The following is a 230,126-nucleotide window of genomic DNA, read 5'->3' as shown; positions in this document are numbered from 1 at the left end:
AGGCCGCCGTCATTGGTCAGCAGCAACAGGCCTTCGGTGTTGATATCCAGACGCCCGATGGACAGAACGCGGGGAAGCTCTTTGGGCAGATTATCGAAGACGGTCGGGCGCCCCTCGGGGTCGGAGTTGGTCGTCACAAGGCCGGATGGCTTGTGATAGAGCCAAAGTCGCGTCCGTTCGGCGCCACGGATCGGTTCGCCATCGACTTCGATCTTGTCATCGAGAGTGGCGTTGACCGCAGGGCTTTCAAGCTTGACGCCATTCAGCGAAACGCGGCCTTCCATAATCATCCGCTCGACATCGCGGCGCGAGGCCACGCCTGCACGCGCCATGATCTTGGAGATGCGCTCGGGTTTCGTCGCCGCCGTTTCCGTCGCCACGGTCTCGGTCTTTGCGACAAATGGCTTCTTTTCGCGCGCCGCGTCAGGCTTTGCCGACGATGTCGGCTTTCTGTCGCGGTCGAATGGTTTGCCGCTGCCACGCTTCGGCTTGTCTTTGAATGTCATTTGTTGTTTGCCTGTTGTTTGCCGTGTCCTATCAGGTCGCGCGGCACTGGTTAAGAGGAAATTGCAACAACAATGGCGGAAACGACGCATTTCATGGACCTTGCGCTGGTAGAAGCGCAGGCTGCGGCCCTTAGAAACGAGGTGCCGATCGGTGCAGTGCTGGTACTGGACGGCCGCGTGATTGCGCGTTCAGGCAACCGGACACGCGAACTCAACGACGTGACCGCCCATGCCGAAATCGCTGTCATTCGCATGGCGTGTGAAGAACTGGGGCAGGAACGGCTTGCCGGAGCAGACCTTTACGTCACGCTTGAGCCCTGCACGATGTGTGCGGCCGCCATATCCTTTGCCCGCATCCGCCGACTGTATTACGGGGCAAACGATGCCAAGGGCGGCGCGGTGGAGAGCGGTGTGCGCTTCTTCAACCAGCAGACATGCCACCATGCGCCAGAGGTATATTCGGGGATGGCGGAAGTGGAGAGTGCGGAGATTTTGCGTGCGTTTTTTCAGGGGAAGCGCGGGGAGTAAGACGTGGTCTCCTCAACTTCGGCATCGCCCTCGGGCCTGAGCCGAGGATCTATCCACGTTGGATGTCATGGTTCGTTAGATGGTTGGGTCACGCCCGAGGATGACGGAGGTCGCAATCCGCTTTTCTGGAAGCCGTTGGCGTTCGGCGATCAATAATCGTTGCCGCCCATCCCTTTTTTTACTGGAACGGGTTCCACCAGCTCTTGCCGGTTCCGGCCATGGCAGCGTTCTTCTTGCGCTCTTTTTCTTTTTTCGCTTCCGGCTCGCCGAGATCGGCCAGCTGATCCTGGGGCACGTTGCGATATTCTACCGGCGGATCGGTGAGGAACTTGCGCTGGTTGTTGTTGACAATCGTGCCACCCTGCGCGTCGGCCTTGGCCTTGCGGAAGGCTTCCCACTTCTGGCTTTCAGTCATCTGGCCGTTGGTGCCGTTGCCTGCGAGCAATGGCGAGCGGTAATTCGGGTTATCGCGGTTTTCATCCGCTTCCTTGCGCAGGCGCTCGCGGGCTTCTTCCGGTGTCTCAGGCCATTGCGGGTTCGTCTCGCGGTTGGCAAGGCTCTGTTGTGGCTGGGCCAGCTGACCAGCACGCGCCTGGGCGGGAACGACGAGACCGGGACGCGGATTGTATTTCAGGCTCCGCTTGCTCTGATCGCCGGTAATGGACGTTGCATTGCCCAGATCGTCCACCAGCTGTTCGGCAGAGGTTTTACCCGTTCCGTATGTCGGGCTCGTGCAGGCGCTGAGCGCAAGGCTAGCGGAAACCGCACCAAAAATCGTGCCGTAGATGCGAAATCTCTGCGTCATGCTCATGGAAACCCTTCCGCCCCAAAGCGCCTTGCGCCCATATGGACGCTCACAGAGCGCTCTTTATATTAATTCAACGCATCATGCATTCCGAAAATCGATGCCGATTTCCGCCCTGATGCTGTCACCGTCCCGCGACCGGTAGCTTGCATTGATGCTAAAATCCGGCCAATTTCAGGCAGGTTTACCGGATGAACGCCTAAAGTGCAATTCACCCGGTACTTTTCTTAAGCAGCGATACCCAATTCGTGGAGTGCCGCAGCATCGCGCGCCGAGACGTCCGGGAAGGCCGGATCGGAGCCGACATCGGTGGTGATACGCCAGGAACGGGCACATTTGCGCCCTTCCGCCAGCTTCTGCTCGACCGACACCTTCTGCACATCACCCAGACGGAACGCATCTGCCGGACCTTCGCCCGAGACCACCGAAATGGCCGAGGTGATGCAGATCTCCGCAAAATCCTGACCTTCCAGCGCAGCCAGCAGTTCAGCATCCGCAACATGAACCACGGGAGCCGCTTCCAGAGAGGAGCCGATGCGCTTTTCCCGGCGCTCGACTTCCAGAGCGCCGGTCACCACCGTGCGCACCTTGCGGATTTTATCCCACTTGGCGTCCAGCGCCTCGTTTTTCCATTCCGCAGGAACCTCCGGGAACTGGACGAGATGCACGGACTCCGCATCAGGGTAACGCGAAAGCCACGCTTCTTCCGTCGTGAACGGCAGCATGGGTGCGAGCCATGTGACGAGGCAATCGAACAGCTTTGCGATGACCGACAGCGATGCGCGGCGCCTTAGCGAAGACGGGGCATCGCAATAGAGCGCATCCTTGCGGATATCGAAGTAGAAGGCCGACAGCTCGACATTGGCGAAATCGATCAGCGCGCGGGTGATCTTCTTGAAGTCGAAGGCGTCGTAACCCTCGCGCACAACCTGATCCAGCTCAGCCAGACGGTGCAGCATGAGCTGTTCCAGCTCCGGCAGATCGGCATAGGCGATCTCTTCACCGGTGTCATGCGCCAGCGTTCCCAGCATCCAGCGCACCGTGTTGCGCAGCTTGCGGTAAGCATCGATGTTGGTCTGGATGATGGCTTTCCCCAGACGCTGGTCTTCCCAGTAATCTGTGGTCATGACCCAGAGGCGCAGAATATCGGCGCCGGATTCCTTCATCACGTCCTGCGGAGCAACCACGTTGCCAAGCGACTTGGACTGCTTGCGGCCCTGCTCATCCATGGTGAAACCATGGGTAACGACGGCGTTGTAAGGCGCACGGCCCCGCGTCGCGCAGCTTTCCAGCAGCGACGAGTGGAACCAGCCGCGATGCTGGTCGGAGCCTTCCAGATAGACATCGGCTGGCCATTTCAGGTCAGGACGGTCTTCCAGCGTAAACGTGTGTGTGCAACCGCTGTCGAACCAGACGTCGAGGATATCCCGCACCTGCACCCACGGCTCACCGGCACGTGTCCCGAGGAACCGCTCACGCGCACCTTCGGCAAACCACGCATCGGCACCTTCAGCCTCAAAGGCTTCAAGGATGCGGGCATTGACGTCCTCATCAACAAGCACTTCGCCCTTTTCATCGGCAAAGACAGCAATCGGCACGCCCCAGGCGCGCTGGCGCGAGAGCACCCAGTCCGGGCGATTCTCGATCATGGCACGTAGACGGTTCTGTCCGGCAGCGGGCACGAAACGGGTGTCATCGATGGCAGAGAGCGAACGCGAGCGCAGCGTGGTGCCATCGCCCAGTTCCTTGTCCATATAGACAAACCACTGTGGCGTGTTGCGGAAGATCACCGGCTTCTTGGAGCGCCAGCTATGGGGATAGCTGTGCTTCAGACGGCCCCGGGCAAACAGATTGTTGGCGCCGATCAACGCCTTGATGACGCGCTCGTTTGCATCGCCCTTCTTGCCGTTATCATCCATGACGCGGGCAGCGCCACCTTCAGCCGAAGGGCCGAAACCGGGCGCGTCTTCGGTATAGAAACCGTCATCGCCAACCGGGAACGGGATCTTCGACGAGATGCCACGCGCTTCGATCTCGCGAGCCTTTGAAGTCCACGCATCAAAGTCTTCGCGACCATGACTTGGTGCGGTGTGGACGAAGCCGGTGCCTGCGTCATCGGTGACGTGATCGCCATCTAGGAGTGGGACGTCGAAGTCGTAGCCAAGATGAGCCAGAGGATGGGCGCAGGTGATCGCGCCCAGTTCTTCCGCTGTGACAGGACGAACCAGCTTGAATGTCAGCTTCGCTTTCTTCGCCGCTTCGTCGGCCAGCTTCGTCGCAAAGATCAGCTTTTCGCCGGGCTGTGGGCCAAAGTCGTTCTCAGCCGTTTCGACTTCGAACAAGCCGTAAGGGAAGCGCGAGGAGAAGGAGATGGCGCGGTTGCCGGGGATCGTCCAGGGGGTTGTAGTCCAGATGACGACCGAGGATCCAGCCATATCCGGAAACACCGGTGCGCCGAGTGCGACTGCTCTCGCATTCAATTGCTCTAATGCAGAGCTTCCAGGCTGAACCTCAGTAGCTTCCGGAGCAAAGCGGATCGGGAACTTCACCCAGATCATGTCGCTCTCGACATCCGCATACTCGACCTCAGCCTCGGCCAAAGCCGTACGCTCGACCACCGACCACATGACCGGCTTCGATCCGCGATAAAGCTGGCCGCTCTTGGCGATCTTCAGCAGCTCGCCAGCGATACGGGCTTCCGCGTGGAAGTTCATGGTCGTGTAAGGCTGGTCGAAATCGCCTTCGATGCCGAGGCGCTTGAACTCGGCTGACTGTTTTTCGATCCAGCCAGCCGCGAACTCACGGCATTCCTTGCGGAATTCGTTGATCGGAACCTCGTCCTTGTTCTTGCCCTTGGCGCGGTAAGCTTCCTCGATCTTCCACTCGATGGGAAGACCATGGCAATCCCAGCCGGGAACGTAATTGGCGTCGAAGCCGCGCATCTGGAACGAGCGGGTGATGACATCCTTGAGGATCTTGTTCAGCGCGTGGCCGATGTGGATGTTGCCGTTAGCATAGGGAGGGCCGTCATGCAGCACGAATTTTTCGCGACCGGCGGCGGAAGCGCGCAAGCGCTTGTAAAGACCCATCTGCTGCCAACGGGCAACCGTTTCAGGCTCTTTCTGCGGCAGACCGGCGCGCATCGGAAAATCCGTCTGCGGCAGGTACAGCGTTTTGGAATAGTCGATGGTCTCTGCGGTGTCGTTCATGATCATACCGTTATGCGGCGCATATCTGTTCAACAAAGCTGAAAAGTTGCGCCGTCTTGAGTGCAAGAGGGCTAAAGCGGAGGGCGCTCAGTGTATCTATATCGCATTGTCCGTACGCAAAACCGCTGCGCACTTTTGCTGAAAATGCTTGAGCAAGCGCCGAAAACCCGGACCTTTCGGCTGCTTACTGCGCGCAAAAGGCCGGGCCAATAATTCGGGAAATGAACGTCAGCCGAAATTGGTACATGGGCGACTGTTTATGTGTTTTTGCTGCGTTTGAAAAGAGAATAGATGTCACACAAACGCCCATGCTTTCAAAAAGCAATTCGTGCATCCAGTTTGCCCAGAGGTTTGACACCTGACAGGAGCGCCCTCGCCTCGTCCTCATCCTGTTTGATCTGCGCCACCAGCGTCTCAAGGCCATCGAATTTCAGCTCGTCGCGCAGGTGACCGAAGAAAGAAACGGAGCAGATTTCCCCATAGAGATCGCCGGAAAAATCGAAGATGAAGGTTTCGAGAAGGGCAGCACCATCATCCGTTACGGTCGGGCGATAGCCGAAACTGGCAACGCCATCGTGAAGCGAGCCATCCGCCCGTCGAAAACGCACGGCATAAATGCCGGGCTTCAATTCCGTTTCCGGCGGCAACGCCATGTTGGCGGTGGGGTAGCCGAGCGTGCGACCGAGTTTCTGCCCGCCGATCACTTCGGCTTCGACCGTGTAGCGATAACCCAGGAGACCGGCGGCACCGACGACATCCCCTTGCGCCAGCAATTCTCGGATACGGCTTGAGGAAACGATTTCGGCACCTTCATCGCGGAACGAATCGATCAGAACGACATCGAAACCGTGTTTCTTGCCCGCGGCCATCAGATAGGCCGGGCCACCTTCGCGTCCCTTGCCAAAGTGGAAATCCACGCCGGTGACAACTGCGCTGGCACCCAGCCAGTCCACCAGAATGGATTTGACGAAATCCTCCGCCGATCGCTGCGAAAAATCCCGGTCGAAGGGGTATTCGATCACAGAATGAAAGCCCTCGACTTCCAGAACCCGCGCCTTGACGGAAGCGGGCGTCAGCCGGAAAACAGGCGTTTCCGGACGAAAGACGGTGCGTGGATGCGGTTCGAACGTCAACGCCAAAGCGGGAAGATCACGCGACGCGGCAAGCTCCAGCGCACGGTCCAGCACGGCACGGTGACCGCGATGCACGCCATCGAAATTGCCAATGGCGATAACGCCGCCCTTCAGGTTTTCGGGCAGCAGTTCCTTCTTTTCATTGCGATGAAACACGGTCATGGACAAACTCTATGCTGGTGCCACACTGTTAGGCAAGACGCGGCATCCACCAGCCGGGGGCTGCGTTCTGGCCTCTCAGATACGCATTCATCAACGCTTCGTCCGTTTCGCCATCCAGCGTATATTCGGCCGCATGAATGCCGCCACTGATATAGAGAAGCTGGAGGCCTGCATTGATGGCGCCCTTTACATCCGTCGGCATGCCATCGCCGATGGCCAGCACGCGATCGCCAGCAAATTCGCCGCGCACCTCTTTGGCCGCAGCAAGGCAGGCCTCGTAGATCGGCGAATGTGGCTTGCCGGCAATGCGAACCTCACCGCCGAGCTGCTCGTAATACGCGGCCAGGGCACCGGCGCAGGGAATGATGCGCTCGCCGCGCTCCACCACCAGATCGGGGTTGGCACAGATCATCGGTACGGCACGGGCGATGAAGCCTTTCAGCATATCCGTATAATCTTCCGGCGTTTCGGTTTCATCATCGAAAAATCCGGTGCAGACGATGGCTGTCGCCTCTGCCTCCGGCACCACGTCGATATCAAGACCTTCGAGCAAAGGCATGTCACGCTCTGGGCCCAACAGGAAGATGTCTCGCGGCCCTTGTGAAATCAGTTCACGCGTCACATCGCCCGAAGTGATGATGCGATCATAGGCCGTGTCGGGAATACCAAGCGCCCGCAGCTGCGTGATGACCCCGGGGCCCGGTCGCGGGGAATTGGTGATCAGCACAACGGTCTTGCCCGCCTTGCGCGCCGCTTCCAGGGCAATAGATGCGTCGGGAAAGGCTCTGACGCCATTGTGCAGCACACCCCAGACATCTGAGAGAACGACGTCGAACCGATCTGTGATTTCGCCAAGGGTGGAAATGCGGTGGGCCATGAGATGCTTCCAGACTTTCAAAGATGCCAGATTTTCACAAACAATGCTTGGTCGTGACATGACAAACCGTCACGCTGTTTACAAGCAAAAAGGTTTTGTATCGAACAAAGCGCAGACACGAAAACCCGTCTTCTACAAAGTGGCATACCGCGATGGCACGCCTCATGTGTCCTCAAGCGCTGCGGCTGAACCCCTCGATCTCGGCGCCATCGATCAAGAGAAGTGATCAAGTTGAGGTAACCGACCCGATGGTGCAGTTGGGTCGCCCACCAACGCGTCAGATCAGCCAGAGGCGCAGAACACCACTTGCTATGCCGAGTGCAAGCACCGGCACCATACCGAGTTTCCAGCGCGTTAGCATCAGCAGGGATACGACCAGAAGGCCGCTCGCGAAAGGATCGAGCGTGCTCCAGAGCGGCCAGGATATGCCGGGACCGAAGCTTGGCAGGATGGCAATGCGTTCCACCTGCGCAAACAGCACATGCAAGCCAAACCAGATGGAAAGGTTGAGGATGACCCCAACGACCGCCGCCGTGATAGCTGATAAGGCCGCCGACAGAGTTGAATTGTTGCGCACCTTTTCAACATAGGGCGCACCGAGAAAAATGAAGATGAAACTCGGCACAAACGTCGCCCAGGCCGTGACCATCGAGCCTAGAACGCCCGCCACCATCGGGTCCAGCCAGTCCGCATGACGAAACCCGGCGAGAAACCCGATATAGGGCAGAACCAGCACCAGCGGCCCCGGCGTTGCCTCAGCCAGCGCAAGACCATCCAGCATTTCGCCTGCTGTCAGCCAGCCATGGGTTTCCACCGCCACCTGCGCGACATAGGCCAGCACCGCATAGGCCCCGCCGAAGGTCACCACCGCCATGCGCGAGAAGAAGCTTTGCAAGGTCGCCAAGGTTTCCGGCGCTGAGAAGAGATAGATCACGGCGAGCGGGATCTGCCAGATCATCAGACCCAGGACAAGCCCCATCACCCGCGACAGAAACGTCACGGGAGCTGCATCATTTTCGTGGTCTGTGTGTGCCTGCTCGGCCTGGTCACCACGCCGCCCTCTCAGAAAGCCGAGCAGACCGGCGACCAGGATGACGAGTGGAAACGGCAGGCCAAAAACGAAGAGCGCGATGAATGCGGCGGCAGCGATGGCGACCAGAAAGCGGCTGACCAAGGCGCGTTTCGCCACGCGGATCAAGGCTTCGATTACGATGGCCAGCACGCAGGCTTTCAGTCCGAACAAAAGACCGGGCAGCCAATGGGTGTCCTGATAAAGGCAATAGGCAGCGGCAAGAGCAACGATGGTGACGAAGCCGGGCAGGATGAACAGCGTACCGGCAATTATACCGCCGCGCACGCCGTGCAACAGCCAGCCGATATAGGTGGCGAGTTGCTGCGCCTCCGGGCCAGGCAGCAGCATGCAGTAGTTGAGGGCGTGCATGAAGCGGGCGTCTGATACCCAACGCCTTTCATCCACCAGAACGCGGTGCATCATGCCGATCTGACCTGCTGGCCCTCCGAAGCTCAAAAAGCCGATACGGGCAAAGACCGAGGTGAGTTCTTTCAGGGTCGGTTTGGCAGTTGGTGGCGGGCTTACAAAATCTGTCATGAACGACTGATAACCAATTTATATGAAATATTTCCGACAGGGCGTTCTTGACTCCCCTTGGAGACACCCCTATCTCTGCCTCGCTAGCACTCTCCAATGAGGAGTGCTAACACTTATCAAGCGGACCTTTGAGTGGTCCGTACAGGTCATTTGATCGAGGGATTAGACAATGACAAGCACAACTTTCCGTCCGCTGCATGACCGCGTCGTCGTTCGTCGCGTTGAGTCTGAAGCAAAGACCAAGGGCGGCATCATCATTCCTGATACCGCCAAGGAAAAGCCGCAGGAAGGCGAAATCGTCGCTGTCGGCACCGGCGCTCGCGACGATAGCGGCAAGCTCGTTCCTCTTGATGTCAAGGCTGGCGACCGCGTTCTGTTCGGCAAGTGGTCCGGCACTGAAGTCAAGCTCGACGGCGAAGACCTTCTGATCATGAAGGAATCCGACATCATGGGCGTTATCGGCTGATCGAGCCGGTTCTTCTCACTTTTCCATGACAACCAATGGGCCATGAGCCCGGGAGTTTTCTACAATGGCAGCTAAAGAAATTAAATTCGGCCGCACAGCGCGCGAAAAGATGCTTCGTGGCGTCGATGTTCTCGCAGACGCAGTGAAGGTAACGCTTGGTCCGAAGGGCCGTAACGTCATCATCGACAAGTCCTTCGGCGCACCGCGCATCACCAAGGACGGCGTTTCCGTCGCCAAGGAAATCGAACTTGAAGACAAGTTCGAAAACATGGGCGCACAGATGGTCCGCGAAGTTGCTTCGAAGACCAACGACATTGCTGGTGACGGCACCACGACTGCGACCGTTCTTGCACAGGCCATCGTTCGCGAAGGCAACAAGGCTGTTGCAGCCGGCATGAACCCAATGGACCTCAAGCGCGGTATCGACCTGGCAGTGTCCGAAGTCGTGAAGGACCTTCAGGCCAAGGCCAAGAAGATCTCCACGTCTGAAGAAGTTGCACAGGTTGGCACGATCTCTGCAAACGGCGACACGCAGGTTGGCAAGGACATTGCCGAAGCCATGCAGAAGGTCGGCAACGAAGGTGTTATCACCGTCGAAGAAGCCAAGACTGCCGAGACTGAACTCGAAGTCGTCGAAGGCATGCAGTTCGACCGCGGCTACCTCAGCCCTTACTTCGTCACCAACCCTGAAAAGATGGTTGCTGACCTGGAAGACGCTTACATTCTTCTCCACGAGAAGAAGCTTTCGAACCTTCAGGCCATGCTGCCCGTTCTCGAGGCTGTCGTTCAGACCGGCAAGCCACTCGTCATCATCGCTGAAGACGTTGAAGGCGAAGCTCTTGCTACGCTCGTCGTCAACAAGCTTCGTGGCGGCCTGAAGATTGCTGCTGTCAAGGCTCCTGGCTTCGGCGATCGCCGCAAGGCCATGCTCGAAGACATCGCGATCCTGACCGGCGGTACCGTTATTTCCGAAGATATCGGCATCAAGCTCGAAAACGTCACGCTCGACATGCTCGGCAAGGCGAAGAAGGTCTCGATCACCAAGGAAAACACAACGATCGTTGACGGTTCGGGCCAGAAGTCCGACATCGAAGGCCGCGTTGCGCAGATCAAGGCTCAGATCGAAGAAACATCGTCCGATTACGACCGCGAAAAGCTGCAGGAACGTCTTGCCAAGCTCGCTGGCGGCGTTGCCGTCATCCGCGTTGGCGGCTCCACGGAAATCGAAGTCAAGGAACGCAAGGACCGCATCGACGACGCTTTGAACGCGACGCGCGCTGCAGTTCAGGAAGGCATCGTCCCAGGCGGCGGTACAGCTCTTCTGCGCTCTTCCACGAAGATCACCGTCAAGGGTGCGAACGACGACCAGGAAGCTGGCATCAACATCGTTCGCCGCGCTCTCCAGTCGCTGGTTCGCCAGATCGCTGAAAACGCAGGTGACGAAGCCTCCATCGTTGTTGGCAAGATCCTCGAGAAGAACGAAGAGAACTGGGGCTACAACGCCCAGACCTCCGAGTATGGCGACATGATTGCCATGGGTATCGTCGATCCGGTCAAGGTTGTTCGCACAGCCCTGCAGAATGCAGCTTCGGTTGCTTCCCTGCTGATTACGACAGAAGCCATGATTGCCGAGCTACCCAAGAAGGACGCTCCAATGCCTCCTATGCCAGGCGGTGGCATGGGCGGTATGGACTTCTAAGAAGTCGATACCCTCCGGAACACGAAAGGCGGTCCTTGCGGGCCGCCTTTTTTGTTGTGGCTATCGCACTGGCACAGTATCGTTCAGCGAGTTAGGGCGCTAAATGCAACCCTTGGATTGGAGATTAGGTGTCTGAAGCCGAGCAAATAACCAAGAGCCCACCCACGTCGTTGTCGTTTGCTCGCAGACGATGTCTCTTAGTGTTAGCAGCGCCCTTGATGTTCGCGGTTGGATCAACTGTCTACAGCATTGCTAGTGTGCCCGTACCTGTGCCATCAAACGACGTCAGGCTACTCCTCACTCTCCTTTGGGCCGAGCTTTTCAGCTTAAAGTCGTTAGTAATGTGTAATATATTACTATGTTTCGGTCGGATATTTGAAGCTCACCCAGTCGATCTTGAGCAGCGGCGTTGGGAATTTCCACGTTGGATATTTGAGCAGCCGTTTTTTGGCATCACTCTCGGCCTGTCTTTATTCTGTTTTCCTCTGCTCTTCATTATAGGGCTAAGCGGCATAATTTACCTTATCGCTGCAGGAGTTGTTCTCTATTTCACACCGCGATTTTTGGCTCGAGGGGCTATCGGTCACGGTGTTTTTATCGTTCTGTGTCTCGTTGGCGGATGCGTGCTGTCTATGCTCCTCCCACATAAAAACAACGCTATTGCATGTGAGGCCGACAAGATTGTGCCGCTTCGCTCCGGCACGACAGTGGCATGTGACGAGTACGCCTTCATCGAAAAAGCGGCGGGACTGATCATAGAACACCGTCAGTCATCAATATTCGTGCCACTAAAAGATCTCGCGCCTTATGAGATAAAAGCACTTGGGCCTGGAAGCTGGTTGATAAGAAGCCGGGTCAGGCCACATCTCTGAGCCAAACCATACCTACCACTGTCTTCAAATAGTGAACAAATAGTCTTCAGTTGTTCATCTGTGCGAACGGGGCAATTTGGCGCATATGTTGGGCACACATTCCTGCCACCCGGCATCACCTTCGGAGACACCCAATGTCCAGCAGCCAGAACGCACTCGTGCTCCTCGCACGCATTCTTCTCTCCTTCATTTTCATCTGGTCCGGCTTCGGCAAGCTGGCCGATCCTGCCGGTACGGCTGGCATGATCACCGGCGCTGGCCTTCCTGCTGCAACCGCGCTGGCCTATCTGGCTGGTCTGTTTGAACTGGTTGCGGGTCTTGCCATTCTCGTCGGTTTCCAGACAAAGATCGCCGCCTGGGCGCTGGCGGTGTTCTGCGTATTCACCGGTCTCGTGTTCCACAGCGGCACGGTTGCCGTTCCCGGCTGGCCTGATGCGGCTCTGGGCTGGATCAACACGCTGAACGGCATCATGCTGATGAAGAACATTACGCTGGCTGGCGCTTACATCCTGCTTGCCACTTTCGGCGCAGGAGCCTATTCGCTCGACGCCCGCCGCGGCCTCAGCCTCGCCCACGCGTAAGCTGATGCTCAATTCATAAAGAAGGCCGCTGGATTGCTCCGGCGGCTTTTTTGTATTTTTGATATCCAGCGTCGTTTTCTACAGGGCAGACGTCAGACGTGAAACGATATCCGCCACAACAGCATCCCCTTCATGCTCCGGTTTGCGTGCCCGGATGAAACAGGCTTGTGAGCGCAGAATGACGCCGTCCGTCAAAATTTTGAGATGGTTTGCCGCCAGCGTCGAGCCGGTGGAGGTGATATCGACGATGATATCCGCCTGCCCCGCCGCCGGAGCGCCCTCGGTCGCGCCCAGGCTTTCGACGATGCGGTAAAGCTGGATGCCGTGCTGGCGCGAGAAGAACTGCTGCGTCAGTCGCCAGTACTTCGTAGCGATGGCAAGGCGGCGGCCGTGGCGGGCGCGAAACTCGGCGGCGACGTCGCCGAGATCGGCCATGCTGTCCACATCCAGCCAGATTTCCGGCACCGCAACCACAACATCGGCATGGCCGAAACCAAGACGCGCGCAGAACTCGACGCGCTTATCCACATCAACAAGATCCTCGCGCACGAGGTCCTCGCCGGTCACGCCGAAATCCACCGTGCCATTGCCGATTTCTCTGGCAATTTCGGATGCCGAGAGATAGGCGATTTCGATATCGTCGCGTCCCTCGACCCGGCCGCGATAGGACCGCTCATTGCCGATGGCCAGAACTTTGAGGCCTGCACGCTCCAGAATGGCGGAGGCGTCTTCCTTCATGCGGCCCTTGGAGGGCAAGGCGATGGTCATGGTCATGGCTTGGCCCTCACGGCTTCGATGCGATCCAGCCAGAGCGAGAAACCGACCGCCGGGATCTTGTCTTTTGCGCCGAGCAGCGTCATCAGCCGGTCGAAACGACCACCACCGGCCAGCACCGCCCCCTCACCGTCCACGACGACCTCGAAGACAAGGCCCGTATAATAATCCAGCGGACGCCCGAAGGCCGCACGATAGGCGATGCCATCCAGATCGATACCGCCATTGGCCAGTGCCGCAACGCGCGCATCAAAGGCAGACAGCGCGCTGTCCAGTTTCAACTTCGCCTTGTCGGCAAATTCGGCAAGCGTCTGCGATGCCTGCGATAGCGGTGCTTGCAGGGCAAGGAACTGTTTCAGCAATTCGAAGCTCTCATCTGGCAGACGCGTCGCGGCGAGCGCCAGTTTCTCGCGCAGACGGCGAGCGATTTCCTGCGGGGACCGGCTGGCATTGGTGGAATAGCCGGTGTCTTCCATGACGCTGTCAATATAGTCGACCAGCACCTTTTCCTCACCCGTTGCGAGCAGGCCTGCGACGCGGGCATCGAGCCCTGTCATCGGCTTGGGGCTGACGAGACTTTGCAGCAGTGCTTCCAGTTGAACTGTGTCACCAAACGCGTGAACCAGCCGCTTCTGCCAGCCGAGCGGCAGGCCAAGTGCTGCGACGACCGCCTCGAACACCTGCTGGTCACCCAGCGTGACGACAAGCTTACGACCCGGCAAAAGGCGCTTCAAAATACCGGTCGCGTCGCTGATCGCGCGGGCATCGGCGGCCGCAATATTGGTATCGCCGAGATCCTCGATACCAGCCTGATAAAACTCGCTCGCCCCATCCCGCCGCTGGCGAAAGACCTCCCCCAGATACGAGTATCGCTTGGGCGTCCCGGTGGCGGTTTCAATGTGGCGAAGACAAACCGGAATGGTGAATTCCGGGCGCAGACACAGGCTCGCGCCCGTTTCGCTCTCCGTCATGAAAATCCGCCGCCGCAGGTCCTCGCCTGCCATATCCAGAAAAGGTTCTGCTGGCTGGATGACAGGCGTGCTCACGCGACTGGTGCGACGCGCATCGAATTCATCCAAGAGGTCACCGGCAAAATCCGGCATGTCGATCAGGGGCATGAAATGCTACTTTTCATCACGGAGGAGCGGCTGCATCAGTTCGATGCGATTTCCAAAAGGGTCATAGACGTAGAAGCGGTCATAGCCGTCCAACGGCTCATCCTCAACCACGTGGTGGCCTGCCAACTCGAATGTTTTCCGAAAACGGGCCAAATCCTCGACCTGAAAAGCAGGATGAGCTTTCGCCGCTGGCTTGAAATCCGCGTCGACACCGAGATGAACGCGCACCGCGCCGCTTTCAAACCAGCATCCACCCCGCTTGGCCAGATTGTCGGGTTTTGCCCGCTCAGACAATCCAAGAAGGCCAGCGTAGAAATTACGCGCATCCTCCTCACGGCCTGCAGGCATGGCAAGTTGAACGTGATCGAGGGCGATGATGCTCATCCTGTCACTTGCTTCCGGCTTCGCGCTGACGATCCTCGGCCTGGGTTGCCAGAATTTCCTTGACCTTCGCAACCAGTTCCGCTTCCGGCACGATGACCTGCGCCACACGGGCTTCGCGCCACGTGGCATTGTCCTCGATCTCGCCGGACAACCGCTTGCCTTCGATCAGATCCTTGATCTGCACCACGCCTTCAGCCCGCTCATCACCGCCCTGAATGATGGCGATGGGAGCGCCCATGCGGTCGGCATATTTCAGCTGATTGCCGAATTTCTTCCAGTTGCCCTGATACATTTCGGCACGAATGCCCTCATTGCGCAGCGCCTGTATAAAGCGCTGGTAACGCCCCATGCTGTCCACATCACCATCCATGACGGTGACAAGAACGGGCGCGAGCGGCTTTGTCTGGCCCAGCTTGCCAAGGTTTTTCAGCGCCGTCATCAGGCGTGAGACGCCGATGGAGAAGCCCGTAGCCGGAACCGGCTGGCCCATAAACCGCGACACCAGACCATCATAACGACCGCCGCCGCCGACAGAGCCGAACTGTACAATCTCTCCCTTCTCGTTGGGAATTTTCGCAGTTAGCTCGGCTTCGTAGACGGGGCCGGTGTAGTATTCGAGGCCACGGACGCATGAAGGGTCGATTGTTATTTGATCTTGGTAGCCTCCAAGGTCAAACAATCTGGACATAAATGCCAATTCATCAATACCTGTCGCGGCTAATTTATTCCATCCAAATGCTAACATCAGCATTTCAATGCGTGATGCATTTGTGGACTCGTTATTCTCCGAACGAATTGCACTCGTATCAATGCGATTAACCGAGCTAAGGATAAAATTACTATCTGTATTTTTGTGACTAACCTGATTGGCTTGCCAATCAACTAGCTTCAATACTTTTTCAATCTGATCCTCATCTAGCCCAGCGCCCTTTGTGAAATCGCCGGATTTATCTTTACGGCCAGGACCGAGCAGCAGCTTAACACCTTCCGGTCCAAACTTGTCGAGCTTATCAATCGCTCGCAGCACGTTCAGCCGCCGTGCCGCGTTCTCCTCACCGCCAAGCCCGATGGCTTCCATCACGCCATCCAGGACCTTGCGGTTGTTCACCCGGATCACATAATCGCCGCGCTTGATGCCCAGGGCCTCCAGCGTATCGGCCATCATCATGCACATTTCGGCATCCGCCTGCACGCCTGCGGCCCCCACCGTGTCGGCATCGAACTGCATGAACTGGCGGAAACGGCCCGGGCCGGGTTTTTCGTTGCGGAATACGTAGCCGGCGCGGTAGGTGCGGAAGGGCAGCTGTATCTCGTTGAAGTTTTCCGCCACATGGCGAGCAAGTGGCGCGGTGAGGTCATAGCGCAGGCTCATCCACTGGTCGTCATCATCCGTCAGCGAAAACACGCCTTCGTTGGGGCGGTCGCTGTCGGGCAGAAATTTGCCGAGTGCATCTGTATACTCGAACAGCGGCGTCTCGATCGGGTCAAAACCGTAGAGTTCGTAGACGCCACGGATTTTCTCGATCATCTCATTGGTGGCATGAATATCGGCGCTCGAGCGATCCACGAAGCCGCGCGGCAGGCGGGCTTTCAGTTTCTGAGGCTTTTTTGCTTTTTCACTCATGATGCCGGTCCAATTGTCTCTTGAGATCAAGCCGGTCTATTAGAGGATGAAGCCCTGTGCGGCAAGGCCGCAGGGGTGCGGTTTTGCTGGCGTGATCGGGGAAATCATGCTAGGTGGGATACACGCATCCCACTCGACCGACGGGAGAAGAGACCCATGAGCAAACAAACCGCCATTCGACTGCCCGAAGAAACGTATGAGCGCCTCAAAGCTCTGTCCGAGCGCACGGGCCGCACATCCGCCTATTACATCCGCGAGGCAATTGAAAAACATATCGAGGATATGGAGGATTTGTATCTGGCCGAAGAGGCCACGCGGCGCATTCAGCGCGGAGAGTCGAAGATTGTAAGCGCCGAGGAGTTCTGGCGTGATCTGGACAATTGAGTACGATATTGTTGTCCAGAAACAGATCAAGAAACTTGATCCGCAAACCCGTAATCGTATCCGTTCATTCCTTCATGAGCGACTGGCGCAACTCGACAATCCCCGCAAGATAGGCGAAGCTTTGAAAGGCTCCGAACTCGGCAACTACTGGCGTTACCGCACCGGCGACTACCGCATTCTCTGCGACATACAGGATAATAAGCTGTTGGTTCTCGTCATTGAAATCGGTCACCGCCGGGAAGTCTACCGTTAGATCATGATCCTCGAAGCTCTTAATTACGCCGCGACATACCGCAAGACGCCGCCGGAATTTCGCCCTCATATCCGCTATTCCGTCAATCTCTGGGCGCGGGCGAACCGTTGCAGGCAGGGCTGGGCCGAGCATGAGGACAACAGCCAGCGCTTCATTGTCTCTGCTGCGGCCAAGCTGAAACAGCGCCGCACGGCTGTCGTGCTCGGCTCCGGCCTCTTGCGGGATGTGCCGTTGCAACAGCTGGCTGCGGCCTTCGACACCGTGGTTCTGGTCGATCTCGTCCATCTGGCCAGCGTTCGTGCGAAGCTTTATGCGCGACACAGCAGAACCGTGGTTCTGAACCACCGCGATCTCTCCGGCTATGGCGATCTGGAAGCGGGAAAACCCCTGGAGCCGCTGGGCTTTCTGCGACTGGTGCCCTATCTCGACTTCGTCGTGTCCGCCAACCTTCTGTCGCAAATCGGCACCGGGATTCGCAACCGGCTGGAAAAGCACCCAGCCCCCGCAATGCCGCAGGATACCTTGCCGCAGCTCATTCAGGCGCATCTGGATGGTCTGTCGGGTCTTCCCTGCAAGGCATGCCTCATCACCGATACCGCTTTCGACGTCATCGATAAAAAAGGCGCGCCGCATCAGCACGAAGACCTGTTGCACGGCGTGACTGTTCCCAACATCGCGCGCAGGTGGGATTGGCCGGTCGTGCCGTTTGGTGAAGAAAGCCGCGATTATCAGATCATCCATAAGGTCGTTGCCAGCGAACTGACATAATGTTCACGTCCATTGGAGTTTCGATCAGCCACAGGAAGGATCATGCATGCGCCTAAAGACCACTCCCCTCGCGACCGCCCTGATCGCAACTTTCATCATACCAGCCTATGCTCAGGACAGCGGCGGCCATGCGGGCCATGATATGCCAAAGGCTGTCGCCACCGAGAGTGCTTCCACCAAAGCCTTCATGGAGGCCAGCAAGAAGATGCATGGCGATATGTCCATGGAGTATACCGGCAATGCCGACGTGGATTTCGTGCGCGGCATGATCCCGCATCATCAGGGCGCGATCAATATGGCAAAGGTTCAATTGCAGTATGGCAAGGACCCGGAAATCCGCAAACTCGCGCAAGAGGTTATCACCGCGCAGGAAGCGGAGATCGCGATGATGCAGCAGTGGCTGAAATCCAGAGGCTATTAGACGGTGTCCAAGAGGGTCGGCCCTACGGCTGCTTTTCTACCGTAATCGTGTAATTCGCACCGAGGCCACGACGGGATGAGCTGAGCACCAGGATCGGGCGTACCAGCCATTCCGTATCCGCATTTGGCGTCAGTACGGCGGTGTTCCGGCCTGCTTCGCTAAAGAAGATCGCGTCGTCTTCCGGTTTCGCGAAATCGAAAATGGCCATCACCACGAATTCGCTGCGGCTGGTGAGTGTGACCTTCAGGGTCTCGCCAGCCTTAACCTTGAGGCGATAGACATCGCCCCTGCCCTGCCGTGTCCAGCCATTCAGCACCAGCGGGCCGGTTGTCGGCATGGTAGCAGGTTTCAGGCTCTCGCCATCATCAAGCCAGATGCCGTCGACATTGCGGCCTTCCGCCTGAGCGAACGTCACGACCGACAGGGCAAGGAGAGACGTAAGCAGAATGTGGGGAAATCGGGTCACGGGCGTGAAAACTCCAGCCTCTGCGTTTCAATGCGTGGGCGGCAGTGGCAACCTTCGATGTGGTCGTTGACCATGCCCATGGCCTGCATGAAGGCGTAAATCGTGGTCGGACCGACAAAGGTCCAGCCGCGCTTTTTCAAATCTTTCGACAGGCGCGTGGAGGCGGGGGTGATCGGGTTGGCGCGCAGCGTCGCGTAATAGAAAACCGGCGGACGCTCCTCCGGCTTGGGTTCAAACGACCAGAAATAGCGCGCCAGTGAACCGAATTCGTCGCGCATCTCGATGGCCCGCCGGGCATTGTTGATGGTGGAGACGATCTTGCCACGATGGCGAATGATCCCCTTGTCGGCGACGCAGCGCTCGATATCCGTCTCGCCGAACTGCGCAACCTTTTCGAAATCGAACCCGCAGAACGCGGCGCGGAAGGCCTCACGCTTTCTCAGCACCGTCAACCAGGAGAGGCCGGACTGAAAGCCCTCCAGGCAGATTTTCTCGAACAGGCGCGTGTCGTTCTTGACCGGGCGTCCCCATTCTTCATCGTGATACAGCGCATAATCCGCCAATCCCTGCTGCCAGAAGCAACGGATCTTGCCGTCTTCGCCCGTCAAAAGTCCGGTTTCGGTCATGGCTACCACGCTCTTTTTCGTCGTCTGCCGGTGATTACCATTGATTTACTGTGTTTCAAAACGGTCCGCTAACCTTATTAAAAGGTTTCGACCAAATCGCAGCTTTTCATCAAGTGCCATTTACCATTCGCTGTCGCGGAGGTGGCAACGTGGCGATTATGTTCCGGTGTCATGTAGAGAGTTCACCCGATGTCGATGAAATCCGTTCTTCTGGCGCTGAGCTTCGTCTCCGCCGTTTCGCTGCCGGCGCTTGCCAATGATCGTTACCGGGAACGCCCGCCGGTCGTCGTCAGCCCAGACCTGACAGCACCCTGGGTGATGCAGCTTGGCGGCGCGCAGGTTCGCCCTGTCGTTTATCCGCAGCGCCCCGCACGCCCATCGCTGTTCCAGCGGCCAATCGCTCAGCCGCGCGCGCAGGCCGTGGCCGCACGGACAGGTGATCCGCGCCTGCGGATCGCGCCGCAGTTTTTACCGCAGATGGTGCAGTATCAGGGCAAGGAAGCTCCGGGTACCATCGTCATTGATACGCCAAACCGCTTTCTCTATCTCGTGATGGCAGATGGAAAAGCGCGGCGTTACGGTGTTGGCGTGGGCAAGCCGGGCTTTGAATGGGCCGGTACGCACAAGATTACCCGCAAGAATGAATGGCCAAGCTGGACACCGCCGCGCGAAATGATCACCCGCGAGGCCGCAAAAGGCCATTACCTTCCTGCCTTCATGGAAGGCGGGCCGCAAAACCCGATGGGCGCGCGCGCCATGTATCTCGGCTCGACGCTTTACCGTATTCACGGCACCAACCAGCCATGGACCATTGGCAGCAACAATTCCTCCGGTTGCATTCGTATGCGCAATGAAGATGTGACCGATCTCTATGAGCGCGTGACTGTCGGCACTCGTGTGATTGTGATCTGATAGCAACGCTAATATAAATCTTCACGCCGAGGAGTTGAAACCAGACGTGAACGTGCTTGCCGCTGCGGATGAATGATTTAATAGTTCCGGCATATTCTTTTGGCGGGGGACGCCAGGGGGCGGTAGGCACTGTCACAGGTGCTAACCGATGAGAAACGGGCGGTGATCAGACCGCCCGTTTTTTATGGCACCATCGCGATTTTCTTTGGCTTTTTGCCGCCATAAGCCCAATCCAGCAATTCAATCGTGTGGAGAATGGGTATCTCCGTGCCACTGGCGATCTGCGTGATGCAGCCGAGATTGCCCGTGGCGACGATATCGGCTTTCGTGGCTTCGATAGTCTTGACCTTGCGCGCTTTCAACTCCGCCGAAATTTCCGGTTGGAGAATGTTATAGGTTCCGGCCGAGCCGCAACAGAGATGTCCCTCTGCCGGATCGCGAACGGTATAACCCGCCGCCTTCAGCAACAGTTTCGGCACGGCCGTGATCTTCTGACCATGCTGCATGGAACAGGCCGAATGATAGGCGACCGTGAGGCCATTGCGCTCAAGAGACGGCAGATCAAGCCCGCCCAGATATTCTGTGATATCCCTTGCCAGCCCGGAAACGATCCGCGCCTTTTCAGCGTAGGCGGCATCCAGCCGCAACATGTGGCCGTAATCCTTGATGGTCGTGCCGCAGCCGGATGCGGTGATGATGATGGCATCCAGGCCGCCGCGTTCCACCTCGCGCATCCAGACATCGACATTGCGCCGCGCCGATGAGAGCGCCTGTTCTTCCCGGCCCATATGGTGCACAAGCGCACCGCAACAGCCCTCCCCTTGCGGCACCACCACCTCGATGCCAAGCCTGTTCAGAAGCCGGATGGTCGCGTCATTGATGTCGGGGTCGAGCACTTGTTGGGCGCAGCCCGACAGAAGGGCGACACGTCCACGTTGTTCGGCTTTTGGTGCATGAAGACCCGGATTTGCGAAAACCGACGCTGCTGGTTCTGATTTGGGCGCCAGATCGAGCATCGATGCAAGTGGCCTCAGCGCTTTGCTCTTGCGCAAAAGTCCTGCGACGGGTCGGCCGAGCCGCGCCATCTTCAGCGCGGTGCGGAACCGGCGTGGATAGGGCAGCACGAAGGCGAGCAGATTGCGGATCACCCGATCCATCAGCGGTCGCTTGTAGGTCTTTTCGATGTGAATGCGGGCGTGATCGACAAGATGCATATAGTCCACGCCCGAGGGACAGGTGGTCACGCAGGCAAGGCAGGACAGACAGCGATCGATATGCGTCACGACCTGAGCGTCCGCAGGGCGGTCGTTTTCCAGCATATCCTTGATCAGATAGATGCGCCCCCGCGGGCTATCCAGTTCGTTACCGAGCGTCACATAAGTGGGACAGGTGGCCGTGCAGAAACCGCAATGCACGCATTTGCGCAAAATTTTCTCTGATTGCGCGACATGGGGATCGGCGAGTTGTTGCGGGGTGAACGAGGTTTGCATGTCTAAATCCCCATCTTACCCGGATTGAAAATTCCCACAGGATCAAGCTTGGCCTTGATGCGGCGGGTCAGCTCGTGTTCGGCAACGGTCAGCGGCTCAAAGGCTGCGACACCATGGCGTGCTATGGGCAGGGCTCGGATCAAGGTAGAATGTCCACCACCCAGCGCCCTGATATGTCGGCTGAGGAGGTCAGCTTCAATACCGGCCTCCATCTGCATCCAGACAAGGCCGCCCTGCCAATCGTAAAACGCATCGATGCCCGCTTCCAATCGCAGTGCTGCGACCAGCTTGTAACCTTGCGAGGGAGCGACCGAGACGCGCCAGAGCGGCTTTCTGAGATCGGCTGCAAACGGCGTCACGTCGCGAATTTCGCGCCATAGGAGCGTGCTCTTTTCACCATCCTGTAAAATCGAAGGCCCAAATTCGGACAGGGTTGTCTGCAATTTTTGCACCCGCACCTTGACCGAAGCCTCAAGGCCTTCGACCCTTAAAACGGTTGCCGCGCCATCGGGTAGCGAACCGCTCAAAAAACGCGACCTTACGCTCTCCGGCAGATGCGCGGCACCGGAAACCTCGACGCTGGTCGCCATGGCAGCGGCCATGAGACGGGTTGCGGTCTCGTCTTCAAGGCCGGATATGACGAGCGTTGCCTGCGCAGGCGGAATGGGCAAAACGCGGAAGGTAACCTCCGTCAGGAAACCAAGCGTACCGTAAGAACCCGCCAGAAGCTTGACCAGATCGAGCCCGGTAACGTTCTTCATGACCCGCCCACCTGCCTTGATCGCCTCACCCTTGCCATTGATGAAGCGAATGCCGAGCAGACTATCGCGCGCGGCACCAGCCACGAAACGGCGCGGGCCGGACACGTTGGCGGCAAAGATACCGCCTATGGTCGGTTCGCCTGCGGTGCCCATGACGGGACGGTGGTCCATCGGTTCGAACGCCATCATCTGGTTGGCGGATATCAGTGCTGCCTCTACCTCAGCCACAGGCGTTCCAGCCTTTACCGTCATCACCATTTCAGCGGGATTGTAGGCCGCGATGCCGCTCATGTTGCGTGACGAAAGACACGCTTCGGCCTCGACCCGATTGCCGAAACCGACGCGCGTGTTGCCACCGATGATCGCCAGCGCACGGCCAGACTGCGCGTGTTCACAAATGAGGTCAGCCGCCTCGGCTTCGGTTGCAGGCAGAAGCATTTCTTTCATGATGCAGGCCGCCCGGCCAGCGGGAAGACCTTGGAGGGGTTGAGAAGCCAGCCTTCGTCGAAGGCAGATCGCACCGCCATCTGCTGCGCCAGATCGGCATCGGAATATTGATGCCGCATGAGGTCGCGTTTTTCGATGCCAACGCCGTGCTCTCCGGTCAGGCAACCGCCTGCATCGACACAAAGCCTCAGGATCTGATTGCCCGCGTCTTCCGCTTTGGCGGCCTCTTCTGGGTCATTGGCATTGAAAAGAATGAGCGGATGCATGTTGCCATCACCGGCGTGGAAGACATTGGCGACCCGCAGGCCGAGGCTGTCAACGATTTCGCCGGTTCTTTGTAGCACATACGACAATTGGCTCAGCGGCACCGTGCCGTCCATGCAGATATAATCAGAAATCCGGCCAGTTGCACCGAATGCAGATTTTCGACCCTTCCAGATCGCAGCGGCTTCCATGGCCGATTGACACTCGCGGACGGTTCTGACGCCATGTCTGCGAGCGATAGCGACGATATCGGCCAGCATCGCATCCATCTCGTCTTCAGACCCCTCAACCTCGACAATCAGCAAGGCACCGACATCAAGCGGATACCCGGCCTTGGCAAAAGCCTCGCAGATTTCGATGGCGGGTTTGTCCATGAATTCGATGGCGACGGGAATGATGCCCGTACCGATAATATCGGCCACGCAAGAGCCCGCCTCCTCCGAGGTCTCGAAACCGAACAGAACCGGCCGCGCGCCTTCCGGCTTGGCAATCAGCCGAACGGTGGCTTCCGTTACGATGCCCAGCTGGCCTTCCGAGCCGCAGACGAGGCCAAGCAGATCGTAGCCGCTGGCATCCAGATGCTTGCCGCCCAGCTCCAGCACCGAGCCATCGACCAGAACGATCTTCACGCCGAGCAGATTGTTGGTCGTCACCCCGTATTTCAGGCAATGGGCACCACCGGAGTTCATGCCGATATTGCCGCCGATGGTACAGGCGAGTTGCGAGCTGGGATCGGGCGCATAGAAGAAGCCTTGCGGGCCTGCGACATCGGAAATCGACAGATTGGTGACGCCCGCCTGCACGGTCGCTGCGCGGTTGAAGAAATCCATTTCGAGAATCCGGGTCATCTTCGAAAGACCGATTACCACGGCGTCTTCCTGCGGAATGGCACCGCCGGAAAGGGATGTGCCTGCTCCGCGCGGCACGATGGGAATGCCGTAGCGATGGCAATATTTCATGACGGCAGCAACCTGCGCGGTCGTCTTTGGCAAAGCGACCGCCAAGGGCACCTGGCGATAGGAAACGAAGGCGTCGGTCTCAAACGGCACGAGTTCTCGCGGCTCATGGACCAAACATTCTGGCGGAAGCAGATCGGCCAGGTCGGCGACGATCCTGGCGCGGTTTTCGAGCACGGAGGTTCGCGGCTTCAGGAACTCAATGGTTTGCGACATCGGTGCTCACAGGCCTCCCCACCCCAAGCGACAGATAGAGGGATGTTACGGGAGATTGTTGTCGTGATGCAAGGTGCCGGAACCACATGACTTGCCGTACCGCTATCATCAGCGCCCTACTGATACCATAATTCAGAATTTTTATCGTCTTTTGATGGAACTTTTCCGGCTTCGCATGCTTTTTAGGGTGTTAACTGGAAATTTTTACTACGATGGGACGCTATGATCACCTTGAGCGAAACTGAACGCTATCCCCGGATAGCACTCATATCGACACATGGCTACGTAGCCGCACACCCGCCACTTGGCGCAGCAGATACCGGCGGGCAGGTCGTTTATGTCCTGGAGCTTGCTAAAAAACTTGGTCAGCTCGGATATACTGTCGATCTTTACACACGCCAGTTCGAAGACCAGCCTGAAATCGATGAAGTCGATGAGCGAGTTCGGGTCGTTCGCATTCCCTGCGGCGGCAAGGACTTCATTCCTAAAGAATATCTTCACCGCCATCTGATGGAATGGTGCGAAAATGCGCTTCGTTTCATCAAGAAGAACAGCCTGAGCTACTCCTTCATCAACAGCCATTACTGGGACGCCGGTGTCGCCGGCCAGCGCCTGTCCGAAGCGTTGAAAGTATCGCATCTCCACACACCGCACTCGCTCGGCATCTGGAAAAAGCGCCAGATGGAGACGGATTACCCTGAGAAGGCCGATACGTTTGAACTGGAGTTCAACTTCAAGGAGCGCATTCAGCACGAGCTCATCATCTACCGCAGCTGCGACATGGTCATTGCGACAACGCCGGTTCAGCTAGACGTGCTGATCGAAGATTACGGCCTGAAGCGCAAGCATATCCACATGATCCCACCCGGATACGACGACAACCGCTTTTTCCCGGTCTCGGAAGGATCACGGCAGATGCTACGTCAGCGCTTCGGATTCGAAGGCAAGACCGTTCTTGCCCTTGGCCGTCTCGCCACCAATAAGGGATACGACCTGTTGATCGACGGCTTTTCGGTCCTGGCCGAACGAGAGCCGGAGGCGCGACTGCATCTTGCGGTCGGCGGCGAGAATATGGACGAGCAGGAAACCACGATTCTCAATCAGTTGAAGGCGCGGGTGAACTCTCTGAACCTTGAGGACAAGGTTATCTTCTCTGGCTACGTTGCCGATGAGGATCTGCCGGATATCTACCGCGCCGCCGACATGTTCGTGCTTTCCAGCCGTTATGAGCCCTTTGGCATGACGGCTATCGAGGCCATGGCAAGCGGTACACCGACCGTCGTCACCATTCATGGCGGCCTCTTCCGCGCCGTCAGCTATGGTCGCCATGCGCTGTTTGCCGATCCCTTCGACAAGGAAGATCTTGGCATTACCATGATGAAACCGTTCAAGCACGAACGGCTCTACGGGCGGTTGTCCCGCATGGGTGCGCACAAGGCCCGCAGCCTGTTTACCTGGACAGGGATAGCTCAGCAGCTTCTGGCCGTTGTCGAGGGACGACCAATGATGCCTGTGCTGGAAGAGTCCGATTGGGCCGAACCATGGAATGATGGCGATTGAAACCTGTTCGCATTTTCTCGACTGATCTTGACGGAACCGTTGTCGGCGATAACGCCGCAACGGCCCGGTTCCGCGACTTCTGGCAGTCCTTGCCGGATGAAAACCGTCCGCTTCTGGTGTTCAACAGCGGACGGCTTCTGGATGACCAGCTCGAATTGATGGAGCAGGTCCCTCTTCCATCACCGGATTACGTGATCGGCGGCGTGGGGACGATGATGTCGTGTCGCGAAAAGCCTTCGTTGCAGCAGACCTACACATCCTCGCTCGGCCAAGCCTTCGACACGGCAAAAATTTCATCCCTCATCTCAGACGTTCCTGGCATCAGCATTCAACCCGAGCGTTATCAGCATGGTTTGAAGTCAAGCTGGTACCTGGACAACGCGAGCGAGGCCGATCTTTCCAGGCTGGAGAAACAGCTTTCGGATAGCGGGATCGATGCGCGCATCGTCTACTCAAGCAATCGTGATCTCGATATCCTGCCACGGTCTGCTGACAAGGGTGCGGCAATCAGGTGGCTTTGCAATCATCTGAGCATTGGCCTAGATGAGGTCGCCGTTGCCGGAGATACAGGCAATGACAAGGCGATGTTCGAGTTATCAGGCGTGCGCGGTATCATTGTTGCAAACGCTTTGCCTGAACTGAAAGCACTCGCCGTGAAACAGAGCCATGCCTATCTCGCACTTGAAAAAGAGGCAGATGGCGTTATATCCGGTTTGAAGCACTGGATGTCCGTTTAGGACCTCGCCTGATCACATCAAATATGTGTTCAACATCAAAAATGCTTAAGCCCGAGCTCAAGCAGCATTGACCTTGGTCCTCCACAGCAGGACAATTAAGCGAATCGTTTAATACCATAGATTGTGGTGGACGAGTTGCGTTCTGACGGTAATACCGGACGTATTATATATAGATTTTTTAGATAAGGACTTCATGAATTGAATCTGTTGACACGACTGGCAAATGACGTCTGCTTGATTTTGCGTCGCCCTCCGCGACAGCAATACGCAGCTCTGTGCTATCGTCGTGCAAAGAAGACCGGTGATGTTGAAGTGCTTTTGCTGACCAGCCGGGACACGGGCCGATGGGTTATTCCCAAGGGTTGGCCTATGGAGGGCAAGAAGGCCCATGCCGTCGCCGAACGCGAGGCGTTTGAGGAGGCCGGTGTCCGTGGCCGCGTCGAAAAGAACCATTTCGGATTTTTTGATTATGACAAGAAGCTGCGCAATGGCGTGCAGGTCCCTTGTCGCGTGCAGGTCCATCTGCTTGAGGTCGTGGATATGGTCAAGAATTTCCCTGAGCGCGCAAGTCGAACGCTGGAATGGGTCACGCCACAGGAAGCCTCGCGCCGTGTCAACGAACCGGAATTGAAGGAACTTTTCCTTTCCTTCGACAAGCAAATGGCGCAAACGCAACAGCAACCGACGCAAGACATCGTAAATCTATAAATCTGAATAACCGCTTGCGCCTGCACATGCGGTAAACACCGCAGCCGAAAGCAGAACAATGGCGCAACCACCCCATGGCCGCATGAAGCCGACACTGGACAAGGACCTGGATAAGCTTTCGCTTGTCGAAGAGGCCAGCTATCACCTCAGCCGTGGTATGATGGCACCGGGGCTGGGGCTGTTGTTCCTCATCATTTCGGCATTGGTTGCTAGCATTTTCGTCATCGGTCAGCCTGGCGGCATGATTGTCTTTGCAGCAGTCGTCATCGGCGCTTACATGGCGATGAACATTGGCGCCAAGGATGTTGCCAACAATGTCGGCCCAGCAGTCGGTGCCAAAGCGATGCCGATCGCTGTGGCGCTCATCATCGGCGCCGTCTGCGAAGTCATGGGGGCGGTGATCACCGGTGGCAATGTCGTGGAAACGATCTCCAGCGGCATTATCAACATCAAAACCATCCCCGATAGCTCGATCTTCGCATGGGCGATGCTGTCGGCCTTGATCACGGCCGCTTTGCTCGTCAATCTTTCGAATTATCTCAGGGCCCCGATTTCGACAACGCACACAGTTGTTGGCGGGGTCGCGGGCGCGGGCACCGCTGCCTATGGTTTTGGCGCGGTCGACTGGCTTTCCCTGGGCGGCATTGCCATGACTTGGGTCGCAACGCCTTTCATCAGTGCGTTTTTTGCCATTCTTCTGCTTGCCTTCATCAAGAAATTCATCATCTATCGCGACGACAAGATTGCGGCTGCGCAAGTCTGGGTACCGGTGCTCATCGGTATCATGAGCGGCGTCTTCACCGCCTATCTCATCTGGGTTGGCCTCCACCATTTGGTCATCATTTCGTTTGGAACGGCAATATTGTCTGGCCTGGCAGTCGGCCTTTTGAACTGGCGCCTCGCTATCCCCCTCATCGCGCGTCAATCACAGGGCCTTGAGAACCGAAACCAATCGCTGCGCAAACTGTTTCAATGGCCGCTCATTCTTGCCGCCGCCCTGATGTCCTTTGCTCATGGCGCAAATGATGTTTCCAATGCCATCGGCCCGGTTGTGGCCATTGTGCGTGCCACCCAGGGCGTCATCGTTGGTGAAACCGCGCGGGCACCGCAATGGGTGATGTTGATCGGCGCGTTTGGCCTCTCCTGTGGCATCCTCCTGTTCGGTCCACGCCTGATCCGGCTGGTGGGGGAGCAGATCACCAAGCTCAACCCGATGCGTGCATTTTGCGTCTCGGTTTCAACGGCTCTGACTGTCCTCGTCGCATCCCGGTTCGGCATGCCCGTCAGCACGACCCATACGGCGATCGGGGCCGTCTTCGGCGTCGGCTTTTTTCGCGAGTGGTACACACAAAATGCCAGACGTCAGTTAGAGTCAGGCAATGGTCAGAGCGAGAGCGGAGATGACACCGAAAACACCTCCGAGGTGCGCCGCCGGTATCTGGTTCGGCGCTCCCATTTCATGACGATTATCGCAGCCTGGATCATCACCGTTCCGACCAGCGCGGCATTGTCTGCAGCGTGTTATGGAATCATGTATATTCTTTTCATCAGGCTCTAGCTGTGGCGATCTTCAGCTGTAAAATTCAAAGAGAACCATGCGCGCCAATTTCCGAATGCAACGGCTTTTCGTCAGCCAGTCCCTCAATGCCGGTGCGGCGTTCGAGACAACCAGTGACCAGTTCAATTATCTGGCCAATGTCCTTCGCATGGCGGATGGAGCCGAAATCCTTCTGTTCAATGGGCGTGATGGCGAGTGGAAGGCTGAGCTTTCCTATCCCACACGCAAAAAGATAAGCCTGACAGCCACCCGGCAAACGCGACCGCAACCCGCCGCGTCAGACCTTCACTATCTCTTCGCACCGCTGAAAACAGGCCGTCTGGACTATGTGGTGCAAAAGGCAGTGGAGATGGGGGCCGGAGTTCTTCAGCCTGTCTTGACCCAACATGTTCAAGGCAAGATCAACAATCTCGACAAGCTGCGTGCCAATGTCGTGGAAGCAGCGGAACAATGCGGTATCCTGGCCGTGCCGCAGGTTGAAGAGCCTGTCAGGCTGAAAGATCTGTTGGAAACATGGCCCGCGACCCGCCGCATCATTTACTGTGATGAAGGCGACGAAGGACAAAATCCGTTGCCGGTTCTCAACCGTATTGAGGAGACGCATATCGCCTTGCTGGTTGGGCCAGAGGGTGGATTTTCGGAAGAGGAGCAGTCCTTGCTACGCAACCACCCATTTGTCACACCCATTCCGCTTGGCCCCCGCATCCTGCGGGCGGATACGGCAGGGGTCGCAGCGCTTGCGGTCATTCAGGCGACGCTGGGTGACTGGAAATAATGCACCAAGAGGCACGGTTAGGTCGCTAAACAAACGCACTCAAACCATGCTTGAAAGAAATTCATTTGCGTGCGGCGATGCGGCACCCTATCAGCGAATTCAAAGCCTCACAGGCAACATCGACCATAAGGTAATTTCATGGCCCGCGACACGACCGATCAGACACCCATCTCCTCGGCACAGGAATTGATCGACTATCTGGCGGAAGGCTGCAAGCCCGTCGAAAAATTTCGCATCGGCACAGAGCATGAAAAATTTGCCTTCTTCAAGGACGGCAACAAGCCGGTGCCCTATTTCGGCGACGCCAGCATCTCTGCTTTGCTGAAAGGCATGCAGGCGAAGATGGGTTGGGAGCCGATCATTGACGAGGGCAATATCATCGGGCTTAGCGAACCCTCTGGCATGGGCGCGATTTCGATCGAACCTGGTGGTCAGTTCGAACTATCAGGCGCACCCCTGGAAACCCTGCATGAGACCTGCAAGGAATCCAACCGGCACCTTGCGACGGTACGCGAGATCGCCGAGCCCATGGGTATCCGTTTTCTGGGCATCGGCGGTAGCCCGCTCTGGACCTATGACGAAACGCCGCAAATGCCGAAATCCCGCTACGCCATCATGACGCGGTATATGCCCAAGGTTGGCACCCAGGGTTTGGACATGATGTATCGTACCTGCACGATCCAGGTGAATCTCGATTTCTCGTCGGAAGCAGATATGCGTCGCAAGATGCGCGTGTCGATGAAATTGCAGTCGGTTGCCACTGCGCTGTTTGCATCCTCGCCGTTTACAGAAGGAAAGCCGAACGGGTTGCTTTCCTGGCGCGGTGACATCTGGCGCGATACCGACAACCGTCGCTCCGGCGTGCTGCCCTTCACTTTCGAGAAGGATTTCGGCTTCCGGCATTATGTCGAATGGGCGCTGGACGTGCCGATGTACTTTATCGTGCGTGACGGCAGATATCGTGACTGCACCGACATGACCTTCCGCCAGTTCATGAGCGGCGCGCTGAAGGGGCAGATTGCCGATTGGCAACCCAATCTGGGCGACTGGACCAATCACCTGTCGACGTTGTTCCCGGATGTTCGCCTCAAGCGCTTCCTCGAAATGCGTGGCGCTGATGGCGGCCCATGGCGTCGTATCTGTGCCCTGCCCGCCTATTGGGTCGGCCTGCTTTACGATGACAGCGCCCTGACCGCTGCCGACGAATTGACAAAGGACTGGACCGTCGAAGACGTTATCGCCATGCGCGATACAGTGCCTGCTCAAGGTTTAAAGGCGAGTGTGGCGGGTCGTTCCCTGCTCGACGTCGCGCGCGAAACCGTAGCGATCTCGCGCGATGGCCTGCGCAACCGCAAGCGTCTTAACGAAGATGGACTGGACGAAAGCGTGTTCCTGAACCCGCTGGACGAAGTTCTGGCCAAGAAGGTGACAATGGCTGAAGACTTGTTGACCGCTTACAACGGTCGCTGGAACAAGTCGGTGTTGCCGGTTTTCGACGAATACCAATACTAAAAACGACGATACAAAAAACCCGGTGCAGCTCGAGAGCAGGCACCGGGCAAAGGCAGGGCTTATTGGCAAATCACCCTGCGGGGGAACTGATAAGGGCGAAACTTACAACGACTTTGCAGCCGCCATTCGGGCGCAGCGCGCAAGCCGTGTCGTCGGATCGTCCAAGAGACCCGTATCGAGCGCTGTCTTGAGATCGCTCCGTGTCAAACCGATATCGGCCAGTTGATGATCGTCCATGTCCAGAAGGCGATTGGCGGCCATGCGATTGGCGATGCGGCGCAAAAACGTAACGAAACCTTTGCCGGCGCCTGCCACGACCTGTTCAAAGGTCGCGATGCGTGGTGCGATCAAACCCAGTTCCATCTTCCGTTCTGCCGTGCGCATGACACTATTCCTTCAATGAGGCACGATGAGGCGCTGCCTGTACACCCACGTGTAAGGCCGCCGGTTCGGTCATCCATTGGATGACCATTTGGTTGTCGGTGTTTATGGCGTCAAAATGTCGCAAGACCATTGATCAGTCCAACGAATGTTTCTAATGTCAGTCATCAATCATTCTTATGGATCCCAGAGCCATGTCTTCACCCCTCGATATTGACCAGTTGCACACCTTCATTGCCATCATCGATTCCGGCAGCTTCACCAAAGCTGCAGACCGCGTGTTCAAGACGCAATCGGCGGTTTCGATGCAGATGCGGCGTTTGGAAGAACGATTGGGCAAGCAGCTCTTTGCAAAGGACGGGCGTGGAAACAGGCTGACGGCAGAGGGCGAGAAGCTGATGCACTATGCCCGCCGCATCATTCGTCTGAACAACGAGGCGGTTGCCGCCTTCGATGACAACCGGCTGGAAGGTACGCTGCGCATCGGCACTCCAGATGATTATGCCGACCGCTACATGCCGGAAATCATCGGTCGTTTTGCCAAGACGCATCCCAATGTCGAGCTCTATATCGTCTGTGAACCATCCGTCAGCCTGGCGGAGAAGATGGCGCGTGGCGAGTTGGATATTGCGCTGGTCACTCATAACCCGCGCACCCGCGCATCGGACATCGTCCGCACCGAGCCGCTCTGCTGGGTAGCCTCCTCAAATCATCCCTTGCGCGATGACGTGCCGGTGCCGCTCGCCGTTGGGCGGCGTGATTGCCAGTGGCGACAATTGGCTGCCTCGGCACTGGACGCCGATGGCCGTGATTATCAGGTTCTGTTCACAAGCTGGTCGTCGACCGTCATCGCCGCAGCCGTTCTCGCTGGTATGGCCGTCTCAGTCCTACCGGAATCAACGCTTCGAACGGGTATGAAGGTGTTGACGGCAGCGGACGGCTTTCCACCTTTGCCGCCCGTACAGATAGGCCTGATGAAGCGCCCGGGCCTTTCCCCATCGCTCATCAATGCCATCACCGACCACATCACCGCCTGCCTCGACAACATATCGCTCGCCTCTGCTCCCGACGAGCTGGATGAGGATATGAAGGCGTTTCCGAAGCTTGCCCGTGTGCGCACCGGCCAATTGGCTCCGGGCTGGTGAAGGGTCAACTCAGATTTTTGCGGAAAAAGTCGATCGTCCGGCCCCAGGCCAGATCCGCAGCTTTCTTGTCATACCGCGCGCTGGACGTATCATTGTTAAAGGCGTGATTGACCCCGTCATAGACTAAGATTTCGAACGTCTTTCCATTCGTTTCCAGCGCGTTGCGATAGGCGTCGATACCCGCGTTGATGCGCTCATCAAGGCCACCATAGTGCAAAAGCAGGGGTGCCTTGATGGCGGGAACATCCTGTGCAGGGGGTTGCGCACCATAATAGGCAACGCCTGCATTCAGACTTCCTGATTTTGTCGCGAGACGGTTGACGAGACCACCGCCCCAGCAAAAGCCGACGGCACCGACCTTGCCATTTGCGCCATCGCGCTTGGCCAGCCACGCACGCGTCGCTTCCGCATCGGCAACGGTTGCAGCCATATCGAGACCGCTGAACATCTCGCGGGCCTTGTCTTCATCTGCAGGCGTGCCACCCTGCCCGGACAGAAAATCCGGTGCAAGCGCTACGAAACCTTCAAGAGCCACCCGACGCGCAACATCTCGGATGTGTGCGTTGAGGCCGCGGTTTTCGTGAATGACGATAACCGAACCCAGCGACGCAGACGCGTTCTTCGGCGTAACGAGATAGCCCTTCATTTCACCGTTTGCGCCGGGATAAGTAACATCCTGCGCCATCAGGCGTTCATCCGCTTCAGAAACGATAGCAGCCTGCGCGCCGCTAGCGCCCAACAGAGGCGCAATCGTCGCGGCAGCCGCACCGGAGCCTGCCAACAGCGTCAGCTTTTCCATGAATTTGCGACGATCCAGGCTGAGATGTGTGTAATCGTCATAGGCGTCGATCATGGCCTGGGTGATCTTCGGTTCATCCGTCATCTTGTTCTCCCGCTTGACTGTCGTGCGAGACAGTAACGCAAAGTCGGGAAAAGCGATGTAGTCTAAGGATTTTAGCGAAACAACTTTTCGCGATCCTCTGGGGCTTGCGAGACTACTCCAGTGCCAACCAGACGGCCAGCCAGCCCCACATGAGGACGAGCGCTGCGAAGCTCACGACAAAAGCTGGCCCGCGGTATCGCAGGCGGTTGCTGGTGACATGCACGTAGGAATGCACGTAGCGTCCGGCTACGAAAATCCATGCGAGGAAAATGGTCGCTATGTTGTCAGCATCCGTGATGTAGAGCAGCAGGCACGCCGCATGAAATAGCATCGGCATTTCGAACTGGTTGGCGATGTTCTTGTTCACCAACCGGCTTTGCTGCGCCTCTTCGCCCGTATCGCGAAAACGCTTGAAGTCTTCTTTGCTGATAAAAGTATATTTTCTTCGACGAATAAAAAGAAGCACATAGAGACCGAAGACCAAAAAGGCGTGAGCGATCATGGGCCAGAACATTGCGGTTGTGGGTGACATTTCCTGCTTCCTTTTCAGCAAAAAACGCTCCCCGAACCAGCATTCGGAGAGCGTCAATCTATCGGCATATCATATGGCTAGCCGACAGATCACACTGCGCCGGGATAGTTCGGGCTCTCACGGGTAATAGTCACATCATGGGCGTGGCTTTCGCGCAGACCCGCACCGGAAATACGCACGAAAGTCGCACGCTCCTGGAAGTCTTTGATGGTGCCGCCACCGACATATCCCATCGCAGCTTTCAGGCCACCGGCCAATTGGTGCAATACACCGGATACCGGACCCTTGTATGGCACCTGACCTTCGATACCCTCTGGGACCAGCTTCAGCGTGTCTCGCACTTCCGCCTGGAAGTACCGGTCCGCCGAGCCGCGTGCCATGGCGCCAACGGAGCCCATGCCCCGATAGGCCTTGAAGGAGCGGCCCTGATACAGGAAAACTTCGCCCGGGCTTTCATCAGTTCCGGCCAATAGTGAGCCGATCATGACGGCGGATGCACCTGCCGCAATGGCCTTTGCAAAATCGCCGGAGAACTTGATGCCACCGTCGGCGATGACAGGAATATCGGCCTCACGCGCGGCTTCAACCGCAGACATGATGGCCGCGAGTTGCGGAACGCCGACACCTGCGACGATGCGTGTGGTGCAGATCGATCCTGGCCCGATGCCGACCTTGACGCCATCGGCGCCTGCATCGATCAAAGCCTTGGTGCCGTCAGCGGTAGCGACATTTCCGGCGAGGATGCGAACAGAATTCGACATCTTCTTGACCTGCGTGACCGCATCCAGAACGCGCTGCGAGTGACCATGCGCGGTGTCTACCACCAGCAAATCAACACCGGCGGCAATCAGGCGCTCGGCACGTTCTATGGCGTCAGCACCCACGCTGATAGCGGCTGCTGCACGCAGGCGGCCCTGCGCGTCTTTCGTAGCGTTGGGGTTGAGCTGCGACTTTTCGATATCCTTGACGGTGATGAGGCCGACACAATTGCCGGCGCTGTCGACAACGAGCAGCTTCTCGATTCGGTGCTTGTGCAGGAGGCGACGGGCTTCCTGCTGATCGACGCTGCTTTCCTTGACGGTGATCAGGTTTTCACGCGTCATCAGTTCATAGATTTTCTGGCCGGGATCCGATGCAAAACGCACATCGCGGTTGGTCAGAATACCAACGAGGCGGCCTGTCTTATGACCACCCGAACCACCATTTTCGACAACCGGAATACCGGAAATGCTGTAGGTCTTCATCAAGGCCTGCGCTTCGGCAAGCGTGGCATCGGGGCCAATCGTCACGGGGTTGACGACCATGCCGCTTTCGAACTTCTTGACCTGACGAACCTCCTCCGCCTGCTCGACCGGAGACAGGTTGCGGTGGATGACGCCAATGCCGCCAGCCTGCGCCATGGCGATGGCAAGACGCCCCTCCGTAACGGTATCCATGGCAGACGACAAAATCGGCAGGTTAAGCTCGATATCACGCGCGATGCGGGTGGAGATATTCGTCTGGCCAGGCATGACTTCGGAGTGACCCGGCTGAAGCAGCACGTCGTCAAACGTCAGAGCATCGAGACCGGTGGGTGTTTCAATAATGCGAGCCATGGCCAAATTCCTAATTTGAAAATGCAAGCCGTTCCGGAAGGAAAAGTCCACCGGCGGCCCTGCAAAGGATTGCTTGGAAGTTGGCGAGGGCTGGTAACACGTTCATGACAGGAAGGAAATAGAAAAAACCCGGAAACGCGTTCCGGGTCTTGCTGTTGCAGCGATGCAGCAAATGTCAAATGTCGAACTGATACGACTTTGGCACGAAGCGGTAGCCCACATCCTGACGCTCGGCATAGCCGACCGATGGGAACGGCATATGATAGCCGAGGAACGGCAACCGGTCCGTGGAGACCATGTCGAACACCTTCTTGCGGGTGGCGGCAGCGGCCGCCTTGTCCATGTCGAAGCGCACTTCCCAGTCCGGACGCTGAAGCGAAAGCACGAAGTGGTTCGCTGTATCGGCAGTCAACACCAGATGCTTGCCTTCCGACTCGACATGAAAAATCATATGGCCCGGCGAATGGCCGAATGCAGCAGAACTGGTGATGCCGGAAACAACCGTTGCGCCATCGCCGATGAAGGTTGCTTTTTCAGCCAGTGGCTTGACGTTTGCCAGAACTGCCTTCTGTCCCCCTTCGGCCGGTGTTCCGACACGCTTCGGATCCGTCCAGAAATCATATTCAACCTGACCCATGACATATCGAGCGTTTGCAAAGGCGGGAGCACCCTTTTCCACGAGGCCGCCGATATGGTCTCCGTGCATGTGCGTCAGCACGACCACGGTTACGTCTTCGGGCTTGTAACCGGCGGCAGTCAGGCCTTCCAGCAGGCGGCCATTGCCCGCTTCGCGACCGCTCTCGCCGAAGCCGGTATCGAATAGCACGAGATCGGAACCGGTGTTGATCAGCGCCGGCGAAAATCCGTTGACGAATTGCTCCGTCGGCAGGAAATTTTCCTGCAGAAGGGCGTCGATGGTCTCAGCGTTCTGATTGGTGCCAAACGTCTCGCCCGGCTTGCCAGAGGGGCGAGAGCCATCCTTGACGACCAGAACTTCGAAATTTCCGAGTTTAAAGCGATTTGTTTCGGGTGGCATAAGGTGATCGACTTTCATGGATGTTTGCGGTTGGGTGGCTTGCGCGAATGCCGTACCACGCAACACGAAGGGTGCAGCGAGGACGCCAAGTCCTGCGGTGGCAAACAAATTGCGCCTGTTCATCGTCAATAAATTTTTCATGAAGTCCTCCGGTATTATGCGCCTCTGCATAACAGCATTAGCACTGGTGAACGCCGAGATTGTGCAGAAAGATCCGTTTCACACAGACGTGATGGAAATCCCTAAATTGCCGAATGTTTAGTTGGCAAACCGCACGCACAGGCGTAGGTAACACGCAACGACCTTATCAGGATGCGGTCTTCCCGCAATCGCCCCATGAACCGCGTCATTCCGCTTATACTTGCCGTTGCTCTTTTCATGGAGCAGATGGATTCCACCGTCATCGCAACATCCCTGGCGGCGATTGCTGCCGATTTGCATGTCGGGCCTATCACACTGAAGCTGGCCCTGACCTCCTACATGGTGGCACTGGCAATCTTCATTCCCGTCAGTGGCTGGATGGCTGACAAATTCGGTGCCAAGAAAATCTTCCGCATCGCGATCGCCATTTTCGTCATCGGCTCGATCTGCTGCGCGATCTCCTCTTCTGTCGTCGAATTCGTCGTCTCCCGCTTCCTACAGGGCATGGGCGGCGCGATGATGACACCTGTCGGGCGTCTGGTTCTTTTGCGCACGACGAAACGCTCCGAACTCGTCTCCGCCATGGCACTGCTGACGATCCCCGGATTGGTCGGACCGCTCACCGGGCCGCCCATCGGGGGATTCATCACGACCTATTTCTCGTGGCACTGGATCTTCCTCATCAACGTGCCCATCGGGGTGCTGGGAATTTGGCTCGCGACGATCTATTTGCCCGAAATCGAAACGACCAATCCCCCGCCAATGGACACGAAAGGCTTTATCCTATCCGGCATTGCCGCATCTGGTGTGGTCTTCGGCGTTTCAGTGGTCAGCCTGCCCGCGCTACCGCCCTATGTTGGAATATCGACAACCATCATCGGTTTTATTTGCGGATATTTTTATATACAGCACGCCAGAGCGCACCCCGCGCCGATCCTTGATTTCAAGATCTTCCGCAATGCCACGTTCCGCGCCGCATCGATCAGTGGAACCGTCTTTCGCATTTCGACCGGCGCCATTCCCTTCCTCATGCCGCTGATGTTGCAGATCGGCTTTGGGCTCAACCCGTTCCAGTCGGGCATGATTACCTTTGCGGGTGCGATTGGGGCCATCACCACCAAGTTCATGGCGCGCCGTGTGTTTGCAGCGACAGGCTTTCGAACGATTTTGATCGGGGCTGGCATCGTGGGCGCCTTTACCACCGCCGCCAACGCATTCTTTACACCCAACACGCCCTATGCTCTGATCATGATCTTTCTGGTCACGGCAGGCTTTGCACGGTCGTTCTTCTTTACAGGCACAAACGCGCTCGGCTATTCCGATATCGACGATTCGCAGGCAAGCCAGGCAACATCGATGGCATCCGTGCTGCAGCAGATCAGCCTTGCGCTCGGCGTGGCTTTTGCCGCCACCATTCTGGAAGTCAGCAGCTACATGTCGGGTGAGCACCTGCAGCTGGCGGATTTCCACACGGCCTTCACAATTGTCGCCATCGTATCGCTGCTTGCCGTTCTGCCGTTGATTGCCATGGACCGCAGCGCAGGCGCTGCCGTCTCCGGACATCGTGGCAAAGCATCACAGCCAGCGGAGTGAGACGTGGCGGGTCGCGTCTCTTCCGCTTTTAGTGGTCATCCTGCGCGGCTGGCTCGGCTGGCTTACGGCCTTTAAAGTGCTTGGCCAGCAGGAACATCTCCACGGATTCCGAGCGCGAGGAAGCCGGTTTGATGTGGATGACCTGCTTAAAATTCTGCTTCAACATATCCAGTAGCGTTTTCTCCGTGCCGCCCTGGAAGGTCTTGGCCAGGAAGTGACCGCCTTCGGCCAGAACCTGTACCGCAAAATCCGCCGCAACTTCGCACAGATGCATCGTGCGAATATGGTCGGTTTTCTGGTGGCCCGTCGTGGGCGCTGCCATGTCCGACAAAACGAGATCCGGCGTTCCACCGACGGATTCGATCAAAAGGTCTGGTGCGCTGGGATCGAGGAAGTCGAGATGCAGGATCTTGACGCCGGGAATAGCCTCGATCTCGAGGAAGTCGATGGCCGCAACGCGGATATCGTCTTCGGTCGAATCGGTGACCTTGGCGGCGATTTGCGACCAGCTTCCCGGTGCCGCACCCAGATCGATGATCCGGCGCGCATCCTTCAATATCTGATGCTTGTCGTTGATCTCAAGCAGCTTGAAAGCAGCACGGGCGCGGTAGCCTTCAAGCTTTGCACGTTGGACATAGGGGTCATTGATGTGACGCTCGATCCAGCGGCGGGAAGAGGGCTTCAGCTTCGCCTTCTTCACCTTCTGGCCGATCTTGCGTCCGGTACGGTTGGTACTCGTGGGCGCTTTGCTCATATCAAATTTTCCGTTCCGCTGTGCCTTGCATCTGTGCCCGGCGAATTCGTGTACGGCGCCAGGCGCCATCATCTGCCATCATATCCGTCAAAAGCCCCTCGCGAAGCCCTCTATCGGCAACCCGCATGCGCCTGGAAGGCCAGCGCTTGCGGATGGCCTCCAGAATGGCGCAACCTGCGAGGACCAGATCCGCACGATCAGGACCGATACACGCATTAGAGGCGCGACCGGCGAAGTCCCAGGCCAGCAACTTGTCCTGCATCGCAGTAACCTCATCGTCCGACAGCCAGAGCCCATCGACTTTTCGGCGATCATAGCGCGGTAAATCGAGGTGCACGCCGGCAAGTGTGGTCACTGTCCCCGATGTTCCGATGAGATGAAAATCCTCGTGAGCGATTTCACTCACTGGCGGGCAATCGAACGCATCCAGCAAGCCTTCGACCTCGCCGACCATGGCGGCAAAGACTTCAGGGGTCACATCGCGCCCACCATGGCGTTCCGACAAGGTGACGACGCCAACCGGCAGCGAGGTCCAGTGTGTGATATGGTTGGCCAGGCGGTTGGAGCGGTTGTCACCCACGCGGATAACCGCGATTTCTGACGATCCACCGCCGATGTCGAACAACACGACAGAGCGCGCTTCACGACCCACAAGCGATGCACAGCCGGACACCGCCAGCCGCGCCTCCGTCTCACGGCTGATGATTTCCAGTTGCAGACCTGTCTCGCGCGTGACCCGCGCCAGAAACTCTTCGCCGTTTGCCGCCGCACGGCAGGCCTCGGTCGCGATCAACCGCATGCGACGGATGGAGCGCCCTGCGAGTTTGGATGCGCAAACGCGCAACGCTTCGACAGCGCGATCCATCGCATCATCGGACAAGCGTCCCGTGGATATCAGACCCTCACCCAATCGCACGATGCGTGAGAAAGCATCCACGACGCGGAATTGTCCAGGGCGTGTCGGCTGAGCAATCAGGAGGCGGCAATTGTTTGTCCCGAGATCAAGCGCGGCATACATGTCCGCGCCACCATCGAAACCGGTATCGCGATAGTTTGTCTGCGCACGCACATGGGGACGGCCATGATCGACCGGTGACGGCGCATGAATTGGAGACACGGAGCCATTCGGCCGAACACAGGCTTTCGGCGCGTGGGTCGGCACAAGCGGTCTGCCTTGCGGCCCGCGGTGATTGCGTTTTCCGTTGCGGGCTTTGCGCTTGCCTTGAGGATTTGGTGCCTGGGAAGCCTGTTCGCTACTGGCCGCGGCCACGACGGCTTCCTGCGGAGGCTTTGACCCGCCCTGCCCGCGTCTACGACGCTTGCGCTTCTTTGGCTCCGAGTCTCGCTCTTGAGCGCTGTGCGATGGGGAATCCACTTGAGATTCGGCACCGTGAAGCCGCGGAGAAGAGCCAGCGTTACGGGTCTTGCCGTTACGCCTGCTTTTGCCACGACGGGAACGCTTCGCATTCCCTTTTTCCACCGCCGATTCCCCTGATTCCGACGGCTTTGGGCCGTTGCCGGGGTCGATCACTGTCTTGTCCATTCCGCCGCGCGAAAGCTTGAAGCGATGCTGCTGGCGTCCATAAGGTTACGTTGAAGCAACCATACCAGCGCCTGACATTTTAGCCAACCGATTTTTAAAAGACGAAAAAGCGTGACGATAACGAGCTCACGGCAAGAAACGCAACACGAGGGCAAGATCCATCGTCAATACTGAGATTAAAAAGTGGTACGGTTGGGTGGGGTCGAACCACCGGCCTCAGGAACCACAAACCTGCGCTCTAACCAACTGAGCTACAACCGCATAGGGAACGCCGCGGCGGCGTCACTTGGGCTCACATACGGCAAGTTTTGAACCTTTGCAAGTCCTTCGGCAATTTTTGCCGAAAATCCTCAGAAAACGAAACCGCTGTTCGGTACATCATTCCTCGCTTGATAAAAAGCTCGGGACTGCGGTGAGACATCGATGAAGGACAGTTGCAAAACGGTGTCGTAGACCGCACATTCGAGGGGATCTGATAAGTATCCGCATGGTCGGCGCATTAACTGTGTTTGGCAATTCCCACAGCTTATGATGGACCGATCCACGCTGGGAAGTTATTTAAGATTCTGTTAACATCAAGCCGATGCAGGCTGTATGATGCCTTATGATGAGGTCGTGCGGTTGCATGAGGTCAGGTCGTGCCAGAATAGGTTTCCACATGCCCGCCGTTCAATACCCATTTATCGACATTGCAGTTCATGAGCGTGTGCGCGAACATTTTGGCCGCGGTGAGGCCATGGCTCTGTTTTCGATGGACTTGCGAAACACGCTGTGGGCCAATGGACGTGGTGCTGCCCTTTTCGGCACCCCGATGATCTATGATTTTCTGGAGCGCGGACCAAAACCGCAAGATGTGACTTTCCGTCAGTTGGCGGCAACGGCTACCCGGCTAACGCAGACCGGCGACAGCCAGCAGTTCAATATTCGCGTCCATTCCGGCTTCAAAAGTGTATCAACGGTTGCCACTGCCGAGATCATCGAGGCGGAAGCTGGCCAGCGGGCCATCCTGTTTTCCGCGCCGGTCGATCAGGCGACGCTGTCGCTGGAGGAGCGTGCACATCGGATGATCGAAGGCTTCGACGATCCCGATGTTCACATGGCCGTGCTGGACGCAGACAGCAAAATCATCGCGGCATCGCCAGGGTTTTCAGCCTTGGGTATCACGGCAGGAACGACCCGCACACTCATTTCCATGGCGTCGGTGCAAGCCGGCAAGCTGGTCAAACGCCCGGTGCCAGCAGGAAAAGGTTATCTGCCAGCAGCGGTCGGCCAACTGTCGAGAGAGCCTGAACTTAACCTTCTGTTTGTGGTTGAAACCGTCATCGGAACACTCGATCCTTCCAGCGAATTCACCGAAGCCAAACTGGACCTGCATGAAAGCTTGCCCATCATCGATGCCCCGCCGGTGGTCGAAGAGGTTCAGGAGCAAGGACCCCAAGACGTAGCTGACGTTCCAGTGCCCGTGGCGCAGATCGAGGGGAGCACCGAACGACAAGACGAGAGCGACGATATCGAGACCGCTGTCGATCCGGATGGAGACGAAGAAAAGCGCGCTGAAATCGAAGCTCCCGCCGAGACAGAGCCTGTGACGCTCGCCCAGCCAGACGAAGAACTGGTCGTCGTGGATCACGTTTCTCCGCTCGCTGATGTCGAAGAACCAGAGCTTCCCACGGCTGAGCAGGAGGTCGAGGACGTGGTCGGGAAGGACGAAGCCGAGCCCGTTTTTTCTGAGCCTCCGATCGCCGAAGGGTCTCTGGCAAAAGAACAAGACACCCGTGAAAACAACACCTTCGTCTTCGAACCCAACCGACGCGCCTCGCGCTTCGTGTGGAAGATCGATGCTACGGGTCATTTCACCTCGATTTCGCATGAGTTTGCCGATGCGGTCGGCCCGAACGCGGCAAATGTCGAAGGCATGAGCTTTGCCGACCTAGCGGCCTTGTTCAACCTTGATCCCGACGGCAAAATCGCCGACCTCCTGAATCGGCGCGATACGTGGTCTGGAAAGACCATTTATTGGCCGGTCGAAGGTACGTCGCTGACCGTCCCGATCGATCTGGCGGCCCTGCCCACCTATACGCGCGCCCGCGAATTCGATGGCTTCCGAGGCTTCGGCATCGTGCGCTTGGCAGATGCGGTCGAGGATACCCATGCTGTGGGTTTGACCCTGGTCGACGATGTGCGCTCGGACGCCCACGCTTTGGACATGGCGCAAGACAGTACGGTTGACGAGACGGCGGTGTTTTCTCTCCCGGAGAACACTGAGACTGTCGCGACATCTCTCAGCGAAGAGGGGCATGCTGAACGGGAAGACGAGACTGAAGCGCAAGATGAAGTGCCGCGTCGCTACGAGCCGCCGGAAAACGAAGTTCCGGCGCTGAAAATAACCGAAACGCCGAACCGACGCTATTCCGACAAGATAGTTCGCCTTGAAGAGCGCCGCAGCAAGGGTCCAGACGAACTGAGTGCCAGCGAGCAGGCAGCGTTTCAGGAGATTGCCCGCACACTGAGGCCGGTCGCCACGGAAACCTGGGACACCGTGTCGACTGACGTGCAGGAACAGGACGTGATCGACGTTGTGACGACGCCTGAGCCTGAGCCCGCCACAACGCCCGAGCAGAGGCAGGTGTCTTCGACGTCTGATGACGACGATTTTGCTGATTACACCCGTGGCGATGAACCGGTCATCTTTTCGGCACCACAAGTGCCGCCACGCGTCGTAAACATGGAGAATGACGAGACGGCGTCGGAGACGTTGATATCCCTTCGCACCGGCGCCTCACTGACAGCAGAGGCCGTGGACCAGATGCCTATTGCGCTGTTGATCCACAGCGGTGACCGGCTGATCCATGCCAACCCTGAATTCCTGCGCCTCACCGGCTATCGCGATATCGCTGAACTGGCAGACGTTGGCGGTCTCGATGCTCTGCTTCAGCGTGACGAGCTTGACGCAATGGCGGACCATGCTGGCGGGATGATGGCGGTCAGTGTCGACAATGATCTGATACCGGTCAGGGCACGCCTGCAATCGGTTCGTTGGGAAGACGCCAGCGCCTTGATGCTTTCCCTGATCCCGACGGAGGAGAAGAGTGACGCGTCCCTGCCCGCCAATGAAAATCGGCTTGCCGACGACGCAGGCGCAGGCGTTGAGCTGACCGAGTTGAAAGGGCAGGTCGAAGAGCTGCATTCTATCCTGGAAACTGCGACCGATGGCGTCGTTCTGCTGGATGAGGACGGTAACATTCGGTCGCTGAACCGATCTGCCAGTGCGCTTTTCAATTATGATAATGGTGAGGTGGCCACCAAGCCATTCGTAACGTTATTCGCCCACGAAAGTCAGCGCGCTGTGCTGGATTATCTATCAGGTCTCGCCAATAACGGTGTCGCAAGCGTGCTGAACGATGGCCGTGAAGTGATTGGTCGTGAGGCGGCCGGTGGTTTTCTGCCATTGTTCATGACCATCGGCAGGCTCAAATCCTCGAACGGATATTGCGCCGTCATTCGCGACATCACCCAATGGAAGCGTACCGAAGAAGATTTGCGCAACGCCAAGCGTGCTGCAGAAACTGCAAACGGTCACAAGACGGACTTTCTGGCGCGCGTCAGCCACGAAATTCGCACACCTTTGAATGCCATCATCGGTTTTGCCGACTTGATGGCAACGGAGCGTTTTGGACCCGTCGGCAACCCGCGCTACATAGAATATTCCAACGATATCGTGCGGTCTGGCCGCCATGTTCTGGATATCGTCAATGATCTCCTGGATATATCTAAGATCGAGGCGGGCCAGATGGATGTCGAGTTCAAGGCTGTCGCCCTGAATGACACCATTGCAGAAGCCGTCTCGATCGTGCAGCCACAGGCAAACAATCAGCGCGTGATCATTCGCACAGCCTTGTCGCCCTCGTTGCCACAGATCGTTGCCGATCTTCGCTCCATCAAGCAGATCATGCTCAATATTCTGTCGAACGCCATCAAGTTCACGCCGTCAGGTGGTCAGATCGTGGTGGCAACGGCCTATGAGACCAACGGCAGCGTGGTCTTGCGTATCAGAGATACCGGTATCGGCATGACCCGCTCGGAGCTGGAGCATGCCATGAAACCTTTCCGTCAGGTATCTGCATCCAGCAGCCGCGTGCGCGGGGACGGCACCGGCTTGGGCTTGCCGCTGACCAAGGCCATGGTCGATGCCAACAGGGCCAACTTTTCGATTACGTCTACGCCGAACGAGGGTACGCTGGTAGAAATCAGCTTTCCTTCGCAGCGCGTGCTTGCGAACTAAGGTCATAGAGGACTAGCAATGGTGTGAAGCGTCATCGCGCTCCACACCATTGATGTCTCCGCGCCGGTAAAGACCGGTGACGCAAGGATAAGAGAATTGCCGCTGGCTTCACATCCGTCTATCGCTTCACGATCCGGAAAACATATGGCGTCGGGATTATCGCTTGGCACCGTGTTGCTCGCGCTGATCATTGCCATGCCTCTGATTGCGGTTTTTTGTATAGCCGTGACCGGGGGAACGGATGGCTGGCGTCATTTGCTGGTCAATGTGTTGCCGCACGCCGGCGGACAAACGCTGATCCTGCTGGTCCTCACCGGCGCGACAACGGCGTTTTTTGGCATCATCTCTGCATGGCTTGTCAGCACATTTCAGTTTCCGTTACGACGCCTGCTTTCTCTGGCACTGGTGTTGCCGCTGGCTATTCCCTCATATCTCGCAGCCTATGCCTTTGGTGAGTTCCTGGATTTTACCGGGCCGGTGCAAAGTGCCGTCCGCATGCTCTTCGGATTTCAAACCATCAGAGACTACTGGTTTCCCGATATCCGCTCGCTTGGCGGAGCAGTCCTGGTCCTGAGTTCGGTCCTTTACCCTTATGTCTATCTGTCAGTCAGAGCAGCCTTCGGCTTGCAGGGACGGTTTGCGGCCGAAGCCGCGAGAACGCTGGGCGCAAGCCCCATGCGAATTTTTCTGTCCGTGCAATTGCCGATGGCACGTCCGGCCATCATCATCGGCCTGGCACTGGTTTTGATGGAGACGCTCAACGACATCGGCGCCGTGGAATATCTCGGCATTCGCACGCTGACCTTCGCCATCTACGAGACATGGCTCAACCGTGGCAATCTTGGTGGCGCAACCCAGATCGCCTCGGTGCTCATCATCATTGTTGCCGCCCTCATCATCGTTGAGCGGAAGGCGCGGAACCGACAGCGTTTTTCCAGCGCCAAATCCACGGCCATGACGCAGCGTTTTGGGTTGAAGACACTCGCTGCCGGTCGCGGATGGGCGGCAACAGGATTTTGCGCCCTGCCCATTCTGTGTGGCTTTGCAATCCCCGTCCTTGTCCTGGGTGGCTATGCCATCAAGCGGCTTGGCTCTCTGGCAGACCCCAAGCTTTTAAAGGCGCTGGCGCACAGTGTGGAGGTTTCGGCATCTGCAGCGCTCATCACGCTCGTCTGCGGCTTCGCTTTTGCCTATGCCCAACGCGTCAATACTTCGCCTCTTGCCCGTTCAGCCAGCCGCCTAGGCTCGCTTGGTTACGGCATTCCCGGAACGGTCCTTGCCATCGGCGTTCTGTTGCCGCTGGCTGCCTTGGACAATGCCATGGATGGCTTCTTGCGCTCGCATCTCAACTACTCCACGGGACTTCTATTATCGGGCACAGCCTTTGCAATTATTTATGCGCACAGCGTCAGGTTCATGACGCTGGCAGAAGGCAATATCGACGCGGGCTTTCAGAAGCTTTCACCGCATGTGGACATGGCGGCCCGAACATTGGGGCGCACCCGCTTTCAAACACTCATCGATGTGCTTTTACCCAACATTCGACCAGCAACCATCACAGCAGCATTGCTGGTTTTCATCGAATCCTTGAAAGAACTGCCAGCGACCATCATGTTGCGTCCCTTCAATTTCAACACGCTGGCCACGCTGGTCTATGAGGATGCGTCGCGTTCGCGCGTTCAGGACGCCGCCCTCCCCGCTTTGATCATCATCGGCGCCGGTCTCATTCCGGTGCTTCTCGTCTCGCGGTCTCTCGACGACAGGCACGGAGCGAGCGGACAATAGCGGGGCCGTCAGCCTGAAGAAAGCTCCGCCACCTATTGTTCAGAAGAAAGTCAAAGCAGTTCAGTTCTATCATCCTGCCGTTCCGCTCTGACATGCAGATGAGGCCTGGAGGTTGAAGATGGGTGCAGAGACCACAAAAAACGGCGCGGCTGAAACGCACGGCAACAGCCATCCCTACGGCGCTCTGCCCGAGCGCGCGATCTGGCGCAAAGCCGTTGCGGAAACCCATGCCATGCAACTGGACAAACTCTACCACAGGAAGTTCGATATCTCCACGGATATGGCGATTTCGACGGCTGGCAGTTGCTTTGCCCAGCACATTGCCACGTCCCTGACGAAAAACGGCTTCGGCTTTCGAGATTTTGAACCAGCCCCACCACTTTTTCCACGGGCGATGGCGAAGGCCTATAATTACGGCGTCTATTCCGCCCGTTATTGCAACATCTACAGCGCGCGTCAGTTGGTACAAACCTTCGATCGGGCATTCGGCCGGTTCGTTCCCGAAGAACCCGCTTGGATCAAAGGTGAAGGTGTGGTCGACCCGTTCCGTCCGCTTCTGGAGCCTGAACCCTTTGACAGCGTGGCAGAGATGGAGCGTGCGCGCCACGCGCATCTGGCGGCAACCCGCATGCTTTTCGAAAAGACGGACGTCTTTGTCTTTACTCTGGGCCTCACCGAGGCCTGGGTTTCGAAGCGCGATGGTGCCGTCCTGCCGCTTTGCCCCGGCACCGTCGCCGGTCGGTTTGATGACAGTGACTACGAATTCAAAAACTTCAATTATTTCGAGATTTTTGAGGACCTCGTGGGCTTTATCACCCGGTTACGCGAGATCAATGCCAATGTGAAATTCGTGCTCACCGTATCGCCGGTTCCCCTCACCGCCACGAAAAGCGACCACCATGTGCTGGCCGCCTCGCTCTATTCCAAATCCGTTCTGCGGGCGGTGGCTGGTCACATCGCTGACGAGGCTGGATTCGTGGACTATTTCCCCTCCTACGAGATCATTGCGGCACCGTCCATGCGCGGAATTTTCTACGATCCAAACTTGCGAACCGTCACGCCTTCCGGTGTCGATTATGTCATGTCGCATTTCTTCAGGGAACATCGCGGACGCGAAGCTCCGGCACCACCCGCTGCCACCGAGACGATCACCGCGGGTGACCACGAAGCGGTCTGCGAAGAGATGATGCAGGCGCAGGAGCTCGGTTATGCTTGAGATCGTCGGAGATTCACACGTCATCGCACTGGCTGACGCCATGCGGCTGGGATCCTGTGTCAGTTCTCACGGACCGGTTACGCTTGCCCAGATGGGTCACGGCTATAATTTTCTGGAGCCATTTTTTGCCTTTGACGGAAACGCTGTTTCCTTTACGCAACCTCCGGCGATAGCGGTGTTCGAGAAAATCAATCCGAATGCGCCTTCCGCCATCGTCAGACACGATCCGCGACGGTTCGTCTTCATGTTCGGTCTTTACCCCAGCTTCGGTTTCGACGCCAAAAACTGGATGACCCACACCGTGGCCGCTTGGTCACGGGATCGCCACTTCGTGTCGACAGCCGCTTTCGATCTGATCATCGACGAAACGCTGAAACAACCCATGGCGTTCTTTCAGACGCTTGTCGGACTGAATGTCCGCTTCTCCGTGGCATCCTGCAGCCCAGTGCCTGCAAGCTACCAAAGGCTGGCGGGAAAAACCAATTTCGCCGACGGAGAAGTTGCTTTCATCTACAACCGTTTTCGCGACCGCGCCGTGGCGAAATTGGCAGCGATGGGTGTCATGTACCATCTCCCACCAGCAGAGGTTTATGACGAGAATGGTGCGATGCACGATATATTCGCGAAGAGCCCCGGCGACTACCACGCCAATCCAGCCTATGGCCGGCTGATGCTGGACAAGGTACTCGGTGAGCTGGAAGCCGTCTCATAAGAGCAAAGAAAAGGCAGCCGAGGCTGCCTTGAGAGTTGTGCTTGTAACGAGAGCAGGAATAAAACGGACGTCATGTCTTTTGGGCCACCGGCCCGCTCACCCTCTCATCGAGTGCACCCACGTTGAGCCTTATGTGCAGCAACTCCGTTTAACAAATTGTTAAAACACGGACCGCCTGTTTCATGGAAGAGAATTCCTAAACAGACGAAAATTTAGCCTTTTACAGCATCATGTTCATCGCGCATGCGCTGCAGTTCAGAGCGCTTCGAGGCGATGGAAGCACAGATGACGCCGACGGTAACAAGTGCAATCAGGATCGTGCAGATGGCATTGATCTCAGGTGTCACGCCAAGGCGCACCTGCGAGTAGATCTTGATCGGCAGCGTCGTTGCCCCCGGCCCAGTGGTAAAACTTGCAATGACCAGATCGTCCAGCGATAGGGAAAACGCCAGCATCCAGCCAGCCACCACGGCGGGGAGAATGAGCGGCAGCGTAATACGGAAGAACGTCTTTACCGGCGGGCAGCCGAGATCGAGCGCGGCTTCTTCCAGACTGCGATCAAAGGTCAGCAACCGAGATTGAACGACGATGGCGACGTAGCACATGGTGAAAGTCGTATGCGCGATGACCACCGTCCAGAACCCTCTGTCAACGCCGATGGACACAAAAAGCAGCAGAAGCGACAGGCCGGTGATGACTTCGGGCATCACCAGAGGCGCATAAATCATGCCCGAAAAGAGCATACGACCCGGAAAGCGGGTGAAGCGCGTGAGCGACAGGGCTGCGAGCGTACCGAGAATGGTGCCGATGGTCGCGCTCAACAAAGCAACCCTCACCGTAATCCAGGCTGCATCCATCAGGCCTTCGTTGGACCACATGGAGCTGTACCAATGCAGCGAAAAACCTCCCCAAACGGTCACCAGTTTCGACGCGTTGAAGGAATAGACAACCAGAATGATGATCGGGATATACAGAAACGCAAAGCAGAGCGTCAGAATTGTGGTGTCGAATTTGCCGCGCTTCATGAGCTTACACCACCTTCTTCTGCTGGTTCTGGAAGATGACGATGGGCACGACAAGAACCAGCAGCAGCAACACCGCAACAGCAGACGCCAGAGGCCAGTCACGGTTGCCGAAAAATTCCGTCCACAGAGTCTTGCCGATCATCAACGTCTGCGCGCCGCCCAGAAGGTCGGGGATGACAAATTCGCCGGTGATGGGGATGAAGCAAATCATCGATCCAGCGATGACGCCCGGCAGAGACAAGGGGAATGTAATCTTCCAGAAGGCTTTCCATGGTGGGCAACCGAGATCGGCAGCGGCTTCCAGCAACGTGTTGTCGAGCTTTTCCAGCGCGGCGTAAAGCGGCAGGACCATGAACGGCAGATAGGAATAGACCATGCCGATGAAGACGGACGTGTCTGTTCGAAAAATATCGACCTGCTGGTCTGGTCCGAGAATACCGATTGCCTGAAACAGAACCGTCAATAAGCCCTCAGGCTTCAAGATACCGATCCAAGCATAAACGCGGATAAGAAATGACGTCCAGAACGGCAGAATGACCAACATGACCAATGTGGGTCGGATAGCGCTTGGCGCTCGGGCCATGGCCAGCGCCATCGGATAACCGATGAGCAACAGCAAGGCAGTTGAGATCAACGCGATACGAAGCGAAGACAGATAGGCCTCGACGTAAAGAGGATCTTGAGTGAGGAAGAGGTAGTTTTCGAAATCCAGTTGCGAGAAGAAATCGACGATCTGACTGAAGCCATCGAACACCGGCATATAGGGCGGCATGGCGATGGCTGTATCGGAAAGTGAAATTTTGACGATGATGAGGAAGGGGGCGACAAAAAAGAGCACAAGCCACAGATATGGAACGGCAATGACCAGCCATCGCATGGGGCTCTGTCGGTTCTCTGGAGACGAAATCGCCATGTTCAACCCTCTCTCAGCGTGTGAGAACCAGACCGGAATCGGTTTTCCAGCTCAACCAGACCATATCTCCGAAGGTAATGGGACGGTCGACGAGGCGCGAGATATTGGCCTGTGCGGCGCGCATGATGCGACCATCATCCAGCTTGACGATGAAGATCGAGAAATCGCCGAGGTAGCCAATGTCCCAGACCTCGCCATGACCAACATTCACCGTTGCGTCCGTTGGCTGATCCAGGGAAATGCGCACTTTCTCAGGCCGGATCGCAAAAGCCACCTTGCTTCCAACGGGTGACGTGCACTCCTGTTCAACGACGACCGGCATGCCTTCGCAATCGAGCGAAACGATTGGCGGCGCCCCGTCGCGAGCGGAAACGTCTTTTATCTCAGCTTCGAAAATATTGATGTCACCGATAAAATCGGCGACATAGCGACTATTGGGCGCTTCGTAGATTTCGGCAGGGGTTGCCACCTGCACCACAGTGCCCTTGTCCATCACCGCGATGCGATCCGATACGGTCATGGCTTCTTCCTGATCGTGCGTTACGATCAGGAAGGTTAGGCCCAGAGTCTGTTGCAAATCCATGATTTCAAACTGCGTCTCTTCACGCAGCTTTCTATCAAGGGCACCCAGGGGCTCGTCCAGCAATAGAACTTTGGGACGTTTGGCGAGCGAACGCGCGAGCGCCACACGCTGGCGCTGGCCACCCGACAACTGGCTTGGTTTGCGTTTGGCAAATTCGGTCAACTTGACGAGACGCAGCATTTCTTCGACACGGGTTGTTATGTCAGCCCTTGGCAAATTATCCTGCTCCAGCCCGAACGCAATGTTCTTCTCTACCGACATATGCGGAAAAAGGGCGTAGGACTGGAACATCATATTGGTGGGCCGTTTGTAGGGTGGCACGCCGGAGATGTCCTTGCCCTGCAAAAGGATACGACCTTCCGTCGGTTCCTCGAATCCGGCCAGCATGCGCATCAGCGTGGTCTTACCGCAACCGGATGGCCCGAGCAGCGAGAAGAATTCGCGCTCATAAATGTCGAGAGTCAGATTATCGACGGCAACGAAATTGCCAAACCTCTTGGTCACATTCTCGAAGCGGATGAACGGCACCGATGCGGGATCCGTCCAGGGAGAGAATTTGCGTTTAACCGGGCCAAGAGATTTCGCCATGAACTGTCCCATTTGCTGTATGAAGTGGCTGAACGAGAAAGGGGCAGGAGTTACCACCCGCCCCTTTTTGAAACCCGGTCAGCTACCGGTCTTTATCTGGGTCCAGACGCGGTTCAGAACACGCTGTTCTTTCGGCCCGTAGGGCGAGATGGTGAAAAGCTTCTTCATCGTCTCGGCATCGGGATAAACGCCGGGGTTCTTGGACACTGCCTCGTCCATCAGCGCCTGTGATGCCAGATTGCCATTGGCATATTGTACATAATCGGATGCCTTGGCGGCGACATCAGGCTTCATCATGAAATTGATGAACGCATGCGCTTCCTCGACGTTCTTGGAGTCTGCTGGAATGGCGAAGGAATCCATCCAGATATATGTGCCTTCCTTTGGGATGACATAGTTGACCTCGACGCCGTTCTTGGCTTCTTCGGCGCGGGTCTTGGCCTGGAGAATATCGCCCGACCAGCCGATCGTGATGCAGCTATCGCCATTGGCAAGCTCATCGATATAGGCGGACGAATTGAAGGTTTTAACCGAAGGACGGATCGCCTTGTAAACGTCACCACCAGCTTCCAGATCAGCCGTATCCTTGCTGTCCGGGTTCTTGCCGATGTAGTTCATGGCAATGGCGAAGGTCTCGTCAGACGCATCAAGAATGTTGATGCCACAGGATTTCAGCTTGGCTGCATTTTCCGGTTTGAAGATAATATCCCAGCTGTCGACTTTCACATCTCCCAGCGCAGCCTTGACCTTGGCAACGTTGTAGCCGATGCCGGTCGTGCCCCACATGTAGTTGACGGCATATTCGTTGCCGGGATCATACTGCGAAAGGCGCGTGGTGATTTCCGGCCACATGTTTTTCAGGTTTGGCAGCTTGGATTTGTCCAGCTTCTGGTAGACGCCAGCCTTGATCTGACGCGCCAGAAATGGTGATGTTGGAGCCACGACGTCATAGCCGGAATTTCCCGCCAGAAGCTTTGTCTCCAGGACTTCGTTGCCGTCATAGACGTCATAAACGACCTTAATGCCGGTTTCCTTGGTGAATTCTTCCAGGAGAACGGGATCGATATAGTCGGACCAGTTATAAACGTGGACGACCTTTTCCTGCGCAAAGGCTGTGCCAGCGGAAAGCGCCGCAGCCACAACGGCCAGGCTGAAACGAAGCGAACGATGTTTCATGGTAACTCCTGTTTGGACGCAGCCTTGGGAAAGACGCGTGATCCCCTTGTTTTGTCAGAGACTAGAAAGGAAAACTTGTATCGGCAAGCGGGAAATGTGCAGCGCGGCAATTTCAAACAACTGTGTGCAGCGCCTTACTGAAAATCGAAAACACTCAGGCCCGTCACCATCTCGTCCAGCCCCAACGGACGCGTTAGCGGCGCCTCCGCACGTGAAAGACAGCCCTGCCTCTCGCAAAGCCGACAGGATGGGCCGATAGCGATGCTGCCTGCCTTGATGCCGACCACATCGCCATAAACCGTTTCTTTCGCCAGCGCGGCATCGCAGGCGACCATGACAGCCGTGCGGCGAATGCGTTCTCCGAACCCCGCCTGCGGGCCATCCAGAGACCGTGCAACGGTGAGATAGGCACTACCATCCGGCATCTCCACCTGTTCCGCCAGCACCTGCCCCGGCTGGGAAAAGGCAGCGTGCACATTCAGCTTTACGCACAGTCCGCCGAACCCGGCCTGCGGGAACCCTTGCGCACCCGCCTTGCGAAAGCGGTTTCCGGCGCTGTCGATTTCCATCAGAAAGAACGGAATGCCTGCGGCACCGGGCCGCACCAGCGTGACGAGGCGGTTGGCGGCCTGCTCGAAGGACACGTTGAAGCGACCACGCAAGATATCGATGTCATAGCGCGCGCGCTGGGCAGCGGCCAGAAACGCGCCATAGGGCATCATCAACGCATGTGCGGCATAGCGGGCAAGCTCGAACCGGGCGATGCGCTTTGCCTCTTCACCGGATAGGCTCAGCGCTTGCAACTCCGTGCCAATCTCATCCGTCAGCGCCAGAAGACAGGCCTCCATGGCAAGCTCCCGCAACTGATCCTGCGGTGACAGGCGTTCGGAGAGAAACAGCCGCATGGAATGCCGGTCGTAACGTCTGCGCAGGTTCGGCATGGCATGAACAGGCATGGAGCGGACCACGACGCCGTGGTTTTTCTGAAGCCAGCCTTTCAATGCCTGAGCCAGATCATCGCCCGGTAAAAGCGTGGCATGAAAACGTTCTGCGGCCGCATCCAGCTCTACGAAATGTGCGGCGCGGCGCTCGAATATCTCTCGCACCTCATCGATTGGCAGGCGGGTGGCGGAGAGCGTCGTCTGGTGCCCCTCCCGCGCCAAAAGGTCCGAGAGATCCGTGAGGCGCTGCGCCTGCTCTTTATAGGCACGGTAAAGCTTGGCGATTCCGCTGGCCGCATTGGGCGCTGCTTCCGCCACCTCGACAAGCTCCTGGCCCGATGGCACTTCGCCTGCCAGCAGCGGATCAGCGAAGACCTCCCGCAACTGCCTGGCCATACCGCCGCTTTCACCCTGCAGGTCATCCAGATCGACCTTATAGACAGAGCTGAGTTTGAGGAGCAGTTGCACTGTCAGCGGACGCTGGTTGCGCTCGATGAGGTTGAGGTAGGATGGGGAAATCGACAAGGCCTGCGCCATGGCGGTCTGCGTCAGCCCCAACCCGTTGCGAACACGGCGCACGCGCGCGCCTGCGAAAATCTTTGCTTCCACCAACGCCTCCCCTGACACGATGGAGGCAGAATAACCCAGCCAGTCATTTTTACAAGATTTACAATTTTACAAAATCTGATGTCAAATTTCCTACAGCATGACCTCTTTCAAGTTACTGATATTGCTTTTGAACTGGCGGCGGACGGCAGTAAATTGTAAATAGTTTCACATCGCATGTTGATTGATCGGGAGTGGATCAGTCAACGACATCGTGACAAAGGGAGAGAGATATGACGGATTTTTACAAGCTTGTACCGAACGCCCCGAAGGGTCGTTTTGATGGCATCGAGCGGACCTACACGGCAGCGGATGTCGAGAAGCTGCGCGGCTCTGTCGAGATCCATTATTCGCTGGCCGAAATGGGTGCCAACCGGCTATGGCAGCTCATCAACGGGGAAAGCTACATCAATGCGCTCGGCGCGCTCTCCGGCAATCAAGCCATGCAGATGGTTCGCGCCGGTTTGAAAGCGATCTATCTTTCCGGCTGGCAGGTTGCGGCTGACGCCAACACCGCATCATCCATGTACCCCGACCAATCGCTATACCCGGCCAATGCCGCGCCGGAACTGGCAAAGCGCATCAACAAGACATTGCAGCGCGCTGACCAGATCGAGACATCCGAAGGCAAAGGCCTCTCCGTCGACACATGGTTTGCGCCGATCGTAGCCGATGCGGAAGCTGGCTTCGGGGGACCGTTGAACGCCTTTGAAATCATGAAGGCATTCATTGAGGCCGGTGCTGCCGGTGTTCACTACGAAGACCAGCTGGCGTCTGAAAAGAAGTGCGGCCATCTCGGCGGCAAGGTTCTGATCCCGACAGCGGCGCATATCCGCAACCTGACGGCAGCGCGCCTGGCAGCCGACGTCATGGGGACGCCAACGTTGGTCATTGCCCGCACGGATGCCGAAGCCGCACGGCTTTTGACCTCTGACATCGATGAGCGCGACCAGCCTTTCGTGGATTACGATGCGGGCCGCACCGTCGAGGGCTTCCATCAGGTCAAGAACGGTCTCGAGCCCTGCATTGCCCGCGCCAATGCCTATGCGCCCTACTGCGATCTCATCTGGTGCGAGACCTCCAAGCCGGATCTGGAGCAGGCCAAACGCTTTGCAGAGGGTGTCCACAAGGCGCATCCGGGCAAAAAGCTGGCCTATAATTGCTCACCGTCCTTCAACTGGAAGAAGCACCTGGATGATGCGACGATTGCCAAGTTCCAGCGCGAATTGGGCGCCATGGGTTACAAGTTTCAGTTCATTACCCTTGCCGGATTTCATCAGCTCAACTACGGCATGTTCGAACTGGCACGCGGCTACAAGGACCGGCAGATGGCAGCCTATTCGGAGCTTCAGGAAGCGGAATTCGCCGCCGAAATCAACGGCTACACCGCCACCAAGCACCAGCGCGAAGTCGGCACCGGCTATTTCGATGCGGTTTCGGCGGCCATATCCGGCGGCACATCATCCACCACCGCCATGAAAGAATCGACTGAACACGACCAGTTCCGCCCTGCAGCCGAATGACAAGCATGTCGCGCGAAAGTGTAAAGCGGTTTTGCGATAACGACATGCAACAAACAAGCTTCAACCCCATTGAACGGAGGAAAAGACAATGGCTTCGATTTCGAGAGTCAAGGAACGCACCGAGGAACAATCCTCGTCCATGAGCCAGGACCAGCAAAGCGCGATCCGCATGCTGGCCAACGACCTGCATCGCCTTAACCAGGCGGTCATGAACGCAGTCGAGGCCGGCGTTTCGGTCGAACTCGTCCGTTCCGCCCGCCACCACGGCGGTGATGGAAACTGGGGCGATCTGATGATCCCGGTTATCGTTGCACAGGGCAAGGCTGCGGCCTGATCCTAAACCTCAAACCGGGCGGATATGCCGTCCGGCGTAGAGATCGGGGTGATCCTTGATCAGCTTCACCATTCGATCTGCCACCGTCCGGATATCGCGACGGTGGCGGTCTTCGTTGTTCATGACGATCCATTGGCGGTGGCGCAGCTCTTCGATCTCGCCACCTTCCCGCACCAGGCGCGGGTCTCCATCCCCGATGAAACACGGCAGCACCGCGACACCCGCACCTGCCAGAGCAAGGTCCAGCAGCACAATCGGGCGGTTGACGGTTACCATGATGCTGTCGCTCCTGTTTTCGTGCGGCCAACGCAAATAGGCGGAAATCGCGTTTTCCTTTGCAACGGCAACGCATCTGTCACCGATCGACGCTGGCGCATTGCGTAAGCGATAGGCCGCGTAGGCCACGTTCCCGGTTTTGATGGCGGCAAGATTGCGCTCTTCCGGTTCGAATGCGCGAATGCCGATATCGTTTTCGCGGTGTGCGAGGCTGGCACGTTGTTCCGCCACGAACAGATCGACCCGGAAATCATCCCGCTCATTGCAGATCGCCGAAAAATTGGTTGTCAGCAGGTGCGCGTTCCATGTGCCCGCCGCGATGCGGACCAGCGATGAACCGGCACCGGATTTGCGCCAACCATCGATGTTGCGAGCGGCGCCTTCCATGCTCTGAAGCTGGTCAAGAAGCGCCCTGCCATCGGCGGTCAGCACGTAACCGGTCTGGCTTCGGATGAACAGGGATTTGCCGAGCGACCGCTCCAACTCCAGCATCCGCCGCCCAATGGTCGCAGCGCTGAGGCCCGACGTTGCTGTGGCACCGGTCAGGCCGCCACTGCGCGCGACGTCAAGGAATATCTGAAATGCATCCCAGCCAAGGTTTTTCATAAATGAAAAACATAGGGCATTTTCAGCTGCATATAAATCGAAAAATATCGCTCATGCTGAAGCCTCACATTACGGAGGCGTTTATGCAGGAGCTTTATTCAGCATTGGCTTTACTGAAGATTACCCATCCTGATGCGGCACGAAACCCAAGAGAGGAAGAGGACAGGTTTTATGCGGACGCAGCGCGCGCGTCGACGCCGTGGCGACTGATCAAATCAGCGATTATAGTTTGCGGCCATGCGCTGAAAAGCTTAGTGCAACAGCACCAGAAACGCAGCAATCGCGCCGCTAGCGATCAGGCTCAGGCGGAAGGCGTATTGGGCGTTGTCATTGGCAGTGCGAGCAATTGCGATGGCACGGGCAGGTTTTCTGGACATCATCATGAGCGGCTTCCTGAACGAGAAACATAACCGATCGATGCCGGGTTCCGGCGTCCAGCGGGACATCATGTATCAACTTGCGTTGTGCTGGCATTCGATCAGCATGACTCCGCGTCTCTTAATAAGGCCTTAAGATGTCGGCGGCTCAGACAGATTCTCCGGCGGCGTGGCCGGATGCCCATGCCCATTGGAAATTATAGCCGCCCAGCCAGCCTGTGACATCCACACATTCACCGATGAAATAGAGACCCGGCACGTTTTTCGCCTGCATGGATTTGGAGTCGAGATTTGTCGTGTCGACGCCGCCGAGTGTGACTTCCGCCGTGCGATAACCTTCGGAACCTGATGGTTTGATGGTCCACTCCTGCACGGCAGCGGTCAGTGCCGATAAGGTCCTGTCGGACATATCGCCAATATTGCCGGTGACGCCCGCTCGCTCCGCCACATGCTGCGCCAGTCGTTTCGGCAGAATGTCACCAAGGGCCGTCTGGGCAGACTGACGACCATTGGCTTTTTTCGCCGTCTTCAAGTGACCGATAACATCGAGATCAGGCTCCATTTTCAACCTGATCTCATCGCCCTCACGCCAGTAGGACGAGATTTGCAGAACAGACGGCCCGCTCAAGCCACGATGGGTGAACAGCAATGCCTCCTTGAACCCGGTCTTCCCATGGGAAATTTCGGCGGGAACGGCAATGCCAGAGAGAGCCGAGAGCTTTTCCAGTTGTGTGGGTTCGAGCGTCAGCGGTACAAGTCCGGGGCGTGTCTCGATGAGATCGAGGCCGAACTGTTCGGCAATACGATAGGCAAAGCCGGTCGCGCCCATTTTTGGAATAGATTTTCCACCAGTGGCCAGAACCAGACTTTCCGTTTCAATGACACCCGCTGAGGTGAAAACGCGAAAACCGCCGGTCGGAATGGCTTCGACCGTGGAGATATCCGTCGATAGCCTGAGCTTCGCACCCACCGCCTGCATTTCGCTCAGCAGCATGCGGATGATATCCTTGGCACTGTCGTCGCAGAAAAGCTGACCCAGTGCCTTTTCGTGAAAGGCAATGCGGTGCTTTTCGACAAGCGATACGAAATCGCGTGGCGTGTAGCGCGCCAAGGCCGACTTGGCGAAATGGGGATTGTTCGATAGATAGTTTTTCGGGCCTGCGTGGATGTTGGTGAAATTGCAACGCCCGCCGCCGGAAATGCGGATCTTCTCGCCCGGCGCCTTGGCGTGATCGAGGATGATGACGGAGCGGCCACGCTGCCCGGCGCGGAGGGCGCACATCATGCCAGCCGCCCCAGCGCCCAATATCAGCACGTTACATTTTTCCGTCATGGAGTTTCCCTAGTTTCAGTGTACTTCCTCTTTTAGAAGTCAGGCTTGTTGTCAATGGCGCTCCCCCTTTTGCCAAATGACAAAGTCTGGCTATGATAGTGCCAATCGAAACACACAGCCGGTGATTTATGCCTCCCAAGAAAACCATGCTCCGTCCGAAAAAACCGGCAAACATGGCAAAGAAAATACCTGTCGATGTCTCTCCGACACGCGGTTGCTCCACATGGCGTGAAGCCGCGCAGTGGCTGAAAGCTCGCGGCATCGAGGATATCGAGTGCATCACGCCGGACCTTGCGGGCGTTCCCCGCGGCAAGATGATGCCGACATCCAAATTTACCGGCGACACATCCCTTGCGCTTCCGTCTGCCCTCTACCGCCACACGATCTCTGGCGAATACCCGGATGAGACGGCGAACTTCCGTTATGAGCCCCGTGATAGCGACCTGAAGCTTGTTCCCGATCTTTCAACACTCTGCGTCGTTCCATGGGAAAGCGACCCTACCGCGCAGGTCATCTGCGATGTGGTGGATCAGGAAGGCGCTTTCGTTCCTTACACACCGCGCAACGTGTTGCGGAACGTGCTCGACCTCTACAAGGACAAGGGCTGGAAGCCGGTCGTTGCGCCAGAAATCGAGTTCTATCTCGTCGCCATGAACGATGACCCGGATTACCCGCTGCATCCGCCAAAGGGGCGCTCGGGCCGCTCGATCGTCGGCGGGCAGAGCTATTCGATTGCCGGGATTAATGAATTCGACGAATTGATCGACGACATCTACCACTTCTCGGAAAAGCAGGGTCTGGAAATTGACACGCTGATCCATGAAGAGGGTCCGGCGCAGCTGGAAATCAACCTGCGCCACGGTGACCCCATAGAACTGGCCGATCAGGTCTTCCTGTTCAAGCGCACCATTCGCGAGGCGGCGCTGAAACATGGCATCTATGCCACCTTCATGGCCAAGCCCATGCAGGGCATGCCCGGCTCGGCCATGCATATTCACCAGTCGGTTGTCGATATCGAGACCGGTGAAAACGTGTTTTCCAACAAGGATGGCAGCCCTTCCAAGGAGTTTTTCTCCTTTGTGGGCGGCATGCAGCGTTATGTGCCGAACGCGCTGGTGATGCTGGCGCCTTACGTCAACTCCTACCGCCGCCTGACGCCCGACATGGCCTGCCCGGTCAACAATGCCTGGGGCTATGATAACCGCACGACCGCGTTCCGCGTTCCGATATCAGGTCCTTCAGCACGGCGTGTGGAAAACCGTCTGCCAAGTTCCGATGCCAACCCGTATCTGGCCATCGCTGCGTCTCTCGCCTGCGGCTGGCTTGGCATCATGAACAATATCGAGCCGACCGAACCGACCTACGAGACGGCCAACGAAGGTTCCATCGAATTGCCACGCGGTCTTCTAGAGGCTGTAGCGCTTCTGGAAGGCGAACCGCAGCTGGAGCGTGTCTTCGGGCATGAATTCGTCGGCCTTTATGCTGGTCTGAAGCGAGGCGAGTTCGAGACCTTCATGCAGGTGATCAGCCCGTGGGAACGGGAATTCCTGCTGTTGAACGTATGAGGGGCCGCACATGACATGGCAAAGCCCTATTGCACCCGGCATGTCCTGGTATCAGGACAGTTCGGGCGAGCGGCCCGAATATGCGGCGATGGACGGCTCGCGTAAGGTGGACGTGGCGGTGATCGGCGGTGGCTTCACCGGCTTGCAAGCGGCCTATAATCTGGCAAAGGCGGGCGTGTCCGTAGCGCTTGTCGAAGGCCATCGTTTTGGCGATGGGGCATCCGGGCGCAATGGCGGACAGTTCGGGACAGGTCAGCGCGCATGGCCGGATGATCTGGAAAAGGACATCGGCTTTCAGCGTTCCAAGGCGCTGTTCGACATCGCCGAAAACGCCAAGCACTATGTCCTGGGTTTTGCCAGAGACAACGCCATCGATATGGAATTCCTGCCAGGGCAATTGAACGTCCTGCATAAGGCATCCTATGAGAAGGCCTATCGCAAAAGCGTGGACGCCATGACCAGCCGCTACGGTTACGCCCATGTCTCCTTCATGGAGAAGGCTGAAACGGCTGAAAGGCTTGGCTCCAACCATTATCATTTCGGCGTTCGCGATACCGGTACCGGGCACATCCACCCGCTGAAGCTCATCATCGGTCTGGCAAAGGCGGCGAAAGCGGTCGGGGCGCAAATCTTCGAGATGACACCTGCGAAATCCATTCGCCAGACTGGCGGCAAGATGCTCATCGAAACACCGTCCGGTACCATCACGGCCGACCGTGTTCTGATCGCCACCAATGCCTATATCGGCAATCTGGAGCCGGTCACGGCGGCGCATGTCATGCCGATCCGCTCCTTCATCGGCGCAACTGTACCGCTGGATGACTTCCCGACCATCATTCCCGGAAAAGAGGCGGTTGCAGATAGCCGTTTCGTGGTGCGCTATTTCCGAAAGACACCGGACAATCGTCTGCTGTTTGGCGGGCGTGAGGCCTACACAGCGGATTCACCGCGCGACATTTCCAAACACATCCGCAAGCAGATCGCCGAAATCTATCCTGCGCTCAGCACTGTCGAGATGACACATGCCTGGGGTGGCTCTGTTGGCATCACCCTCAACCGCCAGCCCTTCGTGCGCGAAGTCATGCCGGGCGTGATGTCCATCGGCGGCTATTCCGGTCATGGCGTGATGTTATCCAATTATTGCGGCAAGCTCTATGCGGATATGGTCATTGCGAAGGACAAGGCGTTGGATCAGTTCGCTTCGCTGGATGTGCCGTCTTTTCCGGGCGGCACGACGTTGCGGGCACCCCTCTTGTTTCTGGCGCTTTCATGGTACGCCTTGCGCGACAGGTTTTAATCGAGCGTTTGGAGCAGGTGTTCGTGAGACGACCTCATCGTGAACATAAACAACGGCTTGCACGCAAAATTCATAAATTCTTACAACACGTCTGGCATTTTTAAATCGATTAGATTATGGATGCCCCCAACACGGAAAGATCGAGAGAATCGGTATGAGCAGTCAAATCATTCCAGTCGAGCCCTTCGATTGCGTCGTCTTCGGCGGCACTGGCGATCTGGCCGAGCGCAAGCTTCTGCCAGCCCTTTACCACCGTCAGGTGGAAAACCAGCTGTCCGAACCGACACGCATCATCGGCGCTTCCCGTTCCGTCATGACGCATGAGGAATACCGTAAATTCGCGCAGGACGCTCTTAAAGAGCATCTCAAGAAGGGCGAATATGACGACGGGCAGGTCGAAAAATTCTGCGCGCGCCTGTTCTACGTTCCCGTCGATGCGAAGTCTGATGGCGGCTGGGACAAGCTGAAGAAGCTTCTGGATGAGGGCAAGGACCGCATTCGCGCCTTCTATCTCGCAGTTGCGCCCGGAATCTTCGGCGATATCGCTTTCAAGATCCGCGATCACAAGCTCATCACCAAATCCACCCGCATCGTCGTGGAAAAGCCGATTGGCCGCGATCTGGCATCTGCGCTGGAGCTCAATGACACGCTGGGCAACGTCTTCAAGGAAGAGCAGATCTTCCGTATCGACCATTACCTCGGCAAGGAAACCGTGCAGAACCTGATGGTGCTGCGCTTTGCCAATGCGCTCTATGAGCCGCTGTGGAACTCCGCCCATATCGACCACGTCCAGATCACGGTTGCCGAATCCGTCGGTCTCGAAGGCCGCGCCGGATATTACGACAAGGCTGGCGCGCTGCGCGACATGGTGCAGAACCATATTCTTCAGTTGCTGTGCCTCGTTGCGATGGAGCCCCCCTCTTCCATGAACGCCGAGGCGGTGCGTGACGAAAAGGTCAAGGTTCTGCGCTCGCTGAAGATGATCGACGAATCCAATGTCGAGAAGCTGACCGTCCGCGGCCAGTACCGCGCCGGCGCTTCCGCCGGTGGCCCGGTCAAGGGTTATCTGGAAGAACTGGAGGGCGGCGTCTCCAACACCGAGACCTTTGTTGCCATCAAGGCTGAAATTGCCAATTGGCGTTGGGCTGGTGTGCCGTTCTACATTCGCACCGGCAAGCGTCTCGCGACCCGCGTGTCCGAGATCGTCGTCACCTTCAAGCAAATCCCGCATTCGATCTTCGATGATGCGGCGGGCAAGGTGGAAGCCAACAAGCTGGTCATTCGCCTGCAACCGGATGAAGGCGTCAAACAGTCGCTGCTCATCAAGGACCCAGGTCCAGGCGGCATGCGTCTGCGTCAGGTTTCACTGGATATGAGCTTTGCCCAAGCCTTCAACGTGCGCAGCCCGGATGCCTATGAGCGCCTGTTGATGGACACGATCCGCTCCAATCAGGCCCTGTTCATGCGCCGCGACGAAGTGGAAGCGGCGTGGAAGTGGGTTGATCCCATTCTGAAAAGCTGGGAAGCCGTGAGCCAGGGGGTTCAGGGTTACACATCGGGTACGTGGGGACCAAGCGGCTCCATCGCTTTGATCGAACGCGATGGCCGCACATGGCACGAAGCCGATTAAGGGGATATGCCAATGATTGGACAAGAGCATATCTTTGCAAACGGCGCTGAGTTGGCAGAAACGCTGGCAAAGGACGTTGCGGAACGCCTTGAGCGTGGACTTTCCGAGCGTGGAACAGCAAGCATTGCCGTTTCTGGCGGCTCCACCCCAAAACTGTTTTTCAATGAACTTTCCAAACATAAACTGGACTGGAAAAACATCAGCGTAACCTTGGTGGACGAGCGTTTCGTAGCCCCTGAAAGCGATCGATCCAACCACAAGCTGGTTGCCGACTACCTGCTGCAGAACGCGGCGACCTACGCGTATTTCGTGCCGCTCTTTCAGTTCTTTGCAACGCCTGACGATGCGGCAACGCTTGCGACCGTCAAGACGGAAGCGATCTGCGATCCGTTCGACGTTGTCGTCCTTGGCATGGGCACGGACGGTCACACGGCTTCGTTCTTCCCCGGTGGCGATAATCTCGAAGAAGCACTCGATCTGGACGAAGAGCGCGCCGTGCTGCCGATGGCTGCCGAAACCGCTGGCGAAGAACGGCTGACGTTCAATCTCTCCGCGCTTCACGATGCCCGCTTCCTGGTTTTGCATATCGAAGGCGCTGCCAAGAAGGAAACGCTCGACAAGGCGAAATCCGATCTGGATGAGGAAGACATGCCCGTTCGGGCCGTTCTCAACCGCGCGGAATCGCCCGTACATATCTATTGGGCCCCATAAGCCCTACGCTTGAAACAGCAACATGATGACCGGCCGACGTGCCCAAGCGTCTGGCCGATGATCAACAGAAGGACAGGATGAACGCCCATGGCTGCCGACCCTCGTATTCAGGCTATAACGGCCCGTATCGTCGAGCGCTCGAAACCTTATCGCGAGATCTATCTCGAAAGGCTTCGGCTTCAGGTCACGAAGGGCGTACATCGGTCCGTTCTGTCTTGTGCGAATCTCGCGCACGGGTTTGCGGTCTGTTCCCCCGCCGACAAGGACATCCTTGCCGGCGACAGAGTTGGCAATCTTGGCATCATCACCGCTTACAACGACATGCTCTCGGCCCACCAGCCGTTTGAGACCTACCCAAACCTGATCCGCGAAGCAGCCAAGGAAGCGGGCGGCATTGCGCAGGTGGCGGGTGCGGTTCCAGCCATGTGTGATGGCGTGACGCAGGGACAGCCGGGTATGGAGCTATCGCTGTTTTCGCGCGATGCGATTGCCATGGCAGCGGGTATCGGTCTGTCCCATAACATGTTCGATGCGGCGCTATTTCTCGGCGTCTGCGACAAGATCGTGCCGGGTCTGGTGATTGCCGCTTTGTCCTTCGGCCACCTGCCATCCATCTTCATTCCGGCAGGACCAATGACATCGGGTCTGCCGAATGACGAGAAGTCCCGGATTCGCCAGCTGTATGCTGAGGGAAAGGTAGGCCGCGCCGAACTGCTGGAAGCCGAATCCAAATCCTATCACGGCCCCGGCACCTGCACGTTCTATGGCACCGCCAACTCAAACCAGATGCTGATGGAAATCATGGGCTTTCATATGCCCGGCTCGTCCTTCATCAACCCCAACACGCCATTGCGTGATGCGATGACGCGTGAGGCAACGAAGCGGGCCTTGGCGATCACCGCGCAGGGCAACGAGTTTACGCCTGCGGGCGAGATGATCGATGAGCGTTCCGTGGTCAACGGCGTCGTTGGGCTGCACGCCACGGGCGGCTCCACCAACCACACGCTTCACCTCATCGCCATGGCGCGGGCGGCTGGTATCGTGCTGACATGGCAGGATATTTCTGATCTGTCCGACGTGGTTCCCCTTCTGGCGCGCGTTTATCCAAACGGCCTGGCGGATGTGAACCATTTCCATGCCGCAGGTGGCATGGGCTTTCTCATCAAGCAGCTTCTGAAACAGGGCTTCGTGCATGATGACGTGCGCACCGTGTTTGGTCATGGGCTCGAGGCCTACACGATCGAGCCGACGCTGGATGAAAACGGTGGTGTAGCCCGCAGGTCCTCGCCGGAGGTCAGCCATGATCCAAAGGTTCTGGCTAGCGCCGAAACGCCATTCCAGCCGACCGGCGGACTGAAGATGCTGACCGGCAATCTCGGCAAGGCCGTCATCAAGATTTCTGCGGTCAAGCCGGAGCGTCATGTCATCGAGGCACCGGCCATGATCTTCCACGATCAGCAGAGCCTTCAGACCGCCTTCAAGGAAGGCAAGCTGAACCGTGACTTCGTGGCTGTCGTTCGCTTCCAGGGACCGAAGGCCAATGGAATGCCGGAACTGCACCAACTGACGCCGCCGCTTGGCGTGTTGCAGGATCGCGGCTTCAAGGTGGCGCTGGTGACCGATGGGCGCATGTCCGGGGCATCCGGCAAGGTGCCTGCCGCCATCCACATGACGCCGGAGGCCGTCGATTGCGGCCCGATTTCTCGTATTCGCGATGGCGACATGATCCGGCTCGATGCCATTACCGGCACGATCGAAGTTCTGGTTTCATCTGCCGAACTGTCTGCCCGCGAACCGGCAACAGCCGACCTTTCGGCGAATGAATGGGGCATGGGCCGCGAGCTGTTCGCGCCCTTCCGTCGCAGTGTCGGGGCTGCCGATCATGGTGCCAGCGTTTTCTCGAATTGAAATTGAGTAAGAATCCCACAGATCCGGCCTACCCCGTGCAAATGCAGCTGGAGGCCTATAACGCACGCGACATCGACACGTTCATGCCGTGGTGGGCGGATGACTGCCAGTATTACGTCTTCCCAGATCAGCTCGTCGCCGGGACTGCCGAGGAAATTCGCGAGAGGCATGTCGAACGGTTCAAGGAGCCGAACCTACATGGCAAGTTGCTGCATCGTCTCGTGATGGGCAATACCGTCATCGACCATGAAACGGTGATCCGGACCTTTCCAGAAGGTCCCGGAGAGTTGGATGTCATCTGCATCTATGAAATCATCAGCGGCAAGATCGCCAAGGCATGGTTCAAGATCGGCGACAAAAGAGTTTACGGCTAGACGATCACAGGCCGGGTTATATTACCAAGCGCGAACATCGAGCTTGCGGTCTCTGTGCGCCGGGTGGGTGCTGAAGACGAAAATCCGGTCCATGTCTTTCTTGGTCAGAAGATGCAGGAAGCGAACGTGGATCGTGTTGTTGGGATTGACCTTCAGCAGCACGCAGCCAATTTTAGTGATGCGGGCATCGGGGATGTCGAGGTAAAATTGCTGGGGCAGATTATACTGCGTCATCAGCGCGAGAACGGCCTCGGACTTCGAAATCTTGATGACGTCACATCGGCGCGACGCCATATTCATAACGGCTTTCTCGGTGTATTCGATACGCGCGGCATTCATCGTATCTTCCATTTTGAAACGACCTTCGCGGTCGTACATGAAAGATTCTTCCTTGCTGAGATAGGTGGGTTTGCCGATATCTGCCCGGGCGTTCACTGCCGAATTCCTTTTGTTACGTTCCAAGGAAAAGACTAGCCAGAACTCCTTAAGAATTTCTGTCGCCGTTTCGATATGGAACACATGCCGGAACGGACTGTGTATATCTTTGGAGTCATATCGGTGGGCAGTTACTGTTCGAACCAACCACCTGATCTCGCAGCGTTTTATTGATCATGGAATATTTATTCCAAACCGGCACGGCTTTATATCATGGTAAAAAAGCCGTTCTAAACGGCCTTTTACCGGCGATATGTCTGGCCTTGCGCGTCAAACAGATGCAGCTTTTGAGACGGTGCGGAGAAGCGCAAAAGCTGACCTTTTTTGGCTTCCGCAATGCCGGGGATTTTGACGATAATGGGCTCCTGTCCGGCAGGCGCTTCCAGATAGAGCAAGGTGACCTCTCCCAGCGCTTCGACGATGGAAACTTTACCTTCGAAAAGATAGTCGTCACCGGTGACGATGGATAAATCTTCCGGGCGTACCCCGAAGGATGCGGCCTTCCCTTCTTCTCCAGACGGGGTCTCGATATCGACGGAAAGCGTCTTGCCCCCGACCAGTTCGATCGCAGTCTTCGCGCCTGTTTCCTTGATCGTCGCGGCGATGATGTTCATGGCAGGAGAGCCAATGAACTTGGCAACGAAGAGATTGCCGGGATTTTCGTAAAGCTCCAGCGGCGCGCCCACCTGTTCGACACGGCCGCCATTCAGCACGACGATGCGATCGGCGAGCGTCATCGCCTCTACCTGATCATGCGTGACATAGATCATCGTCGTATCCGCCATCTGCTCGCCAAGTTTGGCGATCTCGATGCGGGTGGCGACGCGGAGGGCTGCATCGAGGTTCGACAATGGCTCGTCGAACAAGAAGACCTTGGGATTACGGCAGATGGCGCGACCGATGGCGACACGCTGGCGCTGACCGCCGGAGAGCGCTTTCGGCAGACGCTCCAGATACTGCGTCAGCTGCAGAATATCGGCAGCAGCGCGCACACGGCGGTCGATTTCCTGCCGGTTTTCCTTGGCGATCTTCATGCCGAAGGCCATGTTGTCGTAGACCGTCATATGCGGATAGAGCGCATAGGACTGGAACACCATGGCGATGCCACGCCGCGAGGGCGGGATTTCGTTGACCAGTTGGCCATCGATATACATCTCGCCGCCGGTGATCTCCTCAAGACCCGCAATCATGCGCAAAAGCGTTGATTTACCGCAGCCGGAGGGGCCAACGAAGACGATGAACTCGCCTTGCTTGATGTCCAGGTCGATACCGTGCAGGACCTTGACCTGACCGTAGGACTTGCGGATGTCCTTCAGAATAACGCCCGTCATGTGGTGTTCCTCCCTATATCTTCAGGCGTAACGGGCGAAAAATGCGCCCCATGCCGGTAATGTGACCTCATTGCCGCTTTGCTCTGCGGAAAAGCCGTGACCGTCCAGAACCTCCCAATTGCCGTCCGGCAAGGTCACCGTTGAAGGCTCAGCGGAGAGGTTGAAGAGGCACTGCACAGTCTCGTTGCCCAGCGTGCGCGTGTAGCTCGACACCGTGCCGACCACCGGCTGAAACTCGATCTTGCCCTTGGCAAAGGCCGGATGCAGCTTGCGGAACGCGAGGAAGCGGCGGTAATGCTCCAAAACCGATGCTTCATCGCCCTGCTGGGCGCTGACGGCGCGCTGCTTGTGCTCGGGCGGAATGGGAAGCCAGCCCTTCTCGGCTGTCGAGAAACCTGCCAGCGCATGACCGGCATCCCAGACCATCGGCGTGCGGCAGCCATCACGGCCCTTGAATTCCGGCCAGAACTGGATGCCGTAGGGGTCTTGCAGATCATCAAAAGCGATATCGGCTTCGGTCAGGCCAAGCTCTTCGCCCTCGTAGATGCAGACCGAACCGCGCTGCGTCATCAAAAGCGCCGAGAGAACCTTGGCAAAGGCGTCCTTGTCTTCGACCACATCACCCCAGCGGCTGACATGCCTGACAACATCATGGTTGGAGAACGCCCAGCAGGCCCATCCCTCTGGTGCCGCGCGCGCAAAATCCGCTTGCACATCGGCCACGCGCTGCGGGGTCAAGGCGTCGGGTGCCAGGAATTCGAAGGCGTAACACATCTGCATCTTGTCATCGCCGGAGGTGTATTCTCCAACGATTTCAAGGCCACGCTGGCTGTCACCCACTTCACCCACGGCTGCAATGTCCGGGAATTCGTCCAGCACAGCGCGAAAGCGCTTCAAAAACGCGATATTTTCAGGGCGGTTCTTGTCGTAGATATGCTCCTGGAAATTATAGGGGTTCACGGCAGGCGCCGTGGACGCATTGCGGCGTTCCGGTGCCAAGGCCGGGTTATCGCGCAGCTCCTTGTCATGGAAATAGAAGTTGATGGTATCCAGACGGAAGCCATCGACGCCGCGTTCAAGCCAGAAACGGGTGATGTTCAACAGCTCCTGCTGCACCTCTTCATTGTGCAGGTTCAGGTCCGGCTGCGAGGTGAGGAAGTTGTGCATGAAATATTGCATGCGGGTCGGGTCCCATTGCCAGCCGGAACCGCCGAAGATGGACAGCCAGTTGTTGGGCGGCGTGCCATCCGGCTTGCCATCGCTCCACACATACCAGTCCGCTTTGGGGTTCTGGCGGCTGGAGCGGCTCTGCACGAACCATGGGTGCTGATCCGACGTGTGCGACAGGACGAGATCGATCATGACGCGGACGCCGAGACGGTGCGCTTCGGCAATCAGCCCATCGAAATCCGCCAGCGTGCCGAACATCGGATCGACATCGACATAGTTGGAGACGTCGTAGCCGAAATCCTTCATTGGTGACGTGAAAAAGGGCGAAATCCAGATCGCATCTGCGCCGAGCTTGGAAATATGCTCCAGACGCGAGGTGATGCCCTTAAGATCACCAATCCCATCACCGTTGCTGTCCTGGTAAGAGCGCGGGTAAATCTGGTAGATCACGGCACCGCGCCACCAATCCTTGTCGCGCACGAGAGCAGAAGACGTCATTGCAGTATCCTGTGAGGTATGGGCATTCATGGAGTATCAGCCTCCCTTGACGGAGCCGGTCAACAGGCCACGTACAAGGTAACGTTGGAGAGCGAAGAAAACGCAGAGCGGCACGACGATGGTGACGAAGGCCGACGCGGTGAGGATTTCCCAGTTGCCGCCGCGCGAACCGAGCAGCGCGTTGAGCGCCCCGGTCAGCACCAGCTCGTCCTTCTGCGTGCCGAGAAAGACCATGGCGACCAGCAGGTCGTTCCATGTCCAGAGGAACTGGAAGATTGAGAAGGAGGCGAGTGCCGGGAAGGATAACGGCAGGACGATCTTGACGAAGATTTCGAAATCGCTGGCGCCATCGACACGGGCGCTTTCGATGATCTCTTTCGGCAGCCCGGCAATGTAGTTGCGCAGCAGATAGATGGCGAGCGGTAGACCGAACGCCGTATGCGCCAGCCAGATGCCCGCATAGGTCTTGGACGGCACGCCGAAGACATTGCCGATCCAGTTATAGAGCTGCAACAGCGGAATGAGCGACATCTGCAAGGGCACGACGATAAGGCCGACGACCATGGCGATGATGAGAGACCGCCCGGTAAACTTCATCCATGACAGCGCGTAGGCCGCAAAGGCTGCAATGAGGATCGGAATGACCGTGGCAGGAATGGCGACCGTCAGCGAGTTGACAAAGGATTGTCCGATGCCTTCCGACGTTAGAACCGTGCGGTAATTGTCGAGTGTGAAGATAGGTGGTGTACCAACGGCGAGGTATACGCGCTTGGCGCGTGAGCCTTCGAAGCTGGCATTCTTGCTGTACTGGTAAGTGCCATCTTCATTGACGAGCAGCGTTTCGCCATCGCCCAGATCAACGACCTTGCCAGCTTCGAACGCCGAGGGCTCCTGCACCCTGACGCCGAAAGCAGACACTTTGCCCCCGGCACCGTTTTCGAAAACGTTACCAGCGATGACAAACCTGTCACCTTCCTGTTTTTGTGTTGCAGGATCGGCAAGACGAACCGCCTGCGTCTGACTGGAACTGGAAAAAGCAGTCCACCAGCCGGACACGACCAGCTGGTCCTTGTCTCGCAGCGAAGAGACGAGAATGCCGAGCGTCGGCAGGAGCCAGAGCAGGACGACGAACAGGACGCTGATGTGAACGATCAGGCGAGGCAGGCCGATGCGGCGAATACGCGTTGCGATGCTCATGTCAACGGCCCTCCATCTCGCGGTTTGCCTGACGAATGTTCCAGATCATGATGGGCGTCACAGCGGCCATGATGACGAGCGCGATGACGGCACTTCGGCCGCTGTCACCACCGCCGCGGAACATCCAGTCGAACATGAGGTTGGCGAGAACCATGGTGTTCCACTGGCCGTTGGTCATGGTCAACACGATATCGAAGACCTTGAGGACGAGAATCGTGATGGTCGTCCAGACGACGGCGATGGTGCCCCATATTTGCGGCACGAGGATTTTCCAGAAAATCTGCCAGCCATTCGCGCCATCGATGACGGCAGCCTCTACGGTTTCTTCGGGAATGCCGCGAAGAGCAGCCGACAGGATGACCATGGCAAAGCCGGTCTGGATCCAGATGAGGATGATCATCAGGAAGAAGTTGTTCCAGAAGGGCATGGAAATCCAGACCTCCGGGCTGCCGCCGAAATATTCAACGATGGCGTTCAAAAGGCCGATCTGAACCTGACCTTCCCCGCGATATTCATAGACGAACTTCCAGATGACCGATGCCCCGACGAAGGAGATGGCCATGGGCATGAAGACGATGGACTTGGCGATGTTGCCCCACCAGATGCGGTCGGTCATGACGGCGATGACGAGACCGAAGAAGGTGCAGGCAGCAGGCACGACGGCAAGCCAGAGAATATTGTTGAAAATGGACTGGCGGAAACCGGCATCGAAAAAGGCCCAACGGTAATTGTTGAGGCCGACGAAATTCGCGCCGGTCCGATCGTAGAAGGACAGGATGAAGGTCGCAACGACCGGATAGACGAGATAGACGATCAGGAGCAGCAGTGCCGGACCGACAAAGAGCCAAGGGCGGATCGCCGCGCGCCGGTTCAAATTGCGCGACGCGTGGATCACGTCTCCGTCTTTGACCGGGAAAATGAGCTGTAGCGCCTTGTCCGACAGCCAGTAATAGGCGGCGCAGGCGAAGACGCCGACGATCATCACGCCGAGCGCCGAAACGATCTGGGTCATCACATTCCCTCCCCGTTATCCGTTTTATGCCCGGCCAAACACCGTCGTATCGCGTTGGCCGAGATCTTTAGAGAAACGGCCCGGCAGTAACTGGCACTGCCGGGCGGAGTTTTCGATTATTTCAGGCCGTCCCAAGCCTTCTGGATATCGTCGCCGACCTGCTGCGCAGATTTGCCGCCGACGAAATCGACCATGCCGGTCCAGAATGCCCCAGCACCGATCTTGCCGGGCATCAGGTCAGAGCCGTCGAAACCAAAGCTGGTGGCGGTGGTGAGGATTTGTCCCTGACGTTTGGTTTGCTCGCTGGCGTAAGCGTCGAGGTTCACGTTCTTGTAGGGCGTGAGGAAGCCGGACTGTGCCATCCAGACCTCATGCGCAATCGGCGTCTTTAGGAATTCGACCAGGGCGCGGGCTGCCTTGGAATCCTTGGTAATGGTGAACAGCGTTCCAGCGCCCAAAACCGGCTTGCCGAGTTCAGGCTTGGAGGCGAATGTCGGCATGTAGAAGAAATCGACATCCGTTCCGACCTTGGTACCCTCAGGGAAGAAGGATGGAATGAAGGACGCCTGACGGTGAAGGTAGCACTTCGGTGGAATGTCAAAGAGGCCCTTTGGACTATCGCGGAAGTCGGTGGAGGCAACGGCCGCTGCGCCACCCGAGACATATTTGTCGTTCTTGGCAAACTTGCCGAATTCCTCGATGGCCGCAACGACGCGGGGGTCGTTGAACTTTACCTCGTTCGTCGTCCACTTGAGGTAAACGTCCAGTGGCTGCGTGCGCAGCATGAAGTCTTCGACCCAATCCGTGCCCGGCCAGCCGGTTGCGCCGCCGGAACCAAGACCGATGCACCACGGCGTGCCGCCATCGGCGACGATCTGATCGGAAAGCTTGACGAGATCCTCAACGCTTTCGGGAACCTTATAGCCCGCCTCCTCGAAGTTTTCAGGCACGTACCAGACCAGCGACTTCACGTCGGCCTTGAATGGAAAGGCGAAATAGGCCTTCTGGCCGTCCTTGCCGGGATACATCCCCAGATCCACCCAGGACTGGCCCGCGCCGTAATTGTCCTTCACCCACTTGGCTGTCTCATCACCTAGCGGCGTCAGCAGACCCTTGGCCGCAAGGTCGGCCAGCAAGCCGGGCTGCGGAAGGATGGCAACGTTGGGAGGAGAACCGGCCTGCGTATCGATAACGATCTGCTGCTCGTAGTTTTCCGATGAGGAATAACGGACATTCACCCCGGTCGCATCGGCGAAATAGGCCAGAACAGACTGAAACAGCGCCTCGTCCTCACCGCGCCATGGGCCGAAGATCGTCAACGTTTCGCCTTTAAGGCTGGCATTGGCGGTTTTGAAGTCTTCGTAGCTCTTCCAGTTGAATTTCGTGTCTTCACCGGGCTTGAACTTCAGGTCTGCCGCAAGGGACATGCCCGAAAACAACGTGGCTATGGCCACGGTCGTCCAGAAAGTCTTTTTCATGTGATCTACCTCCCATCACATTCGCAGGCGTTGCGCCCACAAAGATACTCAAAGCGCTTTGGCTACCTATTCATCTCATTGAGATGGAAGCCGAGTCAAGGGCTGCCTTAAACTTTAGCGCTTTGGTGATTATGTTGCGGCGCACCATGCAAACTATGCGGGAGAAACACTGGACTTTTCCAATTGTCCGCGCTGATAACACTTGCTATTGTTCAAAGCGGTTTGGACGTATGGAGGAGCATCGTCCACATCCGAGCATGACTGGTTGGAGGAGCACTGCACACGATGAACCTGAAACAATTGTCGCAGTTGCTGGGCATTTCCCAAACCACGATCAGCCGTGCTCTGAATGGATATCCCGAGGTCAACGCCGAGACGCGGCGCAAAATCATCGAGGCGGCACAACAAACCGGCTACAGGCCAAATGCCGCCGCCCAGCGTTTGGCAACTGGCAAGATGGGTTCCATCGGCCTTGTGATGCCAACGGGGCCGGACCATGCATCCGACGTGCATTTCGGCGAGTTCTTGAGCGGGCTTGGCGAAGCTTCCGCTCGCAACGGCTTTCATCTCGTCATCATGCCGACCGACCCTTCCAATGAAGAAAACGCATTGCGGGAACTGGCAGCGAGTGGCGGCGTGGATGGCATCTATCTCGCCTATATGAAAAAGAATGACAGCCGGATCGAGATGGTAAAGAGCCTGTCGATCCCGTTCATGGTTCATGGCCGATCCTGGGGCGTCGATACAGACTACCCCTATCTCGACGTTGACAATGAGACGGCCTTCCGCGATGCGACATCGCTTCTGTTGCAACTCGGGCATCGCGATATCGCGCTTTTGAACGGGCCTGAGGGCTACGACTTCACCTTCCGCCGTCATCGCGGCGTGGAGGCGGAATTAGCCGAGCATGGGCTTGCGCTGGAAGACGATCATGTCAGCCACAGCATCATGAACGACGAGGCTGGCTACCTGAAGATGGAAGAGCTTTTGTCTCGCCCCGCTCCACCGACAGCGGTAATCTGTGCCTCCACCGCCCTGGCATTGGGCGCGGTGCGAGCCCTCAATCAACGGGGACTAAAGCCGGGAAAAGACATATCGCTCATCGCCCATGACGACGTTTTGCCTTTGCTCAAACCTGTCAATTTTTCCGTGCCGCTGACCACGACGCGATCTTCGCTACGGGCGGCGGGCCTGCGGATTGCCGAGCGTCTGATCAACCAGATCAAGACGGGCGAAACCGACAGTCTTCAGGAACTGTGGAAGGCCGAGCTTGTGGTGCGCGGATCGACAGGTCCCGCCCAAGGCTGAAGCCGGTCAGAATTTTGGCGCGGGTTTTCCAAGAGCACGATGCGCCGCGATCACGGTGTTGGCCATCAACATGGCAATGGTCATCGGGCCGACCCCCCCTGGAACCGGCGTGATGGCGCTGGCAACGGCGCTTGCCTCATCATAGGCCACATCACCGACCAGTCTGGACTTGCCTTCACCCTTTTCCGGCGCTGGAATGCGATTGATGCCGACATCGATGACGGTCGCACCGGGCTTGATCCAATCCGCCTTGACCATCTGTGCGCGACCGACCGCAGCCACCAGAATATCGGCAGTCTTACAGACCGCAGCCAGGTCCTTCGTGCGTGAATGCGCCATGGTGACGGTAGCATTGGCGTTGAGCAGCAGTTGCCCCATCGGCTTGCCGAACAGGTTGGAGCGACCGATGACGACCGCGCTGAGACCGGACAGGTCATCGCCATGAATGCTGCGGGCCAGCAACATGGAACCGGCGGGTGTACATGAGATCAGACCTGTCTCCAGATCGCCCGTGGCAAGCTTGCCAGCGTTGAGGACACTCAGGCCATCCACGTCTTTTTCCGGCAAAATCGACTGAATGACGGGATCGGCGTTCAGATGCTTCGGTAGCGGCAGTTGCACCAAGATACCATGGATGGAGACGTCTGTGTTCAGGGTTGCAACCAAAGCCTCCAGCTCCGCCTGCGTCGTCTCTTCTGGCAATGTGTGCTGAACGGAGTTAAAGCCGCATTGCTTGGCCGTCTTGCTCTTGGAATTGACATAGGCATGGCTAGCGGGATCGTTGCCGACGATGACGACCGCGAGCCCGGGCTTGACGCCTGTGTGCTGCTCCAGCAGTTCTGCCGCTTCACGCACAGCTTCTGTTACGGATGCTGCCTTTGCCTTGCCGTCGATTACCACTGCCATCTGCCTGCCTCCTGAAATCCAGATAGCTATCTAGCGCCGGAATGCTGCGTGGCATAGTGTATTTTAACGAAAATCGGTTCTTCAGGCCTGATTGCTTTTGCCATCCTGACGGGCGGCGTGTTCGGACAAACGCTCGCGCAGCATCACCAATTCCTGGCGCAGAGCGCGCAGTTCCTCTGTTTCAGCCTGCGCGTGGTCGGCTTTTCCAGCAAGGGCTGCGGCCAGTAATGGCGGCAAGGTGAATATCGGGACGTCACGCTCAGTTCGGGTATCTTGAACGGCATTGCTGACCAGAACCTGACGCACGCGCTCATCGAGCGGAATATCGTTGGCAGGCTCATCATGCAAAGGTTCAAGCGCGACTTCTTCTGCTTCTGAACTGTCCTCCAGCGCTGTTTCCATCGGCGTGCCTGCTTCAACGGGCTCTGCCTCGTAGGTCTCGGCGATTTCAGTGGAATGCGGCCTTGCCTCCAAATCGTCGAAAATCCCGGGCTCTATTTCGACGATCTCTGCCGCTGGCGTTTGTTCCGGCACCATGCCGAGTGTCTGCTCCTCGGGCTCCACCGAGTACACCTCTGAAAGAATGGCCTGTTTCTCTTCGACTTCCGACCGTTTGAAGCTCAGCGTAAAGAGAGACAGCAACAACCCGGCAGCCGCACCTGCGAGCGCCATCGCGATAGCCGTAAAGGCATCATAGTTGGCGACGCCTTCCTGCGCCTCCTTCACGAGCTTTGCGCTGACACGTGGCGTGGCCGAGAACGTTCCTGCGGCTTCGCTGGAGAGGATATAATCCGTACGCGCCTTTTCAAGTGCGGCTTCCAGACGCGCAAGATCTGCAGGCGCCTGACCCATGGCCTGCAGCTGGCTGTCGAGGTCGGCGCGGCCGCTTGTCTGTGTCTCGAGTGCAGCGGTAACCGTGGCCTGCTCGCGCTTCAAGGTTTCCAAAATCCGGCGCATGGTCGGCATGGCAGTGGCGCGTGCTGCGTCCAGCGTTGCCTGTGCCGCGATGGCTTTCGGATGCTTTGGACCGTAATCGACGCTGATTTCCGCCATCGAAAGCTTTGCCGCAGCGTAGCTTTCGCGGATGGGCTCCAACGGTGAAAACAGGCTCATTGCGGGCAGCGTTGTATTCAACACATCGTCTGTCTTCATGGCGGAGGCGGTCGAAATGGCATCTGCCAGTTCTGCGCTCTTGCTCTGAAGAGAGGCCGCCAGAGCGTCGTCTTCACGTATCTTTTGCTGCAAACTCTGTATGCGCGACACCGCGTCATTGCCGTGGCGCATCTGAAATCCGGTCAAGGCAGCCTCGGCGCTGTCGAGCGCAACCCGTGCCTTTTCGACTGCCTGAAGTTCAGGTGCCTGCTGCTCCACCCCGATCTGCTTGATGACGAGGGTCGCAATATGGTCGGTGATCTTGCGGGCAACCTTGGGCGTCGCCGCGGTGACCGCGACATCAATTTCAGAGCCCGATGGTGCAGAGGTGATGGAGACAGCATCCTTCAAAGCCGTTTCGGTTGCCCCGACCAGCGCCTCGCCACTCTTGCCGCCGCCGAGCAAATCCATCAGCACGGCGAAATGGCCTTGTGTTTCAACGCCGGTCAGATCTTCAGGCTGAAGCTTCAGTTCCGAGACGGTCAACCCAAGCAGCACCGGCGACATGAGGTTGTCGCGAACCTGCGAAGCGAGGCGCTGGACACTGGCAGCGTTGGTGCGCGGATCGGAAACCTTCACGCTTGCCTGCGAGACATATCCCTTGAGGCCGGGTTCCAGCAGCAGTCCGGGCAGAAAAAAGCCAGCGGTGGTCAGAGACAAAACAACACCAGCTGACAGCAAATGACTTCGCCAGGAAGACACACCCCTGCTTTCGGGCAGCTCGTCGCCTTTTGGCGAAACAGATTTATCGTTCTCAAAAACCATCGCAAACCCATAGGGTTAGATCGAATTCCACGGTCGGAAATATAAACGAAGTCTAAACCGATAAGGCAAACAAATGGTTAATAACGCCTATTCACTCGTGCAGTGATCCGGCATTTGGCGCTGCAACAGAAAGCCATCGACCGCAAGTCCCGCGCAAGATTGTCGGCCTAGAACCAAATCAAGTTAAACACGGAGAATTGTCATGCAGCCGATTCAGCTGTTTGCGTTGGCATCCCGGCAGGCCGAATGGCTTTCTGTCCGTCAAGAAGTCGTCGCCACCAACATTGCCAATGCCAATACGCCAAAGTTCCAGGCGAAGGACGTCGTGTCCTTCGATTCCGAACTGCAGTCGGTTGGCATGCAGATGGCCCGCACAAACCCGGCTCACATGGATCTGGCAATGGCAGGCGGCGGCAAGATCGGCATGCAGAATGCAGAACTGGCCAACGAAATCGGCATTCAGGAATCCGGCAACACAGTGTCGCTCTCCAAGGAAATGGCAAAAACAGGCGAGATCAAGGGGCAGTTCGAACTGAACGCGCAACTCGTTCGCTCTTTTCACAGCATGATGTTGACAGCGGTGGGCAAGTAACATGGACCCTTTAAAGTCCTCGATGAAGATTGCGGGAAACGGGATGGAGGCTCAGGCCACCCGTCTGCGCATCGTGTCTGAAAACATCGCGAACTCGCGCACGACGGGCGACACCCCAGGCGCCGACCCTTATCGCCGCAAGACCATCACCTTCGCAAATGAACTGGACCGCGCTTCGCAGACAAATCTGGTCGAGGTCAAGAAACTGGGTTTCGATCGCTCCGACTTCACGCAGGAATACGACCCCGACAGCCCGGCTGCCGACGCGAAGGGCATGGTCAAGCTTCCGAATGTCAACATGCTCATCGAGATGGCCGACCTTCGCGAAGCAAACCGCGGCTATGACGCCAACCTTCAAGTTATCAAACAGACACGCGACATGGTTGCCTCAACCATAGACTTATTGAAAGGTCAGTGATGATCGACGCCATTAGCAGCCTGAAATCATTGACCAACTCGTCTGCACTCGACAGCGTCAAGGACGTCACCTCCAGCCTGACATCGCTTGCAGGAAGCGCTGTTTCAACGGCTGCGACCGCCGCCGGTGGCCCGACCTTCGGCAGCGTGCTGGGTAGCGTCGCTTCCGACGCCATTGAATCCCTGAAAAAGGGTGAAGCCATGTCCTTTGCCGGGATTCAGGGCAAGGCCAACACGCGTGAGGTTGTGGATGCCGTCATGCAGGCTGATCAGACACTCAAGACCGCCGTGGCTCTGCGCGACAAGATCGTCTCGGCCTATCTCGACATCGTGAAAATGCAGATCTGACGCTTAAGGACAAAAAGATGAGAGCACTAGCCATTGCAGCGACGGGCATGGATGCCCAGCAGACGAACCTTGAGGTCATCGCGAACAACATCGCGAACATCAACACGACCGCGTTCAAGCGCGGCCGCGCCGAATTCACAGACCTTCTCTATCAGACAGAACGCGCTCAGGGCGTGATGAACCGCGCCAACCAGACCATGGTCCCGGAAGGCGCCAACATCGGTCTTGGCGTGCAGACGTCTGCCGTGCGCAAACTGCATGTTCAGGGTGAAATCAGCCAGACCGGCAACGACCTTGACGTCGCCATCGTCGGCAAGGGCTGGCTGCAGGTCGAAGGTCCCGACAACAACACGCTTTACACCCGTGCAGGCGCGCTAAACCGCGATTCCACGGGCCGACTGGTGACGGTTGACGGTCTGCCTATCTTGCCAGCCATCACCATTCCCATCGATGCGACGGAAGTCACGATCAGCACGGATGGCAACGTTTCGGCGCGCATCGGCACAGCCACGAACCTGACACAGCTTGGCCAGTTGAACATGAGCAACTTTGCCAACGAAGCGGGTCTGAAGCCTTTGGGCGACAATCTGTTCCAGCAGACGGAAGCGTCCGGCAATGCGGTCGATGCGACACCGCAATCGATCGGCTTCGGCTATATCAAGCAGCATTACCTGGAAAGCTCGAACGTCGATTCCGTCAAGGAAATCACCGACCTGATTTCGGCGCAGCGTGCGTATGAAATGAACTCCAAGGTCATCACAACCGCAGACGAGATGGCGACGATCGTCAGCCAAAACCTGAAGTAACCGAAGGTAGGGTAACATGAAGTTTCGCCCGAAAATCGTGCCTGGCAGTTTCTGCACAATGGCGCTGGCGCTCATGGCAAGCCTGGTGGTGTTCTCACCCCAGGCAGCTTTTTCGCAGCAAAAATACGCCGTTGTTCCAACAGGCACCATCTTTCCCGGCGAAACCATTACCCGAGAGCGGGTGACGGAAGTTCTCGTCACCAATCCCAACCTTGCACCCGGCTATGCGGATAATACCAGCATCGTCGTCGGTAAGGTTTCCAAGCGTACGCTGGTTGCGGGTCGCACCATCACGGTTGCCGATCTTCGCGACCCTTTCGCAGTCCAGCGCGGTGCGGCCATCAGGATCACATATTCCATGGGCGGCATGAACCTCTCTGCCTCCGGCACCGCCATCGAGGATGCGATGGCGGGCGAAGTCGTTCGCGTGCGCAACCGAGACACTGGTGTGACCATCTCCGGCACGGCCATGGAAAACGGGACCGTGGAGGTTTTTGAGAAATGAATTTCCGCCGGAACCTGATAACCGCTGCATTGGCCATCGCCACGCTTTTTGTGACGACGCCCGTTGCCTATTCCCAATTCAATGCGCGTGTCAAAGATATCGCTTCCCTCCAAGCCGGGCGTGAAAACCAGTTGATCGGTTATGGTCTGGTCGTCGGCCTTCAAGGGTCTGGCGACAGCATGCGTTCTTCGCCGTTTACCGAACAGTCGATGCGCGCCATGTTGCAGAACCTCGGCATTTCCATGCAGGGGAATCAGAGCGGCTCGAAAAATGTCGCAGCCGTGATGGTCACGGCCAATCTTCCGCCTTTCGCAAGTCCCGGCAGCCGGCTCGACGTCAATGTCAGTTCGTTGGGTGATGCTTCGTCGCTGCGTGGCGGTACGCTGATCATGACATCCATGTCAGGTGCTGATGGTCAGATCTATGCGGTTGCTCAGGGTTCGGTGATTGTTTCCGGCTTTAACGCGGAAGGTCAGGCGGCCCAGTTGACACAGGGTGTGACCACTGCCGGGCGTGTCCCCAGTGGCGCCATCATCGAGCGGGAACTGCCATCGCAGTTCAAGGATTCGGTCAATCTGGTTCTGCAACTGCGCAATCCCGACTTTTCGACATCCACACGCATCGCAGACGCGATCAACAATTACGCGAAAACGGCATTCGGAGAACCGATTGCCGAAGCCCGTGACAGCCAGGTCGTCTTTATCCAGAAGCCGAGAACCGCAGACCTTACGCGGCTGATGGCCAATATCGAGAACCTGTCCGTTGAGACCGACACGCCCGCCAAGGTCGTCATCAACGAGCGCACCGGCACCATCGTGATCGGCGCCGACGTTCGTATCTCGCAGGTCGCGGTCAGCTATGGCACCTTGACCGTGCAGGTCACGGAAACGCCGCAGGTCATTCAGCCGGAACCCTTCTCGAACGGCCGAACTGCCATTCAGCCACAGACAGACATTGCGGCCCAGGCGACCGGTGGTCCGGTTGCCATCCTCAACGGGCCGAACCTGCGCTCGTTGGTGGCTGGTCTCAACAATATCGGCGTCAAGCCCGACGGCATCATCGCCATTCTTCAGGGCATCAAATCCGCCGGCGCGCTGCAAGCAGAACTGGTGCTACAATGATGGCTAAAGCGTTTGATATCGTCACGCCCCGCAGGGCACTGCTCGCCGTGTTCGTTCTGACCGCCGCCCTACCCTCCGCCAAGGCGCAGGAGCAGGTGCGCATCACCACCGGTGAGACCAGCGGACAGGAAATCCAGCAATATTGCACCAACATCGTCGATCAGGCCCGCGACCAGCGTTATCTCTTGCAGAAGCAGGACCTTGAAAAGCTGCAAGCCGATGTCGACAACCGGATCGCCGTCATGGAGGCCCGCAAGGCCGAATATGAAGACTGGTTGAAGCGCCGCAACGATTTCATGCAACGCGCCGAAGTCAATCTGGTCAACGTCTACAAGACGATGAAGCCGGATGCCGCGGCACCGCAGTTGGAACAGGTCGACGCCGGCCTTGCCGCGGCCATCATCATGAAACTTCCTCCCCGCCAGTCGAGCCTGATCCTTGCCGAAATGGATGCCAAAAAGGCAGCCACAGTTGCGTCGATCATGTCCAGCGCGACGGACAAAACCACATCAAGAGATCCGTCATGAACAAAGCGCTTATTCTCGCTCTCGCCGCATCATGTGTTCTGACTGGTTGCTCCAGCGTCACGCAAAACCAGACACTGAAAGAAATCGGCAACGCACCCGCGATGAGCCCTATCGGTAGCGGCCTGCAGTTCAGCCAAGCTCCGCAGTTGGCCTCCTATCCCAAGCAGCCCCTTCACAATGCCAGCGGTTATTCTCTGTGGAGCGACAGCAAGGCGGCGCTGTTCAAGGATGCACGTGCGCTCAACATCGGTGACATTCTGACAGTCAACATCCAGATCAACGACAAGGCGACCTTTGATAACGAAACCGACCGGACGCGGAAAAACAACCGTGAAACGGGCTGGAAGGCCGATGCCGAAATTCTCGGCTGGAAACCACAGGCCGATTCCAATTTGAGCTTCGACAACACCAGCGAATCCAATGGCAAGGGCTCCATCAGCCGCGCCGAAAAGCTGACGCTGCTCGTCGCTGCCGTCGTGACTGGAATTCTGGAAAACGGCAACCTGTTGATCAGCGGTTCGCAGGAGGTTCGCGTCAACCACGAGATTCGCATCCTGAACGTTGCCGGTATCGTGCGTCCACAGGACGTCAATTCCGAAAATACGATCTCCTACGACAAAATCGCCGAGGCACGCATTTCCTACGGTGGCCGTGGCCGTATCACGGAAATTCAACAGCCGCCGGTGGGTCAGCAGGTTGTCGACCTGTTCTCGCCGATCTGACCGCTTAAACAGATATTCGGCCCATCGCATTGTGCATGGGCTGCTCTCCTGAACAGACGTTAGACACGATCATGAGCCTCACGACCATAGAACCCGCTGCACCGAAGAAGCCATCGATCATCGTGACCGCTGGCGCTATCGCCGTGCTGTCAATTATGGGTATCGGCGGCGGATGGTTCGTGGGCCAGACACTGCTTGTGCCATCGATGCCGACTGTTACCCCGCCTCCTGCCCACGCGCCGGAAGCTGCGGCCGGTGGACATGAGGCCGCTGCAGCTCCCGCAGGCGAACATGGCGCGGCGGGTGCCGCACCCAGCCTTCTGCCTCTGGACCCGATTGTCACGAACCTCGGATATCCGAACGAAAACTGGATCAGGCTCGAGCTGGCACTGCAATTTACGGGGCCCGGCGACACGGCCCTTGCCCAGGATTTGCACCAGGAAATCCTCACATATCTGCGAACCGTTTCACTTCAGCAGCTTCAAGGCCCACGCGGCTTTCAATATCTTAGGGATGACCTGAGAGAAATCGTTGACCTCAGATCAAAAGGGCGCGTATCCAAGGTTCTCTTCAGAACCTTTGTGATCGAATGATTCGAAAAATTGTCCTGCTGCTTGCGATAGCCCTGACCCCAGGGTTTGCCTTCGCCCAACAAACGCCGGCAGATTTGCTCAATCTGCCGCTGGACGGTTCTGCTGCCTCGTGGATCATTCGCACCTTCGGGCTTTTGACCGTCCTGTCGATTGCGCCTGGCATTCTGATCATGGTGACCAGCTTTCCGCGGTTCATCATTGCATTTTCGATTTTGCGCTCCGGCATGGGCCTGGGCACCACACCGTCAACGATGATCCTCACCAGTATGGCGATGTTCATGACGTTCTACGTCATGGCGCCGACATTCGAGCGGTCCTGGCAAGATGGCATCCAACCGCTGTTGCAGACCCAGATCACCGAGGCGCAAGCCGTTGAGCGAGCCGCCGAACCATTCCGCACATTTATGGTGGCCAACACGCGCCCCAAGGATCTCGCCCTTTTTGTCGATCTCGCCATCGAACGAAATCAGGAGACGATGAACGGGACAGTTCCGCAGTACCGCGTTCTGATCCCTGCCTTCATGCTTTCGGAAATTCGGCGCGGTTTCGAGATCGGCTTTCTGATTATCCTGCCGTTTCTCGTTATCGACATGGTGGTCGCTACCATCACGATGGCAATGGGCATGATGATGTTGCCGCCGACGTCCATCTCCCTGCCGTTCAAGATCCTGTTTTTCGTTCTGATCGATGGTTGGAATCTGCTGGTGGGATCACTGGTCAGATCGTTCTACTGATCCCTGAGGGGCGCTGACGCCAGAACATTCTTTGGCGGGTCCCACCCATCGCGGGTCGCATGTTTCCAAAACCGGCAAGAACGCAAAAAACCTCCTGAAAGGATCACCCAATTCAGGAGGCTTCAAGCGTTTAAAACTTTCGATATTCCGCAGTACCTGTCGATCAGTGGCCGGAACTGGCGGCGGCGGGTTTGGGCGGCGGCGCGTCCGTGTTGACGAGGATTTTCTGCGGTTTTTTGTTGGGGTCTCTGGCTTCGATGTCTTCCTTGGAGATGAAATCCATCTGTTCGATGAGAATATCCTTGACCAGAGGTTTTTCGAGGCGCGTGTTCAGACCGTCCTTTATTCTGGTCTTCAAGCCAACGACGTCGAACTTGCCCGCATCCTTGATATCGACGAGCTTTTCTCCAACCAGCAGAGTGTAGAGTTCGTCGGTCAGAAACGCAGGAACCGGGACCGTCACCTCCTTCAGCGCGTCTTCGTCTACCTGAAGACTGGCGCGGACGAGGAAATAACCGGAAACCTTGCCGTTTGCCACCACAGGCAATGTCACAGTTTCACTGCTCACAAAATGCGGTGGTGGAACGACTTCCCCATTTTGATCTGTGGCACCGTTCCCTCCAAAGGTGACGGCTGCGTAGACGCCACCCAAAGTCACCAGAAGAACCCAGACGCCTGTCGCGATCAGCTTGATCATTGCGCCTCGCGTGCGAACTGTTCCAGCGAATAGGTGCCATCGTCTTCAGCCCGCTTGGCGGCATTCTTCAACAGATCGACAACGGCCTTTACGGCGTTGAGATTGGCTTCGACACGCCGGGTGTTGATGGCGAGCTTGGACTTGATATCGAGAATCTGGCGCTTGTGAGCAGCGGCGATCTGCGCTCCATCAACGTCCCGTAAAAGCATGCTGAGTTCATAGAGGCAGCGGCTCTTATGGGCGTTCGACAGTTTGAAATCGAAATCGGGATCCTTGCCGATGCGCTGGTTTTCGTTGTCGATAACCGTTTCGAGGCGGCCGAGAATGGCCTGTGTTCTGTAGTCGTTGTTTAGAATTTCCATGTCGCTCAGCACTCCGCCTCTTAACTTTCAGTCTTGTTGGATTCGGCTACGGAAAACGTGCGCCGCTGGAAGTCGGTCACCATGCTGACTGCAAGGCTCTTGTCGTCTTCATTCATTTTTGTCGGCGCTTCAGCATTGCGCATCTTTTGCATCGCCTGAGAATAGGCCTGCTCGGCAATGCCAATACCGCCACGCTTGGAAACCGCATCCGCCATCTGTTCAGCCATCATGCTTTTCCAGAAGTCACCGGCAGAACCCTTGCCGTAGACTTCTTCGCTGTCCTTCGGCATCATGTTCTGGAGCATGGTCGACAGAACGCTGGCCTCGAACTTGCGATAGGTCTCGGGGATTTTTTCGTCGGATTTGATGTGATGGATGTTACCAACACCAGCCTTGCCGGCCGCCGTATCGATGCTGTTGATGGCGGATGCAAAACCTGCATTGCTTGCCGTCAAGACCGACGCTTCGTTGGCTGCGCTCACTGAGCGCAGTTTTTCTCTTGCCGCCATGACCTGTGTCGGGTCGGCCGCATTCACAACATCAAGCACAAGATCGCTTGGAGGAGAAATTGCCACGTCGTCATCCTTTCCGTTTCAATCGGATGACGATACCAACCTAACCTTGCTGGAGGCTGGTGTCTTTCATGCTCATCTGAAGATCGATCAACTCGTACACGCTGTTGTCTTCCTGCACACGCAACTCGTCTGCACGCGCCGCATCCCGCTTTTCCTCGAGACGCTCACCCTTTTTTGTTTCCTTGACGACCTGCTGCTCCTGGCCTTTTTCGATGGCTTCCAGTCGCACATCACGAGAGAGCAACCTGCCGTGTCGCATGGCATAATGTTTCAGCATCTGTTGGTGCAACGGATCCAGCGACGTCACATAACCACTTAGGGTTTCGATCTTTTCGGCCAGTTCGGTGCGTTCACGCGTCGTGATCGCAAGCTCGTTTTCGGCCATCTGCTTGAGATGCCCCTGAACCTTGACCAATCTCGAAAGCTTTTTGGATTTGAGTGGGTCCATCATCAGGCCTCATATGTTCGCGAAGACACGGAAGAAGCCACCCACGAACTGGCTGACCAGCGCCGCCATTCCAAAATAGAGCAGCAGCAACCCACCGGCCAGCGCATAGGGTGTGGAGATGAAGTAGACCGGTATCTGCGGTGCCAGCTTGTTGATCAGCCCCACCGCCACATGGAACAGGAAGCCGTACAGAATAAAGGGGCTGGCGACACGCAAGGCGACGCTCATCGACGCGACCAACGTGTCTGTCAGCGTAATCAGCATTCTTTGCATGCTCATCCCGCCACCCATGGGAATTGTCGAATAGGAATCCACAAGCGCGCGGAAAATGACGTGGTGGAAGTCGAGAATGAAGAGCAGCAACAGGACACCATAGGTCAGCATGCTCGAAAGCTGACTTTCGGATGTGTCTTCCAGCACGTCCTGGCCGGGAGGGCCGGTCAAGGCAATTGCGGTGCCGATGGCGGTTGCCGCAAACTGCATTCCCAGCACATAAAGGTGGGCAATCATGCCGAACATGGCACCGATCACAGATTCAAAAAACATCAATTTAAGGAAATTGGTGTTGTCGGTTTTCGCCAACGGGTAGATCACGTCCCACATCAACGGCAAAATGGCCATCGAAAGTGCGAGAGCGAGGAGCAAACGGACCTGCATAGGCAATCTGGCGGAGGAAAACCCAGGCATCACCATCAAGCAGGCACCGATCCGGCAAAATGCCAGAAACAGTGCCATTATGGTTCCCTGGGGATCTGACATCATGAGATGGCGCCGAGTATCTTTATTTCCGTGCCCTTGGCCAATTCGACATGCGACAGCACCGGCAGCGTGCTGAAAAGGCGTTCCGTGATCATCCGGACATATGAACGGGTTTCGGGCAAAGTAACAAGCACGAAAGGCAATCCGACATCCATATATTCACGGATTACTTTGCTCGCTTCGTTCGAAAATTCCTCGACCTGACGCGGATCGATGTCGAATTCGATCACATCGCCCTTCGGATCGCGCTTGATCGCCTGCTGGAAAACAACGTCCCACTTCGTGCCCAAGCGCAGGACGCGCAAGACACCATTGTCCGAGAGATCGCCGCAAATCTGCTGGGCCATACGAATACGGACATGCTCGACGATCTGCTCGGTACGGCGAAGATGCGGCGCAAGCTCTGCAACGGCTTCCAAAATGAGGTGAAGGTTGCGGATGGAAACACGCTCGGCCAGCAGCAGTTTGAGGATGGCCTGCAAGCCCGAATAGGACATATGCGAGGAGCAGATTTCATCCGCAAGCTTCTTGTATTCCGGATCGAGACGGTCGATGAGGACCTTCACGTCCTTGTAGGATAGGAGCATCGGCAGGTTGTTGCGGATGACTTCACTGACATGCGTCAGAAGTGCCGAAATATTGTCGATCGGGTGGAAGCCTTCGCGTTTGAGGTCTTCCACGAAGTTTTCCAGAACGGAAACGGCAGGCATGCCGAAAGCGGGTTCGCGCACATCGTCACCCGGAACGGATGGGCGACGACCCTTGCCAGTGATGACGAGGACTTCGCCGACGCGTAGCGTGCTGGCTGCAACCGTCGTGCCGTGAATTCGGATCTGATACGACTTGTCGGGAATGGCGATATCGTCTGTGACCTTGATTTCGGGCACCACGAAACCGTATTGGGATGCGAACTTCTTGCGCATTTTTCCAACACGGAAACCAAGCTCCTGGTGAGCACCCAGCAATCTCGGTGACACCTGCTTGCCAAGGGCAAGCTCGATCTCGGTGGTCCGAAGCGAGTTCTTGACCGTGTCTTTTTCGGCTTCCTGAGTCTTGCTGGTCTGCTGCTCTTCGGCCACGCGTTCGGCAGCCTTTTCCTGCGCCAGCTGGCGTGGAATGTACCATGCACCAAACGCAAGCAAACCGCCCAGGAGCATGAAGGGCACAAGGGGCAAGCCCGGAATGACAGCAAGGACGAACATAAGGCCAGCGGCGACACCCAGAGCCTTGGGATATCCGCTGAGCTGATTGATGACGGCGGTGTCGGTAGAGCCCTGTGCGCCACCACGGGTAATGATGAGGCCTGCGGCGAGCGAAACGATCAGCGCTGGCACCTGGGAAACGATGCCGTCACCGACGGAGAGTTTAACAAAAACGTCTGCCGCTTCGCCGATTGGCATGCCGTGGCGGAAAACACCGATGATGATACCGCCGCAAATATTGATGGCGGTGATGAGAAGACCTGCCACAGCGTCACCACGGACGAATTTGGAGGCACCGTCCATGGCACCGTAGAAAGCGCTTTCTTCCTCAAGCTCGCGACGGCGAAGCTGGGCTTCTTTTTCATTGATGATACCGGCAGACAAGTCGGCATCGATCGACATCTGCTTGCCGGGAATGGCATCGAGTGTGAAGCGTGCGCCGACTTCCGCGATACGCGTGGCACCCTTGGTGATGACGATGAAGTTCACCACGATCAGAATGAGAAAGACGATCAGACCGATGACGAAGTCGCCCGACATGACGAGGCTCGAGAAGCCAGCGATGACCCCACCCGCCGCACTGTGCCCTTCGTTGCCGTGAGACAGGATGACGCGCGTTGTCGCGATGTTCAGCGCAAGGCGGATCATCGTGGAGATCAGAAGGATGGTCGGGAAGGACGAGAAGTCCAACGGGCGCTGAATCCACAGCGACACCATCAGAATAAGAACCGAGAACGCGATGGAGAACGCCAATCCCATATCGATCATGAAGACTGGAATAGGCAGGAACAGGATGCAGAGAATGGAGACGATGCCCACGGCAAACCCGATGTCGCGACCGCGTGCGGCGACTTTGGGAAGGGGCAATATGCTCGAAGGCGCAGCCATTCTAACTCCATCTCTTCATGAGAACGTGTGCAAACGTCGCGGATTTTCCGTCATGGAAAAGCCCAGCCGACCGATTGGACGCAGATCGACACTCCAGGCTTAGTCTCCCAAGCTTGCGCGAGCGTGGATGAAAGTCCGTGTTGCCGTTCCTGACAGATGCGTCGACATGCGAGTGAAATATTAGGCTTTGGTTCAGATAGAACTTGTAATATGCTGGTTGGGTTATTCGCGCGATGATGGCGTGTATGCTGGCCATGTCTTTCAAGGGCCACACTATGCAGGGCACTCCATGGCGATTTCTACCTACACAAGCTATCTCACCGTAAACCGCGATATAAAATCGTCGATGTCGACAGTCGCCAGTCAGACGTCGGTTGCGAAAGATACGGCCTATTACAAGGAAAAAATCGGCGACGTTAAAACGGTCGATGAGTTCCTGGGAGATTACCGCCTCTATTCCTACGCCATGAAAGCCTATGGTCTTGAAGACATGACCTATGGCAAGGCTTTCATGCGAAAAGTGCTGGAAAGCGACCTCACCGACAGCACAAGCTTTGCCAACTCATTGACGGACAAGCGTTACCTGCAGTTTGCCGAAGCCTTCAACTTTGAAGGCGACAAGAAGACAGCGCAAAACACGGCCCAATCCACAAGCGTGACCGATGCCTACAAGGCGTCCTTCACCGCTGAAGAAACATCCATCAAAGCGGAAAATACATATTTTGCGGCTCAGATCGGCAAGGTCACCGACATCGACAGCCTCGTCAACAACACGCGGCTGCGCACCTATATGCTGGATGCGGTAGGTCTTGATTCCGCCAACATATCCAAAAGCTATCTGAAACAGGTTCTGACGAGCGATCTCAGCGATCCCAGCAGCGTTGCCAACCAAGCCAAGGATCCAGGCTGGAAGAAGCTGACCGAAGCTTTCAATTTCAACGCTGATGGCACCGTGAACGGCAGCATGCAAACGGCCAGCCAGACCGAAGACCTCAATCTCGATTACGTCTACAATCAATCCACGTTCCCTTCGACTTTGCTGGCGGATTCCAACAAGCGCTACTGGGAAAAGAACATCGCCAGCGTTACCAGCGCAACGGATCTTGTTTCGGACAGCCGGATGGTCGAATATGTGAAAAAAGCATTCGACCTCAATCCGATCATTATGCCGAGTAGCGTTGCGAGCCTGATGTCGAGCGAGAACTTCGCGACAACCTACGGCAACACGAAATTGCTGGACTATTTCAATTTCGAAACCGATGGCACCCTGGCCAATGGAACCACTGCCCAGACCGCCACCCAGACGACCGATGTCAACAAGCTTTATAAGACCGCATTTTCCGAGGATCAGGCGACAGCTGTCGACGAAGCTGTGGCAAACTACGAAAAACGGATCACCGGCTTCACCAGCCTCGATGATTTTCTCGTTTCCAATACAAAAGATGACGACAATAAAAACGACGACGTCACAGAAGTCTGGGATGTCGCGCTCCGGGCATTTGGCATCGATCCCGACGAAGTCAGTCAATCTGAACTGAAACGCGTTCTTACGAGCGATTTGAATGACAAGAAGAGTTACGTCAATTCTTTGAAGGATGATCGCTTCATTGCGTTGAACAAGGCATTCAACTTCACCTCAGATGGCAAATTGGAGGCACCGCTTCTGGCGCAGTCGGAGAGCGTCACCAACAATTATGCGGCAGATTACGAAAGTAATAAAGTGAGATCGCTCAGCGGCGCAGCAAAAGACGCAGCGACCAAGAAGGCCGACACCGAAGTCGAATATTACAAATCCAAGATGGGGGCGATTACCACCACCAAGGAACTTCTGGCCGACACACGCCTGACGAATTTCATACTTGAAGCGAATGGGATTGACCCGAAAAGCGTCGCTCCTGCCGACCTGAAGAAAATGTTCGACTCCGATTTGTCGGACCCGAAGAGCTACGTCAACACGCTGGAAAACAACAAGTTTGCCCAGATCGTTGCTTCCTTCAACTTCGATGCGAAAGGCAATCTGACCGCAGATGCCGAGCGCGGCGGCCAGCAACGTGGCGCAGTTTTGGAAACAACCAATCAATTTGTTCGTCAAACTCTGGAGGAACAACAGGGCGAGGGCAATGCCGGCGTGCGGTTGGCTCTGTATTTCGAACGAATGGCGCCAACAATTTCAAGTGCCTACGGCTTCTTGAGCGATGACGCGCTTTTCCAGTTTTTCAAGACCAGCTTCAATCTGCCAACCTCGATTGCCAACATGGACGTGACCAAGCAGGCCGAACTGGTCACATCTTATATCGACATCCCCAAGCTTCAAGATCCGGACTATGTCAGTAAAATGTTGAAGCGCTTTACCGCGCTTTACGACGTGCAGAACAATGTCTCGCAATCGCCTACCCTGTCGATCCTGAGTGGCAGCACGTCGATCAGCGCCGATACACTTCTGGCGGTCGCCCAGTTGAAGTCCGGGTGAGCATGATACCCATCCGCATACGCTGAACCAAAAAGGGCCTGAAAATCGATGTGATTTTCAGGCCCTTCTTATTTCGTCACGGCGAACCGTTCCGCTCAATACTCGCTGTCGTCTGCTTTCTTTGCAAGGCCTTCTGCATCGGCATTGCTCTCGTCGTCGGCGACGGGAATGGCGTAGGCGCCCGTCAGCCAGCGTGAAAGATCGGCGGTGCGGCAACGATCCGAACAGAAAGGGTAGTCTTCACGCGTGGATGGGCGTTTACATTCCGGGCACGGTTGCGCCTTGCGCAAGGGTGTGACGGTCGATTTGTTGGATGCATCTGTCATGGAGATCAACCTTCCTGCCAGGCCGATGCCACCTCGAAGCCTTCGCCAGCCAGAAGCGACACCGTTTCATAGAGCGGTAGCCCGACGACATTGGTGTAGGAACCAGTCAATTTCTGGACGAAACAGCTGGCAATGCCCTGAATGCCGTATGCCCCCGCCTTGCCGCGCCATTGACCGGAGGCGATGTAGCTTTCTATTTCATGTTGCGAGAGCCGCTTGAAGCGCACCTTGGTCTCGACCACTTTCTGGCGCACCTTGCCGCTTGGTGTCACGAGACAGACGCCCGTATAGACCCAATGGCTGCGACCTGACAGAAGGTGAAGCGCTGCAGACGCTTCCTCGATATACTCGGCCTTACCGACAATACGGCGACCAACGGCGACGACTGTGTCGGAGCCGAGCACATAGGCACCCCTCCAGGCAAGCTCGCCTTTCACAGCCTTGTAAGCGGCTTCCGCCTTTTGCAGGGACAGGCGACGGCAAAGCGTGCGCGGGTGCTCAAGGCGTGCGGGCGTCTCGTCTATATCCATCGGCATCAGACGGGCGGGCTCGATGCCAACCTGATGCAAAAGCTCAAGACGGCGTGGCGATCCGGAAGCCAGAATCAGCTTTTGTTTTGCGTCTGTCATGCTCTGCCAGTCGTCCGATCTGCCGGGCGATTACTTGAAACGATAGGTGATGCGACCCTTGGTCAGGTCGTAAGGCGTCATTTCAACGAGCACCTTGTCGCCTGCCAGAACGCGGATACGGTTCTTGCGCATGCGGCCAGCGGTGTGGGCGATGATTTCGTGTTCGTTTTCCAGCTTTACGCGGAACGTGGCATTCGGCAAAAGTTCGATAACGACGCCCGGAAACTCAAGGACTTCTTCTTTGGTCATCTAGTATTTTTCTTCCTGTTGATAATGCCGGACTGAACAGTCCGGGAAAATTGCGCGGAAACTACACAATCGCCGCACATTTGTGAACCTAAATTGTGGTTCGTTTTAAAGTGTCTCGGAAAAGAGCTTTGGCCGTTGCGGCAGGCGCTCCGAAATCAGCTTTTTCAGGTGCTCGCGGACCTCACGATAGGCCTCGAGAATATGGTCTCGCGTGCCTGTCGCCACCGTGGGGTCCATGGTCGGCCAGTAGACGACATCGAGCGCGTTCGATCTGGTCAACTCCAAAGCTGCATGATGTGCCTCGGGCGTCAGGGTGATGATAAGATCAAAGAAATCATCCTCGATTTCATCCAGCGTCCGGGGTTTGTGTTTTCCAAGCGTCAGTCCCGCCTCGTCCAGTACGGCATCCACGAATGGGTCGCGGTCACCCGCGCGAACGCCCGCCGATTGAATATAGATGCCGGGAGCAACAAGCTGTTTGGCGATGACCTCGGCCATGGGCGAACGAATGGAATTCATGCCGCACATGAACAATATGGCGCGCGGTGCCTTGTCTTTCAAGTCGACGCCCGCCGCGTCTTGCACGCCTAACCCCGCCAATACAGCACACAGACGAGCGTAAACAGGCGGCGCGCCGTATCGAAATCCACCTTTATCTTGCCGGAGAGACGGTCCATCAAGGTTTGCGAACCATCATTGTGGATGCCACGACGCCCCATGTCGATAGCTTCGATCTGGCTTGGCGTTGAAGACCGGATCGCCTCATAATAGCTTTCGCAGATCATGAAGTAGTCCTTGATGATGCGCCGGAACGGCGTCAGCGACAAAATATGTGTCGCCACCGCCTGCTCGTCTTGGGTTCTGATCGTGAACACAAGCTTGCTATCCACCAACGAAATATTGAGTTTGTAAGGCCCCCCTGCGTGTCCAACAGGTTCGAAACTGTTTTCTTCGATCAGATCGAAGATCGCCACGGCACGTTCATGCTCCACGTCGGGTGTGGACCGGCCGATACTTTCGTCCAGAACCACATCGCAGAGCCTGAAAGTGTCTGGCTCCATTTCTCATCCTTCCAGATTGAGACGAATGGCGACGGACCGCGCATGCGCATCCAGCCCTTCGGAGTGGGCTAGCGTAATGGCCGCCGGTGCGAGCTGGCGCAATTGATCCGGCCCCAAACGCAGGATCGACGTGCGCTTGACGAAATCCAGAACCGACAGGCCCGACGAGAAGCGAGCCGAGCGTGCCGTTGGCAGAACGTGGTTGGAACCGCCGACGTAATCGCCGATCACTTCAGGCGTGTGGCGACCGACGAAGATCGCACCCGCATTACGGATGCCGGCAATCAGCGCGTCCGGATCGTCTACCGCCAGTTCCAGGTGCTCTGCCGCAATGCGGTTGGCAAGCGAAACGGAAGCGGTGAGGTTTTTTACCAGTATGATCGCGCCAAAATCCCGCCAGCTGGCGGTTGCCGTCTTTTCGCGCGACAGCAAAGTCAACTGACGCTTCACGGCCTGCTCTACCGCTCTTCCAAGCTCGGCATCGTCGGTGATCAGGATCGACTGCGCACTCTCATCGTGCTCGGCTTGCGCCAGGAGGTCGGCTGCCAGCCATTCGGGATTGTTGTTCTTGTCGGCAATGACGAGCACCTCCGATGGTCCAGCAATCATATCGATGCCGACAGTCCCGAAGACGTGCCGCTTGGCCGCTGCCACATAGGCATTGCCAGGACCGACGATCTTGGCGACCGGCGCAATAGACTGCGTACCGTAAGCCAGCGCCGCGACCGCCTGCGCTCCGCCGATGCGGTAAATTTCTTCGACACCGGCAATCCGTGCTGCCGCCAGCACCGCTGGATTGATCACGCCGCCATTCGCCGGAACGACCATGACAATACGCTCCACGCCCGCCACTTTAGCCGGGACAGCATTCATCAACACCGAACTCGGGTAGCTCGCCGTGCCGCCGGGCACGTAGAGGCCGACAGCTTCGATGGCCGTCCAACGGGAGCCGAGGCCGACGCCGATATCGTCCTCGTAGATGTCGTCTTTGGGCATCTGCCGCGCATGATGCTTTTCGATGCGCGCTGCGGCGAATTTCAGGGCGTCGAGAACGGCAGGATCCACCTGTGCGATAGCCGCATCGATTTCCGCTGCGGTGACGCGCATAGAGGTTTTGGTGAAATCCAGGCCGTCAAATCTCAGGGAATAATCGGCCAATGCTTCATCGCCACGCTTTCGGACATCATCGATAATATCACGCACGACGACGTTGACGTCTTCCGACACTTCTCTTTTCGTCGTCAGAAACGCTGCGAACGCCTGTTCAAAATCCTCAGACGCCTGTTCCAGCCAGATTGCCACGTCACTTACCCTCTTGCTGCGCCGCCTTTCGAGACGGTGCGAAATGCCTGCCTGCACGCTGTCGCATGCGCTCTTGGGTATGTGGCATAAATTAAAACAGGCGGGCAAGGCAATTCCCTGTCCACCGGTTTTATAAGATCAGTCTTGTGGGTGCTTTGGTTTCGATGCTGTTTCCCAACCACCGCTGACATCGGCCAATTGCGCCTCGATGCATTCCACATCCATCGCGATGGCGCCGCCGCCCGAAAGGGTGAGTTCGACCGTCCCATCAGGCCCTTCACCATTTTGAGTGAACTGCACGGCAAGGAGGGACAGGACCTGTTCCTTGTTGTCACGATCAAAGCCGGAAGAGCGAACATTCCCCACACGCTTTAGCGCCAGAACGCTGCGGCAACGCTCCTGTGGCTTGCCGTTTTTGGTGGCGTTCTCCCAGACGAACCGGTTAGCGGATAGAAGAAATTGACCAGCCTTGCGATCAAAGGACGCATCTTTCAGTTTGAAAACACTGTCCTGCATGTGTGTCGAGATGATGGAGAGGTCTTCCCCATCCAGCGCCATCAATTTAAGGCCGCTCATTGTGTCTATGCCCCCGTTGCGCGGACAAGGCCGCTTATATCCAAGTGTGACCTGGAGATAGGCAGTCGAGGCCCGATCTGCAACCAGGGGGCCTCGATGAGAGGGCAGTATTAGTCGCTAACGCGCTCGACCTGCGCACCGCAACGGTTGAGCTTTTCTTCCAGGCGCTCGAAGCCACGGTCGAGGTGGTAGACGCGTGACACCATCGTTTCACCTTCCGCGACGAGACCGGCGATGACCAACGATACCGATGCGCGAAGATCCGTCGCCATGACAGGCGCGCCCTTGAGGCGAGACACACCTTCGATGCGAGCCATCTGGCCCGAGAGCGAGATTTTCGCGCCGAGACGTGCCAGTTCCTGAACGTGCATGAAACGGTTTTCGAAAATCGTTTCGGTAATGTGCGAGACGCCCTGTGCGCGCGTCATCAATGCCATGAACTGCGCCTGAAGATCCGTCGGGAAGCCGGGAAAAGGTTCTGTTACGACGTCCACCGGATGAATGCCATTGCCATTGCGGACGACGCGCAGGCCGGTTTCCGTTTCGGTGATGGTCGCGCCGGCGAGCTTCAGCGTGTCGAGCGCGTTGTCGAGCAGCGACGCGCGCGTTCCTTCCAGCAGGACATCGCCACCCGCCATGGCAACCGCCATGGCGTAAGTGCCGGTCTCGATGCGGTCTGGAAGGACGCGGTGGCGCGCGCCATGCAGCGACGTCACGCCCTCAATCGTGATGGTCGAGGTGCCCGCCCCCTCGATTTTCGCACCCATGGCAATCAGGCACTGGGCAAGATCGACAACTTCGGGCTCGCGTGCTGCATTGTGAATAACCGTCGTGCCACGTGCCAGAGATGCCGCCATCAGCATGACGTGAGTTGCGCCAACCGAAACTTTCGGGAATGTGTAGGTCGCGCCGATCAAACCACCGGAAGGTGCCGTTGCATTGATATAACCGCTGTCGATTTCCATGTTGGCACCCAGTGCCTCCAGACCTTCGATGAAAAGGTCGACGGGACGTGTGCCGATGGCGCAACCACCCGGCAGGGACACGCGCGCTTTGCCGTCACGCGCCAAAAGAGGCCCGATGACCCAGAAGCTTGCGCGCATCTTGGATACGAGTTCATAGGGAGCCGTCGTATCGACAATGGTCCGGCAGGTGAAATGCACGGTGCGGGAATAGCCTTCACCCTGGCTTTCACGACGGCCGTTGACCGCGACATCGACACCATGATTGCCCAAGATACGAACGAGCTGCTCGACGTCTGCCAGATGAGGAACGTTTTCAAGCGTCAGGGTATCGCTTGTCAGCAGCGAGGCGATCATCAACGGCAAAGCTGCATTCTTTGCGCCTGAGATCGGAATGATGCCGTTGAGTTCGTTGCCGCCAATAATTCTGATGCGATCCATGCGTCCCTACGAGCTTAGCGCCCGCCTTTCCTGAGTGCTTATTGCGAATAGGCCTCTCCTGCCCGTCCGCACCTATTGTATCCGGTCTAGAATCGACCTGGCGAGCGGCCTTGCCGCGTTGTCCGTCAGGCTACGCAGTAAAGGAAACCCGGCGCCATTTCAATTTTCTGATGAATGTTTCTTGTCAGCACGATTCGTCCGTTTTTGCGGCGGGCAGACCATTTGTTTCGTCCGCTTCTCCCGCACGTCGTGCCCGGGCCTGCTGCTTGCGGCGAGCCAGGTTTTCACGCAACTTGTTTGCCGCCCGCGCCTTACGGAGAGCCTCTTGCCGTTTGGCCTCATTGCCGGGCCCATTTTGCCCTGAGGCGGGCTCTGCTTTATCGGCGATATTGTCGTGATGATCGTTCATGAGCGCATCCATAGCGGAATTTGCAAGTTTTCAACAGCCCCCACCGGTTTTTGCCATGTGGAATGACCAAGTCTCACATTGCGGCTTGCGCTCATCATAAACCTATGGCAATAGGCCCCAACTTGATGTGAAGCACTGCTTCGGCATCGGATGCTGCGGTAGCTCAGTGGTAGAGCACTCCCTTGGTAAGGGAGAGGTCGAGAGTTCAATCCTCTTTCGCAGCACCACTTTTCAAAAAACTACTGACATGGTCAATCATCGAATGACGCCTCGTGTGGCGTGCGCGTTTTCGTCTGTGACAGCCGCTCCAGATCGCAATGGCGCCGAAAGCTGCTAGAATCCGGACTGGACGCGGGAGAAGACCATGGTCGTGAACATGGAGATCTGGGCGCCGACAAAAGGTGCGGAGACGCCGATCGCCAGCATAACGGCGATGATCTTCGGCACGAATGTCAGGGTCATTTCCTGGATTTGGGTCAGAGCCTGGATGAAGGCAATGACGATACCAACGACCATGGCAGCCAGAACAGCCGGGCCGGATGCCACCAGAATGGTCCAGATGGCATTTTGCATAATGTCGAGAGCGTCGGCCTCGTTCATCTCAGTCCGCTCGATCTAATCGGCGTCACGAAGCCGAGTGGAAGACATCTTGTTTCGGTGACGCCGTTTCCGTCTGCAAAAGACAGTATATGATTCGAGACTGATGGTTAAGCCGGGGTATTCGCGATTTTGATACCTTGCGTAATCGCAATCGTCGCGCCTGAAGTCGTGGTGGCGGTGATGCCATCCGCCGTGACCTTGACCGCAGATACAACACCAGTGGTGCTTTCGTCCGCGCTGGTCACCGTTTTCCCGATATAGGACGATGCGCTCGACAGCGAATTGGCCGAAAGAAGGTTCTCAAGATTGGTGTTCGTCTTGATGGTCTGCTCGACCTGCGAGAAGGTGGCAAGCTGTGCCACCTGTTCACTGGCATCCATTGGATCTGTCGGATCCTGGTTCTTCATCTGTGTGATCAACAGTTGAAGGAAATTGTCGTAATCCAGGGACGCCTTCTTGGCGTCCGTTTTGGACGCTGACGTCGCAGCAGACGTGCTCGTCGTCGAAGTGCTACCTGTGACAGCGTCTACCATGGTGCAATTTCCCTTCTCAGCTCACTCACCGCCGCAGGCGTGATTTCATGACTGTTGAGAATGACTTCTTCCTTGGCGTAAAGACCGCGAATGGTCTTGAGCGCGTCGAAAGGACGGCCAGACGATACGGTCGCGTCGATCCGCTTCAGTTCGGAACGAATGTCTTCGTTCTTGAAGGTGGTCAGAAGCATCGTGATCGACTTGCGGAACAGCGAAAGCGACTGTTCCTTGCCCTCTGGGTTGATCAGCATCATCTGAACGATGAAATAGAGCTGCCGCAAAGGTGTCGTGGTGTCTTCAAGTTGCAGGACGTGGTTTTCGAGAAGGAAGGTCACGTCGTTCAGAAATTCCAGCGAGACTTTCCTGTCAACGCGCAACACGGCGCCGTTGATGAAGATTTTTTCCCCGGACTTCAAAGAAATGCGCAGCGTACTTTTCATTTTAATCCATCCTTGATGATGGTTGTAACGTCAATGATGCCCTGATAATTCTTCGATTTACGTTTGCGGATTTGTTCGCATTCTCTCAGAATCCAGATAGCGATGGATATCAGGTTGGCTTTTAGTTCAACAGGAAGCTCGTTTTCGGCCTGCTTGAGGTCGTCGATAAGCCTGGTCCAAACGCGTCTTGTGTAAAAGATCGCCTCGATACCGTCCTTGCCGTAATGGTCGTGCTGTTTGGCGGCGGCAAGAAGTTCGATCGATCGTTCTAGAACCTGTCTTTCTCTATCGCGGGCGATATTGGGGTCATCCTCCATTATCTCCGCATATGAAAACTGGAACATTCATTTTTCCTTCATGGTCTTAAATGCCACCTGTCATAGGCGTTATCTGTTTTCGCTAGAGAAAGTTCACAAGGCTGAGGCCCTGTATCTTCGAGGTGATGGAGTATGACGTCTCGACCTGATTGAGCAGGGTCGTGAGGCGCGTCGATGCCTCATAGGTGTCCACACCGATCAGATTCGTCAGCTGCGTGTCGATGATCGTTTTTTGCGAACTCATATAGGTATTCGCCTTTTCCACTCGTTCCTGGGACAGGCCGATCTTCGCCCGCTGCGTATCGATGCCAGAAATTGCGGCTCCAGCCAGGCTCGTGGTTGTGTCATTGACGACAGCGAGCGCATTCGAGTTCAGACCGGAGTTTACAAGCTGCGACGATATCACACTCGCCAGCACAAGGCTTTTGAAACCATCCGAGTTGGCAGTGGTCGATGTGGACACGGTTTCCGAAGTGCTAATACGGCTACTCATGGTTGTCTCAGAAGCACTCGTCCAGGCTGGCCAATCAAGATTATCCTGATAGTCTGACAGAAAGGTCTTCATCTCGTCGGCTGTCACAGCCGAGGGATCGGGGAACTGCGCATCGAACGCGGTTTTGAAGTCTGTGCTGATGTCATCGATAAACGTGTCGCTCAGAGTTTGCGCATCGGTGTTGATACCTGAGAAAAGATATTCACCGTTAACAGCCGTGTTCGAATAGCTGACGAAATTCTCGAGAGTCGACTTGGCGGTGGTCTGGGCAACGCTCAAGCTGCTGGCGTCGGTGTTACCACTGAGTGCGATCACCGAGTTGAGCAGGCTTTGAGCCGACGAAGACATGTTCTCCATGGCCAGCTGAGACGCATCCATGCGTTGTTCGGCCAAAGCATTGGCGTCCATGATAGACTGGAGACGTCCGCTTTCGCGCGTGTAATCCAGGCTGGTGGACGTGCGGGTGCCAAGTTCCAGACCAACATCCGAGTAGGTGCCCGTCACGGCCTCTTTTTGCAGCTTGGTGATTTCCGTCTGCGCGTTCGAAACGGTCAGTTGCATGGCGGTGCTGATGGAGAGAGAAGAGATCGGTGTCGTTTTCATATCAGTTCGCAGCCTCCATCAGTGTCTTCAATAGATCGTCTATGGTCGACATGAGTTTCGCGGCAGCCTTGTAGGACTGCTCAATGTCCAGCATCTGGATCAGTTCTTCGTCCAGATTGACGCCGGTCGAATTGGAGTAGGCTTCCTTCGACTTGTTCAGCATGGCGGACGTGCTTTCCGCAGCCGATGTGGCGTTGGAGCGATACTCTTCCACGAAGCCTGCGGAATCGGTTGCGAAACTCAAGAGGCTGACATTTGTCGAGATACCGGCAGCGGGGTCGAAATCCATCTGGGCGTTGAGGCCAGCTGCATATTTGTAAAGCAGGTCGGAGTAACCGCTGGAATTTTCGGTGTTCGGTGTCTCGCCTGCGATACTGCCATCACGAAGCTTGACGGGCGTTGCCGTCGCATCAGCCGAAACCGCGATCAGACCTGCAAGACCCGGGATGGCGGTTGGCGGGTCGGCGTCGAAATCGACAACCGAACCATCGCGTGTCGTGAAGAGACCCGCGATGGCGTTGCCGCCGGCATCGGTTTCGGCAAATGTCTTCATTACCGAACGTGCGATCTCGTCGAGCTGGGTCTGGTATGTTGGGTAAACCTCGTCGCGAAGCTGCAACAGCGCGGGAAGGCTCCCCTTCGAATTGGTATTGCTGCCTGCACCGGTCTTGATCGCAACGCCATCGATATAGATGCTTCCCCCGGTGGTGTTGGCATCGTAGGCAGCGAGAGAATCGAACGAAACCTGCCTGGGTCTCGTCTCGAACAGCGTCGTACCATCGCTGGTGTAGATCGCCATGTCGTTGTCCGAGCGCACGGAGGTGGAGATGCCGACAATCCCGGAGATCTGCTTGAGCAGACCTTCGCGCTGATCGAGAGCATTGTTCGGATCAGTGCCAGCGGCTGTTGCCGAGCGTACCGCACTGTTTGCCTGTTCGAAATCGGACAGGAGCTGGTTGAGCTTTGCAACGGTCGTTGCAATTTCACTATCGGCATCGGTGCGCAGCTGCTGAACAGCCTGTGTCGAGGTATTCAGCGCGTTTGCGACATCGCTCGATGCGCTGACGGCGGCAGATGCCAGTGTTACATCGCTTGGTGATGCTGCGGCCGTCTGCAACGCCTTCTGCAACGCAGCCAGGTAGGTTGCAGGCGCCGCGGTATATTCTTCACCGCCGAGAACGACGCTGAGCGAATTCATACCATCAAGGAATGCCTGCTTTCCAGCGTCATCGGACGTCGCTGCCAGCGTCTGCTTCAGGAGCGCGGTATCTTCAGTCCGCTCGATCTTGACAGTGATCGCGCCGGTGGACGTGTTCGTGGTCGTGATCGCCGTGCGGCGATTATAATCCGCGGAGCTGGCATTCGAAATGTTGGTCGAAACGACACCACTCTGGAGCGCTGTATTGCTCAGAGTTGACTTGGTCGTATTAAGTGCCGAAGCAAGCGACATTCACCCGTCCTCTAAAAAACTATCGTACGAGATTGATGAGAACGTCCATCAGATCGGAACCTGTCTGGAAGACTTTGGAATTTGCAGTGTAGCTGCGCTGTGCCTGGATCATTTCGGTCAGTTCCGTCGCGATATCAACGTTGGAAGACTCGAGCTGCTTCGAGGAAATCTTGCCGAACCCGGTCTGGCCTGCGAAACCGAGCGTCACGACGCCGGAGTCTGCGCTGGTCTGAAAGACGTTGCCTGAGAGAACACTGAGATTGTCCGGGCTTGCGACATCTGCCAAAGGGATCTGGAAGAGCGCACGCGCCGCGGATTTTGCGTAGGTTGCGTAGACGGTACCATCAGCAGTGATAGAGATGGATTGTACCTCTTCCGCCGGGTTACCGTTAACGCCACCCTTGGCGATCGTCGACTTGTCAGCACCAAGCTGGGTCATGCCAGACAGGTCGACCGTGATGCTGGTATTGTTGTTGGTGTCGTCGATCAGGATCGTCTTTGGATCGTTCAGCATAGTGCCGAGATCGTCATAGCTCAATGTCATTTGGCTAATGGGGCCTTCGGAATACGGGAAGCCGCCGGGAGGCGTCGCATTCGCTGCGTCATAAACCGAAACTTCCCATTCACCCTGATCCGTCTTGGCAAAGTAGAAGTCGTATTTGATTTCGTTGCCGAGCGGATCGTAACCGGTCACGGAGGTCTTCAGAACGCTGATCTGATCGACGACGACAGAAGCACTATTATCGCCTGGGAGGTTGGCGGCAACGGGCGCAGAGTCGCTGAGGTTACCCGTCAGCGAGCCTGTCGTGGAAGCGGTTGCCGTCATGCCGTTGGCAGAGACATTGACCGGGACCAGACCGTCGTAGCTGTTGATGACTGTCGTTGGCGTTGTGCCAGTGTACTGGTAGCCAAGAAGCGTAAAGCCAGCATCGTTGACCAGGAAGCCTTCGTCATTGGGAGTAAACGAACCGGAGCGTGTCAGAAAGACGTTGCCGGCCGTGTCCTGAACGACGAAGAAGCCATCACCGTCGATGGCCAAATCGGTCGAAGACTGCGTGGACTGCAAAGCGCCCTGCTGCGAAATCGAATAGTTGACGTTTGTCATGACGCCGCCGGAGTTGTAGCTGCCGCCGCTCGATGACAAGACGAGTGAGGAAAAGGCGGTCGATGCGCTTTTATAGCCAGTCGTGCTGGCATTGGCGATGTTGTCGCCGACCGTTCCCAGCTTGTTTGCCTGAGCGCCCATGCCTGATACGGCCGTCTTCATCGTTCCAAAAAGGCTCATTCCGAATCCTCTGTTCCTGTCTGTACCAAAGTTAGGATGCGGGCCTTGCGTGAGGCTGTCTGTTTTGACTCTGGTTGGGAAAAAAGAAAAAAGAAGCCTTTGATGGAACCAATCGTATTTCACCACGTTTACGCTATGAAATCAGGAGACCGCCGCAACTGGCTCCAAAAATGAAAAACGCCGAGGGCCTTGGGAGCCGACGGCGCATAACATGAAAATTCGAAGGCATGCGATCGGGACCAGATGCGGTCCGGGGTGGCCGTTTAGTTCCAGTCGATGCAATAGCCCAAAAAGCGCTTTGAATCGATCGGGTCGAAACCGAGTTTCTTGCGCAGCTTCTTGCGCAGCTTGCTGATGTGGCTCTCAACAACGTTTTCTTCGACTTCTTCGTCAAAGATGCCGTAAATCGCATTGAAAATCTGCGATTTCGAAACCCGACGGCTGCGATTTGCGATTAAGTATTCAAGAATACGACGCTCGCGACGCGGCAAGGCAAAGACTTCACCATTGACCTCGGGATCGCGACCATCCGAAAACACCCGGATTGGGCCAGCATCCGTGAAATTCGTCAGCACCGAAAGGCGACGGCGAATTGCCGCAGCACGCGCTAGAATTTCTCTTGGGTGGACTGGCTTGCGAACGACATCGTCCACGCCACAGTCAAAGAGTGCCAACGTCGCATCCAACGAATGATGATCGCTAACCGCAATCACAGGCGCCTGAGAGCGATCCCGGATAGTGCGCGGCAACTCGTGAGTAGTCTCCGACTGACCAATCAGGAATGCCTCAATCGCCGCAATATCAGAGTCTGCCGCCGTTGTTACCCATTCGCCAAATTCTACTGGATCAAATCCAGTCGAGGGAATTCCCTCTCGCCCAAATAGGGCTGTATACCCGTCCTTAACAAGCTTCCGCTCATCAACTACCACGATCATTCGTCCGCCTCCGAATCAGTGTAGCCAATCTACAGTCCGGGTGTACGAATCGTGGGAATCTCTCACAACTACAAAAAACCACAGGTATTTATTAATAATTGATTAACGAAATTGTTCCGATTTGATCTACATATAGTATGCCGTTAAAATTTTAAGGATATTTTTTTGGTGGAAAAGCAGCCGTCAAGTCAGTTAAGACTTGCGTTGCCATTTTTGACTGAATCTCGCCTTATTTTTTTGTAGCCTCAAGAAGGGCTTGCATAACAACCATAGATTGGTCAGGTCGTGCAGAATTTTCTCGCGTTGACGGTCCATTGTCCGTAGCCAGTGGCGACCAGATTACTGATGACCCGGCAAACATACCGCTGTTGAGCAGGGTCGTTGTTGGGTCCTGCATGGTATCTGGCTACCGCCATCGTCCAGGTTTCATGTTTGGCGTGAAGACGGCTGAGAAACTGAGCGGCGTAGGACACGTTCTTGGCGGGGTCAAACATCTCCGCCAGCGACTTGAATTCGGCGCCATGGAAGTAGACGTTGATCTGCATGCAGCCGATATCGATCAACTTGGCACCGTTGCGTTTTGCATTTTCCACCAGTTGATAGGCTTCTGGAAAGCTGCTCGGGAAAAATGCTTTCCCTTCAATATTGATTGCGTAGGGGCTCAAGGAGCCCTTTCGACCCGTCTCGGTCAGCCCAACCGAATAGAGAATACCTTCCGGTATGCCGTACTGGCCGGCAGCTGCCTGGATTTGGCGTTCGCAGTCAACCCGCGTTGCGATCTGTGAAGCCTCACAGGTAAACGAGGTCAGGGCGAGCGCTGGAAGCGCGAATAGAAGTTTCAGCTGTTGAAGGGTTGTCATGGACGATGGCCTCCTGGCGGGCGTCGCCACTTGCTTGCCTATATGATTGTTGTTGTTGAGGCTTTTCTTCCTGACCGCGCTGGTTGTGCTGCGCGCTCTGCTGGCCACCATCGGAAGGCTGTCGGTTGTTCGTGCCATTGTCCTGCCGGTCTGCGCCACTTGCGAGGCTAACAGTCACCTGCTCGACACTGAACCCTTGAGACTTGAGGGCGTCGAGGATGCTCGAACTGTCTTTCTGCAGTTCACTGTAGCCTTTGAGGGTGTGTGCCGTCAGCTGAACGCTCAGGTCGTCACCCACCAGTTTCAAAGCTGCTGTCACGTGGCCCAGGTCAACAGGTGCCATCTGGATCTTCAGCACGTGAACAACCTGACCTGTGCTCGCGATCATTGGCCCGGTGTTTGTCTGACCAGCCATGCGGCTCGCCCAATCGGGGTCGGATGACATGGCGCTGGTTATGGCAGCAGCATTCGTTGCCGGTGCAAGTCCAACGAACCGTCTGCTTTCCACCACCTGCACCACATCGACAGCGTCACCAGCCGCCTTTGCCACATCCACTTGTGTCGAGCCGTCTTCATCCGTTTCAAAATGAAAATCGATGCCCGGCGTATCCTGCTTTTGCAGTCTCACCACAGATGTGGTCGTTGGACCGCTTTCGACCAATAGGTCCGTACCCATAGCACCCGATAGTGCGCCCGACGTCTGTTGTCCAATCTGTTCCACCGCAACAGTCTGAGCCGGCGGCTGATCGGTTTGAGCAGGCATTGCCGTTGATGTCAGTAGCGACAAAAGATCCATATTCTGGTTCGCTGGGCCGGCAGGAACCGTATCTGCATCCGTCAAATCGTCGGTGGCATCGGCATCGCCCGTACTATCCGTCTTGGCCGTTACAGACGCAGACGCGGTTTTCGTCAGAGCCGTCACCAGTTTTGCCAGGTCGCTTATAACAGGTGCGAGCGCGTTATCGTCACTGATCTCTTGTGCAGGTACGGCCGCAATGGAAAGCGGCTCGATGATGGACACCTCCAATGTCGGTTCAGCGTTGACCGGCGGCAAGACCGCCTCTTGAGATATGGCGGGAATGGTGTTCGCGACGGCTGGGAACAGTGAGGTCGGTACGGTTGCTTTGCTGACCGCTGGCTGCGCCGGGCTGGCGGATGCGGTGTCTGCGGCAGGATCGTCAACAACGGCTTGCGGCTGCGCATCGTCCTTGGCGGTATTGGCATCCCCACGAGGGCTCGGCCGCGACGGAGCGGCCTTGTCGAACGAGCCTAGCGTCTCGGAAAAGCCAGACCCTTTACCCTTGGAAGAGTTGTCCCTGCCCTGTCGGCTTGCTTGAGCCGTGGCGTCGGAATTTGCGGACGCGATCGTCGTTAACACGTTCATCCTATTTCTCCTCCTGCTCCAACAAAGTGTCGATCTCGCTTAAGCGAGTCCGGCTCTTGTCGACGAATTCCTGCAAAGGCGCGCTGGCAACCGCCTGTTGGGTCTGGTCCTGCTTTACCGGGTCACCACCGTTTTGCGGTGCCGTGGCAACGCCACCATCTTGCGATACCGGGATGGCTATGGGCGTCCTTACGATCTGCTCGGCAACGGCCTGAGCCGCATCGCGTAACGCAAGATCGCGCGGGGACAGCTCGTCACTGGGGATGCTTGACAGCGCCTCACTGACACTATGAACGGCATCGCTCGATACGCTCGCCAATCCAGAATACAGTTTCGACAATGGGGCGCGTGCACCGTCACCGGGTTCCGGCAGAAGAATGTTGGCCTGCTCCGTCGCAAACCGGGCCAGTTCCACCTGGCCGCGCAACGAAGCCTGCCGGGCGATCCGCAGATAGATTTCCTCTGCCCTCTCATCATCCATCAGCTGTGCAATTTCGCCGATCTTCTCGTTGGAAACCGCGCCATTGCCGTCGACAACGAAGGTTACGAAGAGATCAGCAAATTGAGACGCATAAGGAGAATGCAGAAATCTGACCGCATATTTTCTGACATAGGCAAACGTCTTTTCGGGCTGCTTGGCCTGGATCATGGCGATGATAGAGCGGCGCAAGGCGGCCTCTTCGATGATCGTGCCAGGGGCCGTCAAACGTGCGTCATCAAAATAGACCAGCGCAGCCGTTGGATCTCTCGTTACCGTGATGTTGCCCGCAATCAGCATGAGATAAGGGCCGAGTACGCCGTTGCGATACTCCGGCAGGATATCGGATATGACCTTTTCGGCCTGACTGCCTCTTCCATTGAAATATTTCTGCAAGACATTGATCACCCGCGTGTCGAAATGGCCCTGAACGTCGCGGGCAACGAGGTAATCGAGGGTCTGCGGATTACCGCCACTCATGATGTAGGCAAGCGCGGCATCCGCATTGGCGGAATCTTCGAAAATCGAGGGGTCTGCCGTCCGCAACGCGGTATCAATGGTTTCGAGAAGGTATTTTTGCATATCCCGTGCGGAGTGATCCCCCATAACCACAGAATCCTGCACGAACTGAAGCGAGCGCAATATTTTCGAAGGCGGCAGATCGCTTTGTGCGTATCCATGGCTGGCGCTGGCCAACCAGGGAATGCACAGGGACAAGACAGCTATGCGGGTCGCTTTCATCATCCGCTGCCTCAACCATCCTCAAGCAAGATTTCGATACGGCGGTTGGCGCCGTTCAAAGGATCTTCAACGTTTTGCAGACGACGGTCGGCAAAGCCGGAGAGCTGCTTGATCCGTGTCTGGTCCAGACCGCCACGCGACAGCATGTAAAATGCCGAATGGGCGCGATCCATGGAAAGGGTCCAATTGTCTTTGCCGCCGACGCTATATGGACGCGCATCCGTGTGACCGCGAATGACGACGGCACCGGGTTGCTTGCTGAGAACCGCGCCGATTTTTTCCATCGCCAGCACAAGCGTCTTCTGGGGCACTGCGGAACCGACGTCGAACATGGACGTGTTGGCTTTTTCCGAAATGGTGATCAAAGTGCCGCCCTCGGCAGGGGTGACCACGATACCTTCTGCCAGCTTACCCGCAACACCGGCAACCTGCTGAGAGATTTCGTCGCGCAATTTGTCAGCAGTTTTCTTCTCCGCATCCGTCACTTCCGCTGCTTCATCAGGCATCTGATTTTTTTCGACGGATGCGATCTCGGTCTTCGAGTTTTTCTGTGCACTGGCGGCCGTGTTCTGAACAGGGGTCGCAGGTTCGCTGTCGCTAATGACATCGGTCAAGTCCTGCTTGGCGACCGCAGCCTTGGCGTCGGCCGTGTTCTGGTCTTTCTTTGGCAGAGCCGTATCCTGCACAGCAACACTTGCCGGCTGCGCGGGCACATCGACCTGCTTGCTCCAGAAATCCGGGTCAAACGGATCGCGGTACGCTTCTCCACCAGAAGCACCGGTCGATGGGCCGGAATTGCTTGCACCACCCTCGCCCTTGGCACTGACATTGGCCTGCTGGCCGACTTCCTGGGCAATCTCCGCCAGAACCGCATAAGGGTTCTCGAAGAACGCCGCTTCGGAATAGGCGGTCTTGTCGCCTGATGATGAGGTCATATCCTCACCGCTTGCAGCGGCTGCCGCATCTTCCGGCTTTTCAGATTTGGTGTCGGAGGTCTGCTGGGTCTGCTCGCCCTTGGCGGTTTTGGCAGGCTGCTTCATCCCTTTGTCGGCTGGCTTTTCATCGGTTAGCTTGATCGGGTTGAAATAGCTGGCGACGGACGCCTTTGTTTCCTCGTTCGATGCGTTGACGAGCCACATCACGAGAAAGAACGCCATCATGGCAGTCATGAAATCCGCATAAGCGATTTTCCACGCGCCACCATGAGCCCCATCGTGGCCGCCCTTGTGGCGCTTGACGATAATGATCTCGTTTTTGCCGTGATGGTGATTTTCGCCTTCACTCATCCGCCAAACCCCTTACGCTCTGGAAAAACTCGGATAGTCTTGTCATCAGCACCGAGTTTTCCATTTGAACCTTCACGTCGATATCGGTCGACACATCGTAGTCGACCTGATTGTCGACATCACCCAAGGCTTCTCTGACACGCGACACGAGAAGATCAGGCCCCGTGATCTTGATCGTGCCGGCATGACCGCCCTCAATCTCTTTGATGATCTGGGTCGCGACTTCTGTGGCCGCTTTTTCAGCGAAATCGCGCTCCATGATCAATCCAAACAGGCGAAAACATACCTGCTCCACATCCGCGGCAATCGTCTGCTTCATAGAGATGACCGACGTCGCAAGATGTGTGGCAATTTCTTCTTCATAACGCATCCGCATGGCCTCGATCTCCTGGGCATGCGTCGTACGTAGCGCTTCAAGCTCTTTTTCGTTCGTGTCTTTTGCCTGTTGGGCTGCGGCTACTTCGCCCTCGGCGAACGCCTTGCGTTTCTCTTCGTCCAGATCAACGATAATTTCCGGCTCTGCGAAAACGTCATGTTCAAAAGCGGAAACAGGCGTGTCGAGGTCAAAGTAGCTCGGCGTTTCAGGCGGTACGAACTGGCTGAAGTCCTTGAGATATTTGGCAAGCGCTCCGCTCATAGATGCTCTCCACCCGATATCACACTCGTCTTTTCTTCAGATGAGAACGTCATGAAATAATCCGCTAGGCATTCAGCTACAGCCGACAAAATGGCTTCGCGCATTCCCCGGGAACGCGCAAAGATAAGGCAGCAATTCAGTGTCTCAAACTAAAGGGTCAAACTTGTGCGAAGATGAACCCTGCCGCAGATCACGCAAACAGGTTGGCTAGGCTTTTGCGATGGTTGTTGGCAAGCGACACCACTTGAACCGCCAGATCGCGCTGCGTTTCCTGCGCTTTCAATCGTGTGGATTCTTCTTCCATGTTGGCATCCACCAGTCGGCTGACGCTTTTACCCATGGAATCTTTCAATGCGCCGACAAAGGTCGTCTGCTGATCAATCCTGCTGGACATGGTGCCGATCGAGCCGGCCAACTGGTTCAACTTGGTCGATAACTGCCCGACTACATAGACCATGTCATCGAGTTCGTCGTTGGTCGTGCTTTTCGAAATGCTGACTTCGCTCCCCGTTTGGCCCGTCGGTGACCCAACGTCCAGCAGGTAGTAATTGCGCTCCGTGGAACTTGTATCAGGGTTACGTTTGCTCGCGTCAACGCCTGCGGTCAGCAGCCCGCGGCTCGCATCGCTGCTATCGACAAGTGTCGTTTGCGCCGTATTCACCGTCAGATACTGCAAAGTGATGGAGCCGGATGTATCCTTCTGGAACGAAAACGGGACGCGCTTTTCAGGCTGAAGCTGCTCGCTGGTGTTATAAAGCCAATTGTCCCCTGAAAAGCTTGCTGCCTGCGAGACTGACTGCAGATTATTCTTGAGCGCGTCGATGGCCCCGTTGATTTTGTCTCGGTCTGCGCCAGGCTCATACGCCGTCGTCAGTTGCGTCATGATCTGGTCAACAACATCGATAATCGCGGTGACGGCCTCGTAGGCCGTGTCGGCTTTGGACGCACCCAGGTTGAGCGCATCGCCGACACTGGTCAGAACATTCCCGTCAGAGCGTAGATTGGTTGCCGTGGACCAGTAACCGGAGTCGTCGGCGGCCGAGGCAATTTTCAAACCCGAGGTCACCCTCGCCTGTGTCTTCGTCAGCGTATCATCGCTGAACAACAGGGTTTGAAGCGCGCTCTGCACGTAGCCAGAAGAGAGAATTTTGGTCATCGGTACCTACATCGGCAATAAGTGTCAGAAACATGCCAATCAATCTGGCGAAGATCGCACTCTCATCATGAAGAGGCGTGGGAGCCAATCTCGAAGCTGCTAGATCGCCAGCGGTTGAAAATTGCAATCCTGAAGCAAGCCTTATATCAAGCCAAGCTATGCCGAAGCTTGCGTCATAGGCGTCAAAAACAGACTGTTCTCTTTTCAGAATAAAATGAAAAAACCGCACCGTCCTTTCGGACGGTACGGTTTTCTTACGTAATATCTGATGCTTAACGCTGGAACAGCGTCATGATATTCTGGGCCGAAGAGTTCGCAATCGAGAGTGACTGGATCGCCAGCTGCTGCTGTGTCTGGAGTGCCGAAAGCTTGGCGGATTCCTCTTCCATGTCCGCATCGACAAGTCGGCTTACGCCGGATTCCATCGCATCCGACAGTTTGGCGGAGTAGTTGTCCTGCAAGTCGATACGGGTCTGGAGCGCACCGATAGCAGCAGCCGAGTCCGTCAGGCCACTCATCGCAGTTTCGACGATGTTCATGAAATTGTCGATCTCGCCCTGCGTGGATATGCTGGTCAGAGCGACGCTCATGATGCTGCCGAGAATACCGCCCGAGCCAACGCCGCCGTTGATCGACTGGAACATGGCATAAGAACCGATATTGAATTTCGCTGTTGTGACGCTGACGCCACCGCTTGCCGTACGAATGAAACCATCGACAACGCTTGCCTCTGTCACAGAGCCATAGACCATCCAGTTTTCACCGGAGAAGGACGCGCCCTGTGCGATTGCGGAAAGCTGCTCCTGCAGTTTACCGATTTCGAGCTGGATCTGGCTCTTGTCAGTGGACTGCTCGCTGGCGGTGACAAGCTTTGCTTTGATTTCGTCAACGGCGCTGATCGCGCTTTCCATTGCCGCATAGGCGGTATCAACCTTGGCGGCACCCACACCCAGAGCGTCCGAAGCGGCATTTAGCGCTTTATTGTCGGAGTTCATGGTGGTGGAGATGGACCAATAGGCAACGTTGTCTTTCGCCTGACCAACGCGGTAACCAGAGGAAACGCGGTCCTGGGTGTCGGAGAGGTCTATGTTGATGGAGCGCAGCGTCTGAAGGGCAGACATTGCAGAGGTGTTTGTCAAAATACTCGTCATCTTCAGGTCGCCCCTTTGGCAAATCTTTTAGAAGGGACATTCCGGTCCAGCCGGGAAACGCAGCAGGCAGCTTCATGCTTCCCGACCTTGAAGTGGCCGGTGCGCTGTTTCGATGACCACAGAAGACAACTTTATGGTTAACAAAACTTTAAACGAAGGGAATCTTTTACCTTCATGAATGAAGCATTAAGGGCAGCCATTGCTATTAATGAACAATAACATATTGTTAAATTTAGATAATTTTGAATATCACAATATTAATTTTTCTTAAAAAAAAGCCGCGCAATGCGCGGCTTTTTCGCTTCAAGTGGATAGAGATTAGCCTCTGAAGAGAGACATGATGTTCTGCGAAGAAGAGTTGGCAATCGACAGCGACTGGACCGCGAGCTGCTGCTGGGTCTGCAGTGCCGAAAGGCGTGCAGATTCTTCTTCCATGTCGGCGTCAACCAGGCGGCTTACACCGGCTTCGATCGCATCGCTCAGCTTGGCAGAGTAGTCGTCCTGCATGTCGATACGCGAAGACAGAGCACCGAGAGCAGCCGCACCGTCAGTCAGTTTGTCAAGAGCGCCCTGAACAGTCGTCAGGAACGCATCAATTTCGCCCTGCGTCGAGTTGCTTTCCAGCTTGACGGACATCAGAGAACCGAGAACACCACCGGTACCAACGCCGCTGGAGATCGCAGAGAACATGGCGTATGTGCCAGCATCGAACGTTGCTGTCGTTACCTTGACGGCGCCGGCAGAGTCACGAATGAAGCCATCGACCACAGTCGTTGTCGATCCGCTGGCCTGAACTGCCCAGTTTTCGCCGTTGAAAGACGCGGCCTGACCGATTGCTGTCAGCTGTTCCTGAAGCTTGGTGATTTCAAGCTGAACCTGGTCTTTGTCGACGGATGTTTCGCTGGCAGTTGTCAGCTTTGCCTTGATTTCGTTAACAACGTCGATCGCGCTATCCATAGCAGCGTAAGCGGTGTCGACCTTGGCTGCGCCGACGCCCAGAGCGTCCGTTGCTGCGCCGAGTGCCTTGTTGTCGGAATTCATTGTCGTGGAAATCGACCAGTAAGCGACGTTATCGGCAGCCTTGCCGACCTTTTCACCAGACGAAACGCGGTCCTGCGTTGTTGCAAGATTCATATTGATAGTGCGCAGAGTCTGAAGTGCAGACATTGCAGATGGGTTAGTCAGGATACTGGTCATAGTATTATTTGCCCCTTTGGCAAGAATAATTGAAGGGACATTCCGGCTTTACCGGTAAACGACGATCAGCTTCATGCCTGCCGAATAGTATAGTAAATTCTCGGCCGTCGTTTTGGTAACCCGATCTAACATTATTAAGGTTAAGGACTTCCAAATATTCAGTAAAGAATGAGTTAATTTTGAAAATAATTTGTTAATACTATCTTAATGAACTAAGAACGCAAAAAGGCCGAACCTTTCGGTCCGGCCAATTTTTGAGACTGCTTGTTCTATTAACGGAACAGCGTGAGGATGTTCTGCGAAGAAGAGTTGGCGATCGACAAAGACTGGATCGCCAGCTGCTGCTGTGTTTGCAGAGCGGACAGTCTGGCCGATTCCTCTTCCATGTCTGCATCAACCAGACGGCTAACACCCGCGTCCATCGCATCGCTGAGCTTGCTGGAATACTGATCCTGAAGATCGATACGCGTGGACAATGCACCGAGGGCAGCGGCGCCCTTCGTCATTTTTCCGAGTGCTGTTTCGACCGTCGTAAGGAATGCATCGACCTGGCCCTGTGTAGAGATGGATGTCAAAGCGATTGTCATGACCGCAGCCAGAACACCGCCTGTACCGACGCCAGCCGTCGAGATGGCGGAGAACATCGCATAGGAACCTGCATCGAAGGTTGCAGTCGTGACCTTGACGGTTCCGTCGGTGTTGCGGATGAAGCCATCGACAACAGTCGTGGACGAACCACTAGCCTTAACGGCCCAGTTTTCACCGTTGAACGAAGCGGCCTGACCGATAGAGGACAGCTGCTCCTGAAGCTTGGTGATTTCGAGCTGAACCTGTTCCTTGTCTACAGACGATTCGCTGGCGGTCGTCAGCTTTGCCTTGATTTCGTTGACGACGTCGATTGCGCTGTCCATGGCGGCATAAGCGGTGTCGACCTTGGCCGCACCAACGCCCAGTGCGTCAGTTGCTGCACCGAGTGCCTTGTTGTCGGACTTCATCGTGGTAGCGATGGACCAGTAGGCAGCACCGTCGGACGCACCGCCGATTTTCATGCCGGTCGAAACGCGTTCCTGCGTCTTGCCAAGATTGCTGTTGATCGTGCGCAGTGTCTGAAGTGCGGAATTAGCGCTGGAGTTGTAGTTAATGCTAGACATAATAGTGCCCCTTTAAAACGCGGTACAAGATGAGGGACATGCCGGATTACAGGTACCGGCGCGAACGGTTCGGCATCATGCCACTCGGTTCCGATTTTCTTATGGACAACCAAACCCGTCACGCAGGGATCAAAATGCGCGGCAACGATTTCCAAGTCCTTAATTTTGAAGGTTGCGGCCAGTCTGTTGGTTTTGTTGGTTAATATCGCGCAAAGACCCGATCGCCAGCATTAACCAAACTGGGACACCGGCGACGACCGCAAGACCTGTTTCAAGCAAGCTTCGCAAGATAGGGTCATGTGGATATTCAAAGTCTGCGATACCTGCGCGCGTCATGGCGACTGTCTGGGCAAGGGACGGCAAGAGGATAGAACGGGACCCAATGCTAAACGAAATCAGCTACTCAGCCGCGTCGAAGCACTTCAAGACCGGTCAATACACACAAGCCTTGACGACGCTGAACAAGCTGATCGATACCAATCGCGATTCGCGGACCTATGCGCTCCTCGCGAAGACGTGTTTGCGGATCAATATGCCGGAACAGGCAGCCACATCCTATGAGCTGGCATACCAGCAGGGAGGTATGGATGCCGAAAGCTATCTCGTCGAGAGCATCAAGCTGCATTATGAGTGCGGACAAAAAGACAAAGCGCTTTCGCTCGCCAACAAGCTCATCCACAAATTTCATAAGTATCCCGAGATATGCTACATCGTCGGTACGATCCTGCTGGAACGGGGCGAACCCCGAATTGCGCGGGCGCTGAAAAATGTTCTGATGAAGAGCGATTCAGTTGAGCATATGAAACTGGGTGCTCGCATAGCGATTACGACCTGGGATTTGTTCGATCCGAAAGACATCGAAACAGCGCGCATTCTTCTTGCGAAATTGCCACGCCAACAGGCCGTGCGTTTGATGTATCTGACGTTTTGCCGCGAACACAGCAAGTTCGACGCCGTGGAAAAGCACCTGCCGATCATCGAAAACGCGATTGCAACCGGAGACACGGCTTTCATCGAGCTGGATGGCACGTTCTTCAATCTGCATTGGAGCGGCGACGAGCACATCAACCAGATGGCCCGCAGCAACACTCCGGTCTTTTCGCCCGAAATGAGCAGCAAACGCCGTAAGATGCCTCACGAGTGGGGGCAGAAGATCAGGGTCGGCTACCTCTCCTCCGACTTTTTCGACAAACATGCGACCATGAAGCTCATTCGCCGTGTGTTGGAACTGCACGATCGCGACCGTTTCGAAGTCACGTTGTTTTGCCACTCGGAACCCGACCTTCTTCAGACGAACCAGGCCGATCGCGCTTTGTGGGGACACGTCGTCACCATAAGAGACATGAGCAACGATGAAGCTCTCGCCGAAATCAAGGCGCGCGGCATCGATATTCTTGTTGACCTGAAAGGCCACACGGCCGGCAATCGGACATCCATTCTCAACATGGGAGCAGCACCGATCCAGGTCGCCTGGATCGGCTTTCCAGGTTCGACCGTTAACGTCGACCTCGATTACGTCATTGGCGACCATTACGTGCTACGCGACAGCTCAAAGCCGCACTATTACGAAAAATTCGCGCGGCTGCCTGAGACCTATCAGCCAAACGACCCGGTCAACCGTCCTTTGGCCAAGAAGATCAGCCGGGCGCAGGTCGGGCTTCCAGAAGACGCGTTTGTTTTCGCGTCCTTCAACGCCAACCGCAAGATCACACCCCGCACCATGGAGCTATGGGCAGAAATCCTCAAACGCGCGCCGAAAAGCGTCATCTGGATTTTGCACAACAGTCAGGACAGCAAAACCAATATTCTCACCAAGCTTATGGCGACGGGAATATCGGCAAAGCGGGTGTTCTTTATGGAAAAACTGGAGTTCGAGCTCCACCTCAACCGTATCACTGTCGCTGACCTTGGTCTCGACACTTTTCCGGTCAATGGGCACACGACAACGTCGGAGCAACTCTGGTCTGGCTTGCCGGTTCTCACAACGCAGGGCACGAACTTCGCATCCCGTGTGAGCGAAAGCCTGCTTCACGCCATCGGCGCGCCTGAACTGATCGCGGAAAGCGAAGCCGCTTACGTTGATCAGGCCGTCGCTTACGCTCTGGATCCTGCGCCGTTGGGTGATATCCGGGCCCGGATCGATGCCAACCGTTTCACTATGCCACTCTTTGATGCCGAGCGCTTCTGCCGTCACCTTGAGAGCGCATACGAAACCATGTGGGAGAAAGCAAAGGCCGGAGCAGAGCCTGATCACTTCGATGTGCCAGCCCTGCCTCCACGTAGCGCACCGTTCGAGGTCCGATAAGCACGACAGAGCTGGCCTGAAGACAACTTTGGCTGTCAGGTCGGCTCCGCATACCGAGCGGTTTAGTGGATGTAGCCCATGCGGATGGCCTTTGCGATCGCCTGGATACGATTGACGGAATCCAGCTTGATGGTCGCGGAGCCCAGATAGGCGTTGACGGTGTGAACCGACAGCCCGAGCTTGACCGCGATTTCTTCGCTGATACGGCCATCGCCGGCCAGTTGCAGGCAGGCGACTTCGCGCTCGCTCAAGGACTCGGCAGGCGTTACGCGACGCTCATCGAGCGCAAGCAGATCGACCATCACTTCAGTGCATTTTATATGCTGCTCAAGAACCAGCTCGTTGTCGAGCAGCAGTCCACCGCCACAAAAAATCACATAGCCGTTGCCAATGCTGCCAAGACGAACCGGCAGCGCCAGCCCGGGATAGGAGAGTTCGTCGTTGCCAAGCCTCAGCATGAGAGCTGCGACATCCGGAATATCGGAAAACCCAGTACCGTTTTCACTCTTCCACGTGACGGGAATCAGCGAGCGTTCCAGATGGTCAAGCAAGGCTTCACCCATGACCCGGACCAGTTTTGCGCTTTGTTCACCGGCGTTCATACCCCAGTTTTCGAGTTCGCAAGAGAGTTTACGCTTATTCGGAAAGCCTGATGCAACAGCTCTTAAAACAATGAAATTCTTGGCGCCCAACAGGCGCTGGATGGCCACGAGCTTTGGAAAAAGATCGGAACGACTGGTGGAGGTGCCCGTCCGGGTGGGAAAACCCTGCCCCACATTGGCACTCTCAGCTTCCTTGTAATACCCCATTCCGGTCGCCTTCAAACGAGATTGTTGCGAACCGCATAGGCAATGGCCTCGGAGCGGGTCTTTGTTGCCGTCTTGCGCATGACGCTGGTGATGTAATTGTTGATCGTGTTGCGCGATATGCCCAGAATGGTCGCCATTTCATCGCTGGTCTTGCCCTCGGCAATCCAGAAAAGGCATTCGAGTTCACGCTCGGTGAGATCGATATCACGCTCCGTACGGGATTCGGCAACAATACCAGAGCTTGCGAAATAACCTGCCAGCATGGCCGCCTCCTGTAGCCGGTCTTCCACCGGAGTGCTGTCTTCCGCAAACAGCATGAGAAGCGAGAAGCGTATGCGGCCGACGCAGAACGTGACCGAGCAATACTTGCGATCCACCCCTTCCGGGATCACCGCATCATCCGGTAAAAACAGCATGCGCGGCTTCAGCAGCGCCAGGCATTTTTCCATCTCGCTGACACGGTTCTGATTGTTGGTCAGCTCTGCGCCCAGCTTACGAACGAGATCGAACGGCCAGTCCGATGTCAGAATGAAATTGAGGCCCGCTTCCTGCAAAAGATCTTCGCGCGCCAACAGGTAGTGCGACGCACCGGCATAAGACGCGATCATCTCTACGGCAGCTGTAACGTTGCTGTCTCCAGCCGCGATGGAAATATTTCGCATCAGCTGGTCGCGCGGCAACGCTTTCACCGATCTGTCGAACGGCGTTGCAGAGAGCCTGCGAACATCAACATCCACCTTCAATAGCCTAGGCCCTCTTAGTTCTCCAATAACGGAGATTTCTTAACCGGGATGGAAATCATTTCCATTCAGAAACGCAACCAAAATAAAGGACTGCATCACTGACGACCGAATCATTGCATTTTAGGAGACGCTACGGCAAACGCCATAACCAGTCCAAGGCATTCCACTTATTTCGTCTCCTTGTCACGACGAAGGAAGCATATTGATGTTCTCAATGTCGCACAGGGTTGATTTCATTATTCCAAGGTAAATTATCGGCTTGATGAACAAATGATAAATTCTGTCCTAAAAAAGAACACGCGCTTGGATTTGATGCAAGGGTAAAACGAAAAACGACCGGCAGAAAACCGGTCGTTTTGATTAGGCTGCTTTTTCGATTGCCCATTTGCGTAGTATCTTGGCCGCGCGTTCTTCGCTGATTTCCACCATGCGAGACAGGCGGCGCTCCGGCCCTTCGCGAACCCGGCGGGTGAAATCGCCACCGCCATCGTCGCCGGACAGGAGATCGTCGGTGCTGTCGAAGCCGAAGTCCGCGCCGAAGCCGTCCATAAGACCTCCCCCGGCGCTTGCTCCGCCCATAGCCGGCGAGAAGTCGGGGAGTTCGAGACCCGCGGCTTCCTGGCCGATTTCTGCAGGTGACGACGCGTTGCCGCCCGAAATGGAGCGTACGATTGGACGTACACCGAGCCAGACCACGAGGAACGCGACCAGAACGAAGGCCAGTGAGTTGATGATACCTGCCGAATTGCGGCTCAAGACTTCTGTAAAGCCTGGACCGGCAACGGCCTGGTCGAGCAACTGGGTCTCAAGGAAGTCCATGGCCGTGATGGTCACGATATCGCCACGGTCCGTCGAAATGCCCGCAGCGGATGCCACAATTTTCTGCATTTCGGCGAGATAGGCGTCGATCTTAGGCTGATCGGCATTTTCGCCGATCATTTTTGCCAGACGACCTTTGTTGACGACAACGGCAATGGAAATCTTGTCGACGGTGTAGCCATTGCGAACCGTGGCTGTCGTCTTGGAATTGATTTCGTAGTTTGTCTGCTCTTCTTTTTTCGCCGTCTCATCGGAAGATTTCGGGCCGCCGCCACCGCCCTGAGGGGCTGCCTGCGGTACGTTCTGCTCAACGGTTGCAGCCGAGTCAGGTGTCGTTTCCTGAGATTTCTGGTCTTCCTTGGTGGTGCGTACGGACCGTTCTACGCGCGATTCAGGATCGAAGACCGTTTCCTGAATCTGCTGGGTGTCGGTGTTCAACTCCGCTGTGACAGTAGAGCGAAAATTGTCCATGCCGAGAAAGGGCGCCAGCGCCTTGTCGATCTTGGTTTCGAGTTCCTGCTGGACGTTCTGGGACAGTGTCAGCGAGCGGTTCAACGCGCCGTTGCCGACATCGTCGCCAGAGGCCAGAAGCTGGCCAGTGGAATCAAGAAGCGTCACATCGTCAACCTCAAGGCCGGGAACAGCCGAAGCGACGAGATGACGAATGGATGATGCGGCCTTGCGGCCGGCCGATGCGCTTGCGCGGATCATGACAGAAGCGGTTGGCTTTTGCTCGCCGCGACGGAAATTCCCGACATCGGGCATGACGATATGGACGCGGGCAGCGGCAATACCATCGATCTGCTGGATGGAACGTCCGATTTCGCCCTCAAGGGCGCGGACACGGGTGACTTCCTGCATGAAGGAGGTGAGACCCAGCGAACCGACATTGTCGAACAGTTCGTAACCGGCATTGGCGCTGTCAGGCAGACCGCGCTCGGCAAGCAACAGGCGCGCCTTGCTGGTCATGCCTACTGGGACCTGAAGGCTCGTGCCGTCAGAACCGACCTGAAAATCGACATTCGATTCTGCAAGCGCGATGCTGATCTTGTTCAGATCCATCGTTTCGAGACCGACATAGAGCGTTTCGTAGGCAGGTTTGTTCACATAAAGCGCAGCAGCGAGAATGATTGCCATGGACAACACGCCCACACCACCCAGCATCAAAAGCCGCGTCTGGCCGAGAGCCGCGAAATTTTTTAAAACCTGAGGGAATTGATTTAACAGATTCATTCTGTTCCGCACCGTCATTCAATGAGTCCAAGACCTTCTGGTCCCATTGGCACACTATGCGGCGAAGCTTGCGCGAGCGTTTCCCCTATCCGTTTCCCTTGCCTAAATTACGGGTCCCTGTCAGGACACGTAATTGGAGATAATGGCAGACACCTGATTGGGCGTCAGCGATCCCATATGGGTGTTGAGGATCGTATCGATCTGCTCGCTGGACAGGCTCACCAGCGTGTCTGTGGATAGGCCGGTGATGCCGGTCGGGCTGAAGGCCGCGATATCGGAGGTCGAGAACTTCGCGATATTCTCCTTGGAGAGAGCCGCCACCTGGGCCGATGTCAGCGCGCCGACCTGCGCCGGTGTCAACGCCTCACTTTGCGCAGTCGTCAACGCACCGATCACGCTGGTTGCAAGACCGGAAATCGCGCCGGTGGAAAAAGCCAGAATGTCGTCCGTTGAAAACAGCGCGATATCTTCTGTTCCCAGCGCCGCCGCCTGGATGGCGTTCAGGGCGTTGATCTGCGTTGTCGTCAGCGCATCGACCTGTGTCGTCGTCAGTGCGACGATCTGGTTGTAGCCCAGCGCCCCAACCTGGCTCGCACTCAAAGCGCCGATCTCGCTGGTCGTCAATGCCGCGATGATGGCGGTCGACAGGCCGCGAATGGAGCCGGAGGCAATCGCAGCGATATCGGATGTCGAGAATGTCGACATGGCCTGTGTCGTCAGACCAGCCAAACCATCTGCGCTGAGTGCTGCAATCTGAGCAGTCGAGAAGGATTCAACCTGATCCTTGCCAAGCGCTGCGACCTGTTTGCTGGTCAGCCCGGCGATGCCGGCCGTTCCCAAGGCCGCCAGTTCGCCCGTGGACATCGCCGCAATGAAGTCGGTCGGCAATCCGCCGATGGCCGACGAGTTGATGGCAGCGATCTGGGCCGAGCTGAGCGTCTGCAACTCCTCCGCTGTTAGCCCTGCTACTGCCTTTGACGTGAGATTATTGACCTGTGTGGTGGACAGCACATGCAATTGTTCCAGGCTGAGAGCCGCGACCTGATCGCTGGAGAGACCGGTGATACCGCCCGTGCTGATCGACACGATCTGGCCCGTCGAGAGAGCCGCGATGTCAACAACTTCCAATGCTGCGACCTGCTGCGAGCTAAACGCCCCGATCTGGCCGAGCGACAGAACGCTGATCTGATCGACTGTCAGGGCGGCGATCTGTGCCGTGGAAAGGCCCGGAATAGCAGCTGCACTCAGAGAATGGACGACTTCAGTGGACAACGAAGCAACTGTCGCCGTGGACAGGCCACTGATGGCGGCGGCGCTGATGGCCGCGATATCGGCCGTCGAGAATGTCAGAAGATCGTCCGTACCGAGGGCCGCCAGCTGTTTCGATCCCAGCGCCGCCACCTGAACAGGCGTGAAGGCTTCCACCTGATCGACACTCAAGGATGCGATCTGCCCGGTTGTGAGGCCGGAAATACCAGCGGTGCCGAGGGCTGCAATCCGTTCCGTTGGCATGGCGGCCAGCGCCGAGGTGGATAAGCCTTGGATCACATGCGCTGGTAGCGCCGCCAGATCATCGGTAGACAGTGCAGCAATATCGTCCACATCAAAGGCAGAAAGCTGCATGGAGTTGAGAGCGGCAACCTGTACAGGTGTCAGTGCCTCCACCTGCTCCGTGGAAAAGGCCGTGATCTGGCCAGTTGACAGGCCTGCGATGGCGGCTGTGCTCATGGCCATGATCTGCGCAGACGACAAGACTGCCGCGCCCGTGCTTCCCAGGGCAGCCACCTGTTTGGAGCCAAGGGCTGCCACTTGCGCCGTCGTCAAGGCTTCCAGCTGCGCTGGTTTCAAAGCCGCAATCTGCGCGGTCGAGAGACCAGCAATGCTGGCCGTTCCGAGAACAGCGATGCGCTCCGTTGGAAGTCCGGCAAGTGTCGTGGTCGTGAGACCAGCAATCGCACCCGAAGACAGAGCTGCAAGCTCGGCAGTCGAAAACGCGCTGAAGTCGTCCCCGCCCAAGGCGCCAACCTGCGCAGAGGTCAGCACCGCAACCTGCGTCGTGTTGAAGGCTTCGATCTGCCCCGTCGACAGAGCCGCAATCTGGTCTGTGGTGAGACCGGCTATGCCAGCGGTGCTCAAGGCTGCGATCTGGCCTGTGGATAGCGCGCTGGCACCGACCGTGCCCAAGGCTGCGATCTGCTTGGAGCCAAGTGATGCAATCTGCACCGTCGTCAAGGCACCGATCTGCACGCTCGTCAGCGACCCGATTTGTCCCGTGGACAGGCCAGGAACACTGCCCGCTCCAAGCACGGCGATGCGCTCTGGGGAAAGACCGGCAAGCGTCGCGGAGGATAATCCAAGAATAGCGCTTGAGCTCAGGACTGCGAGTTCAGCGGTCGAAAACACGCCAATGTCGGCGGCGTCAAGCGCTGCGACTTGCGACGAGGTAAGGACGGCGACCTGCGCTGTATTGAGCGCTTCGATCTGATCTGTGGAAAGCGCGCCGACCTGGGCTGGGGAAAGGCCGGGCACGCCCATCGTGCTGAGTGCAGCAATCTGGGCCGTGGACAGCGCACCGACACCGGCGGTTCCAAGGGCTGCGATCTGCTTTGAACCGAGTGCGCCAATCTGCGACGTGGTCAGCGCTCCAAATTGTGTCAATGTCAAAGATGCAATCTGGGCTGTGGAGAGACCCGCCATGGCCGACGAGGATAATGCGGCGATGGTCTCAGCAGGTAGCAAAGGCAGCATGTCGGTGGACAGGCCCGCGACCGCGCCGCTGGAAAGCGCCAGAATATCTCTGGTCGAAAAGACCTTGAGATCGTCGACGTCAAACGCTCCAACCTGCGCAGAGCTTAGCACAGCAACCTGCCCGGTTGTGAGCGCTTCCGCCTGAAGCGTGGTAAAAGTGGCGATCTGCGTGGTCGAAAGACCCGTGACGCCGTCTGAACTCAAGGCCGTTATCTGAAGCGTGGTCAACACTTTGATCTGATCGGAGTTGAGGGATGCCACCTGTCTCGAAGACAAGGCAGAAACCTGCGTGCTCGACAGCCAGCCGACCTGGCCGGTACTCAAGGCTGCGACCTGTTTGGTCGTCAAGCCTGATATACCAGCCGTGCTGATGGCGCCCAGTTGGAAAGTCGTCAACGCTGCAATCGTCTCAGTCGACAATCCGGAAATCGCAGCAGAGCTGATCGATGCGATGGATGCGGTGGACATCGACGTCAGATGGTCGCTGCTCAGCGCCCCGATTTGCTGTGACGTCATTGCGGAAATCTGTTTCGTTGACAATGCATCGATCTGCCCGGTGCTCAAAGCACCGATCTGACCGGTCGTCAGGCTTGCGACAGCGCTGCTGCTCAAAGATGCGAGCTGAATCGGCGTCAGACCCTTGATGGTATCTGTCGGTAGGGTCGCAATAATGGCCGGATTGATGGCGCCAATATCAGCGTTCGAAAATTGCGCTATGCCATCTTTTCCCAAAGCGCCGATCTGTGCAGAAGACAAAGCCCCGACCTGGAAAGCGGTCAACGCTTCGGCCTGTAGCGTTGTAAACTTTGCAAGCTGGGCCGGGGTCAGCCCGGAAACACCAAGGGTACTCAAAGCCGCAATCTGTGATGTCGTGAATTTTGCGACGTCATCTGGGTTGAGAACGGCAATCTGGCCCGCGGTCAGCGATGAGACCTGTTTTGTGGTCAATGCGGGAATTTGTGTGCTGTCGAGCACTGCGACCTGACGGGTTGTCAGCGCCGGGACGCTGGAGGGGTTCAGTGCCGCAATTTGCGCTGTCGTCAACGACGCCAGAACGGCCGTCGATAGCCCGGAAATGGCATCGGACTTGATGGCCGCCATATCGTCAGTGGAGAATTTGGCGATGGCGTCTTTTCCAAACGCGTCGATCTGATCGCCGACCATGACCGATATTTGTATGGTTGTCAGCGCCTCTGCCTGCAATGGCGTCAACGCCGCAATCTGCTTGCTGGACAGGCCGGAAATACCCGCGGTACCAATAGCTGCGATCTTGTCGGCAGACAGAGCCGCAATCTTGTCCGTGCTCATTGCGGCGATCTGGGTGGCGCCCAATTCACGCACCTGGGCTGTGGAAAGGCTGGCGATCTGGAGGGTTGTCAACGCAGCCACTTGAGCGTCGGTCAGATTTTTGATCGTGGCAGGTTGAAGCGCTGCAAGTTTATCGGTAGCCAGCGATTGCAGATTTGCCGCATCCAGCGCAGCAATCTGGCCGGATGTGAGCGCCCCAATCTGCGCCGTCGCCAGCGCCGCGAACTGAGCTGTGTCGAGCATATCAATCTGGTCAACCGTCAAACTTGCCACGGCGGACGTCGAAAATGCCCCTATCTGTTCTGTTGTCAGCGCCTTTATCGCAGTCGTGCTGAAGCCGGCAATACCCCTTGCGGTGAGAGCGGCGATGTCTGCTGTCGAAAATGTCGCAATATCCTCAGGCCCAAATCCCGCAGTCTGTGCCGATTTCATCGCAGCGAGCTGACGCGTGGTGAAGGCATCTACCTGCAAGGTCGAGAGCGCTGAAATCTGATCTGACGTCATGGACCCGACGGAGCCAACGCTTAACGCAGCAATCTGGTCCGCTGACAGTGCCTCGATCAGGTCTTTCGATAAGCCGCTGACACCGCTTGCGCTTAAGGTCGCGACAGCCGCCGTCGAAAGTGCCTTGATGTCTTCGGCCTCAAACCCTTTGATCTGGTTCGATGTCAGCGCCGCAACTTGCGACGACGACAAGGCTTTCATCTGCTCACTCGAGAGAGCCGTTATCTGTTCCGCAGTCAACGCGGCCAACGTCTTTGGCAACATCGTGGATATCTGCGCCGTGCTCAACGCAGCGAGAGACGTTAAAGGAAGGGCTGCAACTTGCGTGGTACTGAGGGCTCTGGTCTGGCCTGTCGTCAATGCCGCGACCTGAGTGGCCGTCAAGGCGACGATCTGATCCTTCGTCAATTTCGAGACGGCATTGGTGCTCAAAGCCGCAATTTCCGTTGGCTTGAGCGAGGCAAGAACCGCCGTAGAAAGACCCGGGATGGCCGTCCCGCTTAAAGCCGGGATGGAAATCTTTGCAAGATCAGAGGCATCCAGCACACCCACTTGCGCAGACGTGAGCGCGCCGACCTGTATGTTTGAGAGATACGTGAACATGTCGGCTGGTAGAGCATCGATCTGATCTGTGGTCAGCGCGGCAACGGAAACCGTGCTCAACGCGGCCACTTGCATGGAGGTCAGCGCAGCGACGACGGCGGTGCTCAAGCCCTGGATGGCCTTGGAGCCGATCGCGGCGATATCCGCTGTCGAAAACGTAGTAATTTGGTCCGTTTCGAGCGCGCCGAGTTGCGATGAACTTAAAGCTTTGACTTGGTTCGGCGACAAGGCTTCAACCTGAGCCGTCGTCATCGCGGCAATCTGCGCCGTCGACAAGGCAGCAATCGCTGCGGTATTCAGAGCTGCGATACCCTCATTGTCAAGTGAGGCGACTGTTTCTGCGGACAGCAATTTGACGTGTGCCGGTTTGAGCGCGCTCAGTTGGGTTACCGTCAACCCCTCCAACTGAACGCTTGTAAACGCACCAAACTGTTCAGTCGACAAGGCAGCAACAGCAGCAGAACTGAAGGCTGCGACCTGCTCTTCCGTCAGGCCCTTCAATGCGTCGGCGCTCAAGCCCGCAATACTTTTGGTCGAGAGGGCGGCGATATCATCCGTCGAGAATGTCTTGATCTCGTCGGCGCCGAGAGCCGCGATCTGGGACGAGGTCAGCACTTTGACCTGAGCCGCAGTCAGAGCCTCGACCTGATCGGCAGACAGTGCGGCAACCTGCGTTGTGGTCAGTTTGGCAATCGCACCGGTCGACAGAGCGGCGATCTGATTGGCCGTGAACTCGGCAATGACGGATACATCGAGGCCTGGAACCGCTTTGCTGGATAAGGCTGCGAGCGCTGAGGGTTCAAACTTGTCAATGTCATCCTTAGACAGAACTGCCGCCTGAATGGATGTCAGTGCGGCCAGTTGGGTCGATGTCAAAGCGCCCGGCTGGCTTGATGTCAGCGCCAATATCTGATCGGTCGTGAGCTTCGCGAACGTGCTGGCACTGATTGCCGCCACCTGCTGGGAACTCAAAGACGAAACGATCTCCGTCTTCAAGCCCACAGCAGCTGCACTCGTGATCGCAGCTATGTCGCCTGTTGAAAAGGTCGCCATCTGATCTTTATCGAGCGTTGCGACCTGGGTCGAACTGAGTGCTTTGACCTGAGCCGGGGTAAAGGCCTCCACCTGCGCGGTGGAAAGCGCACCGATTTGCTCTGTGGTCAGACCCGTGATTGTTTTCGTCGAAAGTGCCGCGATCTGCGTCGGCGTCAGAGCTTCGATGTCAACGGCCGTAACGACTGCCACTTGAGATGAGGTCAGCGCACCGATCTGGCGGACGTTCAAGTTCGCAAGCTGCGTCGAGGATAATTCCGCAATCTGGCCGGTAGAAAGGCTCGCGATCACAGCCGTGCTGAATGCGCCGACAGCAGCTACCGTGAAGTTGGAGACATCTCCCTGCTCGAGTGCGGAAATCTGGTTGGCCTTCAGGGCAGACGCCTGATCGGGCGTAAAATATGCGAATTCGACGGAGACGAGGCTCGTAAGCTGCTCGCTCGTCAGCTTTGCAATTGCCTGGCTGTTGATGGCGGCAAGCTGCACATCGGAAAAGGAACTGAAGGCTTCCGTCGTCACCCCGGGCATGGCAGTTGCAGAAATCGCAGCAATTTGAGCCGTGCTTAAAAACGGAATGACCTTATGGCTCAAGCCCGGCATGGCTTTGCTGGAGATGGCAGCTATATCTGCGGTGGAGAACTCCTTGAAGTCCTCCGGGTCAATCGCTGCCAGTTGCTCGGAACTCAGAGCTGCGATCTGCGATGGTGTGAGTGCTTCGATGGTAACATCGTTCATGTCGGCCAACTGTTGCGTGGTCAACGCAGCGACCTGCTTCTGGCTGAAGCTTTCGATGGAGGCTTTGTTGAGAACCGCAAGCTGGTCAAGGGTCAGCCCCACCATCCCGCTCTCGGAAATGCCACTCAGCTGTATCCGTGACATCGTTTGCAGATCTTCCGTCTCGATCGCCGATATCTGTATGGACGAAAATGCGCCGATCTGCCGCGAAGACATGGCAGACACCTGTTCGGTCGTGAGGGATGCGACGTCTTCCGTGGACCAGCTGGCAACTGTGGCCGTCGATAGCTTCGAAATCAGGCTGGGCGTTAAAGAAGGTATGATCGACGTCATGTGCAGGCCTTGATCGCGAGTTCAAATATCGAAGACAATTCGGAAGCCGCAACGCCTCCGGACGAATGCCTGAACAGCACGAAGAAAATAACCCTGCCCAGCCCCTGTCGTGCAGAACGTTGCCCGGGCCAACGGCCAAGGCATAAATCCAGCTGTAACAATTCTAGGTTTGGTTGCTTGCGCGAGGCTGTCAGGTTTCTCGATCTAAAAATCGGGGCTTGCGCGCAGTCAGCTTAAAGCGGTGGATTGAGGAAGGCAGGCATGGGCTCGCCCGTCTGTTCACGCGACAGGAAGAGAGCAGCCGTATCCAACGCCTCGCGGATGGTAACATCCATATCCAGATATCGATAGGTTCCCAGCCGGCCGACGAAGGTTACGGCTTTCTCAGCCGTCGCCAGAGCTGCATATTGCGCCAGTTGCTCTTTTTCCTCGACTAGGCGAATGGGATAATAGGGCACATCGTCAGGGCCGCATTCGCGCGAAAACTCACGATAACAAACCGATCCCTGATGCTTTTCCCATGGCGAGAAATGCTTGTGTTCCGTAATGCGCGTGTAGGGAACCGAGACCTCCCCGTAGTTCATCACCGCGCAGCCCTGATAGTCACCATCATAGGTAAAACGTTCGAAATCGAGCGTGCGATAGCCGAGCCGGCCATTGGCATAATCGAAATAGCCATCGAGAGAACCGGAGTAGAATGTGTGGTCGTAGCCATCCGTTTCGCTGCGCTCAAAATTGCTGTTGAGATGAACCTTGATGCCGGGATGATCAAGGATACGCTCAACCATCGGGGTGTAGCCGGTTTCCGGCATACCCTGATATTTGTGGAAGAAGTAATCATCATCATAGTTGAAGCGTACGGGGAGGCGTTTGAGGATCGACGCGGGCAAAGCTGTTGGCGAGCAGCCCCATTGTTTTTGCGTGTACCCCTGGAAAAAAGCCTCATAAAGATCTCGGCCGACAAAGCGCAGCGCCTGCTCTTCGAAGGTCTGTGGATCCTCGATCGTTTTGTCGGCCTGATCTTCGATGAACGCTTTCGCCTCATCCGGCCGAAAAGTCTTGTCGAAGAACTGGTTGATGGTGTGAAGATTGACCGGAAGTGAAAACACCTCGCCACGGCTGGTCGTTTTCACCCGGTTCTTGTAGGGCATGAAGGTCTGGAAGCGGTTGACGTAATCCCACACATGCGCGTCGTCGGTATGAAAGATATGCGGGCCATAAACATGCACCATCACGCCCGTTTCACCGTCGCGCTCGGTGTGGCAGTTGCCCGCGATATGGTCGCGTCTGTCGAATATATCGACCTGGTGGCCCGCTTGCGCAAGCTCGCGACCAATCACGGCTCCAGAGAGACCCGCACCGACGATAGCAATCTTTTTCGACTGGGACACGCTCGACCTGCCTTATTGGATGTATCGATCGCGAGCGCGCAAGAAACGAAACAGCGCGCGGATCGAAAGATGTTGGGGACGTTGCCGGGAAACCGGTTTAATCGGAACGCCTATGCGTCGTTGCTTCCGTTACCGGTCCACAGCCTGATGTCATGGGGGATGGCAGCGAAGGCATTCCACTCCCTCAGCTTTTCCAGATATCGGTTGCGGTAAGTCTGCTCATCAACAAATTCCAGGTTTTCCAGAACAAGTTCGGTCCCGATTTCGTAGTAGACATCGAGGTTTCGCAAATCGGGAACCGGGGCCTGGCCACGCTCCGCTTCGCCTTGCATCTGCCAAAACAGCTCTTCCAGACGGCGGGCCAATCCGGGAATGTCGCGCAGCGCGCTCGTTTCACGATTGGCTTGCAGCTTGTCTCTCACTTGCTTCAAGGTCGTAGGTTTTTTGGCATAGGCAATCGCCTTGTCGACATAGTCTTCCGGGCCCGTGCAGATCAGTTCCGGCACGCCGGTTGCAGCCACAACGCTGCTGCAGAAGCGCGCGGCGAAGCTCTTGCCAGGGAACGTCAGCACGGGAAGCCCGACCGTCAATGCGTCACCGGCCGTCGAGTGCGCACCATAAGGGAAAGTGTCGAGAAACAGATCCGCCACGGCGATGCGCGCCAGATGCTGTGCATTGCCAGCCTTGGGCGCGAAGATGATCCGCTCAGACGCGATGCCCGCGGCCTGCGCCAATTCTCGTAGTCGTTGATCGGCTTTTTCGTTACCGCTCAACAGCCACAAAATGCTGTCAGGCGTGGCAGTAAGGATTTTCATCCACTGGTCAAACGTGCCAGAGGTGATCTTTTGCATGCCATTGAAGCAAGCAAATACGAAGGCATCTTCCGGCAGCCCTACGCTCGCTCGCGTCGGCTTCTCGGCGATCGTGCGCTTGCGATCGATCGGTTGATTGCAGGCAATGCGCAGAACTTTCTCCGAGTAGTAAATCTCGCTTTCGACGGGCACGATTTGGGCATCTGCAATCATATACTGGTGGAACGGACTGCCCATCGAGCCGGGATAACCGCAGAAATTGACGATGACAGGTGCGGGACGATAAGCGAAAATTTTCGTGCGGGCATGTTTCGTGTAACCGTTGACGTCGATCAGAATGTCGATCTCGTCCTTGGCGATCTGTCGCGCGGCGGCTTCATCTGTCAGCGTGCCGATGTCATGCCAGGTGTCGACCGCTGCCTTCATGCGTGTCTGTGTTTCGTCCTTGGCAACTGGCTCGCCACAGTAATAGGCATGGATCTCGACACTTGCCTTGTCGTGACATTCCAAAACCTCGCGCAAAGCAAAGCCGACCGCATGGTCGCGAAGGTCGGACGAGACGTAACCGATGCGCAGGCGTTGCCCTGTGCCGGTCTTCTGTTTGACCTGGCTGCGTGGAAAATCCTTGATATCAAGGCGGCCGACGAAACCCTTGTTGTAGACATACGCACGGGCCAATTGGAACATCGGGTCGTCGGAATAGCAGCCCAATGTCAGCGGTGACATGGCATCCACCATCTGACGCATGGTGATATGGTTCGACGGGATGAGGATCGGCCATTTGCACTGGCGCTGACGAATGGCGCTCCAGTGCTGGCCGGTTTCTGGCTTGTCCGGCCGCAACTCCATGGCCTGCCACATCACAGCCTCAGCCTCATCCAGCAAACCGGCATTTTCCATCACGCGGCCAATGTGCTGCAACGCCATGAACCGGTAGGACACACGGTCGGCGGTGCTTTCGTCCGTGCTCTCGACAAAACTCTTCCACTGCTGGATGGCCTGTGGGGCTGCGCCGGCGTCTTCATAGGCCCGCCCCAGGTTGATGTGAGCAGGACCAAACATGGGATCGACTTTCAGCGCGGCACGCATGGCGTTGATCGATCCAGGCAGGTCGTTGAGTTGGCGCAGGGTGACAGAATAGTTGAAGTATACCATCTGCTGTCCCGGCTGGGACTCGTTGAAGGCAAGCCAGGTCTTGTAAAGCTCGACCGCCTCGGCTCGTCGGCCTTCTGCACTGAAGGTTTCGGCAAATTTGAAGAGGTCCATCAAAGACAGACGCTGGGTCTTCGCAAGCTCAAGCACATTCGGGAAAAGCGAACTGGAGACATTGCCGTTTGTTACACTATTCATCAATCTGAACCCCGAATATGGCGTGCTGTTCGCCACATGTACCATTGTCTATGGAAATCGGATTGCAGATTAATACTTCGAAGCTTGTGCCGCGCTTTACGTGCACAAAAATGATGCTTCATTGCCTCATAAATAATAGGAAATCAATTTTTCAGTGTTCGATAACCGGTGACGATACAGGATTGCACCGCCACCTTGAGCTTCAAAAAACTGATTCTAGAACAAATCGCAATCACCGGAAACCTTGTCGAGCGGTTGCGAATGGCCATGACGCAAGCCTGCACCCAGCGCCTTTTGCATTTCAGCCAGCTTGACGAGGCTGAGCGCAGTCGAGACATCGACGGCCCAATCGAGCGGGATGGAACCCGTAATCGTATCGATGAATTCGGCGAGACCGCGGGTCTTTTGGACAGCAAGGTCTATACCCTGGAAAAGGCGCATGCCTTCCACGGTGACGGCACCATCGGTCGCCTCGAGCAATTGCGGTTCTATTCTCTCGATCAGGTACGCCACATCGTGAAGCTCCGAAACGACCCGCATCAAGACATCGGGAAGTGCTTCTTCGAATGGGGACAACTGCGCTTGCTCGGCGATCTGCATAAATGACTCCGTGACCAGAGCGCCGGATCGATGTTGCCAAGCTGGCGTCGACCCGATGCTGAAACAAGATGAAGAACGACTGAGCAAACCCGCTTTTGTAGCCGTTCTAGAAAAACTCGATATCGTTGGCGACTGGCTTTGGAGCCGGTGCTGGACGCTTTTCGAGGGCAACCGTAGACTGCGTTTCGGCACCGCTGAGTGGATGCTGGCGGGCACGACCGGACACCGGCCAGAACTCCACTTTTCTGCCCGAGTCTCCCCCGGTCGACTGCCCGAGAAGACGAATGCCTTCATCTTTTAGAAATTGCACCGCGAATGCAGCGTTCTGTTCGCCGACATTCGAGAAGCTGGCAATGGTCTTCGCCCCGCCGAAAATCTTTGCCTCGAGCCGATCACGGCGCGCGCCCTGCTTGAGCAGACCGTTGATCAGCAATTCCATGAGATGCACCCCATAGCGGGTTGCATCTCCGCCCCCGGTGCCCCCCGTTCCCGGCAGCAGAAAGTGGTTCATGCCGCCGACGCCCGCAACGGGGTCTCTCAGACATGCAGCCACGCACGAGCCGAGAATGGTCGTTAAAACCACTTCGGGATCGTTGGCGATTTTATACTCGCCTTGGATGATATGTACGCGCTTGGCTGCGGTTTCGATCATTTCAACGATCCAAATACGGCTTCGATTGCCGCCTTCATTTTGTCAATGGAGAATGGCTTTGCCAGAACGTTGTTGGCGCCCAGCTGCGCTGCCTTCTGAACCAGCGCGCGGTCACCCTGCGCGGTCAAGATGATGAAGGCTGCCTTCTTGGTCGTCGGGTTCGTGCGAACCGCCTGCAAGAAGCCAAGACCATCCATCTTCGGCATGTTGAAGTCGGAAATGACGAGATGATGGGGCTGCTGCTCCATGATCTTCATTCCCTGTTCGCCGTCACCAGCAGAGGTGATCTGCTTGAAACCGAGCTGCGTGAGTGCATCACTGAGGAGCAGGCGGCTGGTAACCTGATCGTCAACGATCAGAACTTTGATTTTTTCTGCAAGAGACATTAGTCGGAACCTTCTTTTCGGGCGGCAGTAAGTTTTAAAATTTCTTCGCCGATGGCGTTCAGCGGAAGTTGTGTTTCGACAGCACCAAGTTCGTGGGCGACCCTTGGCATGCCATAAACGACGCAGGTTTTTTCGTTCTGGCCAACGGTGCGGGCACCGGCATGGCGCATTTTCAGCAGTCCGGCAGCCCCGTCACGCCCCATCCCTGTGAGGATGACACCAACGGCGTTGCGTCCGGCGAGTTCGGCCACGGAATCGAACAGAACATCCACGGATGGACGGTGCCCATTAACAGGTTCCTTTTCCAAAAGCCTGCAGCTTGGCGCGGAATGATTAACGACCTGCAAATGACGCTCTCCGCCCGGTGCAAGATATATTTTCCCCGTTTGAAGACGCGCACCATCCGTGGCCTCCTCGACCACCGGCGCGCATAAACGATTAAGGCGCTCCGCAAAGCTTTTCGTAAACGTCGAAGGCATGTGCTGGGTGATGACGGTGGGCGGGCAATTGGCCGGGAATTTCTGCAAGACAGCGATCAGTGCTTCGACACCACCGGTCGATGAGCCGATCGCCACAATCTTTCGTCCAACGCGATAATCGCTGACGGCCATTGGCTGGGGAACAGGAGCCCTTTCAACTGCGACATTGCGATAGGACTGATGCTGCGAACGTGCGGCAGCCTTGACCTTTTCAGCCAGATCGCCAAACGGCCGGCTGTCACCCGGAGCAGGCTTTCCAACACAATCGAACGCACCGATTTCAAGCGCCGCCAGCGAGGCACCGGCACCGCGATGCGTCAGCGTCGAAACCATGATGACCGGCATAGGCCGAAGCCGCATGATCTTTTCCAGGAACTCGAGGCCGTTCATCTCCGGCATCTCGATATCCAGCGTCACAACATCCGGGTTGAGTTCCTTGATCGCCGCGCGCGCTTCCATGGCGTTGCCTGCCTGGCCAACCACGTCAACATCGGGGTCAGCTTTTAGGACAGCCGAAATCAGGCCGCGCATCGTCGGTGAGTCGTCAACGACAAGAACTCTGGCGGGTGCCGTCATGCTTTTCTCCCGCCGGGTTTGCCGATGTAGCGATAGGTCGTGATGCCAGTGTTGTCGAACAGTGCTTTCGGATCACCGGAGACACGCTCGGAGTGACCGATATAGAGATGTCCGCCTTCCGGCAGAAGGCCTGCAAAACGCGCCCAGATTTTCACCTGTGTCGGCTCATCGAAATAGATCACCACGTTGCGACAGAAAATGACGTCGAAGCCGCCCTTGAAGGGCCACTGCGTCATAAGGTTCAACTCGTTGAACGTGATCAGCTTTTTGACTTTGTCGCTGATCTGGTGCTTGCGGCGACCACCGACATCGACGTCCTGAAACCATTGCTTGCGCATGGCAGGTGTAACGGTTTCCAGCGCATTCTCATCATAAATCCCCGCTCGGGCCTGCGCCAGAATCTTCGGGTCGATATCCGTCGCCAGAATGCGGAAGTCGTATTCCGCGGCATTCGGAAACAGGCCCAGAACCGTCAGTGCGATTGAATATGGCTCCTGCCCGTCGGAACAGGCGGCAGACCAGATTCGCACACGGCCACCGGCTTTTGCACGGTTGATAAGCCCTGGAAGAACCTCATCACGCAGATTCTCGAAGTGATGGTTTTCGCGGAAGAAGCGCGTGAAGTTTGTTGTCAAATGCGACAGCATCTCACGACGAGCATGAGCGCCCTCTTGAGAGGAAACGAGGGTGCAATACTCCCGGAAACCGGAAATACCCAGATTGCGGATATGCTTGGACAGTCGTGAATAAACGAGCGACGCCTTTGTGTCGTTCAGATAGATGCCGGCATCGGCATAGATCATCGCGGCGATTTCGGACAGGTCGCGACGTGTCAGCGGATATTCTCCGCTGGCAAGCACTTCATCCGGGGATAGGCGTGTATCGTTAAACTTGAGCGCTGTCATTCATCACTACTTTCAACCCGCTACCGCAAGAGACATCTCTTGCTTGAGCGACTGGCCACGAGACGCGCCGACAACAGCATCCACATCGAGAATGAGCGCGACGCGGCCATCACCAAGGATGGTTGCGGCAGCGATGCCCGGCACGTGGGTATAGTTGGCTTCCAGTGACTTGATCACGACCTGGCGCTGGCCCTGGATGGCATCGACCATCAAAGCACGCTGGCCGCCACCTTCCGATTCCACCAGCAGTGCAACGCCGTCGACCGGGTTTGCCTGGGTGTTGCGGAAGTTGAGGATACGACCGACATCCACCAGCGGGCAGAAGGAGTTGCGGATGGAGATCAGGCGCTGGTTGGAGCCGAAGGAGTGAATGTTCACCGCTTCCGGCTGCAATGTTTCGACAATTGCCGTCAAAGGCACGACGAGCGTCTGACCGGCAACGGTCACCACCATGCCGTCGAGAACGGCAAGTGTCAGTGGCAGGCTCATGGTGAAGGTAGAACCGAGACCCGGACGCGAGGTGATGCTGATACGGCCGCCCAGTGCCTGGATCGAACGCTTAACCACGTCCATGCCCACACCACGACCCGAAATGTCGGAAATCTTGTCGGCGGTGGAAAAGCCCGGAGCAAAGATCAGATTGTCGATTTCCTCGTCCGTCAGATTGGCATCGGCAGCGATCAGATCGTTGTCGATTGCCTTCTGGCGAACACGCTCGCGATTGATGCCGGCGCCGTCGTCGGCCAGTTCGATCAGGATGCGGCCCGAGCGGTGCTTTGCCGTCAACTTGACAGTGCCTTCGGGGTTCTTGCCGGCGGCCTCGCGTTTTTCAGGCGTCTCGATGCCGTGGTCAACGGCATTGCGGATCATGTGAGTCAGAGGCTCGGCCAGCTTGTCGATGACCGTCTTGTCCACTTCGGTGTTTTCACCCTCGGTGATCAGGCGGATCTGCTTGCCGATCATGTCGGCGACTTCGCGCACGATACGCGACATGCGCTGGAAGACAGGCTTCACCGGCTGCGCGCGGATAGCCATAACGCTGTCCTGAATTTCGCGCGTCAGCTGCTGGAGTTCTTCAAGGCCCATATTGACGGCAGATGTGCCGGTCGTGTCGTTCTCGATGACGCTCTGCGACAGCATCGCCTGGTTGATGACGAGTTCGCCCACCAGGTTGATGAGGCGGTCGACGCGATCCAGATCCACGCGGATCGTCTGGCCAGCGCTAGAGTTTGCAGCATTGGCAGCAGCAGCAGCAGCAGCAGCGGCCGGTGCTTCCTTCTTTTCCGCAGCCGCGGATACGGCGCGCGTTACCTCGGTGGCGGCAACAGCGGTCGAGACAGTCTTTGTCGCGACTGTTTCTTCCGCAGCAGCCGGCTGGATGGCAGGCTCTTCGGCAGTTTCGTCGAGGACGGAAAGATCGAACGGAACCGGTATCATCGGCAGTTCTTCTTCGGCTGACGTCTCGGCCACGATTTCCGTGATTTCCAGGTCGCAATCCCACTCGGCGAATTCAAAGACAGTCCGGATGCCTGCGGCACCCTTGTCCGTCTTGATCGAAATCTTCCAGAAGAAATAGGCCGCTTCAGGCTCGATGTTTTCCAGCGCAGGCAAAGCGCTCATGTCGCAGTTGATGCTCATCTCGCCGATGCGGGAAAGATCGCGCAGCAACAGAGCTGACTCATTGCCCTTGGTATAGAGCGAGGTCTGCGGCTTGAAAACGACGTCGAAAGACGGCGTTTCCATCATCGGGACAGTGTCATCCTCGAACTCGCCGAAAGAAAAGGCAACGGGCTGGAAGCCGCTGTCGTCGGTCGGCGCGGGTGCAGCGGCGGCCGGTGCTGGCGCTGAGGGCTTGGCTGCTGCGGGTTCGGACGCGGCGCTGGACGAGACCTTCTCGCCGTTGGCCAGTGCTTCCAGTTCCTTGACCAGACCGCGCGTACGGCCATCTTCGACGCTGCTGCCATCACGGGCGGCATTGGTCAGGTCAGCCAGAACGTCAGCCGACTTCAGCATGACCTTCAGGACGTCCTGGTCGGGTTCCAGCTTGTTCGAGCGTACGCAGTCCAGTGTCGTTTCGAAAACGTGAGCGAATGCTACGAGATCGTCGAGACCGAACGCGCCCGCTCCACCCTTGATGGAATGAACGGCACGAAACACAGCATTTACGGTTTCCGGATCACGGTCCCCGTCATTCAATTTCAGAAGACCCGATTCCAGTTCAGCGAGTTGCTCTTCGCACTCCTGGAAGAAGATTTCTTTGATTTCGTTCATATCCATCGTGAGTAGTCCCGTATCAAGCAGTTACGCGTTCAATGGCATCGATCAGCTTTACAGGATCGAACGGCTTGACAATCCAGCCGGTCGCACCTGCCTGGCGGGCACGATTTTTCTTTTCAGCATCGCTTTCCGTCGTCAGGACAAGGATGGGGATCGCACGATATTTCTCATTGCGACGAACACCCTCGATAAAGCCGAAACCATCGAGACGCGGCATGTTGATGTCGGTGACGATAACATCGGGCTCGCAGCCTTCGAGCACTTCAAGACCTTCGATGCCGTCTTCAGCCTGGATCGTTTCAAACCCGGCATTGTTCAGCGTCAAAAGCAGCATATTACGGATCGTCCTGGAATCGTCGACCGTCAGAACCTTCTTCTTCATTTCTGCATCTCCTTCGGGAGCATATGATCGATGTCCACGCCGATCAGTTTAAGAGTTTTGTCAAAGGCGTCCGATGCCTTTGCAAAGGTGAATGACTTGCCATCGGCTTCCCAAGCCTTGATGCCAGCCATCAAGACCTGGGCGCATTGCACGCCCACGCGCTCGACCTCGGAGGCATCCACCGCAAGCGGGGCACCCCTCAATTCCATCAGCTTTCCGTGCAGGACGGATGCCTGATTGAGGTCCAGCACCGGTGACAATTTTAATGCCGGTTGCGCTGCTTTCCTGCTTGCCATCAAATCACTCCTTGGCGTCTGAATTGTTGGTGCACGTAGCCATACTCCACGCGATCTTCACGCGTGGTTGCCACGTTGTCTTGTGTGTGTCTGATGATCGGCTCTGCCGCAGATTGCATCTGGCGCGCGATGCGGAACTCCCGCACGGTACGACCCAGTTCCAGAATGACCGTGTGCAAATCGTCGGCCTCACCGGCCGCCGATGTCAAACGGATAGCGGAACGCTCCGCGTCAGAACCGATGGAACCGAGTTCAATCGCAACGGTCTGCAAGCTGGTAACGTTTTCGTCCGTACGGCGTGCAACATCGCCAATCATGTCGCTGACCCCGGAAACCTGGCGGACAACACCGTCAATGGCTTCCTGCGTGCGATTGACCATGCGAACGCCTGCATCCACCTGCGTTTTTGTGCCGTTGACGAGATTTTTGATTTCACGCGCCGCATCTGCCGAACGCTGAGCCAAAGCGCGCACTTCCTGAGCGACGACGGCAAAGCCGCGACCGCTTTCGCCCGCACGTGCGGCTTCGATGCCAGCGTTCAGCGCCAGCAGATTTGTCTGGAATGCAATTTCATCGATCGAGCCGATGATGCGACCGATCTGTTCCGCCGATTGTTCGATACCGGCCATGGCATTGATCGCCTCACCAACAGCCGTTCCGCTTTCCGTGGCGGCGTTACGAGCCTGCGAGACCGCCGTGTCGGCAGCAGCAATACGCTCGCTGCTGGAGCGAACGTCGTCCATGATCACACCCAAAGTGTCGGATGCGCTGGTCAATCTTAGCGCCTGCTGCGACGATGCAGATGCCATCGTCCGGCCCTCGCCCGCCAACCGCTCGGTTGCTGTATGTGCCTGATGTATCCCAGCCTGAGCCGATGCCAACGACGCTTCGATCTTCTCCAGCGCCCCGTTGAAGGCGTCGGCAAGATCACGATAATTATCTGGAATATCGCCGCTGATCCGTACCGTCAGATCGCCGGCCGCAAAGGCGGCCAATGCATCACCGAGGAGACGCTTGGCGTCTGCCTGATCCTCTTCGCGCTGCTTGGCCAGTTCCTGGGTATGGCGCAGGCGCAATTCGTTGAAGCGCAACGAAACCGCGATTTCAGTATCGACCATGACCAGCCGCACCACAGCCTTGACGGCTTCAGCCAATTCGCGCTGACGCTTGCGGTTGCCGGGCAAAAGTGTGCGAGGCGCATGGTCGGCAATCAAACCGCCGAGAAGATTTTCCAGCACCACGGCATGACCGGCGATGTGCCAGCGTGGGTCGAGCCCCATGCGGCTTTCGGTATCGGACAGGACCTTGATGCGCTCCGCGTAGACCGCGTCGAACCGGGCGTCCGTCATCACGCTCCAATGAGCAGTCTGGAGGTCGTGCAGCCGGTCGAGCTGGTTTTCACTTTCAAAGGATGGGGAACAGTCAGGCATGGACTGGAAGCGGACCATCAGATCGCGCAGGCCAGCCTTCACATGGGGTTCGAGCATGACGCGGTAGCGGCGCAACAGATCGCACTGGTCCTGATCCAGACCGGCAAAACGCAGACGGCCGCCCAGGCTGCTGCCCGTGGCCTTTCTCGTTTGATCTGTTGGCAATTCCTGCCCCAAGCGACGTCCCCAATAGCTACGCCGGTGGTAACCGGCTCATGACCGATTGAGAATGTCAGTATCCGGGTGGATATTTCACGAATCCGCGCACGACGAATCGTGGCAAGATGACGCTGCTGAGCCTTCTGCAATCAAAGAGAATACCGGATCGACCCGGTACGGCAGCGCGGCGTCATGCCTGGAAGGAGATTTTTCAAATCTCCGTTCCGCCGTGAAATACGTCCAATCTTTATGGTTAATTCCTTGCCCGAAAGTTAAGAACCAATACATAAACCAACAAATACTAAAATTTGCTGTATAATTCGGCCTTGCCACGTTTTTTCCTTACAGCGACCAGTCTCAGACGTCACATTTTTTTGGAAGGATATCCTTATTTTAGGCTTTCCACGCTGGACAATGGCGATACCATTCCCCTAAAAACACAGTGGATATCCACTTTTCTGGTGATGTTTTAACAAAACGCTGACGACGATTGAGGAGACACGATTTTGCCATGGATGGGGAAAAACCGCTGGACCCCGCGTTATTCCAAAAGGCTGATCGGTGTTTTTGCAGCTGGCATGCTTGTCTTCATCGGAATTCAGGCGAGCGTCAGCGTTGCCCTTACAGCAAAACTCCATCGACTTGAATCGTCTCAACGACCTCAGGCAGCCACATCGCTGGCGCACAACGCAACCAGTGCACAGCGCCATGATTCAGCACTCTGGACGTCTTACGCTCGGTCAGTGGATCACGATTTTGTTGATCCATTTTTACCGAACATAGCACTGGTATCAGGCGACATGAACGACCAGATCGGTGCAGAAGACATGCAATTCGGTGGGCATGGTCTTCGTCTCACCGGGACGGTCTCACCCCGCGGGCCACCCCGAGGAATTTCATAACCGTCGTGGCCAGTTATCTCCGTACTTGACGGAGTTGGCGAAGTTGACGGGCACAGAAACTGTCACATCTTAACGCCAGAAAATTGCCATTGTACATGAGTCTTGAAGCCCTCCTTCCCATTCTGATTGCCCTCCCCTTCATCGGCAGCATTGTGACTGCGATGATGCCGAGAGATGGCGCTGCCCGTGCGCCTGTGCTGGTTGCCGGCGGCATCGCCCTCTTCAGCCTCGTGACGACCATCCTGCTCTACAGCAGCGTCAAGGGCGGTGCAGTTCTCAAATACGATGTAGAGTGGCTTCCACAGCTTGGTCTGAATTTTACGCTCCGGCTGGACGCATTTGCGTGGATGTTCACGGTACTGGTCACCGGCATCGGTTTTCTGGTGGTGCTCTACGCACGCTATTACATGTCTTCGGACGACCCTATTCCACGCTTTTTCGCGTTCTTCCTGTCCTTCATGGGCTCGATGCTGGGAATTGTTCTATCCGGAAACGTGATTTTACTGTCAATCTTCTGGGAAATGACAAGCATCTTCTCATTTTTGCTGATCGGATACTGGCACCACAATGCCACAGCCCGCGATGGCGCACGTATGGCGCTCACCGTCACCGGTATCGGCGGCTTCTGCCTTCTGGCAGGGCTTTTGATCCTCGGTCATATGGCGGGCAGCTACGATCTGGATGACATCATCGCCAAGGGAGGCGATATCAGAGCGCACTCGCTCTATGTTCCCGCACTTGTCCTCATCCTCATCGGCGCACTGACGAAGAGCGCGCAATTCCCGTTCCACTTCTGGCTCCCCAATGCCATGGCGGCGCCGACACCGGTGTCCGCCTATCTGCACTCCGCCACTATGGTGAAAGCTGGCGTGTTTCTACTGGCGAGGCTGTGGCCGGTTCTGGCGGGAACACCGGAATGGTTCTGGCTGCTCGGTTTCTGCGGTATCATCACCCTGCTGCTCGGTGCTTACTTCGCCATGTTCCAGCAGGATCTGAAGGGACTTCTCGCATACTCCACCATCAGCCATCTGGGCCTGATCACTACGCTTCTCAGCCTCGGCAGTCCACTCGCTGCTGTTGCCGCCATCTTCCACATGATGAACCATGCCACCTTCAAGGCATCGCTTTTCATGGCAGCCGGCATCATCGACCATGAAACCGGCACACGGGATATGCGGCGCTTGAGCGGCCTCTATCCGTTTTTACCAGCAACTGCCACGCTCGCAATGGCGGCGAGCGCGGCCATGGCCGGTGTTCCGCTCTTCAACGGCTTTCTGTCAAAGGAGATGTTCTTTGCCGAATCCGTGGAAACCCATGCAGATTCCCTGCTGGACAAGGCACTTCCCTATGTCGCGACCTTATCGGGCGCCTTTGCCGTGGCCTATTCGCTGCGCTTCATCCACACGGTGTTCTTCGGACCGCCGCCACATGATATTCCCAACCCCAAGCCCCATGAACCGCCGCGCTGGATGCGATTTCCCATCGAGTTTCTGGTGCTGGCCTGCCTGATCGTCGGCGTCGTGCCGAGCCTGTCCATCGGTCCCTTCCTGCATTCGGCGGTCCTGTCGGTGCTTGGACCTCAGACCCCGGTCTATAGCCTGTCGATCTGGCACGGTTTTAACCTTCCACTGATCATGAGCTTGATGGCATTCGTGGGTGGCGTTGCAATCTACGCTTTGCTGGGTGGTTATTTCGCGCGCTGCGATGATGGTCCACCGTTCTTCCGGCATCTGCGCGGGCAACGTATTTTCGAGCGGGTCATGGTGACCGTTTCCTGGAAATGGGCGCGCTGGGCTGAAAGCAGGCTGGGGACACGCCGTTTGCAACCGCAACTGCGCATGCTGATATTGGTGGCGCTGGTTGCCGGTTTTTCACCGCTCGCATCGTCCAATTTCTCGTTGACACTTCCCGCTGTGACAACTTTTGATCCGATTTTCGCCATTCTATGGGGCATCGGGATGATTGCCGCCATGGGTGCCGCATGGCAGGCGAAATATCACCGCCTGGCTGCCCTCGTCATGCTGGGCGTATCAGGTCTTGTCACCTGCCTCACCTTCGTGTGGCTTTCAGCACCCGATCTGGCCATCACGCAGTTGCTGGTCGAAATCGTGACGCTCGTTCTCATTCTGCTGGGCCTGCGCTGGCTACCCAAACGTATGGTCAAGGTCGACAACAACAACGAACTGCCGTCCCAGCTTCGTCGCGGGCGCGATTTTCTGCTTGCCGTCTTTTGCGGTATCGGCATGAGCATCATCGCTTTTGCCGTCATGACGCTGCCCGTGCCCAACACCATCGCCAACTACTTCCTCGATAAAGCCTATAGCGAGGGTGGCGGAAGGAATGTTGTCAACGTCATTCTGGTCGATTTCCGTGGATTCGATACCATGGGTGAGATCGCGGTTCTCGCGATCGTCGGTCTCACTGTGTTCTCGCTGCTGCGTCGTTTCCGTCCTGCTCAGGAAAGCATCGGTCTGCCGGAACAACAGCTTATTCAAAATGCGTTCGATGCCGACAGCCCGGAACGCAGCAAAGGTGACACGGTTCGCGATTATCTGCTGGTCCCTTCTGTTATCATGCAGTGGATGTTCCCTGTCATCGTGACCTTCTCGATCTACCTGTTCATAAGGGGCCATGATCTTCCGGGCGGTGGCTTCTCGGCAGGGATCACCATGGCTGTTGCGTTTCTTCTGCAATATCTGGCCGGTGGGACCCGCTGGGCGGAAGACCGCATCCGCATTCTGCCGTTGCGCTGGATGGGGTTCGGTCTGTTGATGTCGGCAGCAACGGGCATGGGGTCTTGGCTCCTCGGATACCCGTTCCTCACATCCTATTTTCAATACACTGACATTCCCTACATCGGCAAAATGCCGACAGCGACCGCGCTGCTGTTCGACCTTGGCGTTTTCGCCCTCGTCGTCGGTGCGACGGTCCTTATTCTGATAGCATTGGCGCACCAATCGCTGCGTAACTATAAAATACGTGTGCCTGACGCCTCAAAAGCGGAGGAGGCGTAATGGAACTCATTCTTGCCCTGGGGATCGGTGTGATGACCGGATCTGGTGTCTGGCTCATCCTGCGTCCCCGCACCTATCAGGTCATCATCGGTCTTTCGCTTCTGTCCTACGCCGTCAACCTCTTCATCTTCGGCGTTGGCGGCATCAAAACGAATGCACCGCCCTTGCTGCTTGAGGGTGTCATCACGTCGACCTTGGCGGATCCCGTTCCGCAAGCACTCGTGCTGACAGCCATCGTCATCGGCTTTGCAACGACCGCACTCTTTCTCGTCGTCCTCCTGGCAGCACGCGGACTGACCGGCACTGACCATGTCGACGGGAGGGAAACGAAGTGAATTCCTTTCCCGCTCACATCGTCGTTGCGCCGATATTGGTGCCGCTGATGACTGGCGCCATCCTGCTGTTCATCGACGAGCGCAAGCGCTCCACGAAAGCCGCCGTCAGCCTCATCTCGACCTTCATTCTGCTGGCGGTTGCCGTCACCCTGTTCATCGAGGTCAATTCGACGATCAACACGGAAGTTGCTGCCGTCATTTCGACCGGCGTCTATCTTCTCGGCAACTGGCCTGCGCCCTTCGGTATCGTGCTGGTCGCGGACCGGCTTTCCGGCCTTATGGTACTGCTGATGGCGCTGCTCGCCATTCCCTCACTCATCTACTCGCTGGCGAAGTGGCACAAAGCAGGTGCGCATTTCCATTCACTTTTTCATCTGATGCTGATGGGCGTGAACGGCGCATTCCTGACCGGCGATCTGTTCAACCTGTTTGTCTTCTTCGAGGTCATGCTGGCAGCCTCCTATGGCCTCCTATTGCACGGCTCCGGGCCGTTGCGCGTCAAGGCCGGCCTGCATTACATCGCCATAAATCTTGTTGCGGCCCTGTTTTTCCTGATCGGCGTCAGCCTCATCTATGGCGTCACCGGCACCCTCAACATGGGTGATCTGGCACAGCGCATTGCAGGTCTCAACCCGGATCAGCGCATGCTGCTGGAAACCGGCGCGGCCGTGCTTGGCGTAGCCTTCCTGGTCAAGGCCGGCATGTGGCCTTTGAATTTCTGGCTACCCACGGCCTACACCGCCGCATCGGCACCTGTAGCCGCCATTTTCGCCATCATGAGCAAGGTTGGAATCTACATCATCGCGCGCCTGTCCTTCCTCCTGTTCGGAGAGACGGCGGGCGCTTCGGCGGGTTTCGGTCATGATGCGCTTCTGGTCGGCGGCATCGCCACCATCGTGTTCGGCACCATCGGGGTGCTAGCCTCACAGGCGCTTGGCCGCCTTGCCGGCTTTTCTGTTCTCGTGTCCTCGGGAACGCTTCTGGCTGCGATGGGAACGGGCAATCCCCTTGTTGCCTCCGGTGCGCTGTATTACCTCATCAGTTCGACACTGACGACCAGCGCCTTTTTCATGCTGATCGAACTCGTCGAGCGCGGGCAGGACGCCGGTGCCAACGTTTTGGCTGTGACGATGGAAGCTTACGGCGAAGGTGAAGAGGACGAAGAAGAAGACGAGGTCGGCGTTACCATGCCCGGCACCATGGCGGTGCTCGGCGTCTGTTTCGCAGCCTGTGGTATTCTTCTGGCTGGCCTGCCACCATTATCCGGCTTCATCGCCAAGTTCTCGATGCTATCTGCCATCCTCAATCCATCAGGATTGGGCGCCAACGATACGGTCTCGACGCTCTCGTGGTGGCTCGTCTTCCTCATCGTCTTCTCGGGCTTGGCCGCGCTGATTTCCATGACGCGCGCCGGTATTCGTACCTTCTGGGGGTCACTTGAAGGGACTGTACCGCGTGTTCTCGTCATTGAAATCGCGCCTGTCCTGATGCTGTTGGCCTTAACGTTGGCAATGACCATCGCAGCCGGTCCCGTCATGAGGTACCTGCAGGAAACGGCACGTATCGGCAGTCTTCCCGAAAGCTATATTCAAGGCGTGATGTCTGCTCCGAGGGCCGATAACGGTCAGGGGTCAGCGCCATGATCACCCGTATCCTGCCCTATCCGCTGCTGACACTTTCGCTCATCTTCTTCTGGCTGACGATCAATGGCTTCTCGACTGGTCATCTGTTGCTGGGTACCATCGTCGCCATCTTGGCGTCCTGGGCCATGGCGTCCCTGCGCCCACCGAAACCGCGCATTCGAAACTGGCATCTGCTGGTGAAGCTGACGTTCATCGTCCTTTACGATATCATCCGCTCCAACATCACGGTTGCAGCGATCATCCTGTTCCGGCGCGATCGAAAGATACGCTCGGGCTTCCTGACGCTGCCTCTTGAACTCCGAGACCCGATGGGGCTTTCGATTCTGGCCGTGGTGCTCACAGCAGCACCCGGAAGCGCCTGGCTTGAGTATAATTCGTCTCAAGGCACGCTTTTGATCCACGTATTGGACGAAATGAATGAGGCCTATTGGCATAACCTCATCAAAGGCCGTTATGAAAAATTGCTGATGGAGATATTCGAATGAGTTCGGTTATCCTTTTCTGGTCGTTCTCGATCGCCCAGTTGTTTCTTGCAATCGCCATGGCGCTATCCGTCTATCGCATCGCCATCGGCCCGCGCGCGCAGGACCGGGTCCTCGGCGTCGATACGCTTTATGTCAGCGCCATGCTGTTGGTTCTGCTGTTTGGGCTTCGCACCGGCAACGACGTCTATTTCACCGCCGCCCTGCTGATCGCTATTCTAGGATTCGTATCGACCGTGGCACTTTCAAAATTCATGATGCGTGGAGAGGTGATCGAATGAACAGCGCCGCCGAATTCCCCCTCTGGGCCGCCATCCTCGTCGCCTTTTTCGTTCTGCTTGGTTCATCCCTCACGCTCATCGGAACGATCGGCTTTGCCAAGTTGCAGAGCTTCTATGAACGCCTGCACGCCCCAACTCTTGGCACCAGCTGGGGAACAGGCGGCATCGTCATCGCATCGGTCATCTATTTTTCGGTGTCAGGCGAACGCCCGGTGTTTCAGGAAATCTTCATCGGTATTTTCATGACCGTCACCACGCCTGTTTCTTTAATGCTATTGGGCCGTGCCGCCCTTTACCGCGACCGTGCCGAGCAGGATCCGAACAGTCGTCAAAGCCTTTGAGGCGAATTCAAAATAACACCTTTACTCTGCACTGACAGGAAGCAGCATCTGTTCCTGACTGATCAAAATGTCAGCCTTAAAGAAGCAAGAATACAATTATTTCAATATTTAGTACCAATAAGTCAATTTCACCGCGAAATCACACAAAATATTGACGCACAAACACGTTCCGTGAATTTTAACTTTTTTTCTGCATTGTGGCAAAATTCAGTATTTCTCGGGGACATAGTATGACGAGTTTCTTTTCGAGATCGATAGTTGTTCAGATGGTTTGTCTGACTATCGCGCTTATTTTTCTTGGCATTTTTGCCGTTGGTACTTCGACCTACATCCGTCTGAAGCAAGACGTGATGGAGAGCGCACTCATGGACACGCGTCGTGCTGTCAGAAGCATGGCTATTCTCTATGAGATGAAAGTCGGTGGTGCGACGGTTGCTATCGAAAATGGCGATTTGAAATCTGTCAGCAGACCCAGCATCGGAACGCTGCTTGATTTCGACCTCGTGGATCGTACAGGTACCGCCAATGGTGGTGTTGCCACCGTCTTCCAGACCCAGGGCACCGATTACACGCGTATCTCGACCAACGTAAAAAACGAGAAGGGCGAACGCGCTGTCGGCACCAAACTTGCGCTTGATCATCCTGCCTATGCCAAAATGGCAAAGGGCGAGTCCTACTTTGGACAAGCGAGGCTTTTTGGCACGGACTACATGACGGGCTATCTTCCCGTCCTCAACAAGTCCGGCAACACGGTCGGGATTCTCTTCGTTGGCGTTCCGATGGCCGTTTACCAGTCTCATATCGACGGATTGCGTAACATCGTGCTGTGTTGCGGCGTTGGCGTCATGGTCGTGTTCGGTCTGCTCGGCTACTTCGCCATCAACCGGTCGCTCCGCCCCCTCGGCCTGCTGACGAATGCGGTCAAGTCGTTGTCGGAAGGCAAGCTTGACACCGATATTCCCTACACCGAACGTAAAAATGAGTTTGGTAACATCGCACGTGCACTGGAAGTCTTCCGCGACAACGCGCACGAAAAGCTGGTCATGGAAGGCCGCAGCGTCGAGGAACGGGCCGAGGCTGAGGCTGAACGTAACCGCAACGACGCTGAAAAGCGGGAAACGGACCGCCAGATCGATTATGCGGTCAACCAGCTTGCTGGTGGTCTTGCCCGTCTTTCTCAGGGTGACCTGACGCAGACGATCGATACGCCGTTCTCCGGTCGCCTGGAACAGTTGCGCTCGGACTTCAACAACTCGCTTGCCAATCTGAAAGACGTTCTGGCGCAAATCCGCGATAGAACGCTTGTGATCCAGACCAATGGCATGGAGATGCGCGAATCTTCCAACGACTTGTCGCGGCGCACGGAATCACAGGCTGCCTCACTGGAACAGACCGCAGCCGCTGTTGAGGAAATCACTGTTACCGTAAAATCCTCTGCCGAACGTGCCCGTGAAGCAAATCAGGCGGTTCGCATCACGCAAAAGAGTGCCGATAGCTCTGGCTCAGTGGTCAAGAACGCCATCGACGCGATGGGCCGTATCGAAGATGCTTCCAAGAAGATCGAGCAGATCATCGAGGTCATCGACGACATCGCCTTCCAGACCAACCTTCTGGCGTTGAATGCCGGTATCGAGGCTGCGCGTGCCGGTGAAGCTGGCAAGGGCTTTGCCGTTGTGGCGCAGGAAGTTCGCGAGCTTGCCCAGCGTTCGGCCGATGCCGCCCGCGAAATCAAAACGCTGATCAACCAGTCCACCAACGAAGTCGGCACAGGCGCTCATCTGGTACAGGAAGCAGGACAGGTTCTGTCGGACATCAGCCAGCAGATCGTCGTCGTCAGCAAGCACGTTGAAACCATCGCAACGGCAACGGCCGACCAGTCGTCCGCGCTTCAGGAAGTCAATGGCTCCGTCAATCAGATGGACCAGATGACCCAGCAGAACGCCGCTATGGCGGAAGAGTCCAGCGCGGCGACCCAGATGCTATCGGAAGAGGTCGAAGCTCTGCTTGGACTGGTCCAACGCTTCCAGATCGGCCAGCCAAACCAGCAGCAGGCCCGCTACGACCGCGCTGCATAAGCCTCTCACTGATTGCTCAATAGACTTGAAAGGCCGCCCGATGACGGGCGGCCTTTTTCGCTTTACTCTGCCGCTGCCCGCGTCACGCTGAACACCTGGTTGATGTAGGCGCGAAGAGCTGCCGGCCGGACAGGCTTATGCTGCACGGCAATCCCCTCTTTTTCCGCCTGCATCCGGACGTCCGGCGTGCGGTCGGCGGTGATGAGCAGCGCAGGAATATCTCTCTGATACATGCGTCGGAGCCGAAGCACCGCATTTACGCCATCGCCATCGTCAAGATGATAATCGGCGATGATCATATCTGGAGGCTCGGTGTGGCGCGCCGCTCTCTCATCGATCGAGGCAAGCGAGGCTGCCTGTTGCACCTCACACCCCCAACCGGACATCAACAGGGCCATGCCTTCCAATATCTTCGGTTCATTGTCGATGCACAGGATACGAAAGCCCCTCATTTGCTGCGCAATCGCTCGCGGGGCATTGCGCTCCAAGATCTTTGATTGACGACCATGGATAAGCTCGCGCGGCAGGTGAACGCGAAACGTCGTGCCTTTGCCCTGAACGGACGACAGGTGGACGGGGTGATGCAGAATGCGTGACAGGCGGTCCACAATCGACAGGCCCAAGCCAAGCCCTGCCGCCGTCTTTGCCCCTTCGTCAAGCCGCGCAAACTCCTTGAAGATGGTGCGGAACTTGGAGGACGGAATACCGATGCCGGAATCCGACACCTGAATGACCGCCTCCTTCCCACGGCGACGGACGCCGACAACGACCTTACCGGTCACCGTATATTTGATGGCATTGGATACGAGGTTCTGAACGAGCCGTCGCAGCAGATTGATATCGGATTTTACCGTCAGAGATGTGGGCATGACGATGAGTTCGAGGTTCCTTTCCCGCGCCATCGGCGCAAAATCCGTCTCGATGCGTTTGAACAGATCAGTCAGCGCTACGGACGCCACACGTGGCTTCATCGAGCCGGTATCGAGACGGGATATGTCGAGAACCGCGCCGAGAATGGTTTCCACCGATTCCAGTGCGGAGTCGATATTCTGGACGAGAGAGCCGTTTTCAGACGCCCCGACCCGCTCGACAAGCGCCGACGAGTACAGCCGGGCAGCATTCAGGGGCTGAAGAATATCGTGACCCGCTGCGGCAAAAAAACGGGTCTTGCCGATATTGGCATCATCAGCTGCCGCACGCGCTTCGGCCAACTCACGGTTTACACGTGTCAATTCGCCGGTCCGTTCCTCCACACGTTGCTCCAGCGTTTCATTGGCCTGCTTGAGCGCTTGGTCGCTGGCCACACGCTGGGTGATATCGGTGAAGGTGGCGACAATACCCTTGTCCGGCATGGCGTTGGAGCGCACTTCGATAATGCGTGCACCACCCGCCAACACAAGCGAAAACGGCATGTCCATCGTCAGAAACAGATCTATGGTGTGCGCCTGCTGGCCCGCCGCGATATCACCACGCTCCTCCAGCATGGCCACGATCTCGTTGAGCGGCAGTCCTACCCTCCCGAACTGCTCCGGCAGATCGAGCAGGGTGCGGAAGCGCCGGTTCCAGATGGTCAGTTGCTGGGAGCTGTCGAATACGGCGATGCCCTGGTCCATTTGCGCCAGCGCGGTTTGAAGCATGTCCTGATTATATTGCAGCGCTTCGCTGGCCTGATCCAGCAGCCAGACAGTGTCGGCGCTGGTATCTTCTGCCTTTTGCAGGATCAGCGACAATACCAACCGCGCCGAGGACGAGCCGATGGCGCTGCCCAACAATTGTTCGGAAAAATGGATGAGCGCCATGTCCGCCGGTTGATCGTCCTCCAGCTTTCGGCCCGCCGTCTTTTCGTAAGCCGACAGCGAGCGCAACATCCTTTCTTCGCCGAGATAGCGCGCAACGGCCGTCTTCAGATCGCCCACACTGACACGCGTTTTCCAGCCACGGGTCGCAAATTGCGATTTGGAATGCCGTTTGACGAAAATGCCGGACTGGATGCGCTCCACCGGACGCGGATTACGCGACAGAGATCCAAGCACAAATGCGGCGCAATTGATCAGCAGACTGAGTGTGACGGCATTGACAAGCGGATCGGCGCCTGGACCGTTGAACAGTGTCGTTCCGGGGAACAGGAAGCTCAAGACAGTGGCCGCAATATGGGAGTTATCAGGCCCGCCAAGACTCGGGAGAAAGAGGAGATAGCCCCAGATGAGGAAGCCTGAACTCAAGCCTGCTATGGCACCACGCGCATTGGCACGACGCCATATGAGCCCGCCCAACAGTGACGGTGCCATTTGCGCAATGGCTGCAAAGGCCAGCAGGCCGATCGATGCGAGGCCAGACGCGCTGTCTGCCGCGCGATAATAGGCATAGCCAAGCAAAAGAACCGCAAAAATCGCAGTGCGGCGTATGTTGAGCAGGGTCTTGGCAAAATCATCGCGATGCGACGAGCGATGTAACAATTTCTGCCGCAGGAAAATCGGCATCAGAATGTCGTTCGACACCATGATGGACAAGGCGACAGAGGCAACGATGACCATGGCCGTCGCCGCCGAAAAGCCGCCAATAAAGGTGATAAGCGACACCACCGGCATCTGGTTGACCAAGGGTAATTGCAGCACATAAAGGTCGGCGTCGCCATTGCCACCCAGCGTCAGCAGACCGGCAATGGCAATCGGCAATACGAAGATGTTGATGGCAATGAGGTAGAGCGGAAACAGCAGCCCCGCCATGCGCAACTCGTTCGGCGTGCGGTTCTCCACCACTGTGACGTGGAACTGGCGCGGTAAAAGGATGATGGCGAAAGCCGAGAGCAGCGTCAGCACGATCCAACGGCTGATCGGCGTCTGGTAGGACATGGCCTGCATGACCTGGGTGTTCTGCGACGCCAGTCGCCAGAGCTGCGCTGGACCATCGAACAGGAAGAAGACAACATAGACGCCCGCCGTGCAGATCGCCACCAGCTTCACCACTGATTCCATGGATATGGCGAGGATCAGCCCGTCCTGATGCTCAGTCGCATCGGTATGGCGCGTTCCGAAAATGACCGCAAACCCGGCCATGACAACCGTCACCAGCAGGGGCAGATCAAGAAAATAGAGGTTACCGCTACCAATGCCGTAATCGCTCGGGTCCACCATGGCAGCGACCGAGTTGGACACGGATTTAAGCTGCAAGGCGATATAGGGGATGGCGCCCACCAGCGCGATGATCGATACCAGCGTCGCCACCGTTGGGTTCTTGCCGTACCGGGCGGCGATGAAGTCGGCAACGGATGTCAGCTTCTCGGCTTTCGCCAGTTCCACGATCCGCCGAAGGATGGGCATCCCGAGCGTGAAGGCAAGGATCGGGCCGGTGTAGATACCAAGAAACTCCAGCCCGCGTTCGGATGCCAGCCCAACGCCGCCAAAGTAAGTCCAGGAGGTGCAGTAGATCGCAAGGCTCAGCGCATAGACGACGGGCCTGCCCTTTTTAGTGGCTGACTTCTGACGGCTCTTGGCATCGCCATAGGTAGCTACCGCAAACAGCAGCAGAATATAGGCAAACGCCGATCCGAATATGACCCAGCCCGGAAGCACTTGACGGTTCTCTCCCTCATCCTCGCCCGCTTAAGCATAAGCCAGTTCCGGGAAAATGAGAATTGGCTTGGGAATAGGCATAAAGTTTATGGTAGCGGAACAAATTGTCTTTTTACGTCGTATATCTGCACATTCGAAAATTGGATGTTATTGTGTAATGGCCGTGCCGTACGCACCGGCTGAAAGAGGGCTTCAAAGAGGGGACGCCTGGAATGCTTAACGAGTTTAAAACGTTTATCGCCCGCGGCAATGTCATGGACCTGGCTGTGGGTGTCATCATTGGTGCTGCTTTCAGCAAGATCGTTGATTCGGTCGTCAAGGATCTGATCATGCCGTTGGTCGGCGCGATTTTTGGCGGGTTCGATTTTGCCAACTATTTCCTGCCGCTCAGCTCTGCGGTAACGGCACCGACGCTTGAGGCAGCCCGTGCGCAGGGCGCGGTCTTCGCCTATGGCAACTTCATCACCGTCGTCATCAACTTCCTCATCCTGGCATGGATCATTTTCCTCATGGTGAAGGGCGTGAACACGCTGCGCTCGTCGGTCGAGCGTCAGAAGGTCGAGGAAAAGAAAGAACCGGCGCCGCCACCGGAAGATGTCCGTCTTCTCACGGAAATTCGCGATCTGCTGAAAACTGCGGATACAACTCGCGTCTGATCCATCAGAAAAATCCGTGATATCTTCACCGAATATCATGCACAGCAGGCTTTTCATGCGCTAAGAAGGCACTCACACTGGAGTGCCTTTTTTCATGTCGATTCTGAAAAGTCTAAGTGCCCGCTCACTGGCTGCGCCTGAAAGTGGTATCGTTGAGGTCAAAAAATACGCTCAGGCGCGTGAAAATCTACTGCCGCTCTGGGTTGGCGAAGGAGACCTGCCAACGCCCGCGTTCATCGCACAAGCCGCCGCAGATGCGTTGACAGGTGGCGAGACGTTTTATACGTGGCAGCGCGGCATTCCCGAATTGCGCGACGCTCTCAGCCGCTATTACAAACGCCATTTTGCAGTCAATCTCTCATCTGACCATTTTTATGTTACCGGCTCCGGCATGCAGGCCATCGTCCTTGCCGTGCAGGCATTGACCTCGCCGGGTGATGAAATGATCTATCTGACCCCGACATGGCCGAACATCGTCGCGGCAATCGGCGTGGCTGGTGCCAAAGCTGTTCCCGTCGGCATCGATTTCACCAATGGCAAATGGGATATCGATATCGGCAAGCTGGAACAGGCAATTACGCCAAAGACGAAGGCGCTGTTCATCAATACGCCATCGAACCCGACCGGCTGGACCGCCACACTCGACAATTTGCGCGACATTCTCACGCTCGCCCGCAAGCATGATCTCTGGATCATCGCCGACGAGATTTACGCGCTTTACCACTATGCCGGAGGTCGCGCGCCTTCGTTCCTGGATATCAAGGAAGAGGACGATCGCATCATCTTCGCCAATTCGTTTTCCAAGAACTGGTCGATGACAGGCTGGCGCGTCGGTTGGCTGGCGGCACCGACGGAAATCGGTCAGGTCATCGAAAATCTCATTCAGTACTCCACATCGGGTGTGGCGCAGTTCATGCAGCGCGGCGCTGTTGCCGCACTCGATCACGGCGACGAGTTCATCAAACAGAATTTTGCCCGCGCCGCCAGATCGCGTGACATCTTGTGCGATGCGCTGATTGCCACCAATCGCGTCGAGACCCTGAAACCCGATGGAGCGCTCTACGCGTTTCTGAAGATCGACGGCGTTACCGATAGCCGCGCCGCTGCCTTCGATATCGTCGACAAGGTCGGCGTGGGTCTGGCTCCCGGGACCGCCTTTGGCGCGGGTGGCGAGCTGTTCCTGCGCGCCTGCTTCCTGCGCAACCCGGCGCAGATCGAGGACGCGGCAGACCGCTTGTCGGGCTATATTTTGAGCAAGCCATTCTGATACTGAGAAACGCCCGTCACCGAGGACCGCTTGCGATCCTCGGTGACGGCGTATCGATCATCTCAGATGTGAAGGGTCGTCGCGCGCAACGCCTAATGCGTGATTGTAGCTGCGGGAGTGTCGGTCGTGCGGTAGAAGGTTGCGTGTCGCAGACTATCGGCCAGAAACGCCGTATTTTCGTTCGGGTCGTTTGACGGATTCTGGAAATTGATGTGATTGATATTCACACCAGCCTGGTCCTTTCCCAGCATCAACTGCGCATAGATGGTCACGCCTTTCGGCTTGATTTCCAGATCCAGCGTGATTTCGGGATAGGTGTCCCAATCGAGCGAATAATCGCCGCCAATTCCAAAATAGACGGTACCCGGGTGGAAATAAAGTTCCGCAGCCGAATCCACGAGATCGGACAGGCTGCTGTAATACTCAAACTTCAACAGGGAGATGAGATCTCCCGCATCGATCAAACGAAGCTCGGCGGCCACTGGGCTAATCGCGCGAGCCAAAATTTCTTCTCTCTCAGCCGAATATGAGCACTTTTTCATACTGATCAGTTTACCCGTCTTTTGCTTTGGCGTGTGGCGTAAACCTTATGGATAAGTTCCGCGACTGCCTTATAAAATACTGACGGTATGACACTATCCACCGAGACTTGCGCAAACATGGAGCGGGCAAGCGGCGGGTCCTCAAAAATCGGAATTCCGTTCTCGGTGGCGATCTCTCTGATCCTGAGAGCGATCAGATCCTGGCCCTTGGCGACGACAATGGGCGCGTCGCTTTCTTCCTTTACATAGCGCAGGGCAACCGCATAGTGAGTCGGGTTGGTGATAATGAGTGTCGCACGCGGGACACCATCCATCATGCGGCGGCGAGCCCTGTCACGCGCGATCGAACGCTGACGAGCTTTCACGACCGGATCACCCTGCGATTGCTTGTGCTCGTCCTTGATTTCCTGCTTGGTCATGCGCAGGTCGCTGTGCCACTTATAATTGGTCCAGAAATAGTCAACCACGGCCAGAATGCCCGTGGAAAACAGAACGACAATCACCATTTTCTTCAGGATTTCATAGCCCGTCGTCATGATGCTGTGCGGGTCTACCATCAGGGCATTGAGAAGATTGTAGTAATCGCTCTTCAAAACCATGACCATGATGATCGCAACGACGACCACCTTGAACAGCGACTTGCCGAAATTGACCATGCCATTGACGCTGTAGATGCGCTGAAAGCCTTTAACGACCGATATTCGTGACGCCTGAGGGGTGATCCGGTCCAGAACGAACTGCGGCAGGTTCTGTGCGAAAGACTGCCCCAGACCGAAAATGATCAGCATGATCGCGGCGGGCATGAGGAGCGCGCTGGCTTCCTTGGCAAGGTGCAGCCCCAGCGACACCATGTCGGCGGCGGTGTTCATGCGCCATTGTTCGGGTCGCTCTATGATGTCTTTGAGCGTTTCGCCCAGTCTCTTGATACCATCAGGAACGAAGAAAACGAGATAGATGTAGAAAGCGAGCGTCGAAGCGAAGAGAGACGCTTCGTGCGATGAGGGGACATTGCCCTTCTCCACCGCATCGGTCATCTTCTTTTCTGTGGGTTCTTCTGTTTTACTGTCTTTGTCTTCGCCGTCTGACAAGACACGTCCCCTGCACAAAAAAGGCCCGCCGGAATCGGCAGGCCGTTATCGACAGGTTACAGAGGCCAACCTTTGCCCGCAACCCACCCGTCGCTACCACACAGGGTTATCAACCGGCGAGAGATCACGCCGCTGCGGCTTGCTCTGCCGGGGCGGCTTCCTTGAGCAGGATCTGGCCTGAATTGGCCAGGCGAATGGCTTCCTGCGCAACGGCGCGGCGGGCAATCGCCACTTCGCGGGTGTTGAGAGACGCGGTTGGCACGGCCAGGTCCGATTCGATCATGCGACGCTGGCGCGGGCTGATGCACGACAAGACACATTCCTTGATTTCCATCGTGGCGCCGCGAAGCGCCATGGTGAGAATGTCGGCGGAGACGTCGTTGAGCAGAAGAACACGGCTGCGCTGCGGCATGTAGAGAAGGTCTTCGAACAGGAAGATCTTTGGCTTGACCTTGTTGGCAGCTTCCTTGCTGAGGGTCTCGAGCGAGCTGAGCAGGGTATCGACCTGCGGCTTGTCGAGTTCGTTCATGAGGTCGGCGACCTTCGTCGAACCGGCTGCGTTGCGCTCCGCGTCGAGTTCCACGATCAGGTTCAAGACACGCTTTTCGATAATCTGCGTAGCGGCCGGACTGACTTCCTTCATGTTGACCGTACGGTTCATGATGTCGGCGCGCTGCTCGTCGGGAATGGTCAGAAGAACCTTTGCACCGAAAGACGATGGCAACATGGACAGGATATAGGCAATGGTCTGCGGGTGCTCGCGCATCAGGAACTTGCCGATGATCAATGGGTCTGCATCCTGCAGCTGGTCCCAGATCGATGTTTCATAGGACTGGAATGCCGCACGGCGACCGAGAAGGCCGTCGACCTCTTCCGGTGTCAATCCTTCTTCGAGAATGCTCTCGATGGCCTTGGCATTGTCCATGAGGCCAGTGCCTTCGGTAAACAGGTCTTCGAATTCAGCCACGATCACTGCGAGTTCATCGGGAGGAATGACCCGCAGCGTCTGGGCTGAATTGATGATGGTCTGCAACTCGGCCTGCGTGAAAAACTTGAGGAGTTTCCCGGCCACGCCTTTTCCCATCGCCAGAAGTACGGCGGCGGCCTTATCGGCCTGAGACAACGGTTTCCCTGCTAAAGGGTTACCGAAATCTTCAAAGTCCATCATGGTCTTTCCTCTCCGTCCCCACAGGGATTAGGCTTTCTTCGTACTCAAAACTTCGATCAGCTTCACGCCAAACCGTGTATCATCGTCTTCCAGAACGGTGATCTCGCCACGCGCAATGCATCGGCCATTCACCATGATTTCAACAGGCTCACCGATTCGACGCTCAAGCGCGATGGTCGCACCTTCTTCAAGTCCCATCAATCCGGAAACCAGCATGCGGCTGGTGCCCAGAACGATCTGCACATCGATGGGGATATCCATGATCAGATCGAGATTATCCGAAAGACCGCTGCCCAACGGCGATGGCGATCCCATGACCGGTTCGGCAGAGCCGAACTCGGACATTCCGAATGTATCCATGCCACCGCCGAAAGCAGCAAGATCGTTGCTTTCCGGTTCGGCTGCTGTCGAGCCGAAGTCGCCAAAATCGCCGAAGTCGGACAGCGATCCTTCCGAATCGCTCTTCAGCACACCGCGCAGATCGCCGATCGCCTGGTCCAGATCGGCTGGATCATTCAGCGACGCCATCAAGTCGTCTTCGGGTTTTGGTGTCTTTTTCGTAGCCATGCGCTAATTATTCCCTTTGAAACTTGCGTCAAGCTGCCCATGCCTCTTGGGGAGGCGCGTTCAGGATTTAACCCATCAAATGTCTGAGAATTTCGTCATCCGTGGAGACGTTATTCTTGACCCGAACCGTGTATCGATCGCCTGCGCGACCGAATTCGCAATTGTACATGTTGGCGCCATTGGCGCTGACCTCGACGCAGATGTCGTCCTGGCGGATATCGCGAAACGGAATGACATCGCCTTCCACCAGCCGCGAGATCGTCTTCAGTGTCAGGCTCTGCAAGCGGATTTTGGCTTCCAACGTGACCTGCGAGCGTTTCACCTGCTCGGAAATCATCTCCACCCATTCTTCCTGCTTCTTCATCGCCTGCGCCGATGGTTTTGGCGCGACGATCGTCGTCTTCAATAGGGTGCGCTGAGGAATGACCAGCACGAACTCGCTGGCGACCTTGCCGATCTCCACCTTCAGCCGAACGAGCATGCCGAATTGTGCGGCCATGGCCTCTTCGAAAGCACTCTTGCCATTACCGTTGAAAGGCGCATTGACCGTCGTCTCGAATCCGCCTTGCGCGTTGACGCCGGAGCGCAGCACGTCACCGATGCGGCCCATGACAAGTGCGGCAAGATCAAGCTCGATCTGCGACAGCGCCCGCACTTCAGCCTCAATAACCGTATCAGGGGCGGCACCCAGCATCCGCTCCATCAATGCCATGATGAAGGACGTGCTGGTCGCTATCATGAAGTTGGGGCACCAGTTGCGCAACGAGCAGTCTGCCACGGCAAAATCCTTGCCCAGCTTGCGAACAAGATCGGTCATCAGGCCTGATTCGCAGCCGACATAGTCGACCTCTATGGTGATGCCCGTCTCGCTGTGAAAGATATCGGGCAGAAAATTGCTGTACAGCTGGCCCATATCAGCACCAATCTTGGCAACTTTCTTGCTGTCGCCAAGGCCACCCGTCAACTTCGCGAGAAGTGCCGGTTCCATGGTCGTGACAGTGGTCTGGGCAATATTTGCCATCATCAAGCCGCCTTCTGGTCGCCACCCGGGTTCATCATTTCCTGCTCCACGGCATCGATGGACGGACGCTCATAGTTGGAAATGGTCTTGCGTCCGTATTCCAGCGCGACCTGCGGGACCGAGCCATTCATGTAGGCAAGCAAGGTCTGTTTCACGATGATGTAAAGACGGTGCTGCTTGGTGCGCACGATCTTTATCTGCGCCGACAGAGGATTACAGATGGAGTAGGACAGGATGATACCAAGCATGGTGCCAACGAGTGCAGCACCGATGAGGCCGCCCAGAACCGCAGGCGATTCGTTGATCTTGCCCATCGCTTTGATAACGCCGAGAACCGCGGCCACGATACCGATGGCGGGGAATGAATCGCCCATCGCGGTAATGGCGTGATAGGGCTTCATCTTGTCGTGCAGAATGGTTTCGATTTCTTCGTCCATCAGCGCCTCGATCTCGTGGCTGCGCGCATTGCCGATGATGATGAGGCGAACATAATCGCAGATGAAAGACGTGAGCTCCTTGTTTTTCAGAACCGATGGTGCGGTCTGGAAAATCGAGGATTCCTCCGGATTGTCGATATGAGCTTCGATCTCGTTGCGCGATTTCGTACGCAGATCGCGCATCAGCGAATAAAGGACACCCAGAACGTCCAGATAGTTCCGCTCTTTGGGGACGGCAAACTTGAATGCTTCGCCAAGTGCCTTACCGCTGTCCTTCACCACTTTCATGGGGTTGGCCATGATGAAGCCACCGATACCAGCGCCGCCGATGATGACAAGCTCGAATGGCTGGAACAGCACGTCCAAATGACCGCCCATGGCCATGTAACCGCCGATAATACAGCCGAAGGTAATCACTAATCCGATAAGAATGTTCATCTGAAGCTCGCGTCTGATGCCAATTTCGCATTTCAGGGATAGGTGACATGCCTTGTGCGAGGCTGGCTATCAACGGCTGTTTCCAAGCCCGCATTCCAAGCAATACCAGCTCAGCCTAGACCCCTCGTCCCATGGTCGCGCTCAAAAGCTTCGCACAAGCCAGCGCTTCTAGTTTCGGGGCAGATACGAGGTTGCTGTGAAGCAGTGCGCCTTTTCTTCATTGTCCGAACAGGAGAGCACCATGCAATCAGGAATTTACGTCGGCATTTCCTCCCAGATTGCCTTGGAACGCCGCCTGACTACCATTGCCGACAATATCGCCAACATGAACACGGTCGGTTTTCGCGGTACGGAAGTAAAGTTCGACCAGGTCATGAGCCAGACGCGCAACGATCTGAAGGCCGACATTTCCTTCGTGACGCAGGGAAGCGATTATCTTTCGACACGCAACGGTGAAATGATCAAGACCGGCAACCCGCTTGATTTCGCGGTCAAGGGGGATGGATGGTTCGGCATCAACACGCCAGCCGGCCAGGTCATGACGCGCGATGGTCGCTTCTCCATGTCGGTAACGGGCGAGCTGGTCTCCACGCAAGGCTATCCAGTTATCGATGCTGGTGGCGCGCCTATACAGCTCAACCTCGCCGGTGGCACGCCGACCGTCGGTGCGGATGGCCGTATTGTTCAAAATGGCACCACAGTTGCGCAGCTCGGCCTTTTCTCCGCTGATGCGAAGAAGGGTTTTGTGCGCTATGAAAACAGTGGCGTCATCTTCTCCGAAGCGCCGCAGCCGGTGGTCGACAATTCGGCCGTTGGCGTCATGCAGGGCTATGCAGAACAATCCAATGTCAACGCCATCAGCCAGATGACCCAGCTTGTTCAGGTCAACCGCGCTTTCGAAGGCATCTCCTCGCTGATGAAGTCGACGGAAGATTCCTTCGCGCAGGCCATCCGCACCCTTGGTGGCGGACAGTAACGGCGGCTGACTGAGATGGAAGCCCAACCCGATATCGAGACAGTAACAGATACGGAAATGGATGGGGACATCCTGGTCGCGCCACTGGCACGGCCGAACATCTTTCCAAAACTGGAAGCACTTGCACAAATGATGGAGGCGCAGGTCGCCGCCGGCATGCCGATGTCGCGCGGCGGCAAGGTCAGAACCATCGCTGCAGGCCATTACACGGTCAGCGGTCTTTCGGAACATGTGCGGCTCGGCGAATTCGTCGTTCACAAGAGCGCCACGGGCCTGCATCTGGGTGAAGTGGTTCGTGTCGAACCGGACCTGATCTATGTGTGCCCCATCGAACCTGGTGACCCGATCGGCGTCAACGATGTGGTCTTGCGCGAAGGCGAATTCCGCGTTCAGCCTGATGACAGCTGGTGTGGGCGCACCATCAACTCGCTGTGCAAACCCATCGACAATAAAGGCCCCCTTCTGAAGGGACCTAGAAAACGTTCGGTCATGGCACTGCCGCCACCGTCGATGACGCGCAGCCGGGTCATTTCGGGCTTCCGCACCGGCGTCAAAGCCATCGACATCTTCACACCCCTCTGCTTCGGTCAGCGTCTGGGCATCTTTGCCGGCTCGGGCGTTGGTAAATCCACCCTGCTTTCCATGCTTGCCCGCGCCGATGCATTTGACAAGGTCGTCATTGCGCTCGTTGGCGAACGTGGTCGCGAAGTTCGTGAGTTCATCGAGGACACGCTCGGTGACAACATGCAGAAATCCATCGCCATCGTCGCAACCAGCGACGAGAGCCCTATGTTGCGCAAAATGGCGCCGCTGGTGGCCATGACGATTGCCGAACACTTTCGCGACAAAGGCGAAAATGTCCTCTTCATTGCAGACAGCATCACGCGGTTCGCCCACGCCATTCGCGAAGTGGCCATTGCCGCCGGAGAGCCGCCTATTGCGCGTGGCTATCCTGCCTCTGTCTTCACCGAATTGCCCCGTTTGCTGGAGCGCGCCGGACCCGGCCCGGAAGGCACGGGAACAGTAACCGCGATCATCTCCATTCTGGTTGATGGAGACAATCACAACGACCCCATCGCCGACTCGACCCGTGGCATTCTCGACGGACACATCGTGCTGGACCGCGCTCTGGCCGATGAGGGCCGCTATCCGCCGATCAACCCGCTCGCCTCCATTTCGCGCCTGTCGCACAAGGCCTGGACGCCCGACCAGCAAAAGCTGGTCTCGCGGTTGAAATCGCTCATTCACAATTACGAAGAAACCAAGGATTTGCGTCTGATCGGCGGCTATCGACCCGGCGTGGATGCCGAACTCGATATGGCCGTCAAACAAGTTCCGTTCGTCTACGATGTACTCAAGCAATCGCCGGGCGACCGGACCGTTATCGACGCCTATGCCGAGCTTGCAAATGCGTTGCGCAACGCACCCGTCAACAATCAGCCAGCGCCTTTACAGCGGCGGGGATGACCATGAATCTGATCCATTCGAAAATTAACGAAAATCTGGCCCGCGATGCACGCCAAAGACGGTCTATCCGGGATTTTGACCGTTACCTGACCGGCGGCCTCCTCGTCATTGCAGCCACAGCTGCTGCGCTGCCATGGTATGTGTTCTTCAACCCGGAGAAATTCGGCATCAGCGGCAATGGTTGGGAAGCGCTCAAGCACGTACCGCAACGCCAAGGCGGTGGTGTGACCGCTGTTGCGCCGCACTTCGATAAAGACACGCCGCCCGACAACAAAGCCGACACGGTAGCATTGCAACTCGATCCCCTGACCACCGCAACCCTTCCGACGGGCGGGACTGGCGAAAGCCAAACCGACAGCGGACCCTCTCAGCCCTTCCCCGGCGGTACACGCTTCAAACTCCTGCACGTCTCGAACGGCCGCGCACTCATCGAAGACAAATCCGGCATGTTCCTCGTCCAGATCGGCTCTGCCCTCCCCGACGACAGCCGCCTGGTATCAATGAACAGCGTGGATGGCAAATGGCAGATCATCACTTCATCGGGTGAAGTTTATTCCGAGTAGGCACACTCAGCAATCGATTCGGAAATTATAGCACCACACTTTTCGCGCATATCCCGCTGGCACGGCCGCGACGACATACGTTGATGCCAGAAAAAGGGTGTAGACCCGAATTCGGATAGGCCCCCTATCTACCTCTCACGTAGACGGAGTCACTGTCGCTGGATCCGCTGTTAGCCCAGTCCCTACCGTTCTCACGACGCCAGTCGCAACGACCAGCGTAGGGGTGAGACACGTCATCTTGGCCCATGCCGCATGACTGGTCGCGGGCTGCTGGGCTGCCACGGTAGCCGGGGCCGTCTACGCATCCGCTCAGGATTCCCAACGATACGAGGCAAAGCGATGCTGTGAGAAGTTTCATTTGATCTCTCCTGATTGCAGTAGGAACGTTTGCCAAGACCGGCAGTTCCACACCAACACCACCGCCCCCCACCACGCGCCCATCCGGCGCGTGCTTTCGCGTTGGCGTTTCACATGGAAAACAACATGACTACACAACCCTTTGCACTTGTCGAGGCCAACTTCGCCGACGGCACCTACAAGTTCGGCCTAATGTGGCCTCTTGCCACAGAATGGAGCGGTCGATCGATCGCAGCCTGTATGGCAAGCCTTGCACCGTTTCAGGCCTCAGGGCGTCATGGCGTCCTGTACGGGTAAAACCTGAGGAGGCTGGATACGTAAAGCCTGGCCTGACGCTGAAAGGACTGCGGCACACTGTTGCGGCCATGGCGAGGCACTATTCAAGGCGTGCCGATATGTTGGAAAAGATGACAGAAACAATCGCTAATTTTGAGGTGGAGGTGAACAGGAGGAAAACACCAAACGTCTAGGGAAAACCGAAAGTATGTCTAGACGCGAGAAAACTAACTTATAGTACAATTACAAAACACCAAACAATATCAAGGAGATAGAATGGTGCCCGAAGGCGGATTTGAACCACCGACACGCGGATTTTCAATCCCGTGTTGTTCAGCCTCATTCAATCACTTGCGCCGATAATTCTGTCAAACTCGATGCTGGAAATCAGTACGTTACTAGAGATTTGTCAAACTCCTTAGAGGCCTTTCAGCCTCGGGTTCGCGAAGCTGCGATGTGGCTTTACCTGAACCGTTCGCAGGTATCAGGAAGCGTCCTCGTCTTCCTACGCCGCAAGTTCATCCTGACCACAATGGAAGCCACGGACGCCGCGAAAGCAGCGCATCAACTGACCTATCGATGAGCGATAAGCCAGACCTTCCCGGCAAAAACGACCTTCCCATTGCCTACCGTGCCATCTGTCTGGCTGACGGATTGTCGGGCGATGCCAAGAAGATCGCGGCCATTATCATCGGACATTTCAACGTCAGAACGGGGCAGTGTGACCCCGGCACGGAACGCCTGATGAGCAAATCTGGTGCAAGCCGAAGGTCTGTCGTGAACGCCACGAATGAGCTTCACAGGCTCGGCTTGGTTGTAAAGGTAAGGCACGGCGGGAACGGTTTCCGGTCCCGATATCAGCCAAAATGGGAGGCCTTTAACGCACTCATTCGACAGTTCGAAGGCGATGAAACGGAGACTGAGATAGTGCAAGAACCTGCACATACTAAGTGCAAAAGCTTGCACATACATAGTGCAAGTTCTTGCACCCTAACTCAATCAAGGAACTCAACCAAGAAACTCAATGATGCTGACGGAGCAAGTGGAAGGGGTGACGATCATCCATCCTCAAAGCCTGTTCGAACTGTATCAGCCGAGACGGTTCAAGGGCTCTTGAGAGACAGCTTGAGGCATCGACCTGCGATCAAGCGTCAACTACCTTCGGTTGTGGCTGCGCAGGAGGCGGCGAGACATCGCATCGAATGCGAGATCGGCAAGCTGGGTGAGACCATCCGTTCAGTCATCGACCAGCGCATGACGCCTGAGATCGAGAGCGCGGCGATTGTCGCGGAACTCAAGACGCAAGGATCTGGCGTCCACATGGTTATCGAGCGCGTGTCGCAGATGCCTGGGAAGGCTGGTGGCGCATGATGGATACGAACCAGCGACACCCAAACGCGCAGACCGGGGGGCGGGCTAAAAGTCTGAAAAGCCTCACTTTCACAGACCCGCCTCCCCCTCATTCAGAGATTTTTTTTCGGCGCGATTATTTTTACCGTCAACCGATGAAAAAGACGGTTTACGAGCGCAGCGAAAAATTAAGCCATTGTAATTGCTTCTTTTTATCGCGCGACGAGGTGCCGAATGACTGAAAAAGAGGTATTTTTTACCGATGGCCCTCGCGTCGGAATTTGCGTGATCTGCAACGCCGAATTTGAAAATGGAGATCGGCCTCGGCAGGTTTGCTCGGAAGCATGCAAGCGTGAACGGGCGCTGCGATACGGGGCGACTTACCGCCAAGATAACCGCGATCTGCGGGCAAAAATTCACGCAATGTTTGGCGGCCGGGCTCCCACACAGGGGGAGCTCCTCGCGCTCATCAAGTCCAGAAAGGGAAAGCCATGAAGCCCACCAAAGTTACCATCGAGAGCGAAGCGGCAGAGCGCCAGAAGCAATTCTGCGACCTGGTAATTTCCCGCGCCGCAGAACTCGCCGCGTCGGAAGCCGGCGCGCCGGTCCCGATGATCCTCGATCGAATGCTGACATACGCGACCGCACAGGCCGCTGTGAACGATGGTTCCGCCAAGACCGCCGCCGCGTTGCGAGAGGTCGCGGACAAGATCGAGGCCGGACTTTTCCACAGCCTCACTGGCGAGGGGAGAAACCCCAATTGACAAATCAGCAGACTCAGCGCAATTCTTGCCACGGTTCGATTGAAAGCGTCACTGGCTGGTCTAGGGCGCACGGCGACGAACCACCTTCGACAGGACCGGCGACCATACCGGACGCGAAGCACAAGAAAACGGGCAAACAGCCCGAGTGTTTTGACGTTTCCGAAGGTGAAGCCGTGTTTCTGCAAAAAAACTCCCCAAACTTTAAGTTTTCGAACGCCTTGGCGTTGGAAATCAAGGCCGATAGTTCGGGCCGCATCTCTGGCTACGGCTCGATTTTCGGCAATGTCGATAGCTACGGCGAACGTGTTCTGCCTGGTGCGTTCAAGGCTAGTCTCGCTCAGCACTCCCAGCGTGGTTCACGCATAAAAATGCTCTGGCAGCATCGGGCCGATATGCCGATTGGCATATGGTCACGGGCTACAGAGGATGGAAAAGGCCTCTTTGTCGAGGGCCAGATCAACCTCAAAACGGATGCAGGCCGAAACGCTTACGAGCATATTTCGGCTGGTGACGTGGACAGCCTGTCGATCGGCTATCACGAAAAAAATGCGCAACGCGACCGCGACGGCGTCCTCGATCTGATCGAACTGGACGTTTACGAGGTGTCGCCTGTCACGTTCCCGGCAAACCGAGATGCCAGCATCACAGGGCATAAATCACAAGACGAAATCGAAAATATTCTCCGCGCTGGTGGCCTGTCGAAACAGGCCGCACGCCTCGTCATGTCTGGTGGCTGGAAAGCCCTCTCCAAGCATGAAGAAATCGACAATGAGCAAGTGTCCCGCCTCTTGGCGCAGATCAGCGAAGCAACTCAGAAACTCAAGGAAATCTGACATGAACATGCATACGAAACGCACCCTCACCGAAAGCGCCGCCCTCCATCTGTTCGACAGTGCGAAAATGCGGACAAAGAGCGAAGGCTCCGACGCGCCGCTAGAACTCCTCGCAAAGCAGTTTGGCGAACACACCGCTGAGGTGATGAAAAAGCTTGGCATTCAGGACGAAAAACTGAAGAAGCTTCACGAAGGGATGAATGAATCGATTGCTACGCTTGAGCAGAAAGCGGCGCGCGCCAATTACGCTGGTGGCGGAAACCATTCTGGCAAGTCAGTTGGCGCAAGCTTCGTCGAGAGCGACGGTTTCGCAAACTTCCTCGACGTGAAAGACCAGAAGAATGCGCGCCCCGGCGAGATGCGCGTGAAGGCATCTATCACCACAGCAACAACGAATGCGGCCGGATCGGCGGGCGCGATGGCTTCCCCGTACAGAGACAGCGTCAATCAATTGCCTCGCACCCGCCTCACCGTCCGCGACCTTCTTACCTCGATCAAGATTGAAGTGGGTTCTGTCGAATACCCGAACATGCTCAATCGCAATTTGAACGCGGGCATGGTCGCAGAAACGGCGACGAAGCCCGAAAGCGATCTCCAGTTCGAACTCAAGACAACGGCCGCGAAGGTAATCGCTCACTGGATGAAGGCGTCACGGCAGGTTCTCGATGATGTCCCGCAGCTTTCCAGCATCATCGACAGCGAACTTCTTTACGGCCTCGCTCTCAAAGAAGAGACTCAGCTCCTGAGCGGTGACGGCACGGGCCAAAATCTGCTCGGAATGATCCCTCAGGCGACGGCTTATGCCGCTCCCATCGTTGTTGCCGGAGCAACGGCGATCGACAATGTTGCCCTCGCCGCGCTGCAAACCTCTCTTGCCCTCTATGAGCCTGATGGCGTCATCGTCAATCCTGCTGACTGGTGGGCCATGCGCCTGACGAAAGACAGTCAGGGCCGTTACATCATGGGAGATCCGCAGTCCGTTGTTCAGCCCGTTCTTTTCGGCCTGCCTGTTGTTTCAACGCCCGCGATCTCCGTGGATAAATTCCTCGTCGGTGCCTTCCGTCAGGCCGCGACCATCTACGACCGCTGGGAAGCGCGCATCGAGGTTGGTTACGTCGATAAGGACTTCATCAACAACATGGTCACCGTTCTTGCCGAAGAACGTCTCGCCTTTGCCGTGAAGAACCCGAAGGCACTGACCTACGGTGATTTCGGTAACGTGACCTGATCGGGCCAATCCCATCCGGTCAGTAAGCGGCTCCCTTTTCTCCTGGGGGAGCCGCCGTTCTTTCACTCAACCTTCAAAGGATCTATCCATGACGCCGCCAAAATCTCTCGGCGAAGTAACTCTGCCATTCGGAGACGGTGAATACACCTTCAATCTCACATGGGAGCTCGCATGCAGTTGGGAGCGTGACAACGGCCGCTCCCTTTTTTCTACCTTCAATCAGATGGTTCAGGCCAGAGCCGCCATGCTAATCGACATTCGGTCTATTTTACACCTCGGCCTTGTTGGTGGCGGCATGACGCCGATCGAGGCGACCAGCAAGGTTAAGACCTGGGTGGAAAACAGGCCGATTGCCGAGAGTATGCCGACCGTTCTCACGGTCGTTGAGTCTTTCCTTTTCGGCACTGACAAAGACGTAGACACAGCCGATGGCTAACAACGGGATGGCCGAATTCAAGCGGCGGCTCCGAAGGCTTCCTAAAACGGTCCTGAAGGAAGTCAACAAAGCGATTGAGAAGGATGCTCAGGAATGGGTTAATCTGTCTCAACGCTTTGTCCCCAAAGATCCGGAGGACGGAACGCCGCTTCATGACAGCATCAGGCACCATGAAACCGAGACGGGTGGACAGGTGGTGCGCGCAGGTGGTGCGACGACGACCAGGCCAAGTGCTGGCGGTAAGTATGATTACGCCTTGGCGGCCGAGTTCGGGACCGTCAAACAAAACGCTCAACCATTTTACTGGCCTGCCTATCGATTGCTGAAAAAGAAGTTCCGAAGCCGTCGCAGCCGTGCGCTCAACAAAGCCGTAAAGGAGTTTAACGATGGCAAATGATGCCGTTCTGTACACGCGCATGGAGGTGCGCCTCGCTGACGCTGAAAAGAAGCTAAAGCGCTTCGAAAGTGGCGTAGACAAGAATATGTCAAATATCGAACGCCGCAGCCGCAGCGCAGCGCGAACCATGGAAACATCGTTCGCTTCCAGCGCGGCAAAGATCGGCGGTGTGTTCAAGAGCTTTGGCGCCGGACTGTTCGCAGGTGTCGCAGCGGGCGGGATAGCCGGGTTAACCTCCGGATTTGTGGCTGCAACGAAAGCCGTGGCCGAGCTGGGGGATCAAGCCAAGATCGCAGGTGTGTCGGTCGAAGCATTTCAAGAGTGGCGTTATGTGGCCGAACAAGCCCGTATTCCGATTGACGCCATCACGGATGGCCTCAAAGAGCTGTCGCTGCGAGCCGACGAGTTTGCCGTGACTGGCAAGGGCAGCGCTGCCGAGGCTTTCCAGCGGCTTGGATTGACACCTCAGGAGGTACAGGAGCGGCTGAAAAATCCGTCTGAGTTCCTCCTGCTACTCGTCGAGAGAACCCGCCAGTTGAAAGACACGGCGGCAGGCGTCCGCATATTTGATGAGCTATTCGGTGGTCAAGGCGGCGAACGAATGGTTGCGCTCATCGAGCAAGGCGAAGCGGGGATTCGGTCGCAGATCACGGCAGCAAATGACCTGGGCATCGTGATTGAGGAAAAGCTCGTAAAGCGCGCCGCTGATCTGGACGCAAAGTTCAACACCATCGTTAACACAGTGGGCCAGAACCTGAAGGGCGCAATTGTTTCCGCTGCAGACTCGCTTGTGGATTTCATCGACGCTTGGCGCTCGGTAGAAAACCAAAATAACACAACGCTCGACAGACGCGCCGCCGAACTGGGGCTTGAACGGCTAGAAATCGAGAACAAGATACTGGCCTCGAAGGAAAGCCAGCGGGAGATTGAACGTGCAGGGATGAGCAATCCCCTGTCTCAGGCAGTCAACAACACCGACTTGCGAGAGCATCAGCAGCGCCTCGAAGATATCGCCAAGGAAGAGCAGAAGATTGTCGAAATCCGAAACTCTCGGCTTCCGGAAGTCTCGAAGCCAACAGACCGGACCTTCACTCCCATCAAGCCGACAGACCCCGGCGAAGAGCGCGGGCGTGAAAGAGCTGCCAATCTAGCCGACAGGGAACGCAAGGCCGTAACCGACCTGATAGCGCAGCTTGATTTCGAATATTCGCTGATCGGCAAGACTGCGGTCCAACAAGAGAAGATGAACGCGCTGAGACAGGCAGGCGCGGCAGCGACCAGCGACGAGCAGCTTTCCATCGCCAACAAGATCGACGCAATCCAGCGGGAGCAGGACGCCACAGACAGGCTTGCAGAAGCCGCACAAGAGGCGCGAGAAGCTGCGAAGGACTTTGCAGGCACGATGGTTGATGGCTTCCTCAACGGCGCTTCGGCAGCGGAATCGTTGGGCAACGCCTTGAAGAGCCTTGCCAGTCGGCTACTCGACAGCGGCTTGAACCAGCTTTTCAGCGGCGGGGGCGGGGGCGGGCTCGGTAGCATATTCAGCATGCTTGGCGGCGGCGGCGGCAAATTTCCCTCCGCGCCTGGCGGTCTGTTTGCAGAGGGGGGCTACACTGGTGACGGTGGTAAATATCAGCCTGCCGGCGTCGTTCATAAGGGCGAATACGTTTTCGACAAGGCGGCTGTCGCGGCCGCTGGCGGTCCCGCCGCAATGGAGGCCATGCGGCGCGGCCTCAAAGGTTACGCCAACGGCGGCGCGGTCGGTGTTTCGGTGCCGTCACTGCCGAGCATGAAGCCACAAGGGCAACAGCCTGTTCAAGTCAGCTTTGCCCCCGTCTACAACGTGCGAGGTAGCGGGCCGGAAATCGAGCAACTCAAGGCGCAGATGGCTAAGGATAGGGCTCAGTTCCCTGGCATCGCAGTCAAGTCGGTTCGTGAAGCTGCGAGACGATCATCGTCACTTTAACTGGTTGTTGGGAGCCTGTTCTATGGTCTATTCTGAACTTGAAAACCGCGCCCTGGTGGCGATCTACACCGAAATCAGCCGCCGTAATTGCTGTGAGCTATCACATGTCGAGGTCGCAGCGCGGGCCGGCGTCAGTCGATCTACCGTTAGAATAGCCGTCAAGAAGGCAGAAAAAGCGGGGGATCTGCTGGTTTTTAGGCGGGTGGGTGAAGGCGACACAAACCATATGCGCCTTCCAAAGGCTCATGTGGCAAAGTTTGCCACTTGAACGTTGCCATGTCGCCAAGTTGGCGACTTGCTGCTGGCCGTTGAAAGAGTCGCCAGATTGGCAACTCTAACCCTCGTCGCCAACTTGGCGATGAGCATGGTGGGGAAATTCCCCAGTTACGTCACGGACAATTTGTCCACCACGTAAGCAACGGACAAATTGTCCAAGGTGAGGGTTCGCCAATTTTGCGAACCCTTTTTCAGTTCACCTAATACATTTTTGGGCCTGTCATCCGATAGAGAGTCTCGCTGTAAGGAAGGCGTAGAATAATCTTTCCCTCATTTGCCACACGCGCGGCCGCCGCACCACGGCAGAACAGGTTCGGTTGTCCCAATCGAGCGCATACCGCGTCAGGACTATCGACAAAGTTCAGGCCGTGTATTCCGATCACTACAGCCGTCACGCCTTTCGGAATAGCGCCTATAGGCTGGATTACGAAGATGCGGACGCCTCCCAGCCATACAGCTAGGCCGATCAGAACGACTATCAGGCCCAAGGGCAACCATATTGATTTCATGAGAATAGCGTCTGCTTGTTTTTAGATGAAGTGACAGAAGGGTGCTGAGTTCCGATAAGTCAGAGGTTATCGGCACTTAGGAATGGGGCTATTTCTTAGGCTTTTGTTTTCTTGGTCGGTTGCCGAGTCTATTCAGTTCGACATCTCCGTCGCGAGCCACAAACATCTTTGCCTCGTTGAGGTTCTTCTTATCCTCGTCCGAAAGGGAATCTTCCCAGTCCGCCGGAACGTCATCGCTGTCGCCGAGCTCTCGATCCAACATCTCCTGCAGGGCATCCATATCGGTAACCGTGTCTGGATTGATGGCAGCGGACAACACAAAATCTGCTGTCTCTTTCAGTCGGCCTTCTGCATCAGAATCCAAAATCGCATGGCAGAGAGCAGCTACAGTATTACTTTGAGAAATCCGGAGGGCGGTCTCGTACTCAAGATTATTTTTCAAAGCTCTCATTTCCGCAATATTGCGAAAGAGCATGTGGCCTGCTTTTTCGAGCATGTGCTGCTTAAAATTGAGCGTATCGATAAATTTCTGGCGCTCCCATATCGTCTCTTCCAAGGTCAGCGTGAGACGCGCAACGATCTCAGCATTCATAGAGCGATTATTCTCAGAGGCCGCTTTGGCAATTTTGTCCTTTAACTCCGGAAGCAAGCGCAATCCAAAGGGTGGAACATTAGAAACTTTTTCGTCGGCGGGCTTTTTGATGCTCATGACTTCACGTTGTAGTTAAAATTTGATTGACGACAATAGCTACAATGTGTAGCGATTACACTGTGTAGTCACCTAAGGAACTTTCAATGAGTGCAATTCCTCCGCTTGGGGTTCGCTTGCCCCAAGACGTCAAAGAAAAAATCAAGGCGTCAGCCCTGCAAAATCGGCGATCGATGAATGCTGAGATCATAGTGGCACTTGAGAGCATATATTCGAGCACAAAAATTCACGAAACGAAAAAAGCCGACGCTACGGCCTGAGAACCAGCGTCGGCTTTTCCTAACCCCTTGGAAAGGTCAATCTATGCCCGCGATACATACAACGAGAATTGCCAGTGGCGCAAGTGCTGCTGAAAAAATTCATGAATGCAGCAAGTTAATGGAAGCGCTCAAGGAACAGCTTCACAGCTTGTATTGCTTCGGAATCATCAACCAAAACCTGATTGATGACGTTCTTTTTAAGTCGTGTGAAATCAACGATCGTCCTGGCTTCTACTATTGCGGGGATGATCAACGCAAAGTTCTAGGCTTCGCCTCCGCCGAGATCTGGGACGCCGCGTTTGAATTGGAAAAGCTCTCAGACGCCTTGCAGGTCAAGCTTATCGATCTGCGGGACTGCTGCCCGGAAGGCGGTTCAGCATGAGCTCCACTGGTCGAAGCGATTTTATGGAAGCTCTCGCAAAAGCTGACCCATTCATTGACATCACAGAGGATCTTTACCGGGTCGACTCATTGCTGCGCGTCGTTTGGTTGGCCCTACAAAGCAAAGATTGGCTTGATGACAGTCACATCGAAAAATGCGCTGAGTGCCTTGATCGAGCCCTTACTGATCTCGCTATTCCCCGCGCGGCCGTCAGCGCCATGGTGGATGATATTCAGGGCAAAGCGAGGGCGGATTTTAATGTCTAATATTGGTGCCGATACGCACAGAAAGGCTCCGTGAAATGGCTGCATCCGCAACATTGAACATTCGGGTTGCGCCTCGGCGTATGCTGACGCTCAGGGAGGCCGCAGACTATTGCGGCCTTCCAGTGAAGCGCTTCCCTGTGGATTGCCACGTGACGCCGATCGCGATGCCTTCCGGTGGCAAGGTCTACGATATGCGCGACCTCGACGACTTCCTCGATGCGCTGAAAGGCGGCGAGGCAGCGGGCGATGACGCTATTATCGCGAGGCTCGGTTGATGGCAGATCGTAAACGCCCAAAGGGCTTCCAGATTTTTCAGGATAAGAAGCCGCCTTTCAAATGGCGCTGCTACCATCGCAAGACTGGCAGCACCATCGACATCGATCAATTCCCACTCTGGACGATGGAGTTTTATGGCGAGTGCTACCGCATCAGCCAGCTCCACGAAAAAAGCAACGCCGTGAAGGCTGGCACCCTCGGCGCTCTCATCACCAAGTACCGCGCCAGTCCAGCATTTCAAACCGAGATCTCGGCCCGCACTCGCTCCGATTATCAGAAATGCTTTGATTACCTCAAAAGCATTGAGAACACGCCGCTTACAGCGTTCAAGCCGCCGCTGATCGTGAAGATCCGCGACAAGGCAGGCGAGAGCAAGGGCCGTAAGTTTGGATCTTATGTCCGGACGGTGCTTTCCCTCTTGTTCGCCTGGGGGAAAGAGCGGGGTGAGGTGAAAGAGAACCCGGCCGCTGGCATCAAGGCCATTAAGCGCCCGAAGAACGCGCCGGAAGCCAACAGGCCATGGATGGACAGCGAACGGGACGCCGTGCTTGCGGCCCTGCCCTCTCACATGCTGCCAGCAGTCACGCTGATGATGTTCTACGGCCTCGATCCGCAGGACGCCATATCCCTGCCCCGCACGGCTATTCGGAAAGGGATGATCGACACCAAGCGTGGCAAGACAGGCGAAGCGGTTCTGTTGCCTCTCCTAGACCCTGTCTCGGCCGCGCTGGACGCTGCGCCGGAACATTCCGCGATGACACTCTGTGCAAACAGCCATGGCAAGCCGTGGACTGTCTCAGGGTTTAGGGCGTCGTGGCGACCTGTTCGGATGGCACTGGAGGAGCAAGGCAGCGTCCAGCCGGGGCTGACCTTGAAGGGTCTGAGGCACACTGTGGCGACCATTCTCCGAGAAATGAACATGGACTACGGGACCATTGCCAACGTCCTTGGCCAGAAGACGGAAGCCATGGCGAAACACTATTCGAGACGAGCGGATATGTCGAAACAGACCAACGCCGCCGTGAAGGATTTCGCCGCCGAAGTGAACAGACGGAAAACGAATTCTGTCAAACCATCTTGAAAATTCTGTCAAACCCGAATTTATAAGGAATAGCTTGAATATGGAAAAAGACAGCAACACCAAGGGGTTAGAATGGTGCCCGAAGGCGGATTTGAACCACCGACACGCGGATTTTCAATCCGCTGCTCTACCAACTGAGCTATTCGGGCACTACAGGCTCTATGAGAACCCTCACTTTTGGTCAGTACCGGAGAAGCAATCTGCCCCGGAAGTGAGCGGGGTTATAGCATCTTGTTCGGCCATGGCAAGCGCTTGACGAAACTTTTTTGACAGTTTTTTCGTCGTTTCTGGCCATGCCCAGATCAACGCAAAAGATAAAACTCTTCGACGAAACACACAATTGGCTTGCGCCCCGTTTTTCGTTGAACAAGAAATGAGGATGGCCTCCGATCGCCCACACGGAACGGCCGTTATTAATTATGACACAGCACAAGGGGAACACATTAATGAAGAAAACTTCATTGCTCGTACTCATCATTGCAACCTTTATGACCACAGCCTCTGCTCATGCGGACGACAGCGCCCTTGCCCTTATCAAGAAGGCAGGTGTTTTGAAAATTGGGACGACCGGCGATTACAAACCCTTCAGTTACAAAAGCCCGAACGGTGAACTGACGGGTGCAGATATCTCCATGGCACAGGAACTGGCGGCATCTCTTAGTGTCGAGCCGGAGTTCGTGCCAACCACATGGAAGACGCTGCTGGAAGACTTCAAGGCCAAAAAATTCGATGTTTTGGTAGGCGGCATAACCGTCGACGCGGCGCGTGCGGAGGTCGGCGATTTTTCGGTGCCAAACGTCAAGGACGGCAAGCGGCCGATCGCCCGGTGCGAAGATCAGACCAAGTATTCAAGCATCGATGCCATCAACCAGCCGTCCACACGCGTCATCGTCAATCCGGGCGGTACGAACGACAAATTTGCCCATGAGCATTTCACCGATGCGAAGATCGCGGTCTTTCCGGACAACCGTGTGATTTTCGATGAAATTGCTGCCAACAGAGCAGATGTGATGGTGACCGACGGCGTAGAAGTCGATCTTCAATCCAAGCTTCATCCCGGTGTACTGTGCCCCACGAAAGTCACGGAGCCTTTCACACACTTCGAAAACGCATATCTCGTGCGAAAAGACCCCGCTTTGAAGGCAGCCGTCGATGATTTCGTCCGAAAGCAACTGGACGATGGCGGCTGGAAAGCGAAACTGGATGCTGCAATGAAATAGGACAAAGGCCCTGCCGGAAGCCGGCAGGGCCTTTGTTTTCCAAACCATGTCTGCCGTTATTTCGAACCGGCAGATAGCCCCAAGGCGAAAGGCACTGCAGCGACGAGCAGCGCCATGATGGGCGAGGACGCAAAGATGCGGCCAGCGATTGATGTGATCGCAACCGAGCGGACGACAGGAAGCCAGTTTGCCACATCGGCCCGGTGGCCGGACGACTGCTTTTGGTGCGCGCGCGCCGATTGAAGTGTCTCGACCTGTTTGCGGAGGGCATCCACGTCACGGCGCAGCGCGGTCAATTCCTCTCTCAAATCAACAGCGCCCGGTTCCTTCCCAGGTGGCTTGGCTCTCATGGCAGGCTTTCTGGGTGTTGTGCTCACATCATCGTCCAGTTCAGAAAGTTCGTCTTCAAGGTCTGATGGTTTGTCGAAACCATGGGAACGTACCGGTGCCCTCATTCACTTCTCCTCTCGCAATTTCGCTTTGCGCCGTCGCGACGTCTCGGCCGGACAGCAGATAGTTAGCAAACGCGGAAATTAGAAAAAGGATGCAGCGTTTCATCCAATCGCCAAAGCAGTTTCAAACGCCAGTCGAGACGGTGGTATCGGCGTGGCACGTGCCGAAGCACAGGGCGGCTTACTTGACGGGTTTAAGCGACTGCAAGATGCCGACCAGTTCCGCGTGATGCGCATCCTGCGTGGCCTTTGTACCCCAATAGGTCACGACCAGCATCTTGCCTTCGCGCGGCGATGCAAAGCCCAAGGACACGTCGACCGGGCCATCCTCATCCTTGCCATCGAACTCGATGCTGCCGAACTGCATGCCGTTGATCTCGACGTCGCCGGAATCAGACTTGGTGCTGGCATCGATCTCCACGCCATTGTCGGTCAGGAACTTGATGGCGTCATCGATGACCTTGTCCATGGTCTTGTCGCTGGCGACATCGATGGAGAAGTAGATCGCGGCATCGGGCGATGTGGCGTCTACGCCGGTTTCGGTTTCCTTCGGCTCCCAGTCATCGGGAATTATGACCGATGCGATAGGCGCTTCGCCGGGAAACTTGAGTGTTTCGGCTTGGGCAAAAAAAGGCGCCAGTACAAAGGCGGCGGCCAACATGGTTCTTTTCATGGAAAAACCCTCTGGAATTGAGGCGCGCAATATCAGTGAGCAATGGTGCCCCAGCCGTTGCTAAAATGGATATAAAGGAAATGTCGTTATTAAGTCATCAGAATAATATCAAGTAATACAGAATGTTGTGGCCAGAGTTAACGCGTCGCGGGCTGGGCACTCCCTGTAACGATCCTCTATAATTTTCAAGTTATACACCGGCACGCAATTACAGATTGGTCTCGAGAGATACCGGCAAAGAAACAGGCCCCGGAGGGCCTGCTGTTGGTTGAGTGATTTTGATCTCAAGCCGCTTTTGCAGCAGAGCCATAGGGATCGAACCGGCCGTAGAAGGTTTCGCCCTTGGTGGCCATGTCTTTCAGCAACGGGGTCGGCTGGAAATGCGGGCCGTAGCTCTGCGCCAGCTTTTCCGCAAGCTCCACGAACGCCTTCACACCCATGCCGTCGATGTAGGACAGTGCTCCGCCGGTGTAGGGCGCAAAGCCAAAGCCGAGGATGGAGCCGACGTCTGCCTCGCGGGGATCGGTGACGATGCCTTCTTCTACCGTGCGGGCCGCTTCCAGGGCGATGGTAACGAGGAAGCGCTGTTTCAGCACCTCCATGTCCACCTCCTCAGGCTTCTTCTGTGCATTGAGGTCCTTGAGGCCACGCCATAGGGACTTCTTGGCAGGCTTTGCCGGGTAGTCGTAGAAGCCCTTGGCGTTCTTGCGGCCAAAGCGGCCCTCGCCTTCCACCATCTTCTTGACCAGTTCCATATGGCGCGGATCGACAGCCTTTTCGCCAAGATCGGCGACGGTGGCTTTGAGGATCTTGTAGGAAAGGTCGATGGCGACTTCATCGTTCAGCGCCAACGGGCCGACCGGCATGCCAGCGAATTTCGCGGCATTTTCGATCATGGCGGCGGGGACACCTTCGATCAGCATGTCGTAGCTTTCGGCCATGTAGCGCAGCACGCAGCGGTTGACGAAGAAGCCACGTGTGTCGTTGACGACGATCGGCGTCTTCTTGATTTTCGCCACATAATCCAGCGCGACCGCCAGTGCCTTATCGCCCGTTTCCTCGCCCATGATAACTTCGGTCAGCATCATCTTTTCGACTGGCGAGAAGAAGTGGATGCCAATGAAATCAATCGGACGCTTGGCGTTTTTCGCCAGGCCGGTGATGGGCAGAGTGGAGGTGTTGGATGCGAAGATCGCGCCTTCCGGCAGTACGGCCTCGACAGCTTCTATCACGGCCTTCTTCACGTCACGATCCTCAAACACGGCTTCGATGACGAGATTTGCGGTCGTGAGCGAGGCGTGATCGGCGCTTGGGGTGATGCGGGCGAGGATGGCGGCACCCTCTTCCTGTGTCATGCGGCCCTTGCCGACGCTATCCTTCACCAACGTTTCGCAGGTGGTCTTGCCCTTCGCGGCGGCCTCGTCGTCACGGTCGATCAGGGTGACATCAAGACCGGCAACGGCGGTGACATAAGCAATCGACGCGCCCATGAAGCCCGCGCCTACGACGCCGACATGTTTGAGATCGCTCTTCGGCTGCCCAACGGGACGGCGCGCGCCTTTGCCCAGTTCCTGCATGGAAATGAACAGCGAGCGGATCATCGCAAACGCTTCTTTCGAGCGCAGGATTTCCGTGAAATAGCGCTGCTCGACCTTCAAGGCCGTGTCGAAGGGCAATTGCAGACCTTCGTAAACGCATTTGAGGATGGCGAGGGCTGCCGGGTAGTTGCCAGCACTTTCGCGGCGCAGAATGGCGGGAGCCGCTGGCCAAAGCTGGGCGGCAGCTGGCGTCCAGATGCCGCCACCGGGGGCCTTGAAGCCTTTTTCATCCCATGGGGCGACGGGCTTCAGGCCATCCTTGATCATCTGTTTGGCGGCAGGGATCAGTTGATCCGGCTCCACCACCTGATGGACGAGGTTCATGGATTTGGCGCGGCTTGCCGTCAGCGACTGGCCTGTTGTCATCATCTGAAGTGCGGATTGCGCATCGGTCAGGCGCGAAACGCGCTGCGTGCCACCAGCACCGGGGAAAATGCCGACCTTGATTTCCGGCAGCGCCAGCTTGACGCTTTTGGCATTGGAGGCAACACGGCCGTGGCAGGCCAGCGACAATTCAAACGCGCCGCCCATGCAGGTGCCGTTGATGGCAGATACCCACGGCCTGCCATTGGTTTCGATCTTGCGAAACAGGCCGTTCATCTTGCCAACCAGATCGAACAGCTTCTTGGATGCCTCCTCCGGGTTCTTCGCTTTTTCCTCGTGGTAGAACGAGAACATGGATTTGATCATCGACAGATCAGCGCCGCCGGAAAAGGTGGCTTTGCCGGATGTAAAGACCACGCCCTTGACGGCACCATCCGCCACCGTTGCGTCAACGATTGCGTTCAGTTCTTCCATGACGTCCGCCGTAAAGACGTTCATGGATTTGTCCGGCATATCCCAGGTCACGAGGGCGATGCCGTCTGCGTCTGTTTCGAGGGTGAAATTTTTATAAGTGCTCATATTGGGATTCCTCTTCCCTGAATTTCTTTACGACAGCCACCGCTCCAAGCAGGTGCGATCTGGCGGGGTTAAGCCCCTCCCCCTTGTGGGGAGGGGTTGGGGAGGGGAATTTGCGGCAAAGACCCCTCCCGCCTGCCGGCCACCCTCCCCACAAGGGGGAGGGTTAAGACCAAATCAAACCCGCTCGATAACCGTTGCCGTGCCCATGCCTGCGCCGATGCACAGCGTGACCAGTGCGGTGTTGAGATCGCGGCGTTCCAGTTCGTCCAGAACCGTGCCGAGGATCATCGCGCCGGTGGCACCCAGCGGGTGGCCCATGGCGATTGCGCCGCCGTTGACGTTCATCTTGTCATGGCTGATGTCGAAGGCCTGGAGATAGCGCAGCACAACGGCGGCGAAGGCTTCGTTAAGTTCGAACAGATCGATATCTGCAATCGACATGCCGGTCTTCGCCAGTAGTTTTTCGGTGACATCGACGGGGCCGGTCAGCATCAGCGCCGGGTCGGAGCCGATATTGGCGAAGGAGCGGATGCGGGCGCGGGGTTTCAGCCCCATGCTCTCGCCGCCCGCCTTGGAACCGACAAGAACGGCGGCAGCGCCATCGACGATACCGGACGAATTGCCCGCATGGTGGACGTAATTGATGCGCTCCACTTCAGGATGCGCCATGATGCCGACAGCTTCGAAACCGCCCATTTCGCCCGGCATCTGGAAGGATGCGTTGAGCGAGGCCAGCGCCTGCATATCGGTGCCGGGGCGCATATGCTCATCGCGGTCGAGGATGGTGATGCCGTTCTGGTCCTTCACCGGAATGACGGAGTTCTTGAAGTAGCCGTTTTCCCAGGCGTGGGCGGCGCGCTTCTGGCTCTCGACAGCGAAAGCATCGACGTCATCGCGGGTGAAGCCGTATTTGGTGGCGATGAGATCGGCCGATACGCCCTGCGGCATGAAATAGGCCGGGAAGCTGACGGACGGGTCCATGTACCAGGCACCGCCGGACATGCCCATGCCGACACGCGACATGCTTTCGACACCGCCTGCGATGACAATCTCATCGGCACCCGCCGCAATCTTACCAGCCGCAAAGTTGATGGCATCCAGACCCGATGCGCAGAAGCGGGAAATCTGCATGCCCGGTGCCTTGGTGGAGTATCCAGCCTCGAAGGCAGCACCCTTGGCGATGACGGCACCCGCATCCATGACCGGATCGACACAGCCCATGATGATGTCATCGACGGTCGCCGTATCAAGCCCGTTGCGGTCGCGGATCGCTTCCAGCGTCTTGGCGGCCAGACGAACGGACGGCACTTCGTGCAGCGAACCATCCTTCTTGCCGCGCCCGCGCGGGGTGCGGACGTGGTCATAAATGTATACGTCAGTCATTTGTTAATCTCCCTGTCGGCGTTTTGGCGCCTTGAAACTTTCGGGTGGCGCAAGGCTACCCCTCACTTGCGATTTCTGAAACTTAGCCGCTGGCTAAGATTTCGAAATCGCTTTTTCTCCCACAAGGGGAGAGATAAGGGTGCCGCGCCCGCTCCGGGTTACCTCTCCCCTTGTGGGAGAGGACACAAAATCAAAGTCTTAGCAAAGCTAAGTCTTAGATTTTGTTGGTGAGGGGTCTTGCCCCTCGCTCACTATCAAAACGCTTCCGCAGCCAGTTCCATCATCGTGTCGGCACCGGCCTCGATGCGGGTCTTGCGCAGCGCCGTCTCCGGCAGAATACGTTCCATGAAGAACTTGGCCGTGACGAGCTTGGTCTTGAGATATTGCTCGTCCGCTGCAGAACCTGAAGACAGTGCGACCTGCGCAGCCTTCGCCATGCGGGCCTGCATGTAACCCAGCACGACGAGGCCGAAGAGGTGCATGTAGTCGGTAGAACCGGCACCGGCATTATCCGGCTTCGCCATGGCATGCTGCATGAACCACATGGTGGCCGCTTGCAGGTCGTTCAGACCTTTCTTGAGGCCCTTGGTGTAGAGCGTAAGGCTCTCGTCTGCGCGGTTTTCCTCGCAGAAATCACCGATTTCCTTAAACAGCGCCATGACGGCACGGCCGCCATTGAGGCCGAGCTTGCGGCCCACCAAATCAAGCGCCTGAATGCCGTTGGCACCTTCATAGATCATGGTGATGCGGGCATCGCGCACATACTGGCTCATGCCGTGTTCTTCGATGTAGCCGTGACCGCCGAAGACCTGTTGTGCCATCACGGCATGGTCAAAGCCCTTGTCGGTCAGCACACCCTTGAGGATCGGCGTGACGAGGCCGAGAATGTCGTCGGCCGCCTGACGTTCCTTCTCATCGGTGGCGCGGTGGGCGATATCCGATTGCAGCGCTGTCCACAAAAGGAACGCACGGCTGGCTTCGTTATAAGCCTTGATGGTCATCAACGTGCGGCGGATATCCGGGTGAACGATGATCGGATCGGCTTTCTTTTCGGGCGCTTTCGCACCGGAGAGAGAGCGGCCCTGAATACGCTCGCGGGCATATTCCACGGCGTTCTGGTAGGCGATCTCGCCGACCGAAAGACCTTGGAGACCAACGCCGAGGCGCGCTTCGTTCATCATCACGAACATGGCCGAAAGGCCCTTGTTCTCGGCGCCGATGAGATAACCGGTCGCATCGTCGTAATTCATGACGCAGGTCGCGTTGCCGTGGATACCCATCTTGTGTTCGAGCGCGCCACAGACGACACCGTTACGTGCACCGACCGAGCCATCGTCGTTGACAAGGAACTTCGGCACGATGAACAACGAAATACCCTTGGTGCCTTCAGGCGCCCCCTCGATCCGGGCAAGAACCAGATGGATGATGTTGCTGGTCATGGAATGTTCGCCAGCGGAGATGAAAATCTTCTGACCGGACAGTTTATATGAGCCATCGCCCTGCGGCACGGCCTTGGTGCGCAGAAGACCCAGATCGGTGCCGCAATGGGGTTCCGTCAGGTTCATGGTGCCAGACCATGTGCCCTCGACCATTTTCGGCAGGTAGGTCTGCTTCTGTTCCTCGGAGCCATGCGCCAGAACCGCCGCAATCGCCCCCTGCGTCAGGCCAGGATACATCATCAGCGACAGGTTGGCCGACGACATATATTCGCCGATGGCCGCATGCAACGTGTAAGGAAGCCCCTGCCCACCATATTCAGGCGGAACGGCCAAGCCGGTCCAACCACCTTCACAATAGGCGTCGTAGGCCTCCTTGAAGCCGTCAGGTACGGTAACCGAACCATCGGCGCTTCGCTGACAGCCCTGCTGGTCACCAGACAGGTTCAGCGGGAAGAGCTGCTCTTCGGCCACTTTTGCAGCCTCACCCGTGATCGCTTCGATCATGTCAGGCGTTGCGTCCTCAAAACCGGGCAGATTGTTGTAGCGCTCGATGCCGAGCACGTCATTGAGAATGAAAAGCGTATCTTGAACAGGGGCCTTGTAAACAGGCATTACCGATGATCCTCCGCATCGTTTACCGGACCACTCCGGCGTCAACATGATGGTCACAATATTTGACGTGCGCGTAAACGTCAAATGACATTCGTGAGAAATCTGGCAGCGATTTCAAGCTTGCGCGAAGCTTGCGTGACTGCGGTTAATCAGTGGTTTCGTTCACCTTCATGAAGAAAGCGTTAAAACAGTAATTGCTAATTCATTATTTGTTAACCATATTCCGGCCATTGTAGCTTTCGGCGGAACTGCTTCGCGTCCTGAAGAACCCTCCGTCACCCGACTATTTAAAAAAACCTCCGTTCCACACCCCATTTTGTGGCCGGGATAGAAAAAAACAGGGCAACGAAGCGAGCAGGAAGATGAACGGATTGCGATCGAATTCCCCTCAGCACAGCGACAGATCGTCTCTGGATGCGCTCAATCGCACCATCGAGGGGCTGGAAGCCCGGATTGACGATCTTCTTGGCGCAACCGCGACCCGCCCTTCATATGATAATCAAACGACGCGCATCGAAAACGAACGGCCGATCCCTCAGTCCCGCCCGACCAGAGAACCGACCTCCAGTCGTTTCGATCCCGTCCATGAAATCCGCCAGCGCCAACAGGCGCTCGATGCCCGTTGGGAGCGCCAGAAAACCGAATCGCCACGCGCGGAGACCGTGCTCGAGCGCGATCTGGACCGCCGTTATGTCGAGCGTGACTACCGCACCTCGACCGCTATTCCTCCGGCACGTCCGCGCCCCACTGCCCGCTTCGAACGCACCGCTCCTGCCCCGCAACCCCCTGCCCCCCAACAAGGCGACGCGGCGCTGCGCGAGGTCGCAGAAGCGCTGGTCAGCCTGCGCCAGGAATTGAAGCACGAGATCACCGAAGGTGTCGCCCGCGAAATGCAGGGCGTGCGCTCTGAACTGCGCAACATCCGGTCGTTTGCCGAAGATCAGCATTTCGCCGAAGACATTCGCGAGGACGTCGCACGTCTGGCTGCCAGCATCGAGCGCATGGGCGCAAGCGCATCGCCAGACGCCGAAGCGCTGCGCAGCGAATTCGAAGAACTGCGTGTCCTGATGGACCAGGTCGCCCGTGAAGACAGCGTGCACCGGATCGAGCGTCGCTGGGAAACGGTCGAGGACACGTTGCGTGGCTTTGATCCTGCGCCGCTCCAGGAAGAAGTCATCGGACTGGCCTATCGTCTGGACGACATCAAGACACAGCTCGCCTCCATGAACGGCAGCGCGCCGGTCCGCGCGCTGGAAGAAAAGCTTCTGACGATTGCCAGCGCTGTCGAGCATCTGGGCAAGCACATCCAGCCCAACGACCGCATGTTCTCCGAGCATTTCTCTGGCCTCGACCAGCGTCTGGACGAAATCAGCCGCGCCATCGCTGCTGCCGGAAACAGACCAGCCCCTGCTTTCGACCCTGCAGTTGCAGAGCGGCTGGAAAACCGTTTGAGCGCACTGTCGTCGCAAATCGATACGCTGAAGGATGTTTCCGAGGCGCAGAACAAGCCATCGGACGCGTTGGGTGCGCGTCTCGATGCGCTGACGACCCGCATTGAAGAGCTTTCGACCGAACGCAGCGTTTCTGAACTTGGTGAGCGGCTGGATCAGCTTTCCAAGATGATGGAGCGCTCGCAACGCCCATCCAGCCAGCCGGAACTGACATCTGCCCTCACAGATATTTCCCGCAAGATCGACGAGCTTGGCGAAGGCGCCGTCAACGACAAGCTGGCTGAACGGCTGGAGAAAATCGCACGCCGGATCGAGGAAATCGAAGCCAGGCCTGCACAGGCGAAGGCTGCGTCTTACGAGACCGCATTCAAGCGTCTGGAAGACCGCCTGAGCGATATTGCCGCCAAACTGGATGAGACGAAAACGCCGGTTGCGAGCGAAGCCGCTGGCATGTCGCCGGAACTCGATCAGCGCATGTCGGCGATCGAAGAGTACATGGCGTCCAGCGATGAGTACATCATCGAAGCGGCCCGCCAAGCGGCCGAAGCCGTTCTGGAAGCGCACACGCGCAACAATCTGGCCCAGACAGCCAGCAGTTCCGACATCGCCATTCTCACCGAACTTGCCAATGATTTGCGCAAGCTTGAAGGCTTGAGCCGCAACACTGAAGAGCGCACGCACCGCACCTTCGAGGCACTGCATGAAACGCTGGTGCAGATTGCCGGTCGTCTCGATAATCTCGACAATCGCAATGCACCGCGCGCTGTCGTTTCTGCCAATGGCGAGAATGACTGGGCGGACTACGATGGTGCGCGCATGCCTGCCGCCAGTTTTCCCGAAGACGGGTTGATCGGCAAGCAGGACCGGGCATCGTTCGAAACCGAAATCTCTCGCCAACTCGACGCCGATATGGCGACGGATACGCTGGTTCCGCCTGAGGCCGCGAAGCCCGTGGCACAGGAAAAGCGCGGCCTGCTGTCCAGCCTGACCAGTCGTTTCAAATCCAGCGCTGCCAAGAGCGACGAGGCTCCACAAGCGCAGGCTCCCGCCCGCACGCAGATTGATCCCACACCCGCGCTGGATCCGGTCGAAACCTTGCAGTCGGACATCGAGACAGAATTGCTGGAGCCAGGCTCCGGTGCGCCTGATATCAAGAAGATTCTCGAACGCGTCCGTGCCAGCCAGACGGCTGCTGCACGCGCAGGCGCAGGCGACACAGACAACCGAGCCGACTTCATTGCCGCCGCCCGTCGTGCAGCCCAGGCCGCTGCGCAGGAAAGCGTTCCCGATAAGGGCCTGTCTTCGCGGGCTCAGCGTGCGACGACCGGTGAAGAGCAGGGCTCTGCCCTGTCACGCTATCGTCGTCCGCTGTTGCTCGGCATTGGTGCCATTCTTCTTGCGATGATGGCAATGCCCGCCATCAAATCGCTGATTGGAAACGAGCCCGCTTCCATCTCAGTGGAACCGACGTCGGTCACGCCCAAAGCCACAGAGCCTACCATTTCTGCCGTACCGGCTGCTCCTGCCGACGTTCGCCCAGCTGTCACCATTCCATCCGACGCCATGATCGATGAGAATGTAAAGGCGGCCGCTGAGCGCATGCAGGTCGGCGCCGACGCCAAGACGGACCAGATCGACCCGCGCCCGATTGGCGGCTCGCCTCTTCCCGAGGAAGCGCCAGCGGTGCAAGCGCCCGCACCAGAACCCGGCGCTGAAATTGCACAGCAAGCCCCTGCCGCGGCGCCGGTTGACGAGGTTCAACAGCAAATCCTGGCAGCAGCCGATACGATTGCAGTGCCATCGGACATCAAACCTGCGTCGCTTTCCGAAGCGGCTGCCAAGGGTGATCGTCAGGCCCTGTTTGAAGTCGGTGCGCGTTACACAGACGGTCGCGGCGTTGCCGCCGATCGTTCTGAAGCTGCAAAGTGGTACAAGCTTTCCGCCGACCGTGGTTTTGCGCCCGCGCAATACCGCCTTGGCAATATGTATGAGAAGGCGAACGGCGTAGAGCGTAACCTTCCTGAGGCGAAGCGCTACTATCAGATGGCGGCAGATCAGGGCAACGCTGGCGCCATGCACAATCTGGCCGTTCTGCTTGCCTCCGATGCTGCCGGTGCTCCGGACTTCAAGGCCGCGGGCGACTGGTTCATCAAGGCATCCAATCTCGGTGTCCGCGATAGCCAGTTCAACCTGGCCATTCTTTACGCACGCGGCAGCGGCGTTCCGCAGAGCCTGGAAGAATCCTACAAGTGGTTTGCTATTGCCGCTCGTGATGGTGATGCCGATGCCGGACAGAAGCGCGACGACGTAGCCAAGGCCATGCGACCGGAACAACTGGCCAGCGCCAAGGCGAAAGTCGAAACCTGGCAGGCAACGCCCATGGACGATGACGCCAACTCGGTGAACCTGCCAGCCGAATGGACAGGCGGCGAAGAGGTCAAGACATCGTCTGTCGATATGCAAAAGGCGATCCGCAACATTCAGGCCATTCTCAACAACAATGGCTTCAAGGCGGGTGAACCGGACGGCAAGCTGGGTCGCGCCACCGTGGCGGCCATCAAGAACTTCCAGAAGTCCGTCGGACAGACGCCGGATGGCCGCATCACCGATGAACTGGTGACCGCGTTGCTGGCCCGCAACAAGTAATTCCGGCCTGTGCCAATCTTTTCAAATTATCAACGTATTTGCCGTTGAATAATTGACAGTCATGCCCTCCACGGGCATGACCGGTAAAGGTCGCAGGTTTTGCTGCCTCCGCCACCCAGACAGATACCGCCTTTCGTGGCAAAGCCCGCCTTCCGGCGGCTTTGTCGTTTTACACGGAACCATGCCCGAGGTCCTGATGTGACTGTCTACCTGCCCATCGCAGAATTATCGGTGAATATCTTCATCATTCTTGGCATGGGCGCCGCTGTGGGTTTTCTGTCCGGCATGTTCGGCGTCGGCGGTGGCTTTCTCATCACTCCGCTTCTCATCTTCTATAACATTCCCCCTGTCGTCGCCGTGGCAACCGGTGCCAACCAGGTGGTCGCCTCTTCCGTTTCAGGCTCCATCAGCCACTTCCGGCGCGGCACTTTGGATATGAAGCTCGGCGGCATGCTGCTGATCGGAGGCCTTTGCGGGGCGACGGTGGGTGTCTGGCTGTTTACGCTTTTGCGCAGCATCGGTCAGCTCGATCTCATCATCTCGCTTCTCTACGTCATTTTGCTGAGTACCGTCGGTGCGCTGATGCTAAAAGAAAGCATCTCGGCCATCCGCCGGTCTGCCCGCAACGAGACAGTGACATTGCGCCGCCCCGGTCACCACAACTGGGTCCATCGCCTGCCGTTGAAGATGCGTTTCAAGAAATCGAAACTCTATCTCAGCGTCATTCCCATCATCGTCCTGGGTTTCGGCATCGGTGTGCTGACATCGGTCATGGGTGTCGGCGGCGGCTTCATCATGGTACCGGCCATGATCTACCTCCTGCGCGTGCCCACCAACGTCGTTGTCGGCACCTCGCTGTTCCAGATCATTTTTGTCACTGCCTACACCACCATCGTCCAGGCGGCGACGAATTTTTCCGTCGATATCGTGCTGGCTTTCATCCTCATGCTGGCCGGCGTGGTCGGGGCGCAATACGGGGTTCGGGTCGGCCAGAAACTGCGTGGCGAGCAGTTGCGTGCATTGCTGGCACTGCTGGTGCTGGCCGTTGGCGTGAGACTTGCGATTTCGCTGGTGTTGAAACCTGAAGATCTGTTTTCCGTGGCTGTCGGAGGGCTGGGCTATTGATCCGCGCCGCCCTTCTTGCTGCCGCCTTCAGCGCGCTGTGCACGCCTGCCTTTGCGCAGACACCGCCGCTGCCGATTTCACCCGATGCCACTGGCCAGGCCCGAACCTTGCAGGAAAACATCGAGATCGGTGCGTCGACGACCGAAATTTCCATCGCCTCTGATTTTCGTGGCGCCGATTTCACCATGTTCGGTGCGCTGAACAATGCCGATCAGCTTTTGCTGGCAATCGGGCAGTATGACATCGTCGTGACGCTGGAAGGCCCCAACGAATATTCCACCGTACGCAAGAAAAGCCGTGTCGCTGGCATCTGGATCAACACCAGCGCGATCACCTTTGCGCCACTGCCGGAATCCTACTCCATGGCCAGTACCCGCAGCATCGACAATATCGCAACGGCGGGAACGCTGAAGGCCATGGGTCTGGGCGTAGACCATCTGCCATTGCGCAGTGCTGTCTTTTCCGGCGTGCCCGACAATGTCTATGATTTCCAGGAAGCCTATCGCCGCCTGAAACTGTCGAGCGGCATCTACCGCAACGATACGACCGGCGTGCGGCTTGAACGAACGGGATTGTTCTGGGCCACGCTTCGTCTACCTGCAAACGTGCCGAACGGCGTCCATACGGCCCGCGCCTATCTCTTCAAGAGCGGTATGCCTGTGGCGCAAAAGGAACTGCGACTGCGCGTGGTGAAGACCGGCATGGAGCAGGCCATCACAGATGCCGCGCATCAGACACCGGTGGTTTATGGCTTTCTGTGCGTGCTGCTGGCAATCGTGACGGGTTGGGGCGCAAGCATCCTGTTCCGCAGGGACTGAATACGGTCACAAAAGGTTCACAAAGCGATCCTATCTGTGGTGTCTCCTTTCACAGGCGCAGGACGACGACATGGACATCAAACGGACTTTGTCTGCCACGTTTCTAATCTGCCTGATGTCTGGCCCTGCGGTTTGCGAGACGCTTGTCAGTGACAAATTTGTCGCCGTGATGCGACACGGGGTGCGCCCGCAGACCAGTAGCAAAGAACTTGCCCGCATGTCGGCAAAGCAGTGGCCGGTGTGGAACACGCCAGATGGGGCGCTGACGTCGCACGGAGCCACAGCAGCGGCGCAACTGGCGAGGTGGGAGCATGGCATGCTGGCCGCCAAGGGGCTAGTCCCAGAGACGGGCTGCCCTGCAAAGGAGAGCGTTTTCTCGTGGGGTAACAGCACCGTCCAGCGCACCATCGACACCGGCAATGTCATTCTTTCGACCATGTTTCCGGGCTGTGGCCTGACGGTTGGCCATGCATCCGGCGATGGCCCGGACCCGCTATATGATGCGTCCGAGACGGCACTCGGTGCCATCGATACAGACACAGCGGAAGCCGCCATTCTGGAAGCGGCGGGCGACAGTCTTGATGCGGCCAAGCAAAAGGCAGCACCGCTGATGAGGGAGATGGATGCGATCCTCGGATGCGATGCAGCCGGTAGCGACTGCTCGTTACAGAACCGGCCGTGGTCCATCGAGGTCAAAAAGGACAAGGGCGACAAGCCAGCAAGCGTCAGCCTGAAAGGACCGCTAGCCGAGGCGGGCACCCTTGCTCAGGTCTTTCTGCTGCAATATGCCAACGGTTTTCCGGCTGATGAGGTGGCCTTCGGCAAAGCATCCGCAGCAGCCGATATCATCCGATTGTCGCAACTGCGGCAGATCAAATATGATCTCAGCAACCGCGTGCCCTATATCGCGCAACGCGATGGTTCGAATTTTCTCAATCAGCTTCTTCTCGCACTGGACAAGACCCCCCCAGCGGGTGGCCCGCCGGACGCGAAGTTCCTGTTGCTTATGGGCAGCGACACCCAGCAGGCCGAGTTGGCAACGCTGCTTGGCATCCACTGGAAAATCCCACCCTATCTCGATGATGAGACGCCGCCGACAGGCGCTCTGACCTTCGAGCGCCTTCACGACGCAGACGGGAAACCCTATGTCCGAATGGGTTTCGTTGCGCCCTCGCTCGACCAGATCCGCAATGCCTCGGTGATTGACGACAAATCGCCCCCGCTTCAGGCTGCGGTAGCCATGCCTGGGTGCGAAGGAGAAGTTAAAGACGGAGCCTGTCCGCTCGATCGTTTCCTGACATTGGCAAAGGTGAAGATCGACAAAAGCGCCGTCGCGCCATACGTCTATCACTGAGACGCTATTATCCCAGAAGATTGGCGAAACGCACCGAGTAAATCCGCTCCCGACCGAGCAGATGCGCAACGAGAGACGTGTGATCGAACAGGCCCTGCATCGCCCTATGCCGCAAATCCAGACCGCCGCTCAAAACGCCGAAGGCAGGCATGAGCATACGCGCGCCATCGGTTGCGAAACACGGACGGCGAACGGATTTGTCGCGGCGACGCACCGTCGCGGCTGGGTGAAGGTGGCCGGCGATTTCACCCACGCAGACACCGGATTTCGGCTCATGCCGGAAGACAAGGTTGCCGTAGACCATCTCGTCGGTCGAGGCGCCCGGCAAATCCACGGTACCATCGGGATCGTGGTTGCCATTGATCCAGATCCACTCGCGACCCTTGGCCATCTCCTTGATGAGATCACGAAGCGGCAACGGCAAATGCGTTGAGCCGATGCGGTCATGGAAATTATCGCCGAGGCTGACGACGATTTTCGGATCGTAGCGGGAGACAAGAGAGGCAAGGATCTTGAGGGTTGCGATCGTGTCGTAGGGCGGTAAAAGCCGTCCACGGCGGGCAAAAGCCGCACCCTTTTCCAAGTGCAGATCAGACACGACCAGCAGGGACAGGTCCGGCAGATAAAGACCTCCCAGCGGATCGCACCAGCCGGCGACACCATTGATGTCCGTTTCAGAGCCCAGGCATTCAAAGCCTGTGGCAAATTTATCGCTCAAGGCAAGTCTGCTCAGCACGTTTCGGTTTTGTCCTTCATCTTCTAAAGCGTGCCTCTGTGAATAGGATTCACTGCGACACGCTTTAGCTCTTGTTTTGTCGCATGTACGTTATCGTTTCATTGAGGACAATGAAACGCGACATGCTTTAGTGGCCGATGCATCATGACATTGCATCCGCAATCAGCTCATCGGCGGCCTCTGCCAGCACGTCATCCATGGCCTGGCCCGGTACCGTCTCACGCCCGATTTCCATCATGACCGGAACGGCCAGCGGCGAGACATGCTCCAAAGCGCAATGGGTAGTGTGTCCCTTGATTCGCCTTAGCATATCGCCAAGACGGCCAATGTCCAAAAGTCCCGATGCGGCATCGCGACGCGTGGCCTCCAGCAGGATGTGGTCGGGCTCATGGCTGCGAAGAACGTCATAAATAAGATCTGCGGACACCGTGACCTGTCGCCCGGTCTTTTCCTTGCCGGGATGACGTCGCTCGATAAGTCCCGCAATGACGGCGCAGTTGCGGAAGGTGCGCTTGAGCATGAAGGATTCGTCCAGCCATGCTTCCAGATCATCACCCAGCATATCCTCGTCCAACAGGTCGGGCAGCGACAGACGGTTCGATTGCAGACGCGAGCCGATATCTTCCAGCGCCCAGATGGCCAGAGAATAATCGGTGGCGACAAAGCCCATGGGTTTCGCCCCTGCCCGCTCCAGCCGCCGTGTCAAAAGCATGCCGAGCGTCTGGTGCGCTAGCCGCCCTTCGAACGGATACATGACCATGAAGAAACGTTTGCGGAACGGGAAGGTCTCGACCAGCAACTCATCGCGTTTGGGTATGATCGACTTCTCTTTCTGGATGGCCAGCCAGTCGCGCACCTGATCCGGCAGGGCGTTCCAACGCGCAGGGTCCGCCAGCATGGAGCGCACTTGGTCTGCCAGATAGGTGGAGAGCGGAAACTTGCCGCCCGCATAGGACGGGATTTTAGGGTCCATGGAAAAGGCCTGGCTGACGAGGCATTCGTTTTCGCGGATGCCTTCAAAGCGCAGCACCTTGCCCGCGAACAGAAATGTATCCCCCTGCACCAATTGTTCGAGAAAATGCTCCTCCACCTTGCCCAGCGACATGCCGCCGCGCCCGACCGTGCCCTTGGCATTACGCTTGACCATGCGGACATTGAGTTCCGCCGCCTCGACGATGGTGCCGAGGTTGAGACGGTACTGCATGGCGACCTGCTGGTTGGAAACGCGCCACAGACCATCCTTCGTCTGGCGAATGCGGGCATAACGCTCATAGGTGCGCAGCGCATAACCGCCGGTCGCCGTAAAATCTACGACGCGGTCGAAGGTTTCGCGGGGCAAGCTGGCATAGGGAGAGGCACTGGTGACTTCGCGGTAAAGCTCATCGGCGTCGAAGGGCTCGGCGCAGGCCATCCCGAGGACGTGTTGCGCCAGAACATCCAGCGCGCCCTCAGCTATCGGTGGCGTATCCTGCGCGCCGACATAGTTCGCATCCAGCGCTGCGCGGCACTCCATGACCTCGAAACGGTTCGCGGGCACCAGAATGGCCTTGGAAGGCTCATCCATACGGTGATTGGACCGGCCTATGCGCTGGGCCAGACGGCTTGCGCCCTTCGGCGCGCCCACATGCACCACGAGATCAACGTCACCCCAGTCGATACCGAGATCGAGTGTTGAGGTGGCGACAACCGCCCGCAGCTTGTTGTCCGCCATGGCCGCTTCGACCTTGCGGCGCTGTCCCGCATCCAGTGAGCCGTGATGCAACGCAATCGGCAGATTGTCGTCGTTGATGGTCCAGAGCTCCTGAAAGATGCGCTCCGCCTGCGAGCGGGTGTTGACGAATATCAGTGTCGTCTTGTGCGATTTTAATGCCGGATAGAGATCCTGCATGGCATATCGCGCCGAATGTCCGGACCATGGAATACGCTCTTCGGTGCCCAAAATGGCGATATCGGGTTTTGCGCCACCATCGACCGTGATGAGACCGGCCGGCGGCTCACCCTTCACCTGCGGACTAAGATAGCGTTGCAAATCCATGGGATCGGCCACCGTGGCGGAAAGACCGATGGTGCGCATGCCGGGTGCATGTTTGCGAATACGGGCGATGGCCAGCGACAGGAGATGGCCGCGCTTGGAGGTGACGAGCGAGTGTAACTCGTCCAGCACCACATATTTCAGGTCCTTGAAAAAGCGCTCGGCTTCCTTGTTGGCAAGTAGCAGCGAGACCTGTTCCGGCGTCGTCAGCAGAATATCCGGTGGTTTCAGCTTCTGGCGCTGGCGTTTGGATTGCGGCGTGTCGCCCGTGCGGGTTTCGACCGAAATGGGCAGACCCATCTCCGTCACCGGCTTCATGAGATTGCGCTCGATATCCACGGCTAGCGCCTTCAGCGGCGAGATATAAAGCGTGTGGACGCCAACGAAGGCAGAGCCCGGTGGCACCTTGCCGCGCCGCGTAAGGTCTGTCAGCGAAGCCATGAAACCGCCCAGCGTCTTTCCCGCTCCAGTCGGTGCAATCAGCAGCATATTTTCGCCAGCTTGGGCGCGGGCCGATAACTCTAACTGGTGGGCGCGCGGGCTCCAGCCCTTCTCGTCGAACCATGTCTGGAACGAGAGAGGCAAGGTTCCGACATTCTGGCCGGTCATGGGAGGCTCTGTGTGTTTCACTCCCCTAAAGTAGGGAAAGCGGACTGAAAAAGAAGGGCCTTACATCGCGATATAGCGGTCGTTTCGGTGATTAACGGCGATGACGAGGTTCATGATCAACGCGCCGAGGATGGAACACAGGATGATGAACGGCGTTGCGACGAAGAACGCGCAGAAGAGCACCGTACAATCGAATGCCATCTGCGCCAGCCCGGCACGAATGCCAAACCGATCCTGCAGATAGAGCGCCAGAATTCCAAAGCCTCCGAGGCTGGCACGGTGGCGAAACAGCGCCAGCATGCCTGCCGCCACGGTCAAGCCGCCAAACAGAGCCGCGATGACGGGGTTGACGTTTTGTAGCACGATCAGATGCGGAAGATATTCCGACAGGACCGATGTCAGCGCCACGGCACAGAAGGTCTTTATGGTGAAGGCAAGGCCAAGGCGACGAAACGCGATATAGTAAAATGGTAGATTGACAAGGAAGAAGAGAAGACCGAAGCTGACGCCCGTTGCATAATGCAACAGGAAAGCCACACCCACCACACCGCCGGTCAAAAGGCCACCGCCGGATAAGAGTACGACGCCGAGCGAGACGAGCATGCTGCCAGCAATGACGGCCTGCGCGTCTTCGACGACAGAGTGCTTATCCGAGGTGGATGCCCAAAACCGGTTGCGCTTGCGCTCTGCTACATCGCTCATCATCGTTCCCACATTGCGTCTCTCCTCCTTGCGCCGCATGGAGAGAAATTTCAAGCGTTCAGCGCACGACGATGTAACGATCCGAGCGATGGTTGATCGCAAGGAAGAGGTTGAGCACAAAAGCACCGACGATGGAGTACAGCACCGTCTCAGGGTTGATGACCGCAAAAGCGGCAATCATCACGCAGCTGTCGAAGGCAAGCTGAATGAGACCTGCGCGGATGCCGAAACGATCCTGAATGTAAATCGCCAGAATGCCGATGCCGCCAAGACTGGCGCGGTGGCGGTACAGTGCCAGAAGCCCGTAACCCAGGAGAAGCCCGCCAAGCAAAGCGGCCCAGAGCGGATTGATGCTTTCCACCACCATCCAGCGGCTTTCCAGTTCCGTCAGTACCGACACGAGGCCGATGGCGATGAAGGTCTTGAGTGAAAAGGCGAGGCCAAGACGGCGGAAGGACAGATAATAGAACGGCAGATTGACGAGGAAGAACAGCAGGCCGAAGCTGATGCCGAAGGCATAGTGAATGAGAAATGCGACGCCTGCCGTTCCGCCGGTGAGCAGGCCGACCCTGGCAAGAAGATAGAAGCCAAGCGCCGATACGATGCTGCCTGTGACGATCCCTTGGATGTCTTCCAGCGGCGCATGCTTTGCGGGATCGGCGCTCCACATGCCATAAACGCTTCTCGTGAATGCCATGCGCGTTACCCCGGAATGAAACTGTCTGTGCTGTCTGAAACTGCTTTGCCGTGTCACCTTATTGCAGGTGAGACCAGCCGGATATGCTGCATTTTGCACCGCAACAGGCTGCGTTTCAATGTGGATATGTAAGCAGGGCTGACCTATCGATAAAAAGGCAAGAAACGAAAAGATCAGGCGGCTTTTCTGGCAAGAAACAGAATGCCGGAAAGGGGTTTTCCGGCGTCCTTGCGAATGGTGGTTTTTCGGGATTCCAGCATTTGAAAACCGGATACGCTCAACAAACTTGTGATGTAGCGCTCAGAATGGGCATAGCGCAGCGAAGGCTGGAGAACGAAGCCCTCGTCGTTGCCCGCGTCCTCCACTGAAAAGGCGAATGTTCCGCCCGGTGCCAAGAGCGCGAGAACCAGTGGCATAACCGTTTCCAGACTGCCGAGATACATCATCACATCCGCCGCCGCGACCAGATCGGCGCGGTGACGGGCAAGATCGCCGGCAAACAGGCCGGACGCTTCGGCGGAAAGGGAAAGATCAGTCTGTGCCAAATGGTGGTAAATCGCTTTTTCTTCGGCTTTTGCCAGCATGTTCGTGGAAATGTCGAAGCCCTCGAGGCGGTGCGTCCAATCGACGATTTCCAGACCGAGCAGGCCGGTACCACACCCGATGTCGACAACGCAGTTAAAACCCGCCGAAGGTTTTGCCATTTCGATCAGCGCGGCCAGTTTTTGCGGGACGCTATAGTCCAGCTTTTTCACGAGTGAGGTTTCGAAACGGTCGGCGTAATCATCAAACAGACCCTCGATATAGGCGCTCGGCGGCTGTTCGGGCGTCTCGGCGGCTCCCAGCACGGCCAGTTTCAGGGGAGCTGCGAAAATTCCCTCGACGTCCAATGTGTCGACGGTTTCATAGGCCGCGATAGCCTTTTCGGTCAGTCCTGCCTTCTCGCAATAGTCTCCCAGCTGCACCCAACCGGCGGCCCATGACGGGGTAAGCTCCAGCGCCTGCTCCATCAATTCTGCAGCGGCGGCGTGATCTGCGCTTTCCGCCAGCATGCGGGCATAATCGGCGCGCCGGTCTGCAATCGCATCACCGGACGAAAACTGGTGTGGGGCCATCCGCACTTTCCTGAAAGAGGTAGGTTGTCTTTCATCAAGCCATAAAAAAACTCAAGTCCTATTTCATGGCAGCGACAAACGGCGCGCCCAGAACGCGTCATAACTTGCATCGACGCGCCTGGCTTCATATGTCCTGGCTGAAATTGAGGAGATTTGCTGATGGCCGGTGGGGTCGATAAGGTGCTGGGTGATAGCGTGGCGCGGACAATCGTCAAATTGCTCGTCGTGTCCCTGATCGTTGGGTTCGTCATGGCTGTGTTTGGCCTGACACCTTGGAACATCATTTATGGCGTTCGGGATTTCATACTCGATATCTGGCACAGCGGCTTCCGCGCCTTGGGCAGTATTGGAGACTACCTGCTGGCGGGTGCCATCATCGTCGTGCCAGTCTTCATCATCCTTCGCCTTTTGAGCTTCCGCCGCTGATGACCCAACAGTCCTTGTTCACCTTTTCACGGCGCGGCTTCGTGCTGGCTTCGGCTGGTGCCGCCCTTTCCGCCTGCGTCTCGGCGCCCACCAACAAAGGCATCGCCTCCGGTACGCGAGACGAGACTGCTTCAGCGCTTCCCATGGTCAACGAGCTTCGTCGTTCCAGAGGGCTTTCCACGCTCTCAGCCAACAGCGCCGCGCAACAGGCCGCCGCCTACCAGGCAAACCGCATGGTCAAAGCCCAGAAGATGGCGCATCTCATCGGCCTGACGGACAGCTTTCTCATTCGCATGAAGGACGGAGGCGTTCCCCTCCCCGCCGCCGAAAATGTAGCTGCAGGACAGGATACGGTCGAGCGCGTGGTGAAGGCCTGGATCAGCTCTCCGCACCATCTGGAAAACATGCTGGGCAACTATGGCGGCCTGGGAGTGGCGGTTGCCTATGATGCGAGCGCGAAGAACAGGCCGTATTGGGCCATGGTGCTGTGTCGGTAATTGCTTCGCCGTGGCGCGGACTAAAGCGTCCGCTCCGCCCATTTTTCCATTGTGGTATCGCGCAGGTCGCGGATATTGCCGACCTGCTCTTTCGCCACGAGCGTTGACAGGCCGCGCACGATTTTACCCGGCAGAGCTGGCCCCTCATACACCATGCAGGAATATAGCTGCACAAGGTCTGCACCTGCGCGGATTTTTTCCAGTGCGGTTTCAGCCGATGAAACGCCGCCAACGCCGATGATGGGCATGGCGGGGCCCACGCGCCTGCGCATCTTGGCCAGAACCGTGGTGGACAGATCAAACAGCGGCTTACCGGAAAGACCACCGGTTTCACCGTTGTTCTGGCCGGGTGTGAGGCCTGTACGGGAGAGCGTTGTATTCGAGACGATCAGACCATCGAGATTATGCGCCAAGGCTTCCGCGGCGATATCGTCAAGCCCTTCCTCGGTCAGATCAGGCGCAATTTTCAGGAAGACCGGGATGGACCTGTTGAGCTTTTGCGCCTCGGTATCGCGTGTTTCCAGTACCGCTTTCAAAAGAGCCGACAGACCTTCACGGGCCTGTAAATCACGCAGGCCCGGCGTGTTGGGCGAGGAAATGTTGGCGGTGAAGTAGGACGCGACAGACGCGAAGGTCTCGATGCCCTTCACATAATCTGAAATCCGATCTTCGCTGTCCTTATTGGCTCCGATATTGACACCGACGATGCCGCGAAGCCCCGCTGCGATGAGACGCGCAAGTGCCGCGGCATGCCCCTCATTGTTGAAACCCAGACGGTTGATGACGGCATCGTTTTCCACCAGACGGAAAATCCGCGGCTTGGGATTGCCCGATTGAGCTCGTGGGGTCACGGTCCCGATTTCGGTAAAACCAAACCCCAGCTTCAAGAGGGGACCCGGCACTTCCGCGTTCTTGTCATAGCCCGCCGCCATGCCGAGCGGGTTGGGAAACACAAGGCCCGCGACGGTCTGCTGCAGGCGCGGATCATGCGGGACGTGGCAGGTGGGAATAAAGCCTGAGCGCAACGCGGTAATCGACATGCCATGCGCCACTTCCGGGTCCATCAGGAAGAGGCCGCGCCGACCAATCGAGGAAAAAATTCCGCTCATCATGCAATCTCCGGAAACTGGTGTGCACCGTCATCATCCAGCGTCAGCGGCGTTTCCCACAAAACCGCACTCAATGGCAATGAAGCGTAAAGATGCGGAAAAAGGTCGCCGCCACGAGAGGTTTCAAACACCAGCTTCTCGCCCAAGGCGGTACCGTCCACGGCGACCAGCAGAAGATCATTCTGACCGGTGAAATGCTTCAGCGCAGTTTCCTTGACCTGGGCTGCGGTGGAAAAATGGATGTAACCATCCTGGAGATCAATCTCGGCACCTTCGAAAACACCCTTTTCTTGCGCCTCTCGCCACAGGGCGCTCGGTACGATCTTGTAAAGGACGGGGGGCGTTTCACTCATGTGGCGTCTCCTTCATATATGGGCGGTTTGCCGCAAATGCTCTTTGTTGTCCACCGCCTCACGCAGATTTTTGCGCATACACAGGGTGGCGCGAGCCTTTGCTAGCATCAAGCGCTTGTGTTGTGGCGACATTTACGCAATCCTCGGTTTGTGGGACTTGACGCTTGATCGCGCTCCTCAAGAATGATGCGCGCATGAAATGCTCTTGGGAGGGGGCGCGGCATGTTACAGATGACCATCATAATCGTGGACGACCATCCTCTGTTTCGCGGCGCGTTGCGCCAGGCGGTTTCGGGGCTGGATGGCGGCCACGCCATTATCGAGGCTGGCGATTTCGAAGCGGCAAAAATGGCCGCCGCAGATCAGCCGGATGCCGATCTCATGCTGCTCGACCTTGCCATGCCGGGCGTCAGCGGGTTTTCCGGGCTGATGGCGTTAAGGGCCGAGTTTTCCAGCCTGCCCATTGTCATCGTATCGGCTAGCGATGATCCAGCGACCATGCGCCGTGCCATAGAACTCGGGGCCTCCGGTTTCATTTCCAAATCCTCAGGCATTGAGGACCTGCGCGCAGGTATTCGGGCGGTGCTGGAGGGGGATGTCTGGATACCGGCGTCCTGTCAGGCCGGGCAGGATCACGACCCGGACATGGCCGACCTCATCAATCGGCTCCGCACTTTGACACCACAGCAAAATCGTGTGCTGGGCATGCTGGGCGAAGGCTTGCTCAACAAGCAAATTGCCTATGAGCTCAGCGTTTCGGAAGCCACGGTCAAGGCGCATGTCTCGGCGATATTGTTAAAACTGAAAGTCGATAGCCGCACACAGGCCGTGATTCAGCTTTCAAAGATCAATATGTCGACTTTGGTTGCATAAAGACAAGGATTTTATTCCTTTAATACTTTACTCCGAAGGCATAATTGGCTAGGTTTCGCGTTATATTGAAGCGAGCCGCGTGACGACGCCGCTCCACCCGGGCCCTGAACATGCTGTCACACGATGATATCTGGAGTGCAATCGATACGCTTGCCGATCGGAACCAGCTTTCGCCGTCCGGCTTGGCACGCAAAGCGGGGCTGGATCCGACGTCGTTCAACAAATCCAAGCGGGTCGGTCCAGACGGACGCCAGCGTTGGCCCTCCACTGAATCCATCTCAAAAGTTCTGGACGCCACCGGTGCGACGATCGATCAGTTCTTTGGCTATGCCATGGGGCACTCGAACAAAAATGCATTGCCGGATGGAAATCTTCCGTCCCAGACGGGCGCCATTCCCCTTATCGGTTTCGCACAGGCCGGCTCAGGCGGATTTTTCGATGACGGTGGCTTTCCCGCAGGCCAAGGCTGGGACGTGGTGGACTTTCCCGCCTCCCCCGCCAACAAGGCCGGAGCCTATGCCTTGGAAGTGCAAGGCGACAGCATGATGCCGCTGTACCGCGATGGCGATGTGCTGATCGTAGAACCGGGCGCGCAGATGCGGCGCGGCGACCGCGTGGTGGTGAAAAGCCGGGATGGCGAGGTCATGGCCAAAGTCCTAGCTCGTCAGACGGCCAAGACTATCGAGCTTTTGTCGCTCAATCCGGAACATCCCAATCGCAGCTTCGACCTCAAAGAGGTGGAATGGATGGCGCGGATCATCTGGGCCAGCCAGTAGCACCTGATCAAAACATGCCGTAAGGAAAATAGCGGCGATAGATTTCTTCCAGCCGCCCGTTGCGCGAGAGTGCAGCAAGGGCCTGATCGAAAGCGGGAACCAGTTTGTTTTCCGGATCGACCGTCATAATAGACAGGCCTTCGCCTAAAAAGCGGTCCGACATATAGGGACCATCGAACATGGTGCAGCACCCATTCGATGCCGTACCTGCAACCCAGAAAGGCAGCCGCAAACCGTCGGCAAAGACGCCGTCGATCTTGCCGGATTTCAGTGCCTCGTACATCGGCTCATAGCCATCGAAGCCGGTGACCTGAACGGCGGGAAAAAATGCCTTCAGCATGGCCTCATGCCGGGAATTACTGACGACGCCGACCTTTTTTCCTGAGAGTGCGTCGGCCGCTTGACCTTCGAGCCTAGCCGCCTTGTTAACCGCAAAGCGTGCGGGTAAAAGCGTGTAGGGCCTGGTAAAGCTGAAGCTTTTTCGTAGATCCGCGCTCGAGGCGATGCCCGACATCACGGCCTCCCCCTCGCCCATTTCGACCGCCGCTTCCAATTCATCGAACGGCAGCGCCTGTACCTGGCATTTATTTTCTATCTTAAGTTGCGCGCATATTTCGCGGGCCAGATCGACATGAAACCCCACCAGACGCCCGTCCTGATCCGTGAAATTGAAGGGTGGAAAATCCACCGACATCAAGAACCGAACACGCGAGACCGTCGATAAATCCGCGCCCGGCATGCGTTCCTGCGCATCGAACAGCACCGGCAGGCGCCCGGTTTGTACCAACTCCTGCGCTCTGGGCTGAGCAGGCAATGAAAAAATTACCACGCCGATCAATAAAGAAAAAATACTACTGAATTTCAGGGGTGCAACTGAAAGGCGCATGTATATCATCCAAACTGGCATTGTTGGGGCGCCACCGGTTACGGTGGCTGAATGTGTATGTCGCGTTTTGAAGAGTATACACAAGTCTCGCAAAACGCGATGCTGGTGCAGGGCGAAATTCTTGCCTTCGATCCCTTATATGATGATCCCTTCACGCTTCACGGCAAAGCCGCGCCAGAGCGCGACGATGTTGCCTTTCTCAAATCGCTTGGGCTCGGAAAACCCCATATTGACCGTTACACCGCAAAAGCCGCATGCAACGGGTCCACATTCGAGACGGAATTGCTGGCAGACGGACTGGTGACGGAAGACGCCTATTTCGGTGCCTTCGCCCGCTTTCTGCGGCTCCCTTTCCATGCCGACCTGGATGCCGCCATCGTTGTGGACACTCCGTCACTCGACATTCAGCTTATCGACACGCGCATGGTGCGCCTTTCGCCCGCTGACGCCAAACCCTATATCGCAGTTACGCCTGACCTGGAGAGCATTGAGCGACTGAAGACAGCGCTCGAAAACAACCCGACGGTCACTGCAGGTCTTGTCGTGACGACACCATCTGCCCTTCGAAAAGCGGTGTGGAGGGCGGGCGAGGAACGGCGAACCCGGCAGACCATAAACTCACTGTTCGAGACCGCGCCTCTCTATTCGGCGCGCATCACTCTGCACGGGAAACAGGGCTTTCTACTGGGTATCTGCGCGGCGCTTCTATTCGGATCGATGCTTTTGGCGCCAACACCGACATTTCAGCTTTTACACATCGTGACGGCCGGGCTCTACATGGCCGCCATACTCTTTCGCGCAACCCCCGCCGAGGAAACCTCTGGACGAAATCTTGCTCTTCTCGATCAGACAACCGATGAGCAGCTGCCAGTTTACACCATTCTCGTGGCACTTTACCGTGAAGAAGCGGTCGTAGAACAACTCATCAACGCGCTTGATCGGCTAGACTGGCCGAAATCCTGTCTCGACATCAAGCTCGTCTGCGAAGACGACGATGCCACGACCATTGATGCAATTACCCGACTAAGCCCCGGTTACCACATCGAAATTGTTCACGTACCGCCCTCATTGCCACGTACAAAACCAAAAGCGCTGACCTATGCCCTTGCTGGCGCGCGCGGAGAATTTATCGCCATTTATGATGCAGAAGATCGACCTCACCCCAAACAGTTGCGCGAAGCCTATACTCGCTTTCGCACTGGATCAGATCAGCTCGCATGCCTGCAGGCACCGCTCATTATCAGCAACGCCAGTGCCTCTTGGATCACCGCCTCTTTCTCGCTGGAATACTCCGCTCTGTTCCGGCGCATGTTGCCCATGTTAGCACGCATGAAGATGCCGCTTCCGCTTGGTGGAACATCAAATCATTTTCGCGCCTCGGTTCTTCGCAAGGTTGGCGCATGGGATCCATACAATGTTACTGAGGATGCCGATCTTGGGCTTCGGCTTCACCGATTGGGCTACCAGTCCGACGTCATCAAATACCAGACACTTGAAGACGCACCGACCGACATTTCCGTGTGGCTGAGCCAGCGCAGCCGGTGGTTCAAAGGGTGGCTGCAAAGCTGGCTTGTTATGATGCGATCGCCCTCGGCAATCTCTCGCGAAATGGGATGGAAGGCCTATCTGGTGTTCCACCTCCTGATCGGGGGCATGCTGTTGTCCTCATTGACCCATCCGATGTTCATTCTCTACATCTTCTACATCGCACGACTGGTCTGGGTTGACGGAATATCAGCGCTTGCGCCTTTGCAGATCTTTCTTTTCATCGTTGATATCGTCAACATCGCCGCCAGTTATACGGTGTTCATCCTCATGGGAACGAAGGCGATGATTGCCCATGAGCGTAAGCTGATTGGCAAACGCTGGCTTTACACTCCTGTGTACTGGCTTATGCTCTCTGTGGCGGCGTGGCGTGCTGTTTATGAATTGCGATACAAGCCCTTTGTCTGGAACAAGACACCGCACAAGCCCACTTCAAGAAAAAAATGAAAATATATACTTCAATGTATTATAAATTATTCTAAATTAATCAGTATGGCGACTGGCAAGCTACGCGAACACCGTTTTCGGCTTGGAATGTGTTGTCAGTTGCATGGTAAGACACGTAGGTTTTTGCGCACCATTTTACGTGGTTTATCTCATGCTCGGAAAGCATCAGGCCGGTGGAGCCCGCATTGCCAGCCGCACCACCTGTAAAGGCAATGGGAGAGTTGCCATAGACTGTTGCCTGAGATTCAGCCTGATTCTCATAGGCCGGCCCTATCAAGCTGAGCGCGCTGGCAGGTGAGACGAAGCCAGTCGCCAAACCCGAGCTTAATGCAAATGCAGAAATGATTTTTACCATCTTGACCATTGGTAATTCCTTTTCTTTTCAGGAAACCAACGTGGGTCTAATGGATTTTGTTCCAGCCAACGGAAGATTAGCAGAAGTAGATCGTGTAAAGGCGAAAGTGGCGACGTTAATTTTTAAACCGTCTGCCGACAAGATGCGGCCTCAAAGCAACAAAAATAACGACAGCAAGCTCGATATTGGAGCAACGGCCGCGCGTGAACAGTCGGTACCCGCATATCCAAAAATTCGGCAGGGTCGAAGGCTGGAGCGGGTGAAGGGAATCGAACCCTCGTATTCAGCTTGGGAAGCTTGATCTATCGCCTATAGATCAACGCCTTGAGTGTAAAACTCACTCAAATCGGCACGAAATTCCATAATGTTTTCAATAGCGCTGTAAAACTTTTGGGGGACGGTATCGGAAGACCGATCACTGCAATCCTCCCAGATAAATTACGGGCGATTTAGCGCGTAACTACGACGCGATTTCGGGACTCTGCGTCGCGACTACGTGTCATGTCGGGATGGCGAGTTGGCTGCTGTCGCCGGATTGCAACATGCCCCGCGCTCTGGCATTTTGTACTTTCAAGATCGGGGGGTACTTATGAAATTCAGGTCCATAATGGTAGCGACGATCGTTGTCGCTCTTTCCGCATGCGTTCAGTCCGTTACGGTGAAAACGCCATTCAATCCTTCAGAGCATGAGTTTGCTGCAAAGCCTGGCAAGGCGACTGTAAGCGCGCAGGCTTTCATGCGGCGCAATGATGGAATGGTCGTCTACGCTGCCGGAAGTCAGGCCTTGCTGCTACCTGCCTCAAGCTATGTGCGCGAATTGTATGACACCAGTCAGAAGGTTTACGGCGCTCCGCCCGTGACAAATCTTGACGTAAGGCTGAAAAATTACACGAAAGTTGCCCAGGCTAACGGTGAAGGGCGTTTCTCCTTTCAAGGGGTTCCGGATGGCGAATATCTTCTCGTTACGAACGTCAACTGGCGCGCCGGAGACAGCACGCAAGGCGGTGACCTGACAAAGTTTGTTACTGTCAGCAACGGGCAGAACCTCGATGTGATCCTAACGCGATAAGAACAGAAATAGAGGTAGCTGCAACAAGCCTCAGAAATGACGAAGGCGGGTAGCTTCAAAGAAAGCGCGGCAAACCAAAATGGCTGATTTATGCAAATTATGTGGTGAAGAAAAAAAACTAATCAAATCGCACGTGATACCCAAAGCCTTCTTTCCAAACTCTGCAACCACCAAATTATTGTCGTCGGACAAGTTCCAATTTCCGAGGAAGGCTCCAATTGGCGTTTACGATGAAGGAATACTGTGTGCAGCCTGCGATTCGAACCTAGGCATCTTCGATCAAGCAGCAGCTGAGCAGCTTCTGACAAAGGTAGGGCACGTACCACCTGAAACGGATGGCTTAGCACGCGTTTACCATGTGACAGATACGGAGTTGATCCGGCGATTTGTTATTTCTGTTGCTTGGCGCGCGCATCATAGCACCCACGCTATGTTCCGCTCCGTCCACTTGGGTCCATACGAGACACTTTTTAAACACGAAGTTTTAGAGCCAACCACCCAACGCACTTCAGTTTGCGTTACCGAGTTCGACAACCGCAATGTTCCATTCTTATCTCCTGCAGTTGACCGCTTCGAGAATGTGCGATTTCTACGGATATACGCAGCCAGATTCTTATTTCTTGTCAAAGTAGACAAGCAGCGCATGCCGTCTGATTTCGAGAACCTTGATATAGCGCACCGTGATAGAGACTTTATTGGATCCGTCGTCCAGTCATGGAGGGGCTCTGGTGAGGAGTTAGCGATGCGCGAAATGGTTACGTTAACACCACAGAATATTTCTCAAGTGCATAAATGGCGCAAAACTTTCGCCGGCGCGAAGGATCCAGTTTCGGTTTTTCGGATAGCAGCAATGAGCTGATCAAACTCTCGAAGCACCCATTTTAGCAGGCGCAGCGTCCGACTGGGCAATCGTAATTATCAGCAAGAAAAGGTGCGGACGGCGGGACTTGGACCAACTCCAAGAAGTGCTGGAAACCAGCGTTCTTGAGGGTTATTTCCGCTTCAAGTGGCACTCTGTGTATCGCTCTATGTGGCACACAGCGCCTTCGACCCTCATCATGATCAGCATCAAATACCAGTTCATATCACGCAAGTCTTGACTCAAGCAGCGATGAGAACATAAATAGAACATCGCTGGCACGGGTGCGCGTGCTTTCCGAAAATACATTGCGGCATTGGGCTCTGAAATATGGAGAGTGAGAACGTGCGTCCTGAATTTGAAAAAGCCCCGGTCGATGTGGCGGATTACATTTTGCAATGCCACGAGGGGGATGCGAAAGCCGCTATCGAGGCGATGCAGGAAGAGATCGAACACCTGCAACACCAGTTGAGCTTGGCTGTGGTGGCAATGGGACGGGGCTTTACGCGGGGGTGGGTACCGAGCGAGGGGCGTGATGGCCTATGACCATCTGCCGAAGCTATCGTCTAAAAAGGACGATCTGATTTACGTCATGTGCATCGATTGCGAGCTATTGCGTAAAATGGATTATGCCGCATTGATGGAGGTCTACGGCGATGTCGAGTTGATGTCCCTCAGAGCGCCGATCGCAAAAGACATCATCAAATGCTGCAGGGAAACAGAAGGCTACAGCAACAGGTGTCGGCTCAACTATTATGAGGGACACGAGACTTATAAGATCAAGTCTGAGCCACCGCCCTCCCCCAGGCTCGAATATCTTTCCAGTTGGGAAATCGTCGTCGGCAAATGCCGCTATTGCGGACACGTTTCTAATTTGGAACGTTGGCGCGTCAGCAAGGTTACAAAGCCTGGAATGACTTTAGACGACCTGAAAAAGCTTCTTCGGTGCAAAAAGTGCAATCGCAAGGGTGATGTCGAATTGACCCTCGCCAAACTTCCGAGGTGACGCATGTGTAATCTGTACCAGGTCCGCACCAATCAGGAGGCGATGCGCGACATCGCCGGCATGATGAATGAGCGGATCAACCTTCAACCTGACATCGAGGTCTATCCGGATCGCCCTGCCCCTGTTGTGCGAAACAAGGATGGCGCACGCGATCTGGCAGAGTTGACGTGGGGCATGCCGACGCCGCCCAACATTCTTGGTGACAAACCAGACACCGGCGTCACGAACATCCGCAACGTCACATCGCCACACTGGCGCCGGTGGCTGAAGGTGGAAAACCGCTGCATCGTGCCTTGGACGCGCTTCTGCGAATGGGAGGACACAAAGCCGCGCAAGACAAAGCGGTGGTTCGTGATTGATGATAGCGAGCCCTTGGCTTTCTTCGCCGGCGTCTGGACGGATTGGACTGGCACCAGAGGCTCGATGAAAAACCCACGCCATGGGCAACACGAGTTGTTCGCCTTCCTCACCACAGACCCAAACGAAGTGGTGAAGCCAATCCACCCAAAAGCCATGCCGGTCGTGTTGACAACGAAGGAGGAAGTCGAGGTGTGGATGAGTGCGCCATGGGACGAGGCGAAAGAGCTTCAACGCCCTCTTGCCGATGACAAGCTGATTGTGGTGTCGGCGGAAGAACCCGAGCCACAAGGATCGCTGCTGTGAGCGACACAAGCGTAACCGGCGATGGCGTCCATGAGAACCACTACTGCTGTTTGCCGAACTGCAAGAAGTGGGGTGGGTTTGGTTTCGCCCGCAGCAAGGCAGAGCGGGTGCAGTGGTGGTGCTGGGAGCATTACCCACACAAGACGCCTTCACAGCCCGTCTCGCGCGGCCAAGCTAGATGAAGTCATCGTCTGGGCTGACCGATAGCCCTACTTCATGCGCCGCATCCACAAACGCCGCTCTGGCGTCTTCTGCCGTATCCTCATCGCCGCCAGTCAAGACAGCGGCACAAACCATCAGGGCTGTTACGTAGGCATCAGTTGTGCAATCTGCAGGCCATTGGTCAATCAAGCAGCGCGCCAATCCCTCTACTGTGGATAGGGTTTCGAATGACCCCCACTCGATTTTCAGCGGGGCAATGGCATGGTTTGCTTCTGCGATCATTAGAACGATGATCAATCGCAATCCGGGAGTTAAGTCAATCGGATGGGAGCGTGAGAATGCGGGCAGGCAACACGCTGAACCGGATCGGTGGCGATGTGACGACGATGGGGCCCAAGAAGTTTTGAAGCGGATTACATCGGTACTCCAATGTCACGCGGTATTCAGCAGGCCCAGGAGCCGCAGCCACGGGAACGGTGATCGACCGGCGATAAGTTTCCCTACCTGCCAGCAACTTAAGCCCTGTGGTAAACTGGGGGATGCTGTGACGTTCCTTGGCAGAATCAGTCAGCCAGCGCTTTGTGATCAGCGGGCAAATGCGGGTACGGAATACCGAGAACTCAATCTCGATAGTATCGCCCTGCTCTACCGTTGGCGCCAGCGCCTTGGCATCCTCATAAATAATCGGCGGTTCACGGTCGGCAACCCAGATGCCCAAATTTACCGAGCCCAGCCCGGCCAGCGCAAACACGCCGATGCCTACCACTTTCCAAAGGTAACGCTTCATGGTGTCGGCCCTCCTTTGAGATAACCGATTGCTTTTTGAATGTTCTCGTAGAGCATGATGGAGCCGACGAAGAGCGCAATCATGGACAGCAGCAGCCAGCGCATAAACTTTCCGACAGCCCGCATGTCCCGGACCATTCGGAAGCCCTCACGGACATCTTCGGCAGGCATCTCGATAATAGCCTCGAGCGTCTTCAATTCGTCAGGACGGAGACCGGCAAGGAAGGCTCTCGTCTTCTCTGGCAGTTCCACCATTTTCTCTGGTAGTTCTTCGCTCATTTGGTAGATCCCTGCCATGTCGCAGCCTTATGCCCATTATCATTTCGCACCGAAGCGTGTTTTCACGCCGTCATAGAACCCGGCACATCGGCCCGTCCTTGCGTCCACTGCGTCGGCAGAGAACTCCCATCGCAGCTGGGTATTCCGGGGCTTTTCGGCCCCATACTTCGGCACGACGCGCGCCATCTTCTGCCGGCACTCATCCGGCAGATCAGGCAGGTTCACGCCGGCCGCTGTTTTGCCCTGGGTGTTAGCCGCCGCAATCAGCCGCGCCTCTTTGCCGGCACAGCCAGAGACGATCTGCATCGCTCCAGCGGTAATCGCCATCATAAACATTCTGATTGTCATCTTTGATCGCCTGTTCAAGTTGGGCTTCGAGCTTCTGTTGCGTCAGCGCGTCGGCCATGGCGCGCTTCCGGTATTCTTCGACAGCCTGGGCAGCAGCATTGCGCTGTCGCTCGAGCTCAGTGATCTTCGCTTCAGCGGCTGTCTTTTCTGAAAGCAGCACGTAACCACTCAGCAGCGCGTCGTCGTGCGCGGCCAGCCAGATCCGGAAGCCGACAAAAGCAATGAGGAGAAGAATGACGGCAGAGATCACCCGCCCGATCGTGCTGGTCAGGAAGGAGCTCATAGTCCGCTCACGCAAAGCTCGGCTTCACCGATCCGCTGTGCGTCCCCCATCTCACGCCGATTGACCAGTCCCCGCACGATCTGCCCGCCGGCGCGATTGAACGCCGTCTGGGCTTCACATGCCGCGCGCCACTGCCCAGCTTCGATCCGGGCCTTGGCAGTGGATCTGCACCAGGCACCCACGCCGAAATTGTAAGATCCGGAGATCATCGAGGCGCGAACACTGATGGGGGATTTGGAAAGGTTGGGAGAGCACTGCACGATGACCTGGTAATAGTCATCATGAACACGACGAAGCAGCATATCCTTGCACTCTGCTCTCGTCTTCGTCATGCCGGGGCCAATCCCCTTGGTCTCCCCGTAGCAAATGTCCCAGATCTTGGCGAACGGGTCCCAGTGAGATTTCAGGACCAGCCCCTCCCACGGAATAATTGCTTTTTCGACGGAAACAATGACAGCGGGGTCCATCTTGCCATAGGTGGCGTAGCGATCGTAAGCAGCATAGCTGCCGGCAGCGATCCCCGCGAGCACAGTGGCGATCGCCGCTTTACCGCGCTTCGTCGGAGCGATCTTGTTTATCGGCATTAGGAATTCCTTTCTGAACGAGAAGGCGCGCCGTGAAAGCCCCGGCCACCGTAAGGCCGGAGAGTGCAGCAAAGACGCCAGGGGGGATTTCGACAAAGCCATCGATCAGCGGAAGCGCGACTTCCAGACCCGACAAGACGGCAGCAATGATCATGAGGCGGACAGACCAGGCGCGTTTCAGCACCTGCCGCCAATTCTGGACGAGCATAAAAATGTCCTCTGATGTAGGTTTAGCTCAGCACGATCGAGTGCCGTTGGGAGGCATGCGGATGCCGCTGTACGTCGCGTACAGTCGCCATGGTGGTCTCCTGATTTTGTGGTGGGGTTAGTTGCCTAACGGATTAAGGCCAGACGACTTGCGCGGCGATCTGAACCGCCTCGACCGTTTCAGAGGCATTCACCGCCTCTTTTGCTGTCTGCCGAGCGCGCTCGATAGCACTGCCGATGATGGCCCACTGCGCGTCCATAGCCAGAACCAGCAGGGCGATATCCTTGATGGCGTCGCCATCTATGCCAAGTGACGCCGCAAGCATCGGGTAATCTGCGGACTGCGGATCATTTTCAAGAACGGCCAGCTTTGCCTCATCAACCTTGCGCTGGTAGGTCATTGCCTGACCAGCGCCGGGCGTGATGTACTGACAACGTGCCGCCTCAGCATCGTCATCGATCTGGATTTTGAGATTGCGCTTTACCTCTTCAAGATCCGGAGCAGGTGTATGCGGGGGTGTGAACTGGCCGTCCGTAAAACTCCATCCTATTTGCGCATCTTGTTGCGCAATCCAAGACTTGTGATCTGGAAAATCATCCGGTACGGGACCGTCAAATATAGCTCTATCCGTTACGATACCATCTGCGACTTTCACATAAATAGTCATGCGCATAATCCTCAAGCCGTGCAATATTCGGTTATGAACACAAGACCCGGAGCACCGGGACCTCCGTTTACAGTGGCAGTTGATTGGAAGACGCCACCGGGACCTCCACCAGAGCCATACCCCTGCCCAGCTTGGCCCACTGAACCAACATTGTGCCGCCCACCCGATCCAAATCTTCCACTTCCACCTGATCCGCTGTTGACACGCGTCACAGCGCCCCCGGAGCCAACGACAGTGTTTCCACCTGTTCCCGATTGGCCGGGGACCCGCAAATCTCCGACTCCGCCTGTTCCGCCAAATGCCCCCGGGCCGGTACTGCCTGCACCAGTTGCGGCTCCACCACCGTTACCACCTATTGCCACGACCAGGCTTCCTAGAGACGTATTACCCCCATTTGCTCCGGCCAACCCTCCCGCGCCAATCGTCACAGGTTGGCTTGGTGATAAATCAGCTTTGGATTTGACGGCAATCGAGTATTCGCTAGCCCCGCCGCCCGCTCCGATTGTGAGGTCGGATGAATTACTTACACCTGCGCCACCGCCACCACCACCGCCGACAGCCTCAATAACAGCGTAAACGAGGTTTGCATCGGGTACATATGTTCCAGACGCGGTAATGAGTCGGAACTTAACAACCTGAATAGCACCAGATAGACCGAGCACCCCCTTCATGGTGCTAGTGTCGGCGCTCGCAAGAAGCTCTCTTGCCCTCGCCGTCAGATCAGTGGTCGCGTAGGTGTTGGCCGCATCCTGATAGGGCAGCTTGTTTGCAGCCCCACCTAGAGCCAACAGCGACCGAGCCAAGGCAGGGAAGTCAACAAGAGAATACCCATTTGCGCCATTCATGTAAGGAAGCTTGTTTGCTGCTCCAGTGAGGCCTAATAGCGACCGTGCCGAAGCCGGGAAGTCCGCCAAGGCACCAACCGCGTTAGTTCCGAAGTAAGGCAGCTTGTTCGCGGCGGGCGTGAGAGCAGCCAGAGCGGCGAGCGTCGGCTTGTCTAGGCGCGCAAGGTACTCGGCCAGGGTGACTGTGTTTTCGATGCTCTGCTGGCCAATGCTGGTGTCGTAGGTCAGCCAATAGGACTTGCCGCTGGCAGACGGTCCCGGCCACCCGACGGCGAGAGTAAGCTCGGTATCGCTGACGACGGTTGCCACTGGCGCAGATAGACCATCGACGCCGAGAATATACGGCACGATGCCGCCGGTCAGCCATCCCGTGCCATTCCCGGTCACGGTGGTGCTGCCAGCGGTCACGGATACCGTGCCCGTTGTGTAGGGTGTGGTCATGTTGGGTTTGCCTTAATTGTTGCGGAAAGCCATCGCGGATAGGACCATTGCAGTCCAGTTAATTGCGCTCTCTGATGGAAGCCTCAGTCGCAGGACCGTAGACGCTCTATTGGGGACTGTGAATGTTCTGAAAGCGGTGTAGTCTCTGAATGCATCGCCTGCGACCGCCGTGTTCGCATTTGATGTGTAGATGTTCGTTGACCCACCCCCCGTGACGTCATCAATAAGATGCGGACCGACAAGCACTGTCTGAGCTTGGTTCGCCTTGCCCGTCGCAGTGTATTCGACTCTGATCAAAATTGGGTTGCTTGGATTTGCACGAACACCATGATCAACAGTCAACGATATTTCCGCATAGCCCGGCGCATTATTGCTCGAGGTTGATGCTGACCTTATTCTGATCACTGAACCGGGAACTATTTGTTCGTCGCCAATGAAAAGGCTTATGATCTGCGCTTGGCTAACCTGAAGGTTTGGTATCTTTACGATGCCGTTCTCGATGGCGAAAACGGCTATGCTTTGGTCCCCGTTGATGACGACGAACTTGTCCGCGAGGAAGCCAACTTCGGATTTCAGGACACCATTTACGGTTCTCAGCTGAATGTACATTCCGCTTTCGACAAACCCTGAACCAGTATTTCCCCGAAGAAGAACAGCGAACCGAGCAGATACACCCGCAGGGGTGGCCGTAGCCTGAAACATCACCAGACCATCGGCAAACATGCCATTGAACGTGGCAGATACACCGATGATCTGTTGAGAAATAGCGCCGTCCGCATTGACGCGAGCCGTTGCCTCCGTCCCGATCGCCGCTGTGTTTTGGCCCACCGTTGCATTGAGCGAAGTGAGTTGGGTTGTAAACGCACTATCCGCCGTCGCCCTCACTTGCTGCTCTTCGATCAGCTTTGCCGAGGTGTCACCAACCACCGCCGAAAGCGTCGTTACCCGCTGGGCAACCGCCTCTGTCTCGGTGGCAGCAACTGTTCGGACGGTCTCAATCTCGGCATAGGTCCCTCCGACTTCGGCGCGCATGGTGTCGCGCTGGATCTGGGATAGTGCCGCCTCAAGAGAAACCGCCTGCCCGATCTGCTCGATACGGTTCAATAACTCCTGTCGCGCGCCCCCGATAAGAGCGATGGTGTCCCGGACATCCTGCCCGAGGTTTTCCAGATTGGTGATGAGATCGCCACCGGCCTGAAGCGTGCGAAAGTTCGTAATGCCAGACGCAGATACGGCGCGGCCATTATCGACCATCAAGGTCGTGCGAACCTGCCAGTCGGTTTCAGATGTCAGGCCTTCAACGATTTGGACAACACTGATGTCGGCGGTCACAGCCTTTGTGAAAACCTGAGTTGGGTTGGCGACAGGCCAATACTCAATCAGGACGCCGGAAACACTGATGTCTTCGATCTGGTCCCATGTCAGTCGAACGCCGGGGAGCTTACCGCCACCTTCTGCCTGCACGATATTGGGCGTGGCCGCAAAGTTCTGCACCTCGGCCAGATACTGCGGAGGCGGCACAACGATGATGACAGGCGGGTTGGTCGCATAAGCGGTCGGGTCAAACACGCCGTTGCTGATTTCCTGCAAGGCGACTGTGATATCCCGAACGCCATCGCTGTTGTGGGGTCCAAGCGTGCGCGTCAGCACCTGATACGTGCGCGTGCCATGTTTGGCGCTTGCCCACGTGATCCACCGGCCTTCCTTCACCACGTCCAGAAAACGCGGGTGAATGGTGATTTCAGCCGACGCCTGGAACCGAGCGCCACGGATGGCGATGTCAGCCAGACGGTCCACCTGCTTGACGTTCGTCACCGCGCCATAGGGAATGGCGCTGGCAAGCGTTTCGCGGTCTTCGGCTAGTGCTGACTGGTCAATACGTGTTGCCGCGTCCTTGGTCTCGTAGAAGTCGTCCGGCGAGACATACGAGGCTGCCACGGTGTTGATCAGATCCGTCCGCTTGCGCTTCACTGTGAACCGCTTTGGAGCGCCAATCTTGATATCGTCGTCTGTAATTGTTGCGACGACTGCCTGCGGTGCGCCTGCAATCGGGAACTCGCCATCAACACGCTCAACCCAGGAAGCACATGCGGCCATGAGCAAAGGCTGGAGGTTGGAATCGTGGTTCGCGCCGGGACCATCCTTGGCGATCATGTGCGAGCGATAGCGGTAATCGCCGTCTATGATTTCGTCAGCAATGTTGGCAGCCTGCGTCCACTCGGACAATGGCAGGCGAGAAGCGCGAACGCCCTTGCCGACCATAAGCTGGTTTCCATTGTAGAAACCACGCTCCAGATTGTAGGCCTGTACGAATGGATTGTCGCTGTATTCCCATGTGGACTGGTCATTCCAGCGATGCGGGCCGAAGCCACCGACAGAACTATCCTTGCGCCAATCGTAGAGCGGGGCGCCCTTGACCTCGAACAGAAGCTGGGCAGGAGCGGCAAGGCCGTTGCCTTGGCGCCGAAGGCCGGAATACACAACGGCATAGGCAACGCCAGCACCACGGTGCGCCGCCGTCCACCGGCCGGCAGGACGCGAATTGGCGATAAACGTCGGCTCTGCCTGCTGGTCCATTGAGCCGAAGTAAAACTTCACCCTCACATCGTCGTGGTTGTCGCCGCTCGTGCCTTCGTTCGGGACCAGCCAGAAACCTTCGGCGTTTTGTTCAGTCAGCGTGCGCCACTTACCGTTATAGCGAACGCGTGGAACGCCTGTGATGCGAAAGCTGGCGAGCTCGTAAACGTCCTGGAAGTTACGGCCGCCAGAACCGAAGTTGTTGCGATAGACATGCCGACCAGTAAGGCCACACGTGCCGAGAACGACGGTGCGTGGATTATTGGCGCCATACTCGGTCTGGAGCTGGGCAGAGGTGCTTGGCACTTTCTGCGCGAAAATCTTGTTGATGCCAAACGATGCGGCAACAGCGAAAGCGCTTTGCGCCAAGCCGGCAAGAATGGGGTAAGCAGCCGCCCACGCGGATATTGCCGTAACCGCGGCGGTAATAAACGAGATGAATGCCATTGAGCTATGCGCCTATCTTGTAAGCCTGCTCGATATCGGTGATCGAGAAAATCGAGACGCCATGAGGCATCCGCACGACAAAGCCTGCGCTGGACACGACGCCAGCGAGATAACGGCCTTCGAAGAAAAACACTCCCACGTCGCCGCGACGGGCAGCGAACCGGTTGACCGGTTCAAGTTTCAGGCTTTCAAGAAACTCTTTCCCATCCCTGCCTTTCGGCTTCACGGCAATGGAAAGCATGGCCTTGATGGCATCGCAGACAGCCGCTACGTCGCACAGTACGACGTCTGTCGGGAGACAGCTCGACATGAGGGACACAGCGTCCTCAAGGCGCCGATCCCACCCGTCTTTGCGGATAGCCTTTGCAAGCTTCTTCATTCGCTCACCAGCGCTTTCATGAAATGAGTTTCCACCGGCGCGTAACCACGGCGGGCGTAGATCCGAGACACATCGTTGATGGCGAGTGACGCCATGCAAACCACGGCACAGCCCTGCTCTTTCGCCCACGCCTCATAGGCGTCCAGCATCGTGAGAGAACCGCGCCCGCGAGCATGCTCAGCGATGAACCAGACCGTTTCGTTTGCGCACAGGCCAGCGCCAAAGGGATGATCGAACACGCCAGCCATCAGTATGCCCGACACGCCAATATCGCCATCCAGAACCAGCACGCATGACCTTGAGCTTTGCATGTGCTGGACGAACAGCGCGTGCGCCCGTGCCGGGTCGAAAGGAAACGACCATCTTGCCGCGGCGTGGCTTTTCCTCAGTAAGTCGACAACTGCGCCAGCATCAGAGTTTCGTGCTGGCCTCACATCACTTCGGGCTGAACTCGAAATTGAAGAACTCATTTTTCAGCCTCGCAGCGTGTTCGAAGAACATGTCGCCAGCCGAGACCAGTTGCTGGTCTTCGTGGCTGGCGTATCGGTAGCCTTCGCGGAAGTTGTCGATCGCTTCGGTTTCGATGTTGGCCTCAAGCCAGGCATCGCCGTTCTCTTCGCGGTGATCGATCGTATCGACGTAGCCGTAGAAGGTCGGCTCGGCGTGCAGGAAAGCGTTGTTGTCGGGATCGAAATAGAAGTCGTACAGCGTGACTGGACGGCCCTTGTATTCTTCGTTTTCGATCAGAAGCAGCTTGTCCGGCGTCAGGCCGAAATCGGATCGTGCGGGCAGCCGCATCGTGACCGGATTTGCCGTGGTGCCGAGCGCGAAAGCAGGCTCATCAATCTCGATGATCGAATTGCCCTTGTAGGTCAGCCCGTTGTAATCGAGCGTACCTTTACCTGAGAAGAACCCGTATGTGCCGGTTCCAAACTCAAACTTGACGCCAGACCCGATCTTCACCCTGCCCTCATTGAGCAGCTGCTGCAGTCGTGTTGGGAAAGCCATTAGCGCGGCACCTCGATCAGCGTGAAAGTTGCCGTCGGGCGGAAGTCGTCAGGGCAGTCGTAACTGTCCGGCACCAGGCGCATATTCATGACTGGGTTCTTGAAGACGACAGTCGCGCCAGCAGTGACGTAGGACGGCAGGAACGGCTCGGCCTTAATGGTTATTGCTCCACCAGTTGCGGTGGTGTCCTGCACCACGCGAACGATGGTGTTGTAGTCGCCCTGACTGAATCCGATCAGGTCGCCCTCCATCAGCTTCAGACCATTGGTGACGCTGGACACCGTTAGCTGATTGCCGGAGATTGCCGACAACACACCGGTATCGAGAATGGCTGGCGCGGTCGGGTTGCCCCAATAGGCTTGCGGCAGACACACATGCTTCGGCGTATAGAGCACTGTCACCATGCCATCGCGGCAGCGCGAAATGAATGCCTCAAGCTTCTGCCGGTCGGCATTGCTCAAGGCCACCACCCGCATAGACACCTGCCAGAACGGATCGCTGGTTTCCATGAAGGAAATGGCCCGCTTGCCGTATCTCGACACGCTGGTTGAGCGCATGAGTTTAGGATAGGTCGGCCCGTATCTCAGGCCGACCGGTAATGTTTCTGCCATGTGGTGTGGGCCTCACGAATCTATCAGAGTGACGATGATCGTCTTCCAGCTTCACGAACTGACTTGACTGCTATGCCTGGGAATTGAGCCCTGTCCTTCGCCATCTGAGCGCGAAGCTCCGCGATCTCCGGCCCGCTTCCCTGCACATTGTAGACAGGGGCGAAGCTGACTTGAACCGGTTGTTGCCCCTGTGGCTTTATGCTCGGCAACGAAGGCACCGAAACCCCGACCGCGCCGCCGTTGGCGTAGCCTTTCAGACCGCGCCGCATGGCTTCCATGGCGGCAGGACCGCCAGCAGCAGCAACCGCTGCCTTGTCGAAGACATACTCGCCCTTATGCACGACGCCGGCAGGCTGGTATTTGCCACCGTCGCCGGTGTAGCCTCCGTCTGAGAATGGTCGTGGGGTTGGTACCGGACCAGTCGTGGGCAGAGATGCGAATCCGCCGCCTCCGAATAGGCTAAACAGTCCGCTCAGAAATCCACCACCAGAGCCGGCATTATTGACCTTGAAGATGCTGTTCAGCACATCGTTCAACAGCGTGTCCGCGATCTTTTTCAGGCTGTCCTTAAGTAGGTCAGCCGCGCTCGCGCCTTCAATGAAACCATCGATCAGACCTCGCGTCACGTCTTTCGCTGTCGCCATCGCCTCTTCGGCTCGCTGACGAATTTCGTCCTGCTTTTCGGCAAGCTTTTCGGAGGCAACAACGGCGTTGGCATATCCAGATGCCAAGCTTTCGATGCTGGCGGTTAGTTCTGGCGTGATCTTGATGCCAGCCTCTTGGGCTGCGGTCAGCAAGTCCTGCTTGGCGCGCGCAAATTCAACCGCAAAACCGTATTCGTTGAGCAGCGGATTGAGGCCAGCCTGCGCCGCCGTCTCGGCCTTAAGGGCGTCGGTTCGCTTCGTGATCTGCTCGATCTCGCGCTGGTACTCGTTCTCGCGGGTCTTCTTTTTCTTGTCTGCTGGCGCAGCGCCCGACCCCTTACCGAATCCCGATGGCGATTTGCCCAGACCCTTATCGACCTGATCCAACTGCATCTGCAGAGCGGTGGCCGCATTTGCCGTTCGGACGACGGCCTTTTCAGCCTCGTTTGCAGCATATTCGAAAGGTTCAAACTTTGCCTCGACGCCGAGCATCCTCGAATATCTTGTGAATGCTATAGCTCTGTCCGTCGCTGCATCTGCATAATAAGACGCTGCGGCAGCCTCGGCCTTCGCCACCTCCAACTGCATCGCAATCTGGTTGCGAAGCGCTCTAGTGTACCCCTCAGACGAGGCTTTCGCCGCATCGAGCGCCGTAGCGTTGGTTTTGATCGCAGCCTCTGTGGCAATGGAAGCCCGCTCCGCCGAAGATAGACCGTCACCATATAGATAGATTGCGGCAGCTGCTGCGCCTGCTATGACGCCTATAGGGCCGAGGGCTGCAACAAGACTGCCCGTCACAAGCGCGCCCGTGCGGACGGCAGTGATGAATGCACCAAGTGCCACGACCGCATTGCCGAGGCCAGCGACAACAGCGACTAGAGCGCGTCCTGTCAACGCGCCGACGAGGATGGTAACAAACTCAATGACGACATTGCCGACCTCTTTGAAGTTATCAGCAAGGTAATTCAGCGCCTCGACAAGCTTGCCTGTCGCGCCAGCAGACGAATCTGCATTGCCGATATACGCAGTAAATTCGTTATTGATGCGCGTCATCGCATCTGAGATCGTGGAGTTCGTCGCTTTGAACTGTGCCTCAATCGGCTTTTGTGCATTCAGGATAGCTTTGAACACGCGTTCCGATGTGAGCTTCCCTTCAGCGCCGAGGTCTTTCAGTCCTGCGATTGTAACCTTGAATTCGTCGGCAATAGCCTGAGCCAAGATCGGCGCGTTCTCTCGCAAGGACCGGAGTTCATCGCCCTGGAGAACCCCAGAGCCCAGCGCCTGACCCAATTGCAGAATGCCTGCCGCTTGCTCTGATGCAGAAGCGCCGCCCGCCTTGAATGCCTTAGAGACAATGTCGGTTGCTGTGGCGATTTCCTGCTCCGACTGCGCCACACCTGATGCGGATCGGATCAATCTCGCATACAGGTCAACATAGTCACCGAACGCGGTTCTTGCCCCGTTCGCCCCATCTTTCAGTTGGTTCAGCGAGCGCGCCTGCACACTAGCCGACGCAGCAGCTGCGCCGATCTTGTTGCCTGCCTCAGTCCAGGCATCGGCATACTTGACGATTTCACTGACACCCAGCGCAGTACCAGCCAACGCGACAGTCGATCTCAGAGCGCTATCCAACGAAGACGAGATGCGGCTACCCATTCCGGCAAACGACTTTTCTACCTTGGAATTCATAGCGCCAAAACGTCGCTCAATCTCATTGGCCCGCTTCTGTGTGGTTCCGATCGCCTTGTTCATGGCGCGCTCGTATCCCTTAACGTCAGCCGAAAGCTGAACGACAAGGCGCTCTAGATCTGTTGCCATAGTTTCGAGATTCCTGTTATTCCATCATCAACCAGCGGTTGGAGGGAATTACTATGTTTTCGAAGATGATGATTTTTGTCTTTTGCGGCGCAACTCTATGCGGATGCCAATCAGACTACGACCGCACGGTAGAAGACATTAAGACGCGGCAATTTCAAAGCGAGATGGCCAAGCTGAACTCTGTCTCGACCGCTGAAATGGAAACCTCAGAAGCCAGAGGAACAAAAACCTGTCACGTTAAGCAGTACACAAGCGCGCATTTGGCAAAGAAGCGGATCGATCCCGCCACACAGAAAGTGAGCTCCTACGGCACAGATATGAGCGATGTTTTTGTGAGAATCTACAAGGATGGATCGGCTGGCATTGCCGTGACCGAAGATACATACCCTGGGACGAATGCTTATTTCCTCATAGAGGGGAAACGCTATGTGGCCGACGGCGATAACTACGCCTCGCTTGATCGCAAGGCTATCGACGCTCTGAAGAAAGACCCCGTCATCAAATTCTCTTGGACGAACTGGCCATATCGCAACGAAGTCGACAAAGACGACGTCATAGCCGGTTTTTCAAAGAGCTATCAGCAGTGCGTCGATTTTCTCAATGGGAAATCTTAAGCCTGCACAAAGTCCCAAAGCTCATCAACTTCTTTGGCCGTCAGGCTGCCGTCATCTGGTGAGTTGGCTTCGACATATCCGTCGACCATCGCCATGAACTGCCACACAGACATCTCGTTGACCTGCTGCGGTGTGAAGCCGATCACAGCGCCGGTCCCGTAGAGCGCAGCAAATCTCAGCTTTCCGTTTGGGAGTTCGTCAAGCTGCTTTCCGTTTGACTTGCTGCGTCGTCCTCCCCCACCTTCTCCTCCGGCGCACCCATCAGGGATGCCGAGAGAATGACCTGGGCAGGAATGAGGTTTTCCATAGGTGGATGGTCTTCAACATAGGCCCGAACGAGTTTCAACGCAGCAGCTGGCTGCAATCCAGCGCCGATCAGTCCGAGGCGTATAATGTTGGTGATATCCTCAATGCGCCAAGAGCCACTGTGCAGACGCTGCAGGACCACATACGGCCCCGCATCGCATTTCTCTTGAAGCTCTGCCAGCTGCCCCCAAGCAAGGCGGAACGAATACGTCCCGTCTGCCCAATCGAACTCGATACGTCCGTCCCGCATTATGGCGTGACCGGCGTCGTGACGCGGACCATCTCGCCATCGCTCTGAAGCGATACGTTGTTGGTTGCGCGCTGACCGTTGTTAGCGCCGACTTCCATGCTTTCGATATGCATGCGACCGGTCCAAGTGATCGTCTTCGCCGGAAACTCCCACTCGACCTTAACCGGAATGCTTTCGATGCTTTCAACGCCTTCCAGCCATGCATCAACGCTTTCAGAGGCGAGAACGCCTTCCCCAGAAATCGCCATGGATAGAGAAGTGGCATCACGCCCTACCCAATCGACCTTATCAGGATCTTCGCAGTCAGGAACGTTCACCTCTTCCAATGCCTTGGTGATCGTGATCGAACGTTGCGTGAAACCGCATGGCGCGGAATAGACGATGGGTTCAGCATCGTTGCCGAGGAGCACACGAATCTTGCCCCCCTTGATGGTGGTTGCCTGAGCCATTGCGGCCTCCTGTGTTGGCGGGTTTAGTGGTGTTCGATGCCAGCACGGAATGTGCTGACAATCTGGGTGGTCAAGCCGTCTGGTGCGCGCAGATCGCGCCGCCCGTCGAACTCGAAGTAGACAAGGGCGTTGTCGGCCAGAGGCAGGCTCTGATCGTCCAGCGCTCTCTTGATGGCCTTTGCGATCTTACGGCCTTCCATGAAGCCGGGATCACGGGACCAGGCATCTAACGGGATTATGAGCTCGGACGCTTCGATGCACTCAGCGTCTTCCGGCAAGTCCTGCACCGGCCCGAACGAGATGTAAGGGAAAGTGGCAGTAATCTTGCCGTCTTGCGTCGGCACGCGGTCATAGATGCGGTTGCCGACCAGAGCGACAATATCAGCGCTGGCTTTGAGCGCGTTGACGATCGCCACCTGTAATTCGTGTGCTGCATCTTGCGTCATGATCCGGCTGCCACTTTCTTAGCTGCGTCTCTGGTTGCCTTGGACACCGCACGAACAGCGCGACGCTTGTTGGCGCGCCACGACACATAGAAGAATGGTTGAGCGGTGGTGCCGGGGTGGATAGAGCCCGCGAAAAGCCCACCATTTTCATGGCGCGCCGTGCCGAACTCGACCCAACGGGCGTAGTATGCTTCGCTGTTGCCGGCATAGATCGTGAGCGTCAGACCATCCGCGCCGGTGGATTTCACCGAAGCCAAGGTGATCGAGCCCTTTGGAGCTTTACCCCACGTCCAACCGATGCTGTCCCGCAGCCTTCCATCATCGACAGCCACAAGGTTTTTCATCATCGTGACGATCTCTTCAGCGGTATTTTCCATCTGCTGACGGATCATCTGCTTTGCGACCTGTGGCAGCTTCGCCAGCTTGCGCTTCAGGCGATCGAGGTTCTGGATTTTCGTCATCCGGTTGCCACGCCACTCTGACAGAGGAAGTCCAGCCAGTGCCTGTCGTCAGTCGGGGTGATATCCCGAATGTTGTATTCGACGCCGGTGCGAACGTTCCTCACTCGCCAATCCGTATTGATCTGCCGCGTCTCCGGGGAAGAGCGAACAAATATGACCTGCGTATGCTGGCCTTGAAGGCGGTCAGCCAAGACGCTTTCGCCGCCGCGCAAATGAACAAACCCGGCTCTGACCTTGAATTTCTCAATCCACTGCCCCACGGTCACGCCATCGCCTCGGTCAATTCCTTCGCGCTGGTCAAAAGCAACGCTATGGAAGAGATCACCCGCTGATCTGGGTTTCGCCATCGCGCTGCGCCTCCGCGTCTTTACCGGCCCATTCAGCCTTGCCAGCGTCAATCGCCTGCTCTGCGCACTCTCGCTTCACAGTGCCTTCCCATCCTGCCAAGTAGGCCGTTGTGGATTGACTGGTGGGCTTGTAGTCAAAGTCTTGAGTGAATTTCACACGGGCCATAGCCGCCTCCTATATCGAGATCCTGCGCCATTTGGAGATGAGCGCGTCTTCCATCGTTTTCAGCGGCATGCTGGCATCCGTCGCGCCCTGCTCGTAGCCAATCTGAACGCGGGCTATAATCGCAGTCCAAAGATCCCGTGGGATGGTCGACTTGCCGTCAACGACTGGCCAACCCGCCTTATATGTGATGGACACAGCGCCGCTTTCAGCCAATCCCGAGGGGCGGGCAAAAGCATTCGCGAGCCGGACACAGGTTCGACCGCCGGCATCTGTTTCAAGAGTGTAACTAACTGGTGAAACCAGTGAGGGATTGCCGGCCGCGTCAATCCAGGAGACTTCCGAAACTGATCGGACAGGCCCGAGCGGCAGGAACATATGCTGGGCGAAACAATCAAAGCGTTGCCGCCACTCCTGCTCAACAAGGCAAATACCAAGTATGCCCGTCCAGCCCTCATAATGATCAACCGCACCCTGGACTAGATTCTCAAGCGTGGAATCATCATCGGAACTGTCGATCCGGAGCGCCTTCTTCACGTCTTCAACCGAAACCGGAAGAATGGCAGGCGCTGTCAAAAGGACTGGACGATGCATATTTATTCAGCCTTGTTTTTGAGCGGCTTCTCAGCCTTGTTTGCGAGCTCGGCCTCCGCCTTTTTCGCGGCAAGATCGGCATTGATCTTGGTGATTTCAGCCGTTGCAGCATCGCGAGCCGCTGAAACTTCACCGTTGATCCTGAGAATTTCGTTTTCGGCGGTGGTTCGAGCCTTGGTCAAGTCATCCTCCAGCGCCAGAATGGCGTCGCTGTTCTTGTTGCGAGCGTCGTTCAGGCGCGTTTCTTCATCAGCGAGCAGTTGATCGACCTCAATCCGTCGCTCGTCGAGGCTAGCGTCAATCTGTGCCAGCACGTTGCTCATACCGGCCTCATGCAAATCCGCGCTTTTGAAGCGTTCCGGATCATGATCGGCAAGAACACCCAATCCGACCAGGACGGCTGCGTCCGTCGGGGAAAGCTCGCGGGTATCGCCGGTTTTATAGAAACGGTCGCCTTCATGCTCCCGCATCACGTCGTATGTCTGGACATTGTTCGTCATCACACTCTCCTTCGGTTCATGAAGAGGGTGGACTAGCCACCCTCCGGTATGAGCCGAGCTTGACGCCTCAAGGTGCGGCGTTGACGTTTCCGTAGATGAAGGCCTCTGGACGATAGACTGCCAGTGCCAGTCGCTCTTCGCCAAGGATCGTGACCTTGTTGCGCACGAAGTCGTCACCCTGGAAACCAACCTCGATGCGGCTGGTCCACTGGTCGAAGATCTGGGCACCAAGCCGGAATGCTCCCGTGAGGAACTTCCCAACCGCAATCGACTGCGTGGCGACGACTGGCAGACCCCAGAGCGTTGGACGGACCGATCCTTGCGGATTGCCGATGATGTAGCGCCCTTCGCTGTCCTTCAGTGTTTCGATCGCAGCCCAGTCAATATCGTTCAAAACATGACCAGTAGCCGGGAACTCAGCAAGAGCCGCCTGCAGCTGGGCAATCCGGAGACGGTCGATCGATGTCACGGGTGTTGGAGCAACGTAGCCAGCCGGAATGGCGAACGCGGTTGCCTGGGGAATGATGCCCAGCAGGTTTTCCCCGATACCATCACCATTCAGAAGCTGCGCCTCTTCCTTCAGCGCCAGACCGTAGATCAAACGACCGTCGATCATGGAGCGGATCTGCGGGAAGTCGGACAGGATCTGCTTCGATGCACGGAACCAGTGAGCGATAACGCTGGTCGAAACATTCTTGTCTGTAAGCTTGATGTCAGACTGAGGCTTGAGGCCACCTTCCGCCACCATGGCAGCATTGTTGCTGAAGCCGGTTTCCTGAACATAAAGAATGTTCGGGCTGTCAGTGCTGCCAGGCGTGATCAGATCGCGCACAGTCAGACGGCGCTGCGGAAGCTCCAGGACGCCCGCAAGCCGGTTCGGCGCGATGCCTGCACCAGCCGAACCAGCAGCATCGGTCGTGGCCGTCGTCATATCAGCTTTGACCGACATATTCGCCGATGCACCGCTTTTTGGAGACGAAGCAAGCGACTTCAGTTCTTCAGTTTCGATGAACTGCTGACCGTAGCTCTTTTCACCAGCGCGACTGCCGGTGTCGTTCCGGGCGAGCTTCTGCTCCATCTCGGAAACCTGCTCAGTGAGCGCGTTCATTTTGACGAGAGCTTCGTCGGCTTTTTCCTTGATGGATTTGCCGAGATCCTCGCCAGCCTTCGCCTTGCCAAGAGCTTCCTCGGCAATCGCCTTCACATCATCAACGGCCTTCTGGTGATGGGCCTTGATTTCGTTGGCGAGCTGCGTTGTTTCATGATCGGGAGCGCGCATAAACCGCCCGGCAGCCCGCTCCATTGGTGTCATTGCGCCGAGCACAGATGCGCTCGACAATGCCGCAAAAACGGCAAGCCTACGTCCCGACATGGGATTCTCCTGATTGAATGGATTGAGGTTAGCCCCTGAGCGTTCGCAAAAACGCCAGTGTTTTATCCGCTTCGGCAGGTTCCCCCTGCCCCTTCAGATGGACGCGCGCGGCACGCTCCGCCTGCGAATTCGAAAAGCCCAATCCCTTGAGCCAAGTTTCGAACTCACGCTCTGTCAGCCGGTCCCCGGCTTTCAGTTTGTCTGATAGTTGATGCGCGGCCTTGAGAGCCTTGACGCTCCCGATCGTCGCATTGTCATTTGCGCCGATAGAAACGATGGACACTTCCTTGAGCTCGATCTTTTCGAGCGTCCAGACGCCGGTATCTGCATCGACCGAATGCTGTTTAATCCGATAGCCGATCGACAGACCGTCGATATCGCCTGCCTTGAGCAGCTCGTAAGCCTCGCGTGCACGCTGGACACCCATGTTGAGCTTGCCTTTCAACAGCAAACCCTTGGCGTCCTCAGATGCCTCAAGCCATTTCCCGATCGGCTGGCTGGCATCATGCTGCCAGAACATCTTCGGCATGGTGCCGGCCGCGCGATGCGCTGCTAACGAATCTGAATATGCACCAGGTGCGATGACATCCCCGTAACTGTCCGGTTCGCCGCCGAAGGTCGATCCATATCCCTCGAATTCGCCGGTGTCCTTCAGGGCCTTGATGTCGAGGCACGGCAAAGCCTGCGTAAGAGAAAGCGCTGCGCTGGACTTGTGCAGGATGGTGTTGTTCAGCTTCATTGCGATTGCTCCCGCTCCTGGGCGATTAACTGTCGCACCGCATCCTCGTCGATCTCGGTGATTGGTCGGTTCTGCATTTGCATACGTGGCACATCGCCGCCTTCAACAGGCGGCAGGTTTTCGAGCTCGCGGACCTCATTGATGGTCATTGCGCCGATAGATGTCATCTGCTGGTAGAACCGCGCGCGACCGGCAGTATCCCCACGCAACAGGCCTTCGAGGTTAAACTCGACGCTCACGCCAGCAGCCCTGTCGGCTGGAGTGAGGAGCTGCTTTTCTATCGCTTGCTCGATCCGCTTCAGGCGGCGACGCAAGGTGAATTTCTGGAAGCCGAGTGTCTGTTGCTCCAGACCCGAGCCCCAGCTCGTCGTTTTCTCGGTATGACCAATCATGAATGGCGGCACCCCGAAGAACCTGCATATTTCCTCAACCGAGAAGCCACGAGACTCAAGCATCTGAGCATCATCGGGAGCGATGGTGAGCTGCTCCCACTTCGTCCCACCCTCAAGGATCATCGGCTTGCCAGTGTCCGCAGCAGACTGAAACTTGTCGGCCATCTTGCTTTCGGCAAGTTGCCGCTGCTCTGGAGACAGCCATTTCTCGAACGTCAGAACACCTGACGGTCGCAAACCGTTTCTAAACGTAGCGCCGGCCGATTTGTCGATCGCGCGCGCCAAGCTGAATGTGTGGCGACCAACGTTCAAGGTAGACATTCCACCCAGAGGATTTCCACCAAACCCGCGAATATGCAGCATCGTCTTGTCGGTTTCGATGTAATGGCGACCCTCGTAGGACCAACGATACTCAAGTGTGCCGTTTTGCAAACGTTTCACACCGACGAGACCGGGATTAACAGGGGTCAGCGCAAGAACGCCACGGCTCCCGCGCTCGATCCGGGCGTAGGCGTTGCCTCTCAGCTCAAGCGACGCGGAGATGAATTCCCAGAAATCAACCGCCGTCTGGTCAAAGTTGGGACTGTCATGCAGCAGCCGGTACAGAGGATGATCGCGGTAAATTTCGCGATTTCCCTTACTATCCCGCCGGTAAACCATGAGCGGAAGGCTCGCGATCGTGCCGGAAAGCAGGTTTACGCAGGCCCAGGCGGCGGAAAGGGACAACACGCTGGAATCTGAAACATGCTCGCCAGCGTCGCCAACATTTCCATGCCAGCCATTTGTATTCTCGATCGACAGCATCCGCATTACAGATGTTGCCGCCTTGAAGGCAAGTTTTCGAAATGCGTTCACTGAGCACCTGCCATCTCACGGAAATAATCGTCCATACCTGCGTTACCCGAAGCCTCCGGGTTTCTGCCCATCAACTCACCAGCGTTGAAGGCCGCAACCAAGGGGTCGATCTTGGAGCTGGCCGTTTTCTTATCGATGTAGATGTTACTGCCGCGCTGTGTTGCGCAGGCATTCTGGACGCACCAGGTCAGCAGGCCAGAACCGCAATGCTTCATAGTGCCGTCAGCAAGCTTGCGCTCGATGCCGAAGATAGAGGCCGAGAGCTTGTAGCCCTGCGAAACCGCCTTCACCATCGGATCGACGATTTCATAACCTGCAAGCTCTTCAAGCAAGGCCGTCACGCCATTCGGATCAAGCCCGATCGCGCCGACCTCTGGCAGCTTTCCGGCATCGCGCAGACTGGCGATGATCGCAGCGGCCTCCTCGACGTCCTGCGTGACACGCTTGCATATGACCAGGTCACCGTCGCGCTCGAAATCGTTCAGCTTTTCGACGATCTCTGGATGGCGCGTGAGAACGGAAGGTTGCGCCCACGCTTTGGCCCAGAGCAGCCAGTGACGCGTTACCTTGTGGCGGCCGATCGCGGCCAGCCCCCAAAGATCGAGGAGGCCACCAACGTCGCCGCCCACCGCAATCACATCGCACTCGTCGATCAGGTATTGGAGCGTGATGCGTTTGTCAGCAGCAGCTTCCCAGTAGTCAGCGCCGATCCACCGATCGGAATGCAACGCAAGCCCGATTTCAACATTCAAATGCTGACTTGCCCAGCGCCGCTCTTCTTCTTCACCCTTTCTTTGAGCCTCTTCCCATTCCTCGATTAGTCGATCGAGAGTGATGGAAAGACCCAAATTCGGCAGAACCATGTGCCAGTTTTTCGGGTCTTTCCAAGGCTTCTGTTTACTGATCTGCATCGCTTCCGGGAACTCATAGAGAACCGGAAGAGTGTTGCCGCCTGTGATCGTGCCATCACGCACGCCACGCGCATATTGAAGATCTGATTTGAACACGCCCGAGGGCGGCTCATCGCTCTGGGTCGTGATGATGATCAGGAACGACTCTTTGTTCGGGATCAAACCACCGCTAATCTGCCCCAGAACACGCGACGCGTAGGAGTACGACGACATCACGTGCAGCTCGTCGAGGAGAACGCCGGCAGGCTTTGAGCCTGTCAGCACCTTCATGTCGAAAGTCTTGATCCTCAGCTTCGCCTTGTTCAGGCGATCGACAATCGTTTTCTTGTGCTCGATGGCATGGAAACGCTTGGCGAGGTACGGATCCGCTTCGATCATGCCGGCAGCTTGCTGATAAGCCGTGTCGGCAACGTCCTGCGTCGGCCCGATCAACAAAAACTCGGCGCGAGGCCGCCTGTTCATCAGCAGCGCCGTGACCATGATGCCAGCGCCGCCCGTTGTCTTTGAATTCTTCTTCGGTACCAGGCCGAAGACTTTGCGCACATGCCGCTCGCCCTGCTCGTCGATCGAGCCGAAAATTGCCCGGACGATATCGCGGAACCAGTCACCGGCAGCATCGGCCATGTAAGGCTGGTCTGGTACGTCCGGCAGACGAAGGTTATCGAAGATGCCAACCGCTCTGTTGCCCTCGTCGAGATCAAGCGGAAGATCCGGAACGATGGGGCGACCGTCCCGCAAGCGCTCTGCCCAATCAGGGCAAGAGAACTTCCAGTCGGCCTTTATTGCAGAAGCGAAGCCCATGGAGTGCCTTCATGCGCCGTATGGGCGTCTCTGTCGGCGGCCTCCTTCTTGCCAAGCTTTTCATCCGGGGTCTTTTCCGGAGATCTCGGTATCGGCACAGCAGGCGCGCCTTGTTTTTCGATGATGTCGAAGATCCGCGAGATGGCGACCGAGTTGCCGGACTTCATTTTCTTGAGCGTGACTTCCAGCGCCATGCCTTCGATCTGGTCAGCGCCCTCTTGGAGCTCTCGGGAAAAATTCTTCCGTAAAGTCTTCTCGTCGCACTGGAGATACCCGGCTATCCGGGCTTGCGTCCAACCCGCTGCGCGAAGAAGACAGACAAGCTCCTGATTTTCCTTGCTCTTTCCGAACGAAGGCCTACCGCGTCGATCTTTGATGGGCTCAATCGGCTTGCCGAAGAGATCAAGCTCGACATCCTTGCCGGTAAAATCATCAGACACGGTAAAAAAAATCTCCGGATGTGGGGGACGCGGGTGCGGGAGGAAGGGGCCTTCCAGACTTTTGACCCGCCCCCCCTGCCGGTCACTCTGGGGTCTTGCCAACATCGACCATCACCGGTGGGTGAGCGTCGCCGAGGATGCGAAGATGAACAGGTGCGCCCGCATTGAGGCGCGCAAGCTCGTTAGGCGTTGGGAACCATGCGGTTGTCATCGACGGCGTCTGCTCACCACCGACCGTGCAGTTGATCAGCTCATCACGAAGAGGAAGCCCGAGATAACCTTGGCTCTTGCCGATGATGCGCGTTGCACCTTCAATCATACCGATCTGCATGGCTTCACCAACGGCCTCGCGACCGCTCCTCTCGTTGCTTCAATGTGTCGTGGCATGGCTTGCACAGCGTCTGAAGGTTTGTCTCATCGAAGAACAGCACCTCGTCACCCTTGTGAGGCTTGACGTGGTCGCAGATGAGTTTCGATGTGTTGCCTTCGATCTTTCCGCAGCCTGCCATCTGGCACGTGAACAGATCACGCGTGAATGTCTGGATGCGCAGCCGCTTCCATCTGACCAGCTGGTACCACTTGCGCCATGGCTCTGCTGTCTGACGATGCTTGTTGCGATCCTGCTCATCACCAGGTGCTGGACCCAAGCGAGGTGGCAGCGTGCCGAGCGTCGGCTTCAGTGTCGTAAGTCTGGCCATATCTCTAGAAAGCAGAAAGGCGACCGTTAGGCCGCCTCATCATTCCGTCGATCATAGCTGTAGCACTGACCCTGAATCGGTGTCTCGCTTCGGGAGACTGTCAGGGTTGGGTCTGGGCGCGAGCGTAACCGCCACTAAGAACCAGATCGACCATGCGCATTTTTACTCACACTTTTTCCAGCATGGCAAGTGGCATGTTGAAGGGTGTAGGTCTGCCAAAGATGTTGATGCTGACGATGGCATCGCCGTGGCCCTTGCTCGCGAAGCCCTCGATAACGACCTCGAACCCAACGAATGGACCGGTCGTAATCCGAACCTTTTGATCCTTAATGAATGTCGGTGCGGGGCGCTCCCAATCATATTCGCCACGCGCAGCCAAGTCACGGAAGTTGTTGACCGTTTCAGTTGAGATACGGGCAGCAGCTTCACCGTTCATGATGACGTTTTTAACGTGGATAAAGCTGCGAATACCTCGCAAAGCCTCGCCTGTCGGGCAGCAATATATAAACACAAGACCGTTGAAAACGGTCGTCGGAGAGGGTGGGATGCGCTTGCGGTGACGCTTCCTCTCAGGTCCCATTCGCATAGGAACCCATGCTCCAATACCCGCATCAAGCATATCTTTTTCCACAGTCTGCTCATGGCCAAACGCCACTTGAGCAATCACCCAGCCCGAATCGCTCACTGCATCAGCCAACTTCTTGCCCGCCGATTCGCGTTCCCTCGCCACCTGTGCAGCCTCCGCAGCGATACGATCCAGCTTCAACAGACCGCGCAAAGACACATGCTGGGAGATATCCTCGAACTTATGCTGCATCATTTTCGCGCCCCTCGTTAATCTGCTGTCCGAAGGCGTCCCAAGCTTCGGAAACCGCCAAATCCAAATCCGTCACGTCCGCTGGCACTTGTGGGAAGAACAGCCATTCAAGGCCGGTTGGCACCGCTGGCAGAGGCAATCCGGCCTTTCCGAAGAACCGCTTCCAAGCCGCGTACAGATCGCTACCGATGTGAACGCCATCAAAACCTTCGGAAACCCGGAGAAGCTGCGGGCTGACAGTGACGCCTTTGCGATCCCCTGCCCGCTCATCCATCGTATTGACCTTCGGCCAGCCGTATTTGCGGCGACGGTCTGCAAGCTCCGCTTCCGCCGCAGCGCCGCCTTGCTCGACAATCCGGCGCTGAAACGGCGTAAGCTGTGGCATGGTCTGCGCAATAGGCCGCAGCAGTTCGGCACAGCGTCCGGCATGCCATGGCCGGGTGTAGGCGTTATGCACCTGCGCCACAGCCATATCGGATTTCGGGTCTTCCAACTTTTCCCAATCCTTGCCGGTCAGGTACGGTCCGGCATACGGCACCTTCACGCCCTTCGCTGCGTTGGCACGTTCGATGTAGGTCGGAGATTTGGCGATGCATTCGGCCCGCTGTTCTGGCGTCAGCATGAACCAAGCCTTTTCGGCAGCATAGGCGCTGTCCACCTTGCGGGTCGGCCAATCGCCGTACCAACGCTTGAACGCCCGTGCCACGGCCTTCGGGTCTTCATCGCTTTTCAAATCAGCTTCGTGCGCATCTCCCTCTTGCTGATAATCAGTATTTTCTAAGGGTGAGTTATTACTAGGTGCCGATTTTACCGGCGACGGTGAATCCGGCGACGGCTTTACCGGCGACGGCATTTCAGTCTGCGGTAAAGATGCAACACTGTCGGTTTCAGACCTTGTTTCCACGCTGCGAGGCTCATCGAAAATCACCAGGGCAGTGGCGCTGAAACGGCCATCTTCGCGCGTCTGTTCGCGTTCCGCGTAACCGATATCAACCAGTTCCGCGATCATCTTGCGGGCCTTGTCGCGCCCGCAACCGCCCTTCTTGATGATGTCGCCGACCACGACAGTCCAGTTGTCCGGCTTCGAAAGCAGATAGCCCAGCAGCCAGCGCGCATCCATCGACAGGCGCGTGTCCTCAAACACATGGTTGGGAAGGGTGGTATAGCGCGC

At 56.7% G+C, this 230,126-nt stretch carries 224 protein-coding genes, 3 tRNA genes and 2 pseudogenes (2 of these 229 only partly in view); 89 read left to right on the top strand and 140 right to left on the bottom strand.

Features of this window, described 5'->3' with window-relative positions; all coding sequences use genetic code 11:
* Positions 1-506 carry the 5' portion of a pseudouridine synthase gene (locus tag EKM04_RS09830; RefSeq protein ID WP_183894172.1) on the bottom strand. Its footprint begins 1,438 nt before the window's first position, so 506 of the gene's 1,944 nt are visible here — the first part of the coding sequence; its start codon is at positions 504-506; its stop codon lies off the left edge, out of view.
* A gap of 72 nt (positions 507-578) precedes the next feature.
* Here EKM04_RS09830 and EKM04_RS09825 point away from each other — a divergent pair, with 72 nt between their 5' ends.
* Complete coding sequence (locus tag EKM04_RS09825) at positions 579-1,034, top strand: nucleoside deaminase (RefSeq protein WP_183894170.1); 456 nt, start codon at positions 579-581, stop codon at positions 1,032-1,034.
* A gap of 178 nt (positions 1,035-1,212) precedes the next feature.
* Here EKM04_RS09825 and EKM04_RS09820 read toward each other — a convergent pair whose 3' ends face one another.
* The 5 genes from EKM04_RS09820 to chrA form a co-directional block, all read right to left on the bottom strand.
* Positions 1,213-1,839, bottom strand: a complete 627-nt coding sequence (locus EKM04_RS09820) for a hypothetical protein (RefSeq protein WP_183894463.1) — start codon at positions 1,837-1,839, stop codon at positions 1,213-1,215.
* Positions 1,840-2,066: 227 nt separating this feature from the next.
* Positions 2,067-5,048 (bottom strand): isoleucine--tRNA ligase, encoded by a 2,982-nt coding sequence (ileS, locus tag EKM04_RS09815; RefSeq protein ID WP_183894168.1) that lies wholly within the window; start codon positions 5,046-5,048, stop codon positions 2,067-2,069.
* A gap of 314 nt (positions 5,049-5,362) precedes the next feature.
* Positions 5,363-6,343, bottom strand: a complete 981-nt coding sequence (locus EKM04_RS09810; RefSeq protein WP_183894166.1) for a bifunctional riboflavin kinase/FAD synthetase — start codon at positions 6,341-6,343, stop codon at positions 5,363-5,365.
* A 28-nt stretch (positions 6,344-6,371) separates the two neighbouring features.
* Positions 6,372-7,220, bottom strand: coding sequence for a TIGR01459 family HAD-type hydrolase (locus EKM04_RS09805; RefSeq protein ID WP_183894164.1), 849 nt, complete (start codon positions 7,218-7,220; stop codon positions 6,372-6,374).
* Positions 7,221-7,497: 277 nt separating this feature from the next.
* A complete protein-coding gene (gene chrA / locus EKM04_RS09800; RefSeq protein ID WP_183894162.1) occupies positions 7,498-8,829 on the bottom strand; it encodes a chromate efflux transporter in 1,332 nt (443 codons plus the stop codon).
* Between the two features lie 169 nt (positions 8,830-8,998).
* Between chrA and groES the strand changes: the two genes are divergently transcribed.
* The 4 genes from groES to EKM04_RS09780 all read left to right on the top strand — a co-directional run bounded on the left by groES (position 8,999) and on the right by EKM04_RS09780 (position 12,447).
* Positions 8,999-9,295 carry a co-chaperone GroES gene (groES, locus tag EKM04_RS09795; protein ID WP_045229730.1) on the top strand — a complete coding sequence of 99 codons (297 nt, stop codon included), beginning with the start codon at positions 8,999-9,001 and terminating at the stop codon, positions 9,293-9,295.
* Between the two features lie 64 nt (positions 9,296-9,359).
* The gene (gene groL, locus EKM04_RS09790) at positions 9,360-10,994 is read left to right on the top strand and encodes a chaperonin GroEL (RefSeq protein WP_183894160.1); all 1,635 of its coding nucleotides are present in this window, start codon (positions 9,360-9,362) and stop codon (positions 10,992-10,994) included.
* Positions 10,995-11,212: 218 nt separating this feature from the next.
* A complete protein-coding gene (locus EKM04_RS09785) occupies positions 11,213-11,866 on the top strand; it encodes a hypothetical protein (protein WP_183894158.1) in 654 nt (217 codons plus the stop codon).
* Between the two features lie 134 nt (positions 11,867-12,000).
* The gene (locus EKM04_RS09780) at positions 12,001-12,447 is read left to right on the top strand and encodes a DoxX family protein (RefSeq protein WP_183894156.1); all 447 of its coding nucleotides are present in this window, start codon (positions 12,001-12,003) and stop codon (positions 12,445-12,447) included.
* A gap of 78 nt (positions 12,448-12,525) precedes the next feature.
* On the opposite strand, the gene hisG is transcribed toward EKM04_RS09780, so the two are convergent.
* From hisG to hisS, 4 genes are read right to left on the bottom strand one after another with little or no spacing between them, the layout of a single operon-like run.
* A complete protein-coding gene (gene hisG / locus EKM04_RS09775) occupies positions 12,526-13,221 on the bottom strand; it encodes an ATP phosphoribosyltransferase (protein ID WP_183894154.1) in 696 nt (231 codons plus the stop codon).
* Positions 13,218-14,339: an ATP phosphoribosyltransferase regulatory subunit gene (locus EKM04_RS09770; RefSeq protein WP_183894152.1), complete on the bottom strand. Its 1,122-nt coding sequence runs from the start codon at positions 14,337-14,339 to the stop codon at positions 13,218-13,220. The genes hisG and EKM04_RS09770 overlap by 4 nt, the downstream gene beginning before the upstream one ends.
* Before the next feature lie 6 nt (positions 14,340-14,345).
* Complete coding sequence (locus EKM04_RS09765; protein ID WP_183894150.1) at positions 14,346-14,723, bottom strand: VOC family protein; 378 nt, start codon at positions 14,721-14,723, stop codon at positions 14,346-14,348.
* A gap of 4 nt (positions 14,724-14,727) precedes the next feature.
* Entirely contained in the window at positions 14,728-16,347 is a 1,620-nt protein-coding gene (gene hisS, locus EKM04_RS09760; RefSeq protein WP_183894148.1) for a histidine--tRNA ligase, read from the bottom strand.
* Positions 16,348-16,503: 156 nt separating this feature from the next.
* On the opposite strand from hisS, the gene relB reads away from it, so the two are divergent.
* The 4 genes from relB to copM are packed head-to-tail and all read left to right on the top strand — an operon-like array spanning position 16,504 to position 18,173.
* On the top strand, positions 16,504-16,731 hold the full coding sequence (relB, locus tag EKM04_RS09755; RefSeq protein ID WP_183894146.1) for a type II toxin-antitoxin system RelB family antitoxin: 228 nt from the start codon (positions 16,504-16,506) through the stop codon (positions 16,729-16,731).
* Positions 16,715-16,984: a type II toxin-antitoxin system RelE family toxin gene (locus tag EKM04_RS09750; protein ID WP_183894144.1), complete on the top strand. Its 270-nt coding sequence runs from the start codon at positions 16,715-16,717 to the stop codon at positions 16,982-16,984. Before relB ends, EKM04_RS09750 begins: the two co-directional genes overlap by 17 nt.
* A gap of 3 nt (positions 16,985-16,987) precedes the next feature.
* A complete protein-coding gene (locus EKM04_RS09745) occupies positions 16,988-17,752 on the top strand; it encodes a hypothetical protein (protein ID WP_183894142.1) in 765 nt (254 codons plus the stop codon).
* A 46-nt stretch (positions 17,753-17,798) separates the two neighbouring features.
* Positions 17,799-18,173 (top strand): CopM family metallochaperone, encoded by a 375-nt coding sequence (gene copM, locus EKM04_RS09740; RefSeq protein WP_183894140.1) that lies wholly within the window; start codon positions 17,799-17,801, stop codon positions 18,171-18,173.
* A gap of 22 nt (positions 18,174-18,195) precedes the next feature.
* On the opposite strand, the gene EKM04_RS09735 is transcribed toward copM, so the two are convergent.
* Together EKM04_RS09735 and EKM04_RS09730 are read right to left on the bottom strand one after the other, a co-directional pair.
* Positions 18,196-18,621: a hypothetical protein gene (locus EKM04_RS09735; RefSeq protein WP_412762952.1), complete on the bottom strand. Its 426-nt coding sequence runs from the start codon at positions 18,619-18,621 to the stop codon at positions 18,196-18,198.
* Positions 18,622-18,635: 14 nt separating this feature from the next.
* Positions 18,636-19,265: a DNA-3-methyladenine glycosylase I gene (locus tag EKM04_RS09730; protein WP_183894136.1), complete on the bottom strand. Its 630-nt coding sequence runs from the start codon at positions 19,263-19,265 to the stop codon at positions 18,636-18,638.
* Between the two features lie 189 nt (positions 19,266-19,454).
* On the opposite strand from EKM04_RS09730, the gene EKM04_RS09725 reads away from it, so the two are divergent.
* Complete coding sequence (locus EKM04_RS09725) at positions 19,455-20,177, top strand: L,D-transpeptidase (protein ID WP_174152162.1); 723 nt, start codon at positions 19,455-19,457, stop codon at positions 20,175-20,177.
* Positions 20,178-20,359: 182 nt separating this feature from the next.
* Here EKM04_RS09725 and glcF read toward each other — a convergent pair whose 3' ends face one another.
* The 3 genes from glcF to EKM04_RS09710 are packed head-to-tail and all read right to left on the bottom strand — an operon-like array spanning position 20,360 to position 24,311.
* The gene (gene glcF, locus EKM04_RS09720; protein ID WP_183894134.1) at positions 20,360-21,667 is read right to left on the bottom strand and encodes a glycolate oxidase subunit GlcF; all 1,308 of its coding nucleotides are present in this window, start codon (positions 21,665-21,667) and stop codon (positions 20,360-20,362) included.
* 2 nt (positions 21,668-21,669) lie between these two features.
* Entirely contained in the window at positions 21,670-22,866 is a 1,197-nt protein-coding gene (locus EKM04_RS09715; RefSeq protein ID WP_183894461.1) for an FAD-binding protein, read from the bottom strand.
* 5 nt (positions 22,867-22,871) lie between these two features.
* The gene (locus EKM04_RS09710) at positions 22,872-24,311 is read right to left on the bottom strand and encodes an FAD-linked oxidase C-terminal domain-containing protein (protein WP_183894132.1); all 1,440 of its coding nucleotides are present in this window, start codon (positions 24,309-24,311) and stop codon (positions 22,872-22,874) included.
* Between the two features lie 222 nt (positions 24,312-24,533).
* On the opposite strand from EKM04_RS09710, the gene EKM04_RS09705 reads away from it, so the two are divergent.
* From EKM04_RS09705 to EKM04_RS09680, 6 genes are all read left to right on the top strand, one after another.
* A complete protein-coding gene (locus tag EKM04_RS09705) occupies positions 24,534-25,871 on the top strand; it encodes a glycosyltransferase family 4 protein (RefSeq protein ID WP_174152159.1) in 1,338 nt (445 codons plus the stop codon).
* Positions 25,868-26,608, top strand: coding sequence for an HAD-IIB family hydrolase (locus EKM04_RS09700; RefSeq protein WP_183894130.1), 741 nt, complete (start codon positions 25,868-25,870; stop codon positions 26,606-26,608). Before EKM04_RS09705 ends, EKM04_RS09700 begins: the two co-directional genes overlap by 4 nt.
* A 198-nt stretch (positions 26,609-26,806) precedes the next feature.
* Positions 26,807-27,316, top strand: a complete 510-nt coding sequence (locus EKM04_RS09695; protein WP_183894128.1) for an NUDIX hydrolase — start codon at positions 26,807-26,809, stop codon at positions 27,314-27,316.
* A 58-nt stretch (positions 27,317-27,374) separates the two neighbouring features.
* Positions 27,375-28,874, top strand: coding sequence for an inorganic phosphate transporter (locus EKM04_RS09690; RefSeq protein ID WP_183894126.1), 1,500 nt, complete (start codon positions 27,375-27,377; stop codon positions 28,872-28,874).
* Between the two features lie 37 nt (positions 28,875-28,911).
* Positions 28,912-29,649: a 16S rRNA (uracil(1498)-N(3))-methyltransferase gene (locus EKM04_RS09685; protein ID WP_183894124.1), complete on the top strand. Its 738-nt coding sequence runs from the start codon at positions 28,912-28,914 to the stop codon at positions 29,647-29,649.
* Between the two features lie 138 nt (positions 29,650-29,787).
* Entirely contained in the window at positions 29,788-31,161 is a 1,374-nt protein-coding gene (locus EKM04_RS09680; RefSeq protein WP_183894122.1) for a glutamate--cysteine ligase, read from the top strand.
* A 102-nt stretch (positions 31,162-31,263) separates the two neighbouring features.
* On the opposite strand, the gene EKM04_RS09675 is transcribed toward EKM04_RS09680, so the two are convergent.
* On the bottom strand, positions 31,264-31,545 hold the full coding sequence (locus tag EKM04_RS09675) for a DUF1127 domain-containing protein (RefSeq protein ID WP_183894120.1): 282 nt from the start codon (positions 31,543-31,545) through the stop codon (positions 31,264-31,266).
* A gap of 191 nt (positions 31,546-31,736) precedes the next feature.
* Here EKM04_RS09675 and EKM04_RS09670 point away from each other — a divergent pair, with 191 nt between their 5' ends.
* Positions 31,737-32,687, top strand: a complete 951-nt coding sequence (locus tag EKM04_RS09670) for a LysR substrate-binding domain-containing protein (RefSeq protein ID WP_174152152.1) — start codon at positions 31,737-31,739, stop codon at positions 32,685-32,687.
* Between the two features lie 4 nt (positions 32,688-32,691).
* Here EKM04_RS09670 and EKM04_RS09665 read toward each other — a convergent pair whose 3' ends face one another.
* From EKM04_RS09665 to EKM04_RS09650, 4 genes are all read right to left on the bottom strand, one after another.
* Positions 32,692-33,570 carry a dienelactone hydrolase family protein gene (locus EKM04_RS09665; protein ID WP_183894118.1) on the bottom strand — a complete coding sequence of 293 codons (879 nt, stop codon included), beginning with the start codon at positions 33,568-33,570 and terminating at the stop codon, positions 32,692-32,694.
* A 112-nt stretch (positions 33,571-33,682) separates the two neighbouring features.
* Positions 33,683-34,102, bottom strand: coding sequence for an MAPEG family protein (locus EKM04_RS09660; protein ID WP_252094053.1), 420 nt, complete (start codon positions 34,100-34,102; stop codon positions 33,683-33,685).
* 89 nt (positions 34,103-34,191) lie between these two features.
* Entirely contained in the window at positions 34,192-35,697 is a 1,506-nt protein-coding gene (gene guaB, locus EKM04_RS09655) for an IMP dehydrogenase (protein ID WP_183894116.1), read from the bottom strand.
* 175 nt (positions 35,698-35,872) lie between these two features.
* Entirely contained in the window at positions 35,873-36,856 is a 984-nt protein-coding gene (locus EKM04_RS09650) for an MBL fold metallo-hydrolase (protein ID WP_412762951.1), read from the bottom strand.
* A gap of 213 nt (positions 36,857-37,069) precedes the next feature.
* Between EKM04_RS09650 and EKM04_RS09645 the strand changes: the two genes are divergently transcribed.
* Entirely contained in the window at positions 37,070-38,467 is a 1,398-nt protein-coding gene (locus EKM04_RS09645) for an MDR family MFS transporter (protein WP_183894457.1), read from the top strand.
* Positions 38,468-38,495: 28 nt separating this feature from the next.
* Here EKM04_RS09645 and EKM04_RS09640 read toward each other — a convergent pair whose 3' ends face one another.
* From EKM04_RS09640 to EKM04_RS09630, 3 genes are all read right to left on the bottom strand, one after another.
* Complete coding sequence (locus EKM04_RS09640; protein WP_174152148.1) at positions 38,496-39,221, bottom strand: RlmE family RNA methyltransferase; 726 nt, start codon at positions 39,219-39,221, stop codon at positions 38,496-38,498.
* Position 39,222: 1 nt separating this feature from the next.
* Positions 39,223-40,491: a Ppx/GppA phosphatase family protein gene (locus EKM04_RS09635; RefSeq protein ID WP_459559271.1), complete on the bottom strand. Its 1,269-nt coding sequence runs from the start codon at positions 40,489-40,491 to the stop codon at positions 39,223-39,225.
* 457 nt (positions 40,492-40,948) lie between these two features.
* Positions 40,949-41,025 (bottom strand) — tRNA-His (locus EKM04_RS09630).
* 397 nt (positions 41,026-41,422) lie between these two features.
* On the opposite strand from EKM04_RS09630, the gene EKM04_RS09625 reads away from it, so the two are divergent.
* From EKM04_RS09625 to EKM04_RS09610, 4 genes are all read left to right on the top strand, one after another.
* Complete coding sequence (locus tag EKM04_RS09625; RefSeq protein ID WP_183894110.1) at positions 41,423-45,046, top strand: ATP-binding protein; 3,624 nt, start codon at positions 41,423-41,425, stop codon at positions 45,044-45,046.
* A 144-nt stretch (positions 45,047-45,190) separates the two neighbouring features.
* Complete coding sequence (locus tag EKM04_RS09620; protein ID WP_234910882.1) at positions 45,191-46,831, top strand: ABC transporter permease; 1,641 nt, start codon at positions 45,191-45,193, stop codon at positions 46,829-46,831.
* 118 nt (positions 46,832-46,949) lie between these two features.
* Positions 46,950-48,047 carry a GSCFA domain-containing protein gene (locus tag EKM04_RS09615; RefSeq protein WP_183894108.1) on the top strand — a complete coding sequence of 366 codons (1,098 nt, stop codon included), beginning with the start codon at positions 46,950-46,952 and terminating at the stop codon, positions 48,045-48,047.
* Positions 48,040-48,759 (top strand): hypothetical protein, encoded by a 720-nt coding sequence (locus tag EKM04_RS09610; RefSeq protein ID WP_183894106.1) that lies wholly within the window; start codon positions 48,040-48,042, stop codon positions 48,757-48,759. The genes EKM04_RS09615 and EKM04_RS09610 overlap by 8 nt, the downstream gene beginning before the upstream one ends.
* Positions 48,760-48,971: 212 nt before the next feature.
* Here EKM04_RS09610 and EKM04_RS09605 read toward each other — a convergent pair whose 3' ends face one another.
* The 5 genes from EKM04_RS09605 to EKM04_RS09585 all read right to left on the bottom strand — a co-directional run bounded on the left by EKM04_RS09605 (position 48,972) and on the right by EKM04_RS09585 (position 54,597).
* Positions 48,972-49,784, bottom strand: coding sequence for an ABC transporter permease (locus EKM04_RS09605; RefSeq protein ID WP_174152143.1), 813 nt, complete (start codon positions 49,782-49,784; stop codon positions 48,972-48,974).
* 4 nt (positions 49,785-49,788) lie between these two features.
* Positions 49,789-50,697, bottom strand: a complete 909-nt coding sequence (locus EKM04_RS09600; protein WP_183894104.1) for an ABC transporter permease subunit — start codon at positions 50,695-50,697, stop codon at positions 49,789-49,791.
* Positions 50,698-50,710: 13 nt separating this feature from the next.
* Positions 50,711-51,868, bottom strand: coding sequence for an ABC transporter ATP-binding protein (locus EKM04_RS09595; RefSeq protein WP_183894102.1), 1,158 nt, complete (start codon positions 51,866-51,868; stop codon positions 50,711-50,713).
* 78 nt (positions 51,869-51,946) lie between these two features.
* Positions 51,947-53,044 carry a polyamine ABC transporter substrate-binding protein gene (locus EKM04_RS09590; RefSeq protein ID WP_174152140.1) on the bottom strand — a complete coding sequence of 366 codons (1,098 nt, stop codon included), beginning with the start codon at positions 53,042-53,044 and terminating at the stop codon, positions 51,947-51,949.
* Between the two features lie 134 nt (positions 53,045-53,178).
* Positions 53,179-54,597, bottom strand: coding sequence for a helix-turn-helix domain-containing protein (locus EKM04_RS09585; protein WP_183894100.1), 1,419 nt, complete (start codon positions 54,595-54,597; stop codon positions 53,179-53,181).
* Between the two features lie 227 nt (positions 54,598-54,824).
* Here EKM04_RS09585 and aceA point away from each other — a divergent pair, with 227 nt between their 5' ends.
* Positions 54,825-56,114: an isocitrate lyase gene (gene aceA, locus EKM04_RS09580; RefSeq protein ID WP_183894098.1), complete on the top strand. Its 1,290-nt coding sequence runs from the start codon at positions 54,825-54,827 to the stop codon at positions 56,112-56,114.
* An 88-nt stretch (positions 56,115-56,202) separates the two neighbouring features.
* A complete protein-coding gene (locus tag EKM04_RS09575) occupies positions 56,203-56,448 on the top strand; it encodes an SMc00767 family acetate metabolism repressor (RefSeq protein WP_183894096.1) in 246 nt (81 codons plus the stop codon).
* 9 nt (positions 56,449-56,457) lie between these two features.
* Here the strand turns inward: EKM04_RS09575 and EKM04_RS09570 are convergent, their stop codons facing one another.
* Positions 56,458-57,330 carry a LysR family transcriptional regulator gene (locus tag EKM04_RS09570; protein ID WP_183894094.1) on the bottom strand — a complete coding sequence of 291 codons (873 nt, stop codon included), beginning with the start codon at positions 57,328-57,330 and terminating at the stop codon, positions 56,458-56,460.
* A gap of 2 nt (positions 57,331-57,332) precedes the next feature.
* Between EKM04_RS09570 and EKM04_RS09565 the strand changes: the two genes are divergently transcribed.
* The gene (locus EKM04_RS09565) at positions 57,333-57,740 is read left to right on the top strand and encodes a hypothetical protein (RefSeq protein ID WP_183894092.1); all 408 of its coding nucleotides are present in this window, start codon (positions 57,333-57,335) and stop codon (positions 57,738-57,740) included.
* Between the two features lie 115 nt (positions 57,741-57,855).
* On the opposite strand, the gene EKM04_RS09560 is transcribed toward EKM04_RS09565, so the two are convergent.
* A complete protein-coding gene (locus EKM04_RS09560; protein WP_183894090.1) occupies positions 57,856-59,040 on the bottom strand; it encodes a BaiN/RdsA family NAD(P)/FAD-dependent oxidoreductase in 1,185 nt (394 codons plus the stop codon).
* A 128-nt stretch (positions 59,041-59,168) separates the two neighbouring features.
* On the opposite strand from EKM04_RS09560, the gene EKM04_RS09555 reads away from it, so the two are divergent.
* From EKM04_RS09555 to EKM04_RS09530, 6 genes are all read left to right on the top strand, one after another.
* The gene (locus tag EKM04_RS09555; RefSeq protein ID WP_174152133.1) at positions 59,169-60,605 is read left to right on the top strand and encodes a glutamine synthetase family protein; all 1,437 of its coding nucleotides are present in this window, start codon (positions 59,169-59,171) and stop codon (positions 60,603-60,605) included.
* Positions 60,606-60,615: 10 nt separating this feature from the next.
* Positions 60,616-61,902, top strand: a complete 1,287-nt coding sequence (locus tag EKM04_RS09550) for an NAD(P)/FAD-dependent oxidoreductase (protein ID WP_183894088.1) — start codon at positions 60,616-60,618, stop codon at positions 61,900-61,902.
* A gap of 154 nt (positions 61,903-62,056) precedes the next feature.
* Complete coding sequence (gene zwf / locus EKM04_RS09545) at positions 62,057-63,532, top strand: glucose-6-phosphate dehydrogenase (protein WP_183894086.1); 1,476 nt, start codon at positions 62,057-62,059, stop codon at positions 63,530-63,532.
* A 12-nt stretch (positions 63,533-63,544) separates the two neighbouring features.
* Complete coding sequence (pgl, locus tag EKM04_RS09540; RefSeq protein WP_234910881.1) at positions 63,545-64,243, top strand: 6-phosphogluconolactonase; 699 nt, start codon at positions 63,545-63,547, stop codon at positions 64,241-64,243.
* A gap of 87 nt (positions 64,244-64,330) precedes the next feature.
* Positions 64,331-66,151 carry a phosphogluconate dehydratase gene (edd, locus tag EKM04_RS09535; RefSeq protein ID WP_174152129.1) on the top strand — a complete coding sequence of 607 codons (1,821 nt, stop codon included), beginning with the start codon at positions 64,331-64,333 and terminating at the stop codon, positions 66,149-66,151.
* A gap of 2 nt (positions 66,152-66,153) precedes the next feature.
* The gene (locus EKM04_RS09530; protein WP_234910880.1) at positions 66,154-66,525 is read left to right on the top strand and encodes a nuclear transport factor 2 family protein; all 372 of its coding nucleotides are present in this window, start codon (positions 66,154-66,156) and stop codon (positions 66,523-66,525) included.
* Positions 66,526-66,546: 21 nt separating this feature from the next.
* Here the strand turns inward: EKM04_RS09530 and EKM04_RS09525 are convergent, their stop codons facing one another.
* From EKM04_RS09525 to EKM04_RS09500, 6 genes are all read right to left on the bottom strand, one after another.
* Positions 66,547-66,903 carry a hypothetical protein gene (locus EKM04_RS09525; protein WP_174152306.1) on the bottom strand — a complete coding sequence of 119 codons (357 nt, stop codon included), beginning with the start codon at positions 66,901-66,903 and terminating at the stop codon, positions 66,547-66,549.
* Positions 66,904-67,202: 299 nt separating this feature from the next.
* Positions 67,203-68,291: an ABC transporter ATP-binding protein gene (locus EKM04_RS09520; RefSeq protein ID WP_183894080.1), complete on the bottom strand. Its 1,089-nt coding sequence runs from the start codon at positions 68,289-68,291 to the stop codon at positions 67,203-67,205.
* 21 nt (positions 68,292-68,312) lie between these two features.
* Positions 68,313-69,989: a beta-galactosidase BglA gene (bglA, locus tag EKM04_RS09515; RefSeq protein WP_183894078.1), complete on the bottom strand. Its 1,677-nt coding sequence runs from the start codon at positions 69,987-69,989 to the stop codon at positions 68,313-68,315.
* A gap of 6 nt (positions 69,990-69,995) precedes the next feature.
* Positions 69,996-71,156: a carbohydrate ABC transporter permease gene (locus EKM04_RS09510; protein ID WP_183894076.1), complete on the bottom strand. Its 1,161-nt coding sequence runs from the start codon at positions 71,154-71,156 to the stop codon at positions 69,996-69,998.
* A gap of 1 nt (position 71,157) precedes the next feature.
* Positions 71,158-72,171: a carbohydrate ABC transporter permease gene (locus EKM04_RS09505; RefSeq protein WP_183894074.1), complete on the bottom strand. Its 1,014-nt coding sequence runs from the start codon at positions 72,169-72,171 to the stop codon at positions 71,158-71,160.
* Positions 72,172-72,284: 113 nt separating this feature from the next.
* The gene (locus tag EKM04_RS09500) at positions 72,285-73,646 is read right to left on the bottom strand and encodes an ABC transporter substrate-binding protein (RefSeq protein ID WP_174152123.1); all 1,362 of its coding nucleotides are present in this window, start codon (positions 73,644-73,646) and stop codon (positions 72,285-72,287) included.
* Between the two features lie 285 nt (positions 73,647-73,931).
* Between EKM04_RS09500 and EKM04_RS09495 the strand changes: the two genes are divergently transcribed.
* Positions 73,932-74,954, top strand: a complete 1,023-nt coding sequence (locus EKM04_RS09495; RefSeq protein ID WP_183894072.1) for a substrate-binding domain-containing protein — start codon at positions 73,932-73,934, stop codon at positions 74,952-74,954.
* A gap of 6 nt (positions 74,955-74,960) precedes the next feature.
* Here EKM04_RS09495 and folD read toward each other — a convergent pair whose 3' ends face one another.
* Both folD and EKM04_RS09485 read right to left on the bottom strand, forming a co-directional pair.
* A complete protein-coding gene (gene folD / locus EKM04_RS09490; protein ID WP_183894070.1) occupies positions 74,961-75,860 on the bottom strand; it encodes a bifunctional methylenetetrahydrofolate dehydrogenase/methenyltetrahydrofolate cyclohydrolase FolD in 900 nt (299 codons plus the stop codon).
* An 81-nt stretch (positions 75,861-75,941) separates the two neighbouring features.
* On the bottom strand, positions 75,942-77,672 hold the full coding sequence (locus EKM04_RS09485) for a GumC domain-containing protein (protein WP_183894069.1): 1,731 nt from the start codon (positions 77,670-77,672) through the stop codon (positions 75,942-75,944).
* A gap of 307 nt (positions 77,673-77,979) precedes the next feature.
* On the opposite strand from EKM04_RS09485, the gene flgB reads away from it, so the two are divergent.
* From flgB to fliP, 10 genes and pseudogenes are all read left to right on the top strand, one after another.
* Complete coding sequence (gene flgB / locus EKM04_RS09480) at positions 77,980-78,369, top strand: flagellar basal body rod protein FlgB (RefSeq protein ID WP_174152119.1); 390 nt, start codon at positions 77,980-77,982, stop codon at positions 78,367-78,369.
* A gap of 1 nt (position 78,370) precedes the next feature.
* The gene (flgC, locus tag EKM04_RS09475; protein ID WP_174152118.1) at positions 78,371-78,787 is read left to right on the top strand and encodes a flagellar basal body rod protein FlgC; all 417 of its coding nucleotides are present in this window, start codon (positions 78,371-78,373) and stop codon (positions 78,785-78,787) included.
* Positions 78,787-79,134, top strand: a complete 348-nt coding sequence (gene fliE / locus EKM04_RS09470) for a flagellar hook-basal body complex protein FliE (RefSeq protein ID WP_174152117.1) — start codon at positions 78,787-78,789, stop codon at positions 79,132-79,134. Before flgC ends, fliE begins: the two co-directional genes overlap by 1 nt.
* A 17-nt stretch (positions 79,135-79,151) precedes the next feature.
* The gene (flgG, locus tag EKM04_RS09465) at positions 79,152-79,940 is read left to right on the top strand and encodes a flagellar basal-body rod protein FlgG (protein ID WP_174152116.1); all 789 of its coding nucleotides are present in this window, start codon (positions 79,152-79,154) and stop codon (positions 79,938-79,940) included.
* Between the two features lie 16 nt (positions 79,941-79,956).
* Complete coding sequence (gene flgA / locus EKM04_RS09460) at positions 79,957-80,445, top strand: flagellar basal body P-ring formation chaperone FlgA (RefSeq protein WP_234910879.1); 489 nt, start codon at positions 79,957-79,959, stop codon at positions 80,443-80,445.
* Between the two features lie 83 nt (positions 80,446-80,528).
* A pseudogene (locus EKM04_RS09455) lies at positions 80,529-81,566 on the top strand (flagellar basal body P-ring protein FlgI); the annotation flags it as partial.
* Entirely contained in the window at positions 81,566-82,093 is a 528-nt protein-coding gene (locus tag EKM04_RS09450) for a MotE family protein (protein ID WP_234910878.1), read from the top strand. The pseudogene EKM04_RS09455 and the gene EKM04_RS09450, both read left to right, overlap by 1 nt.
* Positions 82,090-82,815, top strand: coding sequence for a flagellar basal body L-ring protein FlgH (flgH, locus tag EKM04_RS09445; RefSeq protein ID WP_174152113.1), 726 nt, complete (start codon positions 82,090-82,092; stop codon positions 82,813-82,815). The genes EKM04_RS09450 and flgH overlap by 4 nt, the downstream gene beginning before the upstream one ends.
* 71 nt (positions 82,816-82,886) lie before the next feature.
* Positions 82,887-83,408: a flagellar basal body-associated FliL family protein gene (locus EKM04_RS09440; protein ID WP_183894064.1), complete on the top strand. Its 522-nt coding sequence runs from the start codon at positions 82,887-82,889 to the stop codon at positions 83,406-83,408.
* Complete coding sequence (gene fliP, locus EKM04_RS09435) at positions 83,405-84,142, top strand: flagellar type III secretion system pore protein FliP (protein ID WP_174152111.1); 738 nt, start codon at positions 83,405-83,407, stop codon at positions 84,140-84,142. The genes EKM04_RS09440 and fliP overlap by 4 nt, the downstream gene beginning before the upstream one ends.
* Before the next feature lie 163 nt (positions 84,143-84,305).
* On the opposite strand, the gene EKM04_RS09430 is transcribed toward fliP, so the two are convergent.
* The 6 genes from EKM04_RS09430 to flhA are packed head-to-tail and all read right to left on the bottom strand — an operon-like array spanning position 84,306 to position 89,073.
* Positions 84,306-84,839, bottom strand: coding sequence for a hypothetical protein (locus EKM04_RS09430; RefSeq protein WP_174152110.1), 534 nt, complete (start codon positions 84,837-84,839; stop codon positions 84,306-84,308).
* Entirely contained in the window at positions 84,836-85,201 is a 366-nt protein-coding gene (locus EKM04_RS09425) for a hypothetical protein (RefSeq protein ID WP_174152109.1), read from the bottom strand. The genes EKM04_RS09430 and EKM04_RS09425 overlap by 4 nt, the downstream gene beginning before the upstream one ends.
* Positions 85,202-85,221: 20 nt before the next feature.
* Complete coding sequence (locus tag EKM04_RS09420) at positions 85,222-85,776, bottom strand: rod-binding protein (protein ID WP_174152108.1); 555 nt, start codon at positions 85,774-85,776, stop codon at positions 85,222-85,224.
* Between the two features lie 40 nt (positions 85,777-85,816).
* Positions 85,817-86,227: a hypothetical protein gene (locus EKM04_RS09415; RefSeq protein ID WP_183894062.1), complete on the bottom strand. Its 411-nt coding sequence runs from the start codon at positions 86,225-86,227 to the stop codon at positions 85,817-85,819.
* A gap of 6 nt (positions 86,228-86,233) precedes the next feature.
* Positions 86,234-86,986: a flagellar biosynthetic protein FliR gene (gene fliR, locus EKM04_RS09410; protein ID WP_183894060.1), complete on the bottom strand. Its 753-nt coding sequence runs from the start codon at positions 86,984-86,986 to the stop codon at positions 86,234-86,236.
* The gene (flhA, locus tag EKM04_RS09405) at positions 86,983-89,073 is read right to left on the bottom strand and encodes a flagellar biosynthesis protein FlhA (protein WP_174152105.1); all 2,091 of its coding nucleotides are present in this window, start codon (positions 89,071-89,073) and stop codon (positions 86,983-86,985) included. Before flhA ends, fliR begins: the two co-directional genes overlap by 4 nt.
* A gap of 289 nt (positions 89,074-89,362) precedes the next feature.
* Here flhA and EKM04_RS09400 point away from each other — a divergent pair, with 289 nt between their 5' ends.
* Positions 89,363-91,543 carry a DUF1217 domain-containing protein gene (locus EKM04_RS09400; RefSeq protein ID WP_183894058.1) on the top strand — a complete coding sequence of 727 codons (2,181 nt, stop codon included), beginning with the start codon at positions 89,363-89,365 and terminating at the stop codon, positions 91,541-91,543.
* Positions 91,544-91,638: 95 nt separating this feature from the next.
* On the opposite strand, the gene yacG is transcribed toward EKM04_RS09400, so the two are convergent.
* The 9 genes from yacG to EKM04_RS09355 all read right to left on the bottom strand — a co-directional run bounded on the left by yacG (position 91,639) and on the right by EKM04_RS09355 (position 97,498).
* Positions 91,639-91,869 carry a DNA gyrase inhibitor YacG gene (gene yacG / locus EKM04_RS09395; RefSeq protein ID WP_183894056.1) on the bottom strand — a complete coding sequence of 77 codons (231 nt, stop codon included), beginning with the start codon at positions 91,867-91,869 and terminating at the stop codon, positions 91,639-91,641.
* 5 nt (positions 91,870-91,874) lie between these two features.
* The gene (locus EKM04_RS09390; protein WP_174152102.1) at positions 91,875-92,498 is read right to left on the bottom strand and encodes a Maf-like protein; all 624 of its coding nucleotides are present in this window, start codon (positions 92,496-92,498) and stop codon (positions 91,875-91,877) included.
* 30 nt (positions 92,499-92,528) lie between these two features.
* Positions 92,529-92,747 (bottom strand): translation initiation factor IF-1, encoded by a 219-nt coding sequence (infA, locus tag EKM04_RS09385; protein WP_067648657.1) that lies wholly within the window; start codon positions 92,745-92,747, stop codon positions 92,529-92,531.
* 105 nt (positions 92,748-92,852) lie between these two features.
* Positions 92,853-93,275: an arsenate-mycothiol transferase ArsC gene (locus EKM04_RS09380; RefSeq protein WP_183894451.1), complete on the bottom strand. Its 423-nt coding sequence runs from the start codon at positions 93,273-93,275 to the stop codon at positions 92,853-92,855.
* A 59-nt stretch (positions 93,276-93,334) separates the two neighbouring features.
* On the bottom strand, positions 93,335-93,808 hold the full coding sequence (locus EKM04_RS09375; protein WP_174152101.1) for a UPF0262 family protein: 474 nt from the start codon (positions 93,806-93,808) through the stop codon (positions 93,335-93,337).
* Positions 93,809-93,811: 3 nt separating this feature from the next.
* Complete coding sequence (gene hisD / locus EKM04_RS09370; RefSeq protein WP_183894054.1) at positions 93,812-95,110, bottom strand: histidinol dehydrogenase; 1,299 nt, start codon at positions 95,108-95,110, stop codon at positions 93,812-93,814.
* Between the two features lie 138 nt (positions 95,111-95,248).
* Positions 95,249-95,686, bottom strand: coding sequence for a DUF2948 family protein (locus tag EKM04_RS09365; RefSeq protein ID WP_183894052.1), 438 nt, complete (start codon positions 95,684-95,686; stop codon positions 95,249-95,251).
* Positions 95,687-95,796: 110 nt separating this feature from the next.
* The gene (gene murA, locus EKM04_RS09360; RefSeq protein WP_183894050.1) at positions 95,797-97,089 is read right to left on the bottom strand and encodes a UDP-N-acetylglucosamine 1-carboxyvinyltransferase; all 1,293 of its coding nucleotides are present in this window, start codon (positions 97,087-97,089) and stop codon (positions 95,797-95,799) included.
* Positions 97,090-97,273: 184 nt separating this feature from the next.
* Positions 97,274-97,498 (bottom strand): hypothetical protein, encoded by a 225-nt coding sequence (locus tag EKM04_RS09355; protein WP_210290030.1) that lies wholly within the window; start codon positions 97,496-97,498, stop codon positions 97,274-97,276.
* A gap of 152 nt (positions 97,499-97,650) precedes the next feature.
* Between EKM04_RS09355 and EKM04_RS09350 the strand changes: the two genes are divergently transcribed.
* A tRNA-Thr gene (locus tag EKM04_RS09350) sits at positions 97,651-97,725 on the top strand.
* A gap of 106 nt (positions 97,726-97,831) precedes the next feature.
* On the opposite strand, the gene fliQ is transcribed toward EKM04_RS09350, so the two are convergent.
* The 17 genes from fliQ to EKM04_RS09265 all read right to left on the bottom strand — a co-directional run bounded on the left by fliQ (position 97,832) and on the right by EKM04_RS09265 (position 114,195).
* Entirely contained in the window at positions 97,832-98,098 is a 267-nt protein-coding gene (gene fliQ, locus EKM04_RS09345; RefSeq protein WP_174152097.1) for a flagellar biosynthesis protein FliQ, read from the bottom strand.
* A gap of 107 nt (positions 98,099-98,205) precedes the next feature.
* Entirely contained in the window at positions 98,206-98,631 is a 426-nt protein-coding gene (flgD, locus tag EKM04_RS09340) for a flagellar hook assembly protein FlgD (RefSeq protein ID WP_183894048.1), read from the bottom strand.
* Complete coding sequence (gene flbT / locus EKM04_RS09335) at positions 98,625-99,071, bottom strand: flagellar biosynthesis repressor FlbT (protein ID WP_174152095.1); 447 nt, start codon at positions 99,069-99,071, stop codon at positions 98,625-98,627. The genes flgD and flbT overlap by 7 nt, the downstream gene beginning before the upstream one ends.
* On the bottom strand, positions 99,068-99,415 hold the full coding sequence (flaF, locus tag EKM04_RS09330) for a flagellar biosynthesis regulator FlaF (protein ID WP_174152094.1): 348 nt from the start codon (positions 99,413-99,415) through the stop codon (positions 99,068-99,070). The genes flbT and flaF overlap by 4 nt, the downstream gene beginning before the upstream one ends.
* A gap of 55 nt (positions 99,416-99,470) precedes the next feature.
* Positions 99,471-100,484: a flagellar hook-associated family protein gene (locus EKM04_RS09325; RefSeq protein ID WP_183894046.1), complete on the bottom strand. Its 1,014-nt coding sequence runs from the start codon at positions 100,482-100,484 to the stop codon at positions 99,471-99,473.
* 1 nt (position 100,485) lies between these two features.
* Positions 100,486-101,934, bottom strand: coding sequence for a flagellar hook-associated protein FlgK (gene flgK, locus EKM04_RS09320; RefSeq protein ID WP_174152092.1), 1,449 nt, complete (start codon positions 101,932-101,934; stop codon positions 100,486-100,488).
* 19 nt (positions 101,935-101,953) lie between these two features.
* Positions 101,954-103,219, bottom strand: coding sequence for a flagellar hook protein FlgE (locus EKM04_RS09315; protein WP_174152091.1), 1,266 nt, complete (start codon positions 103,217-103,219; stop codon positions 101,954-101,956).
* A 263-nt stretch (positions 103,220-103,482) separates the two neighbouring features.
* Positions 103,483-104,154, bottom strand: coding sequence for a transcriptional activator Rem (gene rem, locus EKM04_RS09310; protein ID WP_174152090.1), 672 nt, complete (start codon positions 104,152-104,154; stop codon positions 103,483-103,485).
* 278 nt (positions 104,155-104,432) lie between these two features.
* Complete coding sequence (locus tag EKM04_RS09305; protein ID WP_183894044.1) at positions 104,433-105,014, bottom strand: transglycosylase SLT domain-containing protein; 582 nt, start codon at positions 105,012-105,014, stop codon at positions 104,433-104,435.
* Complete coding sequence (fliK, locus tag EKM04_RS09300; RefSeq protein WP_183894042.1) at positions 104,944-106,398, bottom strand: flagellar hook-length control protein FliK; 1,455 nt, start codon at positions 106,396-106,398, stop codon at positions 104,944-104,946. Before fliK ends, EKM04_RS09305 begins: the two co-directional genes overlap by 71 nt.
* Position 106,399: 1 nt before the next feature.
* Positions 106,400-107,617 carry a chemotaxis protein gene (locus tag EKM04_RS09295; protein ID WP_183894040.1) on the bottom strand — a complete coding sequence of 406 codons (1,218 nt, stop codon included), beginning with the start codon at positions 107,615-107,617 and terminating at the stop codon, positions 106,400-106,402.
* Positions 107,618-107,628: 11 nt separating this feature from the next.
* On the bottom strand, positions 107,629-108,903 hold the full coding sequence (locus EKM04_RS09290) for a MotB family protein (protein ID WP_183894038.1): 1,275 nt from the start codon (positions 108,901-108,903) through the stop codon (positions 107,629-107,631).
* Complete coding sequence (locus EKM04_RS09285; RefSeq protein WP_183894036.1) at positions 108,896-109,540, bottom strand: hypothetical protein; 645 nt, start codon at positions 109,538-109,540, stop codon at positions 108,896-108,898. The genes EKM04_RS09290 and EKM04_RS09285 overlap by 8 nt, the downstream gene beginning before the upstream one ends.
* A 190-nt stretch (positions 109,541-109,730) precedes the next feature.
* Positions 109,731-110,696: a flagellin N-terminal helical domain-containing protein gene (locus tag EKM04_RS09280; protein ID WP_183894033.1), complete on the bottom strand. Its 966-nt coding sequence runs from the start codon at positions 110,694-110,696 to the stop codon at positions 109,731-109,733.
* A gap of 272 nt (positions 110,697-110,968) precedes the next feature.
* A complete protein-coding gene (locus tag EKM04_RS09275) occupies positions 110,969-111,847 on the bottom strand; it encodes a flagellin N-terminal helical domain-containing protein (protein ID WP_174152083.1) in 879 nt (292 codons plus the stop codon).
* Positions 111,848-112,165: 318 nt separating this feature from the next.
* Positions 112,166-113,044, bottom strand: coding sequence for a flagellin N-terminal helical domain-containing protein (locus EKM04_RS09270; protein ID WP_174152082.1), 879 nt, complete (start codon positions 113,042-113,044; stop codon positions 112,166-112,168).
* Between the two features lie 272 nt (positions 113,045-113,316).
* Positions 113,317-114,195, bottom strand: coding sequence for a flagellin N-terminal helical domain-containing protein (locus EKM04_RS09265; RefSeq protein WP_183894031.1), 879 nt, complete (start codon positions 114,193-114,195; stop codon positions 113,317-113,319).
* 382 nt (positions 114,196-114,577) lie between these two features.
* On the opposite strand from EKM04_RS09265, the gene EKM04_RS09260 reads away from it, so the two are divergent.
* On the top strand, positions 114,578-116,500 hold the full coding sequence (locus EKM04_RS09260) for an O-linked N-acetylglucosamine transferase, SPINDLY family protein (RefSeq protein ID WP_183894029.1): 1,923 nt from the start codon (positions 114,578-114,580) through the stop codon (positions 116,498-116,500).
* Positions 116,501-116,562: 62 nt separating this feature from the next.
* Here the strand turns inward: EKM04_RS09260 and visR are convergent, their stop codons facing one another.
* The 15 genes from visR to EKM04_RS09185 form a co-directional block, all read right to left on the bottom strand.
* Positions 116,563-117,309, bottom strand: coding sequence for a transcriptional regulator VisR (visR, locus tag EKM04_RS09255; protein WP_174152079.1), 747 nt, complete (start codon positions 117,307-117,309; stop codon positions 116,563-116,565).
* 11 nt (positions 117,310-117,320) lie between these two features.
* A complete protein-coding gene (visN, locus tag EKM04_RS09250; RefSeq protein ID WP_174152078.1) occupies positions 117,321-118,052 on the bottom strand; it encodes a transcriptional regulator VisN in 732 nt (243 codons plus the stop codon).
* Positions 118,053-118,412: 360 nt separating this feature from the next.
* Complete coding sequence (gene fliF, locus EKM04_RS09245; protein WP_183894027.1) at positions 118,413-120,104, bottom strand: flagellar basal-body MS-ring/collar protein FliF; 1,692 nt, start codon at positions 120,102-120,104, stop codon at positions 118,413-118,415.
* Between the two features lie 120 nt (positions 120,105-120,224).
* Positions 120,225-127,388, bottom strand: a complete 7,164-nt coding sequence (locus EKM04_RS09240) for a beta strand repeat-containing protein (RefSeq protein ID WP_183894025.1) — start codon at positions 127,386-127,388, stop codon at positions 120,225-120,227.
* A gap of 233 nt (positions 127,389-127,621) precedes the next feature.
* Complete coding sequence (glf, locus tag EKM04_RS09235; RefSeq protein WP_174152075.1) at positions 127,622-128,779, bottom strand: UDP-galactopyranose mutase; 1,158 nt, start codon at positions 128,777-128,779, stop codon at positions 127,622-127,624.
* 110 nt (positions 128,780-128,889) lie between these two features.
* Positions 128,890-130,941: an O-linked N-acetylglucosamine transferase, SPINDLY family protein gene (locus tag EKM04_RS09230; RefSeq protein WP_183894023.1), complete on the bottom strand. Its 2,052-nt coding sequence runs from the start codon at positions 130,939-130,941 to the stop codon at positions 128,890-128,892.
* Between the two features lie 216 nt (positions 130,942-131,157).
* Entirely contained in the window at positions 131,158-131,541 is a 384-nt protein-coding gene (cheT, locus tag EKM04_RS09225) for a chemotaxis protein CheT (RefSeq protein ID WP_174152073.1), read from the bottom strand.
* 106 nt (positions 131,542-131,647) lie between these two features.
* Positions 131,648-132,193: a chemoreceptor glutamine deamidase CheD gene (gene cheD / locus EKM04_RS09220; protein ID WP_067648750.1), complete on the bottom strand. Its 546-nt coding sequence runs from the start codon at positions 132,191-132,193 to the stop codon at positions 131,648-131,650.
* A complete protein-coding gene (gene cheY2, locus EKM04_RS09215) occupies positions 132,190-132,579 on the bottom strand; it encodes a chemotaxis response regulator CheY2 (protein WP_042618009.1) in 390 nt (129 codons plus the stop codon). The genes cheD and cheY2 overlap by 4 nt, the downstream gene beginning before the upstream one ends.
* Entirely contained in the window at positions 132,579-133,634 is a 1,056-nt protein-coding gene (cheB, locus tag EKM04_RS09210) for a protein-glutamate O-methylesterase CheB (protein ID WP_183894021.1), read from the bottom strand. Before cheB ends, cheY2 begins: the two co-directional genes overlap by 1 nt.
* Complete coding sequence (gene cheR / locus EKM04_RS09205) at positions 133,631-134,539, bottom strand: protein-glutamate O-methyltransferase CheR (protein ID WP_183894019.1); 909 nt, start codon at positions 134,537-134,539, stop codon at positions 133,631-133,633. Before cheR ends, cheB begins: the two co-directional genes overlap by 4 nt.
* A 12-nt stretch (positions 134,540-134,551) precedes the next feature.
* Positions 134,552-136,816 (bottom strand): chemotaxis protein CheA, encoded by a 2,265-nt coding sequence (locus EKM04_RS09200; protein WP_174152070.1) that lies wholly within the window; start codon positions 136,814-136,816, stop codon positions 134,552-134,554.
* 16 nt (positions 136,817-136,832) lie between these two features.
* Entirely contained in the window at positions 136,833-137,198 is a 366-nt protein-coding gene (gene cheY1, locus EKM04_RS09195) for a chemotaxis response regulator CheY1 (RefSeq protein ID WP_113493831.1), read from the bottom strand.
* Positions 137,195-137,494, bottom strand: coding sequence for an STAS domain-containing protein (locus EKM04_RS09190; RefSeq protein ID WP_183894017.1), 300 nt, complete (start codon positions 137,492-137,494; stop codon positions 137,195-137,197). Before EKM04_RS09190 ends, cheY1 begins: the two co-directional genes overlap by 4 nt.
* Positions 137,494-139,089: a methyl-accepting chemotaxis protein gene (locus EKM04_RS09185; RefSeq protein WP_234910877.1), complete on the bottom strand. Its 1,596-nt coding sequence runs from the start codon at positions 139,087-139,089 to the stop codon at positions 137,494-137,496. Before EKM04_RS09185 ends, EKM04_RS09190 begins: the two co-directional genes overlap by 1 nt.
* A 991-nt stretch (positions 139,090-140,080) precedes the next feature.
* Here EKM04_RS09185 and EKM04_RS09180 point away from each other — a divergent pair.
* The 7 genes from EKM04_RS09180 (at position 140,081) to EKM04_RS09150 (ending at position 148,156) form a co-directional block, all read left to right on the top strand.
* Entirely contained in the window at positions 140,081-142,999 is a 2,919-nt protein-coding gene (locus EKM04_RS09180) for a monovalent cation/H+ antiporter subunit A (RefSeq protein ID WP_183894012.1), read from the top strand.
* A complete protein-coding gene (locus EKM04_RS09175; RefSeq protein ID WP_174152066.1) occupies positions 142,999-143,334 on the top strand; it encodes a Na+/H+ antiporter subunit C in 336 nt (111 codons plus the stop codon). Before EKM04_RS09180 ends, EKM04_RS09175 begins: the two co-directional genes overlap by 1 nt.
* On the top strand, positions 143,331-144,977 hold the full coding sequence (locus tag EKM04_RS09170) for a monovalent cation/H+ antiporter subunit D (protein ID WP_183894010.1): 1,647 nt from the start codon (positions 143,331-143,333) through the stop codon (positions 144,975-144,977). The genes EKM04_RS09175 and EKM04_RS09170 overlap by 4 nt, the downstream gene beginning before the upstream one ends.
* Positions 144,974-145,462 carry a Na+/H+ antiporter subunit E gene (locus EKM04_RS09165; protein WP_183894008.1) on the top strand — a complete coding sequence of 163 codons (489 nt, stop codon included), beginning with the start codon at positions 144,974-144,976 and terminating at the stop codon, positions 145,460-145,462. The genes EKM04_RS09170 and EKM04_RS09165 overlap by 4 nt, the downstream gene beginning before the upstream one ends.
* Positions 145,459-145,740: a K+/H+ antiporter subunit F gene (locus EKM04_RS09160; protein ID WP_174152063.1), complete on the top strand. Its 282-nt coding sequence runs from the start codon at positions 145,459-145,461 to the stop codon at positions 145,738-145,740. The genes EKM04_RS09165 and EKM04_RS09160 overlap by 4 nt, the downstream gene beginning before the upstream one ends.
* Entirely contained in the window at positions 145,737-146,081 is a 345-nt protein-coding gene (gene mnhG / locus EKM04_RS09155; protein WP_174152062.1) for a monovalent cation/H(+) antiporter subunit G, read from the top strand. The genes EKM04_RS09160 and mnhG overlap by 4 nt, the downstream gene beginning before the upstream one ends.
* Positions 146,082-146,311: 230 nt before the next feature.
* Entirely contained in the window at positions 146,312-148,156 is a 1,845-nt protein-coding gene (locus tag EKM04_RS09150; RefSeq protein ID WP_183894006.1) for a methyl-accepting chemotaxis protein, read from the top strand.
* Between the two features lie 62 nt (positions 148,157-148,218).
* Here the strand turns inward: EKM04_RS09150 and EKM04_RS09145 are convergent, their stop codons facing one another.
* Positions 148,219-151,728 (bottom strand): PAS domain-containing hybrid sensor histidine kinase/response regulator, encoded by a 3,510-nt coding sequence (locus EKM04_RS09145; RefSeq protein ID WP_183894004.1) that lies wholly within the window; start codon positions 151,726-151,728, stop codon positions 148,219-148,221.
* Positions 151,729-151,940: 212 nt separating this feature from the next.
* On the opposite strand from EKM04_RS09145, the gene mscL reads away from it, so the two are divergent.
* Positions 151,941-152,384, top strand: coding sequence for a large conductance mechanosensitive channel protein MscL (mscL, locus tag EKM04_RS09140; protein WP_174152059.1), 444 nt, complete (start codon positions 151,941-151,943; stop codon positions 152,382-152,384).
* Positions 152,385-152,478: 94 nt separating this feature from the next.
* Positions 152,479-153,651: a pyridoxal phosphate-dependent aminotransferase gene (locus EKM04_RS09135; RefSeq protein WP_183894002.1), complete on the top strand. Its 1,173-nt coding sequence runs from the start codon at positions 152,479-152,481 to the stop codon at positions 153,649-153,651.
* Between the two features lie 92 nt (positions 153,652-153,743).
* On the opposite strand, the gene EKM04_RS09130 is transcribed toward EKM04_RS09135, so the two are convergent.
* The 6 genes from EKM04_RS09130 to motA all read right to left on the bottom strand — a co-directional run bounded on the left by EKM04_RS09130 (position 153,744) and on the right by motA (position 158,912).
* Complete coding sequence (locus EKM04_RS09130; RefSeq protein ID WP_183894000.1) at positions 153,744-154,193, bottom strand: BspJ family T4SS effector nucleomodulin; 450 nt, start codon at positions 154,191-154,193, stop codon at positions 153,744-153,746.
* A 5-nt stretch (positions 154,194-154,198) separates the two neighbouring features.
* Positions 154,199-155,281 (bottom strand): flagellar biosynthesis protein FlhB, encoded by a 1,083-nt coding sequence (flhB, locus tag EKM04_RS09125; protein WP_174152056.1) that lies wholly within the window; start codon positions 155,279-155,281, stop codon positions 154,199-154,201.
* Between the two features lie 124 nt (positions 155,282-155,405).
* Entirely contained in the window at positions 155,406-156,449 is a 1,044-nt protein-coding gene (gene fliG, locus EKM04_RS09120) for a flagellar motor switch protein FliG (RefSeq protein ID WP_174152055.1), read from the bottom strand.
* Between the two features lie 27 nt (positions 156,450-156,476).
* The gene (gene fliN, locus EKM04_RS09115) at positions 156,477-157,016 is read right to left on the bottom strand and encodes a flagellar motor switch protein FliN (RefSeq protein WP_174152054.1); all 540 of its coding nucleotides are present in this window, start codon (positions 157,014-157,016) and stop codon (positions 156,477-156,479) included.
* Between the two features lie 67 nt (positions 157,017-157,083).
* Positions 157,084-158,043, bottom strand: a complete 960-nt coding sequence (locus tag EKM04_RS09110) for a FliM/FliN family flagellar motor switch protein (RefSeq protein WP_412762948.1) — start codon at positions 158,041-158,043, stop codon at positions 157,084-157,086.
* Positions 158,040-158,912, bottom strand: coding sequence for a flagellar motor stator protein MotA (gene motA, locus EKM04_RS09105; protein ID WP_174152052.1), 873 nt, complete (start codon positions 158,910-158,912; stop codon positions 158,040-158,042). The genes EKM04_RS09110 and motA overlap by 4 nt, the downstream gene beginning before the upstream one ends.
* A gap of 241 nt (positions 158,913-159,153) precedes the next feature.
* Here motA and flgF point away from each other — a divergent pair, with 241 nt between their 5' ends.
* The 13 genes and pseudogenes from flgF (at position 159,154) to EKM04_RS09045 (ending at position 169,793) form a co-directional block, all read left to right on the top strand.
* Positions 159,154-159,888, top strand: a complete 735-nt coding sequence (flgF, locus tag EKM04_RS09100) for a flagellar basal-body rod protein FlgF (RefSeq protein WP_174152051.1) — start codon at positions 159,154-159,156, stop codon at positions 159,886-159,888.
* A 129-nt stretch (positions 159,889-160,017) separates the two neighbouring features.
* Positions 160,018-161,355: a flagellar protein export ATPase FliI gene (gene fliI, locus EKM04_RS09095; protein WP_234910884.1), complete on the top strand. Its 1,338-nt coding sequence runs from the start codon at positions 160,018-160,020 to the stop codon at positions 161,353-161,355.
* A 2-nt stretch (positions 161,356-161,357) separates the two neighbouring features.
* Positions 161,358-161,918 (top strand): flagellar protein, encoded by a 561-nt coding sequence (locus EKM04_RS09090; RefSeq protein WP_183893996.1) that lies wholly within the window; start codon positions 161,358-161,360, stop codon positions 161,916-161,918.
* Between the two features lie 483 nt (positions 161,919-162,401).
* On the top strand, positions 162,402-162,572 hold the full coding sequence (locus EKM04_RS09085; protein WP_183893994.1) for a hypothetical protein: 171 nt from the start codon (positions 162,402-162,404) through the stop codon (positions 162,570-162,572).
* Positions 162,573-163,130: 558 nt separating this feature from the next.
* Positions 163,131-163,355: pseudogene (locus EKM04_RS23040) on the top strand (helix-turn-helix domain-containing protein); the annotation flags it as partial.
* A 321-nt stretch (positions 163,356-163,676) separates the two neighbouring features.
* On the top strand, positions 163,677-163,922 hold the full coding sequence (locus EKM04_RS09080) for a hypothetical protein (RefSeq protein ID WP_183893992.1): 246 nt from the start codon (positions 163,677-163,679) through the stop codon (positions 163,920-163,922).
* Positions 163,923-164,392: 470 nt separating this feature from the next.
* On the top strand, positions 164,393-164,665 hold the full coding sequence (locus EKM04_RS09075) for a hypothetical protein (protein WP_183893990.1): 273 nt from the start codon (positions 164,393-164,395) through the stop codon (positions 164,663-164,665).
* Positions 164,662-165,498, top strand: a complete 837-nt coding sequence (locus tag EKM04_RS09070) for an HK97 family phage prohead protease (RefSeq protein ID WP_183893988.1) — start codon at positions 164,662-164,664, stop codon at positions 165,496-165,498. Before EKM04_RS09075 ends, EKM04_RS09070 begins: the two co-directional genes overlap by 4 nt.
* Position 165,499: 1 nt before the next feature.
* Positions 165,500-166,726, top strand: a complete 1,227-nt coding sequence (locus EKM04_RS09065; protein WP_183893986.1) for a phage major capsid protein — start codon at positions 165,500-165,502, stop codon at positions 166,724-166,726.
* 88 nt (positions 166,727-166,814) lie between these two features.
* The gene (locus tag EKM04_RS09060; protein WP_183893984.1) at positions 166,815-167,162 is read left to right on the top strand and encodes a gene transfer agent family protein; all 348 of its coding nucleotides are present in this window, start codon (positions 166,815-166,817) and stop codon (positions 167,160-167,162) included.
* A gap of 7 nt (positions 167,163-167,169) precedes the next feature.
* Positions 167,170-167,559, top strand: a complete 390-nt coding sequence (locus tag EKM04_RS09055) for an HK97-gp10 family putative phage morphogenesis protein (RefSeq protein WP_183893982.1) — start codon at positions 167,170-167,172, stop codon at positions 167,557-167,559.
* Positions 167,549-169,525 (top strand): phage tail tape measure protein, encoded by a 1,977-nt coding sequence (locus EKM04_RS09050; protein ID WP_183893980.1) that lies wholly within the window; start codon positions 167,549-167,551, stop codon positions 169,523-169,525. Before EKM04_RS09055 ends, EKM04_RS09050 begins: the two co-directional genes overlap by 11 nt.
* A gap of 22 nt (positions 169,526-169,547) precedes the next feature.
* Positions 169,548-169,793: a GntR family transcriptional regulator gene (locus EKM04_RS09045; RefSeq protein WP_183893978.1), complete on the top strand. Its 246-nt coding sequence runs from the start codon at positions 169,548-169,550 to the stop codon at positions 169,791-169,793.
* Between the two features lie 605 nt (positions 169,794-170,398).
* Here EKM04_RS09045 and EKM04_RS09040 read toward each other — a convergent pair.
* Positions 170,399-171,019 (bottom strand): Arc family DNA-binding protein, encoded by a 621-nt coding sequence (locus EKM04_RS09040; protein ID WP_183893976.1) that lies wholly within the window; start codon positions 171,017-171,019, stop codon positions 170,399-170,401.
* 86 nt (positions 171,020-171,105) lie between these two features.
* On the opposite strand from EKM04_RS09040, the gene EKM04_RS09035 reads away from it, so the two are divergent.
* Genes EKM04_RS09035 through EKM04_RS09015 form a run of 5 tightly spaced genes read left to right on the top strand, consistent with a single transcriptional unit; the run spans position 171,106 to position 173,284 of the window.
* Positions 171,106-171,279, top strand: coding sequence for an Arc family DNA-binding protein (locus EKM04_RS09035; protein ID WP_183893974.1), 174 nt, complete (start codon positions 171,106-171,108; stop codon positions 171,277-171,279).
* A 43-nt stretch (positions 171,280-171,322) separates the two neighbouring features.
* On the top strand, positions 171,323-171,661 hold the full coding sequence (locus tag EKM04_RS09030) for a hypothetical protein (RefSeq protein ID WP_183893972.1): 339 nt from the start codon (positions 171,323-171,325) through the stop codon (positions 171,659-171,661).
* Complete coding sequence (locus EKM04_RS09025) at positions 171,658-171,927, top strand: hypothetical protein (protein WP_183893970.1); 270 nt, start codon at positions 171,658-171,660, stop codon at positions 171,925-171,927. The genes EKM04_RS09030 and EKM04_RS09025 overlap by 4 nt, the downstream gene beginning before the upstream one ends.
* A 35-nt stretch (positions 171,928-171,962) precedes the next feature.
* Positions 171,963-172,202 carry a hypothetical protein gene (locus tag EKM04_RS09020; protein ID WP_234910875.1) on the top strand — a complete coding sequence of 80 codons (240 nt, stop codon included), beginning with the start codon at positions 171,963-171,965 and terminating at the stop codon, positions 172,200-172,202.
* Complete coding sequence (locus tag EKM04_RS09015; RefSeq protein ID WP_183893968.1) at positions 172,202-173,284, top strand: tyrosine-type recombinase/integrase; 1,083 nt, start codon at positions 172,202-172,204, stop codon at positions 173,282-173,284. The genes EKM04_RS09020 and EKM04_RS09015 overlap by 1 nt, the downstream gene beginning before the upstream one ends.
* A 73-nt stretch (positions 173,285-173,357) precedes the next feature.
* On the opposite strand, the gene EKM04_RS09010 is transcribed toward EKM04_RS09015, so the two are convergent.
* Positions 173,358-173,433 (bottom strand) — tRNA-Phe (locus EKM04_RS09010).
* Positions 173,434-173,730: 297 nt separating this feature from the next.
* On the opposite strand from EKM04_RS09010, the gene EKM04_RS09005 reads away from it, so the two are divergent.
* A complete protein-coding gene (locus EKM04_RS09005; protein WP_183893966.1) occupies positions 173,731-174,504 on the top strand; it encodes a transporter substrate-binding domain-containing protein in 774 nt (257 codons plus the stop codon).
* A 56-nt stretch (positions 174,505-174,560) separates the two neighbouring features.
* On the opposite strand, the gene EKM04_RS09000 is transcribed toward EKM04_RS09005, so the two are convergent.
* The 5 genes from EKM04_RS09000 to EKM04_RS08980 form a co-directional block, all read right to left on the bottom strand.
* Positions 174,561-174,959, bottom strand: a complete 399-nt coding sequence (locus EKM04_RS09000) for a hypothetical protein (protein WP_183893964.1) — start codon at positions 174,957-174,959, stop codon at positions 174,561-174,563.
* A gap of 178 nt (positions 174,960-175,137) precedes the next feature.
* On the bottom strand, positions 175,138-175,629 hold the full coding sequence (locus EKM04_RS08995; RefSeq protein ID WP_183893962.1) for a histidine kinase: 492 nt from the start codon (positions 175,627-175,629) through the stop codon (positions 175,138-175,140).
* Between the two features lie 284 nt (positions 175,630-175,913).
* Positions 175,914-178,130 carry an FAD-dependent oxidoreductase gene (locus EKM04_RS08990; protein ID WP_183893960.1) on the bottom strand — a complete coding sequence of 739 codons (2,217 nt, stop codon included), beginning with the start codon at positions 178,128-178,130 and terminating at the stop codon, positions 175,914-175,916.
* A gap of 174 nt (positions 178,131-178,304) precedes the next feature.
* On the bottom strand, positions 178,305-179,513 hold the full coding sequence (locus EKM04_RS08985; protein WP_174152042.1) for an acetyl-CoA C-acetyltransferase: 1,209 nt from the start codon (positions 179,511-179,513) through the stop codon (positions 178,305-178,307).
* Between the two features lie 254 nt (positions 179,514-179,767).
* Positions 179,768-181,564 carry an acyl-CoA dehydrogenase C-terminal domain-containing protein gene (locus EKM04_RS08980; protein ID WP_183893958.1) on the bottom strand — a complete coding sequence of 599 codons (1,797 nt, stop codon included), beginning with the start codon at positions 181,562-181,564 and terminating at the stop codon, positions 179,768-179,770.
* A gap of 362 nt (positions 181,565-181,926) precedes the next feature.
* Here EKM04_RS08980 and EKM04_RS08975 point away from each other — a divergent pair, with 362 nt between their 5' ends.
* The 4 genes from EKM04_RS08975 to EKM04_RS08960 all read left to right on the top strand — a co-directional run bounded on the left by EKM04_RS08975 (position 181,927) and on the right by EKM04_RS08960 (position 188,958).
* Entirely contained in the window at positions 181,927-185,661 is a 3,735-nt protein-coding gene (locus tag EKM04_RS08975; protein ID WP_183893956.1) for a peptidoglycan-binding protein, read from the top strand.
* A gap of 198 nt (positions 185,662-185,859) precedes the next feature.
* Positions 185,860-186,786: a sulfite exporter TauE/SafE family protein gene (locus EKM04_RS08970; RefSeq protein ID WP_174152039.1), complete on the top strand. Its 927-nt coding sequence runs from the start codon at positions 185,860-185,862 to the stop codon at positions 186,784-186,786.
* Positions 186,783-187,604, top strand: a complete 822-nt coding sequence (locus tag EKM04_RS08965; protein ID WP_183893954.1) for a TIGR02186 family protein — start codon at positions 186,783-186,785, stop codon at positions 187,602-187,604. Before EKM04_RS08970 ends, EKM04_RS08965 begins: the two co-directional genes overlap by 4 nt.
* Positions 187,605-187,674: 70 nt before the next feature.
* On the top strand, positions 187,675-188,958 hold the full coding sequence (locus tag EKM04_RS08960) for a histidine-type phosphatase (RefSeq protein ID WP_183893952.1): 1,284 nt from the start codon (positions 187,675-187,677) through the stop codon (positions 188,956-188,958).
* Between the two features lie 7 nt (positions 188,959-188,965).
* On the opposite strand, the gene pdeM is transcribed toward EKM04_RS08960, so the two are convergent.
* From pdeM to EKM04_RS08935, 5 genes are all read right to left on the bottom strand, one after another.
* Positions 188,966-189,694, bottom strand: a complete 729-nt coding sequence (gene pdeM / locus EKM04_RS08955; protein ID WP_183893950.1) for a ligase-associated DNA damage response endonuclease PdeM — start codon at positions 189,692-189,694, stop codon at positions 188,966-188,968.
* 142 nt (positions 189,695-189,836) lie between these two features.
* Complete coding sequence (locus tag EKM04_RS08950; RefSeq protein ID WP_183893948.1) at positions 189,837-192,335, bottom strand: ligase-associated DNA damage response DEXH box helicase; 2,499 nt, start codon at positions 192,333-192,335, stop codon at positions 189,837-189,839.
* 60 nt (positions 192,336-192,395) lie between these two features.
* On the bottom strand, positions 192,396-193,037 hold the full coding sequence (locus tag EKM04_RS08945) for a YitT family protein (protein WP_183893946.1): 642 nt from the start codon (positions 193,035-193,037) through the stop codon (positions 192,396-192,398).
* 58 nt (positions 193,038-193,095) lie between these two features.
* Positions 193,096-193,707 (bottom strand): YitT family protein, encoded by a 612-nt coding sequence (locus EKM04_RS08940; RefSeq protein WP_174152302.1) that lies wholly within the window; start codon positions 193,705-193,707, stop codon positions 193,096-193,098.
* Positions 193,708-193,907: 200 nt separating this feature from the next.
* The gene (locus tag EKM04_RS08935; protein ID WP_183893944.1) at positions 193,908-194,849 is read right to left on the bottom strand and encodes a class I SAM-dependent DNA methyltransferase; all 942 of its coding nucleotides are present in this window, start codon (positions 194,847-194,849) and stop codon (positions 193,908-193,910) included.
* A gap of 159 nt (positions 194,850-195,008) precedes the next feature.
* Between EKM04_RS08935 and EKM04_RS08930 the strand changes: the two genes are divergently transcribed.
* Positions 195,009-195,275, top strand: a complete 267-nt coding sequence (locus EKM04_RS08930; RefSeq protein ID WP_174152032.1) for a DUF6460 domain-containing protein — start codon at positions 195,009-195,011, stop codon at positions 195,273-195,275.
* A complete protein-coding gene (locus EKM04_RS08925) occupies positions 195,275-195,772 on the top strand; it encodes a CAP domain-containing protein (protein ID WP_183893942.1) in 498 nt (165 codons plus the stop codon). The genes EKM04_RS08930 and EKM04_RS08925 overlap by 1 nt, the downstream gene beginning before the upstream one ends.
* 20 nt (positions 195,773-195,792) lie before the next feature.
* On the opposite strand, the gene EKM04_RS08920 is transcribed toward EKM04_RS08925, so the two are convergent.
* Positions 195,793-196,881, bottom strand: coding sequence for a quinone-dependent dihydroorotate dehydrogenase (locus tag EKM04_RS08920; protein WP_183893941.1), 1,089 nt, complete (start codon positions 196,879-196,881; stop codon positions 195,793-195,795).
* On the bottom strand, positions 196,881-197,234 hold the full coding sequence (locus EKM04_RS08915; RefSeq protein WP_174152029.1) for a DUF952 domain-containing protein: 354 nt from the start codon (positions 197,232-197,234) through the stop codon (positions 196,881-196,883). The genes EKM04_RS08920 and EKM04_RS08915 overlap by 1 nt, the downstream gene beginning before the upstream one ends.
* 222 nt (positions 197,235-197,456) lie before the next feature.
* Here EKM04_RS08915 and EKM04_RS08910 point away from each other — a divergent pair, with 222 nt between their 5' ends.
* Positions 197,457-198,107: a response regulator gene (locus EKM04_RS08910; protein ID WP_174152028.1), complete on the top strand. Its 651-nt coding sequence runs from the start codon at positions 197,457-197,459 to the stop codon at positions 198,105-198,107.
* A 110-nt stretch (positions 198,108-198,217) separates the two neighbouring features.
* Positions 198,218-198,883: a S24 family peptidase gene (locus EKM04_RS08905; protein WP_183893939.1), complete on the top strand. Its 666-nt coding sequence runs from the start codon at positions 198,218-198,220 to the stop codon at positions 198,881-198,883.
* Between the two features lie 7 nt (positions 198,884-198,890).
* Here EKM04_RS08905 and EKM04_RS08900 read toward each other — a convergent pair whose 3' ends face one another.
* Positions 198,891-199,652 carry a transporter substrate-binding domain-containing protein gene (locus EKM04_RS08900; RefSeq protein WP_183894443.1) on the bottom strand — a complete coding sequence of 254 codons (762 nt, stop codon included), beginning with the start codon at positions 199,650-199,652 and terminating at the stop codon, positions 198,891-198,893.
* A gap of 174 nt (positions 199,653-199,826) precedes the next feature.
* Between EKM04_RS08900 and EKM04_RS08895 the strand changes: the two genes are divergently transcribed.
* Positions 199,827-201,761: a glycosyltransferase family 2 protein gene (locus EKM04_RS08895; RefSeq protein WP_183893937.1), complete on the top strand. Its 1,935-nt coding sequence runs from the start codon at positions 199,827-199,829 to the stop codon at positions 201,759-201,761.
* A 40-nt stretch (positions 201,762-201,801) separates the two neighbouring features.
* Here the strand turns inward: EKM04_RS08895 and EKM04_RS08890 are convergent, their stop codons facing one another.
* The gene (locus EKM04_RS08890) at positions 201,802-202,125 is read right to left on the bottom strand and encodes a BA14K family protein (RefSeq protein ID WP_234910872.1); all 324 of its coding nucleotides are present in this window, start codon (positions 202,123-202,125) and stop codon (positions 201,802-201,804) included.
* Here EKM04_RS08890 and EKM04_RS08885 point away from each other — a divergent pair.
* From EKM04_RS08885 to EKM04_RS08860, 6 genes are all read left to right on the top strand, one after another.
* Positions 202,118-202,417 (top strand): hypothetical protein, encoded by a 300-nt coding sequence (locus EKM04_RS08885; RefSeq protein ID WP_183893935.1) that lies wholly within the window; start codon positions 202,118-202,120, stop codon positions 202,415-202,417. The genes EKM04_RS08890 and EKM04_RS08885 overlap by 8 nt on opposite strands.
* 216 nt (positions 202,418-202,633) lie before the next feature.
* Entirely contained in the window at positions 202,634-203,185 is a 552-nt protein-coding gene (locus EKM04_RS08880; protein WP_183893933.1) for a peptidase associated/transthyretin-like domain-containing protein, read from the top strand.
* A 79-nt stretch (positions 203,186-203,264) separates the two neighbouring features.
* Entirely contained in the window at positions 203,265-204,044 is a 780-nt protein-coding gene (locus EKM04_RS08875) for a hypothetical protein (RefSeq protein ID WP_183893931.1), read from the top strand.
* 345 nt (positions 204,045-204,389) lie between these two features.
* Positions 204,390-204,590 carry a hypothetical protein gene (locus EKM04_RS08870; RefSeq protein WP_412762947.1) on the top strand — a complete coding sequence of 67 codons (201 nt, stop codon included), beginning with the start codon at positions 204,390-204,392 and terminating at the stop codon, positions 204,588-204,590.
* A complete protein-coding gene (locus tag EKM04_RS08865) occupies positions 204,580-205,050 on the top strand; it encodes a hypothetical protein (RefSeq protein ID WP_234910871.1) in 471 nt (156 codons plus the stop codon). The genes EKM04_RS08870 and EKM04_RS08865 overlap by 11 nt, the downstream gene beginning before the upstream one ends.
* A gap of 3 nt (positions 205,051-205,053) precedes the next feature.
* Positions 205,054-205,713: an SOS response-associated peptidase gene (locus EKM04_RS08860; RefSeq protein ID WP_183893927.1), complete on the top strand. Its 660-nt coding sequence runs from the start codon at positions 205,054-205,056 to the stop codon at positions 205,711-205,713.
* Positions 205,714-205,887: 174 nt separating this feature from the next.
* Here EKM04_RS08860 and EKM04_RS08855 read toward each other — a convergent pair whose 3' ends face one another.
* The 14 genes from EKM04_RS08855 to EKM04_RS08790 form a co-directional block, all read right to left on the bottom strand.
* The gene (locus EKM04_RS08855; RefSeq protein ID WP_234910870.1) at positions 205,888-206,172 is read right to left on the bottom strand and encodes a DUF982 domain-containing protein; all 285 of its coding nucleotides are present in this window, start codon (positions 206,170-206,172) and stop codon (positions 205,888-205,890) included.
* Positions 206,173-206,191: 19 nt separating this feature from the next.
* The gene (locus tag EKM04_RS08850; protein WP_183893925.1) at positions 206,192-206,662 is read right to left on the bottom strand and encodes a hypothetical protein; all 471 of its coding nucleotides are present in this window, start codon (positions 206,660-206,662) and stop codon (positions 206,192-206,194) included.
* Positions 206,659-206,940, bottom strand: a complete 282-nt coding sequence (locus tag EKM04_RS08845) for a hypothetical protein (RefSeq protein ID WP_113100735.1) — start codon at positions 206,938-206,940, stop codon at positions 206,659-206,661. Before EKM04_RS08845 ends, EKM04_RS08850 begins: the two co-directional genes overlap by 4 nt.
* Positions 206,941-207,190: 250 nt before the next feature.
* A complete protein-coding gene (locus EKM04_RS08840; protein WP_183894485.1) occupies positions 207,191-207,571 on the bottom strand; it encodes a hypothetical protein in 381 nt (126 codons plus the stop codon).
* A complete protein-coding gene (locus EKM04_RS08835) occupies positions 207,568-208,155 on the bottom strand; it encodes a lysozyme (RefSeq protein ID WP_183893923.1) in 588 nt (195 codons plus the stop codon). The genes EKM04_RS08840 and EKM04_RS08835 overlap by 4 nt, the downstream gene beginning before the upstream one ends.
* On the bottom strand, positions 208,118-208,363 hold the full coding sequence (locus EKM04_RS08830; RefSeq protein ID WP_149895978.1) for a DUF7940 domain-containing protein: 246 nt from the start codon (positions 208,361-208,363) through the stop codon (positions 208,118-208,120). The genes EKM04_RS08835 and EKM04_RS08830 overlap by 38 nt, the downstream gene beginning before the upstream one ends.
* Before the next feature lie 133 nt (positions 208,364-208,496).
* On the bottom strand, positions 208,497-209,030 hold the full coding sequence (locus EKM04_RS08825) for a hypothetical protein (RefSeq protein WP_183893920.1): 534 nt from the start codon (positions 209,028-209,030) through the stop codon (positions 208,497-208,499).
* A gap of 11 nt (positions 209,031-209,041) precedes the next feature.
* Entirely contained in the window at positions 209,042-210,316 is a 1,275-nt protein-coding gene (locus EKM04_RS08820; protein ID WP_183893919.1) for a glycine-rich domain-containing protein, read from the bottom strand.
* A 12-nt stretch (positions 210,317-210,328) separates the two neighbouring features.
* Positions 210,329-213,340: a phage tail tip fiber protein gene (locus EKM04_RS08815; RefSeq protein WP_183893917.1), complete on the bottom strand. Its 3,012-nt coding sequence runs from the start codon at positions 213,338-213,340 to the stop codon at positions 210,329-210,331.
* 4 nt (positions 213,341-213,344) lie between these two features.
* Positions 213,345-213,719: a DUF6950 family protein gene (locus tag EKM04_RS08810; protein WP_183893915.1), complete on the bottom strand. Its 375-nt coding sequence runs from the start codon at positions 213,717-213,719 to the stop codon at positions 213,345-213,347.
* Positions 213,716-214,009, bottom strand: a complete 294-nt coding sequence (locus tag EKM04_RS08805) for a GNAT family N-acetyltransferase (RefSeq protein ID WP_234910869.1) — start codon at positions 214,007-214,009, stop codon at positions 213,716-213,718. Before EKM04_RS08805 ends, EKM04_RS08810 begins: the two co-directional genes overlap by 4 nt.
* A 145-nt stretch (positions 214,010-214,154) precedes the next feature.
* Entirely contained in the window at positions 214,155-214,727 is a 573-nt protein-coding gene (locus tag EKM04_RS08800) for a hypothetical protein (RefSeq protein ID WP_183893913.1), read from the bottom strand.
* The gene (locus EKM04_RS08795; RefSeq protein WP_183893911.1) at positions 214,727-215,338 is read right to left on the bottom strand and encodes a hypothetical protein; all 612 of its coding nucleotides are present in this window, start codon (positions 215,336-215,338) and stop codon (positions 214,727-214,729) included. The genes EKM04_RS08800 and EKM04_RS08795 overlap by 1 nt, the downstream gene beginning before the upstream one ends.
* Before the next feature lie 23 nt (positions 215,339-215,361).
* Positions 215,362-217,800 (bottom strand): tape measure protein, encoded by a 2,439-nt coding sequence (locus EKM04_RS08790; RefSeq protein WP_183893909.1) that lies wholly within the window; start codon positions 217,798-217,800, stop codon positions 215,362-215,364.
* Positions 217,801-217,853: 53 nt separating this feature from the next.
* Between EKM04_RS08790 and EKM04_RS08785 the strand changes: the two genes are divergently transcribed.
* Positions 217,854-218,414 (top strand): hypothetical protein, encoded by a 561-nt coding sequence (locus tag EKM04_RS08785; protein WP_183893907.1) that lies wholly within the window; start codon positions 217,854-217,856, stop codon positions 218,412-218,414.
* On the opposite strand, the gene EKM04_RS08780 is transcribed toward EKM04_RS08785, so the two are convergent.
* The 18 genes from EKM04_RS08780 to EKM04_RS08690 form a co-directional block, all read right to left on the bottom strand.
* Positions 218,411-218,560: a hypothetical protein gene (locus tag EKM04_RS08780; protein ID WP_183894483.1), complete on the bottom strand. Its 150-nt coding sequence runs from the start codon at positions 218,558-218,560 to the stop codon at positions 218,411-218,413. The two genes, EKM04_RS08785 and EKM04_RS08780, sit on opposite strands and share 4 nt — an antisense overlap.
* 29 nt (positions 218,561-218,589) lie before the next feature.
* Positions 218,590-218,970 (bottom strand): gene transfer agent family protein, encoded by a 381-nt coding sequence (locus EKM04_RS08775; RefSeq protein ID WP_210290028.1) that lies wholly within the window; start codon positions 218,968-218,970, stop codon positions 218,590-218,592.
* Positions 218,970-219,419: a phage tail tube protein gene (locus EKM04_RS08770; RefSeq protein WP_183893905.1), complete on the bottom strand. Its 450-nt coding sequence runs from the start codon at positions 219,417-219,419 to the stop codon at positions 218,970-218,972. The genes EKM04_RS08775 and EKM04_RS08770 overlap by 1 nt, the downstream gene beginning before the upstream one ends.
* Positions 219,420-219,442: 23 nt before the next feature.
* Complete coding sequence (locus tag EKM04_RS08765; RefSeq protein WP_183893903.1) at positions 219,443-219,865, bottom strand: DUF3168 domain-containing protein; 423 nt, start codon at positions 219,863-219,865, stop codon at positions 219,443-219,445.
* Positions 219,862-220,326 carry an HK97 gp10 family phage protein gene (locus EKM04_RS08760; protein WP_183893901.1) on the bottom strand — a complete coding sequence of 155 codons (465 nt, stop codon included), beginning with the start codon at positions 220,324-220,326 and terminating at the stop codon, positions 219,862-219,864. Before EKM04_RS08760 ends, EKM04_RS08765 begins: the two co-directional genes overlap by 4 nt.
* Positions 220,323-220,673: a phage head closure protein gene (locus tag EKM04_RS08755; protein WP_183893899.1), complete on the bottom strand. Its 351-nt coding sequence runs from the start codon at positions 220,671-220,673 to the stop codon at positions 220,323-220,325. Before EKM04_RS08755 ends, EKM04_RS08760 begins: the two co-directional genes overlap by 4 nt.
* Positions 220,648-220,839: a hypothetical protein gene (locus tag EKM04_RS08745; RefSeq protein ID WP_183893897.1), complete on the bottom strand. Its 192-nt coding sequence runs from the start codon at positions 220,837-220,839 to the stop codon at positions 220,648-220,650. The genes EKM04_RS08755 and EKM04_RS08745 overlap by 26 nt, the downstream gene beginning before the upstream one ends.
* 9 nt (positions 220,840-220,848) lie before the next feature.
* Entirely contained in the window at positions 220,849-221,430 is a 582-nt protein-coding gene (locus EKM04_RS08740; protein ID WP_183893895.1) for a head-tail connector protein, read from the bottom strand.
* 2 nt (positions 221,431-221,432) lie between these two features.
* Positions 221,433-221,930: a hypothetical protein gene (locus tag EKM04_RS08735; RefSeq protein WP_183893893.1), complete on the bottom strand. Its 498-nt coding sequence runs from the start codon at positions 221,928-221,930 to the stop codon at positions 221,433-221,435.
* 67 nt (positions 221,931-221,997) lie between these two features.
* Positions 221,998-223,302 (bottom strand): phage major capsid protein, encoded by a 1,305-nt coding sequence (locus tag EKM04_RS08730; RefSeq protein ID WP_234910868.1) that lies wholly within the window; start codon positions 223,300-223,302, stop codon positions 221,998-222,000.
* Positions 223,303-223,330: 28 nt separating this feature from the next.
* On the bottom strand, positions 223,331-224,041 hold the full coding sequence (locus EKM04_RS08725) for an HK97 family phage prohead protease (RefSeq protein ID WP_183893891.1): 711 nt from the start codon (positions 224,039-224,041) through the stop codon (positions 223,331-223,333).
* Positions 224,038-225,288 carry a phage portal protein gene (locus tag EKM04_RS08720; protein WP_252094051.1) on the bottom strand — a complete coding sequence of 417 codons (1,251 nt, stop codon included), beginning with the start codon at positions 225,286-225,288 and terminating at the stop codon, positions 224,038-224,040. The genes EKM04_RS08725 and EKM04_RS08720 overlap by 4 nt, the downstream gene beginning before the upstream one ends.
* Positions 225,285-227,000: a terminase large subunit gene (locus tag EKM04_RS08715; RefSeq protein WP_183893889.1), complete on the bottom strand. Its 1,716-nt coding sequence runs from the start codon at positions 226,998-227,000 to the stop codon at positions 225,285-225,287. The genes EKM04_RS08720 and EKM04_RS08715 overlap by 4 nt, the downstream gene beginning before the upstream one ends.
* Complete coding sequence (locus EKM04_RS08710) at positions 226,979-227,440, bottom strand: hypothetical protein (RefSeq protein ID WP_183893887.1); 462 nt, start codon at positions 227,438-227,440, stop codon at positions 226,979-226,981. Before EKM04_RS08710 ends, EKM04_RS08715 begins: the two co-directional genes overlap by 22 nt.
* 82 nt (positions 227,441-227,522) lie before the next feature.
* Positions 227,523-227,771: a hypothetical protein gene (locus tag EKM04_RS08705; protein WP_183893885.1), complete on the bottom strand. Its 249-nt coding sequence runs from the start codon at positions 227,769-227,771 to the stop codon at positions 227,523-227,525.
* 4 nt (positions 227,772-227,775) lie between these two features.
* The gene (locus tag EKM04_RS08700) at positions 227,776-228,138 is read right to left on the bottom strand and encodes an HNH endonuclease (protein ID WP_183893883.1); all 363 of its coding nucleotides are present in this window, start codon (positions 228,136-228,138) and stop codon (positions 227,776-227,778) included.
* A 166-nt stretch (positions 228,139-228,304) separates the two neighbouring features.
* Entirely contained in the window at positions 228,305-228,958 is a 654-nt protein-coding gene (gene nusG / locus EKM04_RS08695; RefSeq protein WP_183893881.1) for a transcription termination/antitermination protein NusG, read from the bottom strand.
* On the bottom strand, positions 228,945-230,126 hold the 3' portion of the coding sequence (locus tag EKM04_RS08690; RefSeq protein ID WP_183893879.1) for a helix-turn-helix domain-containing protein. 36 nt of this gene lie beyond the right edge of the window; the window shows 1,182 of its 1,218 coding nt (coding positions 37-1,218); its start codon lies beyond the right edge, outside the window; its stop codon occupies positions 228,945-228,947. The genes nusG and EKM04_RS08690 overlap by 14 nt, the downstream gene beginning before the upstream one ends.

Origin of the sequence: Rhizobium skierniewicense Ch11 (assembly GCF_023757665.1) — a bacterium.
GTDB lineage: Bacteria > Pseudomonadota > Alphaproteobacteria > Rhizobiales > Rhizobiaceae > Agrobacterium > Agrobacterium skierniewicense.
Note: the sequence above shows the minus strand (reverse complement) of the source record. Positions and strands in the feature narration are given on the sequence as shown.

Excerpts from the sequence above, each read along its gene's own strand:
- EKM04_RS09825 (WP_183894170.1), top strand. The coding sequence starts at position 579 with ATGGCGGAAACGACGCATTTCATGGACCTTGCGCTGGTAGAAGCGCAG.
- EKM04_RS09820 (WP_183894463.1), bottom strand. The coding sequence starts at position 1,839 with ATGACGCAGAGATTTCGCATCTACGGCACGATTTTTGGTGCGGTTTCC.
- ileS (WP_183894168.1), bottom strand. The coding sequence starts at position 5,048 with ATGAACGACACCGCAGAGACCATCGACTATTCCAAAACGCTGTACCTG.
- EKM04_RS09810 (WP_183894166.1), bottom strand. The coding sequence starts at position 6,343 with ATGACCGTGTTTCATCGCAATGAAAAGAAGGAACTGCTGCCCGAAAAC.
- EKM04_RS09805 (WP_183894164.1), bottom strand. The coding sequence starts at position 7,220 with ATGGCCCACCGCATTTCCACCCTTGGCGAAATCACAGATCGGTTCGAC.
- chrA (WP_183894162.1), bottom strand. The coding sequence starts at position 8,829 with ATGACAGATTTTGTAAGCCCGCCACCAACTGCCAAACCGACCCTGAAA.
- groES (WP_045229730.1), top strand. The coding sequence starts at position 8,999 with ATGACAAGCACAACTTTCCGTCCGCTGCATGACCGCGTCGTCGTTCGT.
- groL (WP_183894160.1), top strand. The coding sequence starts at position 9,360 with ATGGCAGCTAAAGAAATTAAATTCGGCCGCACAGCGCGCGAAAAGATG.
- EKM04_RS09785 (WP_183894158.1), top strand. The coding sequence starts at position 11,213 with ATGTTCGCGGTTGGATCAACTGTCTACAGCATTGCTAGTGTGCCCGTA.
- EKM04_RS09780 (WP_183894156.1), top strand. The coding sequence starts at position 12,001 with ATGTCCAGCAGCCAGAACGCACTCGTGCTCCTCGCACGCATTCTTCTC.
- hisG (WP_183894154.1), bottom strand. The coding sequence starts at position 13,221 with ATGACCATGACCATCGCCTTGCCCTCCAAGGGCCGCATGAAGGAAGAC.
- EKM04_RS09770 (WP_183894152.1), bottom strand. The coding sequence starts at position 14,339 with ATGCCCCTGATCGACATGCCGGATTTTGCCGGTGACCTCTTGGATGAA.
- EKM04_RS09765 (WP_183894150.1), bottom strand. The coding sequence starts at position 14,723 with ATGAGCATCATCGCCCTCGATCACGTTCAACTTGCCATGCCTGCAGGC.
- hisS (WP_183894148.1), bottom strand. The coding sequence starts at position 16,347 with ATGAGTGAAAAAGCAAAAAAGCCTCAGAAACTGAAAGCCCGCCTGCCG.
- relB (WP_183894146.1), top strand. The coding sequence starts at position 16,504 with ATGAGCAAACAAACCGCCATTCGACTGCCCGAAGAAACGTATGAGCGC.
- EKM04_RS09745 (WP_183894142.1), top strand. The coding sequence starts at position 16,988 with ATGATCCTCGAAGCTCTTAATTACGCCGCGACATACCGCAAGACGCCG.
- copM (WP_183894140.1), top strand. The coding sequence starts at position 17,799 with ATGCGCCTAAAGACCACTCCCCTCGCGACCGCCCTGATCGCAACTTTC.
- EKM04_RS09730 (WP_183894136.1), bottom strand. The coding sequence starts at position 19,265 with ATGACCGAAACCGGACTTTTGACGGGCGAAGACGGCAAGATCCGTTGC.
- EKM04_RS09725 (WP_174152162.1), top strand. The coding sequence starts at position 19,455 with ATGTCGATGAAATCCGTTCTTCTGGCGCTGAGCTTCGTCTCCGCCGTT.
- glcF (WP_183894134.1), bottom strand. The coding sequence starts at position 21,667 with ATGCAAACCTCGTTCACCCCGCAACAACTCGCCGATCCCCATGTCGCG.
- EKM04_RS09715 (WP_183894461.1), bottom strand. The coding sequence starts at position 22,866 with ATGCTTCTGCCTGCAACCGAAGCCGAGGCGGCTGACCTCATTTGTGAA.
- EKM04_RS09710 (WP_183894132.1), bottom strand. The coding sequence starts at position 24,311 with ATGTCGCAAACCATTGAGTTCCTGAAGCCGCGAACCTCCGTGCTCGAA.
- EKM04_RS09705 (WP_174152159.1), top strand. The coding sequence starts at position 24,534 with ATGATCACCTTGAGCGAAACTGAACGCTATCCCCGGATAGCACTCATA.
- EKM04_RS09690 (WP_183894126.1), top strand. The coding sequence starts at position 27,375 with ATGGCGCAACCACCCCATGGCCGCATGAAGCCGACACTGGACAAGGAC.
- EKM04_RS09685 (WP_183894124.1), top strand. The coding sequence starts at position 28,912 with ATGCGCGCCAATTTCCGAATGCAACGGCTTTTCGTCAGCCAGTCCCTC.
- EKM04_RS09680 (WP_183894122.1), top strand. The coding sequence starts at position 29,788 with ATGGCCCGCGACACGACCGATCAGACACCCATCTCCTCGGCACAGGAA.
- EKM04_RS09675 (WP_183894120.1), bottom strand. The coding sequence starts at position 31,545 with ATGCGCACGGCAGAACGGAAGATGGAACTGGGTTTGATCGCACCACGC.
- EKM04_RS09670 (WP_174152152.1), top strand. The coding sequence starts at position 31,737 with ATGTCTTCACCCCTCGATATTGACCAGTTGCACACCTTCATTGCCATC.
- EKM04_RS09665 (WP_183894118.1), bottom strand. The coding sequence starts at position 33,570 with ATGACGGATGAACCGAAGATCACCCAGGCCATGATCGACGCCTATGAC.
- EKM04_RS09660 (WP_252094053.1), bottom strand. The coding sequence starts at position 34,102 with ATGTCACCCACAACCGCAATGTTCTGGCCCATGATCGCTCACGCCTTT.
- guaB (WP_183894116.1), bottom strand. The coding sequence starts at position 35,697 with ATGGCTCGCATTATTGAAACACCCACCGGTCTCGATGCTCTGACGTTT.
- EKM04_RS09650 (WP_412762951.1), bottom strand. The coding sequence starts at position 36,856 with ATGAACAGGCGCAATTTGTTTGCCACCGCAGGACTTGGCGTCCTCGCT.
- EKM04_RS09645 (WP_183894457.1), top strand. The coding sequence starts at position 37,070 with ATGAACCGCGTCATTCCGCTTATACTTGCCGTTGCTCTTTTCATGGAG.
- EKM04_RS09640 (WP_174152148.1), bottom strand. The coding sequence starts at position 39,221 with ATGAGCAAAGCGCCCACGAGTACCAACCGTACCGGACGCAAGATCGGC.
- EKM04_RS09625 (WP_183894110.1), top strand. The coding sequence starts at position 41,423 with ATGCCCGCCGTTCAATACCCATTTATCGACATTGCAGTTCATGAGCGT.
- EKM04_RS09620 (WP_234910882.1), top strand. The coding sequence starts at position 45,191 with ATGGCGTCGGGATTATCGCTTGGCACCGTGTTGCTCGCGCTGATCATT.
- EKM04_RS09615 (WP_183894108.1), top strand. The coding sequence starts at position 46,950 with ATGGGTGCAGAGACCACAAAAAACGGCGCGGCTGAAACGCACGGCAAC.
- EKM04_RS09610 (WP_183894106.1), top strand. The coding sequence starts at position 48,040 with ATGCTTGAGATCGTCGGAGATTCACACGTCATCGCACTGGCTGACGCC.
- EKM04_RS09605 (WP_174152143.1), bottom strand. The coding sequence starts at position 49,784 with ATGAAGCGCGGCAAATTCGACACCACAATTCTGACGCTCTGCTTTGCG.
- EKM04_RS09600 (WP_183894104.1), bottom strand. The coding sequence starts at position 50,697 with ATGGCGATTTCGTCTCCAGAGAACCGACAGAGCCCCATGCGATGGCTG.
- EKM04_RS09595 (WP_183894102.1), bottom strand. The coding sequence starts at position 51,868 with ATGGCGAAATCTCTTGGCCCGGTTAAACGCAAATTCTCTCCCTGGACG.
- EKM04_RS09590 (WP_174152140.1), bottom strand. The coding sequence starts at position 53,044 with ATGAAACATCGTTCGCTTCGTTTCAGCCTGGCCGTTGTGGCTGCGGCG.
- aceA (WP_183894098.1), top strand. The coding sequence starts at position 54,825 with ATGACGGATTTTTACAAGCTTGTACCGAACGCCCCGAAGGGTCGTTTT.
- EKM04_RS09575 (WP_183894096.1), top strand. The coding sequence starts at position 56,203 with ATGGCTTCGATTTCGAGAGTCAAGGAACGCACCGAGGAACAATCCTCG.
- EKM04_RS09570 (WP_183894094.1), bottom strand. The coding sequence starts at position 57,330 with ATGAAAAACCTTGGCTGGGATGCATTTCAGATATTCCTTGACGTCGCG.
- EKM04_RS09565 (WP_183894092.1), top strand. The coding sequence starts at position 57,333 with ATGAAAAACATAGGGCATTTTCAGCTGCATATAAATCGAAAAATATCG.
- EKM04_RS09560 (WP_183894090.1), bottom strand. The coding sequence starts at position 59,040 with ATGACGGAAAAATGTAACGTGCTGATATTGGGCGCTGGGGCGGCTGGC.
- EKM04_RS09555 (WP_174152133.1), top strand. The coding sequence starts at position 59,169 with ATGCCTCCCAAGAAAACCATGCTCCGTCCGAAAAAACCGGCAAACATG.
- EKM04_RS09550 (WP_183894088.1), top strand. The coding sequence starts at position 60,616 with ATGACATGGCAAAGCCCTATTGCACCCGGCATGTCCTGGTATCAGGAC.
- zwf (WP_183894086.1), top strand. The coding sequence starts at position 62,057 with ATGAGCAGTCAAATCATTCCAGTCGAGCCCTTCGATTGCGTCGTCTTC.
- pgl (WP_234910881.1), top strand. The coding sequence starts at position 63,545 with ATGATTGGACAAGAGCATATCTTTGCAAACGGCGCTGAGTTGGCAGAA.
- edd (WP_174152129.1), top strand. The coding sequence starts at position 64,331 with ATGGCTGCCGACCCTCGTATTCAGGCTATAACGGCCCGTATCGTCGAG.
- EKM04_RS09525 (WP_174152306.1), bottom strand. The coding sequence starts at position 66,903 with ATGTACGACCGCGAAGGTCGTTTCAAAATGGAAGATACGATGAATGCC.
- EKM04_RS09520 (WP_183894080.1), bottom strand. The coding sequence starts at position 68,291 with ATGACGGGCGTTATTCTGAAGGACATCCGCAAGTCCTACGGTCAGGTC.
- bglA (WP_183894078.1), bottom strand. The coding sequence starts at position 69,989 with ATGAATGCCCATACCTCACAGGATACTGCAATGACGTCTTCTGCTCTC.
- EKM04_RS09510 (WP_183894076.1), bottom strand. The coding sequence starts at position 71,156 with ATGAGCATCGCAACGCGTATTCGCCGCATCGGCCTGCCTCGCCTGATC.
- EKM04_RS09500 (WP_174152123.1), bottom strand. The coding sequence starts at position 73,646 with ATGAAAAAGACTTTCTGGACGACCGTGGCCATAGCCACGTTGTTTTCG.
- EKM04_RS09495 (WP_183894072.1), top strand. The coding sequence starts at position 73,932 with ATGAACCTGAAACAATTGTCGCAGTTGCTGGGCATTTCCCAAACCACG.
- folD (WP_183894070.1), bottom strand. The coding sequence starts at position 75,860 with ATGGCAGTGGTAATCGACGGCAAGGCAAAGGCAGCATCCGTAACAGAA.
- flgB (WP_174152119.1), top strand. The coding sequence starts at position 77,980 with ATGCAGCCGATTCAGCTGTTTGCGTTGGCATCCCGGCAGGCCGAATGG.
- flgC (WP_174152118.1), top strand. The coding sequence starts at position 78,371 with ATGGACCCTTTAAAGTCCTCGATGAAGATTGCGGGAAACGGGATGGAG.
- fliE (WP_174152117.1), top strand. The coding sequence starts at position 78,787 with ATGATCGACGCCATTAGCAGCCTGAAATCATTGACCAACTCGTCTGCA.
- flgG (WP_174152116.1), top strand. The coding sequence starts at position 79,152 with ATGAGAGCACTAGCCATTGCAGCGACGGGCATGGATGCCCAGCAGACG.
- flgA (WP_234910879.1), top strand. The coding sequence starts at position 79,957 with ATGAAGTTTCGCCCGAAAATCGTGCCTGGCAGTTTCTGCACAATGGCG.
- EKM04_RS09450 (WP_234910878.1), top strand. The coding sequence starts at position 81,566 with ATGGCTAAAGCGTTTGATATCGTCACGCCCCGCAGGGCACTGCTCGCC.
- flgH (WP_174152113.1), top strand. The coding sequence starts at position 82,090 with ATGAACAAAGCGCTTATTCTCGCTCTCGCCGCATCATGTGTTCTGACT.
- EKM04_RS09440 (WP_183894064.1), top strand. The coding sequence starts at position 82,887 with ATGAGCCTCACGACCATAGAACCCGCTGCACCGAAGAAGCCATCGATC.
- fliP (WP_174152111.1), top strand. The coding sequence starts at position 83,405 with ATGATTCGAAAAATTGTCCTGCTGCTTGCGATAGCCCTGACCCCAGGG.
- EKM04_RS09430 (WP_174152110.1), bottom strand. The coding sequence starts at position 84,839 with ATGATCAAGCTGATCGCGACAGGCGTCTGGGTTCTTCTGGTGACTTTG.
- EKM04_RS09425 (WP_174152109.1), bottom strand. The coding sequence starts at position 85,201 with ATGGAAATTCTAAACAACGACTACAGAACACAGGCCATTCTCGGCCGC.
- EKM04_RS09415 (WP_183894062.1), bottom strand. The coding sequence starts at position 86,227 with ATGATGGACCCACTCAAATCCAAAAAGCTTTCGAGATTGGTCAAGGTT.
- fliR (WP_183894060.1), bottom strand. The coding sequence starts at position 86,986 with ATGATGTCAGATCCCCAGGGAACCATAATGGCACTGTTTCTGGCATTT.
- flhA (WP_174152105.1), bottom strand. The coding sequence starts at position 89,073 with ATGGCTGCGCCTTCGAGCATATTGCCCCTTCCCAAAGTCGCCGCACGC.
- EKM04_RS09400 (WP_183894058.1), top strand. The coding sequence starts at position 89,363 with ATGGCGATTTCTACCTACACAAGCTATCTCACCGTAAACCGCGATATA.
- yacG (WP_183894056.1), bottom strand. The coding sequence starts at position 91,869 with ATGACAGATGCATCCAACAAATCGACCGTCACACCCTTGCGCAAGGCG.
- EKM04_RS09390 (WP_174152102.1), bottom strand. The coding sequence starts at position 92,498 with ATGACAGACGCAAAACAAAAGCTGATTCTGGCTTCCGGATCGCCACGC.
- infA (WP_067648657.1), bottom strand. The coding sequence starts at position 92,747 with ATGACCAAAGAAGAAGTCCTTGAGTTTCCGGGCGTCGTTATCGAACTT.
- EKM04_RS09380 (WP_183894451.1), bottom strand. The coding sequence starts at position 93,275 with ATGTGCGGCATGAATTCCATTCGTTCGCCCATGGCCGAGGTCATCGCC.
- EKM04_RS09375 (WP_174152101.1), bottom strand. The coding sequence starts at position 93,808 with ATGGAGCCAGACACTTTCAGGCTCTGCGATGTGGTTCTGGACGAAAGT.
- EKM04_RS09365 (WP_183894052.1), bottom strand. The coding sequence starts at position 95,686 with ATGAGCGGCCTTAAATTGATGGCGCTGGATGGGGAAGACCTCTCCATC.
- murA (WP_183894050.1), bottom strand. The coding sequence starts at position 97,089 with ATGGATCGCATCAGAATTATTGGCGGCAACGAACTCAACGGCATCATT.
- EKM04_RS09355 (WP_210290030.1), bottom strand. The coding sequence starts at position 97,498 with ATGAACGATCATCACGACAATATCGCCGATAAAGCAGAGCCCGCCTCA.
- fliQ (WP_174152097.1), bottom strand. The coding sequence starts at position 98,098 with ATGAACGAGGCCGACGCTCTCGACATTATGCAAAATGCCATCTGGACC.
- flgD (WP_183894048.1), bottom strand. The coding sequence starts at position 98,631 with ATGGTAGACGCTGTCACAGGTAGCACTTCGACGACGAGCACGTCTGCT.
- flbT (WP_174152095.1), bottom strand. The coding sequence starts at position 99,071 with ATGAAAAGTACGCTGCGCATTTCTTTGAAGTCCGGGGAAAAAATCTTC.
- flaF (WP_174152094.1), bottom strand. The coding sequence starts at position 99,415 with ATGTTCCAGTTTTCATATGCGGAGATAATGGAGGATGACCCCAATATC.
- EKM04_RS09325 (WP_183894046.1), bottom strand. The coding sequence starts at position 100,484 with ATGAAAACGACACCGATCTCTTCTCTCTCCATCAGCACCGCCATGCAA.
- flgK (WP_174152092.1), bottom strand. The coding sequence starts at position 101,934 with ATGTCGCTTGCTTCGGCACTTAATACGACCAAGTCAACTCTGAGCAAT.
- EKM04_RS09315 (WP_174152091.1), bottom strand. The coding sequence starts at position 103,219 with ATGAGCCTTTTTGGAACGATGAAGACGGCCGTATCAGGCATGGGCGCT.
- rem (WP_174152090.1), bottom strand. The coding sequence starts at position 104,154 with ATGATCGTGGTAGTTGATGAGCGGAAGCTTGTTAAGGACGGGTATACA.
- EKM04_RS09305 (WP_183894044.1), bottom strand. The coding sequence starts at position 105,014 with ATGACAACCCTTCAACAGCTGAAACTTCTATTCGCGCTTCCAGCGCTC.
- fliK (WP_183894042.1), bottom strand. The coding sequence starts at position 106,398 with ATGAACGTGTTAACGACGATCGCGTCCGCAAATTCCGACGCCACGGCT.
- EKM04_RS09295 (WP_183894040.1), bottom strand. The coding sequence starts at position 107,617 with ATGAAAGCGACCCGCATAGCTGTCTTGTCCCTGTGCATTCCCTGGTTG.
- EKM04_RS09290 (WP_183894038.1), bottom strand. The coding sequence starts at position 108,903 with ATGAGTGAAGGCGAAAATCACCATCACGGCAAAAACGAGATCATTATC.
- EKM04_RS09285 (WP_183894036.1), bottom strand. The coding sequence starts at position 109,540 with ATGAGCGGAGCGCTTGCCAAATATCTCAAGGACTTCAGCCAGTTCGTA.
- EKM04_RS09280 (WP_183894033.1), bottom strand. The coding sequence starts at position 110,696 with ATGACCAAAATTCTCTCTTCTGGCTACGTGCAGAGCGCGCTTCAAACC.
- EKM04_RS09275 (WP_174152083.1), bottom strand. The coding sequence starts at position 111,847 with ATGACGAGTATTTTGACAAACACCTCTGCAATGTCTGCCCTTCAGACG.
- EKM04_RS09270 (WP_174152082.1), bottom strand. The coding sequence starts at position 113,044 with ATGACCAGTATCCTGACTAACCCATCTGCAATGTCTGCACTTCAGACT.
- EKM04_RS09265 (WP_183894031.1), bottom strand. The coding sequence starts at position 114,195 with ATGTCTAGCATTAACTACAACTCCAGCGCTAATTCCGCACTTCAGACA.
- EKM04_RS09260 (WP_183894029.1), top strand. The coding sequence starts at position 114,578 with ATGCTAAACGAAATCAGCTACTCAGCCGCGTCGAAGCACTTCAAGACC.
- visR (WP_174152079.1), bottom strand. The coding sequence starts at position 117,309 with ATGGGGTATTACAAGGAAGCTGAGAGTGCCAATGTGGGGCAGGGTTTT.
- fliF (WP_183894027.1), bottom strand. The coding sequence starts at position 120,104 with ATGAATCTGTTAAATCAATTCCCTCAGGTTTTAAAAAATTTCGCGGCT.
- EKM04_RS09240 (WP_183894025.1), bottom strand. The coding sequence starts at position 127,388 with ATGACGTCGATCATACCTTCTTTAACGCCCAGCCTGATTTCGAAGCTA.
- EKM04_RS09230 (WP_183894023.1), bottom strand. The coding sequence starts at position 130,941 with ATGAATAGTGTAACAAACGGCAATGTCTCCAGTTCGCTTTTCCCGAAT.
- cheT (WP_174152073.1), bottom strand. The coding sequence starts at position 131,541 with ATGCAGATCGCCGAGCAAGCGCAGTTGTCCCCATTCGAAGAAGCACTT.
- cheD (WP_067648750.1), bottom strand. The coding sequence starts at position 132,193 with ATGATCGAAACCGCAGCCAAGCGCGTACATATCATCCAAGGCGAGTAT.
- cheY2 (WP_042618009.1), bottom strand. The coding sequence starts at position 132,579 with ATGTCTCTTGCAGAAAAAATCAAAGTTCTGATCGTTGACGATCAGGTT.
- cheB (WP_183894021.1), bottom strand. The coding sequence starts at position 133,634 with ATGACGGCACCCGCCAGAGTTCTTGTCGTTGACGACTCACCGACGATG.
- cheR (WP_183894019.1), bottom strand. The coding sequence starts at position 134,539 with ATGACAGCGCTCAAGTTTAACGATACACGCCTATCCCCGGATGAAGTG.
- EKM04_RS09200 (WP_174152070.1), bottom strand. The coding sequence starts at position 136,816 with ATGGATATGAACGAAATCAAAGAAATCTTCTTCCAGGAGTGCGAAGAG.
- cheY1 (WP_113493831.1), bottom strand. The coding sequence starts at position 137,198 with ATGAAGAAGAAGGTTCTGACGGTCGACGATTCCAGGACGATCCGTAAT.
- EKM04_RS09190 (WP_183894017.1), bottom strand. The coding sequence starts at position 137,494 with ATGGCAAGCAGGAAAGCAGCGCAACCGGCATTAAAATTGTCACCGGTG.
- EKM04_RS09180 (WP_183894012.1), top strand. The coding sequence starts at position 140,081 with ATGAGTCTTGAAGCCCTCCTTCCCATTCTGATTGCCCTCCCCTTCATC.
- EKM04_RS09175 (WP_174152066.1), top strand. The coding sequence starts at position 142,999 with ATGGAACTCATTCTTGCCCTGGGGATCGGTGTGATGACCGGATCTGGT.
- EKM04_RS09165 (WP_183894008.1), top strand. The coding sequence starts at position 144,974 with ATGATCACCCGTATCCTGCCCTATCCGCTGCTGACACTTTCGCTCATC.
- EKM04_RS09160 (WP_174152063.1), top strand. The coding sequence starts at position 145,459 with ATGAGTTCGGTTATCCTTTTCTGGTCGTTCTCGATCGCCCAGTTGTTT.
- mnhG (WP_174152062.1), top strand. The coding sequence starts at position 145,737 with ATGAACAGCGCCGCCGAATTCCCCCTCTGGGCCGCCATCCTCGTCGCC.
- EKM04_RS09150 (WP_183894006.1), top strand. The coding sequence starts at position 146,312 with ATGACGAGTTTCTTTTCGAGATCGATAGTTGTTCAGATGGTTTGTCTG.
- mscL (WP_174152059.1), top strand. The coding sequence starts at position 151,941 with ATGCTTAACGAGTTTAAAACGTTTATCGCCCGCGGCAATGTCATGGAC.
- EKM04_RS09135 (WP_183894002.1), top strand. The coding sequence starts at position 152,479 with ATGTCGATTCTGAAAAGTCTAAGTGCCCGCTCACTGGCTGCGCCTGAA.
- EKM04_RS09130 (WP_183894000.1), bottom strand. The coding sequence starts at position 154,193 with ATGAAAAAGTGCTCATATTCGGCTGAGAGAGAAGAAATTTTGGCTCGC.
- fliG (WP_174152055.1), bottom strand. The coding sequence starts at position 156,449 with ATGATGGACTTTGAAGATTTCGGTAACCCTTTAGCAGGGAAACCGTTG.
- fliN (WP_174152054.1), bottom strand. The coding sequence starts at position 157,016 with ATGGCTACGAAAAAGACACCAAAACCCGAAGACGACTTGATGGCGTCG.
- motA (WP_174152052.1), bottom strand. The coding sequence starts at position 158,912 with ATGAACATTCTTATCGGATTAGTGATTACCTTCGGCTGTATTATCGGC.
- flgF (WP_174152051.1), top strand. The coding sequence starts at position 159,154 with ATGCAATCAGGAATTTACGTCGGCATTTCCTCCCAGATTGCCTTGGAA.
- fliI (WP_234910884.1), top strand. The coding sequence starts at position 160,018 with ATGATGGAGGCGCAGGTCGCCGCCGGCATGCCGATGTCGCGCGGCGGC.
- EKM04_RS09090 (WP_183893996.1), top strand. The coding sequence starts at position 161,358 with ATGAATCTGATCCATTCGAAAATTAACGAAAATCTGGCCCGCGATGCA.
- EKM04_RS09085 (WP_183893994.1), top strand. The coding sequence starts at position 162,402 with ATGACTACACAACCCTTTGCACTTGTCGAGGCCAACTTCGCCGACGGC.
- EKM04_RS09075 (WP_183893990.1), top strand. The coding sequence starts at position 164,393 with ATGAAGCCCACCAAAGTTACCATCGAGAGCGAAGCGGCAGAGCGCCAG.
- EKM04_RS09065 (WP_183893986.1), top strand. The coding sequence starts at position 165,500 with ATGAACATGCATACGAAACGCACCCTCACCGAAAGCGCCGCCCTCCAT.
- EKM04_RS09060 (WP_183893984.1), top strand. The coding sequence starts at position 166,815 with ATGACGCCGCCAAAATCTCTCGGCGAAGTAACTCTGCCATTCGGAGAC.
- EKM04_RS09055 (WP_183893982.1), top strand. The coding sequence starts at position 167,170 with ATGGCCGAATTCAAGCGGCGGCTCCGAAGGCTTCCTAAAACGGTCCTG.
- EKM04_RS09050 (WP_183893980.1), top strand. The coding sequence starts at position 167,549 with ATGGCAAATGATGCCGTTCTGTACACGCGCATGGAGGTGCGCCTCGCT.
- EKM04_RS09045 (WP_183893978.1), top strand. The coding sequence starts at position 169,548 with ATGGTCTATTCTGAACTTGAAAACCGCGCCCTGGTGGCGATCTACACC.
- EKM04_RS09040 (WP_183893976.1), bottom strand. The coding sequence starts at position 171,019 with ATGAGCATCAAAAAGCCCGCCGACGAAAAAGTTTCTAATGTTCCACCC.
- EKM04_RS09035 (WP_183893974.1), top strand. The coding sequence starts at position 171,106 with ATGAGTGCAATTCCTCCGCTTGGGGTTCGCTTGCCCCAAGACGTCAAA.
- EKM04_RS09030 (WP_183893972.1), top strand. The coding sequence starts at position 171,323 with ATGCCCGCGATACATACAACGAGAATTGCCAGTGGCGCAAGTGCTGCT.
- EKM04_RS09025 (WP_183893970.1), top strand. The coding sequence starts at position 171,658 with ATGAGCTCCACTGGTCGAAGCGATTTTATGGAAGCTCTCGCAAAAGCT.
- EKM04_RS09020 (WP_234910875.1), top strand. The coding sequence starts at position 171,963 with ATGGCTGCATCCGCAACATTGAACATTCGGGTTGCGCCTCGGCGTATG.
- EKM04_RS09015 (WP_183893968.1), top strand. The coding sequence starts at position 172,202 with ATGGCAGATCGTAAACGCCCAAAGGGCTTCCAGATTTTTCAGGATAAG.
- EKM04_RS09005 (WP_183893966.1), top strand. The coding sequence starts at position 173,731 with ATGAAGAAAACTTCATTGCTCGTACTCATCATTGCAACCTTTATGACC.
- EKM04_RS09000 (WP_183893964.1), bottom strand. The coding sequence starts at position 174,959 with ATGAGGGCACCGGTACGTTCCCATGGTTTCGACAAACCATCAGACCTT.
- EKM04_RS08995 (WP_183893962.1), bottom strand. The coding sequence starts at position 175,629 with ATGAAAAGAACCATGTTGGCCGCCGCCTTTGTACTGGCGCCTTTTTTT.
- EKM04_RS08990 (WP_183893960.1), bottom strand. The coding sequence starts at position 178,130 with ATGAGCACTTATAAAAATTTCACCCTCGAAACAGACGCAGACGGCATC.
- EKM04_RS08985 (WP_174152042.1), bottom strand. The coding sequence starts at position 179,513 with ATGACTGACGTATACATTTATGACCACGTCCGCACCCCGCGCGGGCGC.
- EKM04_RS08980 (WP_183893958.1), bottom strand. The coding sequence starts at position 181,564 with ATGCCTGTTTACAAGGCCCCTGTTCAAGATACGCTTTTCATTCTCAAT.
- EKM04_RS08975 (WP_183893956.1), top strand. The coding sequence starts at position 181,927 with ATGAACGGATTGCGATCGAATTCCCCTCAGCACAGCGACAGATCGTCT.
- EKM04_RS08960 (WP_183893952.1), top strand. The coding sequence starts at position 187,675 with ATGGACATCAAACGGACTTTGTCTGCCACGTTTCTAATCTGCCTGATG.
- EKM04_RS08950 (WP_183893948.1), bottom strand. The coding sequence starts at position 192,335 with ATGACCGGCCAGAATGTCGGAACCTTGCCTCTCTCGTTCCAGACATGG.
- EKM04_RS08945 (WP_183893946.1), bottom strand. The coding sequence starts at position 193,037 with ATGAGCGATGTAGCAGAGCGCAAGCGCAACCGGTTTTGGGCATCCACC.
- EKM04_RS08940 (WP_174152302.1), bottom strand. The coding sequence starts at position 193,707 with ATGTGGAGCGCCGATCCCGCAAAGCATGCGCCGCTGGAAGACATCCAA.
- EKM04_RS08935 (WP_183893944.1), bottom strand. The coding sequence starts at position 194,849 with ATGGCCCCACACCAGTTTTCGTCCGGTGATGCGATTGCAGACCGGCGC.
- EKM04_RS08930 (WP_174152032.1), top strand. The coding sequence starts at position 195,009 with ATGGCCGGTGGGGTCGATAAGGTGCTGGGTGATAGCGTGGCGCGGACA.
- EKM04_RS08925 (WP_183893942.1), top strand. The coding sequence starts at position 195,275 with ATGACCCAACAGTCCTTGTTCACCTTTTCACGGCGCGGCTTCGTGCTG.
- EKM04_RS08920 (WP_183893941.1), bottom strand. The coding sequence starts at position 196,881 with ATGAGCGGAATTTTTTCCTCGATTGGTCGGCGCGGCCTCTTCCTGATG.
- EKM04_RS08915 (WP_174152029.1), bottom strand. The coding sequence starts at position 197,234 with ATGAGTGAAACGCCCCCCGTCCTTTACAAGATCGTACCGAGCGCCCTG.
- EKM04_RS08910 (WP_174152028.1), top strand. The coding sequence starts at position 197,457 with ATGTTACAGATGACCATCATAATCGTGGACGACCATCCTCTGTTTCGC.
- EKM04_RS08905 (WP_183893939.1), top strand. The coding sequence starts at position 198,218 with ATGCTGTCACACGATGATATCTGGAGTGCAATCGATACGCTTGCCGAT.
- EKM04_RS08895 (WP_183893937.1), top strand. The coding sequence starts at position 199,827 with ATGTCGCGTTTTGAAGAGTATACACAAGTCTCGCAAAACGCGATGCTG.
- EKM04_RS08890 (WP_234910872.1), bottom strand. The coding sequence starts at position 202,125 with ATGGTCAAGATGGTAAAAATCATTTCTGCATTTGCATTAAGCTCGGGT.
- EKM04_RS08875 (WP_183893931.1), top strand. The coding sequence starts at position 203,265 with ATGGCTGATTTATGCAAATTATGTGGTGAAGAAAAAAAACTAATCAAA.
- EKM04_RS08865 (WP_234910871.1), top strand. The coding sequence starts at position 204,580 with ATGGCCTATGACCATCTGCCGAAGCTATCGTCTAAAAAGGACGATCTG.
- EKM04_RS08860 (WP_183893927.1), top strand. The coding sequence starts at position 205,054 with ATGTGTAATCTGTACCAGGTCCGCACCAATCAGGAGGCGATGCGCGAC.
- EKM04_RS08850 (WP_183893925.1), bottom strand. The coding sequence starts at position 206,662 with ATGAAGCGTTACCTTTGGAAAGTGGTAGGCATCGGCGTGTTTGCGCTG.
- EKM04_RS08845 (WP_113100735.1), bottom strand. The coding sequence starts at position 206,940 with ATGAGCGAAGAACTACCAGAGAAAATGGTGGAACTGCCAGAGAAGACG.
- EKM04_RS08840 (WP_183894485.1), bottom strand. The coding sequence starts at position 207,571 with ATGAGCTCCTTCCTGACCAGCACGATCGGGCGGGTGATCTCTGCCGTC.
- EKM04_RS08835 (WP_183893923.1), bottom strand. The coding sequence starts at position 208,155 with ATGCCGATAAACAAGATCGCTCCGACGAAGCGCGGTAAAGCGGCGATC.
- EKM04_RS08830 (WP_149895978.1), bottom strand. The coding sequence starts at position 208,363 with ATGCTCGTCCAGAATTGGCGGCAGGTGCTGAAACGCGCCTGGTCTGTC.
- EKM04_RS08825 (WP_183893920.1), bottom strand. The coding sequence starts at position 209,030 with ATGACTATTTATGTGAAAGTCGCAGATGGTATCGTAACGGATAGAGCT.
- EKM04_RS08820 (WP_183893919.1), bottom strand. The coding sequence starts at position 210,316 with ATGACCACACCCTACACAACGGGCACGGTATCCGTGACCGCTGGCAGC.
- EKM04_RS08815 (WP_183893917.1), bottom strand. The coding sequence starts at position 213,340 with ATGGCATTCATCTCGTTTATTACCGCCGCGGTTACGGCAATATCCGCG.
- EKM04_RS08810 (WP_183893915.1), bottom strand. The coding sequence starts at position 213,719 with ATGAAGAAGCTTGCAAAGGCTATCCGCAAAGACGGGTGGGATCGGCGC.
- EKM04_RS08800 (WP_183893913.1), bottom strand. The coding sequence starts at position 214,727 with ATGGCTTTCCCAACACGACTGCAGCAGCTGCTCAATGAGGGCAGGGTG.
- EKM04_RS08795 (WP_183893911.1), bottom strand. The coding sequence starts at position 215,338 with ATGGCAGAAACATTACCGGTCGGCCTGAGATACGGGCCGACCTATCCT.
- EKM04_RS08790 (WP_183893909.1), bottom strand. The coding sequence starts at position 217,800 with ATGGCAACAGATCTAGAGCGCCTTGTCGTTCAGCTTTCGGCTGACGTT.
- EKM04_RS08785 (WP_183893907.1), top strand. The coding sequence starts at position 217,854 with ATGTTTTCGAAGATGATGATTTTTGTCTTTTGCGGCGCAACTCTATGC.
- EKM04_RS08775 (WP_210290028.1), bottom strand. The coding sequence starts at position 218,970 with ATGCGGGACGGACGTATCGAGTTCGATTGGGCAGACGGGACGTATTCG.
- EKM04_RS08770 (WP_183893905.1), bottom strand. The coding sequence starts at position 219,419 with ATGGCTCAGGCAACCACCATCAAGGGGGGCAAGATTCGTGTGCTCCTC.
- EKM04_RS08765 (WP_183893903.1), bottom strand. The coding sequence starts at position 219,865 with ATGACGCAAGATGCAGCACACGAATTACAGGTGGCGATCGTCAACGCG.
- EKM04_RS08760 (WP_183893901.1), bottom strand. The coding sequence starts at position 220,326 with ATGACGAAAATCCAGAACCTCGATCGCCTGAAGCGCAAGCTGGCGAAG.
- EKM04_RS08755 (WP_183893899.1), bottom strand. The coding sequence starts at position 220,673 with ATGGCGAAACCCAGATCAGCGGGTGATCTCTTCCATAGCGTTGCTTTT.
- EKM04_RS08745 (WP_183893897.1), bottom strand. The coding sequence starts at position 220,839 with ATGGCCCGTGTGAAATTCACTCAAGACTTTGACTACAAGCCCACCAGT.
- EKM04_RS08740 (WP_183893895.1), bottom strand. The coding sequence starts at position 221,430 with ATGCATCGTCCAGTCCTTTTGACAGCGCCTGCCATTCTTCCGGTTTCG.
- EKM04_RS08735 (WP_183893893.1), bottom strand. The coding sequence starts at position 221,930 with ATGACGAACAATGTCCAGACATACGACGTGATGCGGGAGCATGAAGGC.
- EKM04_RS08730 (WP_234910868.1), bottom strand. The coding sequence starts at position 223,302 with ATGTCGGGACGTAGGCTTGCCGTTTTTGCGGCATTGTCGAGCGCATCT.
- EKM04_RS08725 (WP_183893891.1), bottom strand. The coding sequence starts at position 224,041 with ATGAAGCTGAACAACACCATCCTGCACAAGTCCAGCGCAGCGCTTTCT.
- EKM04_RS08715 (WP_183893889.1), bottom strand. The coding sequence starts at position 227,000 with ATGGGCTTCGCTTCTGCAATAAAGGCCGACTGGAAGTTCTCTTGCCCT.
- EKM04_RS08705 (WP_183893885.1), bottom strand. The coding sequence starts at position 227,771 with ATGCAGATCGGTATGATTGAAGGTGCAACGCGCATCATCGGCAAGAGC.
- EKM04_RS08700 (WP_183893883.1), bottom strand. The coding sequence starts at position 228,138 with ATGGCCAGACTTACGACACTGAAGCCGACGCTCGGCACGCTGCCACCT.
- nusG (WP_183893881.1), bottom strand. The coding sequence starts at position 228,958 with ATGATGCAGCATAAGTTCGAGGATATCTCCCAGCATGTGTCTTTGCGC.